The 184,898-nt window shown below is 65.0% G+C and carries 171 protein-coding genes and 1 tRNA gene; 84 read left to right on the forward strand and 88 right to left on the reverse strand.

Annotated elements, in window-relative coordinates; all coding sequences use genetic code 11:
• From B2W55_RS30675 to B2W55_RS30695, 5 genes are all read right to left on the reverse strand, one after another.
• On the reverse strand, positions 1-2,407 hold a 2,407-nt coding region (locus tag B2W55_RS30675; protein WP_349678883.1), incomplete at its 3' end, for an NfrA family protein.
• A gap of 260 nt (positions 2,408-2,667) precedes the next feature.
• Positions 2,668-3,636 (reverse strand): alginate O-acetyltransferase AlgX-related protein, encoded by a 969-nt coding sequence (locus B2W55_RS30680; protein ID WP_029879858.1) that lies wholly within the window; start codon positions 3,634-3,636, stop codon positions 2,668-2,670.
• Positions 3,637-4,701 carry an alginate O-acetyltransferase AlgX-related protein gene (locus B2W55_RS30685; protein ID WP_160306665.1) on the reverse strand — a complete coding sequence of 355 codons (1,065 nt, stop codon included), beginning with the start codon at positions 4,699-4,701 and terminating at the stop codon, positions 3,637-3,639.
• A gap of 6 nt (positions 4,702-4,707) precedes the next feature.
• The gene (locus B2W55_RS30690) at positions 4,708-6,093 is read right to left on the reverse strand and encodes an MBOAT family O-acyltransferase (RefSeq protein ID WP_024583902.1); all 1,386 of its coding nucleotides are present in this window, start codon (positions 6,091-6,093) and stop codon (positions 4,708-4,710) included.
• A gap of 12 nt (positions 6,094-6,105) precedes the next feature.
• Positions 6,106-6,819: an alginate O-acetyltransferase AlgF gene (locus B2W55_RS30695; protein ID WP_160306663.1), complete on the reverse strand. Its 714-nt coding sequence runs from the start codon at positions 6,817-6,819 to the stop codon at positions 6,106-6,108.
• A gap of 383 nt (positions 6,820-7,202) precedes the next feature.
• Here B2W55_RS30695 and B2W55_RS30700 point away from each other — a divergent pair, with 383 nt between their 5' ends.
• Both B2W55_RS30700 and B2W55_RS30705 read left to right on the forward strand, forming a co-directional pair.
• Positions 7,203-7,484: a hypothetical protein gene (locus B2W55_RS30700; protein ID WP_024583900.1), complete on the forward strand. Its 282-nt coding sequence runs from the start codon at positions 7,203-7,205 to the stop codon at positions 7,482-7,484.
• Positions 7,466-7,870 carry a hypothetical protein gene (locus tag B2W55_RS30705; RefSeq protein ID WP_024583899.1) on the forward strand — a complete coding sequence of 135 codons (405 nt, stop codon included), beginning with the start codon at positions 7,466-7,468 and terminating at the stop codon, positions 7,868-7,870. The genes B2W55_RS30700 and B2W55_RS30705 overlap by 19 nt, the downstream gene beginning before the upstream one ends.
• Before the next feature lie 195 nt (positions 7,871-8,065).
• Here B2W55_RS30705 and B2W55_RS30710 read toward each other — a convergent pair whose 3' ends face one another.
• The 3 genes from B2W55_RS30710 to rfbA form a co-directional block, all read right to left on the reverse strand.
• The gene (locus tag B2W55_RS30710) at positions 8,066-8,737 is read right to left on the reverse strand and encodes a PEP-CTERM domain protein (RefSeq protein ID WP_024583898.1); all 672 of its coding nucleotides are present in this window, start codon (positions 8,735-8,737) and stop codon (positions 8,066-8,068) included.
• 192 nt (positions 8,738-8,929) lie between these two features.
• The gene (rfbB, locus tag B2W55_RS30715; protein ID WP_024583897.1) at positions 8,930-9,991 is read right to left on the reverse strand and encodes a dTDP-glucose 4,6-dehydratase; all 1,062 of its coding nucleotides are present in this window, start codon (positions 9,989-9,991) and stop codon (positions 8,930-8,932) included.
• Between the two features lie 10 nt (positions 9,992-10,001).
• Complete coding sequence (gene rfbA, locus B2W55_RS30720; protein WP_024583896.1) at positions 10,002-10,877, reverse strand: glucose-1-phosphate thymidylyltransferase RfbA; 876 nt, start codon at positions 10,875-10,877, stop codon at positions 10,002-10,004.
• Positions 10,878-10,912: 35 nt separating this feature from the next.
• Between rfbA and B2W55_RS30725 the strand changes: the two genes are divergently transcribed.
• Entirely contained in the window at positions 10,913-11,248 is a 336-nt protein-coding gene (locus B2W55_RS30725; RefSeq protein ID WP_024583895.1) for a hypothetical protein, read from the forward strand.
• 2 nt (positions 11,249-11,250) lie between these two features.
• Here the strand turns inward: B2W55_RS30725 and B2W55_RS30730 are convergent, their stop codons facing one another.
• Both B2W55_RS30730 and B2W55_RS30735 read right to left on the reverse strand, forming a co-directional pair.
• Complete coding sequence (locus tag B2W55_RS30730; protein ID WP_024583894.1) at positions 11,251-11,817, reverse strand: PEP-CTERM sorting domain-containing protein; 567 nt, start codon at positions 11,815-11,817, stop codon at positions 11,251-11,253.
• 222 nt (positions 11,818-12,039) lie between these two features.
• Positions 12,040-13,545 (reverse strand): PEP-CTERM sorting domain-containing protein, encoded by a 1,506-nt coding sequence (locus tag B2W55_RS30735; protein ID WP_080890919.1) that lies wholly within the window; start codon positions 13,543-13,545, stop codon positions 12,040-12,042.
• Between the two features lie 393 nt (positions 13,546-13,938).
• On the opposite strand from B2W55_RS30735, the gene B2W55_RS30740 reads away from it, so the two are divergent.
• Together B2W55_RS30740 and B2W55_RS30745 are read left to right on the forward strand one after the other, a co-directional pair.
• On the forward strand, positions 13,939-16,260 hold the full coding sequence (locus B2W55_RS30740; RefSeq protein WP_024583891.1) for a molybdopterin guanine dinucleotide-containing S/N-oxide reductase: 2,322 nt from the start codon (positions 13,939-13,941) through the stop codon (positions 16,258-16,260).
• A 103-nt stretch (positions 16,261-16,363) separates the two neighbouring features.
• Positions 16,364-17,407 (forward strand): alpha/beta fold hydrolase, encoded by a 1,044-nt coding sequence (locus tag B2W55_RS30745; RefSeq protein ID WP_024583890.1) that lies wholly within the window; start codon positions 16,364-16,366, stop codon positions 17,405-17,407.
• A 39-nt stretch (positions 17,408-17,446) separates the two neighbouring features.
• On the opposite strand, the gene B2W55_RS30750 is transcribed toward B2W55_RS30745, so the two are convergent.
• Complete coding sequence (locus B2W55_RS30750) at positions 17,447-17,959, reverse strand: winged helix-turn-helix transcriptional regulator (protein WP_024583889.1); 513 nt, start codon at positions 17,957-17,959, stop codon at positions 17,447-17,449.
• A 207-nt stretch (positions 17,960-18,166) separates the two neighbouring features.
• Here B2W55_RS30750 and B2W55_RS30755 point away from each other — a divergent pair, with 207 nt between their 5' ends.
• From B2W55_RS30755 to B2W55_RS30810, 12 genes are all read left to right on the forward strand, one after another.
• Positions 18,167-18,805, forward strand: a complete 639-nt coding sequence (locus B2W55_RS30755) for a 2-hydroxychromene-2-carboxylate isomerase (RefSeq protein ID WP_024583888.1) — start codon at positions 18,167-18,169, stop codon at positions 18,803-18,805.
• Between the two features lie 58 nt (positions 18,806-18,863).
• Positions 18,864-20,417: a class I adenylate-forming enzyme family protein gene (locus B2W55_RS30760; protein WP_024583887.1), complete on the forward strand. Its 1,554-nt coding sequence runs from the start codon at positions 18,864-18,866 to the stop codon at positions 20,415-20,417.
• 49 nt (positions 20,418-20,466) lie between these two features.
• Positions 20,467-21,204 carry an SDR family oxidoreductase gene (locus B2W55_RS30765; RefSeq protein WP_024583886.1) on the forward strand — a complete coding sequence of 246 codons (738 nt, stop codon included), beginning with the start codon at positions 20,467-20,469 and terminating at the stop codon, positions 21,202-21,204.
• A gap of 12 nt (positions 21,205-21,216) precedes the next feature.
• Entirely contained in the window at positions 21,217-22,398 is a 1,182-nt protein-coding gene (locus B2W55_RS30770) for an acyl-CoA dehydrogenase family protein (protein ID WP_024583885.1), read from the forward strand.
• Between the two features lie 67 nt (positions 22,399-22,465).
• A complete protein-coding gene (locus B2W55_RS30775; RefSeq protein WP_024583884.1) occupies positions 22,466-23,596 on the forward strand; it encodes an acyl-CoA dehydrogenase family protein in 1,131 nt (376 codons plus the stop codon).
• Positions 23,597-23,612: 16 nt separating this feature from the next.
• A complete protein-coding gene (locus tag B2W55_RS30780) occupies positions 23,613-24,800 on the forward strand; it encodes an acetyl-CoA C-acyltransferase (protein WP_024583883.1) in 1,188 nt (395 codons plus the stop codon).
• Positions 24,801-24,821: 21 nt separating this feature from the next.
• Positions 24,822-25,832, forward strand: a complete 1,011-nt coding sequence (locus B2W55_RS30785; protein ID WP_024583882.1) for an NAD(P)H-dependent flavin oxidoreductase — start codon at positions 24,822-24,824, stop codon at positions 25,830-25,832.
• Between the two features lie 11 nt (positions 25,833-25,843).
• Positions 25,844-26,617, forward strand: a complete 774-nt coding sequence (locus B2W55_RS30790; protein ID WP_024583881.1) for an enoyl-CoA hydratase-related protein — start codon at positions 25,844-25,846, stop codon at positions 26,615-26,617.
• A gap of 40 nt (positions 26,618-26,657) precedes the next feature.
• Positions 26,658-27,818, forward strand: a complete 1,161-nt coding sequence (locus B2W55_RS30795; RefSeq protein ID WP_024583880.1) for an iron-containing alcohol dehydrogenase — start codon at positions 26,658-26,660, stop codon at positions 27,816-27,818.
• A gap of 25 nt (positions 27,819-27,843) precedes the next feature.
• On the forward strand, positions 27,844-28,650 hold the full coding sequence (locus B2W55_RS30800) for a glutathione S-transferase family protein (RefSeq protein WP_024583879.1): 807 nt from the start codon (positions 27,844-27,846) through the stop codon (positions 28,648-28,650).
• Positions 28,651-28,689: 39 nt separating this feature from the next.
• Positions 28,690-29,391 carry an SDR family NAD(P)-dependent oxidoreductase gene (locus B2W55_RS30805; RefSeq protein ID WP_024583878.1) on the forward strand — a complete coding sequence of 234 codons (702 nt, stop codon included), beginning with the start codon at positions 28,690-28,692 and terminating at the stop codon, positions 29,389-29,391.
• A gap of 54 nt (positions 29,392-29,445) precedes the next feature.
• Complete coding sequence (locus B2W55_RS30810; RefSeq protein WP_024583877.1) at positions 29,446-30,648, forward strand: ABC transporter substrate-binding protein; 1,203 nt, start codon at positions 29,446-29,448, stop codon at positions 30,646-30,648.
• Positions 30,649-30,666: 18 nt separating this feature from the next.
• Here the strand turns inward: B2W55_RS30810 and B2W55_RS30815 are convergent, their stop codons facing one another.
• Together B2W55_RS30815 and B2W55_RS30820 are read right to left on the reverse strand one after the other, a co-directional pair.
• Entirely contained in the window at positions 30,667-32,223 is a 1,557-nt protein-coding gene (locus B2W55_RS30815) for a glucosamine inositolphosphorylceramide transferase family protein (RefSeq protein ID WP_024583876.1), read from the reverse strand.
• A gap of 15 nt (positions 32,224-32,238) precedes the next feature.
• A complete protein-coding gene (locus tag B2W55_RS30820; protein WP_024583875.1) occupies positions 32,239-33,417 on the reverse strand; it encodes a glycosyltransferase family 4 protein in 1,179 nt (392 codons plus the stop codon).
• 289 nt (positions 33,418-33,706) lie between these two features.
• Between B2W55_RS30820 and B2W55_RS30825 the strand changes: the two genes are divergently transcribed.
• Positions 33,707-35,791, forward strand: a complete 2,085-nt coding sequence (locus B2W55_RS30825; protein ID WP_024583874.1) for a GumC family protein — start codon at positions 33,707-33,709, stop codon at positions 35,789-35,791.
• Positions 35,792-35,872: 81 nt separating this feature from the next.
• Here B2W55_RS30825 and B2W55_RS30830 read toward each other — a convergent pair whose 3' ends face one another.
• Positions 35,873-37,231 carry a lipopolysaccharide biosynthesis protein gene (locus tag B2W55_RS30830; protein WP_024583873.1) on the reverse strand — a complete coding sequence of 453 codons (1,359 nt, stop codon included), beginning with the start codon at positions 37,229-37,231 and terminating at the stop codon, positions 35,873-35,875.
• 500 nt (positions 37,232-37,731) lie between these two features.
• Between B2W55_RS30830 and B2W55_RS30835 the strand changes: the two genes are divergently transcribed.
• A complete protein-coding gene (locus tag B2W55_RS30835; RefSeq protein WP_024583872.1) occupies positions 37,732-38,952 on the forward strand; it encodes an FAD-dependent oxidoreductase in 1,221 nt (406 codons plus the stop codon).
• Between the two features lie 59 nt (positions 38,953-39,011).
• Here B2W55_RS30835 and B2W55_RS30840 read toward each other — a convergent pair whose 3' ends face one another.
• Positions 39,012-40,142, reverse strand: a complete 1,131-nt coding sequence (locus tag B2W55_RS30840; RefSeq protein WP_024583871.1) for a GNAT family N-acetyltransferase — start codon at positions 40,140-40,142, stop codon at positions 39,012-39,014.
• A gap of 517 nt (positions 40,143-40,659) precedes the next feature.
• On the opposite strand from B2W55_RS30840, the gene B2W55_RS30845 reads away from it, so the two are divergent.
• Positions 40,660-41,469: a WecB/TagA/CpsF family glycosyltransferase gene (locus tag B2W55_RS30845; protein WP_024583870.1), complete on the forward strand. Its 810-nt coding sequence runs from the start codon at positions 40,660-40,662 to the stop codon at positions 41,467-41,469.
• A gap of 19 nt (positions 41,470-41,488) precedes the next feature.
• Here B2W55_RS30845 and B2W55_RS30850 read toward each other — a convergent pair whose 3' ends face one another.
• The gene (locus tag B2W55_RS30850; RefSeq protein WP_024583869.1) at positions 41,489-42,700 is read right to left on the reverse strand and encodes an amidohydrolase family protein; all 1,212 of its coding nucleotides are present in this window, start codon (positions 42,698-42,700) and stop codon (positions 41,489-41,491) included.
• Between the two features lie 115 nt (positions 42,701-42,815).
• On the opposite strand from B2W55_RS30850, the gene B2W55_RS30855 reads away from it, so the two are divergent.
• On the forward strand, positions 42,816-44,102 hold the full coding sequence (locus B2W55_RS30855; protein ID WP_024583868.1) for an MFS transporter: 1,287 nt from the start codon (positions 42,816-42,818) through the stop codon (positions 44,100-44,102).
• A 77-nt stretch (positions 44,103-44,179) separates the two neighbouring features.
• On the opposite strand, the gene B2W55_RS30860 is transcribed toward B2W55_RS30855, so the two are convergent.
• The 5 genes from B2W55_RS30860 to clpB all read right to left on the reverse strand — a co-directional run bounded on the left by B2W55_RS30860 (position 44,180) and on the right by clpB (position 49,530).
• The gene (locus tag B2W55_RS30860) at positions 44,180-44,374 is read right to left on the reverse strand and encodes a hypothetical protein (RefSeq protein WP_024583867.1); all 195 of its coding nucleotides are present in this window, start codon (positions 44,372-44,374) and stop codon (positions 44,180-44,182) included.
• A 79-nt stretch (positions 44,375-44,453) separates the two neighbouring features.
• Complete coding sequence (locus B2W55_RS30865) at positions 44,454-45,272, reverse strand: family 1 encapsulin nanocompartment shell protein (RefSeq protein WP_024583866.1); 819 nt, start codon at positions 45,270-45,272, stop codon at positions 44,454-44,456.
• Positions 45,265-46,326: a Dyp-type peroxidase gene (locus B2W55_RS30870; protein ID WP_024583865.1), complete on the reverse strand. Its 1,062-nt coding sequence runs from the start codon at positions 46,324-46,326 to the stop codon at positions 45,265-45,267. The genes B2W55_RS30865 and B2W55_RS30870 overlap by 8 nt, the downstream gene beginning before the upstream one ends.
• Positions 46,327-46,543: 217 nt before the next feature.
• Complete coding sequence (locus tag B2W55_RS30875) at positions 46,544-46,813, reverse strand: DUF2171 domain-containing protein (protein WP_024583864.1); 270 nt, start codon at positions 46,811-46,813, stop codon at positions 46,544-46,546.
• A gap of 104 nt (positions 46,814-46,917) precedes the next feature.
• Positions 46,918-49,530: an ATP-dependent chaperone ClpB gene (gene clpB / locus B2W55_RS30880; protein WP_024583863.1), complete on the reverse strand. Its 2,613-nt coding sequence runs from the start codon at positions 49,528-49,530 to the stop codon at positions 46,918-46,920.
• A gap of 615 nt (positions 49,531-50,145) precedes the next feature.
• Between clpB and B2W55_RS30885 the strand changes: the two genes are divergently transcribed.
• The 5 genes from B2W55_RS30885 to B2W55_RS30905 all read left to right on the forward strand — a co-directional run bounded on the left by B2W55_RS30885 (position 50,146) and on the right by B2W55_RS30905 (position 53,463).
• Positions 50,146-51,477: a YXWGXW repeat-containing protein gene (locus B2W55_RS30885; protein WP_024583862.1), complete on the forward strand. Its 1,332-nt coding sequence runs from the start codon at positions 50,146-50,148 to the stop codon at positions 51,475-51,477.
• 82 nt (positions 51,478-51,559) lie between these two features.
• The gene (locus tag B2W55_RS30890) at positions 51,560-51,742 is read left to right on the forward strand and encodes a hypothetical protein (protein WP_024583861.1); all 183 of its coding nucleotides are present in this window, start codon (positions 51,560-51,562) and stop codon (positions 51,740-51,742) included.
• Positions 51,743-51,865: 123 nt separating this feature from the next.
• A complete protein-coding gene (locus tag B2W55_RS30895; protein WP_024583860.1) occupies positions 51,866-52,768 on the forward strand; it encodes a DnaJ C-terminal domain-containing protein in 903 nt (300 codons plus the stop codon).
• Positions 52,765-53,040: a chaperone modulator CbpM gene (locus B2W55_RS30900; RefSeq protein WP_024583859.1), complete on the forward strand. Its 276-nt coding sequence runs from the start codon at positions 52,765-52,767 to the stop codon at positions 53,038-53,040. The genes B2W55_RS30895 and B2W55_RS30900 overlap by 4 nt, the downstream gene beginning before the upstream one ends.
• Before the next feature lie 198 nt (positions 53,041-53,238).
• Positions 53,239-53,463 carry a hypothetical protein gene (locus B2W55_RS30905; RefSeq protein ID WP_024583858.1) on the forward strand — a complete coding sequence of 75 codons (225 nt, stop codon included), beginning with the start codon at positions 53,239-53,241 and terminating at the stop codon, positions 53,461-53,463.
• 19 nt (positions 53,464-53,482) lie between these two features.
• On the opposite strand, the gene B2W55_RS30910 is transcribed toward B2W55_RS30905, so the two are convergent.
• On the reverse strand, positions 53,483-53,716 hold the full coding sequence (locus tag B2W55_RS30910; RefSeq protein WP_024583857.1) for a hypothetical protein: 234 nt from the start codon (positions 53,714-53,716) through the stop codon (positions 53,483-53,485).
• A 66-nt stretch (positions 53,717-53,782) separates the two neighbouring features.
• Positions 53,783-55,519 (reverse strand): YbaL family putative K(+) efflux transporter, encoded by a 1,737-nt coding sequence (ybaL, locus tag B2W55_RS30915; protein ID WP_024583856.1) that lies wholly within the window; start codon positions 55,517-55,519, stop codon positions 53,783-53,785.
• A gap of 114 nt (positions 55,520-55,633) precedes the next feature.
• Between ybaL and B2W55_RS30920 the strand changes: the two genes are divergently transcribed.
• The 9 genes from B2W55_RS30920 to B2W55_RS30960 all read left to right on the forward strand — a co-directional run bounded on the left by B2W55_RS30920 (position 55,634) and on the right by B2W55_RS30960 (position 65,026).
• Positions 55,634-56,299 (forward strand): HAD family hydrolase, encoded by a 666-nt coding sequence (locus tag B2W55_RS30920; protein WP_024583855.1) that lies wholly within the window; start codon positions 55,634-55,636, stop codon positions 56,297-56,299.
• Positions 56,300-56,308: 9 nt separating this feature from the next.
• Complete coding sequence (locus B2W55_RS30925; protein WP_024583854.1) at positions 56,309-57,262, forward strand: sugar-binding transcriptional regulator; 954 nt, start codon at positions 56,309-56,311, stop codon at positions 57,260-57,262.
• A gap of 156 nt (positions 57,263-57,418) precedes the next feature.
• Positions 57,419-58,732: an ABC transporter substrate-binding protein gene (locus tag B2W55_RS30930; protein WP_024583853.1), complete on the forward strand. Its 1,314-nt coding sequence runs from the start codon at positions 57,419-57,421 to the stop codon at positions 58,730-58,732.
• A 135-nt stretch (positions 58,733-58,867) separates the two neighbouring features.
• Positions 58,868-59,740 (forward strand): carbohydrate ABC transporter permease, encoded by an 873-nt coding sequence (locus B2W55_RS30935; protein ID WP_024583852.1) that lies wholly within the window; start codon positions 58,868-58,870, stop codon positions 59,738-59,740.
• A gap of 4 nt (positions 59,741-59,744) precedes the next feature.
• Positions 59,745-60,575: a carbohydrate ABC transporter permease gene (locus B2W55_RS30940; protein ID WP_024583851.1), complete on the forward strand. Its 831-nt coding sequence runs from the start codon at positions 59,745-59,747 to the stop codon at positions 60,573-60,575.
• A 12-nt stretch (positions 60,576-60,587) separates the two neighbouring features.
• Entirely contained in the window at positions 60,588-61,595 is a 1,008-nt protein-coding gene (locus B2W55_RS30945) for an ABC transporter ATP-binding protein (protein ID WP_024583850.1), read from the forward strand.
• Between the two features lie 11 nt (positions 61,596-61,606).
• On the forward strand, positions 61,607-62,380 hold the full coding sequence (locus B2W55_RS30950; RefSeq protein ID WP_024583849.1) for an SDR family NAD(P)-dependent oxidoreductase: 774 nt from the start codon (positions 61,607-61,609) through the stop codon (positions 62,378-62,380).
• 39 nt (positions 62,381-62,419) lie between these two features.
• Positions 62,420-64,075 (forward strand): FGGY-family carbohydrate kinase, encoded by a 1,656-nt coding sequence (locus tag B2W55_RS30955; protein WP_024583848.1) that lies wholly within the window; start codon positions 62,420-62,422, stop codon positions 64,073-64,075.
• Between the two features lie 12 nt (positions 64,076-64,087).
• Complete coding sequence (locus tag B2W55_RS30960; RefSeq protein WP_024583847.1) at positions 64,088-65,026, forward strand: carbohydrate kinase family protein; 939 nt, start codon at positions 64,088-64,090, stop codon at positions 65,024-65,026.
• Positions 65,027-65,065: 39 nt separating this feature from the next.
• Here B2W55_RS30960 and bla read toward each other — a convergent pair whose 3' ends face one another.
• Positions 65,066-65,983 (reverse strand): class A beta-lactamase, encoded by a 918-nt coding sequence (bla, locus tag B2W55_RS30965; RefSeq protein WP_029879848.1) that lies wholly within the window; start codon positions 65,981-65,983, stop codon positions 65,066-65,068.
• Between the two features lie 100 nt (positions 65,984-66,083).
• Here bla and B2W55_RS30970 point away from each other — a divergent pair, with 100 nt between their 5' ends.
• The 6 genes from B2W55_RS30970 (at position 66,084) to B2W55_RS30995 (ending at position 72,558) form a co-directional block, all read left to right on the forward strand.
• Positions 66,084-67,034 (forward strand): LysR family transcriptional regulator, encoded by a 951-nt coding sequence (locus B2W55_RS30970; RefSeq protein WP_024583845.1) that lies wholly within the window; start codon positions 66,084-66,086, stop codon positions 67,032-67,034.
• Between the two features lie 305 nt (positions 67,035-67,339).
• Entirely contained in the window at positions 67,340-69,619 is a 2,280-nt protein-coding gene (locus tag B2W55_RS30975; protein ID WP_024583844.1) for a TonB-dependent receptor, read from the forward strand.
• 9 nt (positions 69,620-69,628) lie between these two features.
• A complete protein-coding gene (locus tag B2W55_RS30980) occupies positions 69,629-70,357 on the forward strand; it encodes a cobalt ABC transporter substrate-binding protein (protein ID WP_024583843.1) in 729 nt (242 codons plus the stop codon).
• Positions 70,354-70,635 carry a DUF3649 domain-containing protein gene (locus B2W55_RS30985; RefSeq protein WP_024583842.1) on the forward strand — a complete coding sequence of 94 codons (282 nt, stop codon included), beginning with the start codon at positions 70,354-70,356 and terminating at the stop codon, positions 70,633-70,635. The genes B2W55_RS30980 and B2W55_RS30985 overlap by 4 nt, the downstream gene beginning before the upstream one ends.
• Positions 70,636-70,652: 17 nt before the next feature.
• Positions 70,653-72,269, forward strand: a complete 1,617-nt coding sequence (locus tag B2W55_RS30990; protein WP_024583841.1) for a PepSY-associated TM helix domain-containing protein — start codon at positions 70,653-70,655, stop codon at positions 72,267-72,269.
• A gap of 1 nt (position 72,270) precedes the next feature.
• Positions 72,271-72,558, forward strand: a complete 288-nt coding sequence (locus tag B2W55_RS30995; protein ID WP_024583840.1) for a DUF3325 family protein — start codon at positions 72,271-72,273, stop codon at positions 72,556-72,558.
• Between the two features lie 161 nt (positions 72,559-72,719).
• Here B2W55_RS30995 and B2W55_RS31000 read toward each other — a convergent pair whose 3' ends face one another.
• The 6 genes from B2W55_RS31000 to B2W55_RS31025 form a co-directional block, all read right to left on the reverse strand.
• Positions 72,720-73,688 (reverse strand): ABC transporter ATP-binding protein, encoded by a 969-nt coding sequence (locus tag B2W55_RS31000; RefSeq protein ID WP_024583839.1) that lies wholly within the window; start codon positions 73,686-73,688, stop codon positions 72,720-72,722.
• Positions 73,685-74,665, reverse strand: a complete 981-nt coding sequence (locus B2W55_RS31005; RefSeq protein WP_100555018.1) for an ABC transporter ATP-binding protein — start codon at positions 74,663-74,665, stop codon at positions 73,685-73,687. Before B2W55_RS31005 ends, B2W55_RS31000 begins: the two co-directional genes overlap by 4 nt.
• On the reverse strand, positions 74,662-75,579 hold the full coding sequence (locus tag B2W55_RS31010) for an ABC transporter permease (protein ID WP_024583910.1): 918 nt from the start codon (positions 75,577-75,579) through the stop codon (positions 74,662-74,664). Before B2W55_RS31010 ends, B2W55_RS31005 begins: the two co-directional genes overlap by 4 nt.
• Positions 75,545-76,501, reverse strand: coding sequence for an ABC transporter permease (locus tag B2W55_RS31015; protein ID WP_024583837.1), 957 nt, complete (start codon positions 76,499-76,501; stop codon positions 75,545-75,547). Before B2W55_RS31015 ends, B2W55_RS31010 begins: the two co-directional genes overlap by 35 nt.
• A gap of 246 nt (positions 76,502-76,747) precedes the next feature.
• Positions 76,748-78,538, reverse strand: a complete 1,791-nt coding sequence (locus B2W55_RS31020; protein ID WP_024583836.1) for a peptide ABC transporter substrate-binding protein — start codon at positions 78,536-78,538, stop codon at positions 76,748-76,750.
• Between the two features lie 309 nt (positions 78,539-78,847).
• On the reverse strand, positions 78,848-80,266 hold the full coding sequence (locus B2W55_RS31025) for a M20 family metallopeptidase (RefSeq protein ID WP_024583835.1): 1,419 nt from the start codon (positions 80,264-80,266) through the stop codon (positions 78,848-78,850).
• A 299-nt stretch (positions 80,267-80,565) separates the two neighbouring features.
• Here B2W55_RS31025 and B2W55_RS31030 point away from each other — a divergent pair, with 299 nt between their 5' ends.
• Positions 80,566-81,804 (forward strand): metallophosphoesterase family protein, encoded by a 1,239-nt coding sequence (locus tag B2W55_RS31030; RefSeq protein ID WP_371412415.1) that lies wholly within the window; start codon positions 80,566-80,568, stop codon positions 81,802-81,804.
• 97 nt (positions 81,805-81,901) lie between these two features.
• On the opposite strand, the gene B2W55_RS31035 is transcribed toward B2W55_RS31030, so the two are convergent.
• From B2W55_RS31035 to B2W55_RS31065, 7 genes are all read right to left on the reverse strand, one after another.
• Positions 81,902-82,114: a hypothetical protein gene (locus B2W55_RS31035; protein ID WP_024583833.1), complete on the reverse strand. Its 213-nt coding sequence runs from the start codon at positions 82,112-82,114 to the stop codon at positions 81,902-81,904.
• A 470-nt stretch (positions 82,115-82,584) separates the two neighbouring features.
• Entirely contained in the window at positions 82,585-82,959 is a 375-nt protein-coding gene (locus B2W55_RS31040; protein ID WP_024583832.1) for a response regulator transcription factor, read from the reverse strand.
• Positions 82,956-83,822, reverse strand: a complete 867-nt coding sequence (locus B2W55_RS31045) for a S1C family serine protease (RefSeq protein ID WP_024583831.1) — start codon at positions 83,820-83,822, stop codon at positions 82,956-82,958. The genes B2W55_RS31040 and B2W55_RS31045 overlap by 4 nt, the downstream gene beginning before the upstream one ends.
• A 104-nt stretch (positions 83,823-83,926) precedes the next feature.
• On the reverse strand, positions 83,927-84,049 hold the full coding sequence (locus B2W55_RS31050) for a hypothetical protein (RefSeq protein ID WP_256372049.1): 123 nt from the start codon (positions 84,047-84,049) through the stop codon (positions 83,927-83,929).
• An 89-nt stretch (positions 84,050-84,138) separates the two neighbouring features.
• The gene (locus B2W55_RS31055) at positions 84,139-84,852 is read right to left on the reverse strand and encodes a response regulator (protein ID WP_024583830.1); all 714 of its coding nucleotides are present in this window, start codon (positions 84,850-84,852) and stop codon (positions 84,139-84,141) included.
• Positions 84,845-86,497: a DUF4118 domain-containing protein gene (locus B2W55_RS31060; RefSeq protein WP_145987153.1), complete on the reverse strand. Its 1,653-nt coding sequence runs from the start codon at positions 86,495-86,497 to the stop codon at positions 84,845-84,847. The genes B2W55_RS31055 and B2W55_RS31060 overlap by 8 nt, the downstream gene beginning before the upstream one ends.
• Before the next feature lie 255 nt (positions 86,498-86,752).
• On the reverse strand, positions 86,753-87,352 hold the full coding sequence (locus B2W55_RS31065) for a hypothetical protein (protein ID WP_145987154.1): 600 nt from the start codon (positions 87,350-87,352) through the stop codon (positions 86,753-86,755).
• A 427-nt stretch (positions 87,353-87,779) separates the two neighbouring features.
• Between B2W55_RS31065 and B2W55_RS31070 the strand changes: the two genes are divergently transcribed.
• From B2W55_RS31070 to B2W55_RS31085, 4 genes are all read left to right on the forward strand, one after another.
• Complete coding sequence (locus B2W55_RS31070) at positions 87,780-89,417, forward strand: outer membrane beta-barrel protein (RefSeq protein WP_029879847.1); 1,638 nt, start codon at positions 87,780-87,782, stop codon at positions 89,415-89,417.
• Positions 89,418-89,483: 66 nt separating this feature from the next.
• Positions 89,484-90,230, forward strand: coding sequence for an outer membrane protein (locus B2W55_RS31075; RefSeq protein WP_024583826.1), 747 nt, complete (start codon positions 89,484-89,486; stop codon positions 90,228-90,230).
• A 17-nt stretch (positions 90,231-90,247) separates the two neighbouring features.
• Positions 90,248-90,421 (forward strand): hypothetical protein, encoded by a 174-nt coding sequence (locus B2W55_RS31080; protein WP_157817322.1) that lies wholly within the window; start codon positions 90,248-90,250, stop codon positions 90,419-90,421.
• Positions 90,422-90,628: 207 nt separating this feature from the next.
• Positions 90,629-90,844 (forward strand): hypothetical protein, encoded by a 216-nt coding sequence (locus tag B2W55_RS31085; RefSeq protein ID WP_024583825.1) that lies wholly within the window; start codon positions 90,629-90,631, stop codon positions 90,842-90,844.
• Between the two features lie 24 nt (positions 90,845-90,868).
• On the opposite strand, the gene B2W55_RS31090 is transcribed toward B2W55_RS31085, so the two are convergent.
• Entirely contained in the window at positions 90,869-91,876 is a 1,008-nt protein-coding gene (locus B2W55_RS31090) for an AraC family transcriptional regulator (protein WP_024583824.1), read from the reverse strand.
• Between the two features lie 263 nt (positions 91,877-92,139).
• Between B2W55_RS31090 and B2W55_RS31095 the strand changes: the two genes are divergently transcribed.
• A complete protein-coding gene (locus B2W55_RS31095; protein ID WP_024583823.1) occupies positions 92,140-92,589 on the forward strand; it encodes a cupin domain-containing protein in 450 nt (149 codons plus the stop codon).
• 113 nt (positions 92,590-92,702) lie between these two features.
• Entirely contained in the window at positions 92,703-94,196 is a 1,494-nt protein-coding gene (locus B2W55_RS31100; protein ID WP_024583822.1) for a flavin-containing monooxygenase, read from the forward strand.
• Positions 94,197-94,213: 17 nt separating this feature from the next.
• Here the strand turns inward: B2W55_RS31100 and B2W55_RS31105 are convergent, their stop codons facing one another.
• Positions 94,214-94,939 (reverse strand): alpha/beta hydrolase, encoded by a 726-nt coding sequence (locus B2W55_RS31105; protein WP_024583821.1) that lies wholly within the window; start codon positions 94,937-94,939, stop codon positions 94,214-94,216.
• Between the two features lie 156 nt (positions 94,940-95,095).
• Between B2W55_RS31105 and B2W55_RS31110 the strand changes: the two genes are divergently transcribed.
• Both B2W55_RS31110 and B2W55_RS31115 read left to right on the forward strand, forming a co-directional pair.
• Positions 95,096-96,076 carry a helix-turn-helix domain-containing protein gene (locus B2W55_RS31110; RefSeq protein WP_024583820.1) on the forward strand — a complete coding sequence of 327 codons (981 nt, stop codon included), beginning with the start codon at positions 95,096-95,098 and terminating at the stop codon, positions 96,074-96,076.
• Between the two features lie 19 nt (positions 96,077-96,095).
• Positions 96,096-97,163 carry a maleylacetate reductase gene (locus tag B2W55_RS31115; protein WP_024583819.1) on the forward strand — a complete coding sequence of 356 codons (1,068 nt, stop codon included), beginning with the start codon at positions 96,096-96,098 and terminating at the stop codon, positions 97,161-97,163.
• On the opposite strand, the gene B2W55_RS31120 is transcribed toward B2W55_RS31115, so the two are convergent.
• Positions 97,164-98,618: a GH1 family beta-glucosidase gene (locus tag B2W55_RS31120; protein WP_024583818.1), complete on the reverse strand. Its 1,455-nt coding sequence runs from the start codon at positions 98,616-98,618 to the stop codon at positions 97,164-97,166.
• Positions 98,619-98,866: 248 nt separating this feature from the next.
• On the opposite strand from B2W55_RS31120, the gene B2W55_RS31125 reads away from it, so the two are divergent.
• From B2W55_RS31125 to B2W55_RS31150, 6 genes are all read left to right on the forward strand, one after another.
• On the forward strand, positions 98,867-101,533 hold the full coding sequence (locus B2W55_RS31125) for a M1 family metallopeptidase (RefSeq protein ID WP_029879842.1): 2,667 nt from the start codon (positions 98,867-98,869) through the stop codon (positions 101,531-101,533).
• 78 nt (positions 101,534-101,611) lie between these two features.
• Positions 101,612-103,264, forward strand: coding sequence for an acetolactate synthase large subunit (locus B2W55_RS31130; protein ID WP_024583816.1), 1,653 nt, complete (start codon positions 101,612-101,614; stop codon positions 103,262-103,264).
• Positions 103,265-103,401: 137 nt separating this feature from the next.
• Complete coding sequence (gene pgm / locus B2W55_RS31135) at positions 103,402-105,042, forward strand: phosphoglucomutase (alpha-D-glucose-1,6-bisphosphate-dependent) (protein WP_024583815.1); 1,641 nt, start codon at positions 103,402-103,404, stop codon at positions 105,040-105,042.
• A 22-nt stretch (positions 105,043-105,064) separates the two neighbouring features.
• Entirely contained in the window at positions 105,065-106,021 is a 957-nt protein-coding gene (locus B2W55_RS31140; protein ID WP_024583814.1) for an NAD-dependent epimerase/dehydratase family protein, read from the forward strand.
• A complete protein-coding gene (locus B2W55_RS31145; RefSeq protein ID WP_024583813.1) occupies positions 106,014-106,889 on the forward strand; it encodes a dihydrodipicolinate synthase family protein in 876 nt (291 codons plus the stop codon). Before B2W55_RS31140 ends, B2W55_RS31145 begins: the two co-directional genes overlap by 8 nt.
• 207 nt (positions 106,890-107,096) lie before the next feature.
• Positions 107,097-109,424, forward strand: coding sequence for a xanthine dehydrogenase family protein molybdopterin-binding subunit (locus B2W55_RS31150; protein ID WP_024583812.1), 2,328 nt, complete (start codon positions 107,097-107,099; stop codon positions 109,422-109,424).
• A 136-nt stretch (positions 109,425-109,560) separates the two neighbouring features.
• Here the strand turns inward: B2W55_RS31150 and B2W55_RS31155 are convergent, their stop codons facing one another.
• From B2W55_RS31155 to B2W55_RS31165, 3 genes are read right to left on the reverse strand one after another with little or no spacing between them, the layout of a single operon-like run.
• Positions 109,561-110,757: an acyl-CoA dehydrogenase family protein gene (locus B2W55_RS31155; protein WP_024583811.1), complete on the reverse strand. Its 1,197-nt coding sequence runs from the start codon at positions 110,755-110,757 to the stop codon at positions 109,561-109,563.
• A 13-nt stretch (positions 110,758-110,770) separates the two neighbouring features.
• The gene (locus B2W55_RS31160; RefSeq protein WP_024583810.1) at positions 110,771-111,916 is read right to left on the reverse strand and encodes an acyl-CoA dehydrogenase family protein; all 1,146 of its coding nucleotides are present in this window, start codon (positions 111,914-111,916) and stop codon (positions 110,771-110,773) included.
• Positions 111,917-111,923: 7 nt separating this feature from the next.
• On the reverse strand, positions 111,924-112,781 hold the full coding sequence (locus B2W55_RS31165) for an enoyl-CoA hydratase (RefSeq protein ID WP_029879840.1): 858 nt from the start codon (positions 112,779-112,781) through the stop codon (positions 111,924-111,926).
• A gap of 159 nt (positions 112,782-112,940) precedes the next feature.
• Between B2W55_RS31165 and B2W55_RS31170 the strand changes: the two genes are divergently transcribed.
• From B2W55_RS31170 to B2W55_RS31180, 3 genes are read left to right on the forward strand one after another with little or no spacing between them, the layout of a single operon-like run.
• Positions 112,941-113,555, forward strand: a complete 615-nt coding sequence (locus tag B2W55_RS31170) for a LemA family protein (protein WP_024583808.1) — start codon at positions 112,941-112,943, stop codon at positions 113,553-113,555.
• Between the two features lie 22 nt (positions 113,556-113,577).
• The gene (locus tag B2W55_RS31175) at positions 113,578-114,471 is read left to right on the forward strand and encodes a TPM domain-containing protein (protein WP_024583807.1); all 894 of its coding nucleotides are present in this window, start codon (positions 113,578-113,580) and stop codon (positions 114,469-114,471) included.
• A 4-nt stretch (positions 114,472-114,475) separates the two neighbouring features.
• The gene (locus tag B2W55_RS31180) at positions 114,476-114,973 is read left to right on the forward strand and encodes a TPM domain-containing protein (RefSeq protein ID WP_024583806.1); all 498 of its coding nucleotides are present in this window, start codon (positions 114,476-114,478) and stop codon (positions 114,971-114,973) included.
• A gap of 22 nt (positions 114,974-114,995) precedes the next feature.
• On the opposite strand, the gene B2W55_RS31185 is transcribed toward B2W55_RS31180, so the two are convergent.
• The 4 genes from B2W55_RS31185 to B2W55_RS31200 all read right to left on the reverse strand — a co-directional run bounded on the left by B2W55_RS31185 (position 114,996) and on the right by B2W55_RS31200 (position 118,457).
• Complete coding sequence (locus tag B2W55_RS31185; RefSeq protein WP_024583805.1) at positions 114,996-116,345, reverse strand: MFS transporter; 1,350 nt, start codon at positions 116,343-116,345, stop codon at positions 114,996-114,998.
• 79 nt (positions 116,346-116,424) lie between these two features.
• A complete protein-coding gene (locus tag B2W55_RS31190) occupies positions 116,425-117,039 on the reverse strand; it encodes a glutathione S-transferase family protein (RefSeq protein ID WP_024583804.1) in 615 nt (204 codons plus the stop codon).
• A gap of 141 nt (positions 117,040-117,180) precedes the next feature.
• Positions 117,181-117,990 carry an MBL fold metallo-hydrolase gene (locus tag B2W55_RS31195; RefSeq protein ID WP_024583803.1) on the reverse strand — a complete coding sequence of 270 codons (810 nt, stop codon included), beginning with the start codon at positions 117,988-117,990 and terminating at the stop codon, positions 117,181-117,183.
• Positions 117,987-118,457: a Crp/Fnr family transcriptional regulator gene (locus B2W55_RS31200; RefSeq protein ID WP_244442299.1), complete on the reverse strand. Its 471-nt coding sequence runs from the start codon at positions 118,455-118,457 to the stop codon at positions 117,987-117,989. Before B2W55_RS31200 ends, B2W55_RS31195 begins: the two co-directional genes overlap by 4 nt.
• Positions 118,458-118,565: 108 nt before the next feature.
• On the opposite strand from B2W55_RS31200, the gene B2W55_RS31205 reads away from it, so the two are divergent.
• From B2W55_RS31205 to B2W55_RS31215, 3 genes are all read left to right on the forward strand, one after another.
• The gene (locus B2W55_RS31205) at positions 118,566-119,615 is read left to right on the forward strand and encodes a hypothetical protein (RefSeq protein ID WP_024583801.1); all 1,050 of its coding nucleotides are present in this window, start codon (positions 118,566-118,568) and stop codon (positions 119,613-119,615) included.
• A gap of 91 nt (positions 119,616-119,706) precedes the next feature.
• Positions 119,707-121,254, forward strand: coding sequence for a hypothetical protein (locus B2W55_RS31210; RefSeq protein ID WP_029879836.1), 1,548 nt, complete (start codon positions 119,707-119,709; stop codon positions 121,252-121,254).
• A gap of 93 nt (positions 121,255-121,347) precedes the next feature.
• Positions 121,348-121,512, forward strand: coding sequence for a hypothetical protein (locus B2W55_RS31215; protein WP_168200199.1), 165 nt, complete (start codon positions 121,348-121,350; stop codon positions 121,510-121,512).
• Positions 121,513-121,516: 4 nt separating this feature from the next.
• Here B2W55_RS31215 and B2W55_RS31220 read toward each other — a convergent pair whose 3' ends face one another.
• From B2W55_RS31220 to putA, 3 genes are all read right to left on the reverse strand, one after another.
• Positions 121,517-122,161 (reverse strand): glutathione S-transferase family protein, encoded by a 645-nt coding sequence (locus B2W55_RS31220; protein ID WP_024583799.1) that lies wholly within the window; start codon positions 122,159-122,161, stop codon positions 121,517-121,519.
• Between the two features lie 78 nt (positions 122,162-122,239).
• Positions 122,240-123,445 carry a CaiB/BaiF CoA transferase family protein gene (locus tag B2W55_RS31225; RefSeq protein WP_024583798.1) on the reverse strand — a complete coding sequence of 402 codons (1,206 nt, stop codon included), beginning with the start codon at positions 123,443-123,445 and terminating at the stop codon, positions 122,240-122,242.
• A 249-nt stretch (positions 123,446-123,694) separates the two neighbouring features.
• Entirely contained in the window at positions 123,695-126,700 is a 3,006-nt protein-coding gene (gene putA / locus B2W55_RS31230) for a bifunctional proline dehydrogenase/L-glutamate gamma-semialdehyde dehydrogenase PutA (RefSeq protein ID WP_024583797.1), read from the reverse strand.
• A 118-nt stretch (positions 126,701-126,818) separates the two neighbouring features.
• Here putA and B2W55_RS31235 point away from each other — a divergent pair, with 118 nt between their 5' ends.
• Together B2W55_RS31235 and B2W55_RS31240 are read left to right on the forward strand one after the other, a co-directional pair.
• The gene (locus B2W55_RS31235; RefSeq protein WP_024583796.1) at positions 126,819-127,283 is read left to right on the forward strand and encodes an Lrp/AsnC ligand binding domain-containing protein; all 465 of its coding nucleotides are present in this window, start codon (positions 126,819-126,821) and stop codon (positions 127,281-127,283) included.
• A 119-nt stretch (positions 127,284-127,402) separates the two neighbouring features.
• A complete protein-coding gene (locus B2W55_RS31240; RefSeq protein WP_024583795.1) occupies positions 127,403-128,026 on the forward strand; it encodes a hypothetical protein in 624 nt (207 codons plus the stop codon).
• Between the two features lie 32 nt (positions 128,027-128,058).
• Here the strand turns inward: B2W55_RS31240 and B2W55_RS31245 are convergent, their stop codons facing one another.
• The 6 genes from B2W55_RS31245 to B2W55_RS31270 all read right to left on the reverse strand — a co-directional run bounded on the left by B2W55_RS31245 (position 128,059) and on the right by B2W55_RS31270 (position 133,420).
• The gene (locus tag B2W55_RS31245) at positions 128,059-128,778 is read right to left on the reverse strand and encodes a class I SAM-dependent methyltransferase (protein WP_024583794.1); all 720 of its coding nucleotides are present in this window, start codon (positions 128,776-128,778) and stop codon (positions 128,059-128,061) included.
• A 277-nt stretch (positions 128,779-129,055) separates the two neighbouring features.
• Positions 129,056-129,256, reverse strand: coding sequence for a cold-shock protein (locus tag B2W55_RS31250; RefSeq protein WP_021079749.1), 201 nt, complete (start codon positions 129,254-129,256; stop codon positions 129,056-129,058).
• A 287-nt stretch (positions 129,257-129,543) separates the two neighbouring features.
• Complete coding sequence (locus B2W55_RS31255; RefSeq protein WP_024583793.1) at positions 129,544-129,855, reverse strand: c-type cytochrome; 312 nt, start codon at positions 129,853-129,855, stop codon at positions 129,544-129,546.
• An 11-nt stretch (positions 129,856-129,866) separates the two neighbouring features.
• Positions 129,867-131,066 carry a molybdopterin-dependent oxidoreductase gene (locus B2W55_RS31260; RefSeq protein WP_024583792.1) on the reverse strand — a complete coding sequence of 400 codons (1,200 nt, stop codon included), beginning with the start codon at positions 131,064-131,066 and terminating at the stop codon, positions 129,867-129,869.
• Positions 131,067-131,286: 220 nt separating this feature from the next.
• Positions 131,287-131,511, reverse strand: a complete 225-nt coding sequence (locus B2W55_RS31265; RefSeq protein WP_024583791.1) for a hypothetical protein — start codon at positions 131,509-131,511, stop codon at positions 131,287-131,289.
• A 163-nt stretch (positions 131,512-131,674) separates the two neighbouring features.
• On the reverse strand, positions 131,675-133,420 hold the full coding sequence (locus tag B2W55_RS31270; protein ID WP_371412417.1) for an adenylate/guanylate cyclase domain-containing protein: 1,746 nt from the start codon (positions 133,418-133,420) through the stop codon (positions 131,675-131,677).
• 226 nt (positions 133,421-133,646) lie between these two features.
• Between B2W55_RS31270 and B2W55_RS31275 the strand changes: the two genes are divergently transcribed.
• The gene (locus tag B2W55_RS31275; RefSeq protein WP_043855252.1) at positions 133,647-135,197 is read left to right on the forward strand and encodes a glycosyltransferase family 39 protein; all 1,551 of its coding nucleotides are present in this window, start codon (positions 133,647-133,649) and stop codon (positions 135,195-135,197) included.
• 158 nt (positions 135,198-135,355) lie between these two features.
• On the opposite strand, the gene B2W55_RS31280 is transcribed toward B2W55_RS31275, so the two are convergent.
• Together B2W55_RS31280 and B2W55_RS31285 are read right to left on the reverse strand one after the other, a co-directional pair.
• On the reverse strand, positions 135,356-136,387 hold the full coding sequence (locus tag B2W55_RS31280; protein WP_024583788.1) for a YcjF family protein: 1,032 nt from the start codon (positions 136,385-136,387) through the stop codon (positions 135,356-135,358).
• The gene (locus B2W55_RS31285) at positions 136,384-137,847 is read right to left on the reverse strand and encodes a YcjX family protein (protein ID WP_024583787.1); all 1,464 of its coding nucleotides are present in this window, start codon (positions 137,845-137,847) and stop codon (positions 136,384-136,386) included. The genes B2W55_RS31280 and B2W55_RS31285 overlap by 4 nt, the downstream gene beginning before the upstream one ends.
• A gap of 175 nt (positions 137,848-138,022) precedes the next feature.
• On the opposite strand from B2W55_RS31285, the gene trhA reads away from it, so the two are divergent.
• Both trhA and B2W55_RS31295 read left to right on the forward strand, forming a co-directional pair.
• Entirely contained in the window at positions 138,023-138,718 is a 696-nt protein-coding gene (gene trhA / locus B2W55_RS31290; protein ID WP_024583786.1) for a PAQR family membrane homeostasis protein TrhA, read from the forward strand.
• A 140-nt stretch (positions 138,719-138,858) separates the two neighbouring features.
• The gene (locus B2W55_RS31295) at positions 138,859-139,653 is read left to right on the forward strand and encodes an SDR family oxidoreductase (RefSeq protein ID WP_024583785.1); all 795 of its coding nucleotides are present in this window, start codon (positions 138,859-138,861) and stop codon (positions 139,651-139,653) included.
• A 255-nt stretch (positions 139,654-139,908) separates the two neighbouring features.
• Here the strand turns inward: B2W55_RS31295 and B2W55_RS31300 are convergent, their stop codons facing one another.
• Complete coding sequence (locus B2W55_RS31300) at positions 139,909-140,529, reverse strand: TetR/AcrR family transcriptional regulator (RefSeq protein ID WP_024583784.1); 621 nt, start codon at positions 140,527-140,529, stop codon at positions 139,909-139,911.
• Between the two features lie 82 nt (positions 140,530-140,611).
• Here B2W55_RS31300 and B2W55_RS31305 point away from each other — a divergent pair, with 82 nt between their 5' ends.
• Entirely contained in the window at positions 140,612-142,165 is a 1,554-nt protein-coding gene (locus B2W55_RS31305) for a 4-hydroxyphenylacetate 3-hydroxylase family protein (protein ID WP_024583783.1), read from the forward strand.
• Positions 142,166-142,402: 237 nt separating this feature from the next.
• Here B2W55_RS31305 and mdlC read toward each other — a convergent pair whose 3' ends face one another.
• The 3 genes from mdlC to B2W55_RS31320 all read right to left on the reverse strand — a co-directional run bounded on the left by mdlC (position 142,403) and on the right by B2W55_RS31320 (position 145,191).
• Positions 142,403-144,031 (reverse strand): benzoylformate decarboxylase, encoded by a 1,629-nt coding sequence (gene mdlC, locus B2W55_RS31310; protein ID WP_024583782.1) that lies wholly within the window; start codon positions 144,029-144,031, stop codon positions 142,403-142,405.
• Positions 144,032-144,251: 220 nt separating this feature from the next.
• Positions 144,252-144,635: a tautomerase family protein gene (locus B2W55_RS31315; RefSeq protein ID WP_024583781.1), complete on the reverse strand. Its 384-nt coding sequence runs from the start codon at positions 144,633-144,635 to the stop codon at positions 144,252-144,254.
• A gap of 49 nt (positions 144,636-144,684) precedes the next feature.
• Complete coding sequence (locus B2W55_RS31320; RefSeq protein ID WP_024583780.1) at positions 144,685-145,191, reverse strand: winged helix-turn-helix transcriptional regulator; 507 nt, start codon at positions 145,189-145,191, stop codon at positions 144,685-144,687.
• Positions 145,192-145,317: 126 nt separating this feature from the next.
• On the opposite strand from B2W55_RS31320, the gene B2W55_RS31325 reads away from it, so the two are divergent.
• A complete protein-coding gene (locus B2W55_RS31325; protein WP_024583779.1) occupies positions 145,318-145,923 on the forward strand; it encodes a VOC family protein in 606 nt (201 codons plus the stop codon).
• A 23-nt stretch (positions 145,924-145,946) separates the two neighbouring features.
• Entirely contained in the window at positions 145,947-146,240 is a 294-nt protein-coding gene (locus tag B2W55_RS31330; RefSeq protein ID WP_024583778.1) for a putative quinol monooxygenase, read from the forward strand.
• Positions 146,241-146,291: 51 nt separating this feature from the next.
• Here B2W55_RS31330 and hisC read toward each other — a convergent pair whose 3' ends face one another.
• Entirely contained in the window at positions 146,292-147,344 is a 1,053-nt protein-coding gene (gene hisC, locus B2W55_RS31335; protein ID WP_024583777.1) for a histidinol-phosphate transaminase, read from the reverse strand.
• Between the two features lie 176 nt (positions 147,345-147,520).
• Between hisC and B2W55_RS31340 the strand changes: the two genes are divergently transcribed.
• Positions 147,521-147,781 carry a PepSY domain-containing protein gene (locus tag B2W55_RS31340; protein WP_024583776.1) on the forward strand — a complete coding sequence of 87 codons (261 nt, stop codon included), beginning with the start codon at positions 147,521-147,523 and terminating at the stop codon, positions 147,779-147,781.
• Positions 147,782-147,821: 40 nt separating this feature from the next.
• Here the strand turns inward: B2W55_RS31340 and B2W55_RS31345 are convergent, their stop codons facing one another.
• The 4 genes from B2W55_RS31345 to B2W55_RS31360 all read right to left on the reverse strand — a co-directional run bounded on the left by B2W55_RS31345 (position 147,822) and on the right by B2W55_RS31360 (position 151,496).
• Positions 147,822-148,202: a DUF930 domain-containing protein gene (locus tag B2W55_RS31345; RefSeq protein ID WP_311538720.1), complete on the reverse strand. Its 381-nt coding sequence runs from the start codon at positions 148,200-148,202 to the stop codon at positions 147,822-147,824.
• 130 nt (positions 148,203-148,332) lie between these two features.
• Complete coding sequence (locus B2W55_RS31350; protein WP_024583774.1) at positions 148,333-149,187, reverse strand: FAS1-like dehydratase domain-containing protein; 855 nt, start codon at positions 149,185-149,187, stop codon at positions 148,333-148,335.
• 27 nt (positions 149,188-149,214) lie between these two features.
• Entirely contained in the window at positions 149,215-150,315 is a 1,101-nt protein-coding gene (locus B2W55_RS31355; RefSeq protein ID WP_024583773.1) for a CaiB/BaiF CoA transferase family protein, read from the reverse strand.
• 11 nt (positions 150,316-150,326) lie between these two features.
• On the reverse strand, positions 150,327-151,496 hold the full coding sequence (locus B2W55_RS31360) for an acyl-CoA dehydrogenase family protein (protein ID WP_024583772.1): 1,170 nt from the start codon (positions 151,494-151,496) through the stop codon (positions 150,327-150,329).
• A 152-nt stretch (positions 151,497-151,648) separates the two neighbouring features.
• On the opposite strand from B2W55_RS31360, the gene B2W55_RS31365 reads away from it, so the two are divergent.
• Positions 151,649-152,572: a LysR family transcriptional regulator gene (locus B2W55_RS31365; protein WP_024583771.1), complete on the forward strand. Its 924-nt coding sequence runs from the start codon at positions 151,649-151,651 to the stop codon at positions 152,570-152,572.
• A 13-nt stretch (positions 152,573-152,585) separates the two neighbouring features.
• Here the strand turns inward: B2W55_RS31365 and B2W55_RS31370 are convergent, their stop codons facing one another.
• The 3 genes from B2W55_RS31370 to B2W55_RS31380 all read right to left on the reverse strand — a co-directional run bounded on the left by B2W55_RS31370 (position 152,586) and on the right by B2W55_RS31380 (position 155,733).
• The gene (locus tag B2W55_RS31370) at positions 152,586-153,176 is read right to left on the reverse strand and encodes a thiamine pyrophosphate-dependent enzyme (RefSeq protein WP_024583770.1); all 591 of its coding nucleotides are present in this window, start codon (positions 153,174-153,176) and stop codon (positions 152,586-152,588) included.
• Entirely contained in the window at positions 153,176-153,736 is a 561-nt protein-coding gene (locus tag B2W55_RS31375; RefSeq protein ID WP_100555019.1) for a thiamine pyrophosphate-binding protein, read from the reverse strand. The genes B2W55_RS31370 and B2W55_RS31375 overlap by 1 nt, the downstream gene beginning before the upstream one ends.
• 149 nt (positions 153,737-153,885) lie before the next feature.
• Positions 153,886-155,733 carry a class I SAM-dependent methyltransferase gene (locus B2W55_RS31380; RefSeq protein WP_024583768.1) on the reverse strand — a complete coding sequence of 616 codons (1,848 nt, stop codon included), beginning with the start codon at positions 155,731-155,733 and terminating at the stop codon, positions 153,886-153,888.
• Between the two features lie 261 nt (positions 155,734-155,994).
• Here B2W55_RS31380 and B2W55_RS31385 point away from each other — a divergent pair, with 261 nt between their 5' ends.
• A complete protein-coding gene (locus B2W55_RS31385; protein WP_145987155.1) occupies positions 155,995-156,384 on the forward strand; it encodes a hypothetical protein in 390 nt (129 codons plus the stop codon).
• Between the two features lie 9 nt (positions 156,385-156,393).
• Here the strand turns inward: B2W55_RS31385 and B2W55_RS31390 are convergent, their stop codons facing one another.
• The 3 genes from B2W55_RS31390 to B2W55_RS31400 all read right to left on the reverse strand — a co-directional run bounded on the left by B2W55_RS31390 (position 156,394) and on the right by B2W55_RS31400 (position 159,564).
• Complete coding sequence (locus B2W55_RS31390) at positions 156,394-157,668, reverse strand: cytochrome P450 (protein WP_024583766.1); 1,275 nt, start codon at positions 157,666-157,668, stop codon at positions 156,394-156,396.
• A 31-nt stretch (positions 157,669-157,699) separates the two neighbouring features.
• The gene (locus tag B2W55_RS31395) at positions 157,700-158,971 is read right to left on the reverse strand and encodes a cytochrome P450 (RefSeq protein ID WP_024583765.1); all 1,272 of its coding nucleotides are present in this window, start codon (positions 158,969-158,971) and stop codon (positions 157,700-157,702) included.
• A gap of 230 nt (positions 158,972-159,201) precedes the next feature.
• The gene (locus tag B2W55_RS31400; protein WP_244442297.1) at positions 159,202-159,564 is read right to left on the reverse strand and encodes a hypothetical protein; all 363 of its coding nucleotides are present in this window, start codon (positions 159,562-159,564) and stop codon (positions 159,202-159,204) included.
• A 263-nt stretch (positions 159,565-159,827) separates the two neighbouring features.
• Between B2W55_RS31400 and B2W55_RS31405 the strand changes: the two genes are divergently transcribed.
• From B2W55_RS31405 to B2W55_RS31415, 3 genes are read left to right on the forward strand one after another with little or no spacing between them, the layout of a single operon-like run.
• Positions 159,828-160,973, forward strand: coding sequence for a DUF898 family protein (locus B2W55_RS31405; protein ID WP_029879830.1), 1,146 nt, complete (start codon positions 159,828-159,830; stop codon positions 160,971-160,973).
• 4 nt (positions 160,974-160,977) lie between these two features.
• Positions 160,978-162,093, forward strand: a complete 1,116-nt coding sequence (locus tag B2W55_RS31410) for a M48 family metallopeptidase (protein WP_024583762.1) — start codon at positions 160,978-160,980, stop codon at positions 162,091-162,093.
• Positions 162,094-162,122: 29 nt separating this feature from the next.
• A complete protein-coding gene (locus B2W55_RS31415) occupies positions 162,123-162,368 on the forward strand; it encodes a hypothetical protein (RefSeq protein WP_024583761.1) in 246 nt (81 codons plus the stop codon).
• 75 nt (positions 162,369-162,443) lie between these two features.
• Here the strand turns inward: B2W55_RS31415 and B2W55_RS31420 are convergent, their stop codons facing one another.
• From B2W55_RS31420 to B2W55_RS31440, 5 genes are all read right to left on the reverse strand, one after another.
• Positions 162,444-162,893, reverse strand: coding sequence for a copper uptake system-associated protein (locus B2W55_RS31420; protein ID WP_024583760.1), 450 nt, complete (start codon positions 162,891-162,893; stop codon positions 162,444-162,446).
• 71 nt (positions 162,894-162,964) lie between these two features.
• Positions 162,965-163,798, reverse strand: a complete 834-nt coding sequence (locus tag B2W55_RS31425) for a DJ-1/PfpI family protein (protein ID WP_024583759.1) — start codon at positions 163,796-163,798, stop codon at positions 162,965-162,967.
• A 56-nt stretch (positions 163,799-163,854) separates the two neighbouring features.
• Positions 163,855-166,185: a TonB-dependent siderophore receptor gene (locus tag B2W55_RS31430; protein ID WP_024583758.1), complete on the reverse strand. Its 2,331-nt coding sequence runs from the start codon at positions 166,183-166,185 to the stop codon at positions 163,855-163,857.
• 97 nt (positions 166,186-166,282) lie between these two features.
• On the reverse strand, positions 166,283-166,621 hold the full coding sequence (locus B2W55_RS31435; protein ID WP_043855238.1) for a DUF2946 family protein: 339 nt from the start codon (positions 166,619-166,621) through the stop codon (positions 166,283-166,285).
• Positions 166,622-166,980: 359 nt separating this feature from the next.
• On the reverse strand, positions 166,981-168,129 hold the full coding sequence (locus B2W55_RS31440; RefSeq protein ID WP_024583756.1) for an ABC transporter substrate-binding protein: 1,149 nt from the start codon (positions 168,127-168,129) through the stop codon (positions 166,981-166,983).
• 281 nt (positions 168,130-168,410) lie between these two features.
• On the opposite strand from B2W55_RS31440, the gene argH reads away from it, so the two are divergent.
• The 3 genes from argH to nhaA all read left to right on the forward strand — a co-directional run bounded on the left by argH (position 168,411) and on the right by nhaA (position 172,339).
• Positions 168,411-169,988: an argininosuccinate lyase gene (gene argH, locus B2W55_RS31445; RefSeq protein WP_024583755.1), complete on the forward strand. Its 1,578-nt coding sequence runs from the start codon at positions 168,411-168,413 to the stop codon at positions 169,986-169,988.
• 152 nt (positions 169,989-170,140) lie between these two features.
• On the forward strand, positions 170,141-170,833 hold the full coding sequence (locus B2W55_RS31450; RefSeq protein WP_080890917.1) for a PEPxxWA-CTERM sorting domain-containing protein: 693 nt from the start codon (positions 170,141-170,143) through the stop codon (positions 170,831-170,833).
• 165 nt (positions 170,834-170,998) lie between these two features.
• Complete coding sequence (gene nhaA / locus B2W55_RS31455; RefSeq protein WP_024583753.1) at positions 170,999-172,339, forward strand: Na+/H+ antiporter NhaA; 1,341 nt, start codon at positions 170,999-171,001, stop codon at positions 172,337-172,339.
• 76 nt (positions 172,340-172,415) lie between these two features.
• Here the strand turns inward: nhaA and B2W55_RS31460 are convergent, their stop codons facing one another.
• The 4 genes from B2W55_RS31460 to B2W55_RS31475 form a co-directional block, all read right to left on the reverse strand.
• The gene (locus tag B2W55_RS31460) at positions 172,416-173,411 is read right to left on the reverse strand and encodes a LysR family transcriptional regulator (protein ID WP_024583752.1); all 996 of its coding nucleotides are present in this window, start codon (positions 173,409-173,411) and stop codon (positions 172,416-172,418) included.
• A gap of 86 nt (positions 173,412-173,497) precedes the next feature.
• Positions 173,498-174,526 carry a MerR family transcriptional regulator gene (locus B2W55_RS31465; protein WP_024583751.1) on the reverse strand — a complete coding sequence of 343 codons (1,029 nt, stop codon included), beginning with the start codon at positions 174,524-174,526 and terminating at the stop codon, positions 173,498-173,500.
• A 340-nt stretch (positions 174,527-174,866) separates the two neighbouring features.
• Positions 174,867-175,667 (reverse strand): DUF2927 domain-containing protein, encoded by an 801-nt coding sequence (locus tag B2W55_RS31470; protein ID WP_024583750.1) that lies wholly within the window; start codon positions 175,665-175,667, stop codon positions 174,867-174,869.
• Positions 175,668-175,757: 90 nt separating this feature from the next.
• Positions 175,758-176,327, reverse strand: coding sequence for a L,D-transpeptidase (locus B2W55_RS31475; protein WP_024583749.1), 570 nt, complete (start codon positions 176,325-176,327; stop codon positions 175,758-175,760).
• A gap of 225 nt (positions 176,328-176,552) precedes the next feature.
• On the opposite strand from B2W55_RS31475, the gene B2W55_RS31480 reads away from it, so the two are divergent.
• Positions 176,553-178,097, forward strand: coding sequence for an acetolactate synthase large subunit (locus B2W55_RS31480; protein WP_024583748.1), 1,545 nt, complete (start codon positions 176,553-176,555; stop codon positions 178,095-178,097).
• Between the two features lie 51 nt (positions 178,098-178,148).
• Positions 178,149-178,697, forward strand: coding sequence for a hypothetical protein (locus tag B2W55_RS31485; RefSeq protein WP_024583747.1), 549 nt, complete (start codon positions 178,149-178,151; stop codon positions 178,695-178,697).
• Between the two features lie 308 nt (positions 178,698-179,005).
• On the opposite strand, the gene B2W55_RS31490 is transcribed toward B2W55_RS31485, so the two are convergent.
• Complete coding sequence (locus tag B2W55_RS31490; protein ID WP_024583746.1) at positions 179,006-179,233, reverse strand: hypothetical protein; 228 nt, start codon at positions 179,231-179,233, stop codon at positions 179,006-179,008.
• 177 nt (positions 179,234-179,410) lie between these two features.
• Here B2W55_RS31490 and B2W55_RS31495 point away from each other — a divergent pair, with 177 nt between their 5' ends.
• Entirely contained in the window at positions 179,411-179,551 is a 141-nt protein-coding gene (locus B2W55_RS31495; protein WP_160306661.1) for a hypothetical protein, read from the forward strand.
• Between the two features lie 62 nt (positions 179,552-179,613).
• Here the strand turns inward: B2W55_RS31495 and B2W55_RS31500 are convergent, their stop codons facing one another.
• The 4 genes from B2W55_RS31500 to B2W55_RS31515 all read right to left on the reverse strand — a co-directional run bounded on the left by B2W55_RS31500 (position 179,614) and on the right by B2W55_RS31515 (position 182,433).
• Entirely contained in the window at positions 179,614-179,985 is a 372-nt protein-coding gene (locus B2W55_RS31500) for a DUF4118 domain-containing protein (RefSeq protein WP_024583745.1), read from the reverse strand.
• 194 nt (positions 179,986-180,179) lie between these two features.
• Positions 180,180-180,254, reverse strand: a tRNA-Val gene (locus B2W55_RS31505).
• Positions 180,255-180,393: 139 nt separating this feature from the next.
• A complete protein-coding gene (locus B2W55_RS31510; protein ID WP_024583744.1) occupies positions 180,394-181,692 on the reverse strand; it encodes a hypothetical protein in 1,299 nt (432 codons plus the stop codon).
• Positions 181,693-181,830: 138 nt separating this feature from the next.
• Positions 181,831-182,433 carry a DUF1134 domain-containing protein gene (locus tag B2W55_RS31515; RefSeq protein ID WP_024583743.1) on the reverse strand — a complete coding sequence of 201 codons (603 nt, stop codon included), beginning with the start codon at positions 182,431-182,433 and terminating at the stop codon, positions 181,831-181,833.
• Between the two features lie 153 nt (positions 182,434-182,586).
• Between B2W55_RS31515 and B2W55_RS31520 the strand changes: the two genes are divergently transcribed.
• Complete coding sequence (locus tag B2W55_RS31520; protein WP_024583742.1) at positions 182,587-183,051, forward strand: YHS domain-containing (seleno)protein; 465 nt, start codon at positions 182,587-182,589, stop codon at positions 183,049-183,051.
• On the opposite strand, the gene cysQ is transcribed toward B2W55_RS31520, so the two are convergent.
• Positions 183,052-183,879: a 3'(2'),5'-bisphosphate nucleotidase CysQ gene (gene cysQ, locus B2W55_RS31525; RefSeq protein ID WP_024583741.1), complete on the reverse strand. Its 828-nt coding sequence runs from the start codon at positions 183,877-183,879 to the stop codon at positions 183,052-183,054.
• Between the two features lie 151 nt (positions 183,880-184,030).
• On the opposite strand from cysQ, the gene chpT reads away from it, so the two are divergent.
• Positions 184,031-184,678, forward strand: a complete 648-nt coding sequence (gene chpT, locus B2W55_RS31530; protein ID WP_024583740.1) for a histidine phosphotransferase ChpT — start codon at positions 184,031-184,033, stop codon at positions 184,676-184,678.
• Positions 184,679-184,898 lie beyond the last annotated feature (220 nt).

A 184,898-nucleotide genomic window follows, 5' to 3' on the forward strand; every position in this document is an offset into this window, starting at 1 on the left:
TATTGCAGGCCGAATGACAAGCCCCGATCGAGTAGGCCTCGGGCTTGGCATATGAGTCGTCATAGCTTGCTGCGATGACGGCATGCGGGAAGAACACCAGATTGCTGCTGATCGGATCGAGGCGGAAGCTGTGGCCGAAGCGGCCTTCCATCAGGCCGATGAGCTGGGCCTTCTCGAGAAAGCGATCGACTTCAGCGTAGACGTACCAGGTCGGCCAGTGCGTATCGATCGCGCGCAGATCGGTGCCCACCGAGTAGGAATAGGCCGCTCGCAGCAAGGTATCGTCGCGCGCCGCGCCACCGAGCTGGAACAGCTTGTCGATCTCGAGAACGAGATTTTGGTCGGTGAGCGGCTTCCAGCGCGCACCGACCATGCCCTGCAAGGTCTGCGATCCCGTCGGTCCGCCGGATTGATCGTAGAGCGTATCGAACAGCCGCATGAACACTTCGAACAGCGCGCCGTTACGATTGCCGATCTCAGCCGGCCGATAATAGAATTCCGAGCCCAGCTGGCCGGTATAGGAGCTGCTCGGAACCGTGGAAATCAGGAACGGGTTCGGCGCCGATCCGACCTTGCCGTAGGATATCGATGCATTGACGCCCCATTCGCGCGACAGGTCGGCGACCGTCCGGCGGGTCTCGAACAGCTTTTGATCGTCGATCGCGAGGCGGCCGTCGGCCTTGGCGTCGATGCCTTCCTTCAAATAGGCGATGGCTTTCGGATTCTGGAACTGGCGCATCGCAGTGTAGCCGGCATCGATGGTCGCGCGCGGCGGCAGTTGCCCCGTCGCATGGGCGCGATCGAACAGGGCAAGGGCGACCTGATCATTGCCGACGGCAACCGCAAGATAGGCCAGATCGGCGTCCCGGACCGTGCGCAGGCGGCCCTGCGCGATCGCCTGGTCAAACATCGCGCGGGCTTCCGCCTTGCGCTGGAGCTCGAGCAGGGTGTTGATCTGCGCCCGCAGCGCCTCGTCGCGCTTGGCCGGATTGGGGGCCATCTGCTCGGCGGCCTTGAACTGGGCGATGGATTCTTCCTTCCGCCCCAGTGCCTGCAACGCATAGGCCCGGCGGATCGCACGATCGTAGCTCTGCGGCAGGCCTTGCAGCGCGCGCAGCGCACGGCTGGGATCCTTTGCCGCCAGCGCGGCGTCGGCAAGCGAGAGACGGACGGTGCGGGCCTGCTCCGGGGAAAGGCCGCGATGCAGCGCGGTCTCCCAGTCGGCCATCGCGCCGCGCGCATTGTGTTGCAGGTTGCGGGCGTTGCCGCGCTGCGCGAAGATCTCGGCATTCCCCAGGCCTTGCGCGATCGCCTTGCTGGCCTCTGCTTCCGCCTCCACGGGCCGGCCGGCGCTCAGCAGCACGTTGATGAGCAAGAGGCGGTTCGCCACCAGGCTCGGGCTGTCGTCCACCGCCTTGCGGGCTTCCTCGACGGCGAGCGAATAATTCTTGGCCCGGCTGGCTTCATAGGCCTTGCCGGCGGCTTCGAAGCCCTCGGCGGCCTTGTCGATCGGGATTGCGATGTTCTGGACCAAGGGGGCTTCGAGGCTGCAAACCGAGCCATAGGGCGTGTCGCGGCAGCTTTGCACCGGCATCGGCATCGCCTTGCCGTCGCCCTTCAAGGTCGCCTTCTTGTCGGCCACAGCGTCCGCGTCGGCCGCGCGGTTGACGACGGCCGGATCGGTCTTCGAATAATCCGACAGCAGGTCTTTCGCCGCGCGAGAGTCGCCAGACGCCAGCGCCGCGTCGGCAGCGATCAGGCGGACATTCTTCCGTTCGATATCGGTGAGGCCGGGGACGGCAAGGGCGGCGTTGAAATCGGCGATCGCCTGGGCCCGGTTGCCGAGCTTCTGGTTCAGATAGCCGCGCCAGACCAGCGGCACGTAGTTGCCCGGGTCGAGCTTGTTGGCGTCGGTCGCGGTCGCGATCGCGTCTTGCAGGTTATTGTCGGCGATTTGGGCGCTCAGCAGCAGCAGCCGATACGACATCTGGTCGGGGGCGTACTCGACCGCCTTGCGGGCCGAGCGGACTGCGGCCTTGGCATCACCGCGCTCCAACGCCTTGTAGCCTTCGCCGGCCGGTGCCTGGGCCAGGCGCTGGCGGATGTTGGCCTGGCGCGCCTCCAATTCCTGGTTGCCGGCGAAGTCCGTCATGGCCTTGGTGGTGGCCTGGTCGGCCTTGGCCAGGTCGCCGGCGGCAACCAGGGCGTCGATCAGCAGCAGTCTCAGTCGCAGCACATCGGGCCGCAAGCCGACGGCCACCGCCGCATGCTCGGCGGAGCCGCGATAGTCACCCTGACTGAAGGAGCCGTAGGCCGCGGCGGCGGCGTTGTAGGCTTCGCCCTCCAGCGGAGGACCGTTGTCCGGAGCCTGCGCATGTCCCGCCGGGCAAAGCACAGCCGCGAGCAAGAGCGCTCCAAGGGTCGCCCTTGCGCCGGTCCATACCGATTTCTTTGCCCCCCAGATGCCCATGCAACAGCGATATGCGGAACCCGTTAAATAGCTCTCAAATCTATCCGAGCCGGCCATTCAGGGAAACCGCAATTGCCGCAGTCGGCCGTTTGGTCGCGGCCGATGTCGTTTCATTTCCTCACTTTTTTGCCGGTTGTGATGTTTTTGCTGCGCATTTTGAGAGGCGCCGGCGCAGTGCTGAATATTAACCAAATCGGTCAGTTGCGCAGGGCTTCGGAGAGGCGGGAGCGCCAATCCGCGGGGCTCATGACGCTGGCTGCGGCCCACTCGCCGGCCGTATCCGGACCGTTCTGAAGCTGCGCCTCGTTGAACTGCCAGACCAGATATTTGATCGTATTGCCTTGGAAGTCCGGAGATTTCAGAAACTGAAGCAGCGTCATCCAGGGACCCACGTCGCCCGGATTCCATTTCAGCGCCACCGGACGATCGATCGCATTGGAGAGCCGCTGCGGGAAACCAAAATAGGGCTGCACGAAGCTGTTCCCCACCACCGCGACCGGCGCTGGCGCAGCATCGAGCAAGTCGCCGCCCGCCTTTCCGGGCGTGCGGATGACGTATGATTCGGGGCCGATGCGACGCTTCTGCTCGGGGGTGAGGAAGTTCGCCGCGAGGTCCCCGAGATGCCGATCGGTGATCCACTCGCCGAGTTGCATGCCCGAGCCAGGCTTTCCGGGTAGCGGACCGGCGGCCTTGATGAATTCCGCGACCTGGTCCGCGGCGGCCTCCGCCGCAAACGTCGTCCAGTGGAAGTCGGCGCGGTAGAACACCTCCTTCTTGGCCGCGACCACGCTCTTCAACGCGTCCCTGAGGTCGATCGCCGTGACCCCGGCGGTCTTCAGTTCGACCAGTTGGGAATCATATCGCTTGCGGATGTCGTCCGATATCCGCGCCCCGTCGGGCAGCAGGCTCTCGTAATAGCGCGGCTTCAGCGGAACGATCGCGACGATCAGCCTGGTGCCCTTTTGTGCGAGCAGGCGGCTCGCCTCGGCGATCAGTTCGATGTCCGCTTTTTCGGATGCGGGCTTGGTCTCGGTCAGGCTTTCCCAGCCGGCGAACAGCCAGTTTTGCTTGCCTTCCAGGACCGCATCCCTGGCGGAGGCGCCAACGGTCGCCGTGATCATCAGCGCCGCGATTGCGGCAACGCGCGTTGCAAGGGGATACCGCACTTAGGTCGCGTCCGCTTCGAGCATTCGACGCTCGGCATCTGAGAGAGGGGTGACAAGCGATCGCATCGGCAACTCCCATATCACAACCCTGGTGGACGCCAATATCGCTGGCTTCTGTTGCAGCACATCGAGCAATGCGCCGGCAAATCCGCCACCGGCCTGACTGACCTGGCCGACCTCCCGCCCCAGCGCCGTCTGCAAATATTCGATGAAGCTGGAGTTGAGCGAAAAGGAGGAGCCGGCGAGAAGCACCGACGGGGCGCTTGCCTCGTCGAGCAAGCCGCCGGCACGGCGGATATCGAGCTTGATCTCGGGCGCATATTCCACGACCGGGCCAAGCCAGCGCGGCGCATCCAGAAGGCCCGCAAGCCGGGCAAGGTCGCCGGGGCGCTGGTGTGGCTGGCCGGTGACAAGCTTGATGGGCTCCGAGCCTCGTCCAAGCTTGCCGTTGACGACGTCCGCGACCGCGTTCGCGGCGAACGCGGCGCCGGAATTGTCCCAATGCGTGTCCGTCCGCCAATAGCCTGGCTTGGGCCAGCCCTGGTGCAGGTCGGGTTGCAGGAGATCGAGTGTCGCAGCCGCCTCCGACCAGCGTGTTGCGCGCCTGCGCGATGCGGTCGCCGTCAGGCCACACAGCTGGCCTTCGAGCTGCTCGGCCTTGTCCGGAACGGGGACGACGACCAGCAGGATGCCGCGGCTGGTGATCGCGTGGACCAGTTTCGGCAACAGCCGGAGGCGGGCATCGATGTTGGCGGCATCGTGCCGATCGACGCGCAATTCCTCGGCCGAGAACAGCCAGTCGCCGCAGCCTGCCCAGACCTGCGATCCCGCATCGTGCAGACCGCGGTAGAGAAGTCCGGCGGCGAGAGCGTCCAGCGGGGCGCTTCTGGGGATCGCGTCGAACACGGCGCGGTCGATCTTTCCGGCAAGCCGGCCCGACAGATAATCGTCGAGCCCTGCCGACTTCAGGATCGTGAGGAGATGGTCGCCGCCCCCGACGACGACCGAGCCGAAGCCGGCGAAGATGGTTGCCAGCACGACCAGTATTTTTGCGAGATCGGCCATCATCGGTCAGAACTGGAAATAGAGGAATGGAATGACGGTGCGGCCCTGCATCACCCAGAGCGACCAGAACCACAGGCAGGCCGCGAGCAGGAACGGTGGTTTTTCGATCAGCGTCGCCCGTGACGGCAGCAGTCTGCTCAGCAACGGCAGGTAGACGAGCGCGATGCCGGCGAACAGTGTGACGATCTCGATCGGCCTGATCGCGGCCAGGAAGCCGTTCGACAGGGTTGCACCATTGCGCCCGATCAGGCCGTCGAACATCGTGGCGGCGGTCTGCCAGTCCTGGGCGCGAAACAACAGCCAGCCAAGCATCACGAACATCAAGGTGACGACGTGCCCGAGCAGTGGAGGGATACGCGGCATCTGTGCCGCGGCCCAGATCCGCGCGACCACGAGTCCCATGCCGTGCCACAGGCCCCAGATCATGAAGGTCCAGCTTGCGCCGTGCCAGAGGCCGCCGAGCGCCATGGTCACGATCAAATTGAGGTAGGAGCGGAAGCGGCCGACGCGGTTTCCGCCAAGAGGGATGTAGAGATAATCGCGCAACCAGCTCGACAGGCTGATGTGCCAGCGGCGCCAGAATTCGGTGAGCGAACAGCTCAGATAGGGATTGTCGAAATTCTCCGGGAATTTGAGGCCGACCATCAAGCCCAGTCCGATCGCCATGCTGCTGTAGCCGGAGAAGTCGAAGTAGAGATGCAGCGTATAGGCTGCGACCGTGACGATTGTGTCGAAGGTCGAGGGCGATGGCAGTGCGTAGCCGGCCTCCACCAGCGGCGCCAGCGTATCGGCGATCAGCACCTTCTGCGCGAAGCCGAGCATGAAGCGCCGCAGGCCTTCGGCGAATTCCGAGACGTCGAAGATGCGTGCCTTCAGTCGCTCGGCGACCGATCGGTACCGGACGATGGGGCCGGCCACGAGATGGCCGAACATCCCCTGATAGGTCGCGTAGTTGATCAAATTGGGCTCGGCGGCAACCGTTTTCCTGAACACGTCGACGGAGTACGAGATCGCACCGAACACGAAAAATGACAGGCCGATCGGCAGCGGGATCGGCGACCAGTTCGCGATCGGAGCGCCGAGCTCGATCGCGCTCTCCGCGAACAGATTGACGTACTTGAAATAGATCAGGCCGAACAGCGGCGGCGCAATCGCGACCAGCAGCGCCAGGCGCCGCTGCGGCCCGAAGGCCCGCGCGATCCACAAGCCGGTGAGCCACGACCAGGACGCGATGATGATCAGCAGGGGCAGAAAATCCAGCCGCCACCAGCCGTAGAACACCAGGCTGAAGAACAGGATCGTGAAATTGCGCAGGAACGGCGGCGCGATCGCGTAGCAGATCAGGAACAGTGGCAGGAAGACGAAAACGAAGGAGTCGCTGACGAAGACCATGTTCGCTGCGACCTATTGGTCTCGATACGGCTCGGTCTCGTCGAATTGTCCGACCAATGCGGGCTTGCCGGCAATTTCCACGAGGAACAGGCTGAAATGGTCGCCCGAGCGCAGTTGAGGAAGCGTCAAGGCGGCACTGGCGCCGTTGCAGGTCGCCTCGAGCCTGGCCTGGACCGGGTTGATGGTGCGCGAATTGAAATGCCCGAACGCTGTGGCCTGGAAAACGACAGGCCCATCGGCGATGCGCAGCGAAGCGTCGCACGTGCCGGAAAGGTTGAAGAAGCGTAGCTGTGCCTTCAGGTCGTTGGCGCTGCCCTGTCCTTCGTCGATCGCAGTGCTGCTCCAGGTCTTGCCGTCACGCGCGATGGCAATGGTGTAGAACTGGTCGGCCTGCGGCTTGGCCGCAACTTCGGTGGCCACGCCGTCGACCGTCAGCCTGATCGGCTCGTTGGCGCGGACCACACGATAACGGCTTGCGACGGCGTTCTTGTCGATCGGCAGATCGCTCCCATTGAGCTTGGCGGCCGCTGTCGGCTCGGCGTTGACGATACGCAGGAAGGCAGAGCCCGGGGGCGGTCGTGTGGCGTAGAGCCGCCCGATCTCCTGCGCGGCAGCCGCACTCGCCGTCAGTGCAATGGCAACGCACGCGCCCTGCGTCCGATGCAGGACGCGCGAGCGGGCCCGTGACGCGGCTTCCGTTCTCGAATTTCCGGCCTTGCAGGACAACAATGTCTCCACTTGCGGCGATCGCTGGCGCCTAAAGCGGCTGGCGCAAGCGTGTCATAGCATCCCGCGACCGATTGAAAAGCGTGCGGCCCGATCGGATCGCTGCGTGGTAAATGTCGCTGCCTCGGCCGGGCAGACGTCGCCCTTGTCAGGTGCGGCTGGTGACGCCACGCCGACCCTCGGGGGGGCTCGCAATGGCCCCGAGGCTTGCTGCGGGCCAGGGTTCATCCGACATGGCACTAGCCAATCCCCAAACGGGTGAATAACATTAACCCCAATTGACGAAGCAACTGCGATTCTGAAGTTAATCCTCATACGGGAAGACCGTCCAGCCGGTTGGGCCAAGGGTTGGTCGCCTGTCGTGTCTGGCTGGAGAAACTGACATGCGAACGGTATTTGCGATTGCGATCGCTTCGGCCCTCCTGATCACGTCGCGCGCGGAGGCTCTGCCGGCGTCGAGCCAGTTGCGGCTGGCTCCGGCTGCATCAATGGTGACGGAAGCCAAGGTCGTGTGCAGGGAGAGCGGCCATTGCTATCGTCCCGCGGTGCGGCGGCCCGTCGCGAGATGGGTCTACGGCGATAACAATTTCTCCGGGCCGTATACCGGGCCCGGCAATTACGGCAGCCCGGCCTACCGCTACCGGTGGTGGCCGTTCTTCTGGTGACGATGGGTCTGGACCGCGTTGCGGTTCACTTGGACGTCATGATGGTTCCGGGCCGCGGCGTTGTCGCGCGGGATTCAATCACATATCGTTTGATGACGGGCTGCCGGGCGCGTGCGCGGCGTTTCCCGCTTGAGGGTGCTATGCGAATTGTTGGAGCGCTTTGCCTGGCGTTGCTGATGCTCACCGGCGCCGGGACGGCTGCCCACAGCGCAAACGGCATCCGGCTCGAGAACGGGAAGCTGGTTATCGCGCAGTCGTATTGCGCGATGTGCGCGACCGACCGCACGACATGCGTGACCAAATGCAATGGATCCGGCGCCTGCATTCAAAATTGCGACAACGACTACCAGCTTTGCGTCGAGCGCGCCTGCCGCGGTCGGCGGTAGATCGGTTTCAGTTTCACGGATTCTGCCGAAATAAAAAAGACCGCCCGGCGGGCGGTCTTCTGATTGGCGATGTGGTCGTCGCTCAGGCGGTTCGGTAAATGGCGACGGCCAAGCCGAACATCGCGAAAGCCAGCGTCACGCCGAGGTTGGCCGACGCCGGCAGGCAGTCGCTGCAGGTGCCGACGATCGCCATGATCAAGCGACCTTGAGCGGGGCGTCGTTGCGGCGCCGATAGGCGAGGAACCCGACCGTCGCGAAACCTGCGATGAGCATGGCCCACGTCGAAGCTTCGGGCACCGCCGCGACCTGCCCCTCGACGAACAGCCGCACCCCGTTGTCGGAGAAATGGCTCCAGCCGTCCGAGAAGAAGGATCGGAACAGGGTGGATGACCCGACCGGATCGTTCTGTCCGCCCAATCCGGCATAGCCGGTGGCTCCGAACAGGCCCGAACCGAACACCACGCCATAGGTGCCGGGTCCGAGGGTGAGGGACAGCGGCTGCGACAGATCGATTGCGGTGGCCTGCGGCACCGCGAACACGACATGCGCGAGGCTGTTGCTGGCGAGATCGGATTTCGCGAAGCTCGGGAGCAGGGTCTGCGGGTTCAGCGAAACGATCGCGCCGAAGATGCTGCCGGACGGATAGCCACCGAACTGCGCGCCGATCGCCGTGATCGATGTCGCCTTGCTCAGGGTAAAGGCCGCGCCGATCAGGTCGTCGCCGTGCAGGATGTATTCACCGGTATCGACGCCCGAATAGCTCGCACTCTGGTAGAGCACGTCGGCCTTCGAGGGGGACGACGACATTGTCGCGGCGCAAATCAAGGCAAACGCCGCGGCGCGCCAACCCGTTGTCTTCTGGAACATATTTAACTCCGTCAATTGAACAGAAACTGTTCATTAACCAGTCAACGCGACGTTTCCATGAAGCAACAATTAAATCGGACGAAACATGCGGATTGAAATTCCGCGACCGGGAGCGCTGGATGTTGCCGCCTGAGAGGGCGCCGGGGGCGCGCTCTGCGGACCTTGCGTGCCCGATCCGGTGTTGACGTACCGCTATCCCAGCCCGATGCGCGACTGGTGATATCCCCGATCCAGGATCGCCTGCCACCAGACGCGGTTCTCGAGGTACCAGCGGACGGTCTTGGCCAATCCGCTGTCGAAGTCTTCCTTGGCCTTCCAGCCAAGTTCACGCTCGAGCTTCGACGCATCGATCGCATAGCGTCGATCATGGCCGGGCCGGTCAGTCACGAATGAGATCAGGTTCCGCCTGGAAGCCGGACCGGGCGCAAGCTGGTCAAGCAGCTCGCAAATCGTATTGACCACGTCGAGGTTGGTTCGCTCGTTGCGGCCCCCGATATTGTAGGTCTCGCCGATCCGGCCGTGCTCGAGCACGAGCGTGAGCGCCCTGGCGTGATCCTCGACATACAACCAGTCCCGAATGTTGCGGCCGTCGCCATAGACCGGGAGGGGTTCGCCGGCGAGCCCCTTGATGATCATGTGCGGGATCAGCTTTTCGGGAAAGTGATAGGGGCCGTAATTGTTGGAGCAGTTCGTGACGATGGTGGGCAGATCGTAGGTTTCCCGCCAGGCACGGACCAGATGATCCGACGACGCCTTGCTGGCCGAGTAGGGCGAGTTCGGCGCATAGGCGCTGGTCTCGGAAAACAGGCCGGACTCACCGAGCGATCCGAACACCTCGTCGGTCGACACGTGGAGAAAGCGAAATCGTGCCTTCGCCTCCGGTGAGAGGCCGCGCCAGTGACGCAGGGCTTCTTGGAGCAGGGTGAAGGTGCCGACGATGTTGGTCTGGATGAAATCGCCGGGCCCGTCGATCGACCGGTCGACATGGCTCTCGGCGGCCAGATTGATCACCGCGCTCGGCTGGTAGGTCTCGAAGATGCGGCGCAGCGCCTCCGCCTGGCAGATGCAGTGCTGCTCGAACGCATAGCGCGGATTGCCGGAGGCGCCGGGCAGGGAGTCGAGATTGGCGGCGTAAGTCAGCTTGTCGACGTTCACGACCCGTGCGCCGGTGTCTGCGAGGAGGTGACGCACGACGGCCGAGCCAATGAAGCCCGCGCCTCCGGTTACGAGAATGGTGAGATTGTCGAAGCGCACGGTTAGCCGGCTAGTTGGTGAAGGAACGGGCGACGGATTTCAGATACTCTCCGTAGCTGCTTTTGGCGGTCTTCTCCGCGGCGCGATTGAACTCCTCCAGCGTGATGAACCCGCGCCGCAGCGCAATCTCCTCGGGGCAGGCGATGCGCAAGCCCTGGCGCTGCTCGAGAATCTGCACGAAGTGGCTGGCCTCGACCAATGACGAGTGGGTGCCGGTGTCGAGCCATGCGAAACCGCGGCCGAGCACCTCGACAAACAGATCTCCGCGATCGAGGTAGGCCCGGTTGACATCGGTGATCTCGAGCTCACCCCGTGGGGACGGCTTCAACTGAGCTGCGATGTCGAGCACGTCATTGTCGTAGAAATAGAGTCCGGTCACGGCGACATTCGACTTCGGGACCCGCGGCTTTTCCTCGATCGAGCGCGCCTTGCCCTGCGCGTCAAACTCGATCACGCCGTACTGTTCAGGCGTGTTGACGACATAGCCGAACACCGTGGCGCCGCTCGGTCGCGCCGTTGCCCGCGCCAGCATCTCGGGCAGGCCATGGCCATAGAAGATGTTGTCGCCGAGGACGAGCGCGACGCTGTCGTTGCCGACGAAGCTGCGGCCAACGATGAACGCGTCGGCCAGCCCGCGCGGGGTCTCCTGCGTGGCGTAGGAGAAGTTGAGGCCAATCTCCGAGCCGTCACCGAGCAGGCGCTGGAACAGCGGCTTATCCTGCGGCGTCGAGATGATCAGAATATCCCGGATTCCTCCCAACATGAGTGTCGAGAGCGGATAGTAAATCATTGGCTTGTCAAAAACCGGTAGCAACTGCTTCGAAACGACGGTCGTGACTGGATAAAGACGCGTTCCAGTTCCCCCGGCGAGTATGATGCCCTTCATTATGCCTCGCAAACTTCGCCGTTAATGACAGTAGCATGTATAATATCGCGGACAAATGGTTTTGCCGGCGTTGGTTTATTCGCCGCGGAAGTGAAGTTGCCCGCGGCTGCTTCCCGCGAATCGTAGCGATCGGCAGCAAATCGTTCGACGATCAGCGCGGTTGCTCGCTGGAAGCCGAGCAACGGGCGCGCTGCTCCGCCGGGCGCATTAACCATCCCCGCGTGCAGGATGTCCTGCTCGCTGCGCGGTACGAGAAGCGGGATCGGTTCACCGGAATTGCAGGTCGCAGCATCAAGCAAAAGGCCTCGACGCTGTCACGCATCGAGGCCTGGAGCGAGATGCCGCCAAGGCGGCGATCGATGTCGTCGTGAGCTTACACCGCTGCGTTGGCAGAGCGGCGGCGATATCCGAGGACGGAGAGCCCAACGAAGCCGAGCAGCATCATCGCCCAGGTCGACGGCTCGGGAACGGCGGCGGTCAACGCAAAGGTCCCGACGCCGAAGCCGCCGGGAGCGATTTCACCGTAGTTGTTGCCGGGGGTCACGTCGGTCGAGTTCGGCGCGTAGAAGCTGAAGATCTGGTAGGTGCCGTCGGAGGTCTGGAATTTGAATCCGGTGGTGTCGATGTTCGCGGCGCTCACATAGCTGTTCGCGCCGGAGCCAAACGACGACCCGATCGGGAAGATCAGATTGTCGGCGCCGGGCAGCAGGGCGGTGATGGACTTGCCATTCACCTCGCCGAGGAAGCTCGTCAGCATGTCGCCATTGGTGCCGGTGGTCACCGTCAGGGTGCCGGAGCCGGTGCCGTAGAAGCCGCCGAGGCTGGAGGCGGGTCCGGTCAGCGACCAGTCGTAGGTCAGGGTGGCGGCTTGCGCGGCCGAGAATGCCGACGCGATCAAGCTCGCCGCGAAGGCAGATGCCAGGAGGAGTTTGCTACGCATTTTTGCGGGTCCATTTTACCTAATTGCACCGGAACTAAACTAGGTGCGTTGTTGCTTCGGCTCTGTGACAGTCTCTCGAAGAATCCCGGCGTTCACGGAATGGTTAGCCGGGATGATTAGCCGGCGCTTGAACCGGCAGGATGGCAGGGCCACGCGAGACCCTGCGCCAGTGCTGCCGGAGCGTGCGTTACGTGCGTCCCCCGGCAGACGTGGTTTCGGGAATTATCCGACCAGGCCCGCGCAAGGAGAGGCCGCGTTGAGCGTCCCCTTGTTGCGACGGCGATAGCCCAGGAAGCCGATCGCGGCGAAGCCGGCAATCAGCATGGTCCAGGTCGAAGGCTCCGGAACCGCAGGTGCAAAGGACACGCCACGGATCGCTTCGCCAGGACCGGCGGCATAGAGCGTGTTGAACTGCTCATTGCCGGCCTGACCGATCGAGGTGAAGCTCAACGTATCGGTGATCTCGTAGAGATAGCTCGGCGACAATTCGTTGAGGCCGTAGCTGGTCGCGAACAGCTCGACCTGCCCATTCACGACCTGGCCCGTCAATCCGAGCAGACCGGTCACGCCCGGCGCAGTCGGATTGTTCGCGTTGGCGTTGTTGACCAGGCTCAGGCCCTTCACCAGATCGTAGTCCAGCACCCAATTGCCGTTCACGAGGCTCCACTTCTGAAGGCCGCCTTCGCCGAGCGCCGCCTTGTTGGCGTTGCCGTTCTTGGGCTGCCCGCTGTCGGCGACGTAGAGCGTCGTCGAGTTGGCAAAGAAGTACTGCTCCGGGCTCAGATAGACGAATGAGCCGATCCGGGAGTTGTTGACGCCGTTGGCAAGGCTCGCCGTGAGGTTGATCGAGCCGTTGTTTCCGCCGCTGGAGAGCGGGCTCGCGGGCGGCGTGATGTGCGTCGTGACCAGGCCGCTCGAACTGGTGGGCAAGCCGCCGGAGCCATTGGTCAGGCGGCTGACATTGGTGAAGTTCTGCGCGCCGCTGCCCGGCGGATTGTAGTCGCGCGAGACGTAGAGCTGGTTGCCGCTGCCGGTGTTGGCGATCGACACGACGCGGGTATCGGTCGAGTTGTCGATCGCGGTCGCGGTGGTTGCGCCCCTGCTCGCCAGGAACACGCCCTGCGTCGGATCGGTCTTCGAGGCGCCCTGGCCGGAGACGTAGAACGAACTGCCGTCGACCGTGGCGACGCTGCGCGGGTTGTTCTGGTTGAAGACGCCGGTCAGCGCCGTCGTGGTATCGACGCTGCCATTGGCGCCGATCAGCGCAATCACGCGCGCCACCGTGGTGACGGGCGTGCCGGTCTGCTGGGCCGCCGTCAGGCTGGTGGTCTGGCCAAGTGCCGAGGTGCCGTAGGTGGTCGAAGGCGCGGAATTGAACGTGTTGGCGTTGACGCCGTAACCCGCGATCGTCAGATACTGTCCGTTGACGGAACGTTGCAGGATTCCTTCCGACGCCGATCCGTATTCACCGGAGATCGCCGAATTGGCGCCTACCGTCGTCTGCGGCAGGACGAGGGAGCCGGCGGCGGTTGCCGTGGTTCCGTTGTTGCTCAGCGTGAACTGCTTCAATGTGATCGCCGACGCACTGTCCAGCGTTGTCCCCGAAACCGTGCTGATGACGAGATTTCCCGGCAGGAACTCGAACGCCTGAGACGGCGAATTGCCGAGGATGAGTGCAGACGCGCCAAGCACCGTGGTGCTCAGCAATATTCTCGATTTTTTGTGCATTATATCGCCCCCATTTGAATCGTTTTTTCGATTAATGGGGGCGTATGACGCAGCTGTGACAACTCGCCGCAGGGGGCGATGAATCAATTATCGGGGGCACATTATTCGCGGGAAATTATATCCAGTGGTATTCCGCTGCGGATATTGTCTTGAGCGCGATCTCCGCTTGCTTCCGTCTGCTTCGTATTCAAGTCCAGTGCGAGAAAGACGGCGGCACAACGCAATCGTGCATCGCGGCCTTCAATTTGACGGAGATCGGATTCGGACCCTCGGACGCTTGCAAGGCGTCCTGCATCTCCGACAACCCTGAATCGACAGACATCCGGGAGTGGATCGTTATACTGGCGACATATTTCTGACGGGCTCGACAGCCTGTTTCGAAGGATGCCCTGAATGAGCGAAACCATTGGCTATCCCGATCCCGGGCTCGATCTGTCCGATGGTTTCAAGCCGCACACCTCGCATTGGGGCGTGTTTTCGGCGCGTCTCGGCAAGGACGGTCTCGAAGTCCGGCCCTATGCCGGCGATCCCGACCCGAACGGCATCGTCAACAATTTCCCCGGCGCACTGCGTCATCAGGCGCGTATTGCCCAGCCGGCGATCCGCCGCGGCTGGCTCGAGCGCGGTCCGGGGCCCGATGATCGCCGCGGCCGCGATGAATTCGTCCCGGTCAGCTGGGAGAAGGCGCTCGATCTCCTGGGCGGTGAGCTTTCACGGGTTCGCGACACGGTCGGGCCCGGCGCGGTGTTCGGCGGCTCCTATGGCTGGTCGAGCGCCGGCCGCTTCCATCACGCGCAGAGCCAGGTGCATCGCTTCCTCAACATCGCACTCGGCGGCTATGTCCGTTCGGTGAACACCTATTCGTCCGGCGCGTCGTCGGTGCTGCTGCCGCAGATCCTCGCCGGTTACGAGGACATCACCAAGCGCAACGTCACCTGGGAGCAGATCGCCGGTGAAACCGACATCGTGCTGGCGTTCGGCGGCATGGCGCTGAAGAACTCGATGGTCGCCGGCGGCTCGATCAGCAAGCACATTGAACGCGGCGCAATGGAAGCGGCGCAACGGCGCGGCTGCCAGTTCATCCTGGTCAGCCCGCTGCGCGACGATCTGCCGGTCGAGGCCGGCGCCGAATGGATCACGGCAATGCCCGGCACCGACACCGCGCTGATGCTCGGTATCGTCCACACCCTGGTCGGCGAAGGCCTGCATGATCAGGCGTTCCTCGATCGCTATACCGAGGGCTGGCCGGTGTTCCTGCGCTATCTGACCGGCGAAAGCGATCGGCAGCCGAAGAGCGCGGAATGGGCCGCAGCGATCTGCGGCATCGACGCCGGCGCGATCAAGGCGCTCGCCCGCCGGCTCGCCGGGCGGCGCGCGCTGATCACCGTCTCGCATTCGTTGCAGCGCGCCGAGCATGGCGAGCAGCCGGTGTGGATGGGCATGGTGCTGGCGGCGGCGCTCGGCCAGATCGGCCTGCCCGGCGGAGGTTACGCCTATTCGCTCGGCGCGATCGGCTATTACGGCCGCCGCGTCAATGCCGTGCCGGGGCCGACGCTTGGGCAAGGCCGCAACGGCGTCGCCGACTTCATCCCGGTGGCGCGCATCGCCGACATGCTGCTCAATCCCGGCACCAGCTATCGCTACAATGGCGAGACGCGGACTTATCCGGATATCCGCCTGGTCTATTGGGCCGGCGGCAATCCGTTCCACCATCACCAGGATCTCAACCGGCTGCGCAAGGCGTTTGCGCGGCTCGACACGCTGGTGGTGCATGAGCTCGCCTGGACCGCCACGGCGCGGCATGCCGACATCGTGCTGCCTGCGACGATGACGCTGGAGCGCGAGGACATCGGCTATTCCACCAACGATCCGCTGATGGTCGCGATGCACCGGATCGCCGAGCCGTTCGGGCTCGCGCGAGACGACTACGACATCTTCGCCGACCTCGCCGAGCGGCTCGGGGCCCGCGAGCCCTTCACCGAGGGGCGCACGTCGCGCGAATGGCTCGAACGTCTCTACGAGCCGACCCGCAAGGCGCTGGCCGCGCGCGGAGCCGAGTCGCCGAGCTTCGAGGAGTTCTGGGAGCGCGGCAGCCTGGTCGTGCCGCAACATCTCGACGACGGCGGCTCGCTGCGCCGCTTCCGCGAGGACCCCGTGGCGCGGCCGCTGCCGACGCCGAGCGGCCGCATCGAGATCTTCTCGCAGAAGATATCGGATCATGGCGATGCCGATTGTCCGGGCCATCCGGTGTGGCTCGAGAAGACCGACACGCCGACGCCGGGCTCGCCGTGTTTTCTGGTTGCCAATCAGCCGGTGACACGTCTGCACAGCCAGCTCGATTTCGGCGGCCATTCGCTGGAGGCCAAGCACCGCGGCCGCGAGGTCGCGCGCATGAACCCGCGCGATGCCGCGGCGCGCGGCATTGCGGACGGCGACATCATCCGGCTGTTCAATGCGCGTGGGGCTTGCCTCGCCGCCGTGCATGTCACCGACGGCATCGCGCCTGGCGTGGTCCAGTTGCCGACCGGTGCCTGGTACGACCCGATGGACCCCGAGGACGAGGCGCCGCTATGTGTCCACGGCAATCCGAACGTGCTGACGCGTGACATCGGGACGTCATCCTTCGCGCAGGGCTGCACCGGTCAGCTCACGACGGTGCAGGTCGAGCGTTTCAACGGCAATCTGCCGCCGATCCGCGCCTTCGATCCCGAATAGCGGGACTACGGCTGATCACGAACAAATCATCTGACGGCGCTGGATGGCGCCCGGCCGTTGAGCTACCGCATCGTCGGATCGCCCTGAGATCGGACCCGCTGAGATGCACCTGAGAACCCTGATTCATCTTACCGCCGCTGCGACCATCGCGCTTGGCGCGTCCAACGCTTCGGCGCAGACCGCCGCCGAACCGGCCTATGGACCGGAATTGCAGGGCTTCGACTATCCCTATCCGGTGCAACATTATCGCTTCAGCTCGCAGGGGCAGGAGCTCGAGATGGCCTATCTCGACGTCAAGCCCGCGGCGGCCAATGGCCAGACCGCAGTGCTGCTGCATGGCAAGAATTTCTGTGCCGCGACCTGGGACGGCACCATCAAGGCGCTCAGCGGCGCCGGCTATCGCGTGATCGCGATGGACCAGATCGGCTTCTGCAAATCCTCGAAGCCGGAACGCTATCAGTTCACCTTCCAGCAGCTTGCCGGCAACAGCCGCGCGCTGCTCGCCTCGCTCGGGATCGAGCATTCGATCATGGTCGGCCACTCGACCGGCGGCATGCTGGCGATGCGCTACGCCCTGATGTATCCGGACGCCACCGACCGCCTGGTGCTGGTCGATCCGATCGGCCTCGAGGACTGGAAGGCCAAGGGCGTGCCATGGCTCAGCCTCGACGGCTGGATGCAGCGCGAGACGCGCGTCACCGCGGACAGCATCCGCGCCTATGAGCGCGCCACCTATTACGCCGACACCTGGGATCCGTCCTACGAGGTGTGGGTGCAGATGCTGGCCGGGATGTATCGCGGAGAGGGCCGCGCCGCCGTGGCGTCGAGTTCGGCGCGGCTCTACGACATGATCGCGACCCAGCCGGTGTTCTACGAATTCGAGCAGATCAAGCCGCCGACGCTGCTGTTTGTCGGCGACAAGGACACCACGGCGATCGCCAAGGACACCGCGCCGCCGGAGATCCGCAAGACGCTCGGCAACTATCCGGTGCTGGGCAAGGCGGCCGCCAAGCGGATTCCGCATGCGCAGCTGATCGAATTCCCCGACCTCGGCCATTCGCCGCAGATCCAGGCGCCGGCACGCTTCCACGAGGCGCTGCTAGATTGGTTGCGGCACCCGGAGACCGGCGCCACGCTGGTCAAATAGCCACCGGCCGCGTGGGGCGGCGATTCTCCAAGCGATTGTCTAACCGGACTCAGCGGCTCGCTTGGTGCGCTCCCGCGCGCTGGCGTGCAGCGGCGACGATCGCCGGGCGCCGGGGCCCGGATGCACATGGACGTGCTTGGCGCTGAGCGGCTCGCCGCATTCCGAGCAGACCATGACGGGATCGAACATCTTCCCGCAGGTCTTGTGTTCGTGCAGCAGCGGCCGGCCGCGCGCGTCGACCATGTGGACGTTGCCCCAGTGCACGATCGACATGATGATCGGATAGAGGTCGAGCCCCTTCTGGGTCAGGATGTATTCGTAGCGCTTCGGCGCGTCCTGATAGGGAATCTTGCGCAGCACGCCGAATCGCACCAGCTTCTTCAGCCGGTCGGCGAGCAGATGCCGGGTGATCCCGAGCGACGCCTGGAAGTCGTCGAACCTGCGGATGCGCAGGAAACATTCGCGCAGGATCAACAGGCTCCAGCGGTCGCCGATCACCGCCACGGTGCGGGCCAGCGAGCACGGCTCCTCCTCGAGGGCATCCCATTTCATCGGCGTCTCCAGCAGTCTGCAACGGCAGAACCAACAAAATTCTAAAACAGAACTGACGTCGTTTCAATAGGATGCCTTTCACAGGGCTATATCCAAGCCATTGCATGACAAATATCATATTGACAGTTCTAAAATAGAACTTATGGTCTCGGCCACGATCAACCGGCAGTGACGGACGATTGCTGCCAATCGAAGGGAAGGCGTTCCATGGCTGCTCCGCTCAAGGTCGAATTCCACTTCGATTTCGGAAGTCCGAACGCCTATCTCGCCGAACTCGCGCTGCCGGGCATCGAAAAGCGCACCGGCGTGAAGTTCGATTACGTCCCGGTGCTGCTCGGCGGCGTCTACAAGGCGACCGGAAACATGTCGCCCGGCGAGTCTCTGCGCGGGATCAAGAACAAGCCGGAATACAATGCGCTCGAGACCGAGCGTTTCCTGCGCCGCCACAACATCACGACCTTCAAGTCGAACCCGTTCTTCCCGGTCAACACGTTGATGTTGATGCGCGGCGTCGTCGCCGCCGATTTCGAGGGACTGTTCGAGCCCTATTTCCGCGCCGCCTATCACCACATGTGGTCCGAGCCCAAGAAAATGGATGATCCGCAGGTGTTTCGCGAAGCCTTCCTGTCTTCAGGTCTCGACATCGATCGGATCATCGCCCGCGCCCAGCAGGACGAGGTGAAGAAGAAGCTGATCGACAACACCAGCAACGCCGTGGCGCGTGGCTCGTTCGGCTCGCCGACCTTCTTTGTCGGCGACGAGATATTCTTCGGCAAGGATCGCTTGCGAGAAGTCGAGGACGAGATCGTGGCTCAGTTGGCCGCGGGGCAGCGCAAGACCGCCTGAGCGGGAGATTCCTCAAGCCAACAAATCAGGCCCGAAGGGCTGCGACAGGGAGGTTTCAGTGCAGGCGTTGACCGAGTTTGCCGAAGGAAGCGTGGAAGGCTTGCCGAACCGCATCCATGAGGTGATCAATCATCATGTCGTGGCGACGCCAAATCATCCGGCGCTGATCGACGACAAGATGCGGCTGACTTATCGGGAGCTCGATCAGGCGGTCGATCGCGTCGCAGCCGCATTGCAGGCGCTCGGCATCCGCGCCGGCGACCGCATGATGATCGTGAGCGAGAATTCGATTCCGCTCGCCTGCCTGCTGCTGGCGGCAAGCCGGCTCGATGTCTGGTCGATCGTGGTCAATCCGCGGCTGTCGCCGCGCGAGCTCGACCAGATCAGGGATCACAGCGGCGCCCGCCGCGTGCTGCTGACCGCCGACGTGTCGCAGGAGGCGGCCGCGCATGCCGCGCGTTATGAGGCTGCCATCCAAGACGTCGGTCCGCTCCGCGGCATCGCGGTCACCGGCCTGAATCTGGCCACGGTGGCCGAGCCGGTCGAGGCCGACGGCGCAAGCCAAGTCGGGGTCCTCATCTACACGTCGGGCACCACGGGCGCGCCGAAGGGCGTGATGCTGACCCACCGCAACCTGCTGTTCAGCGCCCGCGGCACCGCGGCGTTCCGCAAGATGACGGCAGATGACGTGCAGTACTGCGTGCTGCCGATCTCGCACATCGTCGGCATCTCGTTGCTGACCATGACCCTGATGGTCGGTGCCACCGTGCGTCTGGTCGCGAAATACGATCCGGCCGCGCTGGTCAACGCGATGGCGGAAGAGGGCATCACCATCCTGAACGGTGTGCCTGCGACCTATCAGCGCCTGCTCGAATATCGGCGCAATGCCGGCCTGGCGAAGCTCGATCGCGGCCGCTTGCGGGTGATTTCGGTGGCCGGCGCGCCGCTCGACCTCGAGCTCAAGTCCCGGGTCGAGCAGGAGCTGGGCCTGCCGCTGCTCAATGGTTACGGCATCACCGAATGCTCGCCGGGCATCTCCGGCGTCCGGCCCGACAACCCGCGGGCCGACCATGCGGTCGGCGCCGTGATGCCGGGCCTCGAGGCGAAGCTGGTCGGCCGCGACCTCAAGCCGGTTGCATCAGGCGAAGTCGGCGAGTTGCATGTTCGCGGCCCGAATGTGATGCGCGGCTACTACCGCGCACCCGATCTGACCGCCAAGGCGATCGACCCCGACGGCTGGTTCAACACCGGTGATCTGGCGCGCTTCGAGGATGACGTGCTCTATATCGTCGGAAGAACCAAGGAGATGATCATCCGCTCCGGGTTCAACGTCTATCCGGCCGAGATCGAGGCCGTGCTGAGCACGCATGACGCCGTTGTGCAGTGCGCCGTGGTCGGGCGGTCGGTCGAGGGCAACGAGGAAGTCGTCGCCTTCGTGCAGCTGATCAAGGGATCGACGGCGACGGCGCAGGACCTGATGGCCCATGTTGCCCCGCAACTGACCTCGTACAAGCGGCCGTCGGAGATTATCCTGATGGACGCGCTGCCCGCGACATCGACGGGCAAGCTCCTGAAACACAAGCTGGCGGAATCGCTGCGCGGCCAAAGCTGACGCATCGTCCGTAGAACCATCCACTCAAGCAAAAGACCGGAGAAACACCATGCAGAAGAGAAACAAGACGGTCGCCGTCATTGGTGCCGGTGATTACATCGGCGGTGAGATCGCCAAGAAGTTCGCCGCCGAGGGCTTCACGATCTTCGCCGGTCGCCGCAATGGCGACAAGCTGGCGCCACTGGTCAAGGAGATCGAGGCCGCCGGTGGCGAGATTCATGCGCGCTCGCTCGATGCGCGCAAGGAGGAGGAGATCATCTCCTTCCTCAACGATGCCGACAAGCATGCGCCGCTGGAAGTCTGCATCTTCAACATCGGCGCCAACGTCAATTTCCCGATCCTCGAGACCACCGAGCGTGTGTTCCGCAAGGTCTGGGAGATGGCCTGCTATTCCGGATTCCTGGCCGGACGCGAGGCGGCGCGGCTGATGCTGCCGCGCGGCGAGGGCAACATCTTCTTCACTGGCGCGACCGCCTCGCTGCGTGGCGGCAGCGGTTTTGCCGCCTTCGCCAGCGCCAAGTTCGGCCTGCGCGCAGTGGCACAGGCGATGGCGCGCGAACTGGGCCCGAAGAACATCCATGTCGCGCATCTCATCATCGACTCCGGCGTCGACACAGCCTGGGTGCGGGAGCGGCGGGAACAGCTTTGGGGCAAGGAGGCGCTCGACAACCCCGATCTCTTGATGCCGCCGGCTTCGGTCGCCTCGTCCTATTGGCAACTGTACCAGCAGCCGAAGAGTGCCTGGACCTTCGAACTCGAAATCCGGCCCTTCGGCGAGAAGTGGTAGGGAGCAGGTCCGATGGAGCTCGCGCTATCCCCTGAGGATGCGGCGTTTCGCGACGAGGTTCGCGCGTTCATCAAGGACAATTATCCGGTGGAGATGCGCGTCGCCAATCCGGAGACCGATCTCTCCAAGGAGCAGATGCTGCTGTGGCATAGAATCCTGCACCGCAAGGGCTGGATCGCGCCGCTCTGGCCGAAGGAATATGGTGGCCCGGGCTGGTCGATCACCCGCCGCTTCATCTTCGAGCAGGAGACGACGCGCGCCGGCACGATGCCGCCGCTGGCGTTCAGCGTCACCATGGTCGGCCCTGTCATCTACACCTTCGGCAACGCGGCGCAGAAGACGAAGTTCTTGCCGCGGATTCTCTCCGGCGAGGACTGGTGGTGCCAGGGCTATTCGGAGCCGGGCTCCGGTTCCGATCTCGCCACCGTTCGCACCAAGGCGGTACGCGATGGCGACCACTATATCGTCAACGGCCACAAGACCTGGACCACTCTGGCGCAGCATGCCGACTGGATCTTCTGCCTGGTGCGGACCGATCCGACGGCGAAGCCGCAATCCGGCATCTCGTTCCTGCTGATCGACATGAAATCGCCCGGTGTCACCGTGCGTCCGATCATCACCATCGACGGCTCGCACGAGGTTAACGACGTTTTCCTGGAGAACGTCCGCGTCCCCGTCGAAAACCTGATCGGCGAGGAGAACAAGGGCTGGACCTACGCCAAGTTCCTGCTCGGCAATGAGCGCACCAGCATGGCCGGGATCGGCCGCTCGACCCGTTACATCGATCGGCTGAAGAAGATCGTGAAAGCCGAGATCCCGGAAGACGATCCGGCCCATCTGGAATTCATCCGCGACATCGCCCGCGTCGAACTCGACGTGCTGGCGCTGGAGGCGACCGAGTTGCGCGTCGTCGCCCAGATGGCGCGCGGCATCGATCCCGGCCCCGCGGCATCGCTGTTCAAGATCCGCGGCACCGAGATCTTCCAGAACATCACCGAACTGACGCACCGCGCGATCGGCAATTACGGCCTGGCGATCCGCGAGCATCCGGTCAGCGCCAACCACTTCATGCCGGGCCCGGACTACGGCCATACGGCATCGGAGAAGTACCTCAACTCGCGCAAGCTCTCGATCTACGGCGGATCGAACGAGATCCAGCGCAACATCATCGCCAAGGCGGTGCTCGGGCTCTAGGGCGCGACGCCCAAACGAAGAACTTGCATCGCGTCACGCTCTGGCAGCAGCGCAACGAGAGGATCGGATGGATATCCAGTTCACGGAAGAGCAGGAATTGTTGCGGTCCAGCGTCCAGCGGCTGCTGCGCGACCAGTATGATTTCGACGCCCGCCGCAAGATCGTTGCGGGCGAGGAAGGTCTTGGCCGCAAGCAATGGTCTGAATTCGCCGAGCTCGGCCTGCTCGCGGCGCCGTTCTCGGAAGCCGCAGGTGGACTAGGCGGCGGACCGCTAGCGACCATGATCATCATGCAGGAGTTCGGTCGCCACCTCGTGGTCGAGCCGTTCGTCGAGACAATCGTCGCGGCCGGCGGCCTGATCGAGCAGGTCGGCTCCGAAGTGCAGCAGCAGGCCTTCATCCCCGAGATCATCTCGGGAACGAAGCTCTGGGCGCTGGCCTGGACCGAGCGGGGCTCGCGGTTCGATCTCGCGACCGTTACCACCACAGCGCGCCGCGACGGCGATGGCTACTTGCTCACCGGCGAGAAGACTGCGGTGCTGACCGCGCCCTGGGCGGACTATCTCATCGTCTCCGCGCGCACCTCGGGCCATCGCCACGATCGCGGTGGTGTCAGCCTGTTCGTGGTCGATCGCCGCGCCGCCAATCTCGATCTGCAAAGCTTCAAGACCATCGACGGCCGCCGCGCGGCCGAGATCAGCCTGCGCGGCGTTCGCGCGGAATTGCTCGGCAGGGAAGGCGAGGGCGTGGCCGCGCTCGAAGCCTGCCGCGACCGCGCGATCGGCGCGCTGTGTGCCGAGGCGGTCGGTGCGATCGGCGAGCTGAACGCGGCGACCCTGGAGTATTCCAAGACGCGCAAGCAGTTCGGCACCACGATCGGCAGCTTCCAGGTGTTGCAGCACCGGATGGTCGACATGTTCATCGCGCATCAGGAGGCGCTGTCCTTGATGCAGCATCTGTCGCTCAGCTTGAACGAGGGTGAAGCCGGCCTGTCCCGGCTGGCGTCGGGCGCAAAATCCAAGATCGGCTATGCCGGCAAGTTCGTCGCCGATCAGGCCGTGCAGCTCCACGGCGGCATGGGCATGACCGACGAGCTCAATGTCGGCCACTACTTCAAGCGGATTTCCTCCATCAACATCCAGTTCGGCGATCCCGCCTATCACGTGCTGCGCTATGCGCAGCTCGACGCGGCCGCTTAAAGCCAGAGAGGCAAGCATGTCACCAGATGCAGTGATCGTTTCCACGGCGCGCACCGGCGTCGGCAAGGCCTATCGCGGCGCACTCAACAACACCGACGGCCCGACCCTGGCCGGTCATGTGATGGCGGAGGCGGTGAAACGCGCTGGCATCGCGCCGGGCGAAGTCGAGGACGTGGTGATGGGCTGCGCCATGCAGCAGGGCACCATGGTGATGAACGTCGCCCGCAAGGGCGCGATCCGCGCGGGGCTTCCTGTTACGGTCGCCGGCACCACCATCGACCGGCAATGCGCCTCCGGCTTGCAGGCGATCGCGGTCGCCGCGCGCTCGGTGATGCTCGATGGCGTCGAGATCGCGATCGGTGGCGGCATCGAATCGATCAGCCTGGTGCAGAACGAGCACATGAACCGGTTCCACGCCGTCGACGACGAGCTGATGGCGATGAAGCCGGAGATGTACATGTCGATGCTGGAGACGGCCGAGGTCGTCGCCGAGCGCTATGGGATCGGCCGCGACAAGCAGGACGAGTACAGCCTGGAGTGCCAGCGCCGCGTCGGCGTCGCGTTGCAGGGCGGCCGCTTCAACGACGAGATCGTGCCGATCACGACGAAAATGGCCGTCGTCAACAAGGACACCAAGGACATCAGCTTTCAGCAGGTGACGCTGGCGAAGGACGAAGGCCCCCGGCCGGACACCACGGCGGACGGCCTCGCCAAGATCAAGCCGGTGTTCGAGGGCAAGACCATCAGCGCCGGCAATGCCAGCCAGCTCTCCGACGGTGCTTCCGCCTGCGTGATCATGAGCGACAAGAGAGCCGCGCAGAAAGGCTTGAAGCCGCTCGGCATCTTCCGCGGCTTCGTCGCCGCCGGCGTCGAGCCGGACGAGATGGGCGTCGGCCCGGTCGCCGCGATCCCACGGTTACTGAAGCGGCACAACCTCAAGATCGACGACATCGATCTCTGGGAACTCAACGAAGCCTACGCGGTGCAGGTGATCTATTGCCGCGACAAGCTCGGCATCGACCCGGACAGGCTGAACGTCAATGGCGGCTCGATCGCGATCGGTCACCCCTATGGCATGACCGGCGCGCGGCTCACCGGCCACCTCCTGATCGAGGGCCGCCGGCGCAAGGCCAAATACGGCGTGGTGACCATGTGCATCGGCGGCGGCATGGGCGCGGCCGGCCTGTTCGAAATCATCAATTGATCGGAAACGCGGGAGAGACTTGTGAAGACAGCAATCACTGAACTGTTCGGTATCCAGCATCCGATCATCCAGGGCGGCATGCATTATGTCGGCTTTGCCGAGATGGCGGCGGCGGTCTCCAATGCCGGCGGCCTCGGCATCATCACCGGCCTGACCCAGCGGACGCCGGAATTGCTGGCCAAGGAGATCGCGCGCTGCCGTGACATGACGGACAAGCCGATCGGCGTCAACCTCACCTTCCTGCCGAGCTTCACCGCGCCGCCCTATCCGGAATACATCGCCGCGATCCGCGAGGGCGACGTCAAGGCGGTGGAGACCGCGGGCCGCAGCCCCGAGCAGTACATGCCGGCGCTGAAGGCCGCCGGCATTAAGGTGATCCACAAATGCACCTCGGTGCGGCATTCGCTGAAAGCCGAGAAGATCGGCTGCGATGCGGTCAGCGTCGATGGCTTCGAGTGCGGCGGCCATCCCGGCGAGGACGACATCCCGAACATGATCCTGCTGCCGCGCGCGGCGGACGAACTGACGATCCCGTTCGTCGCCTCCGGCGGCATGGCGGATGCGCGCAGCCTGGTGGCGGCGCTGTCGATGGGCGCGGCCGGCATGAACATGGGCACCCGCTTCATCGCAACCAAGGAAGCGCCGGTTCATCCCAACGTGAAGCAGGCGCTGCTCGATGCCGACGAGCTCGACACAAGGCTGGTGATGCGCGCGCTGCGCAACACCGAGCGGGTGCTGAAGAACAAGGGCGTCGACGAATTGCTCGAGATCGAGCGCGAGAAGGGCAAGACGCTGAAGATCGAGGACATCCACGAGCAGGTCGCCGGCGTCTACCCGAAGGTGATGATCGATGGCGAGATGGATGCCGGCGCCTGGAGCTGCGGCATGGTGGTCGGCCTGATCCATGACATCCCGACCGTCAAGGAATTGATCGACCGCATCATGTCCGAGGCCGAGACGATCATCCGGCAGCGCCTGACCGGCTTCCTCGACGGCAAGTTCGACGCCAAGCCGGCCCGCGCGGTCGCCTGAGGGAGAATGCCATGACCGAGCATGTCGAGGTCGAGATCGCTGCAGGGGTGATGACGCTGACCTTGCGGCGGCCCGAGAAGAAGAATGCGCTGACCGGCGCCATGTATGACGCGATGTCGAGCGCGCTGAAGCAGGCCGAGGCGGATCCGTCCGTACGCGTGATCCTGTTCCAGGGCGATGGCGACAGCTTCACCGCCGGCAACGACCTGGCCGACTTCGCGAGCCAGGCACGCGGTGAGAGCGCGGTCGATAGTCCGGCGCATCGCTTCATCGAAACCATCAGCAAGGTCGGCAAGCCGTTGGTCGCGGCGGTGCAGGGCAATGCGGTCGGCGTCGGCACCACCATGCTGCTGCATTGCGACCTGGTCTATCTCGCCGAGAATGCCCGGTTGATCACGCCGTTCGTCAATCTGGCGCTGGTGCCGGAGGCGGCGTCGAGCTGGCTGCTGCCGCTGCGGATCGGGCACGCGCGGGCCTACGCGATGTTCGCGCTCGGCGAGCCGATGGATGCGCAGGGCGCGCTGGCCTCCGGTCTCGCCAACGCCGTGGTGCCGCAAGCGGATCTCCGCAAGAAGGCGCATGACGCGGCGATCGCGCTGACCAAACGGCCGGCCGGCTCGCTCAGCATGACCAAGGCGCTGATGCGCGAGCAGCAGCGGATCGCGGCGCAGATCGCCGAGGAAGGCGTGCTGTTCAAGGAAAGGCTGACCACGCCCGAGGCGCGTGAGGCGTTTGCTGCCTTCGCGGAGCGGCGCCAGCCGGATTTTTCCAAGCTGTCGGCCTGACCGGCGACGTAACGCACGGAACCATCGAGGGAGCGAAAGCATGCACGTCGCCGGCAGCCATCAATACCCCACCATGGAATCCGTGATCTACGGTAAGCCCGCAGCCGAGGCGCTGCGCGAGGAGGCCGAGCGGCTGGACGCGAGGCGCGTCTACCTGATCGCCAGCCGGACGCTGAACACCACGACCGACGAGATCGAGAAGATCCGCAAAAGTCTCGGCGATCGTCATGCCGCCACTTTCGACGGCGTGCCGCAGCACACGACCAGGGACGTGGTGACCCAGATCGCCTGGCAGGCCAGCGAGGTCAAGGCAGACCTCGTGGTCGCGATCGGAGGCGGCTCGGTGGTTGACGCGGCGAAGATCGTGCTGATGTGCATGGAGAATGAGATCTTCGCGCCGGCCGGGCTCGACGGCTTCGAGACCACGCCGGAGCGCCGGTTCGGGCCATTCCGGACACCGAAGGTCCGGATGATAGCGATCCCCAGCACGCTGTCGGGCGGCGAATACAATTCCGGCGCGCTGGTGACCGACACCAGCCGCAAGCTGAAGCAGATCTTCAACCATCCGATGATGATGCCGCGCAGCATCATCCTCGATCCAGCGATCACGAAGTATACCCCGGAGAAGCTCTGGCTCGGCTCCGGCACGCGCGCGATGGACCATGGCATCGAGGCGATCTGCTCCAGCCGGCCGAACGTGCTGGTCGATGCGGTGTGCCAGCAGGGGCTGCGCTATCTGCGCGACGGCTTGCTGCGCACCAAGGCCAATCCCGATGATGAGGCGGCGCGGCTGAATTGCCAACTCGGCTCGTGGCTATCCGCGTTCGGATTGCAGTCGCGGGTGCCGATGGGCGCCAGCCACGCCATCGGCCATGTGCTCGGCGGCACCTGCGACGTCCCGCACTATTTCTGCACGGCAGTGATGATGCCGAGCGTGCTGCGCTACAACCACCCCGCGACGGAAAAGGCCCAGCAAGCGATCGCCGCCGCGCTCGGCGCGCCGGGGCGCGACGCCGGCGAGGCGTTCGCAGGCTTCATCGCGGAGCTCGGCCTGCCGCGCCGGCTCGCCGATGTCGGCGTTGGCGAAGATCGCTTCGAGTTGATCGGTCGGAACGCGATGCTGTCGATCTTCACGCGCGCCAACCCGCAACCGATCCGCGAGCCCGCTGACGTCGTCAAGATCTTGAAGCTCGCCGCCTGAGATAACAGCACCCGGAGCCGCCATCATGGCCGCCTTGCGCATCTTCTCCTATCTGCCGAACCCGCGGGTCTGGAAGGCCACCATCGCCGCGCGGTTCTGCGGCGTCGACGTCGAGGTCAGGGGCGCCTCGGGCAAGGAATTGCGCGATTGGCTGTGGGACTACGATGCCCATCCCCTGACCGAGCAGGAACGCACCGCGCTGTCGTCGCTGGCGCGGACCGGACGGGTCGGCCTGACCGGTGCGCAGCTGTTCAAGACCGATGCCTTCATGGCGGCGCAGCCATTCGGCAACGTGCCGGCGGCGTTCGGACCTGACGGCGAGGTCGGAATATTCGAATCCAACAGCATCATGCGTGCGGTGGCGCGGCTCGGAGAAGGCAAGTTCCCGCTCTACGGGCGCGACGCCTATGAGGCATCCAGGATCGACAGCTTTCTCGATGTCAGCCTGGTGTTCGCGCGGGATTCGCAGATCTATCTGCTCGCGCTGTCGGGCGGTACGGTCGACGCGGCGATTCATGCCCGCGCCAGGGATGCGTTCGCGATCTATGCGTCCGGGATCGAGCAGGCGCTGTCGTCCCGGCGCGAGACGCTGGTCGGGGACGGCATCTCGATTGCCGACATCTGCTTTGCCGCCGAGCTCGCGCTGTTCATGAACGAGTACGGGCGGAGCGAGCAATTGGACAAACAGGGATTGACCAGGATCCTACATCCCGGGGTGCAGGATGGGTATCCGCTGATGTTCGCCCATTTTGCCCAGCTGGTCGCGCACGCGCATTTTGCGCCGGACCTCAAGCCTTACGTCGAGAAGCTGCGGTCGAAGGCTGCGGCCTAACCATGACACCTGCTGGCTCTAACGCGGAGGAGTGATCGCATGACCGCACCCGTCTGTCTGATATCCGGTGTCGGCCCCGGCACTGGTTCGGCGCTCGCCAGAAGGTTCGCTGAAGGCGGCTATCGCGTCGCGCTGCTCGCCCGGAACGAGGAACGGCTCGCCGCGCTCGAAAGGCAGTTGCCCGGTGCAAAAGCCTATCGATGCGACGTGTCCGATCCCGCTGACGTCGAGACGGTGGCTTCCGCCGTGGAGCGCGATCTCGGCAGTCCTGAGGTCGTGATCCACAACGCGGTCGGCGGGGCATTCGGCACCTTCCGCGAGATCGATCCGCAGATTCTCAATCGTAACTTCCAGGTCAACACGATGGGCTTGTTGTATCTGGCAAGGCGATTTGTCCCGGCGATGGTCAGCGCCGGCAAGGGCGCCATCGTCGCCTCCGGCAACACGTCGGCCTTACGCGGCAAGGCCGGCTTTGCGGGGTTCGCGCCGACCAAGGCGGCGCAGCGGATCCTTGCCGAGGCGATGGCCCGCGATCTCGGGCCGCAGGGCGTGCACGTTGCCTATGTCGTGATCGACGCGGTGATCGATCTGGAGTGGACGCGGAAGCGCTGGCCGGAGCGGCCGGACGACTTCTTCATCAAGCCACGGGCGATCGCCGACGAGGTCTGGCACGTCGTCCATCAGGATCGCAGCGCGTGGTCGTTCAATGTCGAGATCAGGCCGTTCGGTGAGGTCTGGTAGTCCACGCGTCGGTTGCAAGTGACGGTCAATTCAAAAAGAACTCGGGGGAGTGTAATGCTGTTGAGGAAGTTTGCTGTTTCCATCGCGATGTTTGCGGCGTTTGCCGGTGCTCCAGTGAGCGCCGAGACGCCCGGCGTGTCCGAATCCGAAATCAAGATCGGGGCGACGTTCCCGTTCAGCGGCCCGGCATCTCCGCTCAGCAATACCGGCAAGGGCCTGATTGCCTACGTCCATTCCATCAACGACCGGGGCGGCATCAATGGCCGCAAGATCAACCTCATCACCTACGATGACGCTTATTCACCGCCCAAGGCCGTCGAGCAGACCCGGAAGCTGATCGAGAGCGACGAGGTGGCATTCCTGTTCGGCCCGCTCGGAACGCCCGGCATCGGCGCGACCATCAAATACGTCAACGCCAAGAAAGTGCCGCATCTGTTCGTCGTCAGCGGCGTGACCAAGTTTGCGAATTTCAACGAGTTTCCGCAGACCACCACGGGATTGCCGAGCTACAGCACCGAAGGAAAGATCTACGCGAAATACATCGCGCAGACGGCGCCCGATGCGAAGATCGCGATCCTCTACCAGAACGACGATCTCGGCCGCGATTTCGTCGCGGCGTTCAAGGACACGCTGAAGGCGGATTTCGACAAGAAGGTGGTGACCTCGCCCTATGAGGTCACCGAGCCCACCATCGAATCCCGCGTGGTGACGCTGAAGGCGTCCGGCGCTCAGGCGTTCCTGATCGCCGGCACGCCGAAATTCGCCGCGCAGGCGATCAAGAAGGCGAGCGAGATCGGCTGGACGCCGCTCACCATCGTCAACTACGTGTCGAGCTCGGTCTCTGCGACCATCGTGCCTGCCGGCGCCGACAAGGCGGTGGGCGTCGTGGTGGCGACCATCACCAAGGATCCGAACGACAAGAGGTGGGCCGACGATCCCGGCATGAAGTGGTATCGCGCGCATTTCGAGAAATATCTTCCCGGCGCCGACATCGGCGACAACAACTACCTGTTCGGCACCCAGCAGGGCCAGATCCTGGAACAGGTCCTCAAGCAGTGCGGCGACGACCTGTCGCGCGAGAACATCGTCAAGCAGGCGCGCAACATCAAGGGGCTGGTGCTTCCAACCTTGATGCCGGGCATCACGATCAACACCGGACCCGACAACAGCATGGCCTACACCCAGCTCCAACTGCAACGCTGGACCGGGAGCTCATGGGAGCAGTTCGGCGGCGTGTTGAGCGCCGACGCGAACTGAGCCGACTTATGAGGCGCGCTAGTGGAGCCGTCGTGCGATCGGCTTCGCCAGCGCGCTGTGCCAGTCCCATTGTGATCGCCGGTCGTTCGAGCGAAGGCTGGCCAGGAAGGCCGTGGTCTTCGGTTGAACCCGCGATCCGTCGATCACCTCGAGCTGGCCGCAGCGGTTGAGCGTGTGCAGCTTGCGGCCGGTCCACAGCGGCCCGGGCTTGAGCAGGTGGCGGACGGCCTGCCTGTAGGTCGTCGGCGACAGTTCGAGCACTTCGGCAAGTCCGAGTGCCGCGCCGTATCCGTTGCTGCAATCCTGCACCGGTCGCCACAGTTTTCCATTGATGGTGACGAAGTTTCCGGCCGGCCGCGTCGTCGCGCGATCCAGCAGGACGGGATTGCTCGCATGCGGCTGCCACGGCCCGAGCAGCCGGTCGGCATGGTAGATCGCCAGCGTGTCGGAGTATCCGCCGGTGCCGTCGCGCCAGGCGCCGAACATGTAATGCAGGCCGTTGTGCCGCGTGATGGTCACGTCGGCCAGTTCGAGCCCGGAAAGCAGCGTCGAGTGCCGCTCCCACTTGTCCGGAAAGCGGATGCATTTGTAGAGCGGAACGTCGCGATGCGCGGTGCTCTCCGGGATCATCCAAAGCTCGCCATTGTCCTCGATCAGGAACGGATAGGACAGGTGCCAGGGCTCTTCGAGCACCGGCAACGCCTTGCCGACCGGGCCGTTGCCGTCGAATTCGATCGCGGAAATGATGCCCTTGCCGACCCGATGGTCGAGATCCTCGAAGAAGACGAACGTTCTGCCCTGCCACTTCACCGGAAAGGGATCGGCATAGAAACGATGTCCGGGATCGCCGAGCACGTTCCAGGTCGGTCCGGACAGGTCGCCGCTGCGCCAGACGTCCGCATTCCCGGCGTAGCGCCAGCCGACGTGCCAATGCGGCGCGTAGCAGCACAGCCGATAGATCTCCTTCGCGATCGAAGTCGCCAGGCCGTGCAAGACAAAAGGCGCGGGATTTCGTGCAGTGCCGTCGCTCACCGGAGCAGCGAGCTGCGGCACCAGTCGTGGCGCTCCTGACAGGATTGGCGGCAACATGGACAGCGTGCGGACCATGACCGCGTCGAGCCCGCCGCTCAGGCCGGCCGCGATTTCCGCGGAAGGATGGCCGCGGTCCATCACCGCGCCGTCGAGCTCATTGACGATTTCGATCACCGGCAGGTCGCCGGCGAGCACCGCCGCCAGCGCGGCGCCTTCTCCCGCATGTCCGTTGAACCGTGGACGAAGATACAGTCTGGCCGAGCACTTCGGATCGCGCTGCGCATCGGTGAAGTCGACCACCACGTCGGGGTTACCTGCGCGAGGCCGCTGCGGAACCTGTGTCAGCCTGTCGGCGCCGCCGGTCTTGCCCTTGCGCAGGACGATGCGTTCGAGTTCGAACAGCATGTCGAGGCCTGCGGGTCGCGGCGTCGGCGTCGTGGTCCAGGCGATCTGAACGGGAATATCCTGATCGTTGACGCGTAGCGACTCACGGCACATCCAGAGCCGCGCCTGCTCCCGATCGCAGCGAAACTCGATAATCATGTCCAGCCCAACTTCCTAGTGCGCGTCCACTCCCACGGCATTGCCGAGAATGCGGACGTATTCCTCTATCATGGCATCCAATGAATAGCGCGACTTGAGACCCACGGCGCTTTGCCGCAGCCGGTCGCTCAACGAATGATCTGTCAGGACTTTCGACACCGCGGCCGAGAACTCGGCCTCGTCGGCAGCGTCGACGAACACCGCCGCGGGTTGCCCCTGGCAGGACAGCACCTCGCGCAGCACGGGGAGATCGTTGACCACGCAGGGAATGCCGGCGCTGGCGGCTTCGACGGCGGCGAGGCCAAAGGTTTCCGCCTGAGTGGGGAATACGAACACATCGAGGCAGGCCAGGAAGTCGGCCATCTGGCGCGGCGGAATCTCGCCGATGAAATGGAGCCGGTCCATGACATCAAGCTCGTTCGCCAACGCCCTGAGCCGTTCCTCGTCGGCGCCCTGGCCAGCCAGCGCGAGGTGCCAGGATGGGTCGGCAGCCAGCAGGCGGATTGCGGCATCGAGCCGCTTGTGCGGGTGCAGCCGCGCCGCGCAGCCGAGCAGGGTACGCCCCGTCGGCAGCTTGAATTGTTGCCGCGCAACGTCTTTCGGCAGGCTGTGCGACTTGTCGTCGAAGCCGTGCGGGACGTGCTTCATCCGCGCCCGATAGGGCGCGGGATAGCGGGCGTATTCACGTTCCATGTCCCGCGAATTCAGCGTGATGCACTGGAAGAAGCCGGTCGAGCCCATGACGATGTCGGCGGCGCGCACCGGCAGGCTCATCGACAGCGCCGAGGACACCTGGTTGGCGATGACTGGAGCGCGGCAGACGAGACGCGACACGCCGCCGCCGATCACATTGCCGAAGTGCTGAAAGGTCAGGACGACATCGGGCCGGATGGTCCTGAGGTGACCGGCGAGCATCCGCAGCATCCGCAACAACGCCAGCGGGTTTCCCGGGCGGCTCGGCGCGCAATAGAACGTGTTGGGCGGCTCGTCGAAGGAATCCGATTTGCGGAAGAAGAACAGGTTGGCGACGTCATAGCCGCGCGCGGTAAGTCCGCTGCCGAGCAGCCGTGATATCTCCTGCGCGCCGGCATTCTCGGCCTGGGTCTGCACCAGGACGACGCGCAGCTTCGGCTTGCTCTCGCGCGATGCGGTCGGTGCCTCGCGCAATTCTGTGCTTGGCCTGTAATGGAGCACGGACTCCTCACCCGTTGAAGGAGTGGATTCGCCTCCTTCATTTTTGTGCGCGTGCTTATCACGCGACGAGCGCTCGTACACCGTGTGGCGCGTATTGAGGTTATTGCTCATTTAGTGCGATCGAACATTGCCGGCAGACAGGAGCCGTTGTCTCGGCGACACGGTACAACCTGCTCGTTAACTAATTGGTTACGGCGGCGCAACAGAAGGGTAACCGCAGATTAACCATAGATATTTACGTTGGCGCAGGCGCTGGACTGTGCCGTCAGTTGAATTTGAGTCAAAGCCCATGAAGTTCGGTCGCCGCGCAGGCCCGAGACGTTCCGAAGCCACGGAACCCGCAGCGTCGTGGGAATCTGCCGGCGTGCCGGCCGGCCAATCCTCCACAGCCATCACCAAGGGCGTGCTGAGCGTCCCAGGCGTGATCGCCTTTCTTCGCGAGAACGGCCAGCGCATCCTGATGCTTGCCGCAGTCATCTTCGCGATCGGCGTCATCGTGTTGATGTTGATCCCGGCGCGTTACGCCGCCACCGCTCTGGTCGTGGTCGACCCGCGTGAATTGCGCGTCACGACCGATCAGGATGTGCTGCCGGGCATCGGGCAGGATGCCGCGGCATTGCAGAGCTATGTCGAGATCGCCAAATCCGACGGCTTCCTCGGGCCGCTGATGGATCAGCTCAAGGTCGCCGAGGACAACGACATCTCGGGAGGCGGGACCGATGCCACGCGCCTGCTCGACCGGTTCCGCAAGCGGCTCGATATCTCCCGGCGCGGATTGACCTATGTCATCGCCATCACCTTCACGTCCAACAATCCGCAACGCGCAGCGTACTACGCCAACGCGGTTGCCGAGGCGTTCGTCGCCAGCCAGCGCGGCACCCGCACCGTGGCAACCGACGAAGCCGCCGACTGGCTGAAGAGCCGGCTCAAGGCGTTGAACGACCGGCTGCGCTCATCGGAAGATGCCGTCGCCAGGTTCAAGCTCGAGCACCGGATCGTCAATGCCGGCAAGGATGCAACCACGCAACAATTGCGCGTCACCGATCTGACGCAGCAGGTCGCCGCGGCGCGCGCCCGCAGCGAGGAGGCCAAGGCCCGTTACGAGCAGTCGCAGCGCGACCTCAAGGCGAATGTCGACGGGCCGATCAAGCAGGACCTGCTGAGCACGCTGCGCGCCCAGCGCTCCGCGCTCAATGACCAGATCGCGCAGAAGCGCGGGGTGCTCGGCGACCGTCATCCCGACCTCGTGATGGCGCTCAGCCAGCTCAGCGACCTCAATCGGCAGATCGACATCGAGCGGAAGAAGAACATCGATACCGCGAAGTCGGAATACGAAGCGCAGCGCGATCAGCAGAAGGCTCTCGAAGACCAGTTGAAGGCGGTCGAGCAGCAAATCCTGGTCGACGGTCAGTCGCTCGTCAAGTTGCAGGACTTGCAGCGCGATGCCGACGCCAACAAGAACATCTACGAGCAGTTCCTCTCACGCTACAAGACGACGGACGAGCAGCGCGGCCTGCAAAGCTCGCAGACCAAGATCGCATCGCCCGCGACGCCGCCGTTGCGCTCGACGCTTCCGCCACTTTCGCTGCTGCTCGTCGCGCTTGCGATCGTCTCGCTGCTGTCGTCGACCGCGATTGTCGCCATGCCTGGTCTGACCCAGGTCCCGATCAGGACGATCCCGGTGCCTCGCCGCGCCGAGGCGCCGGTGCCGCCACCCGCGCTGCCGCCGGGGTTGCCGGTGCTGGCGCGCATTCCCAACATGGTGTCGCCGGATGCCGTCAGGAGCGTGTGGCAGACGCCGATTGCCACGGCGGTCGAGCCAGATCTCAGCGCGTATCTTCAATTGCTGATCGAGAACATCGAGCAGCTTCCGGGACCGCACGGCAAGGTGGCGCTGCTGCTGTCGGTCGAGGCCGGCGCGGGCGGCAGCACCGTCGCGCGGTCGCTCAACCGGTCGGCGGTCAAGAGCGGCACGCTCTGCGTCCTGATCGAGATGGAATCCGGACGCATCGATGCGGTGCCGGCGCAAGGCTCCGGAATGATCCGGGCCGATCTGCCGTCGGTCGTCGAGCTGCTGGGGGCCAGCAGCAAGGCACCTCCATATCCGCCTGATGACATTCGCGCCGATTTCGGCCTGATCATCGTTGACGCCTCATCGCTTGCCATGCGGTCTGAGGCGGTGGCGCTGGCGGCCCACGCCGATCTCGTGATCCTGGTGGTTCGTGAAGGCGCCGCCAACTCGGTCGCCATCGCCAAGGCGCGGGCCGATCTGTCCGGGTTCGGCTCGGTGCCGACCGCGCTTGTCGTCAATCGCGCGGCGGCCAACGCCGGTGTTCGCGAAGCCCGGGACGAAGCCCTGGGCCTGGCGAGCTGAGGCCGGTCTGTCCGCGCCGCGAACGCGCGTGCTGGGCGTTTCGAGCGAAGGCCGCGCAGATGCGCGCGGAAAAGGCGCGCCCTAGTAGCTGCCCTGGTCGTTGCCGTCGGCGACGCGGACCGCATAGGGGCGGCCCTTCGATGACGCGAGATGCGACAGCACCAGGACTGACGGGTCGACGCCGGTCCGGCGGCGGCACAGCACATTGAGCGCGATGGTCGCGAGTATCAGCGAAGCGGTGGCAGAGATCGCAGCACCCAGCACGCCGAGCCATGGGATCAGCACGACAAATCCGACCAGTCGCAGCGCCACGTTGGCGGCGACGACCGGAACATAATCGCGCTCGTGGCCGGTCAGTTGCAGAACGGCGGCTGACGGTCCGCCCGCGGCCTGGAACGCGGTTCCGATCGCGAGCACGATCAGCACCCATTGCTGCGCGGCGAAGTGCGGCCCGAACAGGCCGAGCAGGTAGGGGGCGCCGAGCCAGACGATGACGAGCCCGCTGAGCACGCAGAGCGCGGTCACCTCGGCCATCAGCTTCAGCGTATGTTCGAGCTCGATGTGGTTCTTGCTGAAATACAACGAGGGCAGGCGGCGCGCACCGAACGTGTAGAGCGCCGCCGAAAGCATGGCGAAGATGTTGGCCAGGCGCGAGGCCGCGAAATAGACGCCTGCCGTTGCCGGATCCAGCATCCAGTAGACCAGGATGACGTCGAAATACTGGTTTGCCGCTTCGAGGATCGACGCGAGCCAGAACCGGAACGCACTCCTGTTCCAGCGTGACGTCTCGAACCGGGCCGTGACCGCGCGCAGGTTCGGCAGCACGCTTACGATCGACACGATCTGGACGACCAGCCCGAGGGCCATCATGACCGTCATCGCGGTGAATAGTTCGGCAGGGGTGAGCTGGCGGTGAGCGAGCAGTGCGACGATCAGCAACAGGACGACGGCGACCCGCCAGAAGAATTCCCGATTGCCTTCACCCATCAGAATGCTGACCAGGGAGCGGGCGATCTGGCTGCCGAGCATCAGTCCGGCATTGACGGCCGTGAACGCCGACACCGACAGGACCAGCAGCCACCATTCGCCGCGAATGACGGCCACCGCGGCGATCGCCACGATCGAAATCAACATGCCGACCGCCGAGTACTTCAGGCTCGACAGCAGGACGCCCTTGGTGAGGTCGCTCTCGCCGCGCACCTGGTATTCATTGAGGAAGCGAACGAGCAGCAGCTCCTGGCCGACCAGTCCCACGACCGCGGCGATCTGTGCGACGGACAGCCAGGTCGCAAAATCTCCGAACGCGTCGGCCGTCATCGTTCGCGCAGCCAGCGAGAACAGTGCGAAGGCCAGCCCGCCGCTGCCAACCTTGAGCAGGATGGTCCCGGCTACGCCGCGCGTGACATCGCGCTGTAACAATCGGCGAACAGAGGCAATCACCTGAGGCGTCTCAATATCCAATCGGGCAGCTGACCCTAGCAATCCGTGAAGTCGGGAGTGTTAATGTTCTGTTGCTAAAATTCCGTTCCTGCTGGCGGGCTTGCGGGCACCACGCCGCGGTGAATCTTGCCAGCATGTCGCGTTGCTTCATTCTGGAACGTCGCCTGTCTTGCTGTCTCCAAACGGCGCAGCTTGACTGGTGCTCCAGCGTCCAGTCCAACAGCGCCGCTGCACTGCTTCCGGGTGCCAACGGCAAGCGATGACGCCCCGCAGCCGCGCATTGATCCGCCGTCGCGCTGCGCGGCCTCCAAACGATCGGTTTCATGGCCGCTCTCTGTGCAAGCCGTATGCCGCGAGCTGCCGGTCGCCCTCCGGGCGCTGTCGTTAACCTCAATAATGGAACTCATCGCGTTCGTTCGGTCCGGCGGCGGCGCGGCAAGCAAATTGCAGTTGTGGTGCAAACTGCGGTTGTGCGGCCATTGGCCGTCGGAGCGGACATCATGATTGCCGAGGAAACCACGACCATGCCGGCCGCGATTGGGGCGGCGGAGGTCATCGAGACGGACGTCGCCATCGTCGGCGCCGGTCTGGCAGGCTCGCTCGCCAGAGCTGTCCTCGCCCGAGCCGGGTACCGGGTCCTCCTGATCGACAAGCGCCAGATTCCACCGGATGAATTCCGCGTCGAAAAGATTGCCGGACGGCAGATCGATATCCTGCGTCGCCTGGGCTTCATCGACGAGGTCAAGGCGGTCGCATCGTCGTATGACCGGTCGCTCAACATCAGGGGCGGCAGGCTGGTCGATATCAGTGTCGGCCGGTCCTATGGAATTTCCTATGCCAACCTCGTCGACCTGGCGCGCGGCCTGACGCCTGATGCGTCGAGCTTCCTGCTCGACCAGGTGACCGATGTCCATTGCAGCGAGGATCGTCAGCAGCTGACGCTGGCTTCCGGGACGCGCGTCGTCTCGCGTCTGGTCGTCCTGGCGACCGGCATGGCCAGCGCACTTGGCCACAATCTCGGCATGCGCCGGCAGATGATTGCCGCGCGACATTCGGTAACGTTCGGCTTCACGATCGCGCGGCCCGACAACGCGCCGTTCGGTTTCGACTCGCTGACCTGCTACGGCAAGGAGGCGGCCGACGGGGTGGATTACCTCAGCCTGTTTCCGATGTCGGGCGGCATGCGAGCAAACCTGTTCATGTTCCGCGATCCGACCGATCCGATCATGCGCGAGCTGCGCCGCGACACCAGACAAACGCTGCTCCGCCTGATGCCGGGCCTCGAGCCCTATCTCGGTGATTTCCAGATCGTCGGCCAGGTCAAGAACTGGGTCATGGATCTGTCCGTGACCGAGGGGCATCTGCAGCCGGGCGTCGTGTTGATCGGCGATGCGTTTCAGACCAACTGTCCGGCGGCGGGAACCGGCGTGAGCCGCCTGCTGGTCGATGTCGAGCGTCTTTGCACGGAGTATCTGCCGCGCTGGCTCGAGACCGAAGGCATGGGCATCGAGAAGATCGCGCAGTTCTATTCCGATCGGGACAAGCTTGCCGCGGACCGGCACTCGCTGCAACTGGCGCGCTTTCGCCAGGCCCTGACCTCGAACACCGATGCTCGCTGGAGCATGCGGCGCAGACTGCACTTCCTGCGCCGCATGATCACGCATCGGGTGGACCGGATTCATCCGGGATGGGTCATGCGCGTTCGCGGCGCGCTCCGGTAGCAGCTACTTGCCTTCGCGGCTGCCAGCGCAACACGATCGGGTCAAACAGTCTCCGCGCGTCAGTGCGCGCCGGTCGAGGTGCGGATCGGCCCGAAGTCGGTCACGCGCTTGGCGGCCTGCTTGATCCAGGGCGCCTGCTTCAGCGCAAACAGGGCTATGGCGCCGGCCGCGCTGCCGGCCTGTGTCACGCTCGACATCGGCGTGGGCTGCCCCCCGAAATGCTTCTTGTAGGGTTCATCGCCGATGGTGAAATCCAGAATCCGATCACCGCGCTCGATGCAATCCTGCGCGACCCGTTCGAACATCAGCGCGCCGATCGACTGGCTCTTGTATCCCTCGATGTCGAACGCCGTCATGACGACGAGAAGGCTGTCCCGGTGGACCAGTCCAAGGGCGGTGGCGATGACATTGCCGTCCATCTTCATGGCATAGAGCCGGACAAAGGAGCCGACGCCGCGAAGCGCCACGTCCGAATAGAAATCGAAGTACTCCTGGCGCTGCAACAGGTCGCCGTCGCCCTGCGCCTGAAACCGCGGGCCGCGAAACTTCCTCATTACCTCCATGGCCGCGCCGATCGAGACGCTGTCGTCGCAACATGAGAAGGCGAGCTCGCCCTTCTTCTGGATCTGGCGCCACTTCTTTGCCAGCTCCTTCTGGTAGGATCGGCCCAAGGCGCTGATCTGCCATTGCTCGAACGGCGCGACCAGGACCGTGGCATAGGCATTTGTATCCATCAGGCTGCGGTGAGGGGCCCCCAGCAGATTCTCGATCGGCATCCTGGCATCGAGCAGCTTGGGCATGCGCAGCAGATCGAACGGCCGTAGCAGCCGTCGCAGTCGCTCGCAGGCGTGCCGGTCCTGAAGCAGGTCGGCGAACGTCGTGGCGGCGCAGACCGGCGATAGATAGTCGGACACGCGAAGGTCGGCGAACTCGATCGTGCGCATCGGTCCGCGGCGCACGCGCAGCAACGGCAGCACCGCCGCCAGCGCGCCGGTTGCACGGGCGCGAACGACCACGATCAGCGGCTTTGCCGCCGCGGCGGGAGCGAGTTTTCGATACAGGCTGTCCAGCCACAGCGGATGTTGAAAGGCGGTGGCGTCCGATCTCCCGAACAGCTCCGCATAATCTTCGGATAAGAAGTCGAATGCGTCGTCGATGCAGACATCGAACGCGTCATCATTCTTATTCATGTGTGACCAGGCAAAATAACAATTTCAAAGCGCCGGTAAAGCGGCGGTCCTCTTATAGCAAAGGCCGGCCGCCACCGGCATCGTCGGAATACGATTTGGATTAATGTACTAGATCGATCTTTGCGCCTTGTTGCTGGTGGAACGTCCCGCCCTGGCAGGAATTCGCTGCTTCTGTCGTCTCACGCAGCGGCAGTCGGCATCTTTAACAATTCCTTTACAGATCTTTAACAATTCCTTTACAGCATGGGCAAATCGCGCCTGCAAGGTCCGGCGGGCGGCGTGGACCGGATATTGCAGTCAAGGGCCTGTTAGCCCTGGAGCCGCTACTGAGATGCCGAGTCACGACCAAAACGCCCGCGTTTCCGACGCAATCTTGCCTTCGCAGGCCGATCGCGCATGGCCCCGGCGTCTCAATTCGGGCACAGCTGCTCCGCCTGTCCGGATTTGCGACAGTCAGCGTGGCGGGCAACCGGCGGTCTCGGCGTACGTGCCAGCTGGATCGTTGATGCCGAACGGCCTGCCGGAACGGCGCATCAACCCTGCCGGCAGGGCGGCGACCGCCGATGTCCCCCGGGCAACCGTCGGAGGGCTGCGGCTCGCCGTGCTCGATCGCCAACAGACCGCGGACTTCATGGTCGGGGTGGTGTACCCGAACCGGCGTGTCAGCCGGCCTCTGTATTTGACCTCCGCCAATGGCGAGGTGCTGTCGCGCTGCTCGACCGAGCCGATGACCGATCGGTTGTTTCGCACCGCGGATCTGATCAATGCCGACGGGCAGCCGCTTGTCATGGTGTCAAAGCTGCGGTCGTCGAAGCCGCTTCCCGAGCGGGTGGCGACCACCGACTTGTTCCATGACGTCGCGCGCAAGGCGGAAGCGCTCGGGCTGACCTTCTATCTGTTCGGCGCCAACGAGGCCGAGAACAAGGCGGCAATCGCCAATGTCCGCCGGGCGTATCCGGCGTTGAAGATCGTCGGCCATTCGCACGGTTATCTGCGCGGCGACGCGCTGCGGGCCAAGGTGGACGAGATCAATGCCCTGGCGCCGGATTTCCTCTGGGTCGCGCTCGGTGTGCCCTACGAGCAGGCCTTCGTCGACGAATTCATGCCGCTGCTGTCCAATGTCGGCGTCATCAAGACCTCGGGCGGACTGTTCAACTTCCTGTCCGGCTCGCGGCCGCGCGCGCCGAGATGGATGCAGATCGTTGGGCTCGAATGGGCCTGGCGTCTCTGGCTCGAGCCGCGCCGGCTGTTCTGGCGCTACCTGACCACCAATCCGCACGCGCTCTATCTGCTGTTCAACCGGAGCCGGTCGTCCGGCAGGGACTAACCGCGGCGCGGCGGCGAGTTCAGGATGGCCCTGTCGGCCTGTTGACGCGATTGTCCCGCGCCGTCAGCACCCCGCCCTTGTAGACCGAACGCCCGGAAGGCCGCGCAACCACGGCCTCCTGGATATGTGCGGCGTTCAGGGTCACGAAATCGGCCTTGGCTCCCACATGCAGGCCGTAGCCCTCGAGCCGCAGCGCCTTGGCGCCGGCCGTCGTGATCATATCGAAGGCGATCGCGAGCTCTTCATCGGTGTAGAAGCCGGAGCGGTATCCGATCATCATCGCGCGGCCCAGCATGTCGCCGTCGCCATAAGGCCACCAGGAGTCGCGGATGTTGTCGTTGCCGCTGAACACCGTGACGCCGGCCTTCCTGAGCGTGGCGACCGGCGGAAAGGGCCGGCTGCCCGGCGCGTTGGTCATGATCGAGACGCCCGAACGCGCCAGGATGTCGGCGGTCTTCTTCAGCGCATCGGCAGGGATGTCGCCGAGCCCGTAGGCGTGGCTGACGGCGACGCGCCCTTCCATGCCGAACGCGCGCGTTCGCGCCGCGATCTGCTCGACCTCGAAGGCACCGAGCATGCCGCCGTCATGGAGATGGATGTCGACATCGACGCCGTGCTTCTGCGCGACGCCGAACACCACGTCGAGATGGCCCTCGACGTCGCGATCGAAGCTCGCCGGGTCGAGCCCGCCGACCGCATTGGCGCCGAGCCTGATCGCCTCGTCGAGCAATTGCGGCGTGCCGGGGTTGCTGAGAATTCCGCTCTGGGGGAATGCCACGAGCTGGATGTCGATCAGCTGCCGATATTCGTCGCGCACCTTGAGGATGGTCTCGAGCGACTTCAGGCCCACCGAGCCATCGACCATGACGTGACTGCGCATCTGCGTCGTGCCATGTCCGATGCAGAGGTCGAGCTGGTTGCGCGCCCGCACGTCCATCGGCGCGGCCGCTGCCATGTTCTCGGCCTGGAACGCAACCCGCTCATGGACGTCGAAGCCATTGGTGCAGGGACGATGCGGCCGCCAGGTGTCGCCGTAGAAGCTGGTGTCGAGATGGATGTGGCCCTCGACGAATCCAGGCACGACAAGCGCGTCGCCGAGATCGACGGTCTCGGTCCCCGCCGGACGCTCGCCTGCGGCTTCGATCGCGGCGATACGGCCGTCACGAACCAGCATGTCGCGGCGCATGCCGTCGCCAAGCCTGGCATTGATGAAGAGTTTGTCGGCCGGCATCGGATCTGTCCTCGTCGCTTGCTTCACATGCGGTGCGCGCTGGGCGTCATGCCTTGCCTAACATGATCGAAGGAATAATACTCGCACCGAACAACCAGACAAGGAACCGAGAGCGTTGTCGGACATTGCGAGCAGGGGATTCGATGTCAAGCGCGCAGCGTTTGCCGCGACCATCGGCAACATGCTGGAGTTCTACGACTTCATCACCTACAGCTTCTTTGCGACCGAGATCGGGCACACCTTCTTCCCCGCGCAAAGCGAGTACGGCAGCCTGATGCTGTCGCTTGCGACCTTCGGCGCCGGCTTCCTGACCCGGCCGATCGGCGGCGTCGTGCTCGGCATCTTCTCCGACCGCGTCGGTCGGCGACCGGCAATGCTGCTGAGTTTCGCCCTGATGGGAGGCGCGATCCTGACCATCGCGCTGACGCCGTCCTACGCCGCCATCGGCATCGCGGCTCCGATCGTCGTGATCCTGGCGCGGATGGTGCAGGGATTTGCGCTCGGCGGTGAGGTCGGACCGACCACGGCCTATCTCGTCGAGATCGCGGCACCCAGGAATCGCGGCCTGGTGGTGGCATGGCAGCCTGCGAGCCAGGAGGTCGCGGCGACGGTCGGCGCGCTGGTCGGTGTCATCCTGAGCAGCACGATGGCGCCCGACATGCTGCAAGCCTACGGCTGGCGCGTCGCATTCCTGCTCGGCGCCGTCTGCCTGCCGTTCGGCATCTGGATGCGCCGCACGCTGCCGGAAACGGTTCCTCATGATGCGCGTGCGGCTGCCAACATAGAGGGCTCGAACCACATCAAGCTGGCGCGCCGGCATTTCCGCGTGATCGTGCTGGCGTTGATGATTCTGGCGAGCGGCACGATCTCGACCTATGTGACCCAGTACATGACGACCTACGCCAAGAATACGCTGCACGTGCCGTCGTCGCTCGCCTTCACCGTATCGCTGGTGAGCAACGGACTTCAGATCATCGGCGCGGTGCTGGGCGGCTGGCTCGCCGACCGGCTGGGGCGCAAGCCGGTCATGATCTGGCCGCAGCTCGTCGTGCTGGTGCTGACCTATCCGGCCTTCCTGTGGATCGTCCGTGAGCCCGGTGCCTGGTCGCTGCTGTTCGGCTTCGGCATCCTGTCGTTCATCGGATCGCTGCCGTTCACGGCATTCTACGCCGCCTTCACCGAGGCACTGCCGCAGAACATCCGCGGCGGCGTGTTCGCCACGATCTACGCGGTCGCGATCGCGACGTTCGGCGGCACCGCGCAGCTCGTGGTCACGTGGTTGCTGCACGTGACGGGAGATCCGCTGGCGCCGTCCTGGTACCTGCTGCTCGCGGCCGCGGTCGGCATCGTCGCGATGAGCCTGATGCCGGAGACCGCGCCGGTGAAGGTCGGCGAGACCTAGGGCCTTTCGAACCAAGGATCCAGTGCCCGTTCCGATTCAGTCGAAACGGAACTGGCTCCTGGCGTCGACAGCCGCGCTCAATCCATGTCGCGGAAGGCGTGGCCGTTGGCGTCGATCTCCTTCACGAGCTGCGGCGGCAGATTGGCCTGCGCCGAGGTGCCGTCGAACACCCAGTCCTTGGCATCGGCGAGGTCGGGAAGGCCCGCGCCCTTGCGAACATAGAGACCGACCGACGCCTTGTTCGGATTGATGTAGAGATCGTAGTCCTGCATTGCGTGCTCCTCTCCGTCGATGATCAACAGAAGCCTCCGGACTGGCCCGAGGCTTCTGGAAGAGTGAACGCCGATGGGGCTAGGCCGGTTTCTTCTTCGCCTCCGGCGCCAGCACCACCGACGCTTCGCTGGTCAGCATCAGGAAGGTGATGGTCTCCTGGAAATAGAGCTGGACCGCGGTCGCCGAGTGGCTGAGATAGCCGATCGACAGGTCCTGGCCGATCGAGAGCTGGAAATCGCCGCCGCGGGTGGTCAGCAGGACGCCGCCTTCGATCGCGGGCGCCCAGATGATCTTGCCGTCGATCAGGCGCTGGATGTGCTGCAACACCGGATAGCCGTCGTCGGTCGCGCCGCCGATCGCGGTATAGGGCTCGGTGCCGAGCAGCAGCGTGTAGGGTCCGTTGACGCCGGCGAGCCGCAACTGGCTGACCGCCTGCGCCACCACGTTGGGATAGTTCTTGATGCTCGACGGCAGCGTCAGCACCGGATTGCTGCTGCCCTCGCGGATGCCTTGTATGCCGGCGGCGGTGTAGCCGTCGAACACCGCGCGATCCTCGGCGAAGGCGATCTTGCGCGCGGCTTCCTTCAGCGGATCCCAGTCGGAATCATTCGAGCCGCGCTCGACATCGTCGATCGCCTGGCGCGTGAGCTCGAACGGCACCCGCAGCTCGACCAGCGCGCGGACGTCGCGTTGCGTCGCCTCGACCCCGTCGCCGGGGGTTGGAATCTTCGTAAGATGGCCGGTGCCGACCGCAGAGAAGTCCGTTCCTTTGGGGCCGTCGACGTCGACGACACGGCGCGCCGCCAGATGGCGCTTCAACGTGCGGGTGGCTTCCTCTTCGATCTGGGCCCATGCCGCCTCAGAGATGGGAGCCAGTCCCCGATGCAGATTATTCATGTCCAGCCTCTCCTTTCAGTGAGCCGATACCGAGCGAGCCATCGGCCGGCGGCAGTCTTGGTGCGGGTGTGTCGTCGGCCCCGGCGTCATCCAGCGACGGCTCGGCGGGCGGGGCCGCGGGTGCCGCGCTCGCGGCATCCTCGAGGAAGGTCGCCGACGGGATGAAGAACAGCGTGCCGGTCACGGCGCGGCTGAAGTCGAGCAGGCGGTCGTAATTGCCGGGCGGCCTGCCGACGAACATGTTCTCGAGCATCTGCTCGATCCGGTGCGGGGACTTCGCATAGCCGATGAAGTAGGTGCCGAACTCGCCCTCGCTGACATTGCCGAACGGCATGTTGTCGCGGACGATATCGAGCTCTTCGCCATTCTCGACGATTGTCGTCAGCGCGTTGTGCGCATAGCTAGGCTTCACCGCGTCGTCGAGCTCGATGTCGGACAGTTTGGTGCGGCCGATGATCTTCTCCTGCATCTCGACCGGCAGCTCGTTCCACTTGGTCAGGTCGTGCAGGTATTTTTGCACGATCACATAGCTGCCGCCGGCGAAGGCCGCGTCCTCGTCGCCGATGATGGTGGCCTCGAGCGCCGCCTGATCCTCGGGGTTCTCGGTGCCGTCGACGAAGCCGAGCAGGTCGCGCTCGTCGAAATATTTGAAGCCGTGCACCTCGTCGGCGGTGGCGACGGCATCGCCGAGCCGCGACATGATCTGGGTCGCGAGCTCGAAGCAGAGGTCCATCGGCACGGCGCGGATGTGAAACAGCAGGTCGCCCGGGGTCGCGACCGCGTGGTGGACGCCGTGGATCTCGCGGAACGGATGCAGGCCTTGCGGCTTCGGCGCGCCGAACAAGCGGTCCCATGCATCGGAGCCTATTCCCATCACGCAAGACAGCCGGCCCTCGAGATCGCGGAAGCCGACGGCGCGCACCAGCGCGGCCAGATCGGCGCAGAGCGACCGCACCACCGTATCAAATTCCGGATTGGGCTTGATGGTGACCGCAAGGAAGATGGCCGCGCGCGTCAGCTTCGCAGCGACCGGTTGCGGAACGGCTGATGGCACGCAGGTCTCCTTAACTAACGGCACTTCCACGACAAAAAAGGCGGGCCGAACGCCAGATCGGCGTCCGGATACCGAGAGAGGAGCATGCCATCGGAGCCTTTACAAGAGCCCGGATTGCCAAAGCGAGATGAGATGAGGTTGAATCGTCATCTCGCTTTGGCTTCCTGTTTGCGCATGATCTTTCCGGAAAACCGCTTCGCACTTTTCCGGATCAGCTTTAGGCTTCCGCGGACGGACCAACGGGCTTGCCGGACTTCTCCTCCTCGAGGGTCACCGCGATGGCGGCATTGGCCGACAGCCGCACCTTGGAGCCCTCGACGCCGGCAACGAAGCCGAGCTCGATATAGTGGTGATGACCCTTGTGGAAGCCGTCGCTCTCGCTCTTCTTGAGCTTGATGCGGTTGCCTTCGACGCGATCGACGGTGCCGACATGCACGCCATCGGCGCCGATGACCTCCATGTTGTCCTTGATGCCCTGCTGCGTCATGGCGCTCTCCCTGGTTGAGTTCGGCTTGAATGTTCAGCTTGCATATGATGCGCCCGGACGACGCGGCGATGACAGCGCGCGTCGCTGGCGGTGCGCGTCTCGTCTCACACCGGTTCGAATTCGTCGGCCGCCGAGTTCGCAGGCTTCTTGCCGTTGAAGGTGAGGCCGGCCTTGGTCGCGGAGAGTTTCACCTCCGAGCCGTCGCGCACGTCGCCGGCGAGGATCATCTCCGCGAGCGGATCCTGGACGCTGCGCTGGATCACCCGCTTCAGCGGACGGGCGCCGTAAGCCGGATCCCAGCCCTTCTCGGCCAGCCAATCGCGCGCCTTCGGGTCGAGCTCGAGCTCGATCTTGCGATCCTCGAGCAGCCTGCGCAGCCGCGCGAACTGGATCTCGACGATGCGGCCCATGTCGCTCTTCTGCAATCGGTGGAACAGGATGATCTCGTCGATCCGGTTGAGGAATTCGGGGCGGAAGTGCGCCCGCACCATGTTCATCACCTGATCGCGCACCGCGCTGGTGCTCTGGCCTTCCGGCTGGTTGACGAGATATTCGGCGCCGATGTTCGAGGTCATGATGATCAGCGTGTTGCGGAAATCGACGGTGCGGCCCTGGCCGTCGGTCAGGCGCCCGTCGTCGAGCACCTGCAACAGCACGTTGAACACGTCCGGATGCGCCTTCTCGATCTCGTCGAACAGCACGACCTGGTAGGGCCGCCGCCGGATCGCCTCCGTCAGCGCGCCGCCTTCGTCATAACCGACATAGCCGGGAGGCGCGCCGATCAGCCGCGACACCGAGTGCTTCTCCATGTATTCGGACATGTCGAGGCGGATCATCGCGGTCTCGTCGTCGAACAGATATTCGGCGAGTGCTTTTGCGAGCTCGGTCTTGCCGACACCTGTCGGCCCCAAGAACATGAACGAGCCGATCGGCCGGTTCGGGTCCTGCAAACCGGCGCGGGCGCGGCGCACCGCGGTCGACACCGCGCGCACCGCCTCGGCCTGGCCGACGACGCGCTTGCCGAGCATCTCCTCCATGCGCAGCAGCTTGTCCTTCTCGCCTTCCAGCATCTTGTCGACGGGAACGCCGGTCCAGCGCGATACCACGGCCGCGATATTGTCCGCGGTCACGGTCTCGCTGGCGGACGAGGTCTCGCTGGCCTCGACGGCGGCGAGCTTCTTCTCGAGCTCTGGGATGCGGCCATAGGCCAGCTCGCCGGCCTTCTGGAATTCGCCCTTGCGCTGCGCGTTGGCGAGCTCGGTGCGTAGCTGTTCGAGTTCGCCCTTCATCTTCTGCGCGTCGGAGAGCTTGCTCTTCTCCGAGCGCCATTTCGAGGTCATGTCCGCCGATTTCTTCTCGAGATCGACCAGATCCTTCTCGAGCGTTTGCAGGCGGCTCCTGGAGCCCATATCGGTCTCCTTCTTCAGCGCCTCCTGCTCGATCTTGAGCCGGATGATCTCGCGGTCGAGCGAGTCGAGTTCTTCCGGCTTGGAATCGACCTGCATCTTCAGCCGCGCCGCCGCCTCGTCCATCAGGTCGATCGCCTTGTCGGGCAGGAAGCGGTCGGTGATGTAGCGGTTCGACAGCGTGGCGGCGGCGACCAGCGCCGAATCCGCGATCCGCACGCCGTGATGCTGCTCGTATTTGTCCTTCAGGCCGCGCAGGATCGAGATGGTGTCCTCGACCGTCGGCTCGGAGACGAACACCGGCTGGAAACGCCGGGCCAGCGCCGCGTCCTTCTCGACATGCTTGCGGTATTCGTCGAGCGTGGTGGCGCCGATGCAATGCAGCTCGCCGCGCGCTAGCGCGGGCTTCAGCAGGTTCGATGCGTCCATCGCGCCGTCGCCCTTGCCGGCGCCGATCAGCGTGTGCATCTCGTCGATGAACAGGATGATGCCGCCCTCGGCCGAGGTCACCTCTTGCAGCACCGCCTTGAGCCGCTCCTCGAACTCGCCGCGATACTTTGCGCCCGCGATCAGCGCGCCGAGATCGAGCGCGAGCAGCGCCTTGTCGTGCAGGCTCTCCGGCACGTCGCCATTGACGATGCGCAGCGCCAGGCCTTCGACGATCGCGGTCTTGCCGACGCCGGGCTCGCCGATCAGCACGGGATTGTTCTTGGTGCGGCGCGACAGCACCTGGATGGTGCGACGGATCTCCTCGTCGCGGCCGATCACCGGATCGAGCTTGCCGTCGCGCGCCGCCTGGGTCAGGTCGCGGGCGTATTTCTTCAGCGCGTCATAAGCGTTCTCGGCCGAGGCGCTGTCGGCGGTGCGGCCCTGGCGCAGTGCGTTGATGGCCGCATTCAGATTCTGCGGATTGACGCCGCCCTTGGCGAGCAGCTTGCCGGCGTCGCTGTCCTTGTCGGCCGCGAGCGCTTGCAGCAGGCGTTCGACGGAGACGAAACTGTCGCCGGCCTTGTCGGCGGCCTGTTCCGCTGCGGCGAAAGCGCGCGCCGTCTCGGGCGCCAGGTAGATTTGTCCGGAGCCGGCGCCGCTGACCTTCGGAACCTTGGCCAGCGCGTCTTCGGTCGCCTTGAGGATCGCGCGCGAGTTGCCGCCGGCGCGGTCGATCAGGCCGGCCGCGAGGCCTTCGGGGTCGTCGAGCAGCACTTTCAGGATGTGCAGCGTCGAGAATTGCTGGTGCCCCTCGCGCATCGCCAGCGACTGTGCCGACTGAATGAAGCCGCGAACGCGATCGGTATATTTTTCAATGTTCATCGTGGCACCTCGGGCAGCGCAGGCTCGTCGAACTCAGATCATGCCATGCATTGCCGCCGGCGACAGATGGCGGAACGATGACATCCATCATGCGGCAGCCCGGTGCATTTGCGCCGGTGGCAAACCGCGCCCCTGACACTGCCGTTGCGTGCATCGTGTGGTCGTTTCAAGGGTGTGTCAATCGCCGCGCGCTGTCGTTGGCACTCATCCGGCGGCACTGCTACGGCTGCGCTGGTATGGCGGATGCACCAATCACGCCGACGGCGCTGATCGCAGTCATCCGGGCGGTGCGCAATTCGGCGAGTCCGGATCGTTACAATTCTGCGACAGCGAGGACCGGATTCGCGTTTTCGGAAATGATCCCCTCGCTCGCGACGCGGCGCGCTCGTGATGCGCGCGCGACGGCGCGATGTTCCGCTGAATCATGTCGTGTCACGACACGATTCACCCTGAACCGCCGATGAATAGCCACGAAAATGCGTTTCCGTTCGCGTCGATGCATTTCAGGCTGGTGTAAGGTCAAGGCGCTAGCGGTGAAGTGTGTCGGTGCATTGCCGATGCACGGAACTTTTGTTCCGGCTCTCACGTTGAACGTGCTCATCGAAGAGGCTCCCAATGATCACTCGTCTCCTTTCGACCGTGTCGTGCGCAGCGATTGCCACGGCGCTGCTCACTGCGACGGCCGTACCAGCAAGCGCGCAGGACGCGGCATGCGCGCCGGTCTCTGCCGTCGACACGGCGCCGCCGCCATTGCCGACTTACGATCAGCCGCCGGTTCCCGGGCCGGGCTACATGTGGTCGCCGGGCAATTGGTCATGGGACGAGGATCGCGGCGATTACTATTGGGTGCCGGGCACCTGGGTGCAGCCGCCGCGGGTCGGGTTGCTGTGGACCCCGGGTTACTGGGGCGCGTTCGGCGGCGGCTTCATCTACCACCAGGGTTATTGGGGCGAGCGCGTCGGCTTCTACGGCGGCATCAATTACGGCTTCGGCTACGGCGGTTCGGGCTATGAGGGCGGCCGCTGGGATCACGGCAACTTCTTCTACAATCGCACCGTGAACAATCTGCAGGGCGCGCAGATCACCAACGTCTACGAGAAGAACGTCACGATCAATCAGACCACCATCAACAACGTCAGCTACAATGGCGGCCGCGGCGGCATCGAGGTGCGGCCCACGCCTGCCGAGCGCGCGGTCGCCAACGAACAGCATTTCGCGCCGACACCGTTGCAACGCAAGCAGGTCGAGACCGCAAGCCAGGATCCGAACCTGTTCAAGCGCGCCAACAACGGCGTGCCCGCCGTTGCCGCGACGGCGCGTCCCGGCGAGTTGAAGGGACCGGGCGTGGTTCGTGCGCGGCCGGCCGGTGAGGCGGTGCCTGCCACGGCCGCAAGGCCGGCAGCCGGGGAGCCGGGACATCCGGCGGGTGCGCCGGCGCCAGCTGAGTCCCACGCGCTCCCGGTCCCGGGCAAGGAGATTCCGCCCGCTGAGCAGAACAAGCCCGCGGCCGAGGAGAGACGTGCAACCACCACTCCGGAGACGAGGGTTGAACCGCACCCCGGTGCACCGGCGCCTGCCGGGTCCCATGCGCTTCCGGCTCCCGAGAAGGGTGTTGTGGCGCATCCGCCGGCCGAGGCCAACAGACCCGCGGTCGAAGAGAAGCGCGCGGCGCCCGCCGCCGAGCCGCGCCCTGCACCGGAGGTCGCGCGGCCTGCCGTGCAGGAGAAGCGGCCTGAAGAAGTGCGCAGGGAAGAGCCGCGGCCCGAGCCCGCTGCGAAGCCCGTCGCGCGGCCGGAACAGGTAGCGCGGCCGGAACCTCGGCCGGAGACGATGGCGCGCCCTGAGCCGCATCCGCAGCCGGCAGCGCGGCCAGAGCCACGCGTTCAGGCCGCGCCGCACGCCGCGCCCGCGGGCCATCCCGCGGAGGAGAAGCGGCAGGAGCACTAGGCGACGTCCGCGCTCCGCTGGCCTGTTCCGGCGGAGCGCGGTAGTCTTCCTCCGCGCAAGCGATCATCAGAGGAGGTCGGTGGTGGCACAAAGTCTCGGTGGCGACGGACAGCTTGACGATCGAAAGCCCCGCCTGAGCGAGGACGATATGCAGCGGGCCCTGCTCGGACCGCGGGGCGTGCCGGGCAAACCGGATCCTGCCAGGATGACGCCGCAGCAGCAAAAGAACATGCCGAACTATCTGGATCCCGGGCATACGTCCTAGCTCGTCGTTGCGCTGCGCGCATTCAGCGTCGCCGTTTCCCGGCGATGAGCCTGCGCACTTGCAAATCGCCGGCTTTTGCGCCCTCATGATTGCAAGTGCATTCACGGTGTTGCGGAGCAGGTGGTGAGAAATCCGTACGAGGTCCTTGGCGTTGCCCCGACGGCGTCTGCGGCCGACATCCAGAAGGCCTATCGCAAGCTGGCGAAGAAGCTGCATCCGGATCTCAACCCGGGTGACAAGGAGGCCGAGGACAAGTTCAAGGAAGTCGCTGCCGCCAACGATCTGCTCAGCGATGCCGACAAGCGCAAGCGCTTCGATGCCGGCGAGATCGACGCCAGCGGCGCCGAGCGGCCGCAGCATCGCTACTACCGGGATTTCGCCACCGCGGACCAGGGACACCCTTACGCGGACAATTCCGGCTATGCCGACTACATGGATCAGGACGACGCATTCGCCGAGCTGCTCCGTCGCAGCGAGCAGGCGCGCGCGAACCGGCGCGGCCGCGATTTGCACTACAGCCTTGCGATCGATTTCGCGGAATCGATCACGGGTGCGAGCAAGCGCCTGACGCTGCCCGACGGCGGCACGCTCGACGTCACGATCCCGCCGGGACTCATTGACGGACAGATCATCCGTCTGCGCGGCAAGGGCATGCCCGGCAGCGGCAAGGGCGGTCCCGGCGATGCGCTGATCGAGGTCGAGGTCCGCCCCGATCCGCGCTTCACCCGTGAGGGCGACGACATTTCGCTGGAACTGCCGATCTCGTTGGCCGAGGCCGTGCTCGGCGGCAAGGTCAACGTTCCGACGCCGACCGGCGCGGTCACCATGACGGTTCCAAAGGGCTCGAACACCGGCACGACGATGCGGTTGCGCGGCAAGGGCGCGCCCCGGGTCGGCGGCGGCCATGGCGATGAGTTCGTCAAGCTCAAGGTGGTCCTGCCCAAGGGACCCGATCCCGAACTCGAGGCGTTCGTATCGAGCTGGGATCGCAAGGCATTCAATCCACGCGAGGATGGTGCGTCATGAACAAGCAGCAGTTCCTCATTGATGCGGGTCTGGAAGTGCAGACCCTGGAATTCTGGGTCGAGCAGCAATGGCTGGTGCCGGAGCACACCGCCCACGACGTCAGCTTCTCGGACACCGACGTGGCGCGCGCGCACCTGATCCGGGATTTGAAGGGCGACTTCGGCGTCAACGACGAGGGGATCGACGTCATCCTGCATCTGGTCGATCAGCTGCATGGCCTGCGCCGCGCGTTCGAGGAACTGCACAAGGACATCGCGTCGCCGCCGCGCTAGAGCGTTTTCGAGCGAAGTGGATACCGGTTCGCGTGAAGAAAACGCGTCAAGACAAGAACCTAGAGCCCCGTTCCGATTTCATCGGGAACGGGAAAGGCACTAGCGCACGATCGGGAAAAGTGTAAGGCGGGTTTTCCGAAGAGATCATGCTCAGACAACCGCCTCGCCTGAGTCGAACTTCAGCCCTGGGAGACCATCATGACGGACAAGCCGACGCCGCTGGCCCATGGCGAGATCGACGTTCTCATCCTGCAAGCGCTGGTGCGCAAGCTGATCGCGAAGGGCGTGCTGACCCCGGATGACGTCCGCTCGATGCTGTTCGAGGCCGCGAAGAATCTCGATCTGGTCGGCAGCGAGCTGACGACGGAAGCGGCCAACATCATCGTGCAGGAAGATCTGGCGCCGGCGTTTCTCGGCACCTGATTCCTGGCGCCTCGCCCCGTCAGGTTTGGCCGCTGCGCGTCGAGACCAGCCGGATCCGGGCCACCTGGCCGGCATTGCCCGCGAGGTAGGCCTGCGCGTCGCGCTCCAGCCGCTCAACCGCGGCCGCATCATAGTTCGGATGACGCGTGTTCAGATGCAGGTCGGTTTCGATTTGCATGACATTTGTCGTTCCTTCGACGCCGATCTCGATCGAGAACGACACCAGCGAAACGTGCGGGCTCTTGAACGCCATGTCCTGATCTCCATTCATCTCGCGTGAGGCGCGCCTCACCCCGTTTGGCGATTGGTCGCGGTCGCGTTATGCCGCTGAATCTTCCCTGTCGGCCGGCGCGCTTTGCAGCGCGGCAGTCGGATGCATGCGGTCGAGCTCCTCGATCATACCACGGGCGATCTCACGCTCGCCCATGATCACGATGTCGGCGCCGAGACCCTTCAGATGATCGACCTCCGCGTCGGAATGCGCCCGCGCGATGATCTGGATGTCGGCATTGGCGGCGCGCGCCTGCTCGACGATCTGTCCGGCCTCGAACGCTTCCGGGATGGCGATGACCAGCGAGCGTGCGCCGGCCGGATTGGTGGCGCGCAGCACGCTGGCGCGCGCGGCGTTGCCCATCAAGGCCTCGATGCCGCGCTGCTTGAGCTTTGCGACCATGTCGTCGGACGCTTCGACCGCGAGGAACGGTGCGTTGCGCTCGTACAAGGCATCGCCGACGATGCTGCCGACCCGGCCGTAGCCGACCAGGATGGTGTGATCCTGCAACGCCGTGGTCGGGATCGGTTCGGCGGTTGCGGCAGTCGGCGAGGCCGTCTCCGGCTTCTCGAGCCGCGCCGTCAACCAGTCGACCACCGCGAACACCAGCGGGTTGAGCATGATCGAGAAGATCGCGCCCGCCAGGATCAGGTCGCGGCCGGCCTTCGGCAGCAGGTTCAGCGCGACGCCGAGCTCGGCCAGGATGAAGGAGAATTCGCCGATCTGGGCGAGACTCGCCGAGATCATCAGGGCAGTCGCCATCGGATGACGGAACAGCACGACGATCAGGAGCGCGGCGAGCGATTTGCCGACCACGATGACGAACAAGGTCGCGACGAACGGCCAGGGCTCGCGCACCACGCTGAGCGGATCGAACAGCATGCCGACCGAGACGAAGAACAGCACCGCGAAGGCGTCGCGCAGCGGCAGCGTCTCCTGCGCGGCGCGCTGGCTGAGCGGCGATTCCCGCAGCATCATCCCGGCGAAGAAGGCGCCGAGCGCCAGCGAAACCCCGAACAGCTTGGTCGCGCCGAATGCGATGCAGAGTGCGATCGCGAGCACCGTCAGCCGGAACAACTCGCGCGAACCGGTGTGCGCGATGTAGTGCAGCACCCAGGGGATCAGCCGGCGTCCGACCACCAGCATCAGCGCGATGAACACCGCGATCTTGATCAGCGTCAGCACCAGCACGCCGGTCAGGCCGAGGCCGAAGCGGGTGGCCAGCGGATCGGAGGCGAGGGCGGCGCCTTCGCCGCCGCCCTGGAAGCTCGCCACTGCCGGAAACAGCACCAGCGCGAGCACCATGGCGAGGTCTTCGACGATCAGCCAGCCGACCGCGATCTTGCCGCGCTCGGTGTCCATCAGGCGGCGCTCTTGCAGCGCGCGCAGCAGCACGACGGTACTTGCGACCGACAAGGCGAGACCGAACACCAGGCCGGCGCCGACGGTCCAGCCCATCAACAGCGCGAGGCCGAGCCCCATCAATGTCGCGACCGCGATCTGCGCGACCGCGCCCGGCACCGCGATCTTGCGCACGGACAACAGGTCGTTCAGCGAGAAATGCAGGCCAACGCCGAACATCAGCAGGATGATACCGAGCTCGGCGAGCTCGGTGGCCAGCGCCTGGTCGGCGACGAAGCCGGGTGTGAAGGGACCGACGGCGACGCCCGCGAGCAGATATCCGACCAGTGGCGGAACCCGAAAGCGCTGGGCGATGGTCCCGAAGACAAAAGCAAGTCCGAGGCCCGCGACGACGGTCGCGATCAGAGGTGTGTCATGCGGCATTTCGCCTTGTCGCACAGCATCCCCAATGGTGCACCGCGACCATTTGAGGCGCGGCATTCTGCGCCGGAAATGTGATCTATTGCTCACAGACTGAGCATATGATCTCATATCGGGATGGATCCGCGGCTGCCCGAGACCGATCTGGTCATCTTCGACTGCGACGGCGTGCTCGTCGACAGCGAGGAATTGAGCTGCCGCTGTCTCGCCGAGGCGATGACCCGGGTTGGCATCGACATGAGCACCGAGCGGGCGATGACCCTGTTCCTCGGGCGTAGCTCGGCGGCGCTGACCGACTATTGCCAGGCGGCCGGCACGCCGTTGCCGGCGACCTTTCTGCCCGAACTGGCGCGCGAGGTGCGAAAGACCTTCCGCGCCCAGCTCCAGCCGATCGCCGGCGTCGCCGCGGTGCTCGAACAATTGCGTGTGCCGCACTGCGTAGCCTCCTCCAGCGATATCGAGCGGGTGAAGTTCTCACTGGAGCTGACCGGGCTTGCGGCTCATTTCGGGCCGCATCTCTACACCTCGCAGATGGTCAGGCATGGCAAGCCGGCGCCGGATTTGTTTCTGCATGCCGCGGCCGCAATGGGAGCCGAGCCGCACCACGCGCTGGTCATCGAGGACAGCGTCAGCGGGGTGACGGCCGCGAAGGCGGCGGGCATGAAAGTGTGGGGATTTGTCGGTGGCGCCCACTACCGGTCGGCGGACGGCAATGCTCTGCTGCGGCAGGCTGGTGCGGATCGAATCTTCGCCGCGATGACGGATTTCTGGACGGAAGGCTGACACAGGATCATGGTTGCGCCCGACAATGAAAAGTCCCGGCTCGACGACGCGGCGCGCGCCGGCTGGCTGTATTTCATCGCGGGCCACACCCAGGACGAGATTGCCAAGATGCTCCAGGTGTCGCGCGCCTCGGCGCAGCGCCTGGTGTCGCTGTGTCTGGCGGAGCGGCTGATCACCTTCCGGCTCGAACATCCCATTGCCGCCTGCATGGAGCTGGCCTCGCGGCTGAAGGCGCGGTTCGATCTGGTGCATTGCGACGTCGTTCCGTCCGATCCGTCGGCGCCGCTGTCGAATGCCGGAATCGCCGAACGCAGCGCCAATCTGCTGGAGACGACGCTGCGCTCGGAGACGCCGGTCATCGTGGCGCTCGGCACCGGCCGCGCGGTGCGCGCCGCGGTCGAGCGGGTCTCGCCGATCGAACGGCCCGATCACCAGATCGTCTCGCTGGTCGGCAACATCTCCGCCGATGGCTCGGCGAGCTTCTACGACACGGTGGGCCGGCTCGCCGACCGCACCGGTGCGCGTCACTACCCGATGCCGCTGCCATTCCTGATGTCGAGCGAGGACGAGCGCAACCGCATGGTCCGCATCGATCCGATCGCGCGGGTGAGGGCGGTCGCCGCCAGGGCCGATTTGCGCCTGATCGGCATCGGCCAGATGGACCAGAAGGCCCAGGTCCATGTCGATGGGTTCGTGACCCGCGAAGAATTGCTGGAGATGATGCGGCTCGGTGCGATCGGCGAAGTGACGGGTTGGGCCTATGACGCCAAGGGACGCCTGATCAAGGGCGGCACCAACAAGCGACTGACCAGCATTCCGCCGCAGATTCCCGCCGAGCAAACCACGATCGCCGCCGCAGTCGGCGCCGCCAAGGTATCAGCGATCAAGGCGGCACTGGCGGGCCGGGTGATCAACGGCCTCATCACCGACGAGGCAACCGCGCGCGCGGTGCTGGATCGCTAGGCGGCGCTCTCCCCCTTCAGGAACCACCCTTCCAGCGTGCAATGGAACCCGCAATCGCGCGGGACGGTGCAGCCGCGCGCTTGACAAATTCCAACGACAGGATGAACATACGCTCAACACGTGGGCATATGCTCAACGTGACATAGGGAGGTCACCTTGAAAAACGTCCTTTGCGCCGTTGCGGGCGCGGCTACGCTTTTGATCTCTGCCCCCTCGATCGCCCAGACCACGCTGACGGTGGCGACCGTCAACAATGGCGACATGATCCGCATGCAGGGGCTGACCAGCGAATTCACCGCGAAGAATCCCGACATCACCGTGAAATGGGTGACGCTCGAGGAGAACGTGCTGCGCCAGCGCGTCACCACCGACATCGCCACCAAGGGCGGCCAGTTCGACGTGCTGACCATCGGCACCTATGAGGTGCCGATCTGGGCCAAGAAGAACTGGCTGGTGCCGCTCGACAAGCTCGGCGCCGACTATGACGTCAACGACCTGCTGCCCAAGATCCGCGACGCGGTCTCGGTCGACGGCAAGCTCTACGCCGCGCCGTTCTATGGCGAGAGCTCGATGGTGATGTACCGCACCGACCTGTTCGACAAGGCCGGCCTGAAAATGCCGGACAGTCCGACCTGGGACTTCGTGGTCGACGCGGCGAAGAAGCTCACCGACAAATCGGCCGGCGTCTACGGCATCTGCCTGCGCGGCAAGGCCGGCTGGGGCGAGAACATGGCGTTCCTGACCGCGATGGCCAATTCGTTCGGCGCGCGCTGGTTCGACGAAAAGTGGGAGCCGCAGTTCAACTCGCCGGAATGGAAGAAGACGCTGACGACCTATGTCGACCTGATGAAGCAGGCCGGCCCTCCCGGCGCCTCCTCGAACGGCTTCAACGAGAACCTCGCTTTGTTCAACGCCGGCAAATGCGCGATGTGGATCGACGCCACCGTGGCGGCCTCCTTCGTGACCAACCCGGCGCAGTCCACGGTCGCTGGTCGTGTCGGCTTTGCGCTGGCGCCGAACACCGGCCTCGGCAAGAACGCCAACTGGCTGTGGGCGTGGAGTCTCGCGATCCCCGCCGGCTCGAAGAAGGTCGATGCGGCCGAGAAGTTCATCGCCTGGGCGACCAGCAAGGACTACACCAAGCTGGTCGCTTCCAAGGACGGCTGGTCCAACGTGCCTCCGGGAACGCGGACCTCGCTGTACCAGAACCCCGAATATCTGAAGGCGGCGCCGTTCGCCAAGATGACGCTGGCCTCGATCGATGCGGCTGATCCGAGCCACCCGACCGTGAAGCCGGTGCCGTATGTCGGCGTGCAATACGCGGCGATTCCTGAATTCCAGGGCATCGGCACCGCGGTCGGCCAGCAATTCTCGGCCGCGCTGTCGGGCTCGAGCACCGTCGACGCAGCGCTCGCCGCGGCCCAATCCTCGACCGAACGCGAAATGAAGCGGGCGGGCTACATCAAGTAGCGCAAACAGCTAGCCACGACGCGATCTGATCGGCGTCGCGGCCCTCCGACCAGCTCAAGACCTCCCGAGCTGGGTTACTTGCGGCCATCCTGTCCCGCAACGGGATGGCCGCTCCTTTCAGGCATGGAGACGGGGATGGCGACCCAGCAGACCCAACTGCTTGCACGCACACTGCTCACGCCTGCGGTGGCGCTGCTGTTCATCTGGATGATCGTGCCGCTGGCGCTCACGATCTACTTCGCGACCCTGCACTACAATCTGCTCGATCCCGGCTCCGAATCCTTCGTCGGCCTGGAGAACTTCCGCTACTTCCTCACCGATCCGGCGTTCCTCGCCTCGTTGCAGAACACGCTGGTGCTGGTCGGCTCGGTGCTCGCGATCACGATCATCCTCGGCGTGCCGCTGGCGCTGTTGCTCGACCAGCAGGTGGTCGGGCTGTCGATCGTCCGGTTGATGGTGATCGCGCCGTTCTTCGTGATGCCGACGGTGAGCGCGCTGGTCTGGAAGAACCTGCTGATGCATCCGGTGTCGGGCCTGTTCGCCTGGATCGCGCATCTGTTCGGGCTGCCGGCGATCGACTGGTTCAACGATGCGCCGCTGTTCTCGGTGATCCTGATCATCTCCTGGCAATGGCTGCCATTCGCGACCCTGATCCTCTTGACCGCGCTGCAATCGCTCGACGAGGAGCAGAAGGAGGCGGCCGAGATGGACGGCGCGAGCGCGATCTCGACCTTCATCTACATCACGCTGCCGCATCTGGCGCGCCCGATCACGGTGGTGATCCTGATCGAGACCATCTTCCTGCTCACGGTGTTCGCCGAAATCTTCGTCACCACCGGCGGCGGCCCAGGCCTGCAAACCACCAACATCGCCTTCCTGATCTATTCGCAGGCGCTGATCCAGTACGACGTCGGCAGCGCCTCGGCGGGCGGCCTGGTCGCGGTGGTGCTCGCCAACATCGTCGCGTTCTTCCTCGTCCGCATCGTCGGCCGCAATCTGGAGGCGTAACGTCATGGCGCGCATGGTCACGACACGGCGCAAGGTGATCTCGACGGTGGCGGCCTGGCTGGTCGGCTTCCTGATCTTCTTCCCGATCCTCTGGATGGTGCTGGCGAGCTTCAAGACCGAGCTCGAGGCGTTCGCGATCCCGCCCTCGTTCCTGTTCTTCCACTGGACCACCGAGAACTACGTCACGGTGCAGGAGCGCAGCGACTATTTCCACCACGCGCTCAACTCGATCATCATCGCAGGCGGATCGACCCTGATCGCGATGCTGATCGCGATCCCGGCGGCGTGGTCGATGGCGTTCTCGCCGACCAAGCGGACCAAGGACATCCTGCTCTGGATGCTCTCCACCAAGATGATGCCGCCGGTCGGCGTGCTGGTGCCGATCTATCTGATCTTCCGGACCGTCGGCCTGCTCGATACGAGAACCGGACTGGTCTTCATCCTGTGCCTCGGCAACCTGCCGATCGTGGTCTGGATGCTGTTCACCTATTTCAAGGAGATCCCGAAGGACATCCTTGAAGCCGCGCGGATGGACGGCGCCACGATCGGCCGCGAGCTGATCTATGTGCTGACGCCGATGGCGGTGCCGGGGCTCGCCTCGACCTTGCTGCTCAACCTGATCCTGGCGTGGAACGAGGCGTTCTGGACGCTCAATCTGTCGACGCTGGAGGCAGCGCCGCTCACCGTGTTCATCGCATCCTATTCCAGCCCGGAAGGCTTGTTCTGGGCGAAATTGTCGGCGGCGTCGACGCTCGCGATCGCGCCCATTCTCGTGCTCGGCTGGTTCAGTCAGCGGCAGCTCGTCCGCGGCCTGACCTTCGGCGCGGTCAAGTAGGAGGCTTTTGCCATGGGTCAGATTACGCTGCAGGGTGTGCAAAAATCGTTCGGGCCGGTCCACATCATCAAGGGTGCCGACCTCGACATCGCCGACGGCTCCTTCGTCGTGTTCGTCGGTCCGTCCGGCTGCGGCAAGACCACGCTGCTGCGGCTGATCGCGGGGCTGGAGGACGTCACCGGCGGCGCCATCCTGATCGACGGCCGCAACGTGGTCGACGTGCCGCCGGCGAAGCGCGGGCTGTCGATGGTGTTCCAGTCCTATGCGCTCTATCCGCATATGAGCGTGCGCGGCAACATCGCCTTCGGCCTGAAGATGGCCGGCATCGCCAAGGACGAGATCAACCGCAAGGTCGAGGCCGCCGCGGCCACGCTCAACCTCACGCCCTATCTCGACCGCAAGCCGCGCGAGCTGTCGGGCGGCCAGCGCCAGCGGGTCGCGATCGGGCGCGCCATCGTGCGCGAGCCGAAGGCGTTCCTGTTCGATGAGCCGCTGTCGAATCTCGATGCCGCGCTGCGGGTGCAGATGCGGCTCGAAGTAACGCGTTTGCAGAAGCAGCTCGGCACCACGGCGATCTACGTCACCCACGACCAGGTCGAGGCGATGACGATGGCCGACAAGATCGTGGTGCTGAACGGCGGCAAGATCGAGCAATATGGTTCGCCGCTCGAACTGTACGAGAAGCCGAACAATCTGTTCGTCGCCGGCTTCATCGGCTCGCCGAAGATGAATTTCGTCACTGGCGAACTGGCCAGGCAGCAGGGCGCGACGACCATCGGCGTGCGGCCCGAACATCTGAAGGTCGAGCGCGACGGGCAGGGCGGCTGGCACGGCACGGTCGCGGTTGCCGAACATCTCGGCAGCGACACCTTCCTTTACGTCGATGCGGGGCAACTCGGGACGCTGACCGCGCGCTATATCGGCGAGCTCGACCTGCATCCCGGCGACAAGGTGTCCCTGATCCCGGATCCGGCGCGCATCCACCGTTTCGATGACAGCGGCAAATCGATCCACGCGTAAGGAAGAAGAAAATGTATCTGGAGAAGTTCAAGCTCGGCGGCAAGACCGCCATCATCACCGGCGCAGGTCAGGGCATCGGGCTCGCCTGCGCCGAAGCGCTGGCCGAGGCCGGCGCCAAGGTCATCATCGGTGACCGCGATGCCAAGGCGGCCCACGACGCGCAAGCGGAGCTGAAGGCCAAGGGCTTCGACGCCGATATCGCGCTGATGGACGTCACCGATTCCGGCCGCGTCTCCGCGGTCGCCGACGAGCTGGTGCGCAAGTACGGCAAGGTCGACATCCTGGTCAACAATGCCGGCATCGCGCGCAGCGAGACTCCGGCGGAGACGGTGACCGACGAGCATTGGCTCAATGTCATCGACGTCAATCTGAACGGTACCTTCTGGTGCTGCCGCGCGTTCGGCAATCACATGCTGAAGGCGAAGTCGGGCACCATCGTCAATGTCGGCTCGATGTCCGGCTTCATCGTCAACAAGCCGCAGGAGCAGTGCTTCTACAACGCCTCCAAGGCGGCGGTGCACCATCTGACCAAATCGCTGGCGGCCGAATGGGGCGCGCGCGGCGTTCGCGTCAACGCGGTGGCGCCGACCTATATCGAGACCCCGCTGAATGCTTTCGTCAAGAACAGCCCACGGATGTATGACGCCTGGATCGGCGGAACTCCGATGGCCCGGATGGGGCAGGTCGACGAGATCGCCTCCGTCGTGCTGTTCCTCGCCTCCGAGGCGGCGAGCCTGATGACCGGAAGCATCGTTTTGGTCGATGGCGGCTACACTTGCTGGTAGTGTCGCGGGACAACATGCTCAAGCAAAGATAGAGCGGCGATGCGGCAGGCCTATATCGGGGTGGACGTCGGGAGCACCAGCGCCCGCGCGGGCGTATTCGACGAGGCAGGAAAGCTGTTGGGCTCGGCCCGGCATCCGATCCGGGTCTGGCACGAGCCCGGCGATATCGTCGAGCAATCGTCCGACGACATCTGGGCGGCCTGCGTCGCCTCGGTGCGCGCTGCGATGCGCGAGGCGGCGGTCGCCGCGGAGCAGGTCAAGGGCATCGGCTTCGATGCGACCTGCTCGCTGGTCGTGCTCGACAGCGCCGGCCGGCCGCTCACCGTCAGCCCGTCGGGCGATCCCGCGCGCAATGTCGTGGTCTGGATGGACCACCGCGCGATGGATGAAACCGAATTCGTCAACGCGACCGGCGATCGGGTGCTGCGCTATGTCGGCGGCGCGATCTCGCCGGAGATGGAAATCCCCAAGATCCTCTGGCTGAAGCGGCATCTGCCGGCCACCTATGAGGCCGCCGGGCACTTCTTCGATCTCGCCGACTATCTCTCGTTCCGCGCCACCGGCTCGCTGGCGCGCTCGACCTGCACGGTGACCTGCAAATGGACTTATGTCGCGGGCGAGGGCGGCTGGAGCGAATCCTTCCTCAAGCGGGTCGGGCTCGAGGCGCTCGCGTCCGACCGCTTTGCCCGGATCGGCAGCGAGATCGTGCCGCCCGGCTCGCCGCTCGGCCGTGGACTGTCAGCGGATGCCGCGCGCGACCTCGGCCTGATGCCGGGAGCGGCCGTCGGTGCGTCGCTGATCGATGCCCATGCCGGTGGCGTTGGCGCGATCGGCGGCCGCGACGGGTCTGGCGCCGAGGTCGATGTCTGCAAGCGGCTCGCCTACATCATGGGAACGTCGGCCTGCATCATGGCGACGACGGTCGATCCCTGCTTCGTGCCCGGTGTCTGGGGCCCGTATTTCGAGGGCATGGTGCCGGGCTTCTGGCTCAACGAGGGCGGCCAGTCCGCCGCGGGGGCCGCGATCGATCATCTGCTGAAGTCGCATCCGGCGCATGCCGAGGTTTCGGCCGCGGCGAAGGGCGCCGGCATCGACGTCATCGAATACCTCGAAAAGCGCATCCTGGCGCGCAACGGCGATGCCGGCGCTGCCGCGCTGCTGGCGCGCAATGTTCATGTGCTGCCTGAATTCCTCGGCAACCGGTCGCCCTATGCCGATCCCGGCTCGCGTGCGGTGATCGCGGGGCTCGATCTCGATACCGACGTGTCGGCGCTGGAGCGGTTGTTCGTCGCCGGCCTGTGCGGGCTGGCCTATGGCCTCGCCGACGTGATCGACGCATTGCAGGCCCACGGCGCCAGTGGCCAGACCATCGTGATCGGCGGCGGCGCCAGCCGCAGTCCTCTGGTGCGCCAGATCATGGCCGACACGACGGGCTACACGGTGGCGTTGCCGCAGACGCAAGAGCCCGTGTTGCTGGGCGCGGCGATGCTGGGCGCGGTCGCCAGCGGCGCCCACAATTCGATCAATGCCGCGATGGCCGGCATGTCGGCGCTCGGGCGGTTGAGCGCACCAACCAGACCCCAGCTTGCCGATTTCCACCGCCAGAAGCGGAGCGTGCACAGGATGCTGCGCCAGCTCGATCGCGACAGCCGCGAGGCGATGAAGCAGGCGCCCGCCGCGGCTCCGGCGAGTTGAGGTGTATGCCCGATGCTGCTGAGCTGCGGAGATGCGCTGATCGATTTCCTGCCGTCACGGACGGCGGACGGGCGCGAGGCCATGACTCCGGCGGTCGGCGGCTCCTGCCTCAACATCGCGATCGGCGCTGCGCGGCTTGATCTGCCCACCGGCTTTGTCGGGGGCATTTCGACTGACACCTTTGGCCGGATGATCGCCGATCATGCCGCGGCGTCGGGCGTCGATCTCGGCCGCGCGACGCGCAGCGACCATCAGGCGACGCTGGCCTTTGCGCGCGTCACCGGCACCGAAACGCAGTACGCGTTCTATGACGCCGACACCGCGTCGCGGAACTGGACCTACCGCCGCGAGGCGATCGCGCGCGACGGCATCAGTTGCCTTCACACCGGCTCGACCACGCTGGTCCACGACCAGGGCGCCGCCGAGACGCTGGCCTTCATCGAGGATATCAGGTCGCAGGTGACGATTGCGCTCGATCCGAATTGCCGCCCGAACCTGGTCAAGGACAGGGACGCCTATCGCGCTCGCATGCTGGGGTTCTGCGGCAAGGCTGACATCGTGAAGATGTCCGACGTCGACTTCGCCTATCTGTTCGGCGAGGAGGCCTATGCGGAAAGGGCGGACGCGTTGCTGGCGGCTGGTACATCGCTCGTCGTCATCACGCGCGGCGACAACGGTGCCTGCGCCTGGCATCGCCAGACCGGCCTGATCGAGGTCGAATCACCTGTCGTGAAGGTGGTGGATACGATCGGCGCCGGCGACAGCTTTCAGGCCGCGCTGCTTGCAGCATTGCATCGGCTGAACCGGATCGAGCGGCGCGGGCTGGGGAGCATCTCCACGGCCGAGCTCACGCGCGCGCTGGCCTTTGCCTGCAAATGCGCCGCCTTCACCTGCACCCGCGCCGGTGCCGATCCGCCGCGCAGCCGGGAGTTGCCCGCCGGCTGCTGGTAACCGATCGGCGCACGTCGCGGCGCCGATGCGGTCAGAATGCTAGCCGGTCTGCCCGGTGCTCACAGTCGCGACGGCGCGCGCGACATTGGCGATCACCTCGTTGCACTTGTCCATCGGTGCACTTGCCCCGGTCAGGTAGACCGTCACGATGATCGGCTTGCGGCCGGGCGGCCAGAACACGCCGATATCGTTATAGGTGCCGCGCTCGCCGGTGCCGGTCTTGTCGCCGACCCGCCAGTCGCGGGGCACGCCGGCGCGCAGCCTTGCGTCGCCGGTCTTGTTGGCGACCATCCAGTCGACCAGCCGCTGGCGCGACGCAGGTTGCAGCATGTCGCCGAACGCCACGCGTTGCAGGTTCTTCAGCATCGCGACCGGGCTGGTGGTGTCGCGCGGATCGCCGGGGACGGCCTCGTTCAGCTCGACCTCCCAGCGGTCGAGCCGGCTGACATTGTCGCCGATGGTGCGGAAGAAGGCGGTGAGGCCGGCGGGTCCGCCGATCTCGCGCAGCAGCAGGTTGGCGGCGGTGTTGTCGCTGAGCGTGCCGACGGCCACGCAGAGTTCAGACACCGTCATGCTGGTTCCGACATGCTGCTTGGTGACCGGTGCGTAGGCCAAGATATCTTTGGCCTCGATCTGCACCCGTTGATCCAGGCTGGACTCGCCGCGATCGACCCGATGGAGCACGGCAGCTGACAGCATCGCCTTGAAGGTGCTGCACATCGGGAACCGCTCGTCGCCACGGTGGTTGGCGCGCAATCCCGTCTCCATGTCGAACGCGGCGACGCCGAGCCGGCCGGTGGTCGCCAGCTCGATGCGGGCAAGTTCCTGCTGCAATCGCTGCGCCGGCTCGCCTGGTCCCGCCGCCGCGCTCTGTCCCGCCGCAGCGCTTTGCCGCGCCAGCGTGCAGGACGCCGCAAGGCCTAGCGCGCGCAATCCAAAACTCCGTCTCGTCAACATCTCGATTCTCCAGTTGGCGGCGCGAACCTGCCGAACGGCGTGACGATCGACAAACAATCATTTATACAGTGAGGCATGAGAAAAACTTGGTCATGACGCGATGCGCCGGCACCTCCCGCTGAATGCCTTGCGTGCCTTCGAGGCCTCTGCGCGGCTGTTGAGCTTCACCCGCGCGGGGCTGGAGCTGCGCGTGACGCAGACCGCGATCAGCCACCAGGTCAAGCAGCTCGAGGAGATGCTCGGCGCGAGCCTGTTCCGCCGGCTGCCGCGCGGGCTCGTGCTCACCGACGAAGGGCTTGCGCTGCTGCCGGTGCTGTCGGACGCGCTCGACCGGATCGGTGCCGCGATCGACCGCATCGAGGCCAAGGGCACGCGCGAGGTCGTCACCGTCGGCTGCGTCACGACATTTGCGACCGGGTGGCTGCTGCAACGGGTCGACGGCTTCAAGCGCGCGCATCCCTATCTCGACCTGCGCCTGCTCACCAACAACAACCGCGTCGACATCGCGGGCGACGGGCTCGACCTTGCGCTGCGCTTCGGCGACGGCTCGTGGCACGGCACCGAGGCGATCCATCTGCTGTCGGCGCCGCTGTCGCCGGTGTGCTGCGCTGACGCGGCGGAGCGGCTGCGCAAGCCGTCCGATCTGGCGCAGGAATTCCTGCTGCGCTCGTACCGCGCCGAGGAATGGCCGCTGTGGTTCGCGGTGGCCGGTGCGCCGTGTCCGAAGATCCAGGGACCGATCTTCGACAGTTCGGTCGGCATGGCCGAGGCCGCGGCGCGCGGCGTCGGCGTCGGGTTGGTGCCGATTGCGATGTTCGCGAACGAGCTGGCGTCCGGCCGGCTCAGGCGGCCGTTCGCGGCCGAGGTTCCGGCGGGCTCCTATTGGCTGACCTGGCTGAAGTCGCGCGAGGTGACGCCGGGCATGCGCGCATTTCGCGACTGGCTGCTCGACACGCTGCGAGCGGAAGTGAACGAGAGCGAGAACGGCGCATCGGCTCCGCGGCCAATGGCCAAGGCGAGGCGCAAGATCATCAAGAAGCGCCGGCACTGATGCACGTGTCGATGTCAATCGAACTGACCCGGTAATCCCGGTACAGTGAGTTGCTGCGTGAGCGGTTCGGTCCCTTCGCATGGCGGACGTCAAACGCTGACGCGTGATGACTGCCATTGTCCGCTGCTCGAGGCTCTTCACTTGCGTCAAAGCGTCGCAAGATTGCGCGATGAATTATCGACGCACCGTTGCAAGCCGAACTAGGAGGTCTTTGCGCACAGGCGCAGAGTGATTCTAAGTTGGTTCGGTTGTTTCCGTATCTCCAATTTCTTAGTCAAAGCCCGACTTGGTGAATTGGGGACTTCGTGAGCAACTTTAAAAGCCATAAGAACCGTTTTCGTTTTTGGGTCACGACAAGCGCCGTGTCGTTGGGACTGGCCGGCATGGGAGCCCTCCAAAGCAACGCGCAGCAGGCGTTACCTCCAGTGTCGGTCGATGCGCCGCAACAGCGATCGCAGGCGAAGCCAATCGTGCGGCCCCGTGCCGTGCCTCAGCGTTCCGTCCGCGTCGCGCCGCGGCGGCCGACCGAACCGCCAGCGCCCGTCGTCACGATGGGATCGACCCGGACGATCGGAGCTCCGGCGCCGGCCTATGCCGGCGGTCAAGTGGCCCAGGGTGGAACGCTCGGCCTGCTTGGGAGCACGAACGGCATGAATGTGCCGTTCAGCACCGTCAATTATACCTCTCAACTGATCGAGGATCAGCAGGCGCGGACGGCGGCAGATACGCTGATCAACGATGCGTCGGTCCGGCTCACCACGGGCAGCAACGGGTTCGACGACACGTTCCAGATCCGCGGCTTCACCGTCCCTGCCGGCGACGTCGGTTTCAACGGCCTGTACGGGCTGGTGTCCTCCAGTCACGTGCCGGCGCAGATCATCGAGCGGATCGAACTGCTGAAAGGCCCTGGTGCGCTGATCAACGGCATGGCCCCCGGCGGCAGCGTCGGCGGCGGCATCAACATCGTCAGCAAGCGCGCGCCGGAGATACCTTTCGCGCGCCTGACACCGATCTTCATGAGCGCCGGCAACTACGGTCTCTACGCGGAGACCAGCCGCCGCTTTGGTGAGAACAAGGAGTGGGGCGTCCGGTTCAACGGGGTCGGGCGCAACGGTGAAGCCTCGATCGATGGCGGAAACTGGCAGAGCGGTCTCGGTGCGTTGTCGCTCGACTATCGCGGGGAGCGGTTGCGTTGGACGCTCGATGCCATTTCACAGAATGACGACACCAGGAACTTCCGTCCGCAGATGACCATCGCGTCCAACGTGCCGGCGATTCCCGCGCCGCCCGATGCGCGCAGCAACTGGTACCCGGGCACGATGCTTCGGCAGCGGGACAACACGATTGCTTCGGGGATCGAATACGATCTGACCGAAGCGCTCACGGCCTACGCGGGCCTCGGCTATCGCGAGGGCGAGAACGCACAATCGTTTCCCGATTCCCGCGTTGCCGGCTTCACCAGCGGTATCGACGCTCTCGGCAATTTCAGGCTCATCAATGCCTATTACGATTCCTATACCAAGACGGTCAGCGGCAATGTGGGCCTGCGGTCGCGGTTCGAAACGGGATTCATCGGCCATGCGGTCAATGTCGCCTTTACCGGCTACAATCAGGAGGCCGGCAACGCCTATGTGACGTCAGGCTATTCGGTCCCGTCCAATATCTACAATCCGTCGCCACTTCCCGTGATCACGGCTGCGCGGAACGCGCCGCGGCGCGCGTCCGATACGACGCTCACAAGCGTCGCGGTCGCCGACACCATGTCATTCCTGAATGATGCAGTCCTGGTCACCGTGGGTGGTCGTCACCAGATGGTCAAGCAGGATGCTTTCAGCACTCTCACCGGTGCGATGACGAGCAGCTACGACGCCGCGGCGACGACGCCCCTTGCCGGCGTGGTCTTCAAGCCCTGGCAGAACGTTTCGCTCTACGCCAACTACGCCGAAGGGCTCTCCCAGGGTACCATCGTCGGACCCGGCTACAGCAATACCGGAGCTGTGCTTGCTCCGTTCAAGTCGACGCAGCAAGAAGCCGGCGTGAAGGTCGACTGGGGCAACATCACAACGACTGCGGCGGTGTTCCAGATTGCGCGACCAAGCCAGATCCGAACGGCGTCCAACGCGTTGGCCTATGACGGCGAGCAGCGCAACCGGGGCGTGGAACTGTCCGCCTACGGCCTGTTGCTGCCCGGCCTGCGCGGCATGGCCAGTGCGACCTTTTTGCGGCCGGAGCTCACGAGCCCGACCAATCCGCTGGAGCGCGGCAACGACGCCCCCGGCGTGCCGGACAAGACATTCTCTGCCGGCCTCGACTGGGACACGCCCTGGGTCAGGGGCCTCGCGCTCAATGGACGCGTGATCTACACGTCCGGCTCATATCTCACGAGCGCCAATCTCTTGCGGTTCCCGGACTGGACTCGGGTCGACGTCGGCGCGCGTTACGCGACATCGTTGAACGGTCGACCCGTCACGATACGCGCCAACATCGAAAATCTGTTCGACAAGCGTTACTGGCTCACGACCGGCACATTTGTGACCGCTGCGTCGCCTCGAACCTACATCGTATCTGCGGCATTTGATTTCTAAGGTGCTGTCATGACCAAGCTCTTCATTGCCGCAATTGTCCTGCTCGGCGTGGTGACGCCCGCGCAGGCACACCAGATCTGGATCGAGCAGCCCGAAGGGCAGAATGCCGTGGTTCGCTTTGGCGAATTCGGCGAGAACCTTCGTGAGGTGTCACCGGGGTTACTCGACAAGTTCGCCAGGGTGACCGGCACGCTCGTCTCCACGACTGGCGAGCAGACGTCGGACGCCGCGAAGACCGCAAATGGCTTCGCGCTGCCATTTTCCGCGGCTTCCGGCGACAGCATTGTCGCGGAGGATGCAAGCTACCCGCTCTATGCCTGGAAGCAGCAGGGCAAGGACGTCACCAACTGGTTCTATCCCGCCGCACGCTTCATCACCAGCTTTGCCGCGCAGCGGCCCAAGCTCGTCCTGGACCTCGTGCCGACCGGTCGTGAGGGTCAATTCAAGCTCATCTTCAAAGACCAACCCAAAGCCAAGACCAAGGTGACGCTGGTAACGGAATCGGGGTGGTCCAAGGAAGGTCACACTGACGATCAGGGTTTTGTGCAGTTCGACATGCCTTGGAAGGGCGTCTACGTGGCTGAGGTCAGCTTCAACGATCGCAGTGCGGGCGAACGTGCGGCGGCGAACGGCGCCGAGAAGTATGATGCTGTGAGCTATGTCACCACGGTGACCTATGTGAATGCCAACGGCTTGACGCCAATTCCCGCAGGCCCGCCGGCAACTCCCGGCAAATGAATCTCCTGATCCATCAGGTTCGCTCCGTGGGTCCGCTCGTTTCGCGGATCGTTGCCGCTCTGTTTGGCGGCTATGCGCTGGCCGCGCTCAGCAGCGTCGCAGTGCTTGCTTTGCCGATAAGTAAACCTCAGGCCGTGCTCACGGGCATGCTGGCGAGCTTCGCAATATACGCCGGTGCCGTCATCTGGGTCTTTGCAGCGCGAAGCGCGCTGAAGGCCTGGACGGGACTGATCGTCGTGGCCGTGCCGCTGTCGCTGGCGGTGTGGTCCGTCTCCTGACGAAGGATCGACGCGTGATGACGGGCAACGATGATCGGACTGCTGGCCACGGCATCCGGCAGAGCATGTCCAGCTTGCATACATGGGCTGGCCTTTTGCTCGGCTGGATTCTCTATGCCATGTTTCTCACCGGCACGGTGTCCTATTTCAAGGACGAACTGTCGCAATGGATGCGGCCGGAGCTGCCGCGTCTGGCCCAGATACCCGATCAGGCCATGGTCGCGCAGCGCATTGCCGACGAGCTTGGCAAGATCGCGGTGGGAACATCGCAGTGGAGCATGCGGCTGCCCGACAGTCGCAACAACAGCGTCTATGCGTTCTGGCGAACGTCCACGTCCAGCCCGGGCCAGCGCGGCTTCGCTGAGGGGCATTTCGATCCCGCGACCGGCCAAAGGGTGACCTCGCGCGGGACGCTGGGCGGTGACTTCTTCTATCGCTTTCATTTTCAGTTTCACTACATGCCGGCGATTTGGGGCAGGTGGCTTGCGGGCGCGGCTGCGATGTTCATGCTGGTGGCCATTGTCAGCGGCGTCATCACCCACAAGAAGATCTTCGTCGACTTCTTCACGTTCCGGTGGCGCAAGGGACAGCGCTCGTGGCTGGACGCGCACAACGCCCTGTCGGTGTTCGGCCTGCCGTTTCATCTCATGATCACCTACACCGGGCTGGTGACGCTCATGGCGCTGTACATGCCGTGGAGCGAGCAGGTCGGGCTCAAGACTCCGGCGGAACGCCAGCAGCTCAACGCCGAACTCAGTGCCTTCATCCAGCCCGGCAAGCCCAGCGGCCAGAGGGTGCCATTGGCGTCGGTCGAGGAGATGGTGCGGCAGGCCCAAGAACGCTGGGGCCGGGATAATGTCGGGCGCGTCAATGCCGTTCATCCCGGAGATGCGGCGGCGCGTGTGGCCGTGACGCGGGGAGAAGCAGGCCGCGTTTCCATGAGCCCGCAGTACATGGAGTTCGACGGGACCACCGGCAGGCTGTTGGCGGTTCATGAGAATGTGGGAGCTGCGGCCGAGACCCGAGGCGTGCTTTATGCGCTCCATCTGGGGCGCTTCAGCGACACCGAAATGCGATGGCTGTACTTTCTAGTCAGTTTCATGGGGACAGCCATGGTGGGCACGGGCCTTGTCATGTGGACCGTCAAGCGGCGACAGAAGCTGCCTGACCCCGATCGCCCCGATTTTGGTTTCCGTCTCGTGGAACGATTGAACATAGCGAGCATCGCCGGCTTGTCGATCGCAATGACCGCGTTTCTGTGGGTCAACCGCCTGCTGCCATACCCGTTGGAAGGCCGCGCTGACTGGGAGATTCACGCGTTCTTCATCGTCTGGGGCTTGACGCTGCTGCATGCCCTGCTGCGTCCGGCAAAGTCGGCCTGGGTCGAGCAGTTATCGGCGGCGTCAGCGCTGCTGTTTCTGTTGCCGGTCCTCAACGCACTGACGACTCGGCGTCCGCTGTGGCACAGCCTGTCCGAAGGCGACTGGGTGTTCGTCGGCATGGATATCATGTGCTGGACGCTCGGTTTGCTCCATGCCGTTCTGGCGCTACGCACGGCCCGGCAGGGCGGCAGTCTTCAGTCCAGGCGTAACGCAAATCGGCGGGCCCCGATCGTCGCTCCGGGCGAGGCGTAAGATGAGTCACGTGCTCGCATCCGTGCTTTGTCTGGCGGGTTTTGCCGCGTTGGCGTTTGCCATGCGTCGCCCGCAGCGGGAAATCATCGGCAGGTCGTTGCGGTCGACCACCATACGCGCTCTTCGCGTTGCCGGCGGCTCCGCTCTGATGGCTGCGCTCGGTGTTCTCGTCTCTCGTCAGGGCTTGAGCGTTGGTTTGGTGAGCTTCAGCGGTCATACCAGCATAGCCGCTGGCGTCGTGTATTGCCTGCTCGTCGGATATGCCTGGAGCCATGACCGTACACCCTAGCTTGCGGGCGTGGCGCAAGCTGCTTCGGTGCTTACAGAACTTCGGAATATTAGAAATATACCCCTGAGTTGCCCGACGTGTCAAGCCGCCAGGTCGGACGCCGGCCGCCGCCAGCTGCTTTGCATGGGGTTGTTTTCGATATTTCGGCGCCAGCGAGCAGCCTACGCCAGATGGCACGCCACGAAGTGCCCGTTGCTGCCCTCCCGGAGCTCCGGCGCGGCCTGCCGGCAGCGCTCCTCTGCGATCGGGCATCTGGTGTGGAAGTGGCAGCCCGTGGGCGGGTTCATCGGGCTCGGCACGTCGCCCTTGAGGCGGATGCGGTCGCGCTTGGCCTTGGGGTCGGCGACCGGCACCGCCGACAGCAGCGCCTTGGTGTAGGGATGTTGCGGGTTGCGATAGAGGTCGCTCGCCTTGGCGAGCTCGACGATGCGGCCGAGATACATCACCGCGACGCGATCGGAGATGTGCTCCACGACGGAGAGATCGTGGGCGACGAACAGATAGGTCAGGTTCAACTCGGCCTGGAGGTCCTCGAGCAGGTTGATCACCTGGGCCTGGATCGAGACGTCGAGCGCCGAGACTGGCTCGTCGCACACGATCAGCTTCGGCTCCAGGGTGAGCGCGCGGGCGATCGCGATGCGCTGGCGCTGGCCGCCGGAGAATTCATGCGGATAGCGCCGCATATGCTCGGCCTTCAGCCCGACCTTCACGAGAAGATTGGCGACGCGGTCCTCGCGCTCGCTGGCCGAGGTCACGAGGTTATGGATGATGAAGGGCTCGCCGAGGATCGCGCCCACCGTCATGCGCGGATTGAGCGAGGCGAACGGGTCCTGGAACACGAGCTGCATGTTGCGCCGCATGGCGCGCAGGTCGCCGCCGCCGAGGCCCGTCACGCTCTGGCCGTCGAACACGACCTCGCCCGAGGTCGGCTCGATCAGCCGCAGCACGCAGCGGCCGGTGGTCGACTTGCCGCAGCCGGACTCGCCGACCAGCCCCAGCGTCTCGCCGCGATCGACCGCAAACGACACGCCGTCGACCGCATAGACCTGGCCGACCTCGCGCGACAGCAGGCCGCCCAGCACCGGAAAGTGCTTCTTCAGATTGGACACGCGCAGCAGCGGTTCGCTCATGACGCGTCTCCGAGGTGGCAGGCGATGCGATGGCCGGGCGCGATCTCGCGCAGCCGCGGCTCCTGTTCGGTGCAGATGCTCATGGCGTGCTTGCAGCGGGCGGCAAAGCGGCAGCCGGGCGGCGGATTGATCAGGATCGGCACCGAGCCGCCGATCGCCTCCAGCCGGGTCTTGTGCGCGGCATCGAGATCGATGCGCGGGATCGAGCGGATCAGACCCTGGGTGTAGGGATGGCGCGGGTTGCCGAACAATTCGTCGACCGGCGCCTCCTCGACCACCTTGCCGGCATACATCACCACGACGCGCTGCGCGGTCTCCGCGACCACGCCCATCGCGTGCGTGATCAGCATCACCGCCATGCCGAAGCGCTCCTTCATGTCCTGCAACAGGTCGAGGATCTGCGCCTGGATGGTGACGTCGAGCGCGGTGGTCGGTTCGTCCGCGATCACGAGCTTGGGCCGGCAGGCCAGCGCCATCGCGATCATCACGCGCTGCCGCATGCCGCCGGAGAACTGGTGCGGATAGTGGTGCACGCGACCCTCGGCGTTCGGGATCTGCACCAGCTTCAGCATCTCGATGGTGCGCTCCAGCGCCTGCTTCCTGGTCACCGCCTCGTGGCGGCGCAGGCTCTCGGCGATCTGCTCGCCGATCGTCAGCACCGGGTTGAGCGAGGTCATCGGCTCCTGGAAGATGAAGCCGATCTCCTTGGCCCTGATGTCGTCGAGCTCGCGGCTCGACAACGGCACCAGATCGCGGCCCTCGAACATGATCTCGCCTTCGACGATCTTGCCCGGCGGCATCGCGATCAGCTTGAGGATCGACATCGCGGTGACGGTCTTGCCGCAACCGGATTCGCCGACCACGCACAGCGTTTCACCGCGGTTGATCGAAATGTCGACACCGTCGACCGCCTGCAACACGCCGGCGTCGGTCGTGAAATGGGTTTTCAGGCCCTTGATGTCGAGCAGCGCCATCAAATCACCTTGCGGGCATCGAGCGCGTCGCGCAGCCCGTCGCCAATGAAATTGATCGCGACGACAGCGATGAAGATCGCGCCGCCGGGAAACAGCGCCCAATGCGGGCCGATGTCGAGAAAGTCCTTGGCGTCATAGAGGATGCGGCCCCAGGTCGGGGTATCCGGCGGGAAGCCGAGGCCGAGGAACGACAGCGTCGATTCCGCGATGATCGCCGCGGCGACGTCGATCGTGCCGGCGATGATGACGGGGCCGAGCGCGTTGGGCAGGATATGGCGTACCACCTGCCGCACCGGGCTGGCGCCGAGCGCGCGCGCGGCCTCGACGAACTCCTTCTCGCGCAGCGACAGGAACTGGGCGCGCACCAGACGCGCGACCGGCATCCAGCGCAGGCCGCCGATCACCAGCACGATCAGGATGAAGATGCCGCCTTCCGGGCCGAACATCGCCTTGAGCCCGTCGCGGAACAGATAGATCAGCATCAACAGCAGCGGCAGTTGCGGCAGCGACAGGAACAGGTCGGTCAGCCACATCAGCGCGTAGCCGAGCGGACCCCGCGACATCCCGGCGAGCGCGCCGATCAGCGTGCCGACGAACACCGAGACCAGCATCGCGGCGAGGCCGACCGCGAGCGAGATGCGCCCGCCATAGATCATGCGCGCGAGCAGATCCTGGCCGAGATCGTCGGTGCCGAACGGATGCGCCAGCGAGGGACCCTGCAGTCCCGCCACCACGTCGATATCGCTGATCGAGACGCGCCAGACGAACGGACCGATCACGACAGCCGCGATCAGCAGCAGCAGCAGCACGGCGCTGACCACGGCTGGCCTGTGCCGGCGGTAGCGCCGCCAGGTTTCGCGCCAGGGCGAATAGCCGCGCCGTTCAGCGGAAGGAGATGCGAGGGTCAAGCCAGCCATAGAGGACATCTGCGATCAGGTTGAACAGCACCACGAGACACGCGAAGACGAAGGTCACGGCCATCACGACCGGCGTATCGTTGGCGAGGATGGATGAAATCAGCAGCGAGCCGATGCCCGGAATCCGGAAGATCTGCTCGGTGACGATGGCACCGCCGAACACGGCGGGCATTTGCAGCGCGATCAGAGTGACGACCGGGATCATCGCATTGCGCATCACATGCTTGACGATCACTTTGGTTTGCCCGAGACCCTTGGCGCGCGCGGTGGTGACATAGTCGAGCCGGATCACGTCGAGCATCGCCGAGCGCACGAAGCGGGTCATCGACGCCGCCTGGAACAGGCCGAGCACCATCACCGGCATGATGGCCTGCCGGATCATCTCCAGCGCCCATTTGATCCCGCTGCCCGGCACGCTGGTGTAGACGAAGGGCAGCCAGTCCAGCTTCACCGAGAACACCAGGATGAACAGGATCCCGGTAAAGAAGGTCGGCAGCGAGAAGCCGATGAAGGCGAAGGTGTTGGCGAGCTGGTCGAACAGCGAATAGGGCCGGGTCGCGGCATAGACGCCGACCGGAATCGCGATCAAGAGCGCCAGCAGCTGCGACGAGCCGACCACGTAAAGCGTGGTCGGCAGCCGCTGCATGATCAGCGTGTCGACATTGATCCGGCTGACAAAGGAGAAGCCCCAGTCGCCCTGCACCATCGCCGCGAGCCAGTGCAGGTAGCGGAGATAGATCGGGTCGTCGAGGCCGAACTTGGCGCGCAGTGCGGCCTGCACCTCGGGCGGCACGTTCGGATTGGTCGCGAGCTCGCTGAACGGATCGCCCGGCGCGAGCGCCAGCACGACGAATAGCACGACCGAAATCCCGAGCAGGCTCGGGATCGCGATCATCAGGCGGCGCAGGATATATTGACTCATGAACGGATCATCTGACTAACGCTCGCAACTGGATCAGGAGATTTGTGTCGAACTGAAATGCGACCTCGGACTCGCCCCGCCCCGCCCCGCGTGCGGGGAGAGGTCGGAACGCATCGCCAGATGCGCTCCGGGTGAGGGGACACTCCGCGAACTTACCTCTCGACGCACTCGCGGATAGAGCCCTCACCCCAACCCTCTCCCCGCAACAACGGGCAGAGGGAGGAGCACACATCGAGCCTTCACGGCTCAGCTTTCACGATACCAGTCTTGCAGATTGTCGGTTTGGTTGGCCCAGCCCGAGAGCGCTGGCCGCAGCGTGTTGGAGGAGGCCTCGACCGCCAGGCGGTGCATCACGGGGATCATCACATTGTCCTGCCACATCAGGTCATTACCCTTGATGTAGAGGTCGGCCCGCTTGATCGGATCGGTCTCGGTATCGGCCGCGTCGATCGCGGCATCGAATTCCTTGTTGGCCCAGCGCGGGAAGTTCGGCCCCTGCCACTTGTTATCCTTGGTGGCGATGTTGCGCGAGTGGTAGCGGCGCATGTGCAGGGCGGGATCGGGCTGGACCATCGGGATCTGGAACATCTCGATGTCGGCGTAGAAATGGGCGTAGGTGTCGGGGTTGGCGACGTCGGAGGAGAAGAACACCGAGGCCACCACCGATTTCAGCTCGACGTCGATGCCGGCCTTCTGGCAGGCCTGCTTGACGATGGCCTGGGTCTTCTGCCGCGGCCCGTTGATCGAGGTCTGGTAGAGCAGCTTGAACTTCTTGCCGTCCTTCTCGCGGATGCCGTCGGAACCGACCTTCCAGCCGGCCTCATCGAGCAGCGCGGCTGCCTTCTCGATCGAGAACTCCCATTTGGTGTTCTTGGAGACGAACTCCTCGGGGCCGTTGAGATAGTTGGCGGTGGTGCGGCCGGCACGGCCATAGATCGCCTTCTTGACGGAGTCGCGGTCGACCAACAGCGCCAGCGCCTGACGTACCTTCGGATCCGACAGGATCGGATGCTTCGTCTTGATCGACGAGCGCTCGCCGTCGATTTCGGTGTTGGGGTCCGTGAAGTTGATCGCAATGAACTCGATGTCGCCTCCGACCGCGAACAGCGCCTTGCCCTTGCCGCCCTTTTCCAGGCGCTGAAGCACTTCGTCTTCGACCTGGATGTTCCAGGCGAAATCATACTCGCCGGTCTGGATCACCGCGCGCGCCGCCGAGACGGCATCGCCGCCGCCCTTCATCTCGATCGTGTCGAAGAACGGACGGTTGGCCATATGATAGTCGGGATTGAGTTCGCCGCGGATCAGATCGCCCGGCTTGAACTCGACGAATTTGTAGGGGCCGGTGCCAACGGGCTTCAGATTGTTGGGCGCCTCGCGGGACTTGCCGCCCTTGTAGTCCGCGAACAGATGCTTCGGAATGATGCTGCCATAGCCCCCGACAAAGGCGTTGGCCCAGAACGGTGTCGGCTTCTTGAAGTTGATGCGGATCGTGAGGTCGTCGATCTTCTCGACGGTCAGGCCGCTGTAGGTTTCGATCGATACGGCCGCGGTCGCGGGGTCGCTGGCATATTCCCAGGTGAAGACGACGTCGTCGGCGCTGAGCGGCTTGCCGTCATGCCATTTGACCCCGGGTTTGAGTTTCCAGGTCACCGATTTGGCGTCGGCGGACAGGCCGCCGTTCTGGATCGAGGGAATCTCGGCGGCGAGGATCGGATTGAGATGGCCGTCGACGTCCCAACTCGCCAGCGGCTCGTAGAAGATGCGCGAGCCGTCCTGGTCCTTGGTGCCGGTGGCGAAGTGCGGGTTGAGCAGGGTCGGGCCCTGCCACCACAACAGCTTGAGCGGACCGCCGCCGCCGCGCTTGGTCGGCTTGTAGGGGTTGGGGCTTTGGGCCATCGCGACGCCGCCGAGGCTGAGGATCTGGTTCGCCATCGGCGCGGTGAGGCCGACCGCAATCATTCGCTTGACGAAGGCGCGGCGATCCAGCCGCCCGTCCTTCACGTCGTCGATCATGCCTCGCAGATTATTGTCGAACATTGTCCCCTCGGTCCGGCTCAAATGGTAGCGCGGCGGGCCGTGGAAGGCGGCCGCCGCGTTGGCGGCAGATGGCACACCGAATGAACGCCGAGGTCAACGGCCGCCGCGCCGCAGGGCATAGGTCTTTTGGCTATCGCTTGTGCAAAATCGTTCGCGACCGCACATCGGTTCGGCATTTCGCTGCAAAACGACGCTTCTGCGTACCTCAAAACTGCGAAATATTTGTTCGTTATCCTTTGTTCCGAGATGGTTTTTCCCGCGTGCCGGACTTTGCCCATCGGGAGCAGGTCCGGCACGCAATTTCGATCCTCAGGCAATCGACATATCCAACGGCGGTGCAACATTCGCCGGCAGCGGACTGACATAGGGCGTTCTTGTGGTCCGCTTCTTGAGGTCGGCCTTGGCGGCGGCGATCAGCTCCGGCTCCAGCAGCGCCTTGACACCGAGGCCAGCCATCGCCTTGGCGGCCTGCACCATCGCCTTGTGCGCGGCCGGCGTCTTGCCCTGCGCCACAACCTGCCAGGTGTGGAACGGGGTGCCGATTGCAACCGTCGGTGCATGGACCTGCACGGTCGGCACCACCCAGCTGACGTCGCCGACATCGGTCGAGCCGACCAGCGGATTGCGCTTGGCGTCGATCGGCACCAGGAAATCCGCCAGCGGCCGGTCGGTCGGCTCCATGCCGATCGCGTAATACACCGAGGCGATGTCCTTGTCGGTCAGGGTGGCGCGGATCCTGCCGGCGAAATCCTTGTCGGCATCGTCGAAGTGCGGCGGGCCGAGATCCTCCATGATTCGGTGCAGCGTCTGTTCCAGCGGCGTGTTGGGCAGGATGTTGGAGACCGCGGAGATGATCTTCATCTCGACCTTGGTCTCGGTCATCAGCGCTGCGCCCTGCGCGATCTTGTGCACGCGCTCGACCAGTTCGTTCATCCCGGGCAGGTCGCGGGCGCGGATCGAATAGCGCACCCGGGCGTGGGCCTGCACCACGTTGGGCGCGATGCCGCCGGTGTCGAGCAGGGCGTAATGCACCCGGGCATCGCTCGGCATGTGCTCGCGCATGTAGTTGACGCCGACATTCATCAATTCCACCGCATCGAGCGCGCTGCGGCCGAGATGCGGCGAGGCCGCCGCGTGCGAGGTCCGCCCGGTGAAGATGAAATCGGCGCGGGTGTTGGCGAGCGACGGCGTCACAGCGACTTCCCAGAAGCTGTGCGGATGCCAGGTGATGGCGATGTCGGCGTCCTCGAAGGCGCCACAGCGCACCATGAAGGCTTTGGCCGCGCCGCCTTCCTCGGCGGGGCAGCCGTAATAGCGCACCCGGCCCGGCACCTTGTTGGCGGCCAGCCAGTCCTTCACGGCGGTCGCGGCAAGCAGCGCCGAGGAGCCGAGCAGATTGTGGCCGCAGCCATGGCCATGGCCGCCGGTTTCGACCGGGCGATGCTCGGCAATGCCGGCTTCCTGGCTGAGGCCGGGCAGGGCGTCATACTCGCCGAGGAAGGCGATCACGGGGCCGCCTTCGCCCCATTCGCCCATCACCGCGGTCGGAATGTCGGCGATGTTCTCGGTGATGCGGAACCCCTGATGGCGCAGCTCGGCCAGATGTTCGGCGGAGGAGCGCGCCTCGGTGTAGCAGACCTCGGGCATCGCCCAGACCCGGTCGCTCAATTCGATGAAGCGCGGCTTGATGGTGTCGACGCCACGCCAGACATCACTACGGTTGTCCATTTGCTCCGGTCCCTCAACTAAGGCAATCTGAAGCGCGAAAGGCTAGCAGCTTGGCATGATGTCGCCTAGCGCAGGCCGGCAGATCAGCTGTTCCGCAACGTCACGTCTCGGTGTGGTCTTCTCCCGATCATGGCATGGTCATCGCATGACGCGCCGCCTCGCGATACAATCAACCGATGAGTGATCCAATTCGATCTCTGCTGCCGAGAAGCTCGGGCCATCAGTTCGTGATCTATGCCGATGCCTGCTCGGGCGTTCCCGGTGCGCTGCATGAACGCACCTTCGCTTCGGTGAACGACGTGGTCCGCAGGCTGCATCCTGCGCCCGAATTCATTCTCTTCCCCGGCGACGAGATCATCGGCCTCACGGCGGATGCCGATGCGTTGCGCGCGCAATGGCGGCATTGGTTCGGGGTCGAAATGGCCTGGCTCGACCGGCGCGTGGTGCCGCTGTGGCACACGACCGGCAACCACACCACCTATGACGCGATGAGCGAGGCAGTGTTTCGCGAGGTGCTGAAGCTGCCGCGCAACGGGCCACCTGGTCAGGAGGGGCTGTCCTACTGGGTCCGCCGCGACGATCTCGTGATGGTGTTCGTGCACACGCTGTGGAGCGGGCTGGGCGGCGAGGGGCATGTCGAGACCGACTGGCTGGCAGCGGTCCTCGAACAGCACGCGGATGCCAGGTACAAGCTCGTGCTGGGGCATCATCCGGTCTACCCGATCAACGGCTACAGCGGCGCCTATCAGCGCGAGATCGGCCACGAATACGGCGAACGCTTCTGGGACATCCTGGTGCGCCATGACGTGACCGCCTATCTGTGCAGCCACATCCTCGCCTTCGACGTTCAGGTCCATCGCGGCGTCTTGCAGATCTGCACGGCGGGCGCGGGCACCGCGCACCGGATGCCCGAAGGCGTCGAGTATCTGCATTGCGTGCAGGCGGCGCTCGATCAGCACGGCTTGCGCTATCAGGTGCTCGATACCGAAGGCGTCGTGCGCGAGCAGCTCGCATGGCCGCTGCCGTCTCTCGACCAGGCTGCGCGGTCGCCGCTGCCGCGAGGACCCGGTCCCGCCCTTCTGTCGGGCACGCCGGCGCCCGCGACCGTCATTGCGTTGAAGCTGTCGGGCCGCACGGCCGCTGACATCGCCGCGCCGCAAACGCTGCTGTGCACGCCCGCGCCGGGGATGATCGCGCCGCTCTGGCTCGGATTGCGCGGACCGAACCAGACGCTCACCCTGATCCTCGGGCGTGAGCACGGGCGCAGTCCGCATTACTGGATCGGTCCGGATCTCGGCGCCGACAGCGACTTCGCGCTCGACATCGCCTTCTACCCGGACATGGGACCGGGCGGCGTGCTGTGGCGACGCAGCGGTGACACGCGCTGGACGTCCTGCACCGCCATTTCGGCGACCGGGCTCGAGCGCCTGTCGTGGCCCGCGGTCTGGAGTGTCGGGTGCGGAGAGAATGGACAGGACGACAGGCGATATGCCGGCGCCCGGCTCGACGTCGCCGCTGCGGTCGTCGCGCTGTCCTGAGGCATCCCCGCAACAAACGTGGAGCGCGCTTGCTGAGCGTTCAAGCGCCAATAGCGAACCTAAGCGGGATGATGTTTCAATCCAGTCGGATCGCGCGTCAGTCGGGTTCTTCCGGCCTGTCCCGCCCGGCGCCCTTCAGTTCCCGGTCGATGAGCATGCACACCCGGCGCTGCGCCAGCAGATCGAGCCGCGCGCGCGTGGTGCCTCGCTTGGTCTTGCCGTTGATGTCGAACGACCAACTCCAAAGGTCGGGTTCGATGTTGGTGAGCGTGTATTCGATGTCTCGATGACGAAAGATCAGCTGCTTCATGCCGTTTCTTTTTGTGAGCTGATGACTGCATAGCCAGATGGCGGAGCCATCTGTATCCGGTCGACTACTTACGCATTTGGTCTAAGCCGTCCGTCCGCGAAACGGAATTTTCGCAATCAATGATTTGGATTCAGACGATTCATGTCGCGAGAATGCGAAGCCGGTCAGGCCGGGCGATGACACCGCGTGCCTGGTGTCTTGAATACCGATGTTCGACATCTTGAATCGAGAACCATCCTCATCGTCGTCCTGGCTAAAGCCGGGACCCCATTACCCCGACTGCGCATGGTGGCGCGATGTTGGGGCCGCGATCGCTTTGACAATGCAATGCGGTGGTTATGGTTCCTGGCTTTCGCCAGGACGACGAGTGGTGGGCCCCGCCTGCAACCCGCCAAGATCTCTGCATTCGCGGGGATGATATCGCGAGGGACCTTCAATCTTCCCACCTGTGGAGAGACCTTCACCCACCTTCACAAATTGATCACCCCACGCCGCGCCGCATGGGCGACGGCGTCGGTGCGGCCGGTGGCGTCGAGCTTGTCGAGCAGCGAGCCGACATGAAATTTGGCGGTGTGGACCGAGATCCCGAGCCGCTGCGCGATCACCTTGTTGGAAGCGCCTTCGGCGAGCAGCGCCAGCACGTCGAGTTCGCGCGGCGTCAGCTCGAAATCGCTGCCGCCTGCGGCCTCGCGGTTGCGGGCGACGATCGCAGCCGCGGGCTGCTCGCCCGGCGCGGCAAGTCGTAGGCCGGCGACGCTGCCGAGCAGGGTCGCCAGCCGGTCGGCCAGTACGGGATCGTCGATCTCGATCGCGATCACGATGTCGGAGGCAGGCTCATCACTCACGTCTCGGGCCTTTCACCGACCGTCACCTTGAAGTTCATCGGCTCACCGCCGCGATGCACGGTGAGCTCGACAATGCTGCCGACGCTCTGCGGCCCGAGGCCGCGCGACAGCGCCCGCACTCCCGACAGTTTCTCCCCGTTGACGGCGATGATGACATCGCCCTGGTGGATGCCGGCGGCGGCCGAGGGGCCGGCCTTGTCGACATTCATCACCATCGCGCCGAGGCCGTCATCGAGCCGGACCGGTTGCAACCCGACGCCGAGATATCCGCGCGCGATGCGGCCGCTCGTCTCGAGCTGGGCCGCGACCCGCTCGATGGTCGCGGCCGGGATCGTCAGCACGCGGCGCGGCCCGAGCACGGCCATGCCGAACGCCTCGCCGGCGGCATTCAGCGCCAGCCCACCCTGCTGGCTGTGCCGCAGTCGGATGTCGAGCTCGATCCGTGCGTCGATCTCGCCGCCGCGCAGGCTGCGCCAGGCCGGGCCCGACCGCGAGACCATGCCAAGCCGCGCGGTCGGCGCGCCACGGTCGGCGGCGACGACCACCGCGAGCGATCCCAACGCCGGGACGCCGGTCGACAGCTTGATTGGGGCGGCGTTGCCGTCGACGCGCAGCAGCGCGATGTCGGTGGTGTGGTCGCGTCCGGCAACGGTCGCTGCCTTGCGATTGCCGTCGGCGAACTGGATCTCAACCTCGCCCTCGTCGGCCAGCGCCTCGTCGGCAGTGACGATCAGGCCCGCCTTCCAGACAAAGCCGGAGGCGCGCGCGCGATGCGAATGCACCGAGACGACCGCGGGCGCGGCCCGCGCAATGGTCTCTGAAAGGGCTGTTGACAGCGAGGCGAAGCTGGTTGGTTCGGTCATGGGAAACTCCGTTGGCTTCCCTCAATCTGGGATGTCGCGGCTGGCGGCGAAACTGGCCGGTTGGGCAGGGCCGGGACCGGGAAAGGTCGCGAACGCCGAACCGCTCAGCCCCGACCACCGGTCTTCCAGCCAACTAAAGCAAAGGTTGCCACGAGCGCGACCACGATCAGCATCCAGTACTGACCTTCGACCCCGAAAATGTGAAACGGTTGAATCAGGAACTGCACTGCCTGCCCCTTTGGCGGGCAAGCTAAGGCGTTCTGCGCCGGAAATATATTATTATTCTATATATTCCGAGCGGTGAACGTCAGAACGCTCAACCGGCGACGCTGGTTTCCAGCCGGTTCTCCAGCCGATAGCCCACCCCGGATTCGGTCACCAGCAGGCGAGGCTGATTGGGGTCGGCCTCGATCTTCTGGCGGAGCTTGCGCACCAGGATGCGCAGATACTGGATGTTGTCGCGCTGGTTGCCGGTCCAGATCTCCTTCAGCAGCTGATCGTGGGTCACCACCAGGCCGACATGGATTGCCAGCACGTGCAGCAGGCGATACTCCTTGCGTGTCAGCTTGATCCTGGCCTGGTTGAGCGAGACGGCCCGGCTGACCAGATCGACGGACAGCGGGCCAACCACGACGACGGGATTCTCGGTGGCGCTCTTGAAGTAGCGGCGCAAGGCGGCATCGCTGCGCGCCAGCAGCTCGGCCATCCCGAACGGCTTGACGACATAGTCGTCTGCGCCCGCCTGCAGCAGGCGAACCTTCTCGTCCTCGTTGCTCTCGACCGAGAGCACGATCACCGGAACATTGGACCAGGAGCGCAGCCGTTCCAGCGTTTCGCTGCCGTGCAGGTCGGGGAGGCCGAGATCGAGGATGACGAGGTCGGGGGCGTTGAAAGTCGCGATCTTCAAGCCGTCGGCGGCGTTCTCGGCCTCGACGACCGAAAAGCCGTGCAGCTCGAAACCGGCGCGCAGGAAGCGCCGGATCTTCGGCTCGTCATCGATCAGCAGGACAAGATTGCGCGGCTTACTCATCGTCTGACGTCACCAGTTCCGGATCCATGGCTCGTGGTGCCGGTAGCAAGATCGATGCCGTCGTCCCGAGGCCCTGGCCGCGGCTTGCGATTTCCACGGTGCCGTCATGCGCGTTGATGAAGGTCGATGCGATCCAGAAGCCCAGCCCCGAGCCGGGAACGCTGGTCCGGTGGCGTGGGCTGCGGAACGACTTGCGGCCGAGCTCGCGCTGTTCATCAGGAGTGACGCCGACGCCCTGGTCGATGATCGATATCACGACGCGTCCGGGCTCACGCCTGGTCTGCACAGAAATCGTCGAGCCGGATGGCGAGTATTTGGCGGCATTTTCCAGCAGCTGGCCGCAGGCCTCCTCGATCAGACCGGAATCGACATTGAGCAACGGGAGATCATCGTCGAATCCGACCTCGATACGGTGTGCCAAAAGGCGGCGTGCCCGGGTCTTGAGTGCGGCGTCGACGATGTCGCGCGGATCGGACCATTGGAGGCGCGGTGTCAGTCCGCCGGCCGTCACGCGCGTGGCGTTCAGGAGATTGCGGATGTGGCCGTCGAGCCGGACCACCTCATCCGAAACGGCCTCGATCAGCGAGCGCAGCCTGGCGTCGGCCGCGGTCGCCGGCATATCCCTGATGACGCTCACCGATCCTTGGATGGCGGCGAGTGGCGAGCATAGCTCGTGCGAGAGCGTGCCGTGGAAGGCGTCGCGCAGCAGTTCGGCCTGCAAGTGCAGCCTGGCGTCGTCCATCGCCTTGCCGATATCGAGCCGTTGCAGCGTCCACGAGACCTCCTCGAGCACCGCCTCGATCCGGCGTGCGCGCAGGTTGATCGCATCGCGCGTGCCGCGCCCGGCATTGATCGCGATGACGCCATGCACCGCGGTCTTCGATCCGATGGCGCGGAGCAGCCATACGTCCTGGGTCGCCTCATCGACGATGCTGCGATCCATCGCACTGAGCTTCGTCGTCATCGCCGCCACGCACTGCTGGATAGATGGCGGCGCCGCTGCCGATCCCGGCGAGGACTCGAAATGGCCGTCGGCGGATGCCACGTACAGCGCGGCGCGATGGCCAAGCGTGCGCGCCAGATAGTGCCTGACGGCGTCGATCAGATCGGAGATGGTGAAGCAGGCGGCGAGGCGCTTGGAGAACTCATAGAGATGTTGCATCTCCCGCTCACGACGCCGCAACCGTTCGGTTTCCTGCCGCAGGCGCGACGCCAGGTTGCTGCTCGCCAGCGCGACGACAAGGAATACCAGCAGGTCGATCGCCTCCTGCGGATTGTCGACCCGAAGGCTGTAAAGCGGCGTGAAAAAGAAGAAGTCGGCGGCGGCGATCGCTGTCAGCGATGCCAGCGTGCCCGACCAGATGCCCCATTTTGTGGCCGCAAAGATCACCGGGATCAGATAGGCGATCGGCACCAGGTTTGCGGCGATCGGCTCGTCGAGCACGAACAGGATCGCGGTGATGATGGCGATCGATCCGACCGACCACAGCAGGGGCAGGACGTCGGTCCATGCGAGTGATCGCGGCTCCCGGTCGAAGCCGGGCGTGAACATCTCCGCTTCGGTGCGGCGCACGCGGATGTCGGCGAGCCGTTGAAACAGGGGCAGCGAATAGATCAAGGATTTTGCCTTCGTAGAGAAAGACACCGGAAGATCCCCGTCGCAGCCCTTCCGGCCCGCACGAAATCCGCCCCGGCAACATCCGATGGGAGCGCTGAAAATGCGGGCCCAGGGCCGTCAGAACGGCGCATGTCCGCGCGAAATCCTCAACGATCGGCCGTCGGTTGCTGCTCCGATGTCACCAACTACCCAGCGATCCGAGCATTCCCCAGGAACGGATAGAAAATCCATGTTGTTGCAGCGAGCGAGAAATATAAAAGTAATAGCCGACGCGCGGCAGCCCTAGCGCTGGCCGGGCAGGGTGGCATCGTCCGATTTCTGCAACATCTCGCCGACATAGTTGAGCGCGAGCCGTTCTCCCGCGAGCTCCGGCCTGGACGTACGGTAGAGGCCCAACTCACCGGTCTGGCTCGCCCGCGGCGTCAGCTTGGCGATCGCGGCAGCGCTGAAATATTTCGGCGGGTAGAGATAGAAGTCCATCAGCGGCGTTTGCGACCCGCCGGGCTGCCGCTTCAGCACGGCAAGCGCGCGTGCGCCGGCCTCCGGATACAGCGCGGTCCAGCCGGCAAAGCTGCTCGCCAATATCTCAAGCGACAGGATCGCCGTCGCGATCTCGGCGAAGCCCTGGTTGGACTTCTTGGCGCTCCGGGTCGTCGAGGCCTTGCGCAGCCGCTGCCTGAACTCGTGGTGGCGTTCGATGAACGGCCCGAGCCGCGCTCGCCACAGCATGTCGGGCAGGCAGGCATAGCCGTGGATGTCGTGATAGCTCTCGATCAGGTTGCGGCTCTGCGCCGTGAGATCGGCCGGCAGGAAACTCAGATCGATGTCGTCGATCTCTTCGTTGAGACCGACATCGTTTGCACAGTTCGTAACGTTTGCCACGATGCGCAGCGCTCCGTCTCGCTTGAAGCGAATGATTTCGCTTGGTGCGGCGAGACTAACGAAGGGCCGCATATATCTTCGATGGAGGTGCGCGGCGATTTCCATAGCAATAAAATAGCGTGCGCATCGGCTCGGAACGGCGTCGGTCCCGTTATTGCGGAAATGACACAGCTGGCCGCAAATCTCTCGCAGCGCAGCGCGAGAGTTTTGCAGAACGTCACGGTTTTCGCCGGGTTCTTGAGCAAGCACGTAAGCAAATGACGCTTCCGCACGCACGCGACGCGAAGATGATCGTTCCGGCTATTTTATCTTAATGAAAGCGCGCGGAGACCCGTATCGCCTTTTTCTCAACGCCCCACGAAAGATTACACAGACGTTACACGCGAGAGCGCTCGAAGCGTCGGTAGCAATAGCTTGGGGCATCATCATGAAGAGACTGTTTTTGGCGGGCGTATCGTTGGCGGCGGTGAGCCTGCTCAACGCGGCACACGCGGCCGACGCCAATCCACCTTTGTTGAAGGCGCCGTCGTCGTCGACGTGCGATCCCTACAAGAATTACTCCTGCCTCGACGGTTATCTCGGCAGCGATTTCTTCACCCGGTTCGTGAACTACTACCGGCTGGAGTGGGGACACGACGCTGCTCCTTCGGATCCCAAGGCGCCGCCCGGCCGCCGCGACTATTGGCCTGCGACGCCGCAGAGCACGCCGCCGATGCCGTTCACCGAATGGCCCTATGGCGGTTCGACCAGCATCGGCGTGACGCGGCCGAGCTCGATCGACAGCCCGCTGATGGCGGCGCTCGGCACCACGCCTGCGGGACAGTGGATGAACGACGCGCACATCCAGGTCTACGGCTGGATCAATGCCGGCGGCAATCTGAGCTCGAACAGCGTACGCGGCGGCAACGCGCCCGCGGCCTATGACTACAATCCGAACACCGTCCAGCTCGACCAGGCGGTGCTCTATATCGAGCGGCTGCCCGATACGGTGCAGAAGGATCACGTCGACTGGGGCTTCCGCATCGCGCCGATCTACGGCGAGAACTACCGCTACACGACGGCATACGGCCTGTGGAGCAACCAGCTCCTGAACCAGAACAAGAACTACGGCTACGACCTGCCGATGGCCTATGGCGAGGTGTTCATTCCGCAGATCGCGGAAGGCCTGCTGCTGCGGTTCGGCCGCTTCATCTCGATTCCCGACATCGAAGCGCAGCTCGCGCCGAACAACTACATGTATACGCATTCGATGACGTATACGTTCGACAACTACACCAATACCGGCCTACAGAGCACGCTGGCAGTCACCAAGAACTGGATGCTGCAATTGGGCGTGTCGGTCGGCAGCGACACCATGCCGTGGAACGCCGGCGCCAGGATCGCAAACCCGTTCCCCAATCCGCTGTTCCCCGGCACCACCATGCTGAAGGATCCCGGCGCGGTGCCGAGCATCACCGGCGGCGTGCGCTGGACCAGCGATTCCGGCAACGACAGCGTCTACGTGGTCGCCGACGCGATCAACAGCGGCACCTGGGGCTACAACAATCTGCAATGGTACGGCCTGACCGCGTACCACAAGTTCAACGACCAGTGGCACATCTCGTTCGAGACCTACAATCTGCACCAGAACAACGTGCTGAACGCCAACAATCCGGCGGCGATGGCCGCCTACAATGCGGGTGGCACGCCGTTCTCGCCGCAATACCTGCCGTTCAACGCGCCGGGTCTCGCCCAGTGCAGCAGCGCTGCGGTGTTCGCCTGCACGGCGTCGGTGCAGACCTATCTCGCCTACCTGAACTACAAGGCCTCGCCGCTCGACAACATCTCGTATCGTATCGAGTTCTATGACGACAAGCAGGGCCAGCGCACCGGCGTCAAGACGCGCTATGTCGAGACCGGCATCGGCTGGCAGCACTGGTTCTCGCCGCAGATCGAGATCCGGCCCGAGGTCTCCTACTACAAGTCACTCGATGCCAATGCGTTCAACGGCAATTCCAATCTCGGCATCGCCCCGACCAAGAATTTCGCTCTGATCGGCTCGGCGGACATCATCATTCACTTCTGACGCACGAGCGTACCCGGCCGACAGAGGCCAGCCGGGTGCGGCGTCAACCAGGGACAGGGGAACACCATGAAACGAATTCTTCTCGCATCCGCGGCGCTCGCGACGATGCTGGCGGCCGGCTCGCCGGCACACGGCGCCGACCTTCCGCTCTATACCAAAGTGCCTGCGGTCGCGGCGCCGGCATATGATTGGTCGGGCTTCTATGTCGGCGTGTTCGGCGGCGGCGGGTTCGGCAACCACAATCTCAACAACGCGCTCGGCCCGGCCGGCGCCGCCAACTACACGATCAACTATTCGTCGACCGGCGGAATCGCCGGCGGCGAGATTGGCTACAATGTGCAGAGCGGCAGCATCGTGGTCGGTGTCGAGGCCGACGGCTTCTGGTCCGGCATCAAGGGCAGTGATGTCGATCAGTTCAATGCCGGGACGTTGCCGATCGCATCTGTCGATGCGACCAACCTGCGCGACGGCTTCACGGTCCGTGCCCGCGGCGGCATTGCCGTCGACCGCTTGCTGCTGTTCTTCACCGGCGGCTGGGCCTATGGCGAATTCCAGCACACCAACACCGACCCGGTGTTCGGCATCGATCAGTTCTCGGCCAATCGCAGCGGCCTGACCGCGGGCGGCGGCCTCGCTTATGCGATCACCAACAACCTGATCGGCAAGTTCGAGTATCGCTACTACGACTTCGGCCGATACGAGCGAGCGGCGCCGCTGAATGCGCAGATTCCCTACACCGTCGACAACACCTACTCGGTCGTGACGCTCGGCCTCGACTACAAGTTCGGCGGGCCGGTGGTCGCGAAGTACTGAGTGGGGAGGAGGACGGTATGACAGTCGCGAGGTTCAAGCGGGCGTTATTGCGCAGCATCGTGGTTGCAGGTCTTTGCGCCGCGGTTGCCGGCTGCGCCAGTGAGGTGACAGTCCCGGCGACCGATGGCCCCGCCGGCAATCACATGCGCTACTATGGCGGGCCGAAATCCCCGATGTGGTCGGGCCAATAGGTGTCCGAATTGTTCTTGATCGGATTCTGTCGGGTGCCGCTTCCTTGATCGACGCAACAGGCTGTCCAAAAAATCGGCAGCTGATGATTATTGTTGCGGTTCGGCGGATTTGGGAACAGCATCGCTCCTCATTAACGAGACGCCGGGCAGAGGCGTCGTTCGGAAACGCCTATTGCTATTCGGTGTCTCAGCCTCTTGGAGGGTGCGATGCTGAAGTCTGTTGTCACTCTGATCGGCATTCTTGCGATGACCGGGTTGCTGGCGCCGGTCGCCCACGCCGGCGCCTCCGCCAGCGCGCCATCGAAATACGCACAGCGTTCGCAGCAGGTGACGAGCGTGCAGATGGTCCGGCAGGCCAAGCGGACCGACCCGCCGATCACGGAGTTTTCGGCACAGGCAAAGACGGCGCCGTTTCACCGCTAGCCACCGATCGTCACGCGGATCGGCTCAGCTCAGCCGCTGCAAGGTCGCCTTCGGGCTCTCGCCGAACTTGGCGCGATAGGCGCTGGCCATCCGGCTCAGATGGGTGAAGCCGAGGTCGAAGGCAATGTCGACGATGCGTTCGCCGGGCCGCGCCGTCGTGAGGCGCGCGTTGAGATGCGCGAGCCGGATATCGAGCAGCATCTCGGAGACGGTGGTGCCAAAATGGCGGCGGAAGCCGAGTTGCAGCGCGCGGATGCCGGTGCCGGCGATCTCCGCGAGCTCGGCGAGATCCAGCGGCTCGGTCGCGCGGGTTTCCAGATAGGCCCGCACCCGCTTCAGCGCCGCCGGCTGGGCTTCGGTGCGGCCGTTGAAGACATCGATCGCCGAACTAAGGCTATGGCGCTGGCCATCGAGCAGGACGTTGAGAAACGACTCGCGCCAATCGGCCGACGCTACCGCGGACAAAGTCTTGCGGGTCCCGAGTTGCTCGGCCGTCGTCACGAGTTGCTCGATCCGGGCCGAGAGCGCCTGGCCGAGCGGCCCGTTCAGCTCGACGGCCGGATCGAACTCGATCGGCCGGACCGCCACGCCGCCGAGCGCGGCGGCGCGGTGCTCCACCAGCTTACGGTCGAGCAGCAGGATGAGCTGGGCGCAGTCGTCGCGCCACGTCATTTCGGTCGGAATGGTCGGCGACAGCAGCGAGGCAATGTGTCGAGGCCCGGTGGTGAGCTCGCGCGCGGCGGTCCGCACCGAGGCAGATCCGCACAGTGGAATCTGCAAAAGAAAGAACCGATCGAGGCAACCGGGATTGATCGCGACCGATCCGCCATACGCGACATAGTTAACCGAGAAGCCATCGAAGCCGGCGCAATTGTGGTGCGCGGAGAAATCGCGTTCGGAATGATCGACCGGCGTCAGATCGTGCGGACAGAAGATGCGGCCGATCGCTTCGGCCGCGTCGTCGACGCGCGCCGTCGCAACGCGCGCAAAATCCTTGAGCCTTGCCGAAACCTCGTTGCCAACAGCAGTCACGCCGGCCGTCCGGAGTTGTTTGAGGTCTAAAATATTGGCGAGCCTAGAGCATTCGCCGGCAAAGGGGAACGCTGTTTCGTCGCGCAAACTGCCCGATCTGAGCGCAGGCGGCTGCGGTGGCATTGGGCAGCAATCAGCCGGCTCGGTGCTCCCGCATTGCAGCATGATCGCGCCGGCCGCGGATTCGTTTATCGGCTAGACAGCCCTGCCGGCCGGCGACAGGCTCCGTGTCCGCACTGCACATCAACACTGGAGAGGCTGACATGGGCACGCTCGAGAAAGGCATTACCCGCACCGGCACCGGCTACGGCGGCAAGAGCTGGAATATCCTGGGCCAGGTCTACTATCCGAAGGCGGTCACCGACTCGACCTTCGCGTTCGAGACCAACAGCGATCCCGGCCAGTTCGTGCCGGTGCACATCCATCCGACCCAGGAGGAGTTCATCCTGGTGCAGGAAGGCGTGCTCGACCTCAAGCTCGACGGCGTCTGGGTGCAGGCCAAGGCCGGCGACCTCGTGCGTCTGCCGCGCGGCATTCCGCATGGCTATTTCAACAAGTCCGACAAGCCGGCACGCGCGCTGTTCTGGGTGTCGCCGATGCAGAAGCTCGAGGCGCTGTTCGAGAAGCTCGACAATCTGCAGGACCCCGCCGAGGTGGTGCGGATCTCCGCCGAGCACGAGGTGGATTTCCTGCCGCCGGAAGCCAACGACTAGCGCAGCAAACGACATCATCGCGCGCGAGGTGAATCGCCGGAGCTGGCTCCGGCGATGACGGGGACGCGTGCGCCGACGAAATTGGATCTGTTCATTCAACGCGGAGCGGTTTCATGGTCAAGCAGAAGCATGTGTGCGTGATCGGCGCCGGCATTTCCGGGCTCGCCGCCGGCAAGGCCTTTGTCGGGCGCGGCCACAAGGTGACCATCATCGAGCGCAGCGGCGACCTCGGCGGGGTTTGGGAGCCGGCGCGCTCCTATCCAGATGTGCAAACCCAGAGCCCGAAGGAACTCTATCGTTACACCGACAAGGCGATGCCGGAGGCCTATCCGGAATGGCCGAAGGGCCCCCAGGTCCATGCTTACTTGCGTGACTATGCGCGCAGCCACGGGCTCGACGGCGCGATGCGGTTCGACACCAAGGTCGAGGGCATGGCTCGCCGCGCCGATGGCAGGCCGGGCTGGACGCTGACGCTGCGCTCGACCGACGGCGCCACCGGCCACGAGGATTTCGACTTCGTCGCTGTCTGCACCGGGCAATTCAATGAGCCGCAGACCCTGCCGCTGGCGGGCGAGGACGGCTTCAAGGCGCAGGGCGGCATGGTCCTGCACTCTTCGCAATACAGCGATCCGGCGTTGGCCAAGGGACGCAGGGTCGTTGTGCTCGGCGGCTCCAAATCGGCGACCGACATCGCGGTGAACGCGGTCAATTCGGGCGCCAGCGAAGTCACCATCGTGTTTCGCGAGCCGGTCTGGCGGATTCCCTATTTTGTCGGCGGCCTCGTCAACTTCAAGCGCATCCTCTACATCCGCGCGCAGGAGCAGATGTTCGCGAGCTGGGGCATCGGTCCGTTGGCGCGCCTCGCGCATGTCGTCGCAAAGCCGTTCGTCTGGGCGAACTGGCGCGGGCTCGAGAGCATGCTGAAGATGCAGCTCAAGCTGAAGCAGTGCGGCATGGTGCCGAAGGAGCGGATCGAGGACGGCGTCAACTGCTCGGTGCCGATCGCAACCCCCGGCTTCTATCCGATGGTGGCCGACGGCCGCATCAAGGCGGTGCAGGGCACCTTCGACCATTACGAGGGCAACACCATCGTGACGAGCGGCGGCCAGCAGGTCGCGGCCGACGTGGCGGTGCTCGCGATCGGCTACAAGCTCGGTGTGCCGTTCCTGCCCGAGGAGTACCAGAAGAAGCTGGTGGAAGCCGATGGGCAGTACCGGCTCTACCGGCTGATCGCCAACCCCGATCTGCCCGACATGGGCTTCGTCGGTTTCAATTCGAGCTTCTGCACCGTACTGTGCGCTGATCTCGCCGCGAACTGGCTGGTGCGATATGCCGACGGGCAGCTCGCGCGGCAGCCGAGCGCGGCCGAGATGCACGACAACATCGCGATGATGCTGAACTTCAAGCGCGTCGAGCGGCCGGCAGCGGGCGTCTATGGCGGGCTGTGCGTCGCGCCCTACCACTTCAAGCATTTCGACGAGCTGCTCGCGGACATCGGCACCAGGGCTTCGCGCCGCAACCCGCTCGTCGAGAAGTTCACGCCACCGGACGCGGATGCCTATGCGCGCTTCCTCGCCACCGCGCCGGAGTACAAGGCGGTGGCGTAGCCACTGCCACGGAAGACCTAGTCGCGGCCGGCATCCAGGAAGGCCTGCGCCAGTCGCTGCGGATTGGAGAAGCACAGCTCGTGGCTGCCCGGCACCTGGACCAGGCGGAACAGCCCGAGCTTCTGCGACAGCCGCGGATGCCAGGGCAGGCCGTGCGGCATCGCGGTGTCCTCCGTGCAGTTGACGTAGGATTTCGCGATCGGCATGTCGGCCGGATTGGTCCGTAGCGTGATCTTGTCCTGGAAGGTCTTGAGCGGGTGCGGATTCAGCTTGTCGTAGGCGCGCTGCGCGAGCTCGAGATCGGCGTCGTTGATGAAGGCCTCGCGCCAGACCGGGAACGGCAGCACCACCGAGCCGTCGCCGCGCTCGGCATGGATGGCGTCGAACAGGCCGACATAGTGCGGCGGCACCATGTCGTTGAGGCACTCGCCATTGTTCGGCACGAACGCGTTCCAATAGACCAACCGGCGGATGCGATCCCCCGCTGCGTCGGCAACGCCGGTGATGACCATGCCGCCATAGCTGTGACCGACCAGCACGATGTCCTTGAGGTCATGCTCGGCAAGATAATCCACGATCGACTGGATCGCCTCGGCAAGCCCGGAGTCCTTGCTGTCGCCGGGGCGGTTACCCCTGATGGTCGGCGTGTGAACGACGTGACCGGACCTGCGGATGATCGCGGCAACCGGCTCGAACTCGGCGCCGGTGTGCCAGGCGCCATGGACGAGAACATAGGTCGACATGTTGTACCTCCCTGCGTGGTTTGGTTAGATCGGTCGCGGCGTCCCGGATTGCCCCGGGATGCGCGCGGGTTTCCCTGCGGTTCCTGATGGATATTGACCCGGACCCCGGGAACGCGCTTGGCTGTGACCGAACCGGATTGGGCTCGGAGTGAACTGATGCAGCAAATCGCCGCCGCGGATCGCTCGCGCGGGCTGAGCTGGGATACCGCGGACACCAGGCCGGGTGAGCAATTCGCCTATTATCGCGAGGCGATCTGCCAGGCCTTCATGAACCTGACGCCGGAGCCGCCGGCGACGCCCGGATTCCTGGCCCGGGTCGAGACCGTTGGGCTCGGCAATGGCGCGGTCAACCGGGTCAGCTTTCCCGAGCATGTGGTGCGGCGCTCGACCGCCGACATCGCCTCATCCAGCCGGCGCTGCTACTACCTCAATCTCAAGCTCGCCGGCCGCTGCCGCATCCAGCAGGCGGGGCGCGAGATCGGCCTGTCGCCGGGCCAGGTCGGAATCTTCGACAGCGGGCAGCGCTTCGCGCTGCTGCACGATCGCGGCCCCGCGCTCCAGGTCGCCTCGTTCTGGGTGCCGGCCGAGGCGCTGGATGAACGGCTGCCGTCAACGCCGGATGTCGCGCCGGCGCGGGTGTCGGATGATCCGTTCGTCGGTCACCTCATCGCCGAGACCGCGCAGGTGCTGAATGCGTCGGCGCTCCGCGCTTCGGACGCGGACAATGCACGGCTGTTCGGCGTGCTGCTCGACCTCGTCGCACTCAGCCTGTCGCGCAGCAGCCGCGCCGGCGTTGCCGAAAGCGCGGGTCTTGCCGATGCGACCTGGCTCGCGTTGCGCCGTGCCGTGGATCGCAGGCTGCGCGAGCCTGGTCTGGGCGTCGCCGCCATCGCGGCCGCGATCGGCATCAGCGAGCGCTATGTCCACAAGCTGTTCGAGCGGGCCGGCACCACATTCGCCAGCTATCTGATGGATCGTCGCCTCGACGGCGCGGCGCGCGACCTGAAGGACCCGGCGGTCGCCGGGCGCGCGATCGGCGACATCGCATTCGGCTGGGGCTTCTCCGACCTGTCGCACTTCACCCGGCGCTTCAGGCATCGCTTCGGCTGCACGCCGCGCGACTGGCGTCGCGGTTGAGCAACGTTCGGAAACAGCCATGGTCCAATCATTCACCTATCAAGTCAGCCCGATGCGCGTCGTATTCGGGACCGGCACGGTTACGCGGCTGGCCGACGAACTCGATCGGCTCGGCATCAGGCGCGCGCTGGTGCTGGCGAGCCGGCGGCAGCAGGCCGAGCTCGGCGATCTCGCTGCCCTGACCGGCGGCCGGATGTCCGGGGTGTTCGACGGTGCGGTGGTGCACACGCCGGTCGACGTTACCGAACGCGCGATGGAGACGGTCCGCAAGCTCAAGCCCGATGGCGTGGTTGCAATCGGCGCGGGCGCTGCGACCGGCCTGAGCAAGGCGATCGCGTTGCGCACCGATCTGCCGCAACTGATCGTGCCGACCAGCTATGCCGGATCCGAGATGACGCCGGTGCTCGGCCAGACCGTGGACGGCGTCAAGACCACGCAGTCGTCGCCGAAGATCCTGCCCGAGGCGGTGATCTACGACGTCAACCTGACGCTCTCGATGCCGGCGAAGTTCTCCGCGATATCCGGCCTCAACGCGATCGCCCATGCGGCCGAGGCGCTCTATGCGCGCGACGGCAATCCGATCACCTCGCTGATGGCGGAGGAGGCGATCGCGAAGCTCGCCTCGTCGCTGCCGGAGGTGATCGACCGGCCACGCGATCTCGATGCGCGCTCGGACGCGCTCTACGGCGCGTGGCTGTGCGCGGTGTGTCTCGGCACCGTCGGCATGGCGTTGCACCACAAGCTCTGCCACACGGTGGGGGCGCTGTTCGACCTGCCGCATGCCGAGACCCACGCCGTGCTGCTGCCGCACACCATCGCCTACAACACGCCGGCCGCGCGGGATGCGATCGGCCGTGCCGCGAAGGCGCTGGGAGTGCCTGACGCGGCCGATGGCCTGTTCGATCTGTCGGCAAGGCTCGGCGCGCCGCACTCGCTCGCCGAGATCGGCATGCCCGAGGACGGCATCGCCAAGGCCGCCGTGCTCGCCACCAAAAACCCCTACTGGAATCCGCGGCCGATCGAGGTGGCCGGCATCGCCGATCTGCTCAGACGGGCATGGGCCGGTGCGCGGCCGCAAGCCGGGTGATCAGGCGCCGATCGCGTTGCGCGCGATGACGTCGCGGTAGAACGCCGCGCTCAGTTTCGGCGCGCGGGCCTGGCTCTCGAAATCCACCCGATAGAGGCCGAAGCGCTTCTTGTAGCCGAAGATCCATTCGAAATTGTCCATCAGGCTCCACAGGAAATAGCCATGGACCGGGATGCCGTCGGCGGTCGCGCGCTGCAACTGGGCGAGGTAGTTGCGCAGGAACATGATGCGGTCGAGGTCGTAGATCTGCCCATCGGGCTCCACCTTGTCCTCGCCGGAGGTGCCGTTCTCGCTGATATAGATGCTCTTGATGTTCCAGAGCTTGGCTGCGATCCGCGGCGCCCAATAGATCGCCTCCGGCGCGATCCGCAGCCAATCCGAATTCATATGCGGAAACGAGGCCGGCATCGGCAGCGGCTTCCACCCGGGCGCACTGTCGGTGGCGAGGACGTAGCAGTGCGGGGCGTAGATGTTCAGCCCGACGAAATCGTTGGGCTGCGCGATGATCTTCAATTCCTCGGCCGTGAATTTGGGGGCGTCAGCGCCGGCATATTGCAGGAAAGCCTCGGTGTACTTGCCTTCGAGGAGGACGCCGAGGAAGCCGGCATTGAGCTCGCGCGTCGCGATCTCGGTGGCGCGGATGTTCTCCGGCGTGTTGATCGCGGGCACGCAGGCTGTGATGTTCTCGGCCGGCCCGACCCGCGTGCCGGGCCGCCCTTTGGCACGGATCGCCTGCACCGCGAGGCCATGCGCCAGCGCGACATGGTGGCGGGCCTGGTTCACCTCGGCCGGCGGCAGCGTCAGCCCCGGCGCGTCGACGCCGAGCGCATAGCCGAACGGCAGGAAACGCCCGACCTCGTTGAGGGTGAAGATGTTCTTGACCCGGTCGGTCAAACGCTGCGCCACATAGCCCGCGTAATCGCCGAACGCCTTCGCGGTGTCGCGCGAGCGCCAGCCGCCGACGCGATCCTGCAATGCCTGCGGCAGGTCCCAGTGATAAAGCGTGGCGTAAGGCTCGATGCCGTTCGCGAGCAGCTCGTCGACCAGGCGATTGTAGAAGTCGAGGCCCTTCGGATTCGGTGTGCCGGTCCCATCGGGAAACACCCGCGGCCAGGCGATCGAGAACCGATACGCCTTGGCGCCGAGGTCCTTGATCAGGCGGACGTCGTCCTTGTAGCGGTGATAGTGGTCGGTGGCGCGATCGCCGGTCGAGCCATCCTCGATCTTGCCGGATGTGTGGGTGAATGTGTCCCAGATCGACGGGCCGCGGCCGTCCTCGTTGACGGCGCCCTCGACCTGATAGGACGAGGTCGCGGTGCCCCAAACGAAGCCCGCGGGAAAGTTCGCGCCGTCGGGCCGCGCAGTGCGGTTCGCCGCATGCGCCGGAGCCGGCAGGCCCAGCGCCGAAAGGCCTGCAAGGCCCGCAAACTGCCGGCGCGAGAATTTTTCAAACATGGTTGTCTCCGGTCGCCGGCCGTCGCGGCTGGAATGCCAGTTGCAGGTTAACCTTCCACCCGGCCGTAGAGCAACACGGGCCGAGAGGCCGAGGCGGCGCGACGAGTGCGCGTCAATGGCTACGAGCCGCTACATTGTCAATGTCGCGGAGTTGTCAGTTTTGCGGCGACATTTTCTCTACTAGATTGCCTGCTAGGTCCTTCCGCAATGAGATCTGAAAATCCCGAGATCCCGGTGAGCCGCGCGCGATGAACAAGCTTGCAACCCACGTCCGAACCGAGCTGCTGCGTCGTCTTGCCACGGCGATCGGCCTGCTGCTGGTCGCGGTGGCTGGCGCACAGGCCGAGCAGACATTCTCGTTCGATCGCACGCCCGGAAAACTGCCCAAGACGGTCGTCCCGCTGAACTACGCGATCGAGCTGACGCCGGATTTCACCAGCCTGGCGTTGCCTGGTATCGAGACCGTCGACATCGAGGTACGTGAGGCCACTGCGCAGCTGACGCTGAACGCGATCAGCACCACGTTTGCCGAGGTCACAATCGACGATGGCGCGCAGCGCGCGGAGGTCGCGACCGACGCCGCAACGCAGACCGCGACGCTGACCTTCGCCCAGCCGCTTGCGGTCGGGCGCCACAAGCTTCGTATCGCCTTCACGGCGCAGATCAACAAGTTCGGCACTGGCCTGTTCTCGGTCGATTACCCGACCCGGACCGGGATCAAGCGGCTGATCTCCAGCAAGCTGGAGCCGGCCGATGCAAGGCGGATCTTCCCGTGTTGGGACGAGCCGTCGTTCAAGGCGAGCTTTGCGCTGACGGTGCTGATCCCGCGCAATCTTCTCGCGGTCGGCAACATGCCCGTGACGAGCGAGCAGCCGGCCACCGGCGATCTCAAGAAGGTCGTCTTCGCACCGACGCCGAAAATGTCGACCTACCTGTTCGAGCTTACGGTCGGTGATCTCGAACGGATCACGGCGGATGCCGGTGGCGTCACGATCGGCGTGGTGACAACGGCGGGCAAGAGCGGGCAGGGCCGGTTTGCGCTCGACAGCGCGGTGCAGCTGCTCGCCTACTACAACGACTATTTCGGCGTGAAATATCCGCTGCCGAAGCTCGATTTGATCGCCGTTCCCGGCGGGTTCGGCGGCGCGATGGAGAATTGGGGCGCCATCACCTTCTTCGAAAGCCGGCTGCTGTTCGACCCTGCCACTAATGCGGAGACCGCGCGACGCGGCATCTTCGGCATCATCGCGCACGAGATGGCGCATATGTGGTTCGGCGATCTCGTCACCATGGCCTGGTGGGACAATCTCTGGCTCAACGAAGGTTTCGCCAGCTGGATGGCGACCAAGGCCTCGGCGCAGTTCTATCCGCAATGGCAGAGCTGGCTGAACGGCTATGGCGCCAAGCAGTTCGCCATGGCGCTTGATGCGCGCCGCACCTCGCATCCGGTGCAGCAGCCGATCGCCGATCACAGCGAGGCGGTCACGGCCTTCGACGCCATCACCTACAACAAGGGAGAGGCGCTGATCCGGATGCTGGAGAATTATCTCGGCGAACAGCCGTTCCGCGACGGCATCCGCAAATACATGGCAGCGCACGCCTACAGCAATTCGACCACGGCCGATCTCTGGCAGGCGCTCGAGACGTCCGGCGGCAAGACCATCACCGGCATCGCGGCCTCGTTCACCGAGCAGGACGGCGTGCCGCTGGTCGTGGCCGAGACGGCCTGCGATGGCGACGCGCAGCGCCTGACCTTGCGGCAGGACCGCTTCGTGATCGCACCGGCCAACGATCCGCCGCTGCCGGCCCATAGCTGGCAAGTTCCGATTGCGGTGGGACCGGCGCATGGCAAGGCCTTCGGCGAGATCCTGCTGAAGGGCAGCGCCGATATTCCAGCCGGCGCCTGCGGGGACGCGATCAAGGTCAATCTCGGCGATGTCGGTTACTACAGGGTGGAATATGGCCTGAAGAACCGCGGGGCATTGCTCAACGCATTCCCGCAAATGCAGGTGGAGGACCGGCTCAACGTCGTCTCCGATAGCTGGGCCTTGGTGCAGGCCGGCCGCGCCGAGCCGCCGTCCTACCTTGCGCTGCTCGACGCACTCGATGCCGCCGACCACCGCGCGGTGTGGGACCAGGTGATCTCGACACTTCTCACGGTCAACCGCCTGTCGCGCGATCGCGCCGAGCGGCCGGTGATCCAGGCCTATGCCTGCGCCAAGCTGCGCCCGGTGTTCGACCGGATCGGATGGGACGGACACGGAGCGGGCGACGACGACACCGCCTTGCTGCGTGCCAGCCTGATCTCGGCGCTTGGCGATCTCGGCGATGCCGCCGTGGTGGCGGAGGCGAAGCGGCGCTTCGCGGCGTTCCTCGATGATCCCAACGCGTTGCCGACCACGCTGCGCGATGCCGTCACCCATGTCGTCGGTATCACCGCCGATCGGACGACCTACGACAGATTGCTGACGCTGGCACGCACCAGCACGGTCACCAATGAGCGGCTGCGCTACTACTTTGCCGCAGCCAGCGCCCGCGACACCGAACTGGCGCGCGCGACGCTGGCGTTGACGCTGACCAACGAATTGCCCGACACCATCGTCACCGGGATGATCAACGCGGTTGCGTCGGCGGGTGAGCAGCCGCAACTCGCCTGGGACTTCGTCCAGGCCAATTTCGACGCGCTGCTGGCCAAGCAGGGGCCGAGCTTCCGTGACCAGTTCGTGCCGAGCTTCATGACCAATTTCACCGACGAGGCCCATGCTGCGGAGCTTGCCGCCTTCGCCCCGTCGCAATCGACCAGCGGTGGCCGGGTGATGGTCGCGCGCGCCGTGCAGGCGATCGCGATCTCGGCCGATCTCTCCCAGCGGGTGCTCCCTGCCGCCGACGCCTGGATCAAGGCCCACAAGCCATGAGGTCGCGAGGGAGTTTCCGGCGGCGCGCGATGCGGCTATGCTCGGTGCGCGGCATGCAATCAACGATGCGAGGTTGAGATGGTCAAAGGTTCCGATCTGCTGGTCGCTGCGCTCGAGAATGAGGGTGTGGAACGGGTGTTCGGCGTTCCCGGCGAGGAGAATCTCGACGTCGTCGAGAGCCTGCGCAAATCCTCGATCAAGCTGATCGTGACCCGCCACGAGCAGGCCGCGGCCTTCATGGCGGCGACCTATGGCCGGTTGACCGGAAAGCCCGGCGTCTGCATCACGACGCTCGGCCCGGGCGCGCTCAACCTCACGACCGGCGCGGCCTACGCGCTGCTCGGCGCGATGCCGATGGTGATGCTGACCGGGCAGAAAGGCATTCTGAGCAGCCGGCAGGCCAAGTTCCAGATCGTCGACATCGTCAACACGTTCCGGCCGCTGACCAAGCTGTCGCTACAGATCGTCAGCGGTGCGACGATTCCGACGCTGGTCCGCGATGCCTTCCGGATCGCGACGCAGGAGCGGCCGGGGCCGGTGCTGCTCGAATTGCCGGAGGACATCGCAGGCGAGGAGACCACGCCGGTCGACATGATCCCGCCGCATCCGATCGAGATTCCGATCGCGCATGCCGCAGCGCTCGATCGCGCCGCCGAGATGATCCTGAAGGCGCAGCGTCCGCTGATCATGCTTGGCGCCGCCGCCTCGCGCCCACGCTCGACCGCGGGCATCGGCGACTTCGTGCGGCGCACCAAAATCCCGTTCTTCACCACCCAGATGGGCAAGGGCACGGTGTCCGGCGGCACCAACCAATATATGGGGACCGCAGCGCTAAGCGAGCGCGACTATGTGCATGAGGCGATCGACCGCGCCGATCTGATCATCGCGATCGGCCATGACACGATCGAGAAGCCGCCTTTCATCATGGGGCCAAAGGGCCCGCAGGTCGTGCATGTCAGCTACATGCCGGCCAATGTCGAGCAGGTCTATTTCCCGCAATGCGAGGTGATCGGCGATGTCGGGCCGAGCCTTGAATTGCTGGCCGACCGGCTCGAGGGCAAGCTGCCGCATGCCAGCGCGCTGCTCAGCCTGCGCGAGGGTATCCTGGCCAAGATCACCGATCGCGCCACCGAGGGCCGCTGGCCGCCGACGCCGCAGCGCATCGTGCACGATGTGCGGCAGGTCATTCCCGAGGACGGCATCGTCGCGCTCGACAACGGCATGTACAAGATCTGGTTCGCGCGCAACTACCGCACGCTGTTGGCGAACTCGCTGCTGCTCGACAACGCGCTCGCCACCATGGGCGCCGGCCTGCCGTCGGCGATGATGGCGGCGATGCTGTATCCGAAGACCCGCGTGCTCGCGGTCTGCGGCGATGGCGGCTTCATGATGAACTCGCAGGAGATGGAGACCGCGGTACGCCTCAAGCTCAACGTCGTGATCCTGATCCTGGAGGACTCCGCCTATGGCATGATCCGCTGGAAGCAGGCGGTCGACAATTTCCCGGATTTCGGCCTCACCTTCGGCAATCCGGATTTCGTCAAATACGCCGAAAGCTACGGCGCCAAGGGCTCGCGGATCGAGAGCACGGATGCGATCGTGCCGACCCTTGAGCGGGCGTTCTCCGGCGGCGGCGTCCACCTCGTCGTGGTGCCGGTCGACTATTCCGAGAACAAGCGGGTGCTGGTCGATGAGTTGCGCGAGAAGGTGCAGCAGATCGACGTCTCTTGACGCAATGCTGCAACTGCTACGGAACGAAAAGCCCTCGGCTTGATTGAAGGTAAGCCACCATGGTAGCACGCCGAGCGATCAAGCCATGGCATCACTCGTTGTGCTGATGGTCGGCGATACCAGATCTGAGAGGTCACGTGACTGCACCAAATCCCGCCGCCGGCAAACCCATCGATCCCTCAGCGCTTGTCAATGTGCCGCGGCTGGTCACGGCCTATTTTGCGGGCAAGCCGGACCCCAGCGATCCGACCCAGCGGGTTGCTTTCGGCACCTCGGGTCATCGCGGCTCGTCGCTGAAGAACTCCTTTAATGAAGACCATATCCTCGCGACCACGCAGGCGATCTGCGATTACCGGCGTGAGAAGGGGCTCACGGGCCCGCTGTTCATCGGCATCGATACCCACGCGCTGGCCGAGCCGGCGCTGGCAAGCGCGGTGGAAGTGTTCGCGGCGAACGGCGTCGAGATCATGATCGATGCGCATGGCGGCTACACCCCGACGCCGGTGATCTCGCATGCGATCCTGAGCTACAACAAGGGACGCAGCACGGGCCTGGCGGATGGCGTCGTCATCACGCCGTCACACAATCCGCCGGAGGACGGCGGCTACAAATACAATCCGCCGCATGGCGGCCCGGCCGACACCGACGTCACCGGCGTGGTCGAGAAGAACGCCAACCGCTACATCGAGGCCGGGCTGAAGGGCGTCGCGCGGATGCCGTATGACCGCGCGCGCAAGGCGGCGACCACGCATCTGCACGACTTCGTCACGCCTTACGTCGCCGACCTCGGCAACACCGTCGACCTCGCGCTGATCAAATCCGCGGGCGTCAAGATCGGCATCGATCCGCTCGGCGGCGCGGCGGTGCATTACTGGCAGCCGATCATCGCGCGCTACGGGATCAATGCCACGGTCGTCAACAACGTGGTCGATCCGACCTTCCGCTTCATGACCGCGGACTGGGACGGCAAGATCCGGATGGACTGCTCCTCGCCTTTCGCGATGGCGAGCCTGATCGGGATGCGCGACCGTTTCGACGTCGCCTTCGCCAACGACACCGATGCCGACCGCCACGGTATCGTGACCCGCTCCAACGGGCTGATGAATCCGAACCATTTCCTCGCCACCGCGATTGCCTATCTGTTCGCGCACCGGCCGCAATGGAGTGGGAGCGCTGCGATCGGCAAGACCATCGTGTCGAGCTCGATCATCGATCGCGTCGCGAGGAAGCTCGGTCGCAAGCTGGTCGAGACGCCGGTCGGCTTCAAATGGTTCGTCGAAGGGCTCGGCAGTGGCGGCTTCGGTTTTGCCGGCGAGGAGAGCGCCGGCGCCTCGTTCCTGAAGCGCGACGGCTCGGCCTGGACCACCGACAAGGACGGCATCATCCTCGGCCTGCTGGCGGCGGAGATCATCGCCAGGACTGGCCGCGATCCCAGCGAATTGTTCAATGAGCTGACCGCCGAGCTCGGTGTGCCCTACTACGAGCGCATCGACGTCGCGGCGACACCAAAGCAGAAGAACGCGCTGAAGGCGCTCGGGCCGGAGCAGCTCAACATGACCGAGCTCGCAGGCGATGCGGTGCGCGCGGTCAGGACCAAGGCGCCGGGCAACGACCAGCCGTTCGGCGGCATCAAGGTCGAGAGCGACGCCGGTTGGTTCGCCGCGCGTCCCTCCGGCACCGAGGATGTCTACAAGATCTATGCCGAAAGCTTCCGCGGGCCGGATCATCTGAAGAAGATCCAGGGCGACGCGCAGGCCGCGATCGCCAAGGTGTTCTAAGGCACGGGGCCGGGCGGACGTCATGCGTGTATTGTTGACCGGCTCCTCCGGCTGGCTCGGCCGTTTCCTTGCGCCGCGGCTGCGACAGGCCGGCCACGATGTGACGGGCCTCGACGTGGTCTCGGGTGAGATGACCGATGTGATCGGCTCGGTGGCCGAACGATCGGTGGTCGATCGGGTTTTCGCCGATCACGGCATCGAGGCGGTGATCCACGGCGGCGCGCTGCACAAGCCCGACATCGCGCGGTTCTCGCCGCAGGTCTTCGTCGATGTCAACGTGTCAGGCACGCTCAATCTGCTGCAGGCCGCCGTAGCTGCCGGCCACAAGCAGTTCGTCTTCACCTCGACCACGTCGCTGATGATCTCGCAGGCGATCCGCGACGAGGAAGGACACGCCGCGGTGTGGCTCGACGAGACCACGGCACCGCTCGAGCCGCGCAACATCTATGGTATCACGAAACTCACGGCCGAGGGGCTGTGCCGGCTGTACAGCCGCGAGCATGGGCTGAACTGCGCGGTGCTGCGCACCAGCCGTTTCTTCCCCGAGGACGACGACACCATCCGCGGCATCCATGGCGAGAACCTGAAGGCGACCGAGCTGCTGTACCGCCGCCTCACGGTCGAGGACGCTGCCGACGCCCATGTCGTGGCGCTGGAGAAAATCCGTGGCTTCGAGGTGCTCGTGATCAGCGCGCCGACCCCGTTTGCGCGCAGCGATGTCGCTGATCTGAAGACCGACGCGGCCGGCGTGATCGCGCGCCACTTTCCCGACGCGCCGGCGCTGTTCGCGCGGCAGGGCTGGCAGCTGCCCATATCGATCGGCCGGATCTACGATGCTGGCAAGGCTGAGCGGCTGCTCGGTTTCCGCGCGGTAACCGACTTTGCCGCCGTGCTCGGCGCCCTGCGCAGCGGCGAGCCGCTTCCCTTTGCGCACGATCCCGATTATGTCTCGCCGTCGACGAGGCTCGCAAATGGCTGATTTCCACGGCGTCTTTCCCTATCTGGTGTCCCCGGTCGATCCCGCCGGCCATGTCCGCACCGAGGTGCTGGGCCGGCTCTGCGACGACCTGATCAAGGCCGGCGTCCACGGGCTGACGACGCTCGGCTCGACCGGCGAGTTCGCCTATCTCAACAATGCGCAGCGCATGCAGGTGGTGGGGACCACGATCGAGGCCGCGCAGGGCCGCGTGCCGGTCGTGGCCGGCGTCGCCTCGACCTCGACGGCCGATGCGGTGGCGCAGGCCAAGGCCTATCAAAAGCGGGGGGCTGCCGGCATCCTTGCGATCCTGGAGGCGTATTTTCCGCTCAGCGACGCGCAGGTGGAAGCCTATTTCCGCGCCATCGCCGACGCGGTCGACATTCCCGTCGTGATCTACACCAATCCGAACTTCCAGCGCTCCGACCTCACGCTCGACGTCATCGCGCGGCTCGCCGGGCACCCGCGGATCGGCTACATCAAGGACGCCTCGACCAATACCGGCCGCCTGCTGTCGATCATGAACCGCTGCGGCGATAGCCTGAAAGTGTTCTCGGCCTCCGCCCACATTCCGGCCGCCGTGATGCTGATCGGCGGCCATGGCTGGATGGCGGGCCCGGCCTGCATCATCCCGCGGCAGAGCGTCGAGCTCTACGACCAGTGTCGCCGCGCCCGCTGGGACGAGGCGATGGCCCTCCAGCGCAAGCTCTGGCGCATCAACGAGGCATTCGCCCGTTTCAACCTCGCTGCCTGCATCAAGGCCGGGCTCGCGATCCAGGGCTACGACGTCGGCGACCCCGTGCCGCCGCAGGCGCCGCTCACCGCCGAGCAGCGCAAGGTGGTCGAGGCCGCGCTGCGGGATCTCGGCTGAAACCGGCTTGCGCGTTGCATTGGTTCTCACCACTTCGTCATTCCGGGGCGAGGCGAAGCCTCGAGCCCGGAATCCATAACCACCATCGGGAGTATGGATTCCGGGCTCGCGCCAAAGGGGCGCGCCCCGGAATGACGCCGGTGGTGGTTGTCTAAAGCCAACAATCCGCTAAAACCCGCCGAAATTTCTGAACTCAAGGACCATTCGATGAACATTCTTCCCGGCAATATGCGTTTTGGTGCGGGCCAGCCAGTCAAGCGTCTGGAAGACCAGCGGCTGGTCACCGGGAAGGGACATTTCATCGACGACAAGCCGGAGGACGGCGCGCTCTGGCTGCACGTGCTGCGCTCGCCGCATGCCCACGCCAACATCAAGTCGATCGACGCCAAGGCGGCGTTGGCGATGCCGGGCGTCGAGGCGGTCTATACCGGCGCCGACCTCGTCAAGGACGATATCGGCACCTTGCCGACGCTCGCGATCTTCAAGCGGCCCGACGGCTCGCCGATGACGGTGCCGCCGCGGCGCCTGCTGGCGCATGAGGTCGTGCGCTATGCCGGCGAGGGGGTTGCGGCCGTGGTCGCGACCTCGCGCGTGCTGGCGCAGACCGCGGCCGAGGCGATCGAGGTCGACTACGAGGTGCTGCCATCGGTGGTCGATCCGGTCGAGGCGATCAAGCCGGGTGCGCCCGCGGTCTGGCCGGAGGCGCCCGACAACATCGTGGCCGCGATGAGCTATGGCGATGCCGCCAAGGTCGAAGCGGCCTTTGCCAGCGCCGCGCACAAGGTGTCGCTCGATCTGGTCAGCCAGCGCCTGGTGCCGTCGGCGATGGAGCCGCGCTCGACCATCGCCGAGATCGAAAAGAAGACCGGACGGCTCATCCTTCATGTGCAGTCGCAGACTCCAGGCTCGACCCGTGACCTGCTGGCGGAATCGATCCTGAGGCGGCCGAAGGAGAGCGTGCGGGTGCTGGTCGGCGACATCGGCGGCGGCTTCGGCCAGAAGACCAGCCTCTATCCGGAAGACGGCGTCGTCGCCTATGCCGCGACCAAGCTGAACAAGAAGATCCGCTGGCGCGGCGACCGTACCGACGAATTCGTCGGCGGCACCCATGGCCGCGACCTCACCTCGACCGGCGAGTTCGCGCTCGACGCCAAAGGCCGCGTGCTGGCCTATCGCGTGCGCTCGATCGGCGGCACCGGCGCCTATTCGTCGGGCACCGCCAACATCATTCCGCTGGTGCTCGGCCCGTTCGTGCAGACCGGCGTCTATGACCTGCCGCTGGTGCATTTCGAGGTCAAGTCGGTGATGACCCACACCGCGCCGGTCGGCGCCTATCGCGGCGCCGGCAGGCCCGAGGCCGTGTTCATCGTCGAGCGGCTGTTCGATGCCGCCGCGCGCCAGATCGGCATGGACCCGCGCACCATCCGCAAGGTCAACTACATCAAGCCGGCGCAGCTGCCCTACACCAACGCGGTCGGGCAGGTGTACGACTCCGGTGCCTTCGCGCACATGCTGGAGCGCGCCTCCGATCTGGCCGACTGGAACGGCTTTGCCGCGCGCAAGAAGGCGGCGAAGAAGAAGGGCCTGCTCTACGGCCGCGGCCTGACCAGCTACATCGAATGGACCGGCGGCCGTGCCCATACCGAGAAGGTCTCGCTGCACGCCACCGCCGAGGGCCGCGTCATCCTGCATTCCGGCACCATGGCGATGGGACAGGGTCTCGCCACCACCTACACCCAGATGGTCGCCGACTCGCTCGGCGTGCCGATGGACAAGATCGATGTCATCCAGGGCGACACGGATCTGGCTACCGGTTTCGGCAGCGTCGGCTCGCGCTCGCTGTTCGTCGGCGGCACCGCGGTTGCGGTCTCGACCAACGACATGATCAACAAGGCGCGCGACAAGGCTTCCAATTTGCTGGAAGCGTCCGTCGGCGACATCGAGTATCGCGACGGCTTCCTCACCGTGGTCGGCACCGACCGGCGCATCAGCCTGTTCGAGATCGCAGCCAAGGAGAACGGCGCCAAGCTGTCGGTGGACAGCGAGGGCGAGGTCGACGGGCCGAGCTGGCCGAACGGCACGCATATCTGCGAGGTCGAGATCGATCCCGAGACCGGCGTCACGCGGGTGGTGCGCTACACCACGGTCGACGATGTCGGCATCGCGGTCAACCCGATGCTGGTGACCGGCCAGATCCATGGCGGCGTCGCGCAGGGCATCGGCCAGGCGCTCTATGAGGGCGTCGCCTACAGCGAAGAGGGCCAGCTACTCACCGCGAGCTATCAGGATTACTGCGTGCCGCGCGCGGACGACATTCCGCCGCTGTCGGTGACGCTCGACCCCTCCGCGCCGTGCAAGACCAACCCGCTGGGCTCGAAGGGCTGCGGCGAGTCCGGTGCGATCGGCGGGCCGCCCTGCATCACCAACGGCGTGATGGACGCGTTGAGCGAGGTCGGGATCAAGCAGCTCAACACGCCGCTGACGCCATCGAAGATTTGGCAGGCGATCAGGGACGCGAAGGTAGGGGCGGCGTAAGCCCGTCCTCTCTCCACCCGTCATTCCGGGGCGCGCGTAAGCGCGAGCCCGGAATCCATCGGGCCTCATGACTTGCGGCTTGATGGATTCCGGGCTCATCGCTTCGCGATGCCCCGGAATGACGGGAAGAGGGGACCTACAACCCCAGCACCATCTTCGCGATGATGTCGCGCTGGATCTCCGACGAGCCGCCGAAGATCGTGTAGGCGCGGCTGTTGAGATATTCCGGCACCACCGGCAACAAATCCTCCGGGATGACAGGCTCATGGTTGAGCCGGTAGAGCGGCCGCGCCGGCTCGACGGCAAGGCCGTCCTGGCCGATCACGTCGACGCCGAGCCGCGTCACCGCTTGGCGGATCTCGCTGACGCGGAGCTTGATCAGCGACGACACCGCGCCGGGATTCTGCCCGGTCTGTAGCGCCGACAGCACGCGCAGCTCGGTCATCTCGAGCGCATCGATATCGACCTCGAGCTCCGACATCCGGATCGAGATGTCGGGGTCCTCGATGGCGCGGCCGGTGGCCTCGGAGCTGGCGAGATCGGAGATCGTCTTCAGCGCCTCGCGCAGCTTGGCGGACGCGATGCCGGAGCCGCGCTCGAATTCGAGCAGATACTTGCCGTAGGTCCAGCCCTTGCCTTCCTCGCCGACGCGGTTGGCCACGGGGACGCGAACGTCGTCGAAGAACACCTGGTTGACTTCGTGGTCGCCGCCGATGGTCAGGATCGGGCGGGTGGTGATGCCCGGCGTCTTCATGTCGATCAGGATGAAGCTGATGCCATCCTGCTGCCGCTCGCCCTCGTTGGTGCGCACCAGCGCGAACATGCGGTTGGCGTGATGCGCATGCGTGGTCCAGATCTTGGTGCCGTTGATGACATAGTCGTCGCCGTCGCGTACCGCGCGGGTCTTCAGCGAGGCGAGGTCGGAGCCGGACCCCGGCTCGGAATAGCCCTGGCACCAATAGTCCTCGCCGGAGAGAATCCGCGGCAGATAGAAATTCTTCTGCTCCGGAGAGCCGAAACCGATGATGACCGGGCCGACCATCTTGACGCCCATCACGTTGACATTGGGCACACCGGCGCGGGCGCATTCGGCCTCGAAGATCCAGCGCTGCGCCGGTGTCCAGTCCGGCCCGCCATGGTCCGCCGGCCAGCCCGGCGCGCCCCAGCCCTTCTTGTGCAGCGCGCGCTGCCAGGCCATGCCGATATCGGGGTCGGAGAACACAGATGGCGTCAGCGCGGTGGCGCGCTTCATTTCCGGCGTCAGGCTGCTGGCGATGTAGTCGCGCACTTCCTGTTCGAAGGCGCGCTCTTCGGCGCTGAAGGTGAGATCCATGATGCGCTCTCCGTTACGCGTCGGCGCGGCCGCTCAGGGCGGCATGGCGGCGATAATGATGGGCACTGCCGCCGAACAGCGTGTCGAAGGCGAGCAGCCGCTTGAAATAGGCGCCGATGTCGAGCTCCTCGGTGACGCCCATGGCGCCGTGCAGCTGCACCGCCTGCTCGGCGACGAAGCGCGCGCATTTGCCGATCTTCGCCTTGGCGCCGGACGCCGCACGGCCGCGCGCCACCGGCTCGGCATTGGCCATGAGCGCTGCGCGTAGCGCCATCGAGCGGGCTTCATCGACCTGCATTGCCACGTCGGCGAGGCGATGGCGGATCACCTGATTGGCCGACAGCGGCCGGCCGAACTGCTTGCGGATTTTTGTGTATTCGAGCGTGGTGTCGAGCAGCGTCTGCATGATGCCGACCGCTTCCGCACCCAGCGCGGCGATCGCGCGGTCGACCACGGTTTCGATTGCCGGCAGCGCGTCCTGGCCGTTGCCAAGCCGGGCGTCGCCGGGCAACTGCACATCGCTGAGATCGAGATTGCAGCCGCGCCCACCGCCGAGCCGCGCATAGTCGCGCACGGTGAGGCCGGGCGTTCCCGCCGGCATCAGGAACAGGGCAAGCTTGCCCGATGCGCCATTGGCGTTGGCGATGCGGGCGGAGACGATAATCTGGTTGGCTGCTGCGCCGTCGAGCACGGCGATCTTGCTGCCGTTCAGCCGCCAGCCGTCGGCGGTCTTGGCGGCGGTGGTGTCGACATGGGCGAGGTCGAAGCGCGCGGCGCGTTCCGAATGCGCGAAGGCGAGTGTGAGCGCGCCCTCGGCCACCTTGGGCAGGATTACCTGCTTCTGCGCCTCGGTGCCGAATTCGGTGACCAGGGCTGCGCCGATCACGACGGTGGAGAGGAATGGCTCGGACACCAGCCCGCGCCCGAACGCTTCCATCAACAGTCCGATCTCGATCGCGCCGCCGCCGAGCCCGCCATGGGCTTCGGCGATCGGCAGCGCCAGCCAGCCGAGCTCGGCGAACTGCTTCCAGATCGCAGGCGAATAGCCCAGCGGATCGTTCGCCGCTTGCTTTCGATGCTCGGGGTGAAAGGTCTCCGCCACGAAGCGGTCGGCACTTTCGCGCAGCAGGCGCTGCTCGTCGCTTAGGGTCAGGTCCATCTGGTCACTACACGTTGGCGGTTTTCTTGACGACGGAGGGATGCAGACCCGCGGGGTCCACCACCATTCCGAATTCCTGAAGATTGTGGGCGTGGCAGAGCTGATGCAGCGCAAAGGCCTGATCGATCGCGGCGGGCTGCCCCATGATGTCGATCGAGCGGTTCACAGCTTCCTTCGAGAGTTTCAGTGCAAAGGCCGGCTTGGCCGCGATCCGGCGCGCCAGTGCCAGCGTGAACGTCGAGAGATCGCCGCGCGGCGCCACGTGATTGACCATGCCGAGGCGATGCGCCTCGTCGGCGCTCCAGACATCGGCGGTGAACAGCATCTCCTTGGCCTTGCGCGCGCCGAGTTCCCAGGGATGCACGAACCATTCGACGCCACAGACCCCCATCGTCACCACGGGGTCACAGAACTCGGCGTCATGGCTGGCGACGATCAGGTCGCAGGCCCAGGCCAGCATCAGCCCACCGGCGATGCACTTGCCGTGCACCTCCGCGATCGTCGGCTTGGCGAGATTGCGCCAGCGCCGCGTGATCTGCAGATAGATCTCCTGCTCGCGCGCGAAGCGGCCGTGGGCATTGGGCTCGGCGAAGCCACCCCAATTTCCGACTGGCGGGAAATCGACGCCCGCCTCGTTCTTGCCGGCCGGCCGCAGATCGTGACCGGCCGAGAAATGCGGCCCATTGCCGGCGAGGATGATGACCTTGACCGCATCATCCTGCACCGCGCGGTCGAAGGCGGTGTTGAGGTCGTAGGTCATCTGCAGGTTCTGAGCGTTGCGCGCCTCAGGACGGTTCATCACGATCCGCGCGATCGCCGGATCGGGGCGCTCGACGACAATCGTCTCGAATTGTTCAGACACCAATGGATCCTCCCAGGATCGATTTTTTCGCCATGATGAACGGCGCGGGGAGGGATAGGCAAGGGCCATCATCCGTAAAACCGGCCGCGAATCCCGCCACGCGGGATTGTCGGGCGAAAATCTGTTACCGTGACGAGAGAATCCACCGGGAGGACCACCTACATGCGCAAGCTTTGGACCGTGCTGGCAGCGCTGGCGACATTGAGCCTGACCAACTGCGGCTACAACGCGATCCAGACCAATGACGAGCAGGTCAAGTCGAGCTGGTCGGAGGTGGTGAACCAGTACCAGCGTCGTGCCGACCTGGTGCCGAACCTGGTCAACTCGGTGAAGGGCTTTGCGCAGCAGGAAAAGGACGTGCTGCTCGGCGTCACCAACGCGCGTGCCAAGGTCGGCAGTATCCAGGCCACGCCCGAGGTGCTGAACGATCCGGCCGCGTTCCAGAAGTTCACGCAGGCACAGGGCGAACTCACCAGCGCGCTGTCGCGGCTGCTGGTCGTCACCGAGAACTACCCGCAGCTGAAATCGGATGCGCTGTTCCGTGACCTGATGGCGCAACTCGAGGGCACCGAGAACCGCATCACCGTGGCGCGCAATCGCTACATCAAGGCGGTGCAGGACTACAATGTCGGCATCCGCACCTTCCCGAACAACCTGACCGCGATGGTGTTCGGTTACAAGGAGAAGCCGAACTTCACGGTCGACAATGAGAAGGAGATTTCGACCGCGCCGAAGGTCGATTTCAATCCGGCTCCGGCGCCCGCGCCGTCGAAGTAACGCCGGCTGGACACCCATCGCGATGACCGCTGCACGCGTCATCCTGCTCGCTTTCCTGCTGGGCTTCATCTGCCCGGCATGGGCCGAGGTCGCGGTGCCGCCGCTCACCGGGCGCGTCGTCGACCAGACCGGAACGCTGTCGGCAACCGACGTCGCCTCGCTGAATGATCGGCTGAAGGATCTGGAAGCGCGCAAGGGCAGCCAGATCGCGGTCCTGATCGTGCCGACCACGGGCGAGGAAACCATCGAGCAGTTCTCGATCCGCGTTGCCGAGGCCTGGAAGATCGGGCGCAAGAAGGTCGACGATGGCGCGCTGTTCGTCGTCGCCAAGAATGACCGGCATTTGCGCATCGAGGTCGGCTACGGGCTCGAGGGCGTGCTGAGCGATGTCGTTACCCACCGCATCATCGATGAGGACGTCACGCCGAAATTCAAGACCGGCGATTTCGCCGGTGGCATCTCGGCCGGCGTCGACCGGATGATCCGCCTGATCAATGGAGAGCAATTGCCGGCGCCGGAACCCGAGCATTGGCAGGGACCCAATCTGGTCGATCTCGCCAATCCGGTGACGATCTTCATCGTCATCATCGTGGCCAGCGTGCTGCGCGCGATGCTGGGGCGGTTGTTGGGTTCGGCCGCGACCGGCGGCATCGTCGGCGTGTTCGCCTGGATGGTGGCCGGTTCGCTCGCCACCGCCATCGTCGTCGGGCTGTTCGCCGCCGTCGCGGCGCTGATCTTCGGCGGTTTGAATTTCGGCGGTCCAACGGCCGGCTCGGGACCCTACCGGCGCGGTGGCGGTTACTCTGGGGGCTGGTCCGGCAGCGGCGGGGGCTGGAGCGGCGGCTCGAGTTCGGGTGGCGGCTTCAGCGGCGGAGGCGGCAGCTTCGGCGGCGGCGGCGCCTCGGGGAGCTGGTAGGCACATGGGCATCAAGCGTATCGGCAAGCATCTGCTGGAACATCGTTGGCGTGTGCGGCGCGAGTTTCCGCCGCGCGTGCTCGATGCCATCGAGCAGGCGATCAAGGCCGGCGAGGCGACCCATGCCGGCCAGATCCGCTTCGTCGTCGAGGGCGCGCTTGACGGTGTGCCGCTGTTCCGCGACCAGCCGGCGCGGGAACGCGCGATCGACGTGTTCTCGCATCTTCGGATCTGGGACACGCATCACAATAATGGCGTCCTGATCTATCTGCTGCTGGCCGATCGCGATGTCGAGATCGTCGCCGACCGCGGCATCGACGCGAAGGTCGGTCAAGCCAATTGGGAAGCAATCTGCCGCGTGATGGAAACGGATTTCCGCGCCGGCCGCTTCGAGCAGGGCGTGATCAACGGCATCGCAGCGGTGTCGCGGGAGCTCGCGAAATATTACCCGCACGCAGCCGGCGGCCCGAACGAACTGCCGGACAAGCCGGTGGTGATCTAGCCCGATACGTGCCTGGTTCGCGCTATGTCGCGCGCCGGTCGCCGGCCAATGGGAGCGACGACAGGTCGGGTCCGATGGTGGCTTTCGGCCGGTAGATCGAGAGCCCGGCGAGGCCCACCGCGGCGGCGAACAGGATGTAGTAAACCGGCGCGGCCTTGTCGCCGGTGGTCTGCACCAGCCAGGTGTTGATGAACGGCGCCAGACCGCCGAACAGCATGACCGCCAGATTGTACATCAGCGATGCGCCCGTCGAGCGCACGCCGACGGGGAATATCTCGGTCATGAAGGCCGGCATCGGGCCGGCCAGGAAGCCGAGCAGGATGGCCGTGATCTGCAACAGCCACAGCTTCGCGGTCGTCGGCTCCGCGGCGAGGCGTTGCAGCAGGATGTAGAACAGCACCGAGTAGAGGATCAGCGCCGGCACCAGCACGGCGCGGCGCCCGATCCGGTCGGAGAGCGTCCCCGCCACGACCGCGATCACGGCATTGGCGAGACTGACGCAAAGCAGTCCCAGCTGCGCGTTCAGGAGCGGCAGTTTCAGCTCGCTGACCGCATAGGCCGGCAGGAAGATCGCATTGACGTAGTTGATCGCGGTGCCGGCGGCGATCAGGCAGAAAGAGGCGATCAATTCACGCGGATGCTCCGTGAAGAGCTGGCCGAGGGTGGTCTGCCGCTTCGGTTGTGCGGTCGCGGCCCGTTCGGCCAGATAGGCCTGAAACTCCGGAGACTCGTCGCAGCGCTGGCGCAGATACCATCCGGTCGGCCCGATCAGGATGCCGAGGATGAACGGCACGCGCCATCCCCAGCTCGCGAATGCGTCCGCCGACAGGCCGAGGTTGAGCCCGATCGCCATCGCCGCGCCGAGGCCGAAGGCGAGCGACTGCGACACCATCTGGAACGAGCCGTAGAGCCCACGGCGACCAGGCGGCGCGAACTCGATCAGCATCGCGCTGGCGCTGCCGAATTCGCCGCCGGCGGAAAAGCCCTGGATCAGGCGCGCCAGCAGCAGCAGCAATGGCGCCGCGATGCCGATCGCGCCGAAGGTCGGCAGGAAGCCGAGCATGCCGGTGCCAACAGCCATCAGCGTGATCATCACGATCAGCGCCTTCTTGCGCCCGTGCCTGTCGGAATAAAGCCCGAACACCAGCCCGCCCAGTGGCCGCGCCGCGAACGCGATGCCGAACGTGGCGAAAGTCAGCAGCAGCGACGAGTTCGGATTGTCGGCCGGGAAGAACAGCTTGCCGAGGATGCCGGCGAACAGCCCGAACACCGTGAAGTCAAACCACTCCAGCGCATTGCCGATCGTCGAGGAGATCACGACACGGCGGCGCATTTCCGCCAGAGCTTCAGCGTTCGCGGCGTCGGCTTGCATCACTCTGTCCTTCCCTGTCGGCGGCAATTGGTCGTTCCGCGGTTCGTCCTCCGCGGGGCCGGTCTCTGCGCTCGGATGCCTATGCCTTCACGGAGGGTCGCTCGCCGACGCGATTGAACCAGGCCACGATGTTGCCGTTCGACTGATCCAGCGGCTGGCCGACCTGGTTGCCGAAATCGATCCAGCAGTAGAGCAGCATGTCGGCCAGCGTGAAGCGTTCGCCGCAGATGTATTTGCGCCCGTCCGCCATCTGGTCATCGAGCCATTTGATGCGGTTGGCGGCGATCATCTTCAGTCCCGGCGAGGCTTCGGGCGCGACCGGAATGCGTTTCTCGAAGAACTTCAGCGCCTCGCCGAAGCGGTAGCCATTGGCGAGCGGCTCGGCGATGTTGAGGTCGACACGGCGGGTCCACATCCGGCATTCCGCGCGCTCCTCCGGCGTGCTGCCGATCATCGCGGGCGCGGGATGCTTCTCCTCGAGATATTCGCAGATCGCGGTGATCTCCGAGAGGTAGTTGCCGCAGTCCAGCTCGAGCGCGGGCATCTGGCCATGCGGATTGCGCTTCAGATGGGCGTCCTCGCGGTTCTCGCCCTTGCGCAGATCGACGGTCTGTTTGGGGATCTCGATGCCCTTCTCGGCCATGAACATGCGCACGATGCGCGGGTTCGGTCCGATCGAGTCGTAGAGTTTCATGGTCCTCGCTCCCTGTCTTCTTGCTTTGTTGTTGCTCTGTTGAACAGGCCGCGAATGAATTTGTCAAATTCCGTGATGTGGCTGGCGGCACGCGATGGCGGGACCTGAATTGTTGCGCGATGTGACACGCGCAGACGGATGTCAATCGTCGAGCTTGTTGAGGTCGCGCACCGACTGCATGATCGGCTCGAAATTCGAGCGCGCATCCAGCGCGTCGAATAGCTGAGCGGTGTCCTCGAGCAGCCCGTGCGAGCGTTGCAGCGCGATCCGCACGTCGTCCTGCGGCGTGTCGGACAGCCGGCCGTGACCCGACAGCAGGATCTTCGAATCGAGGCCCCTCAACCGTTCCAGCGACTGGATGTAGTCGGCGATCGAGCCGGAACCGAACACGCCGCCCATCACCCCGCCGGGCATCAGCGTATCGGCGGCGAACAACAGGCCCTTGTCCTGGTCGAACAGCGTGATGCAGGCCGATGTGTGGCCCGGCGTGTACATCACGTTGAGGCGGAAATTGCCGAGGTCGATCAAATTGCCTTCCTCGAGCCAGATGTCGATGTCGATCGGCACGTTCGGCTCGTTGAACATCTTGCGCAGCATCGAGAAGTCGTCGCGCAGCATGATCTTGTTGGCGGCGAGCCGGTGCGCGGCGATGTAGGCGCGGCCGTGGAAATGCCAGGCGGCGCCGATGTGATCGAGATGCTCGTGGCTCAGCACCACCATGTCGATCATCTCGGGCGTCACGCCGAGATGGTCGAGACAGGCGACCAGCGACGGGTAGTTGGTCGACAGCCCGACGTCGATCAGGATGGTTCGCTTGTTGCCGCGTACCAGATAGGCGTTCGCCGCGCGATTCTTGAACCGGATCTGGTAGACGTCGTCGGCGGCCTGGATCAGCGTCGCGACGTCGGTGTCGAACAGCGTCTTGAATGGGCTTGGCCTGCGCTCGCTCATGATGCGGCCGCCGCACGGTAGGTGACGGCGTTGGAGGCGCGCAGGCGTTTCGAGAGCGCGTCCATCACCATCAGCGCGAACGCCGGCTGCTGGCTGACCAGATAGACGAAACGGGCGTGGTTGATCCGCATCACCCGCGTGCCCGGCGCGGAGGCAATGGCGGTCGCCGAGCGCGCCGAACCGTCGATCACCGCCATCTCGCCGAAGAACTCGCCCTTGCCGAGGCTGACGATGATCGTCTTGTGCCCGCCATCGACCTTGGCGATGTCGACCTTGCCGTCGAGCACGACAAACAGCTCGCGGCCGGTCGAGCCTTCCTCAAAAATGACGTCATCGACATCAAATTCATTGATGCATTTCTCGATCGTCATGGCACTCCCCTGCCTTCTGGCTGGAAGATGGCGGTATGTTAATCGGGAAAGTGCCGCGCGCAAACGGAAGCGGTGCAGATTGCCGCAGGGCAACATCGCCCAAATCCGGCCCGGAAAACTCCCTAAAATTTAGGTAATGGCGGGCGAGGGTAACCATTTCGCAAGCAATAAAAGTTACCGAATTGTCAACCCAGTCTGGAGACTTTGAACGTGAGTGAGCAGCAGAGCGAGCCGGTGAGCGGTCAAACCGGTGCCGAAATGGCGGCGAAAAGCGAGCCCGTGATGGCCGCGGCCGGTGTCGAGGCTCCGCGGCTCGCGCCCGAGCAGGAAGAGACCTCGCCGAAGGCGGATGCGCCGAAGGTCGAGGCGCCAAGGGTAGAGCCGCCAAGGGTTGAGCCGTCCCGGCTTGATCCGATGATCGAGGCCAAGATCGACGCCAAGATCGAGCCGACTAATATGGAAGTGCCCAAGGTCGAGACCGGCAAGCGAGAAGAGCCGCGTTTCCCGGGCAAGCTGATGATCATGGCGCCCGGCGACCGTACCTGGGACCATGAAGCCACCGCGTCCAAGCCGGGTGCCGAGCAGGCCGCCAAGGCCGCTGGCAAGCCGGCCGGCAGCCGCCGCCTCGGGGCGATGGCCGCGGTGATCGCGCTGGCAACCGTGGCAGGGGCCATCGGTGGCGCGCTGGCGACCGCGGGCCTCGGCCATCTCGCCGCCCCGGCCGCTGCTGCCGCCAAGGACACCGCGGCCAACGACGCCGCCGCGAAGGAAGCGGCCGATGTCTCGCTTGCCCGGATGGAATCCGAAATCGCCGCGCTGAAGGCCAGCGTCGAGCAGACCGCCAAGGCCGGCCAGGCCCAGTTCAGCAAGGCCAGCGACCGGATCGAGAAGGTCGAGAAGGCCCAGGCCGAGCCGATCGCCAAGCTCAACAAGCTCAGCGAGACCGTCGACAAGCTCCGTGCCCCGCCGCAGACGACCGTTGCTGCGGCGATGCCCGCCCGCGAGGTCACGGGCTCCGTCACCCCGGCGGCCGCGCCGGCCGCTCCCAGGCCCGAGGTCGGTCGCCTGCCGGTGGTGGACGGCTGGGCGCTGCGTGACGTCGGCAATGGCGGCGCGCTGATCGAGGGCCGCGGCGGCATCTACGAGGTTTATGCCGGCGATCCCGTCCCCGGCCTCGGCCGCGTCGACGCCATCCGCAAGCAGGATGGCCGCTGGGTGGTCGTTACCAGCAAGGGTCTGATCGTTTCGCGTTGATCGTCGAATCGCGACAACAGCAAGGCGCTTCACCGCGATGTGAAGCGCCTTTTTTCTTGAATACGGTTTGCCGTGCGGTGTTAGTGGCAGCATGAGCCGCGCGCTGAAATGCTTGCTGTTGATGTCCGCTCTGTTCTGCGGCGCCGTGCCGGCGCGTGCCGCTGAGGATCGTGCACTCGAGCGCGGCGCTGCGGTGATCGATCCGGCACTCCTGCGCGAACTCGATCATGGCCGTTTCAGTCTCAGCCGGATGCTGGCGCCGAACCGTGCCGCAGACACGCCGCTGTCCAACCGTGAACTGTTCGGCTTGCCCGCGATGGTGCGGGTGCGCGAGGCGCTCGATCGCGAATTCGATCGCTATGTCACGAAGCACAAGGCCAGCCTGCCGAACGAGAGCATCGGCGTGGGCGACGGCTTCGCGTTCCAGCTGTTCGACCGCGCGCTGTTCGAATCCCCGGATGTTCGCTTCGTGCTGGCGGGCATCGTCAACCGGATGGACCGTGCCTATGTCGCGCCGAACGGCTGCGGCGAGGTCCGCCTGATCTATCGCTTGACCCGCACCGATGTGCCGCTGATCGGCGAGAACGCGGTCTCGCAGCGGCTGCCAATGACGCTGAACCTGGTGCTGAAGGCGAAGGGCGACGGTAATGATGCGTCGCTCAGCTGCCGCGAGATCGCACGGCGCTGGCTTGCGACCGGCAGCGCTCCGCCTACGCTGGAGAAACTGTTCGGCAACGATGGTCCGCTCGGCCTGATCGATGCGCGGAACGTCGCACGCATCGAGACCAATCTTCAGATCGCGCATGCGCCGAAATCCGCGCTGCGCGATTTCCGCACCGACTACCTGCTGAAGGTGTTCGACTATGACGGGACGGCGCGACGTTTTGCCGAAGCACCGCTGGAGAACCAGATCGATCGCGATCGGATTCTCACCGACGAAGGCTTGAAGCGCGACTTCAAGGCCTGGCTGCTCGATCCCAAACATTTTGCCGAACTCGATCGCGGCACCTTGCTGATCCCCGATCGCTTCCTCGCGAACTCGGCGGTGGCACCGACACCGACCGGCTTCGATGTCAGCGATCTCGCGCCCGAGTTCGGCCTGGTGCAGGGCGAGGGGACGGCAGGCAGTGCGGTGTTCTCGGACAGCGATGTCGTCGGCGCCTTGCAGAAGGCCGCGTCGGACGGAACGAAGCTTCAGAACATCCAGTCGCTGGCCGGTTTCGAGCGGCGCCTCAACGACGTCACCTGCGCCGGCTGTCACCAGACCCGCGGCATCGGCGGCTTCCATTTCCCCGGCGTCGACTGGATGGCGGCCAAGCCGTCGAATTCCACCGTGGTGCCGGCCTCGCCGCATTTCTTCGGCGACCAACCTCGCCGCCGCGATATCCTCACGAGCTTCCGCGACGGCAGGACGCCGGATTTTTCACGCGGCTTTTCCAACCGGCCGCAACTGCGCGGCGGCGCCGAGCTTGCTGGCACCGAATACAGCGACGGCTGGGGCGCGCATTGCTATCTGCCGGGCGCAAAGCCGGCCGAGAGCGACCGTAGCTTCCGGGCCTGGACCTGCGCCGAGGGGCTCGTGTGCCAGGTCGCGGGGAAAACCTCGCGCATGGGTATGTGCTTCGTGAAGGGGCGGTAATCTCCGCCGGAACCGAAGCGTCTCCGCGTCATTAATTGGTGCTACACTGCCGCTTGCCCAGCACCCGACAGCTCTTGACCGGAGACCGGCCCGATGAGTGCTCCCGAGGACAACAAGCAGCGCAACCGCGAGATCGCGGCCAACGAGGCCGAGCGTCAGGCGGTCAGCGCCGTCCGGGTCAGCAGCTGGGCGATCGGGCTCGCGGTCATCATCGGCATCATCGTGGTGGCCATCGTCTGGTCCTGGATAAAGAGATAGTCTCTCAAACGTAGTGCTTCAGGCGCGGGCCGGGCAGCAGCTCATAGGCTGGTTTCCAGCCGGGCAGGGAAGCGATGCGGCCGAGCCAGGCGCTGATATTGGGATGGCTGCTGGCAAAGTCGTAGCCGGTCTCGTCGCTCGGATAGTGCAGATAGGCCATCATCGAGAAATCCGACACGGTCGGTCGCGCCCCGATCATGAAGGCGTTGTTGCCGACATGGCGGTCGAGGATGCCGAGGAAGTCGTCGAGCCGCACCCGATAGTGCTTGAGAATCTTTGGATCGACCGACGGCGAGAAGGTCCGCATGAAGCGATAGGTCGCCATGTAGCCGGAGAGTTTCTGGTTGTCCCAGAACAGCCAGCGCAGCAGCTCGAACGTCTCCGCCGGCGTTTCGCCGCCGAACTTTCCGTATTGTTCGGCAAGCTGTAGCAGGATCGGCGCGGTCTGGGTGCGACGCTCGCCGTCGACTTCGAGCACCGGGATCTCGCCCATCTCGTTCACGGTGGCGCGCCACTCCGCGGTCCGCGTCACGCCGCCGCCGAAATCGGTCCACACCGGCTCGAAGGTCTCGCCGCACAGCGTGAGCATCAGCGCGAGCTTGTAGCTGTTGCCGGATTCGGGGAAGTAGTGCAGGCGATAGCGGGGCATCGTGAGGCCTCTTCGCGATGAATTCTTGCCTCTCCCCGCAACAGCGGGGCGAGGGAGAGGAGACAGCGTGAAGTCGAGCTACGCCACCGCGCCGGACGCGCGCAGCTTCTGGATCGTGGCCTCGTCGTAACCGGCCTGGCGCAGGATCTCGTCGGAATGCTCGCCGACTTCCGGCGGCTTGCGCGGCTGCACCTTCTTCGCGCCGTCGATGAAGATCGGGCTGTTGACGGTCAGCATGGTGTCGTTCTCGAAGTGCACCAGCACCTCGTTCTCGATCATCTGCTTGTCGTTCGGGATGTCGTCGAGGATGCCGACCACGCCGAACACCAGGCCGTTGCCGTCGAGGATCTTGCGCCATTCGGCGAGCTCCTTGCTGGCGAACACCTCGTCGAAGATCTTGATCAGCTCGACCGAACGCGCGTGGCGGTCGGCCTTGGTGGCGAAGCGGGCATCGGCGACCAGGTCCTCGCGGCCCATGCAGCGTGCCAGCGTCGGCCATTGCCGGTCTTCGTTGAGCAGCGACAGGATCAGCCAGCGGCCGTCCTTGCATTTGTAGTGGTTGGTGACGGCGTTCAGCGCCTCTTCGCGCGGCTTGCGCTTCTTGAACTTGGCGCCGACCAGCTTGGCCTGTGCCAGCACGCCGTTGGCCCAGATGCCGTTGGCCATCAGATTGGTCGAGACATGCGAGCCCTTGCCGGTCTTCTCGCGCTGGAACAGCGCGGTGACGATCGCGCCGTAGAAGGCCATCGCACAAGGATGGTCGCCCATGCCGGCGACCGAACGGGCCGGCGTGGTGTCCTCGTCGGCGCGCACCAGGTCCATCAGGCCGGAGCGGGCCCAATAGGCGTTGGAGTCGAAGCCGGGCTTGTTGGCCTCCTCGCCCTTTTCGCCATAGCCGGTGAAGGAGGCGTAGATCAGCCGGTCGTTGAGATGGCCGAGATGGTCATGGGTGATGCCGAGTTTTTCGCGCACCTGCGGCGGCATGTTGGTGATGAAGACGTCGGCCTCCGCGACCAGCTTGTAGAGCACCTCGCGCGCCTCTGGTTTGGTGAGGTCGAGCGCCAGGCTCTTCTTGTTGCGGGATTCCAGCATCCACGCGAAATTGTGCTCGCTGGCGGGATAGCCGGGCAGATTGGGCAGGTTCCGGTAGGGATCGCCGGCGCCGGGTGGCTCGATCTTGATGACGTCGGCGCCGAAGTCGGACAGCACGGTGGCGGCCGCGGGCGCCGCGATGAAGCTCGCGCAATCCAGGACCTTGAGCCCGTCAAAAATGCCTTTTTCCATCGTGCCGTCGCTCCCGTGGCGCTTGTTGGTGTTTTTCCGGTAGCTGGAATTATCGCGCGCGGATCATTCCGATCGGACCGCCATTTGACCCATCTCGGGGTGATGATGCAACGGCTTGTTGGGCGTCATTGCGAGGAGCGGAGCGACGAAGCAATCCACGTCTCCGCAAGCGGGGGTATGGATTGCTTCGCGGAGCCTGTCATCAGGCGCGCGTTCGCGCGACCCGTTGGCTCGCAATGACGGAGCCGGCTACTCCACCCCCGCCATCAGCGCCGCATTGCCGCCGGCGGCGGCGGTGTTGATCGTGATCGTCTGTTCGGTGGCGAAGCGCGTCAGATAGTGCGGGCCGCCGGCCTTGGGGCCGGTGCCGGAAAGGCCGCTGCCGCCGAATGGCTGCACGCCGACGACCGCGCCGATCATGTTGCGGTTGACATAGATGTTGCCGACCTGAAGACGGTCGATGACCTGCTCGATGGTGTCGTCGATACGCGAATGGATGCCGAGCGTCAGTCCGAAGCCGGTGGCCTCGATTGCGGCCAGCACGTCGCCGAGCCGCTCGGCGCGATAGCGTACGACATGAAGGATCGGACCGAACACCTCTTCACGCAGCTCGCTCGCCGCCGACAGTTCGAAGATGTGCGGCGCGACGAAAGTGCCGGCCGGCGCCTCGCCGGCGAGATGCACCCGCGCTTGCTGCTTCATCCTCGCGATATGCGCGTCCAGCCGCTGCTTGGCCTCGGCATCGATCACGGGACCGATATGCGTCGACACATCGGCGGGATCGCCGATCTTCAGTTCGCGCGCGGCGCCGGCGATCATCTCGATCATGCGGTCGGCGACGTCGTCCTGCACGAACAGCAGCCGCAGCGCCGAGCAGCGCTGGCCGGCCGAGCGGAACGCCGAGGTCACGACGTCGTCGGCGACCTGCTCGGGCAGCGCGGTGGCGTCGACGATCATGGCGTTGATGCCGCCGGTCTCGGCGATCAACGGCACGATCGGGCCATCCTTGGCGGCGAGCGTTCGGTTGATCGACCGCGCCACCTCGGTCGAGCCGGTGAAGACGACGCCGGCGATGCCGGGATGCTTGACCAGCGCGGCGCCGATCGCGCCGTCGCCCTGGACCAGATGCAGCGCCGTCTGGGGCACGCCGGCCTGATGCAGCAAGGCAACCGCCTCGGCCGCGATCCGCGGCGTCTGCTCGGCCGGCTTTGCGATCACCGCATTGCCGGCCATCAGCGCCGCAGTGACCTGGCCGAGGAAGATCGCAAGCGGGAAATTCCACGGCGAGATCGCGACGAACGCGCCGCGGCCGTGCAGCTCCAGCACATTGCTCTCGCCGGTCGGCCCCGGCATCGTCTCGCCCTTGCCGAACAGCTTTTGGCCGAGTGCCGCATAATAGCGGCAGAAGTCGATTGCCTCGCGCACCTCCGAGAGCGCGTCGTCGAGCGTCTTGCCGCCTTCGCCTTGCAGCAAAGCGAGGAAGTGGGCACGGCGCTGTTCGAGCAGGTCGGCTGCCTTGTCCAGGATGGCCGCACGTTGTGCGGCCGGCGTGCTGTTCCAGGCCCTGAAGCCTTGTCGTGCAGCGGTGACGGCGGCGTCGGCCTGCTCGGTCGTCGACGTTGCGGCTGTGCCGGGGGCGGTCTTGCGCGCTGTCGCAATCGCCGATGTCAGCGCGCGGAGGCCCGCGCGTTCGCCGAGTTCGATGCCGTGCGAATTGGCGCGCTGCGGTCGATAGAGATCGACCGGCAGCGGAATTCCGGCGTGAGAGGCATTGCCGTCATGGCCGATGATCTCGGCCGGACGGCGCAACAGGTCGGTGATGGACACGCGGTTGTCGGCTGCCAGCGCCACGAACGACGAGTTGGCGCCGTTCTCGAGCAGGCGCCGCACCAGATAGGCGAGCAGGTCGCGGTGGCTGCCGACCGGCGCATAGGTGCGGTGGGCGATCTCAGGACGATCCTGGCCGAGCTGTGCGTAGAGCGCTTCGCCCATGCCGTGCAACCGCTGGAATTCGAAGCTCGCGGGATCGCCTGACAGTTCGAGGATGGTCGCGACCGTCAGCGCATTGTGGGTGGCGAATTGCGGAAACAGCCGCGGCCGCAGCGCCAGCAGCTTGTGCGCGCAGGCGACGTAGTTCAGGTCGGTCATTGCCTTGCGGGTGAACACCGGATAGCCATCGAGCCCGCGTTCCTGCGCGCGCTTGATCTCGGTGTCCCAATAGGCGCCCTTCACGAGGCGCACCATCATCCTGCGGTCGAGCGCGCGTGTCAGTGCATCGACATAGTCGATCACCTCGGTGGCGCGCTTCTGGTAGGCCTGGATCGCAAGCCCGAAGCCGTTCCAGCCGGCCAGCGACGGATCGGCGAACGCAGCGGCGATGACGTCGAGCGAGAGCTCCAGCCGGTCCGCCTCCTCGGCATCGACGGTGAAGTTGAGGTCATACGCCTTGGCGCGGCGCGCCAGATCGATCAGTTGCGGCACCAGCTCGTTCATCACCCGCGCGTGGCTGACCGCCTCGAAGCGCGGGTGCAGCGCGGAGAGCTTGACCGAGATGCCAGGCCGGTCGGGCAGGGGATGATTGCCGGCGGCCTTGCCGATCGCCTCGATCGCGCGGGCATAGGACTCGAAATAGCGGCTGGCGTCATCGGCGGTGCGCGCGCCCTCGCCGAGCATGTCGAACGAATAGCGCGAGCCGCGCGATGCGTGGGACTGCGCGCGCGCCAGCGCCGCCTCGATGGTCTCGCCGAGCACGAAATGACTGCCCATCAGCCGCATCGCCTGTCGCGTCGCCGCGCGCACCGCGGGGGCACCGAGCCGCTTGGTCAGCCGGCCGATCGTGCCCTGCGGTGTCTCGCCGGGCTGGATCACGCGCGCCGATACGCCGAGCGCCCAGGCCGAGGCGTTGACCAGGAACGCGCTGGATTTGGTCTCGTGGTTGACGAAGTCGCCCTGGCCGAGCTTGTCCTCGATGAATTGGTCGGCGGTGCGCGCGTCGGGCACCCGGAGCAGCGCCTCCGCCAGCACCATCAGCGCCAGGCCCTCCTTGGTCGACAGCGCGAACTCCCGCAGCATGTCCTCGACGCCGCCGAGCGGATCGTCATTGGCCCTGATCGCCTCGATCAGGCGGGTCGCGGTGCGGTCGACCCTGGCCTCCGCCTCCGCGCCCAGTCCGGCGTCCTGGCGCAGGCGGCCGGCGATCGCGGCATCATCGGGTGCGTAGGGCGGGCTGAACGGGGGCGGGAGCAGGTCTGGCATGGCGGTTCCTTGGCCGGAGGTTGCAGGGAACTCCTACGCGCCCATGCACCGTAGTTCGATAGACAAAATAGCATATTTGCCTTAGTAAATCCGGAAAATTCATAGTGTGACCGTAGATATGACAGAGATAGATAAGACAGACCGCAAAATCCTCTCGATCCTGCAAGGGGATGGCCGGATTGCCAATGTGGAACTGGCGGAAAGGATCGGCCTGTCGCCGACTTCGGTCGGCGAGCGGCTGAAGCGGCTACAGCGCGACGGCTTCGTCGAGGGCTACGGCGCCCGACTGAACCCGCACCGGCTCGGGCTCGGGCTCTTGGTCTTCGTTGAGGTGCTGCTCGACAAGACAACGCCCGACGTCTTCGAGAAGTTCGCGAAAGCGGTCCAGACCGCGCCGGAAGTGCTGGAGTGCCACATGGTGGCCGGCGGCTTCGACTATCTGGTCAAGGCGCGCGTCGCCAACATGACCGCCTATCGCCGGTTTCTCGGCGAAACCCTGCTGGCGCTGCCGGGCGTGCGCGAGACGCGAACCTACGCGGTGATGGAGGAAGTCAAGCGCGACGCGCCGCTGCCGGTCGGCTGACGTTCCCTCGAACTGATCCACAGCCATGCGCCTGATGTATTGGCATCGCGACGCACCCGCGATAATCCTGTCCACAACTTGGGGCAGTGGTCATGCAGGACGCCGATCAGCCGATACGAATGCGACGCGCCGGATTTGCCGGCGTGGTCACGGCGCTCATGTTGTCGCTGTCGGCTTCAGCTCCGGCCGGCGCCGCTGAACTCAGCGCAGGCGTCATGCAGCTCTACACGTCGGTCTCGATCTATCCGCCGTCGGCGTCGACGATGACGGTCTGTTATGGCTTCGTCTGTCGGCGCCGCGAGATGCTGGATTTCAATGCCGCCGACAAGGCGGCGCTGACCAGGATCATGGCTGCGGGCCGCGCCAATGCCGCCGCCGAACGTGCGGCCACGCAGAAGGCCGTGATCTGGCTCGACCGCCGCATGGGGCCGATCCTCGGCACCGACAAGCGCGTGGCCAAGGCCGACTTCCGCGCCAATGACGACAAGCACAATTACGATTGCTGGGACACCACCCGTAACACCACCAGCCTGATGCTGGTGATGCAGGCGTGGAACCTGTTCAAGTTTCACACTGTCGGCGATCCGCACTACCGCGGTTTCTCGCTGGGGCAGACGCCGCACAACACCGCCGTGCTGGTCGAGCGCGCAACCAAGGTCGAATGGGCCGTCGATCTCTGGCCGCGCGGTTATCTGCAGCCGCCTGACGTCATGACCGTTGCCCAATGGGTGACGGAAGATTGAACGACCAGGGCGGCACCTGCCTGTAGCATGCCTCACGGACGGCGGGCACGGACATGCAGGAACAGCGGCAGTCGTTGCCAGCGGCGGCTGTTGTCCGACTCGATCGCGTGCTCGGGAACGGCAGGTTCACGCAGCGCCTCGACCAGCAAGCCCGCGTCCTGAAGCGCCGCGAAGTAGTCTTCCAGGGGGCGATGCCGGCTGTGAAACGTCATCGTCAGGCCGGCCCGCTCGACCGTATCCGAGAAGGTGAACGGGCGCAGGTAGTCACCCTTGATGACGAACGGCGCGTCGGCCACCGGGCGCTCGAACTGGCCGGCCGAGTTGATCGGATGGACGATCGCGAAACACAATCGTCCGCCGGGCATGAGCACGCGCGCGATCTCGGCGACGGCGTGCGGCATAGCATCGATGTCGTGAAGGGTCATGAAGGCGACCGCGAGATCGGCGCTCGCGTCTTGCAGCGGCAATGCGGCGGCATCGGCGATCCTCAGATCCATCGACGGGTCCGAGGCGCGGGCGGCCGCGACCATCGAGGGCGACGCATCGATGCCGACGATGCGATGCCCGAGCTCTTTCAGGTGCCGCGTCAATCGTCCTTCGCCGCAGCCGATGTCGATCGTCCGCAGGCCGGGCGGAGGCAGCAAGGCGAGGAACTGGTCGCGGTGAAATCGCCAGTAGCTGTCATGTCCGGGATGCCGCGCCCATGCGATCCATCGGCCGGACTCCGCTTCCCAATTGTCGGCAAGATTCATGCGGAACTCCCGTGTTCCTGGCGCGATTGCGATACCGCGATCCGGCAATTCGTTCGCGCTCTCGCGATACGGGATCGGTTCGGCACGAAGAGGGCGCCGCGGGATGTCGTGGAGCAAATGAAGATCATCGACGCGCGACCGGCGCTCGTCGGAAAAATCATCGTCGTGGCGCGGGCGCCGTGCCCGCCCCGCCGAACGTCACGTGATCTGCTGTGTGGATCGGCCCCCACTCCCGGATGGCGTCCGAGAGTGCGCCGCCGGATCTGGCGTTGTTACGCTAGACCTTGAGGTTCTCGGCCGACGTCTTGCCGCGATTTGCGATCTCTTCGTATTCAACCGATTGGCCTTCGTTCAGGGACTGTAGGCCAGCCTTCTGAACCGCTGAAATATGCACGAAAATGTCCTTGCCGCCTGTTGCGGGCTGGATAAATCCATAACCCTTGGTCGGGTTGAACCACTTCACTGTACCTTTGGGCATTCCAGTCGTCTCCGCGGAATCAATCGAAAACAGACCAGCCGGCCCCCGCACCAACCGACTTGTCCGTACCGCACAGGATAGCAGTTTGAAAAAAGCTGGGTAGATCAAACGACGGTGTGTTTTTGACCGGAAACAACCCGCTTTGCAGGGATTTGGTGCCGGATTGCCTGTTTCATGGTCAATTGATGCACTGCAAAACAGACTGGTTCCACTGAACCGAATGGCTTCGTTGCCCTCGTCTCGCGCGCTGGCTTTTCCACCGGCGCGCGAGAATCGAGTAGCCCGCCTCAATAGGTCGCGCTGAGATAATCGACGATCTTGCCGATGTCGGCCTGGTCGATCGGTGCGCCGTAGACCTTGATCATCTTGGTCACTTCGGCCTGCCAGAAATCCTTCTTGAACTTCTCGCCCTGCGGCTGGGTCTTGATGTAGTCCGCCGAGTGGCAGCCGGTACAGTTGCTCTGCACCACGTCGAGGTTGGGACCCGGCTTGAAGGCCGCAGTCTCCTCGGGGAGCGTGTAGTTCACGGGCGCGGCCAATGCGGTGCCAAACGACAGTGTGGCGACCGCGACGAGCGTGGCGAGCGGCTTGCTGATCATGATGCTGCTCCTCACGCCGCGGTGACGCGCACGGTTTCGACGACATTGCGCAGATAGCCGGCCGGATTCCACAATGGATCCATCGGCTGGGTGTCGCCGGCATTATTGGTGGCGCGTACTTTCAAATCCGAGGCGCCGGCCGGCAGCGCGACCTTCAGCTTCCATTCGCGGAACGCGTATTTGCCGAGATCCTTGCCGAGCTTGGCCGGCGTCCAGCTCTTGCCGCCGTCGATCGAGACCGCAACCTCCTTGATGCCCTTGCCGCCGTCGAAGGCGATGCCGCGCAGCATGGTGCGGCCGGCCTTCAGCTTGGCGCCGTCGGCAACGCTGGTGATGAACGAGCGCACCGTGAAGCGGTTGATCGGGATCGTCGCTTTCGGCGCGGTGCCGGGCTCGACCGCGTTATTCGGTGTATCCGGAATCCGATAGGCGGACTTCATCCAGAAGCCGTCGAACACGCTGTCGATCACGGTAATCTCGTTGAGGTGCTTTACCCAATAGGTGCCGTAATAGCCCGGCACCACGAGCCGCAGCGGGAAGCCGTTGAGGAACGGCAGCTCCTCGCCGTTCATGCCCCAGGCCAGCATCACCTCGCCGTCGCGGGCGTGGTCGATGTCGAGCGCCTTGACGAAATCGGGTGTCGTCTCCATCACCGGGCCGTCCATGCCGTTGAAGGTGACCTGCCTGGCGCCAGCCTGCACGCCGGCCATGTCGAGCACGGTCTTCAGCGGCACGCCGTGCCAGCGCGCGCAACCCATCGCGCCATTGCCAAGCTGGCCGCCTGCGACGCGCGGATTGAAGAAGCCGCGGCTGTTGCCGGAGCACTGGTTGACGGCGACGAGCTCAGTTGCCTTTAGATTCCGGATGTCCTTCAGCGACAGTTTCAGCGGCTTGTCGACCTTGCCCTTGATCTCGAGCGTGAACTTGTCCGGGTCGAGGTCGTAGGGGAAACCGGCAAGGTGATAGCGGACGAAGAAGGCGTTGTTCGGCGTCAGCGGGCCGTCGTTGAAGACCGCGAATGGCGTTTCGAGCTGCGGGGGCCGGCTGGTGAGCCCGATCATCGGGCGCTTCTGCGGATAGCGCACCAGCGGCCGTTCGCCATTGCCGAAGGGCAGCGTCACGGTGTCGAGGGCGAGTGAGCCCCTTGATCCCAGCCCCGTCACCAAAGCGGCCAACCCGGCGCGCTTCATCAAGTCTCGTCGATCGAGCATTCCGCTTCCTCCGAAGCTGTTCTGTCGTGAGCTGGTCATCACCAGGCTCAGATTGCCTTGCGCGCCTTCGCATCATGGACTGCGCGCGGCGACGAATGTCGCATCGGGGAACAGCAAGTCAATTGAGCTTTCGCAGCGGTCACCGGCATTGCATCGCAACAACGAGAAGCCCCGGTCGCGCGGACGACCGGGGCATTTCGATTCCAGGTCGAAGTGTCGATCAGTAGCAGACGTTCACGGTGCGATAGCGATAACCGTAGGGCGTCATCACCAGGCGGGTGACGTAGCAGCCGGAATCGACGAAGCCGACGGCGATGCCTGGGCCGCCCCAGAAGTGATGATGCGGGTGCCAGAAGAACGGCTTGGCGGAAGCAGAGGTCGGCGCCAGAGCGGCGGCACCGACGATCGCAACAGTGGCGAAAGCGAGCGTGATCTTGCGAAGCATGGTCTTCTCCTCCAGATGCGCCTTGAACTCGGTCGCGGCGCGGTTGCGGTGTTGCCCATCGCCAGTCTGTCGCATCCGGCTTGGGACGCGTTCGAGCATCGCTGATGGGTGCACGCTCAGCTGTGCGGAAGATCACACTCGGGGAAAGGCAGAGGAGAGGTGGTCAGGCCGCGACCGCATGCTGGTCGTCGACCAGCGTGGACAGGATGCGCGTCGCCTCGACGGTGCGCACGATCATCGGCTCGTTGCGGCCGCGGATCGCGACCTCCTGTGCCGGCAGGGCATCGTCGGCGAGGCCCGCGGTGACGCGCACCTCGTCGGAGATGACGGCCTCGCAGGCCAGCGCTTTCGTCATGTCCTGCAGCCTTGCCGCGACGTTGACGGCATCGCCGAGCGCGGTGAACACCATATGGTCGCGATAACCGATATCGCCGACGATCACCTCGCCGCCATGGACGCCGATGCCGAAGCGGATCGGCTCGCGCAGATCATGGCTGAGGAATTGGTTCAGCTCTTTGATATTGGCCGCGATCAGCGCCGCCGCGCGCAAGGCCTGGCGGCAGGCTTCGTGGCGGTCGGTGCTGAGCCCGAACAGCGCCAGCATGCCGTCGCCGATGAACTGGTTGGGCCGCCCGCCGGCCTCCAGCACCGCCTGCGACACCGCGCCGAGGAAGCGGTTGACGATGAACACGGTGTCGAACGGCAGCCGCTTCTCGGCAAGCTGCGTCGAGCCGCGCATGTCGACGAACATGCTGACGAGATAACGCTCCTGGCCGACCCGCGTCGGATTGCCGGCATGGGCGTTGGCCGACATCGTGTGGGGCAGGAACAGCTGGAAGAAAGTCAGGTCGCCGGTCGGCCGGAGCTGGCAGGCGAGCCGGATCGACGGATCGTCATTGCCGACCCGGTGCAGCACGAAGGCCTCGCGCGGCGAAGGCTCGGGCAGGGTGACGTGATCGCCGATGATGCGGATGCGGCAGGTCGAGCAGCGCGCACGGCCGCCGCAGACGCTCGCATGCGGTACGTTGTAGCGCAGGCTCGCTTCCAGCACGCTCAATCCCTTCGGCACCCGCAATGTGCGGCCGTTGCCATAGGACAGCGCGATCATGCCGCCGCGGCGTTCGAGCAGGGCACGCGCGCCGCGCGCGAGCAGGACCAGGCCGAGCAGGCCGAGATAGCCGATCGTCAGGCCATTCGTGATGTTCTCGAGAGTGGTCGCCTGGGCCGCGGTGCCGAGCTTCTGCACCGACAGCTCCTCGCGCCGCCAGTCGGGGTCCTGATAATCCGCGATCGTGGCGCGGCCGGCCTGATAGATGCCGAGCATCGCCAGCGTCGGGATCAGCACGGCCGCGGCGAGCAGGAACGGCGCTGTGCGCTGGAACGATGGACGCATCCGCAGCCAGAAATACAGGCCGATGCAGCCATGCACCCAGGCGATCACCAGCACCGCCAGCATCTGCCACAGCCGGAGTGGAGAGGCGATGAAGAAGTTGTACAGCTCTTGCGGATAGAGCTTTTCGTGCCCGTACAGGGTCTGGCCGAGCCGGACGCCGACGACGTGCACGATGATCAGCATCGGGATGCTGAGGCCGAGCGCGAGTTGCAGCGGCTCGACCGCCTTCCAGTGGAATTCGCGGCGCTGAAACAGCGCCCAGATGCCAAGCGCGGTGTGCACCAGGCAGGCGGTGTAGAACACGATGGCGACCGGCAGGAATTGCCAGAACTCGGTGTGGTAGTGCACCCCGATCGCCAACGCCTCCGTCGAGATATTGCCGAGCGCGTGGTTGAGGAAATGGCTGATCAGGTAGGCGAACATGATCGCCCCCGTGACGAGGCGGACCTGCCGCAGGCCGACGCCGCGGGCCATGTCCTGCAGGTGCTCGCGCGAGGGGGAGGCCATGTGATTCATGATCGACAACTCTAGTGTTTAATTCCCGCGCTGAACACCACCACGGGCCCGGTCTGGCGGTGGGTAGCCGGCGCCGCGGAACGTTGACACTCCGTTAAGAGTCGAACAAAAAGCCCGCGTGACGATAGCCCAAGCCGAACCCGAGCCCGGAGCCGGTAACATCAGCGTTAAGCCGGCCCGTTCGCGGGCGCCGGATTGGCGTGGCGTGATCGCCGTGATCGTTGCCATGACCGCGATGCGGCTGGTCTATGCCCATGCGCTCGATCTGCGCACCGACGAGGCTTACTACTGGACCTGGTCGAAGGAAAGCGTGCTGTCCTTCCTCGACCATCCGCCGATGGTCGCCTGGTTCATCCGCTGCGGCACCGCCGTTCTCGGCGACACCAATCTCGGCGTCCGCCTCGGTGGCATCGTGGCGATGCTGGCGACCCAGCTCCTGCTTGCCGACATCGTCCGTCGCGTGACATCGAACAATGTCCGCGCGGTGATGCTCGCGCTGCTGCTGCCGGAGGCTGCGCTTTATTACGGGTTGTTAATGGCCAAGGTGGCGCCCGACACGGCGCTGATCCCGTTCTCGGTCGCCATGCTGTGGTCGCTGGTGCGGCTCGCGCAGAGCCATGACGGACGCTGGTGGCTGGCCGCAGGGTTGTTCGCGGGGCTTGCGCTGCTCTCGAAATTCACCGCCATCATGTTCGTGCCGGCGGTGTTCGCCTTCGCGCTGGTGCCGGATTGGCGCTGGCGCTGGCTGCGCAGCCCGTACCCGTACCTCGCCGCGCTGATCGCGATCGCCGTGTTCTCGCCGGTGCTGATCTGGAATGCGGAGCATGACTGGGCCTCGTTCCGCTTCCAGGCGGTGCGCGCCACGGTCGAGCGCGACCTGACGTTCCGTACCCTCGGCGAGTTCATCGGCATGCAGTTCGGCCTGGTCGGCTTCGTGCTGTTGCCGGTGACGCTGTTCGGCACCGCACTGACGGCATGGCGCGGCTATCGCAAGCGCGAGCCGGTGGCGATCCTGCTGGCGACCGCGGTGCTGGTGCCGTTCCTCTACTTCCTCTGGAAGTCGCTGACCTTGCGGGTCGGCGATACCTGGCCGATGTTCCTGTGGCCGGCAGGCTTCGCGGCCGTCGCCATCAATGTCACGCGGATGCCGTTCGAGGGCTGGTCGGCCGGACTCGTCAAGTCGACGATCTATTGGGCCCGGACCGCGATCTCGACAGGCATCGCCTTCGTGGTCTGCGTGTTCCTCTACTACATGTTCGCGCCGTGGAATCTGATCGGCCGCACCGATCCGATCGGCACCGAAGCGGGCTACGATGTGGTGGCTGCGCATACCCTGGCGCAGGTTGAGGCCACCGGCGCAACCTGGGTCGCGACCACGGATTACCGAACCTATGCGATGCTGCGCTGGATGCTGCGCGGCCGGGTGCCTGTGATCGAGATCAACGAGCGCGGCCGCTTCCAGGGCTTTGCCGATCCCGGCATGGACAAGATCCGCGATCATGCCGGCATCTATGTCGGGCGCGAGCCCGAGAACAATCTGCCGCTGTGGAGCGAAACATCGGCGGTGCGCCAGCCGCTGGAGCGCGTGACACGGAGCTGGCGCGGCATGGTGATGGACACCTATGCGCTGGAGAAGATCTCGGGCTGGACGCCCGACCTGTCGCCGCGGCCGGATACGACGTTCTTCCGCTGGCGCGTGCTGGCGATGCTCTCGGATTCTTGCGAGATCACCTTCTCCCCTTGTGGGAGAAGGTGGCAGCCGAAGGCTGCCGGATGAGGGGTCTCTCTCCGCAGGCGCGGTGCGCGCGGATGGATACCCCTCACCCAAGCGAACCCGCGACGGCTGTCTGAGCTGCCCTCTCCCACAAGGGGAGAGGGCGCAACAACTGCCACTGTGCCGCAACTGGCACGATGCCGCTCTGAAGGAGCAGGTGGCTATTCCGCTTCCTCACGCTTGCGGATCAAATCCTTCGCCAGATCGGTCAGCGCGGGGCGGGGCAGGGCGTTGAAGGGAAGCGGGCGGGTGACGTCGATCGCGGCGAGGCCGAGGCGGGCGGTCAACAGGCCGTTGAGCATGCCTTCGCCAAGCCGCTGTGACAGTTTTGCCGCGATGCCGTGGCCCAGCATCTGCTGGATCAGACTATCGCTCGCGGCCATGCCGCCGGTGATGGCGAGATGCGCGATCACGTGGCGGAGCAGGCGGATCATGCCGAGCGCGCCTGGCCGGCCGCCATAGAGCCGCGCCAGCTGGCGGATCATCCGCAAGCTCGCCACGAACACGAAAAGCACGTCGAACAGCGCGCGCGGGCTGACCGCGGTGACGACCGAGACGCGCTGCGCGGCCGAAGACACCAGGCGCCGCGCTTCCTCGTCGAGTGGCGTCATCAATTCGCGCTCGGCGAGCCGGATCATGTCGGCGCCATCGATGATATCATCGGTGTGGCTCTGCAACGCGCCGCGGGCCCGGGCGAGCTGCGGGGTCCGGTGCGCGAGCTTGAGCAGGTCGGCGACGACAGTGCGGCTTGCGGCGCGGTCGTCGCTGATCAGCACCTCGGCGGCGCGCAGATGCAGCTTCTCGATGGTCGCAAGCCGCGCCAGACCGACCAGCTCGCGCATGGTGACGACCGCGAGCGCCACGACGGCGATGCCGGCGAGCGCCAGACCTAGGAAGCCGAGGCCTTCATTGCGGGCAAACAGATCCTCGACCAGGTTGAGGACGCCGAGCCCGCTGCCGAGCAGCACGAGGCCCCCGACAGCGCTCCAGAATAACGTGCCCCAGCGGAAGCCGCGGCGCTCGGGCAGCAGCGGCGTATCGACCGGCACCGGCAGTTGCGCGGGCTCCGCTTCAGGCACGATCTGGATCGAGCCGCGGTTGAGGCGACCGCTGTCGTCCGGGTCCATCACGACCACGCCGGGATCGTCGAGCTTGAACGTCGCCGGCCGCCGCGGGGGCGTCTTCTCGTTCATTGCAGTTTGTCTCCGATCAGGAACTGGAGGGCGCGGTCAAGGCGGATGTGAGGCAGCGCAGGCTCCGCATCGCCGCCTCGTTCCAGTTTCGGCGGGCGGAAGCGCAGGAAACGATAATCGGCGCTGTCTGCACCAGCACTGGACAGGCCGCGGAAGCCGCCGTTGAACAGCTCCTCGGGATTGTCCGGCAGGTCGCCGGGAAAGGTCGCGACTTCGGTCTCGCCATCCAGCGTCTCGCCATTGGCGACCTCGCCGGGCGCCGGCGTGCCGAGGATCGAGGGCAGGCGGTCGCGGCCGCGCGCGACCTGCGCCTCACGGGTGGCGCGCACCGCGGCGAGCGCCACCACGTCGATCTCGGCGCCGGCATATTCGGCGCGCTCGGCCGCCCTGGCCACGATCCGCCGCAGCACGGCTTCCAGCCGGTCGTGGCTCTGGTGATGCAGGTGGTCGGCCTTGGTCGCCGCGAACAGGATGCGGTCGATGCGCGGCCGGAACAGCGTGCTCAGGATCGTGCTGCGGCCGATCCGGAAGCAGTCGAGGATACCGGCGAGTGCCGCCTCGAGGTCGTGCAATGCCTCGGGGCCGGCATTGAATGCGGCGAGTGCATCCGCCAGCACGATCTGGCGATCGAGCCGCGCGAAATGATCGCGGAAGAACGGCCGTACCACGACGTCCTTGTAGGCCTCATAGCGCCGCCGCATCATCGCCCACAGCGAGTTGTCGGGTGCGCTGCCGTCGACGGGCACGTCGAGCGGCGCAAAGGTCAGCGCCGGCGTGTCGGCGAGGTTGCCGGGCATCAGGAAGCGGCCGGGCGGCAACAGGCTCATCGCGAAGCGCTCGTCGCGGCAGGCACGCAGATAGTCGGTGAACAGCCGCGCCTCGGTGAGCGCGGCCTGCTCGTCCTCCCTGGCCTCGCTCTTCAGCGTCGCCAGATGCGCGTGCCAGGGCGCGGCGAGTTTTGCGCGCAGCGGTTCGCGCGACAGCGCGAGGCTTTCCGCCGACCATTGCTCGTAGCTCTTGTTCAACAGCGGCAGGTCGAGCAGCCACTCACCGGGGTAGTCGACGATGTCGAGGGTCAGCTTGCGGTCCGCGCCGTTTTGCCGCTGATATTCGATCACGAGCCGCAGCTCGGAGATGTCGGTGGTCGAGCTCGGCCAGCGCCGTTCCTCGACCAATGTACGGACATGGTTCTCATAGGCGAAGCGCGGCACCGCGTCGTCGGGCTGCGGGGCGAGATAGGCCCGCGCGATCCGTCCCGAGGCATAGGCCTCGAATACCGGGAAGCGTCCGCCACGCGTCAGCCCGTGCACCAGCGCGGTGATGAACACGGTCTTGCCGGCGCGCGACAGGCCGGTGACGCCGAGCCGGACCGTCGGGTTGAACAAGCCCTCACCATAGTCGAGCAGCGCCCGCGCCGAGAGACGCGCTTCCTCGACGATATCAGAGAGACTGGGGGGCATGGAGGGTGAACGGAGGACCCGGCAAGAGGAGCCAAAAAGGGCAGGCGATTACCGCAAGGTGGCGATTATCGGGCTAAAATCAAGCTTCACATTTCCGGCGCCTTTGCGGGTGAGGGATTGAACGCGCCACCACGCCGGCGATACCCATAGTCAATCGGCCCACAGGAAAGCCTGCATGACGGTCTTCCGCCTGAAGCAACTTGCCTCGACCTCGATCCACGCGGCCGGCGCCGCGCTGTGGAACTACGACCGCGCCGAACTGATCGCCGACGGCGTCGTTCATGTTGTCGGTGTCTGTTTCGGACTGGTTGCCGCCACCGCGCTGATCGTATTGACCGCGGTCTATGCCGGTCCGTTCGACGTCGCCGTGGTATCGGTCTATGTCGCGGGCCTGCTCGCGATGCTGACGCTGTCGGCGACCTATAATCTCTGGCCAGTGTCGCGCGCCAAATGGATCCTGCGGCGCTTCGATCACTCCGCGATCTACCTGTTGATCGCCGCGACCTACACGCCGTTCATCGTGGAACTGAAGGACAGCTATGTCGCGATCGCGCTGCTCGTTGGCGTGTGGTGCGTGGCGATCGTCGGGATCTGGCTGAAGTTGCGCTATCCCGGCCGCTTCGACCGATTGTCGATCGGTCTGTATCTGGCGATGGGCTGGAGTGGCATCATGCTCTACGATGCCGTGGTCAAGGCATTGCCGGCGATGGCGCTCGGCTTCGTGCTGGCGGGCGGCATTCTCTACAGCTTCGGCGTGATCTTCCATTCCTGGCGCCGGCTGCGCTTCCAGAACGCGATCTGGCATTGCTTCGTGCTGCTCGGGGCCGCCTGCCACTACACGGCCGTGTTCGACGTCGTGCTGGCGAGCTAGCGCGGGCTTCACAAGGCCGGCCCGGCCCCCTCGAAAAGATCATGCATCGGCAAAAGATGCGCTATCATGAGCGCTCTTCGTTGGAGCATGAGTCCGTCTTCTGGATCATGCGCTGAAATCAAGATACCGGGAGGATGGCCATGCAGGTGGCGGGTAAGGTTGTGGTGGTCACCGGCGGTGGCAATGGCATCGGCAAGGCGCTGTGCGAGGCGTTCCATGCCGCCGGTGCCTCCAAGGTCGTGGTGGTCGACCTCGACCATGCGGCGGCCGAAAAGGTCGCGGCCACGGTCGGCGGCGCTGCCTTCAAATGCGATGTCGGGCAGGAGAAGAACATCCTGCATGTGATCGACGAGACCGAGCGCATGTTCGGCCCGATCGCGCTGTTCTGCTCCAATGCCGGCATCGGCGGCGGCTTCGATCCGCTGTCGCACAATGCCGGCGGCACCTCGGACGAGCCGTGGTCGCGCAGCTGGGCGATCCATGTGATGGCGCATGTCTATGCCGCGCGGCATCTGGTGCCGCGCATGAAGGCGCGCGGCGAGGGCTATTTCCTCAACACGATCTCGGCGGCGGGCCTGTTGTCGCAGGTCGGCAGCCCGGCCTATTCCACCACCAAGCACGCCGCGGTCGGCTTCGCCGAAAATCTCGCGATCTCGCACCGCGCCGACAACATCAAGGTCTCGATCCTCTGCCCGCAGGGCGTCGACACCAACATGCTGCGCTCGATCCCGAAGGGCCCGCAATCCGGCGACGGCGATCTGTCGGCAGAGCAGGTCGCGCAGGATGCGCTCAAGGGCATCGAGCAGGAGACCTTCCTGATCCTGCCGCACCCGCAGGTGCTCGGCTACATGCGCAAGAAGACCGAGAACTACGACCGCTGGATTGGCGGCATGGCCAAGATCCAGGCCAAGATGCGCGAGAGCTACGGGAAGTGATGGCCAGGGAATTCGCGTCGCTCGTGTGAGGTGAGCACCCTGGTCAGGCTCCCTCTCCCCTTGCGGGAGAGGGAGGGGAGAGGGGTGGCCCCGGGCGAGATGATTGATTGAAGCGTCGCCGTCGCAATTTCGGGCGCGTGTGGTTGGGACACAAATCGAGAGAGCACCAGTGTGGTACCCCTCTCCCCAACCCTCCCCCGCAAGGGGGGAGGGAGCCCATCCGCCGGTGGCCTCCTTACAGCCGCTATCTCGGCCTCACTCCTTGGCTAGTTGCGCGATCCTTTCGCGCAGATAGGCGTCCATCAGATCGGGCGCCGAGGCGCCGAACATTCGGATGCGGCCGGTGTGCAGCAACAGCAACAGGCCGGTGGCATGCGCGAAGCAGTCGACCATCACCGTGTTGGCCTTCTGCCTCGACGCACCCAGCACTTCGGCGGCCTCCGCGATCGGATGCAGCGCGGCCTCCAAGGCGGCGTTCAGCGCGTGGTCGCGGTCATGGCCGAGCCCGGCCGGCTTCATGCCGCCGCGGAACAGATAGAAGCCGAGATCGAGGTCGCGCGGGTTGTCGGCATAGTAGCGGAAGAAGCCCATCCCGGCGGCGTGCAGCCGCTGCTTGGCGCCGCGCGTCGTGGCGACCGCCGCGCTGACGGCTTCGCCGAGCGCGGCCAGCGACTGCCGCAGCACCTCGGCATAGATCGCCTCCTTGGAATCGAAATGGAAATACAGCGCCGCCGGGGTGTAGCCGGCCCGGGTGGCGATCGCCCGCAGGCTCGCGCCCTCGAGGCCTTCCTCGGCGAACACGCTGCGCGCTGCATCGAGGATCAGCTCCCGCTTGTGGCGGCTGACCGCCTCTCTCCTGCTCTCGCGCATCTGCATCCGGCGATTCCGTCCTTGACTCGATTCTAACGGTGTTCAATAATTTAACAATGTTATAATAAATGAGCAAGGGAGAAGCGCCATGCTGATGACGGCCGCGGACTACCGGGAATCCCTGCGCCGCTACAAGCCGCGGGTGTTCGTCAACGGCGAGGCGGTGGCGAGCGTCGCGGATGAGCCGTTGCTGGCGCCGGGCGTGGCGGGTGTCGGCGTCACCTATGATTTCGCGCATCGCGCCGAGCACGTGCCGATCATGACGGCGCGGCAAACGACCTCGGGCAAGACCGTCAATCGCATGCTCCACATCAACGAGAGCTCGCAGGACCTGCTCTACAAGCTCGAGGCGGTGCGGCTGGTGTGCCGGACATCGGGCTGCGCACAGCGCTACCTCACCCATGATGCGCTGAACGGGCTCTACCAGGCGACCAGGCTCACCGACGATCGCCACGGCACCGACTACAGCCAGCGCTTCCTCAATTATCTGCACGAGGTGCAGGACCAGGACCTGACGCTCGGCGTCGCCATGACCGATGCCAAGGGCGATCGCTCCAAGCGTCCGGGCCTGCAAGCCAATCCGGACGTCTATGTCCACATCAAGGAGCGCCGCCCCGACGGCATCGTGATCCGCGGCACCAAGGCGATCGTCACCGGCGCGCCTTACATGCACGAATTCCTGGTCATGCCGTGCCGCACCCATGTGCCCGCCGACAAGGATTTCGCGGTGTGTTGCGCGGTGCCGATCGATGCGCCCGGCGTTACCATCGTCGCGCGCCCGGCCGGTCGTCCCGGCGATGCCTCGGCAAAGTTCTCGGCGAAGTACGGCCAGTCGGTCGGCGTCGTGATCTTCGACGACGTGTTCGTGCCGCATGAGCGCGTCTTCCTCGCCGGCGAGACCGAGGAGGGCGGCTTCCTCACCACCTCCTATGCCACCCATCACCGCCACTCCTGCATCGGCGCGCGCGCCGGCTTCGGCGACCTCCTGATCGGCGCCGGCGCGCTGATGATCGAGGCCAACGGGCTCGATGCCGAGAAGCACGCCCATATCCGCGAGGCGATGGTCGAGCTCATCACCATCACCGAAAGCTTCTATGCCTGCGGCGTGGCGTCCTCGGTCTATTGCACGAAAGATCCGGCTGGATCGGTGATGCCGGATGCCGTGTTCTCCAACATCGGCAAGTTGCTATTGGCGACCAAGATCTACGACATGCATCGCGTCGCGCATTACGTTTCCGGCGGCCTGATCGTCGCGCTGCCTGGACCCGACGAGGATCATAATCCGGAAACCCGTGCCTCGCTCGCCGCCGTGATGGGCGGACGGCCCGACATTCCAACCGAGCAGCGCGCCGAGGTGGCGCGGCTGATCGAGGACCTCACGGTGTCGCACGAAGCCGGCTGGTACTCGGTGATCTCGCTGCATGGCGGCGGCTCGCCGGAAGCGATGAAGCGCGAGATCTGGCGCAACTATCCCGTGATGGAGAAGGCCGAGCTGGTCGAGAATCTGCTCGGGCGCGGTTTGGTCGACGAGGGCCAGCGCGTATCGAAGCAGCCCGGCCGCTGCTGCGCCACCGGCTGCGAGGTGCCGGCGCCGTCAGCACAAGCGGTGGAGCAGGAGCGTGAAAATGCCCTCGTGAGGTGAGGACGCTGATCGGGCTCCCTCCCCCCTTGCGGGGGAGGGCTGGGGAGAGGGGTAAGCCCCGGGCGAGATATTGACGTGAGTCTCGCTTTCGCAATCCCGATCGCGTTTCGTTGAGACTCGTAATCGAGAGAGCACGCCGTGTGGCCACCCCTCTCCCTAACCCTCCCCCGCAAGGGGGGAGGGAACCCAGCCGCCGGTGCCTTCCTTACGAGTGCGCAGGAACTGCGTTCTCGCCGCTCAGCTCTTCTGCGTGTAGAGCAGCGGCACCGCGGAATCGACCATCACTTCGATCAGGCTGGTGCCCTGGTGCGACAGGCCGCGCTGATAGGCGCTTGCGAGCTCGGCTGATTTTGTCACCCGCATTGCGTCGCAGCCCATGCCTTCGGCGAGCTTGACGAAGTCGATGCCGGGCAAATCCAGCCCCGGCACGTTGCGCACCTGCATCACCTGGCTGAACGAGCGCATCGCGCCGTAGCCGGAATTGTTCAGCACCACGACCGTCAGCGGCAGCTTGCGCTGCGCTGCCGTCCATAGCGCCTGGATCGAATACATCGCCGAGCCGTCGCCGATCAGGCAGACCGTGCGGCCTTGGCTTCGGCCGAGCGCCATACCGACCGCGGCCGGCAGGCTGTAGCCGAGGCCACCGCTCGCCATGGTGTAGAAACTGTCCTGGCCGCGCATCGGCATCGCCTTCTGCATCAGCGGACGATGCGACGGCACTTCCTCGACCAGCGCGTCATGCGGACCCATCGCGGCCGACAGCGCGTGCAGGGCGTATTCGGCTGGAATCGGATCGCCGGCCGCGGGCGGCGGCGGCAGCACGCGGCCCGGCGATGCGGCACGCCTGGTCTCGGGCAGCAGCGCGAGCAGCGCCGACAGCGCCGGCTTCATGGTCGCAATGATGCTGTGGCCGGTCGGCGTCATCGCGGCGGCATCGGAATCGTCGGTGATCTGGAAGATCGTGGTCGCGCCGTCGAAGATCGCGGCGTGGCCCTCGACATGGAAGGTGAACACCGGTGCGCCGACCACGACGACGAGGTCGTGATCGCGGAGCGCATCGGAGAGCTGGCCCGGCGCGGCATGCAGGAAGCCGGCAAACTGCGGATGCCGCTCGGGGAACGAGCAGCGCGCCGAGAACGGGCTGGCCCAGACCGCGGCCTTGGTCTTCTCGGCGACCTTCACCATCAAGTCGACCGCTTCGGCGCGGTCGACCGCTGGGCCGACGACGAGGGCGGGGCGACTGGCCTCGCCAAATGCGGCCACCAGCGCCTGCATTGCGGCCGGATCAGCGCCGACCTCGCGGCTGACCTGGCGCGCGTCGAGCGGCTGGGTCGCATGCGCCCAGTCGTCGATCGGCACCGAGACGAAGGTCGGCCCGCAGGGCGGCTGCATCGCGACATAATAGGCGCGCGCGATCGCGGCCGGCACGTCCTCGGCGCGCGCCGGCTCGACCGCGAATTTCACGTAAGGCCGCGGGAATTCCGAGGCGCGCTCGGCATAGAGGAAGGCTTGCAGCGGCATGATGGAGCGCGCCTGCTGGCCCGCGGTGATCACCAGCGGGGTCTGGTTGCGGTAGGCGTTGTAGATGTTGCCGAGCGCGTTGCCGACGCCGGCCGCCGAATGCAGATTGACGAAACCGGCATTGCGGGTCGCCAGCGCATAGCCATCGGCCATGCCGACCACGGACGCCTCTTGCAGGCCGAGCACGTAATCGATGTCGTCGGGCCAGTCGCTCAGGAACGGCAGCTCGGTCGAGCCCGGATTGCCGAACACGCGTCTGATGCCCCACGCGCGCAGCAGGCCGAACGTGGCGTCCTTGACGGTGACGGTCTTGCCTTTGCTGGCGGCGGGTTTGCGCGTCGACATCGGGCGGCTCCCATTGCTGTGTTGTTATGTTCCCTCATTGCGCACGGCAAAGCGGAAAGGCAATCCACCTGTCGATGGATTGCCCGAGGAAGTCAAGCCGCCGTGGCCTGGTTGCCCAAGCAACGACTCGAATGATTACGCAGTCAAGTGGCCTTTTGCAGCGCGGCGGTCAGCTTGCCGGACAGGTCGATGCCCGTCCGGCGCAGGTCTGGTCCGCTGGTCAGGTCGCGTATTGGGCGATGCCGTTGCCGAACGACCAGTTCTCCTTGGCGACTTCGACCAGATTGATGAAGATGTCGTCCGGGCGCCCGTGCAGCTGGCTCTGGTAGTCGTCCACGATGCGCTTGTAGAACGCCTTCTTCATCTCGACCGTGCGCCCCGCATTCATGGTGATCTGGATAAAGATGAGATCGTCGCTGTAGCTGTTGCCGAGATAATTGTCGGCATAGTTCAAGTCATCGCGGTCATGCTCGGTGATGACCTGAAACTTGTCGTTCTCCGGCACATTGATGATCTCACGCATCGCCTTGTAGACGATCTCGCCCAGGGTCTTGCGATATTCGGCGGTCTTGCCGCGCTTCAGGTCGATACGAACGAAAGGCATGGTGGTCTCCTGTGTTGCGCGAGTCCCGTGAGGCTCGCATGATCGGAATTCAGCGTCTGGCCTTGAAGGCCTCCCATCGCGCGTCGCGCTCCTTTTGATATTTCGGCGTTCGCGCGGCGGACATGTCGGCCCAATGCAACGGCTCGCCGCAGGACTGGCAGAGGGGACCGAGCCCGGCCGGTTGGCCGCAGGCGAGGTGCGTGTAGTTCATGGAAAGGCCGTCCCTGGGCGACTTGCACCAGGTTTCGCCCCAGGCGCGCAGCGCGAACATCACGGGGAAGAATGCCGTGCCTTTCTCGGTCAAATGGTATTCGTGGCGCAGCGGGCGCTCGCTGTAGGCACGCCGCGTCACCAGTCCGTCGGCCTCGAGCTTCTTCAACCGCGCCGCGATCATCTGCGGAGTTGCGCCCGTATAGGCCTGAATCTCCTCGAAGCGATGGTTGCGCGCGAACAGCTCGCGCAGCACCAGAACCGACCAGCGATCGCCTACCACGTTCTCGGCCCGCGCCACCGGACAGAGCGTCTGATCCTCAGCGCTGCCTTTTGGCTTTCTCATCACGTTTTCTTCATCTGGTATTGTAACTATGAATTTCATAGTAATGTAGGCTGTCATCACGGTGGGGGCAACGGGCATCTCGACCCGGCCCATCACATTTCGAGGAGCAAGCCAAAGGAGCAAGCCATGAGTACCGAAGGCAAGGGTCCGGAACCGGGTGTCGAGATGAAGCTCGAAGTCGTCGTGATTCCCGTTTCCGATGTCGATCGCGCCAAACGCTTCTACGAAAATCTGGGCTGGCGGCTGGACGCCGATTTCATCAGGGCCGACGGCTCGCGCGCCCTGCAGCTGACGCCGCCGGGCTCGCCGACGTCAGTTCATCTCGACAAGGGCTCGGCGCTGCCGCGCTTCCTGATCGTGAACGACATCGAGGCGGCGCGCGCCGAGTTGATCGGGCATGGCGTCGAGGTGAGCGAGGTGTTTCATCGTGGCCCGCAAGGCCGTATCAAGGGAGCCGATCCGGAGCGCCCGAGCTATGGCTCGCTTGCCACGTTCAGCGATCCGGACGGCAACACCTGGCTGTTGCAGCAGGTGACGCAGCGCCTGCCCGGGCGCGTCGATGGCAGCAGCACGACGTTCACGTCAGCGACAGATCTCGCCGCCGCGCTACGGCGCGCCGCAACGGCCCATGGTGAGCATGAGAAGCGCACCGGCGGGCACGATGCGAACTGGCCCGACTGGTACGCCGACTACATCGTTCGCGAGCAGGCCGGCAAGCCGCTGCCGGAGTGATCAGTCAAACAGGAGCATCCGTCATGACCAAACTTGCCCTCATCGCCACCGTAGAGGTTGCCCCGGAGACACGGGATCAGGTGTTGTCGCTGCTCGCAGCGCACGGCGCCCGTTCGCTCAGGGACGAGCCGGGCACGCTGCGCTTCGAAATCCTGGTGCCGCGCGAGGACGCCGCGAAGCTGATGATCTACGAGGTCTACCAGGATGACGCCGCGTTCGAGGCGCATCGCAATGCGCGGTCGATCGCGCAGTTTCGCGAGGAGAGCGCAGCGTTCGGCATCAAGATCACCGCAACGCGGTGCACGCCCGCCGCGTAGGTGCGATGATCCCGCCGCCACGCTGCCGTCCCGTTGAGCCCGGCGTCGTGGTCAGACCATCTGGCGCAGCAGGCCGATCAGGCGGCCGCACTCTTCGTCGGTGCCGATCGTGATACGCAGGAAATCCTCGATCCGCGGCTTCTGGAAATGCCGGACCAGGACGCCACGCCCGCGCAACCGCGCTGCGAGATCGACGCCGCGATGGCTGCGATGCCGGGCGAACACGAAATTCGCCTGCGATGGCAGCACCTCGAAGCCCAGCTCGGTGAGGCCACCGGTGAGCGTCTCGCGGCTCTGGATGATGCGCTGCCGCGTCTCCTGAAACCAGGCGTCGTCTTCAATGGCAGCGACTGCGCCGGCGATCGCGAAGCAATCCAGCGGATAGGAGTTGAAGCTGTCCTTGACCCGCTCCAGCGCCTCGATCAGCGGGCGCTGGCCGATCGCGAAGCCGACCCGCAAGCCCGCCAGGGCGCGCGACTTGGACAGGGTCTGAATGACCAGCAGATTGTCGTGGCGCGCGACCAGAGGCACCGCGCTCTCGGCGCCGAAGTCGACATAGGCCTCATCGACCACCACCAGCCGGTCGGGATGTTCGGTGAGCAGGGCCTCGATCGCCGCCCGCGGCAGCGCGATGCCGGTCGGCGCGTTCGGATTGCACAGCAGGACGGCGCTGCCGGGCCGCCGATAGTCGGCAAGATCGATCCGCATCGCGCCGTCGAGCGGCACGACCTCGTGGTTGACGCCATAGAGTCGGCAATAGACCGGGTAGAAGCTGTAGGTGATGTCGGGGAACAGCAGCGGCGCATCGTGCCTGAGCAGCGCCTGGAAGGTGTGGGCCAGCACCTCGTCCGAGCCGTTGCCGACGAACACCTGGTTGGCAGCGACGTCGAAGCGGGCGGCGATCGTCTCGCGCAGGCTGGTCGCGGCGGGATCGGGATAGAGCCGCAGCCGCTCGGCGGCGGCCGCAATCGCGGTCAGCGCCCGTGGCGAGGGATCGTAGGGGCTCTCGTTGGTGTTGAGCTTGACGAGGCCGTCGATCTTCGGCTGCTCGCCGGGCACGTAAGGCGACAGGGTATGGACGACCGAACTCCAGAAGCGACTCATGATCCCTGATCCATGGCTAGATCGCACCACAGTAGGAGGTGCGGCGCGGCAGTGAAAGCGGTTCTTCGCCGGTCGCGCGATCGATATATCGGCGGGCGCGGTGCAACTTCCGGGAACGCCTGACGTTGCTCCTCCAGGCCCATGCAACCGATGCCGGGCAATGAAAGGATGAACGAATGAGGAGACTGGCGCTGCTCGCGGTGTTTCTCGCCGCGCCTGCTTTGGCCGCTCCCGCTCTGGCCGACACGCCGGGTGCCGACTGGCTGACCAAGCAGCAGGTGATCGAGAAACTCCACGATATGGGCTACTCGGCGATCACCAACCTGGAGGCCGACGACGGCCATTGGGAAGGTGATGCAGTCAAGGGCGGCACGACCTATGAATTGCATATCGATCCGCATACCGGGAAACTGACCAAGAACGAACCAAAGCACTGATTGATTGACCGTCGTCGGCAGCGTCGCGCCCTCGCGGGGGCTAGCGCCAGAGCCCGAGCGATGGCCATTTCGCAGCCGGGATGGCCTCGCCGATCTTGTACTGTAGGCTGGCGACATGCAGATGGTCGGGCGTTCCCTTGCAGGTGAACGCCAGCGCGAACCATTGTCCCTTGCTGCGGAAGGCGCCGCCCTTGACGGTGAGCGTGTTGCCTGAATGAGCGGGGCGGGACGTCACGTCGGATTTCGCCCGATCGGCCGGCCGTCCGGTGTCGCGGCTGATGCTGGACATCGCGGCATAATCGCAGACCTGCTCGAGCCGCGTTTCCGGCTCGAGTTTCCGCAGGCTGTCGAGAAAGCGCTGGTCTTGCGCATGGGCAGGGACCGACAGCGTCAGCAGCGTGGCAAGCAGGAATGATCTCAACGGGCGCCTCATCGAAGGTGTGGAATCGACAGGTCCGCGATTTGCAGAAAACCGTGCCGCCATCAATCCACAAATCCGTGCTCGCCGCGGTCAGGTTCCACGACGAATGGCTGATGACGGGCGTCCGCTGCTACCAGCTCGCGGTGCCCTTCATGGTCGGCTGGCCCTCGGCATTGGCGGTCCACAGCTCCATGCCGCCATCCTTGTCGTTGGCATTGATCGAGAACTCGCTGCCCTCGAACAGCGGCTGCACGCCGCGATAGGAAAGCTTCTTCGGCGGCTTGCCGCCGCGTAGCCTGGCGGCGAGCTCGACGATGAAGGAGGCTTGCAGCGGGCCGTGAAAGATCAGGCCCGGATAACCTTCGACCTTGGTGACATAGTCGCGGTCGTAATGGATGCGGTGGCCATTGAAGGTCAGCGCCGAGTAGCGGAACAAGAGCACCGGATCGGAGACATGGCTCTCGCGGTGCTGCGCGACCGGGGGAGGCGGCGGCGCCTTGGCGGGCGCGGGGGATGGCGTGCTCGTCATCTCGCGGTAGACGATGTCCTGCCGCTCGCGGACCGCAAGCCCGCGCGAGGTCGTCACCTCGTGATTGACCGAGACGAAGCACAGCGTGCCGGTCGAGCCGGATTTCACGGTGACGTCCGCAATTTTGGACGTGCGCTTGGCCTCGTCGCCGATCCGCACTGCATCGAAGAATTCGAGCTCGCCGCCGGCCCACATCCGGCGCGGCAGCGGCACCGGCGGCAGGAAGCCGCCGCGGGTCGGGTGACCGTCCGGGCCGAGCTGCGACATCGGAAACACCGGCTGCGCCAGGCACCAATGCGTGGTCCACGGCGCGGCATCGCCCGCCATCGGCTCGCCGATCTCCTGGAACAGTGTCGCGCGCAGCCCCATCACGAGATATTTGGTGACGACGTCGGAGGCTTCCGTCGTCTTGCCGATCCACTGGCGGAGATGATCGAGGTCGAGTTTATCGGTCATGATTGTCTTGCTCGGGCAGGAGAGATTTCAGGAACGTTTGGTGCGCTCGCCGATCGCGGGCACCTTGCCGTAGTGCCTGTCCTCGCCGACCACGATCGCGGCCGGCGCCGGATAGCTGACCTTGCCGTTCGGCGTGTCGACCTCGATGCGGCGCAGATGCGGATGCTCCGCGAGGTCGTTCATGCTGTTGACCTCGGCGAAGGCGATGTCGGCTTCCGCAAGCTTCGACAGCAATTCTTCGCGCGTGAGCTTGCCGAAGCTGTCGCTGACGATCTGGTCCGTCAGCGTTCGATTCTGCACCCGTGCGACCATGTTGGCAAAGCGCGGGTCGTCGGGCAGCCCCGGTTGGCCCAGCACCTTGGCGCACAGCACCTTCCACTCGCGCTCGCTCTGGATCGAGATCAGGATCTCCTTGCCATCCTTCGAGCGGAACACGCCGTAGGGCGCGATCGAGGGATGGGCGAGGCCGATGCGTTTCGGCGACTTGCCGTCCTCGGCATTGAGCAGCGGCACGGTGAGCCAGTCGGCCATCACGTCGAACATCGAGATCCGGATGTCGGCGCCTTGGCCAGAGCGTCCGCGGCCGATCAAGGCTTCGAGGATCGCGGCGTGTGCGGTGGCGCCGGTTGCGACGTCGACGATCGACATGCCGACGCGCGAGGCGCCTTCCGGGCCACCGGTGATCGAGGCGAGACCGCTTTCGGCCTGGATCAAGAGGTCATAGGCCTTGCGGTCGGCATAGGGGCCGCTGTCGCCATAGCCTGATATCGTGCACATGATCAGCTTCGGATAATCCTTGCGCAGCCGCTCGCGCGAGAAGCCGAGCTTGTCCATCGAGCCCGGTTTCAGGTTCTGCAACAGCACGTCGGCGCTCGCGATCAGCCGCTCCAGTTCTGTGCGGCCTTCCTTGGTGGCGAGGTCGACCACTGCGGAATCCTTGCCGCGGTTGAGCCAGACGAAGTAGCTGCTCTGGCCCTTCGCCGCGGCGTCGTAGCCGCGGGCGAAATCACCCTCCGGCCGCTCGATCTTGATGACATGGGCGCCGGCATCGGCCAGGCGTGACGAGCAGAATGGCGCGGCGACCGCCTGTTCGACGGCGATGACGGTCAATCCCTCAAGCGGCAGCATGATCAGACAACTCAGTAGGAGCGGGGCATGCCGAGCACGTGCTCGGCGACGAAGGACAGGATCAGATTGGTCGAGATCGGCGCCACCTGGTAGAGCCGGGTCTCGCGAAACTTGCGCTCGACATCGTATTCCTCGGCGAAGCCAAAGCCGCCATGGGTCTGCACGCAGGCGTTGGCCGCCTCCCAGGAGGCATCGGCCGCCAGCATCTTGGCCATGTTGGCCTCGGCGCCGCAATCGAGCCCGGCCTCGTATTTGCGGGTGGCTTCCTTGACCATCAATTCGGCCGCGCGCATCGAGGCGTAGGCTTTTGCAATCGGAAACTGAATACCCTGGTTCTGGCCGATCGGTCGGCCGAACACGCTGCGCTCCTTGGCATAGTTGGTCGCCTTGGCGATGAACCATTTGGCATCGCCGATGCATTCGGCGGCGATCAGGATGCGCTCGGCATTCATGCCGGACAGGATGTAGCGAAAGCCTTTGCCTTCCTCGCCGATCAGATTCTCCGCCGGCACCTTCATGTCGGTGAAGAACACCTCGGTCGTGGCGTGGTTCATCATGGTGCGGATCGGCCGGATCTCCAGACCGTTGCCCTTCACCTCGCGCATGTCGACGATGAACACCGAGAGGCCGTCGGTGCGCTTCTTGGCTTCGTCCTTTGGCGTGGTGCGCGCCAGCAGCACCATCAGGTCGGAATATTCGGCGCGGCTGGTCCAGATCTTCTGGCCGTTGACGACGTAATGATCACCCTCGCGGCGCGCGAAGGTCTTCAGCGAGGAGGTGTCGGTGCCGCTGGTCGGCTCGGTGACGCCGAACGCCTGCAACCGCAACTCGCCGGTCGCGACCTTCGGCAGATACTTCGCCTTCTGCGCGTCGTTGCCGTGCCGCAGCACGGTGCCCATCGTGTACATCTGGGCGTGGCAGCCGCCGCCATTGCAGCCGGCGCGCTGGATCTCTTCCAGGATCGCCGCCGCGGCGGACAGCTTCAGGCCGGCGCCGCCATATTCCTCGGGGATCAGCACCGAGAGATAACCCGCCTCGGTCAGCGCATCGACGAATTCCTTCGGATAGGCCATCTGGCGGTCGAGCTTGCGCCAGTATTCGCCGGGAAACTGCGCGCAGAGTTTTGCGACGGCGTCGCGGATGTCTGTGTGGTCGTCGACTTGAGCTTCGTGTGCGGTCATTGTTTCGTCTTGCCGAGAGGTTGCGCCAAGGCGTTTTCGAGCGAACCGGAAACCGGTCCGTGTGAAGAAAACGCCCGCTGTTGTGGGGCCCCGGTAAACTCCCTATGCTGTTTTGTTATAGCGTATGAACCTGCCTTCCAGGATTGGCAAGTATGGATTTCCGCCAGCTTAGGACCTTTGCGTGCGTCGCGGAACTCGGGAGTCTGAGCAAGGCATCCGATACCTTGCGGGTCGCGCAGCCGGCGCTGAGCCGGCAGATCAAGCTCTTGGAGCACGAGCTGCGCACCGAATTGTTCACCCGCAACGGCCGCGGCATGGTGCTGACCGATGCCGGCCGTCTGCTGCTGGCGCGCACCAGCGGTATCGTGCGGCAGATCGACCAGATCCGCGACGACATCCAGTCCGCGGGCGGAGCGCCGTCCGGGCGGGTAGTGCTGGGCTTGATCCCGACGGTGAGCTGCGTGCTGTCGGCGCGGCTGGCGCGGCGCACGGTGGAGCGCTATCCCGGCATTTCGCTCTGCATCGTCGAAAGCTACAGCGGCCATCTGATCGAATGGCTGCATCGCGGCGGGATGGATCTTGCGGTGATCTACGGCCCTTCGGTCGATTTGCATCTGGCGGTGCAGAGCCTCGGCCGCGACAGCGTCGTCGCGGTCGGCCCGCGCGGCAGCGGGCTGAAGCAGAAGAAGCAGGTCGATATCGGCTGGCTGCTGCGCCAGCGTCTGGTGCTGCCCAGTCATTCGCACGGGCTCCGTGCGCTGATCGAGCATGCTGCGGCGAAGCGCAAGGTCAATATCGACGTCAAGCTCGAGGCGGATTCGTTCCGGGTGCTGACCAGCCTGGTCGAGGAGGGGCTCGGGTATACGCTGCTGCCGCCGTCTTCGGTCCGCAGCGAGATCGCGGAAGGCCGGCTCGAGACCGCGCCGATCGCGCGACCGGCGCCGCGGCGCGAGCTCGCGCTGGCGTCGCCGGTCGAGCATCCCGGCTCGAATGCGATCACGCTGATAGCAAGGCTGCTGCGCGACGAGGTCGCCGCGTGCCGCGCCGAAGGGCTCTGGGATATCCAGCTCGCCTGAGCGCGGCTTCGCATCAGCTCACCGCAAGGCCGAGCTGGCCGCGGAAGCGGTTCTTGAGATAGGTGCCATCGCGCGGCGGCAGCGCGCGCTCGACCTCGCCGGCCGCGATCCGGATTCGCGCCAGCCGCGGGCCGCTGAGGTCGCGCAAGCCCGCGCGAAAGCGCTCGATGCCGGCCATGTCGGCGATATCGGAGACACTGCGGATGCCGGCGCCATCAGCGATGACCTCGAGCTTCGCGCCCAGGCCGGAGTGGCTGGGCTGCATGCCGGTCTCGCCGAAATGGCCGTTGTCGAGCACCGCGATCGAGAGATTGCCGGGTTGCTTGGTCGCAATGGTCAGCAGGCTGCCGATTCCCATCAGCTGCTCGCCGTCACCGGTGACGACCAGCACCGGGCGCTTCGGCTGCGCCAGCGCGAGCCCGAGCCCGACCATCGCGGCGCCGCCCATCGCGCCCCAGAGATAGAAATTGCTCGCGTGGTCGCCGGCATCGAACACGTCGTAGGACGACGAGCCGAGCCCGGAGATCACCAGCAGATCGCCGCGATCGGCGAGCAGCGCCTTCACGGCGGCGCGGCGGTCGAGTGTGCCTGTTGCTGCCGACATCAGTGTGTCTCCCTGGTCCACTTCTTGCGGCCGATCATCCGCTGCGAGATCAAGACCGCGACCTGCTGGTCGCCGTCATAGGCGAGCGAGGCGGCGGCCGAGACCACCTCCTCGGCGTCGTCGGGATTGTCCAGCCGCAACACTGTGGTGCCCATGATCTCGAACGCTTGCGGCGTCGCGCGGCCCATCGGGATCTGCCAGGGGTTGAACTCGGCCCATTCGCCGCGCATCGTCACCAGGGTCAATAGCGGGAAGCGGCAGCTCGCCATCAGCGACAGCATGTTGACGCAATTGCCGACGCCGCTCGATTGCATCAGCAGCACCGCGCGGTCGCCGCCGAGCCATGCGCCGGCGGACAGCGCCACGCCTTCCTCCTCTGTCGTCAGCACCGTGGTCTTGATGCCGGCATCGGCGTGCGACAGCTTGATCAGCTTGGAATGTCCAGCGTCGGGGACATAAGACACCTGCGCCACGCCGAAGCTCTTCAGCGTGCGGTAGATCGCAACCGGCCAGTCCCGGCTGGTCGCGCTGTCCTGGTGAACGGCAATCTGGTCCATCATGGCCTCGGTAAGGGGCGCGCAATGGCACGTCCTCATACCGGGAGGTTTAGGGCAGGCGAGAGCTCTATTCTCTTCGCATCTGGCTCGCCCAGCTATGCCGGAATTTTATAGGGGGCCATGCGAGCTTTCCGGCCGCACGGAGGAAGGCGTCAGTCCGTGCTCTTTCTCACCGTGAACACGTACATGTCCCAGAATGTCTCGGGATGTTCGATCTCGAAGCGGTGCCATTGGTCGAGGTTGGTCTCGTCGGCCGTGCCCGGAGCCTGCTTGCGGAATTTTTCCAGCACCGCCGGATCGTCGAACGGCTCGAAGCCCTCGAAGGTCAGGCCGTGCGCGTTCAGGAAGGCTGCGATCTCGGGAATCGTAAGGCGGTGTTCCATGACGTTGAACAGCAGGTCGCGGCAGCCGCTGGCGCTGTAGAAATCCTTGGCGCCGATCAGCGGCTTCCATTGTTCAGCCTCGCGGAAGATCTCCTGGCGGCACCGCCTGATGTCGTCGGCGGTGGCGCGATAATTGCGCGCGGCGATACGGGAACGCGCTTCGACGATGACGCGGCGCGCCAGCTCGCTGTACAGGCCGATGCGCATGGTGCCGCCCGGGCGCAGCAGCGAGACCAGCACCTTCCATCCGGCGAGCGGCTCGGCAAGATGGTGCAGCACACCGACCGATTCGATGCTGTCGAAGTTGCGATCGATCGCGCCCAGCTCCAGGATATCCGCCTGTGCGTATTCGATATTGCGCAAGCCGAGCTCGCGGGTCTTGCGGCGCGCATAGGCGAGGCTGGTCATGCTGATGTCGACTGCGAGCAGGCGGGCGTTCGGATAGACCTGCGCGATCTGGATCGCGTGCGAGCCGGTGCCGCAGCCGGCGATCAGGATGTCGCGTTCGGCCTGCTGTTCCGCGGTCGCGACCGTCCGTCCCCGCGCCAGATCCGCCGCGAAAGCCGTCAGCGGGTTGACCGTCCAGCGCGGGTAGGGGTTTTCCTCGTACTGGCGCATCACCTCGACCGATGTGTCGTTCCTGATCGGGGTGAGCGCTGCAATGGCGCTGCGTTCTTCGAGTTCCTCGCGCGGCTCGCGAAGCTGCACCCGCAACAGCCCGGTGACGGCCGCGGGCCAATCACGGCGCAACAGCGCGTCCGCACCGGGAACGGCATGCAGCGGGACATAGGCTGCAACCACTGCCAGCGCGAGTGGCGCGACCGTAGCGCCTGACGCGAGGTTTTGCAGCAGGCGATCGCGCAATCCGTCCGCGAGCACGCTTTCCGCATCCGCCTGCGCATAGACATATTCGTTGATGAAGCATTGCCGGGCGAGCGCGCAGGCAAAGGCAACGACATCATCGTCGGCGTCGCTTTCATCCGGGTCTTGCTGGCTGGCAAGCCGCAGCAGTTCGGTCCGCGCGTATCCCAGCAGCACTTCGAGCTGCATGCTTGCCAGCGTCGTCGCTTCCATCGCCGCGCGCAGGAACAGGTCGCTCGCAAGCCGGGTGATGCCGTCGGTGCCGAACAATTCGGCGTTCGTGACCGGCAGCGGCCATCTGTTGGCAATCCGCCCGACATAACCGGTGACCGTGGGGCTTTGCAGGATGAAGGAGACTGCCTTGTCTTCCATGCCGAGCGCAAGCGCCCTGCCGAAATGCGCAACCGCCTTGGCGCGACTGCCCAGCGCCTGGTACGAATTGCCGGCGTTGTAATGGCAGGCGGCGTTCACCTCGTCGGCGGCAATTGCCTTCGTGAACAGCTTCGCGGCCGCCCGGTGTTCGCCGGCGGCCTGGGCCATCAGGCCGAGTAGATTCAGGCTCTGCACATGGTCGGGCTCGCGCGTGAGAATGTGCCGGCAAACCTCTTGCGCTTCGTTGAAGCGGCGCATCCCGTAGAGACTGCTTGCCTCGGCGGCGAGGCTGGCAATGCTCACGCTCGCGGAGCCGAAAGCACTCGCGTCCTTGCCGGACTCGTCACGTCGCTTGTTGGCCGCACGCCGCTCTTTTCGGTTCATGTCCCGTCAACTGGTCCAAACTGCAAAACGCCACCGAACGGCACACCGCGCGAGGCGGTGATCTGGGACGGCGCATCAACCAACCGTGGCCGGCAGACATAGGGCCGAACGCGCGCACAGCCAAGGATATTCTAGGGATATTCCGCCTGCCGCGGTCTTGGATATCTGCCAAATCGGCAATCGGGTCAAAGTGGTCCCCGGTAGGAACGATGCTGCACCGGACCGGTTGTCGGTTGTTGTCAACTGCTCGAAGTATTGCGGATGCCCGCTTCCCTTGGTCGATCGCTTGCCGTTTGCACCGTCCCGTTGCTGTTTCTGCTCGCGGGTTGCGGGGACAAGCTCGACTGCGATTCGATCGAAACGCGCAATGCCGTGCTGCGGACCGTCGCCGACGACCACCGCAATCCCCTGGTCAATTATGCCGCAAAGAATTCCACGGCACCGGCCGATGCGGACAACGCCAAGCCGCTCTATCTGCTCGGCGAAAGGATCGTGACGACGTCGGCGAGCGCCGACAAGCGAACGCTGCAATGCAGCGGCGCGATCTCGGTCACTGTCGGTGATGCGAAGGCCTCGAAGGAGATCGACTTCACGGTCCAGCAAGGGGCCGACGGCGCAATCTCCGTCTCGGTCGTCCCCTTCCAGTTTTGAAATCCCGCCTCAGCCCGGGATCCGCACCGGCAGGTTCTCGATGCCGCGGACGAAGCTGGAATAGACCCGCTTCGGCTCGCCGACCACCTCGATGCGGTCGAAGCGCTTCAGCATCTCCTGCCAGACGATCTTGAGCTGGAGCTCCGCGAGCCGCATGCCGACGCAGCGGTGGATGCCGAAGCCGAACGACAGATGGATGCGCGGCCGGGCGCGGTCGATGATGAACTCGTCGGGCCGATCGATCACCTCGTCGTCGCGGTTGCCGGAGACGTACCACATCACGACGCGGTCGCCCTTCCGGATGGTCTTGCCGCCGATCTCGGTATCCTGGAGCGCAGTACGCCGCATGTGGGCGAGCGGCGTCTGCCAGCGGATCACCTCCGGCACCATGGTGTCGATCAGGGCCGGGTTCGCTTTCAGCTTCTGGAACTGGTCGGGATGCTCGTGCAGCGCCAGCACCGAGCCGCTCATGGTGTTGCGCGTGGTGTCGTTGCCGCCAACGATGAGCAGGATGATGTTGCCCATCAGATTGTCCGGGTCCATGTGCCGCGTGGCGTCGCTATGCGCCATCATCGACAGCAGGTCGTTGCGAGGCGCCGAATTGACGCGCTCATTCCAGAGCTTCGAGAAATACGCGTAGCACTCGTCCATCTCCTGCCGGCGCTCCTCCGGCGAGTTGACGATGCCGCCCTTCGGCAGCGCGGTGGAGACGTCGGACCAGCGCGTCAGCTTGCGCCGCTCCTCCCACGGGAAATCGAACAGCGTCGCCAGCATCTGGGTCGTCAGCTCGATCGAGACGCGCTCGACGAAATTGAAGGTCTCGTTGCGCGGCAGATTGTCGAGCACGCTGGCCGAGCGCTGGCGGATCAGCTTGGCCAGCTCGTCGAGATGATCGGGCGTGAACATCGGCGACACGGTCTTGCGCTGATGGGCGTGCTTCGGCTGGTCCATCGCGATGAAGCTCGGATAGTCATAGCCGGGCGGCACGTCGCGGATCGAGATGCCGCCGAGCGTGGAGTCCGAGGAGAAGATGCCGTGGCTGGTGTCGACATGCATGATGTCGTTGTACTTCACGACCGACCAATAGGGCTCGATCGGCGCATTGGTGCAGTAATGCACCGGCTCTTCCTTGCGCAGCCGCTCGAACCAGGGCCACAGCGTGTCGTTCTGGAACAGCCGTGGTGCGCCGGGATGGAAATCCTTGAGCGGCGTCGCATAGGCTTCCTCGCGTGCCTGGCGTAGCAGCTCGGACCGATCGGCACGAATGGCAGTCTGGACGTTCATGGCTCTTTGATCCCGGTTGACTGGCGAGGCGTCAGGCGGCGATGCGCACTGGCAGCGTCTCGTAGCCCTTGATGAAGCTGGAATACACCCGCTGCGGCTCCTCCACCACCTCGATCGTGTCGAAGCGCTTGAGGATTTCCTCCCAGATGATCTTCAATTGCAACTCGGCGAGCCGCAGTCCCACGCAGCGGTGGATGCCGAAGCCGAACGAGATGTGGGTACGTGGCCGGGCGCGTTCGATGTCGAACTCATAGGGCCGCTCGATCGCCTCTTCGTCGCGATTGCCCGAGACGTACCACATCACGACCTTGTCGCCCTTCTTGATTTGCCGTCCGCGGAATTCGTAGTCGGCGAGCGCGGTGCGCCGCATGTGGGCGAGCGGCGTCTGCCAGCGGATCACCTCGGGCACGAAACTGTCGATCAGCGCCGGGTTCTCGCGCAGCTTGCGGTATTGTTCCGGATGCTTGCTCAGCGCATAGATGCTGCCGGACAGCGTATTGCGCGTGGTGTCGTTGCCGCCGACGATCAACAGGATCAGGTTGCCGAGGAAATTCTTCGGGTCCATGTTCCGCGTGGCGTCGCTGTGCGCCATCATCGAGAGCAGGTCGCTCTTCGGCGGCTGGCCGGAGCGCTCCTTCCAGAGCCTCGCGAAATAGCTCGCGCATTCCATCAGCTCGGCCTGCCGCTCGTCCTCGGTGGCGACGAGGCCACCGACGCCGGGCAGGGTGGTCGCGACGTCGGACCAGCGCGTCAGCTTGCGGCGGTCTTCCCAGGGGAAGTCGAACAGCACCGCGAGCATCTGCGTGGTCAGCTCGATCGAGACCTTGTCGACCCAGTCGAATACCTCGCCGCGCGGCAAGTTGTCGAGGCATTCGGTCGAGCGCTTGCGGATGTTGATGGCAAGCTCGTCGAGATGCGTCGGCGTGAACATCGGCGCCACGGTCTTGCGCTGCGCCGAATGGCGCGGCTGATCCATCGCGATGAAGCTCTCGCGGCGCAGGTCCGTCGGCACGTCGCGGATGGTGATGCCGCCGAGCGAGGCGGCTGACGAGAACACCGAATGGTTGGTCTCGATGTCCATGATGTCGTTGTAGCGGGTGATCGACCAATACGGCCCGAACATCGAGTCCTTGCAATAGTGCACAGGATCCTCGCGGCGCAGCCGGTCGAAATACGGCCAGAACGTATCGGTCTTGAACAGTTCGGGATCGCCGGGATCGTAGTCCGGCAGCGCAATCGTGTTGGCGCGCTCGCGCGCGGCGTCCAGATTCGTGTCTTTGCCGAGATCGATGGTCCCGTGCATGGGCGGCTCCTCAACCGTTGCGCGGCCGGGGCATCGCCGGCGCGGCATGTTTTACCGAATTACATTCCCATTCCAGCGTTTGCGCAAGGCCCCTCGGCGTGCATTCGGCCGCATTGATATCAGGCCAAAGCGGCCGAATCCGGGCTTTTCACGCCGAGCGGGGCAGGCGGCCTGACATGGCCTGTTTGAAACGGTGTTTGATTTGGTCCGACGGCGTGCCGATGGCGCGGTTATTGGCTGGCCGGTTTTTCGCAGGGGAAGGTATCCTGCATGCCCCACAGCAGCAGGGATGCGACCAGCATGTCACCCTTGGCGCCCCGCTTGTCGGCCGATTTGAGCATGATCTCTTCGGTCTGCTCGGTGGTCAGCGCGAGGTTGCCCGGCATGCAGAAGGACGGCTGGCCGCCATGGTGTGTGAGCCACGCATTGTAGGCCATCATGCCGCCCCGAACGCCGTCCAGGTACATATGGTTAAAGATGCGAAAGTTCTCGTTCTTTGGATTACGATAGGAATCCAGGCGCACGTCAGCGGCAGCAGCGGGAGCTATCGCAAGCGCCAGATAGCATGCCGGCACGATCCACTTGGTTATCATGGTGTTCCTCGCGCGGTCAGCGGGTGTCGGTTACGGTTCCATCGCTTCACCCGTGAGTATGTCACTCCCGCTTCCCGGTTCGAAGCCCGGGCAAGGACCGCGCTGTTTCCGGCAATGCCGTTAAGGCACGGCCAACCGCACCCCGCCAAAAATCATCCCGCGATCTCGACCTTCTGCGAAACCTGGATCACACTCACTGCGACAAACCTGTGCTTTTTGTAGCGCAGAGATTGTCCCCGTCCTGGAGTTGATCCGTGAACGATATGAGCTGGACCCCGCTGGGGCCGCCGCAGCCACCACCGGTTCCGCCGCCGATGCCGGCGGCTTTTACAGGGAACCGGAAGGACTTCTTTCGCCTGGTCGCGCGCGGCGCCGGGCTCGAGCTCGTCACCGTCGGCTTCTACCGGTTCTGGCTCACCACCGACATCCGCCGTCACCTCTGGTCGAACACCCAGATCGACGGCGACGCCCCGGAATATACCGGCCGCGGCAAGGAGCTTTTGATCGGCTTCCTGGTCGCATTGGCGATCCTGGTGCCGATCTATCTCGGCTATTTCCTGATCGGCATCGAGGCCGAGCATCTCAAGGCGTTCGCCTCGCTGCCGCTGGTCGCTTTCTTCTATATGTTCGGCCAGTTCGCGATCTACCGCGCACGGCGCTACCGCCTGACACGCACGGTGTGGCGCGGCGTCCGCTTCTGGATGAGCGGCTCGGGCTGGATCTATGCCCTCAAGGCCTCGCTATGGGGCCTCCTGGTCGTGATCACGCTCGGCCTGGCGCTGCCGTGGCGTGAGGCGGCGCTCGAACGCTACAAGATGCGGCATTCCTATTACGGCGACCTGCAAGGCTCGTTCGAGGGCCGCGGCTGGGATTTCTTCAAGCAGGGCTGGTGGCTCTGGCTGCTGATGCCGTTCGCGCTGTCTTCCTATGTGTTCGCTCCGTTCGCCTATGCGGCGTTCAAGGCGATCGAGTGGCGCTGGTGGCTGTCCGGCATCCGCTTCGGCGAGGTGCGGCTGGAATCGACGCTCGGCCGCAGCGCGCTGGTGGGCCTGTACTGGAAGGTGATCGGCTGGATCGTGCTGCTGTTCGCGGTGTTCGCGGCCTATCTCATGCTCTGCATCTTCCTGGTCGCGAGCATGGATGGCACCTCGATCGAGACCTTCTTCAAGACCGAGGCGTTCGCCAGGAGCATTCCGCTGATCGTCCTGCTCGGCATCGGCTATCTCGCCTATGCGCTGGCGATGAACGTGGTGATCCGGGTGTACCTGATGCGCGATCTCTGGGTCCGGGTGCTGTCTTCGACCATCGTGCACAACATCGAGGCGGCGGCCAACGTCACCGCGCGCGGCGATCTCGCCAATGCGCTCGGCGAAGGCTTCGCCGATGGCCTCGACGTCGGTGGGTTCTAGCAACATGGAATCCGAGTCGAGCCAGCGGAATTCCGCGGCGCCGCCCGCGCCCGGCGCGGTGTTCTTCGACGGTGCATCGAACCGGCGGCGCAACGTCGCGCTGACGCTGTCCGATGCGCTGGAGATCCGGGACGACGGCGAAGAGCTGGCGCGCTGGGCGTTTCACGATATCCGCCGTGCCGACAGTCCGTCCGGCCTGTTGCGGCTGAGCTGTCTGACCGCGCCGTCGCTGGCGCGGCTCGAAATCCGCGATGCGCAATTGACCGCCGGGCTCGTGGCGCGCTGCGACGCGCTCGAGGATGGCTTGCCGAGCCGCAAGGGCGTCGCCGCGATCGTCGGCTGGTCGCTGGCGGCGGCGGTGTCGATCGTGCTGGTGGTGCTGTTCGGTGTGCCGCTCGCCGCCGAGCGGTTGACGCCGCTGGTGCCGGACTCCTTCGAACGCCGCCTCGGCGACGTCGCGGAGGCGCAGGTCAAGGTGATATTCGACGGCAAGCCGTGCAGCAACGCCGATGGCCAGGCCGCATTCACAAAGCTGGTTGGCAAGTTGCGGGAGTCGGCCGGGCTCGACAATTCGGTGCAGTCGGGCGTGCTGGCGACGTCGGTTCCGAACGCCTTCGCGTTACCCGGCGGCAAGGTCTATCTGTTCGACGGGCTGCTGGCGAAGGCCGACAACCCCGACGAGGTCGCCGGCGTCCTGGCCCATGAACTCGGCCATCTCCGCCACCGCGACAGCATGCGCGAACTGATCCACAATGGCGGCACCTCGTTCCTGATCGGGCTGTTGTTCGGCGATGTCACCGGCTCCGGTGCGCTGATCTTCGCCTCGCGCTCGCTGGTGACATCGTCCTATTCGCGCGACGCGGAAACCAATGCCGATACGTTCGCGATCGAGACCATGCACAAGCTCGGCCGTCCGGCGAAGCCGATGGGCGAATTGATGTTCCGCGTCACTGGCAAGGAAGGAAAGGGGCTGTCGCTCGTTTCCAGCCATCCGCTGACCGAGGATCGTCTCGAACGCATGGCGAAGGCCGACGCCGGCGTCGCGTTGAACGGTGCGCCGCTGCTGTCGCCGGCCGAATGGCAGGCGCTGAAGGACATCTGCGGATCGGGGAAGGTGTAAGCGGGGGATTTCAGGACTGGAGCAATCCCATGCCGCATGACGACAGATACTGGTTTCCCGCCAAGCGCTACGGCTGGGGCTGGGGACCGCCGAACGGCTGGCAGGGCTGGGCGGTTCTCGCGGGCTTTGTGGCCCTGATCGCAATCGGCGGTGCGATGAACCTGCCGCAATCTCCGGTGCGCTTCATCGCCTGTGTGGTCATGCTGAGCGTTTTGCTCATCGCCGTGTGCTGGTGGAAGGGCGAGCCGCCGCGTTGGCGATGGGGCGGCGACTAGAGCTCATTCCGTACTGGCTCCGGATTTTTGCACTGACGTGCTTTCTTCCGGCAAACCGGTGTTCCAACGCTCGGGCTATTTGCCGTCGTGAATCTGGTGGTTCGTATCACCGTTGATCATGACCAAGCCGTCGAAGCGAGAGAACATCGCGGATTTTTCCGGCGGTAGCTTGGCTTCGGCCGTTGCCAAATCGCTAGCAAGCCTCTCCGCATCGGCGAGAGGCACGCCAGCTTTCAACAATGCATCCCTCGACTTGATACTATCCCCGGCGCAGAGGACGATTGCCCAGATCCCACGCTGGCTGCGCAACAATGCGCGGCCCCCCATCTCACCTTGAACCCAATCGGCAATCGCATGATTGCCGGACACCATGATCGGTTCCACCGAAAGCGGCTCATGTGGCTTGTCGAACATACTATGGAGAAGCTGACTGATGGATGCGTCGTCCGAGCCTGCCGGCGCGGCAAAGCAAACGCTCAAACCGATCGCGAGCGCAAATAGTGCAGCCAAAGTCGTTCTGAACATCTCCGTCCCCTCGGTTTGCCGTATCGCCTTCATGCCGGCGTGCGCGGCATGGCCGTTCGAATTGCTTCGTGTCAGCCGTCGCGATATCTGGAATAAGCCTCGCGCCCGATCCTTTCGGCATCCTTGTTGAAGTCCACGAACATGTCGCGCGTCATCTTCGTGACGTCGGGCGGAGCCGTCTCGGGCGTTCCTGCATGATAAGGCGGCTCCGGTGCGTATTGGGCCATGAGCTGGACGCATTCTGCATATTGCCGGTCGCGCAACTGCCCGACGAGCGACAGGCCGAAATCGATCCCGGCCGTGACGCCGCCGGCGGTGATCCTGTTGCGGTCGCGGACGATCCGGGCTTCGCTCGCGGTTGCCCCGAAAAGCGGCAACAGTGGTACCGTCGCCCAATGCGAGGTTGCCCTGTAGCCGGTCAGAAGTCCCGCAGCGCCCAGAAGCAAGGACCCGGTGCAGACCGAGGTGACGAACCTGGCGCGGGACCCGCGATCCCTGAGAAATCGAAGCGTGCCGTCGTCTTGCATGGCCGCAAGCGTACCAGCCGCGCCGCCGGGCACGGAGATGATATCGAGGTCGCGCGGGCATTCGTCGAAGGTCGCGCTGGGCTGGAACTGCAGCCCGTTGTCGCTCTTCACGATGTCCCTGGTCTTTGCAACGATGTGGGTGGTCGCCCCGAAAAGGCTGGCCAGCATGGCCTGCGCGCCAACCATGTCGAGCGCGGTGAACTCCGGGTAGATCAGGAACGCAATCTGTTCCTTGCCCATCCAACCGGCCGGCATCTGCGAGGTGCCGTGGCCAGCCGCCGGCTCCTGCGCCACCTCAGCGGCGGAAGCAGCCCCGAGACTGGCCGCGGCGAGGCCCGCGGCGGCGGACACGAGGAGCAGCTCTCGTTTCGATATCATTTCGTTCACTCCGTTGACTGCGACGTGCGTGGTCCAGGCGCGCGCGACGATTGATCTCAGTATCGATAGGAGACCGTGGCATAGAGAGCCCGACCGTCGCCGGGCGCTACCTGGCCGCCGAGCCAGGCGTAAGGCACGAAGTATTTCTCTCCCGTCAGATTCTTGATGTTGAGGGACGCCCTGATGTGCTCATTCTCGTAGGCGACCTTGGCATCGACGGTGAAATATCCCGGCGTCTTGTACAGATTCAGGGTGTCGACATATTGCGAGGACGCAGCATAAACGCCCGCACCGACGCTCCAGCCCCTGAGCGCGGCCGTATCAAATGCGTAGTTCACCCAGACACGGCCGGAATCCTCCGGTACGCCGGCGGGATGGTTGCCTGCCGGAATGCCGCTGAAGGAATCCGAGAACACGACGTTCGTGTGGCCATAGCTCGCCAGAACCTTCCAGTTCTTGTCAGGCTGCCAGATCAGGTCGGCTTCGTAGCCTTTCGATTCCTGCGCTGATTCAGCGCCGATGCCGACGCCGATCTGAACCGGCACGTTCTGGCGTTGGATGTCGAAGACGGCGACCGTGCCGGTCAACTGGTTATTGATATTCAGCTTGAAGCCGCCTTCGAGCTGCTTTGACGTTTCGGGTTCGATGTTGGTATTCAACGCCTGCGTGAATGGCGTAGCCATCATGCCCTCGCTGTAGCTGCCGTAAACTGACAGGCCAGGAATGAGATCGAGGACAGCTCCGATCCGGGGCAGGGTTTTGGTCTTATTGCTGCCGAACGGAGTCGGCGAGTATACACCCGCACCGAACGGATAGTCTTCGTCATAGTCAATATTGATACTTGCGAGGCGCACGCCGGCCAGGATGTGAAGGCGGTCGAAGATCGTCGATTGCAGCTGCGTATATGCGCCCTTCGTGACGTAAACGCTGTTGAACTGGAAGAACGAAAAATACGTCGGCGACGCGGGGTCCGGATCCGCATACGGCGTCGGAAAGACAGGGCTATTCAGCAGGTCGACCGGCGCGACGCCCAGGTCTCCGTGCATGAAGCCGCTGTCCGTCACGCGGCTGTAGTCGGCGCCGGTGAGCCAGACGTTCTGCGTCGGTCCAAAGCGAAACTTGGCCTGCACATTGGGGTTGATCGTGAACTCCTCCTGTTTCTGCGCGAGGTCGATATTGGCGAGACTCCACGTGGTCGGCCCGACGTCGGGTGCGGCCGACAGGGTGGTTTGCGATTTCTGATCCTCGTTCGACTTCGACCAGCGCGTCTTGACATTGAACGACCAATACTGGTCGAACTGGCGATCGAAGGTGACTGTGACGCCTTGAACCTCCGTCACGCTCTTTGGGATGTTGGTCGGGCCAATGAACAGGTCGGGATTGAGGCGGAAATTCCCCGCGACCGTTCCGACCGCCGGCAAACCCTCGTAGCCCTGCTGTTCGAAACGCGAGATCCGTCCCTGGATGGTCAGCGTCGTGTCGCTCTTGTCGGTGAAGGTCAGCGTCGGGTTGAACGAATAGCGGTCCTGATGGACCACATCGACGAAGCTGTCGGACGCCGTGTACTCGCCGGTGACGCGGAACAGTACGGTCTTGTCGTCCGTGAGCGGCTGATTGACGTCGAAGTACGGTCGCAGGTAATTGTTGGTGCCGAACGTGAGGCCCGTTTCGATGCTTGCCTTGTCGGTCGGGAGCTTGGATATGACGTTGACTGCGCCGCTCGTGGGAGCGCCTGTTCCACCCCCGTAGAGGATCGCGTTCGGTCCCTTGAGGACCTCGATCCGCTCCACGTTCGCAAACGAGTCGCGATCGCCGGTATCGTAGTTGACCGGGAGACCATCGAGCCATTGCTGGGCGCCAAAGCCTCGAATGGTCAGCGGGTTCGCCAAGCCCGTCGTGCCGATGCCGAGGTAGTTGGGCCCCTGCGCGTTCGACGCGTTCTGGATGGCTTCGGTCACCGAGAGATTGTTCTGGTCGACCATCACGCTTCTGGGAATGACCTGGATCGATTGCGGGATCTGCTCGATCGGCGTCGCCGTCTTGGTCGACGAGAAGGCCGACAGCGCGCGATAGCCATCGACTGGGCCCGCCGTCGTCAGGGTGGCCCCGAGCGGGAGTTTGAGGTCCGGCAGATCAAGTGCAGGATTATAGGTTCCGAGGGCATTTGCAGCGTTCTTGACCGGCGGTGGAGGCTCGGCCGGTTTCGCGCCTGCGCGTTTGACGCGGCCGGCGTCAGACCTCTTGCTTTTGCGCGTTGCGGCGGGACGGGTTTGGTTCGGAGCCTGGACCGTCACGCTCGGCAATTGTGTGGATTGGGCATGAGCGAGATCGAGGACGGCAAGAAGCGCGACGACACTCGCGCCGCCCAAGGCACGAAAACGAAACATCTGAAACTCTCCAACTCGGGCACAATCGCCCGCCAATAGTCGACAACGTCATCGATCGCGGCCAAGCGACCGCATCGATGCAGCGATTTTGGAAAAGTCAGGAGTTGGAGGGGGGAGCACGGGCCTGAGCGTGCCTGCTGCCGGCGGAGTTCCGCAATTCCTGCGCAACGTTGTGCCAGACCACCGGAAGCGAAAACCGATAGGCTACGGCGATCGGGATATTGGGCGTGTCCAGAGCTGCGGCGGCATGAACCAGACAACAGAGCGTGCAGGCACCATCGTGGGTGTGACGGTTTTGGTCGGGCTGGTTGTCGGCCTCCGCACCGGCATTGTGGCAGATCGCAGCACCGCCGAAAGCGGCAAACGGATCAGACAGGCTGGACGCCATCGCCCAAGAAGCGCCGATTGGCGCGATGATCTGCATCATCAGCGCCATCAAGAAAACCGGGAGATGGATTTGCAGCCGTCGCCGCACTGGTACGCGCCCCGTTACGAAATCCAACCTAGTCGCGGGTTCACCGAGAGTCGACGCCAACTCGTCTCTTGGGACGGCGCGAAGCAAAGCCAGGAAAGATTGCTCGCCAATTGTATCCCAAATGTCACGTCAGTCGGCAGAAATCGTTCAGAGAACGCCTCCGTCAATTGATGGCAGCGGGTGGACGCAAGGACAGGCTTGTCGCCAACTGCCAGTGCAAGATGTGACGCGGCCCTGTGGAAGGATTATGCGCATACATGAAGCCAAAGCGCGAGGACCGCTCAACCTGATTTCCCCGCGGCTTCGCCGATCTCCTGCCGCTACTTCACCAGCCTGAACTTGCCGCCCTCGACCTTGATCAGAAACGCCGAGCGCTCGTCATAGCCGTTGTGGTCGGTCGGGCTCATGGTCGAGAGGCCGTTGTTCAGGTAGACGTCCTTGCCGCGCTCCAACTCGTCGCGCAGCGCGGCGCGGAATTCCGCGGTGCCGGGCTTGGCGGTCTTCAGCGCGTTCGCGGCCGCCCGCTTGAACAGCGTCACGGCATCCCACAGATGCGCGCCGAAGATGTTCGGCTTTTGCCCGTTGACCTTCTCGTAGGACGACACGAACTCGTCGCGCACCTGGCGGAACGGATCGTTGGCCGGCAGGTCGTCGGCGATGGTGAACGCCTCGCCGGTGAAGATCGCGCCCTCGACATTGGCGCCGCCGAGCTTGATGAACTCCTCCGAGGCAACGCCGTGGGTCTGGAAAATCTTGCCGGCATAGCCCCGGCTGCGCAGCGCCTCCTGCGGCAGCACCGCCGGCGTACCCGCGGAGGCGATGAACACCGCATCGGGGTTGGTCGCGATCACCTTCAGCGCCTGGCCGGTGGCGCTGGTGTCGGCGCGGGCATAGACCTCATGCGTCGTCACGGTGAGGCCGAGCCCGGGGGCGAGCCGCGACACCTCCTTGTAATAGCCTTCGCCATAGCCGTCCGACACGCCGATATAGCCGAGCGTCTTGATGCCGGACTTCGCGATGTATTTCAGGATCGCCGCCGCCATCAGGTCGTCATTGGGCACCACCTTGAAGGCCCAGCGGCGGCGGTCGTCCATCGGCTGCACGATCGCGGTCGCCGCCGCGAGCGAGATGATCGGGGTCTTGGATTCCACGGCGACGTCGAGCATCGGCATGGTCACCGGGGTCAGCGAGGAGCCGATCAGGATGTCGACGCCATCCTGGATGACGAGGCGGCGGGCATTCTGCGTGCCCTTGGTGGGATCTGACTCGTCGTCGAGCGCGATATAGGTGACTTTCTCGCCGGCGATCTCCTTCGGCAGCGCGGCGATGGTCCGCATCTGCGGCTGGCCCAGCGCCGAGCCCGGCCCGGATGCCGACACCACGACGCCGACCTTGATGTCGGCACGTGCCTGCGGCGCAACCAGGATTGCGCCCACGAGTACCCAGAGTCCGGCCATGGCCAGCTTCATTGCAAATCCTCCCCAGCAGGTTCTTTTATGTGCGGCCGATGATAGCCGACCGGCATCCGGTTTCGCATCATATTGATTCCGCGGGAGGCGTCTGTCCCCCTTGCGAGGGACACGGCGCGGATCGCGCAATCTGGACAGATTCCAGGATTGCGATCGTAATGCAGCCTTGCATCAAAGCTATTGCACCGGCCGGGCGATCGCAGCACGATCCAGCCGAACATCGTCCCAGCGTGTCGGCTCCACGGGCCGTTCGCAACCCGATCAGAAGAGCATCCGGCCCCATGACACTCCTGACCGCTCGCGCCGTGCTGACGGCATCATGCTCGCTCGTCCTCGCGGCGGCGCTGGCCACCGCATCAACCCGCGCCCAACAAAATCCGGCGCTGAACGACGGAACGCGCATCGGCCGCAGCGCGGTGCCGAAGGCGCCCGAGTTCCAGGAACTGTACGATTTCGATGCCGCGGCCAAGACGCTCGGCGATGCGACCTTTCCGTATGAGGTGCGGGTGCACCGCGCCCATGTCGTGATGCTCGCGGAAAAGGGCATCGTGACACGCTCCGACGCTGCCACCATCCTGCGCGGGCTGGATACCGTCGATGCCCGTGCGGCGGATGACGCCTCGCTGCGGACCTATCTCCCCTACGAAGCGGCGCTGATCAAGACCATCGGGCCGGTGGCCGGCAGGATGCATACCGGCCGCAGCCGCAACGATCTCGCCAACACCGTCAACCGGATGTTCTATCGCGACCAGCTGAACCGCACCGTCGAGGCGCTGATCGCGCTGCGCTCGGCCGTGGTTGCCAAGGCGGCGGACAATCTCGACACGGTGATGGTGGTCTATACCCATCGCAAGGAGGCGCAGCCGATCACGCTCGGGCATTACCTGATGGCGATCTCGGAGAGCCTCGGCAAGAGCATCGATCGCTACGAGCAGCTCTATGCCCGCGTCAATCAGAGCCCGTTGGGCGCGGCCGCGTCGGCCGGAACCAGCTGGCCGCTCGATCGCGAGCGGACCGCCGCGTTGCTCGGCTTCGACGGGCTCGTCATCGACACCATCGAGGGCACCGCGGGATGGGACCATATCGCGGAGTTTGCTTCCGACAACGCGATCTATCTCAGCGGCCTCAGCCGGCTGGCGTCGGAGATCCAGCTCTGGAGCACGGATGAATATCGCTCCGCAGAGCTCGATCCCGCCTTTGCGGGAACCAGCAGCATCATGCCGCAGAAGAAGAACCCGGACTCGCTGGAGCGCACCCGCCAGATCGCCGCCAACTCCGTCGGTGCGGTGACCTCGGTCCTGACCTCGCTCAATGCCGCCGAATATCAGCACAGCGTGACGCGGGTGCCGCTGGAGCCGCGCTCGCTGGATGCGATGATCGCGGCCACCCATGCGATGACCGGGGTGGTGCGCACGTTGCAGCCCAACAAGGAGCAGATGCTGCGCTATGCCGCGCAGAACTTCTCGACCATGACCGACCTCGCCGATACGATCGTGCGCGAGAGTGGAATCGATTTTCGCGAAGCCCATGAAATCATCGCCCGTGTCGTCGAGGCCGCGATCAACGGTGGAAAGACTGCCGATCAGATCGACGTCGCGATGATCGAGACTGCCGCGCAGGCGCAGCTCGGCCGCACCATCCAGATTTCCGCCGCCGCCGTGCGCGATGCGCTCGACCCCGTGCGCAGCGTCAAGCTGCGCAACGGCATCGGCGGCCCGGCCGCGTCATCGGTTGCGGCGATGATCAAGGTGAGCCAGGCCGAGATATCAGACGAGCAGTCGCGGCTTGCCGCGCGTCGCCAGAAGATCGCGGCGGCGTCGGCCGCGCTGGCGCAGGCGGTGGCTGCCGCGGAGCACTGAGCGGGCGAACAGCGACCAATCGACGCAAGCCGGCGCGATTCCGGAAATGTCGTAAATGTTTTGCCGCGGCACCCGATAACGAAACGCCGCGATTGAATATGCGGCCCGGAAAGCCTCGCCTGAGATGAGGCTCGGCATACAGAGGACGCATTATGAAAAATATTAGGACCACCGCCGCGGTGGCCGCGATTGCTTGCCTGGCTGCACTGAGTGCTGTTCCCGCATCGGCCGCGGTGATCAGCAACCCGACGAACACCGACAGCTTCGTGTATCTCTCCGGCGCCGGCACCGGTGGCGGTCAGCAGACCCAGTTCGTCGGCGAGACGTTCACGGCTCCGATCAGCGGCGCGGTGACCAATTTTCAGTTCACGCTGAACAGCTCGGCGCTGCCTTCGCTGTATGGTGCGATCTATGCGTGGGACGGCTCGCAGCCGACCACGCTGCTTTGGCAAAGCCCGGTGGTCTCCGCCAGTGCCGGCCTGCTGGATTTCTCGCCGGTTGGCGCCAACGTCACGCAAGGCCAGACCTACGTGGCGTTCCTGAGCACTTACGGGATCGATCAGAACGGCCACTCCAATGCCGGCTCGGCGACCGTCGCCGATTGCCTGCCGTTTGCCGGCTGCAACTCGAACTCGATCCCCAATCTCGGCAATCTGGTGTTTGCCAACGTCCTGGCCGACGGGCCGGTCTGGCGCCAGGCCGTCAACAATTCCCGCGATGCCACCTTCTCTGTAACGATCACCAGCGCCGTCCCCGAGCCGACCACCTGGGCGATGCTGATCCTCGGTTTCGCGGGCGTCGGACTAATGGCGGTTCGGCGCCGCAGCGTGCCGCAGGCGGCCTGAACGGTTTACCCATGGGTGTTGGAAAGGCCGCCATGGAGGCGGCTTTTCCTGCTTCACGGTTGAATTGCCGCTGCCGCGCTGTATAACGGCGGCCGGGTGCTCGCTGCATTGGGTGGCGACAGGTCAAGCGATGGTCGGGCCGCCACGCAGGGAGCGTTGCGCCCTATGAACGATCATCTACCTTCGGACCACATGCCGCGCGTGCAGCGGCTTGCTGAACAAGCCTTCCGTACCCTGCAGCGCTTCCTCCATGTCGAGGCCGTCAGCGGCGTCACGCTGCTTGTCGCCGCCGCCGGCGCGCTGATCCTGGCCAATTCTCCGCTCGCGCACGGCTATCACGACTTCTGGAACCTGCAGCTCTCCTTCGGAATCGGCGATTACGTCTTCTCGCGGTCGCTGCATTTTTGGGTCAACGACGCGTTGATGACGGCGTTCTTCCTCGTCGTCGGCATGGAGATCCGGCGCGAGATCCATGAGGGCGCGCTGAGCAGATTCGACCAGGCGATCCTGCCGCTGGTGGCGGCGAGTGGCGGCGTCATCGTGCCCGCGCTGATCTATCTGGCGCTCAACCGCGATCCCGCCGGTGCCCAGGGCTGGGCCGTGCCGACCGCGACCGACATCGCGTTCGCCGTCGGCGTGCTGGCGCTGCTCGGACGATCGATCCCGGTCAACGTGCGGGTGTTCCTGCTCGCGCTGGCGATCATCGACGACATCATCGCGGTGCTGATCATCGCCGTGTTCTACACCGCGAGCCTTCAGTTCAGTGGATTCGCGGTGGCGCTGCTCGGCATGCTGGCTGTGGTCGGATTTCAGCGGATCGGCATCGGCTCCGCACCGCTCTATTTGCTGCCCGGCTCGCTGGTCTGGGCCGGTTTCCTGATGGCCGGCGTCCATCCGACGCTCGCGGGTGTCGTGCTCGGCCTGATGACGCCGGCATCTCCGCTACCGATGCGGGAGCAGCCGCTGGAGATGGTGTCGCGCGTACTCAAGCAGTTGCGCGGCAGCGATGCGGTGGAGGCGGGGGATGCGCACCGGCTGGAGCAGCCGCTGCGTGATCTTCGTCTCGCTCATCGCGAGATATTGCCGCCGGTGTCGAGGGTGCAGATGGCGATGCATCCGTGGGTGGCCTATGGCGTGATGCCGATCTTCGCGCTGGCGAATGCCGGCGTCAGCCTCGCGGGCGCCGATCTCTCCGCCGCGGGCCGCTTCGTGATGCTGGGCACCGCGCTTGCCCTGATCGCCGGCAAGCCGCTCGGTATCGTCGGCGCGACCTGGGTCGCGGTCAAGCTTGGCTGGTGCCGCCTGGCACCCGGCGTTTCCTGGGGTGGCGTTTGTCTGGTCGGCCTGCTGGCCGGCATCGGCTTCACGATGTCGATCTTCATCGCCATGCTTGCCTTCACGGACGAGGCGGCGTTGACGGCCGCCAAACTCGGCGTACTGATCGGCTCGCTCGGTGCCGCCACGCTCGGCATCGGCTGGGGCATCGTCTACGTTCGACGTCAGTGAATACGAGGGGCTGCAATCGATGTGGGGCGCTCCGCTCGTCGGAGGTAACCACGCCATGAGGCGATGACGTCGACGCCTACACGTTCTTCGCGACCTTGCGCGTCCGCGTCGGTCCGGCGCCGGTGATTGCCGGCTTGATGTTCCACACCGCGCGGATGCTTGCGAAGGCGTGCGCGATCACCGGCTCCTGGCGCCGGCTGGCGAGGCAGGCGAAACTGAGATCGCAGGTCAGCTTCACCTTGTCGGCGACGACGAACTGATGCGGGCGCGCCATCCGCGGCGCCAGCATGTTGTCGCGCGCGAGGCTAAGGCAGAGGCCGGACTCGACGAAGTCGATCATCGCCTCTTCCTGATCGGTGTAGCCGACGCGCTTCGGTGATGCGCCGAGCGGGCGGAAGATATCGTCGAGCAGCCGCCGATGGCCGGAATGCGCTGGCGTGGCAAGCCAGGGCAGCTCGGCGAGTTCGGCCCAGCCCTTGCCCATCACCCGGTCCCGCCAGCCGATCGGCGCGATGACGCGATAGTCGTAGCTCAGCAACGGCGCCAGCTGGTAGCGGCCGTCGGCGATGGTGCGCTCGCCGAAGCTGTGACGGACGAGCTGGTCCGATGGCGTGGCGTCGACGTAGTAGCCGACGTCGAACTCGCCCCTGCCGATCTGCGCCAGCACGTCGTCGCTCACGCCGTGGCGCAGGAACACCTCGGTGCGTTGCGAGGACATCGCAAGGCTGCGCACGAACGGACCGAGCCGGGTAAATTCGGGATCGAGGATGGTGCCGACGCGCAACGTGCCGCGCTGTGCTTCGTTCAGCGAGTCCGCCGTCGCCTTGAAATCGGATGCCGCCGCCACCGCCCTGTGCGCCAGCGGCAGCAGCGCCGCGCCGGCCTCGGTCAGCGTGAATCCGGCAGGCGTGCGGTTGAACAGCTGCAGCCCGGTGCTCTCCTCGAGCGCTTTCAGTTGCAGGCTGACCGCAGGCTGGGTCAGTTTCAGCATCGATGCCGCGCGCGATACGGTGCCCTCACGGGCAACCGTGATGAAGCAACGCAAGGCCTGGGTACGCGGAAGCTCGATCATGTACCGTGCTTATAGCATACTTTTTCGCCATGCATCCGATCTGTGCCGGATATTGTTATATCATTATAATACAACTCATGCGAGAGTCAGGCCGGCCGCCACGCGATCATGCCTTCGGTCCGCGCGCGCACCTCGGGCGAGGCGAGGCAGGTCGCGACCGCTTCATAGCCGGGGGCGCCGGGTACGGGCGTCACGCTGATCGGCAGGCTGTGATTGGCCGGGCACAGGATGATCGCCTCGTCGTCGCCGACTGCGTCGAGATCCAGGATCGCACTGGAGCGGGTGAGAAAGAACAGCGGCCGCGCCTCTGGTCCGCGACGGCGCAGATGCGCGATCACGGCTTCCTGGCTGGCCGCATCGAGCCCGTGTTCGAGCATGTCGATCACCAGGATGGTGTCGTCGTCTGCCTCGAGTGGCGCGAGCAGCGCGGTCAATGCCGGCGAGTCCACGGCACCGCCGGCCAGCAGCGCGGCACGGCTCGCCGCGACCCTCGCTTTGTGGAGTGGATCGGCATCGAGGCGGCCACGAACCGCCGCGCCGCCATCGGCCGTGCGGTCCAGTCCCACGAAGGCGGCATCGGGCAGTGTTTCGGCGAGACGCTGCGCGAGCCGTGTCTTGCCGCTGCCGAGCGGGCCGACAATGTGGTTGAGCAGTTTGACGTCGCGCAGTTCGAAGCGCTCGCCGCCCCACGGCCAGGGCAGATCGAACGCGACGGAAATGGTCGGCCGCGTCCTGACTGCGCCGATGATGTCGCGCGTCGCGGGCATCTTGCCGTCGTCGAGCTCGGTGCGCAGCCGCCGCACCCTGGCGATGCTGTCGCCGCATTGGCGGATCCGCGCCTCGAGCGCGGTCTCGTGCGCTGCCAGCACACGGCCGAGGCTGGCGGCATCGCCGCCGAGGATCCGTGCGACTTCGCTGATGCCGAGGCCGAGCGCGCGCAATTCGACGATCTCGGCGCAGCGCGCCATTTCAGCCGGACCATAGGCGCGCCATCCCGCCGGCGACCGGTGAGGCACGATCAGGCCGCGCTCTTCGTACAGGCGCAGCGCTTTCGCCGAGATGCCGAGCCGCCGTGCAGCTTCGGACGGGCTGAGGAAACGGGCGGCAGCATTCATCGAATCACCTCGCGTCGTCTGACCGCACCTCCTATGGAGGCGGCCGCAGGGGCAAGGTCAAGCGGAGAGAGCGGTCGTGTCGCGTCTTTGGTGTCTTCGCAGAAATGTGGGATGGGTCGCCGATCACGGGTCTGGCTTCGCTCGATTCATCCTCCATCATTCTCGATTGTCGGAATTTGGCTTGAGGGCCAACCCGTGCGCGGGGATACCGATGGTCATCGTTGTGCGAGGCTCGACCGACGAGTCTCTTCAACCATACCCGCCGCGGAGTATGGGTCCCTGCCTTCGCAGGGACGACGGCAGTGTGTGCCGCGAGAGCGTGCGCCAATCGCGCCGCCACTCATTCCAGATGGTTCACCTTCGCCACCCAGGCGCGGACCGTGGCGAGGACCTCGGGCAGCACGGCCTTGACCTCCTGCACGTTCATGCCTGGCTTGATGCGGGGGTCGTAGAGCAGATTGAGCAGATATTGGTCGTAGACGTCGAAAAAGCCCATCGAGACGCTGTCGTTGAACATGGTCCACGGCACGGTCGCGGTGTCGTTGATCGGGCCGAGTGATTGCAGCAGCTCTTCATAGGCGCAATCGAAGAAGACGAAATCGCTGTTGTCGACGGTGAGGATCACGTCGGAATGCTCGATCTCGTAATTGTCGTTCTTGCGGAACCCGGACAGGCATTGCGGGTCGAGCGAGGAGCGGATTTCCTTGGCGCGCTCCTGGCCGTAGAACGTCGCGATGGTGCGGTAGAGATCGTGGTCGCGCACCAGCTTGACCACGACATTGGCCGCATCCTTGTCCTCGGTCATCGCGATGTCGAGATGTTGCACCTTGGCGCGAATGTCAGCGACGACCTTCGCGAGCTGCGCCTTGCGGTCGGCGCGGCTGCCGTCGGCGAACACGCGCACCGGGCTGTCGTATTTGCGGATCCGGTCGACCCGTCCGGCGAGATGAAACTCGGCGCCGAACGCCGTCTTCAGAAAACCTTCGACGATCTCGGCGTCGGTGAAGGTCTTCTTCTCGTGGCGCTGGCGCGAGACGATGGCCGGAATCTCGGCGGCCGTCGCGGGCACGACGGCATCGGTGAGGCAAACGGCGAACGCCGCGGCGAGAACGGGCAGGATCGAAAATCGGTGCTGGGGCATTCCGACCACGCTGCCGCAAGGTGTGCGGCAGCGCAAGACAGGATCAGGTCGGGATCAGCGATCCTGCCGGATGGCAGCGTCCCGCTGCGATCAATTCTTCACCACCACCGTGGTGCCGACCGAGACCCGGTCATAGAGGTCCTTGACGTCGTCATTGGTCATGCGGAAACAGCCCGACGACACGGCCTGGCCGATCGTCTCGGGCTCGTTCGAGCCGTGGATCCGGTACAGCGTCGAGCCGAGATACATCGCGCGCGCGCCGAGCGGATTTTCGATGCCGCCGGCCATGTGGCGCGGCAGATCGGGGCGGCGGCGCAGCATCTGCGAGGGCGGCGTCCACGCCGGCCATTCCTTCTTCGCGGTGATACGATGCGTTCCGCTCCAGCGGAAGCCGTCACGGCCGACGCCGATGCCGTAGCGCAGGGCCTGGCCGTTTGCCTGCACCAGATAGAGCCGGCGTTCGGCGGTGTTCACCACGATGGTGCCGGGAGCATAATCGGTCGGATAGTTGACGGTGGCGCGCGGGATCGGGCTCGCGCCATTGCCGAAGAAGCTCGGGGCTTCGGACTGATAGCCGCGCGAGTCGAAGAATTGAGCCTGGGCCTGGCCGGCACCTGCCAGGACCGTGAGCGCGGCAAACATCAGGGCAATCGGGCGCATGGTCATCGTCCTCGCGAACAATCAAATATGCGCTCAGAAAGGCCACAATTACCGGCGCTTCGCAAGCGACGAAGCCGTGACTTTGTGCACTTTCGAACAACACGGTTTAAAAAGGCAACAGATCGGGCGCGATACCTGCATTGTCCGGTCAAACCTTTGACGAAGCCGACGAAGAATGGTTGATCTGGAACGACCTCAAGAACATCTCGAAACGGGAGCGTGAGCATGAACGGTGCGGAAAGTCTGGTGCGGACATTGGTCGCAGGCGGCGTGGATGTCTGTTTTACCAACCCAGGCACCTCGGAGATGCATTTCGTCGCGGCGCTGGACAAGGTGCCGGGCATGCGCTGCGTGCTCGGCCTGTTCGAGGGCATCGTTACCGGCGCGGCCGACGGCTATTTCCGCATGAAGGGAACACCGGCCTCGACGCTGCTGCATCTCGGGCCCGGCCTCGCCAACGGCCTTGCCAATCTGCATAACGCCAAGAAGGCGAATTCCGGCATCGTCAACATCGTCGGCCAGCACGCCACCTACCACATCGAATACAACGCGCCGCTGACCTCGGATATCGAGGGCCTGGCGCGGCCGATGTCGTCCTGGGTGCGCACCTCGCCGGACGCCAAGTCGGTCGCGGCTGACGGCGCGGCTGCGATCGCTGCCGCCGCCGGCGCGCCGCCGCAGATCGCGACCTTGATCCTGCCCGCCGACACCGCCTGGAACCAGGCCGATGGCGTCGCCCAGGTGCCGGCCGGATCGCAGCGCGAAAGCTATTCGGCCGCGGCCGTTGAGAACACTGCCCGGCTGCTGCGCAGCGGTGAACCGACATTGCTGCTGATGACCGGCAGCGCGGTGACGGAGAAGGGACTGGCGTTGGCGGCGCAGATCGCCGGCAAGACCGGCTGCAAGGTGATGGGTCCGCTGGCGAGCCCGAGGATGGCGCGTGGCCGCGGCCGCTTCTCGATCGAGCGGGTGCCCTATGTGGTCGAGCAGGCGCTGGCCGCGCTGAAGGGCTTCCGGCACATCGTTCTGCTCGAAGCCAACGAGCCGGTCGCCTTCTTTGCCTATCCGAACAAGCCGAGCCTGCTCAAGCCGGAAGGGTGCGACGTTCATCGCATGACCGCGAGCGGGGAAAATTCGGTCGCGGCGCTGGAGGCGTTGGCCTCGGCGGTCGGCGCCAAGCCCGCCGATGCGAAGCCGCAGGTCGCGGTCGATCTCGTCAAGCCGACCGGCGCGTTGAATCATGCGTCGATCGCGCAGGCGATCGCGGCAGCGGTCCCTGACAACGCCATCCTGGTCGACGAGTCCATCACCACCGGGCGCGGCTTCTTTCCGCTGACGGCGGGAGCCGCTCCGCACGACTGGATCCAGAATCTCGGCGGTTCGATCGGCTACTCGACCCCGGTCGCAACCGGTGCGGCGGTGGCCTGTCCGGACCGCAAGGTGATCTGCATGGTCGGCGACGGCAGCGCGATGTACACCATCCAGTCGCTGTGGACGCAGGCCCGCGAGGGGCTCAACGTCGTGACCATCGTGTTCGCCAACCGCGTTTATCAGATCCTGCGCGGCGAGTTCGACGGCGTTGGCGCCGGCGAGCCGGGCAAGCGGGCGCAGGACATGCTGCGGATCGACAGTCCGACCCTTGATTTCGTCGCACTCGCGAAGGGCATGGGTGTGCCGGGCAGGGCGGTGACGACGGCCGATGAGTTCAACAAGGCGTTGGCCGAAGCGATTGCGGAGCCGGGACCGCGGTTGATCGAAGTGCAGGTGTAGCAGCGCCGGTTCAACGGCCGCGGCGGCGGTCCAGTCCAGTCGGAGGCGTCAATGCAGACCGAGCTGAACAAGGTGATCGCCGCCGTAGAGGAATTCTATGCGCAGGAAACGCTCCTGCTGGAGCGCGATCTCGGCGAGCGCACGCTGACGCACCGGCTCGCGGTCTATGTCGAGCGGCAGTTCGCCGGCTGGCAGGTCGACTGCAACTACGATCGGCTCGGCGAGCGCACGCTGCGGCTGCCGCGCGGCTCGGGCAGCTCGACCGATGACCATCTCGGCAAGTCGATCTATCCCGATATCGTCGTGCATCAGCGCGACATCCCGAACAATCTGCTGGCGATCGAGCTGCGCAAGGACAGCAACCACCAGCCGCTCGAGCACGATCAGCGCAAGTTGCAGGCGCTGACCGATCCGAACGTCTGGTTCGCCTACGCGATCGGCGTGCTGGTGATCGTGGGGCGGAGCGGAGTGAGCGCTTCCGAGGTCTATGCCGGCGGCGCTATCGACAGCGCCGCGTCGCGCTGGCTTGCGCAGCGGCTGCGAGAGAGCGGGCTGGCTGGCGAGCGCGACAACGGCGTTCAGCACGATGCCGATCGATGAATCTTTCTCCGCGCTGTGGTGATAGCCCGTTTGGATCATGCGCCATCTGCGAACTCGCGGCAGAACTGAGGCGCGGCAGGTGGAGCAATTTCTGAGGCTGGTGGTCTATTTCAGAACGATCCGATGGCGGTGCCGATTGCCGGTTTCGCAACTATTTCGCTCCCCCTCCGCACTCGAATTCACCGGCCTCGATGATCGGCGCAGCGGATTGCGACGGGACGGGGCGGGGACAGCATCCCACCGCAGACAGCAAAAAAGGCCGCCCGCGGGCGGCCTTTTCCGTGATCGCTTGCTGCGACTGTTTCTGTCTATTGCTTGGCCGCATCGTCCCCGGTCGTCGCGGCGCCGGATTTGGCGCTCGATTTCTTCGCGGACTTCTTGGCCTTCTTCTTCGGCGCCATCTTGGTCGCCTCGCCCTTGGTTGCCGTGTCGCCGCTCTGCGCTGCGGGGGCCGGGCTGCCGCCGGCCTTGTCCTGCGCGAGTGCTGCGGTTGATACGAAGGCGAGCGCGGTGGCGGCGAGGATCAGGGTTCGCATCGGATTGTTCTCCCAAGTTGGTTTCAAACGCCCCTCAACGGGACAGAATGTCGCAGGTTCCGCGGCAGGGATCAGCAGTCCGTGAATGGCTCGTGATCGGCGCCAGCGTCGAAGCGACGGAACCGGGAACCGGGAGCCGCGTTATGTCGCTGGGCAGGAGTTCCGAGGAGGCGCGGCATGCGCTGGCGATCAATGACGGAAACCACCGGCACGATACTCGACACGGCCCCCGACGACACCTTCTACGCGGTGGGCTGGACCATCAGCGGCCTGGCGACATTGGCCACCATCGTCGCGGTCTGGATGTTCGGGATCTGAGGCGGGCCATCGGTGCAAGCAACCGCCGTCGCAGGCGAGCAGGAACGGCCTGCGCCGCGCGCCTACTTGCGCAGGATCACCAGCGCTTCGCGGTAGAGCTGCGAGAAGCTGACCAGCAGCGCGCTCGACAGCAGGAACATCGCGATGCTGTCGTAATCGTCGGCTGTCGGCCAGGCGAATTCGAAATAAGGCGGCATGAACACCCACCAGACGATCGGCACCGTGATGATCGTCGCAAACGCGCCGGCCGGAGCGCCGCCCATCAGGCCGGCGATCAGGATCGCCGGCACGAAGCCCGCGAAATAGAACTGCATGCCGAAACTCGCGAACATCTCCTGCGTCGCGGTGGCGAGCACCACGGCAAGCAGGGCGACGACGAACGTCGACAACGACCAAGGCCGCAGCTTCAGAATGTAGTCATTGCTCTTGCGCATCGAGACGTTCCCGGCCTCCGCGAGTTCCGGGAAGGTAGCCGAGGAAGCCTGCAAACAAAACCCCGTAGGACTCCGTGGAGGAACCGGCTGGCCGGAACCTCGCGGTCATATTGCTGCGCTGCGGCAGAGCGGTACGCAGACGGCGTTGAGCTGGCTCTGGCGGCTATGGTCGGGTTGGCGGTCGGGAAGGGGAATGGTGGACGCACAAGGGATCGAACCTTGGACCTCTCCCGTGTGAAGGGAACGCTCTCCCGCTGAGCTATGCGTCCGGGACGTCTGACGTGCCAAAGGCCGCTGGTTGGCGGCCGGTCGATAGCGGCGCTTCGTCAGAGCGTGCGATTTACGAAGTGCCGGGTAGGGGTGTCAAGCCACGACCTTCAGGAATCAGGAATCGAACCCCTCGGAAGATCAAGCGCCCTGCTGACGGGCGCGGGAGGCATGCGATTGCAGCGCCCGGATGCGTTCGGCCAGCGTCCCGCCGGATTCCGGCATCCCGCTGCCCGGCGAGGCGGCGCCGTTTGCGGTGCTGCCCGCGGGCTTGGCGGCGGCCTTCGGTGGCACGGCCGGCTCGGCCGCCAGCATGGCCTCGATCGCCGAATTCGGGCCCTCGAGCTGGATCGCGAGCTTGGCCACCTCGGCGGCGATGTCATTGATGCGCTCGCGCAGCAGCGCGTTCTCCATGCGCTCGGTCGCCCAGGAGCTCTCGGCCTGCTGCTGGATCGCGTTGATGTCGCGTTGCAGCTTGCCGCGTTCGTCGCGGGCGACGTGCAGTTGCTCCTCGACGGCCGCCTTCTCCTGGCGCAGCTTCTCGAGCACGGACGATTTGCCGCCACCCGCCGCGGCGATCTCCTCGCGCAGCTCCTGCACCGTGCGCTCGGCGGCGGCGTTGGCCTGCTTGAGCTCGCCGTTCTCGAACTCGCGCTCGGCCAGCAGCTTGCCCTGGGTCGCAAGCCGCGTCTCGAGGTCGGTGACGCGGTTGCCGAGCATCTCGGCTTCCTTGACCTGGGCGATTAGCTGGCGGTCGAGATCGGTGACGCGCTGGCTCAGATTCTCGACCCGGCCGCGCGCGTCGGTGAGATCGCGCGTCGCGGTTTCCGACTGGTTGCGCTCGTGGGTGAGGCGGGCTTCGGTCGCTGCGAACTCCTTGGCGGCGTCGCCGACCCGGGTCTTCAACTCCTCGACCTGGGTCCGCACCGCCACCAGTTCGATCTGGCGGCTGTCGGCGGTCATCGAGCGGTCGTTGAGTGCGGCGTTGATCTTGCCGAGCTCGCTCTGCTTGTCGGTCAGCGCCTGCTCGGCGTTGCGCAGCAGCTCGGTCTTGGCAGTGAACTCCTCCTCGGTGGCGTGAAGCTGCTCCTTCATCGCCTTCTCGCGTGCCTCCAGCGCGAAGATCGCGGCGTTCTTCTCGCCGAGCTCGATCTTCATGCGGTTGATCGCATCGGTCTTCTTGCCGAGCTCGGCGAGCTGGCTCGTGGTCTTGCTCTTGAGCTGGTCGACGCTCATTTCGAGCCGGCGGGCCGACATCGCGAACTCGGCGCGGAGCTGGTCCTTGTCGGCCTGGATCTCGGCCATCGACAACGGCGTGGCCGCTTCCATCCGCCGCGTGGTCAGCCGTACCGCGCGGTTGTGCACCAGCGGCAGGATCATCAGGCCGCACAGCATCGAGATCAGGAAACCGATCGCCGCGTACATGATCGGCTCGATCATGAAGGGTCACTCCAGGGAAGAAGGAATTTGTTAATCACAATGCCATGGCCGGCCGGCCGAAGGCCAGCCCGTTTGCCGCGTTAAGGTAAATCGCTGGCCGTGGCGGCGCGCGCTGCCACAGGCGATCAGGGCGATGGCCTAGAATGGGTTCCAGGTCGCGCGCGGCGTGAATTTGAGATAGCCGACGCTGGCGCCGAGCCGCAGGCCGATGCCGGAGCGAATCGGGACCAGCACGATGTTGTTGGCGGTGAGCGCCGTCATGCCGAAGCCGCCGACGATATAGGCCGAGCCGTCGATCCCGACGAAGCGCTGATAGATCGCCTGCGTCGAGGGCAGGTTGTAGACCAGCGTCATGGTCCGGGCGCCGTCGCCGCCCCAGTCGAAGCCGACCGAGGGTCCCTGCCAGTAGACCCGGAGGTCGCCGGCGTTCTTGGTGTAGAGCGTGCCTTCGCCATAGCGCAGCCCGGCCACGAACGCGCCGGAGCCTTCCTCGCCGAGCACATAACCGTTGGGCAGACCCCATTGGCTGACCGCGCGCTCGATGACCGAGGCCAATCCCCGCGAGACGTTGCCGAAGAACTTGTGTCCGGCGCCGACCAGCTCGTCGGGCCCGTAAGTATACGGTGTCGGCTCACGCTGCGGCGGCGGATATTGCGGCGGAGGCTGCTGCGCGGACGCCCCTGCGCTCCAGCACATCAGCGCGGCAAACGCGACCGCGGCAAGGCGTGATGCGAAAGTCATAAAGAACCCCTGCTATCGAAATCCGGGCGCTGCCCCTTAACCTGATGCCAACAGGCACGGCCCTAGGTTGCGCCCAGTGTCCCCTCGACTCGGATGTTATCGGTATCAACTATGACGGCACAACGGCAGGAAAGATATGGATCGTGCCGTGGAATGGCGTTTTTCGGCCTGTTGGCGGGCATTTTGACGGCCGTTTGGCCCGCTTTGCCCGTTGCGGCCACCACGACCGAGCGCGTGGTGACGAACCGCTACTCCGGACTGGCGATCGAAGGATTCGATCCTGTCGCCTATTTCACCGACGCCGCTGCCACCCAGGGGCGGCCCGAATTCGAAGCCACCGGCAGCGGTGCTGTCTGGCGTTTCCGCAACGAGGGCAACCGTGCCTCGTTCGTGGCGCATCCGGAAATCTATGGTCCGCAGTTCGGTGGCTACGATCCGACCGATCTGGTGCGGGGCGTGACCTGCGCGGGCAATCCGCGGTTCTGGGCCGTCGTCGGCAACAGGCTTTATCTGTTCAACCGGGAACACAGCCGCGACGCCTTCGCGGCTGATCCCGCGCGCTTCCTGAAGGAAGCCGCGGCGCGCTGGCCAGAGCTGGAAGAGAATCTCGCGCAGTGATCATCCTGCCGCGGCAGGATCGCCCCATGCGATGAACTCCGGGACCAGAAAATCCTCGCGGCCCAATCCGAAATGCAACGGGTGGCCGTTCGAATCGGTCACCTTGCCGCCGGCCGCGACCACGACCGCGTGGCCTGCCGCGACATCCCATTCGGACGTCGGCGAGAGCCGGGGATAGATATCGACCTCACCCTCGGCGACGCGGCCGAACTTGACGGCCGATCCCAGCACGGCGCGGACCGCGCCGCCCCGTTCGTCGATGAAGGATTCGGTTCGCGCATCGCCGTGCGAGCGGCTGACCGCAACGGTCCATGACGCGCCGCGCGGCGGGCAGGGACGGGTCCGGATCGGCACCGCCTGCGAGACCGCGCCGTTGCGCAGGGTCAGCCGTTCCGCGCCCTTGCCGACGACGCCGCGCCAGATCAGCCCGAGCGCGGGCGCTCCGACGATGCCGAGCAGCGGCACGCCGTGCGTGACCAGCGCCACATTGACGGTGAATTCATCGCGGCCGGCGACGAACTCCTTGGTGCCGTCGAGCGGATCGATCAGGAAGAAGCTGTCCTTGTAGGGGGGCGTCGCCAGATGGACGCGCTCCTCCGACAGCAGCGACACGTGCGGCGCCAGCCGCGTCAGGCCTTCGACGATGACGTGGTCGGCGGCGAGATCGGCTTCCGTGACCGGCGACCCGTCACCCTTGCCGGCAACCCGCATCGCGGAACGGTCGACCGCGAGAATCGCCTCGCCGGCCCGGATCACGAGCTCGGTCAGCGATTCGAGCAGCGTGGCGGCCTTGTCGCAGTCGACGGCGGCCGATTGTGCCTTATTCATGGGCGGGTCTCATGTCCTGTTCGTCTTCCCCTGAGATCATGATGCCAGTCCCGCCGCAAGCTGGCAGCATCCGTCTGCGCGGTGTATCAAGCCGACAGGCATGCGTGATTCGCACTCCTCGGTCGGCGTGCGGCTTTCCAGGAAACAATTGATGTCTACCACTTCGTCTCCCGGTCCCGCTCCCGACGCACTCGAACTCGCGGCGTTGTTGTGCTCGCGGGTCTGTCACGACCTCATCAGTCCGGTCGGCGCGATCGTCAATGGGCTTGAGGTCCTCGACGACAACCCCAAGCCCGAAGACCGCGAATTCGCGCTCGATCTGATCCGAAAGAGCGCCAAGACCGCGTCGGCACGGCTGCAGTTCTGCCGGCTGGCGTTCGGCGCGGCTGGTTCCTCCGGTGCGCAGATCGATCTCGGCGATGCCCAGAACATGGCGAAGGGGCATATCGAGGACGGCAAGGTGACGCTGACCTGGAATCTGCCGCGGCTGCTGCTGCCGAAGAACCGGGTCAAGCTGTTGCTCAACATGCTGGTGATCGCGCAGCAGACCATCCCGCGCGGCGGTACTCTCATCATCGATCCGGTCGGCGAGGGTGAGACCATGAGCTTCCGCATCACCGCGTCCGGTCTCAACGCGCGGGTGCCGCAGAACATCGTCGATCTGCTCAATGCGAGCTCGGCGAACACGGTCGATGCGCATGCGGTGCAGCCGCACTACACGCGCCTGCTGGCGGATGCTTGCGGACTGAAAGTGACGCTCACGCTCGACGGCGACAAGGTCCTGATCGCCGCGTCCTGACCGCGTCCGCGGCAACATTCTTAATCAAAGGTTACGGAAGGCCGCGCGCTTCAATCGTGCGGCCTTATCTCTTTGTTGATCCCGTTCTTTTCCATTTACTCAACCAAACTTAAACGCTTTGCGGAGAAGCTGACCGCAGTTCCGTCTGGCGCGTCGATGCCGCGCGCCGCGCGTTTTCGGCGTTTTTCGAAGGTTGGTTTTCATGGACGATCTGTTGCGC

Source organism: Bradyrhizobium sp. UBA2491 (assembly GCF_002341725.1).
Taxonomy (GTDB): Bacteria; Pseudomonadota; Alphaproteobacteria; order Rhizobiales; family Xanthobacteraceae; genus Bradyrhizobium.

Bases quoted from the DNA above. Each gene is read 5' to 3' on its own strand.
- B2W55_RS30885 (WP_024583862.1), top strand. From the start codon at position 50,146: ATGATCACTCGTCTCCTTTCGACCGTGTCGTGCGCAGCGATTGCCACG.
- B2W55_RS31450 (WP_080890917.1), top strand. From the start codon at position 170,141: ATGAAAAATATTAGGACCACCGCCGCGGTGGCCGCGATTGCTTGCCTG.
- B2W55_RS31025 (WP_024583835.1), bottom strand. From the start codon at position 80,266: ATGGACAACCGTAGTGATGTCTGGCGTGGCGTCGACACCATCAAGCCG.
- B2W55_RS31480 (WP_024583748.1), top strand. From the start codon at position 176,553: ATGAACGGTGCGGAAAGTCTGGTGCGGACATTGGTCGCAGGCGGCGTG.
- B2W55_RS30900 (WP_024583859.1), top strand. From the start codon at position 52,765: ATGAACAAGCAGCAGTTCCTCATTGATGCGGGTCTGGAAGTGCAGACC.
- B2W55_RS31265 (WP_024583791.1), bottom strand. From the start codon at position 131,511: ATGCTTCGCAAGATCACGCTCGCTTTCGCCACTGTTGCGATCGTCGGT.
- B2W55_RS31145 (WP_024583813.1), top strand. From the start codon at position 106,014: ATGGCTGATTTCCACGGCGTCTTTCCCTATCTGGTGTCCCCGGTCGAT.
- B2W55_RS31220 (WP_024583799.1), bottom strand. From the start codon at position 122,161: ATGCCCCGCTATCGCCTGCACTACTTCCCCGAATCCGGCAACAGCTAC.
- B2W55_RS31045 (WP_024583831.1), bottom strand. From the start codon at position 83,822: ATGACCGAACCAACCAGCTTCGCCTCGCTGTCAACAGCCCTTTCAGAG.
- B2W55_RS31190 (WP_024583804.1), bottom strand. From the start codon at position 117,039: ATGAAACTCTACGACTCGATCGGACCGAACCCGCGCATCGTGCGCATG.
- B2W55_RS31175 (WP_024583807.1), top strand. From the start codon at position 113,578: ATGACCGCTGCACGCGTCATCCTGCTCGCTTTCCTGCTGGGCTTCATC.
- B2W55_RS31370 (WP_024583770.1), bottom strand. From the start codon at position 153,176: ATGTCGGCAGCAACAGGCACACTCGACCGCCGCGCCGCCGTGAAGGCG.
- B2W55_RS31465 (WP_024583751.1), bottom strand. From the start codon at position 174,526: ATGAATGCTGCCGCCCGTTTCCTCAGCCCGTCCGAAGCTGCACGGCGG.
- B2W55_RS30690 (WP_024583902.1), bottom strand. From the start codon at position 6,093: ATGGTCTTCGTCAGCGACTCCTTCGTTTTCGTCTTCCTGCCACTGTTC.
- nhaA (WP_024583753.1), top strand. From the start codon at position 170,999: ATGAACGATCATCTACCTTCGGACCACATGCCGCGCGTGCAGCGGCTT.
- B2W55_RS31285 (WP_024583787.1), bottom strand. From the start codon at position 137,847: ATGCCCCCCAGTCTCTCTGATATCGTCGAGGAAGCGCGTCTCTCGGCG.
- B2W55_RS30815 (WP_024583876.1), bottom strand. From the start codon at position 32,223: ATGATTATCGAGTTTCGCTGCGATCGGGAGCAGGCGCGGCTCTGGATG.
- B2W55_RS31325 (WP_024583779.1), top strand. From the start codon at position 145,318: ATGAGTACCGAAGGCAAGGGTCCGGAACCGGGTGTCGAGATGAAGCTC.
- cysQ (WP_024583741.1), bottom strand. From the start codon at position 183,879: ATGAATAAGGCACAATCGGCCGCCGTCGACTGCGACAAGGCCGCCACG.
- B2W55_RS30825 (WP_024583874.1), top strand. From the start codon at position 33,707: ATGAAGTTCGGTCGCCGCGCAGGCCCGAGACGTTCCGAAGCCACGGAA.
- trhA (WP_024583786.1), top strand. From the start codon at position 138,023: ATGACGGTCTTCCGCCTGAAGCAACTTGCCTCGACCTCGATCCACGCG.
- B2W55_RS30875 (WP_024583864.1), bottom strand. From the start codon at position 46,813: ATGACGCAGCAGGGCATCAAGGACAACATGGAGGTCATCGGCGCCGAT.
- B2W55_RS31430 (WP_024583758.1), bottom strand. From the start codon at position 166,185: ATGTTTCGTTTTCGTGCCTTGGGCGGCGCGAGTGTCGTCGCGCTTCTT.
- B2W55_RS31170 (WP_024583808.1), top strand. From the start codon at position 112,941: ATGCGCAAGCTTTGGACCGTGCTGGCAGCGCTGGCGACATTGAGCCTG.
- B2W55_RS30735 (WP_080890919.1), bottom strand. From the start codon at position 13,545: ATGCACAAAAAATCGAGAATATTGCTGAGCACCACGGTGCTTGGCGCG.
- B2W55_RS30920 (WP_024583855.1), top strand. From the start codon at position 55,634: ATGGATCCGCGGCTGCCCGAGACCGATCTGGTCATCTTCGACTGCGAC.
- B2W55_RS31415 (WP_024583761.1), top strand. From the start codon at position 162,123: ATGCCGCATGACGACAGATACTGGTTTCCCGCCAAGCGCTACGGCTGG.
- B2W55_RS30905 (WP_024583858.1), top strand. From the start codon at position 53,239: ATGACGGACAAGCCGACGCCGCTGGCCCATGGCGAGATCGACGTTCTC.
- B2W55_RS30740 (WP_024583891.1), top strand. From the start codon at position 13,939: ATGAGCGAAACCATTGGCTATCCCGATCCCGGGCTCGATCTGTCCGAT.
- B2W55_RS31070 (WP_029879847.1), top strand. From the start codon at position 87,780: ATGAAGAGACTGTTTTTGGCGGGCGTATCGTTGGCGGCGGTGAGCCTG.
- putA (WP_024583797.1), bottom strand. From the start codon at position 126,700: ATGCCAGACCTGCTCCCGCCCCCGTTCAGCCCGCCCTACGCACCCGAT.
- B2W55_RS31035 (WP_024583833.1), bottom strand. From the start codon at position 82,114: ATGAAGCAGCTGATCTTTCGTCATCGAGACATCGAATACACGCTCACC.
- B2W55_RS31395 (WP_024583765.1), bottom strand. From the start codon at position 158,971: ATGCACGGGACCATCGATCTCGGCAAAGACACGAATCTGGACGCCGCG.
- B2W55_RS31240 (WP_024583795.1), top strand. From the start codon at position 127,403: ATGCGACGCGCCGGATTTGCCGGCGTGGTCACGGCGCTCATGTTGTCG.
- B2W55_RS31245 (WP_024583794.1), bottom strand. From the start codon at position 128,778: ATGAATCTTGCCGACAATTGGGAAGCGGAGTCCGGCCGATGGATCGCA.
- B2W55_RS31520 (WP_024583742.1), top strand. From the start codon at position 182,587: ATGGCGTTTTTCGGCCTGTTGGCGGGCATTTTGACGGCCGTTTGGCCC.
- mdlC (WP_024583782.1), bottom strand. From the start codon at position 144,031: ATGTCGACGCGCAAACCCGCCGCCAGCAAAGGCAAGACCGTCACCGTC.
- B2W55_RS31095 (WP_024583823.1), top strand. From the start codon at position 92,140: ATGGGCACGCTCGAGAAAGGCATTACCCGCACCGGCACCGGCTACGGC.
- B2W55_RS31130 (WP_024583816.1), top strand. From the start codon at position 101,612: ATGGTCAAAGGTTCCGATCTGCTGGTCGCTGCGCTCGAGAATGAGGGT.
- B2W55_RS31055 (WP_024583830.1), bottom strand. From the start codon at position 84,852: ATGAGTAAGCCGCGCAATCTTGTCCTGCTGATCGATGACGAGCCGAAG.
- B2W55_RS31495 (WP_160306661.1), top strand. From the start codon at position 179,411: ATGCGCTGGCGATCAATGACGGAAACCACCGGCACGATACTCGACACG.
- B2W55_RS30860 (WP_024583867.1), bottom strand. From the start codon at position 44,374: ATGCAGGACTACGATCTCTACATCAATCCGAACAAGGCGTCGGTCGGT.
- B2W55_RS31420 (WP_024583760.1), bottom strand. From the start codon at position 162,893: ATGTTCAGAACGACTTTGGCTGCACTATTTGCGCTCGCGATCGGTTTG.
- B2W55_RS30755 (WP_024583888.1), top strand. From the start codon at position 18,167: ATGGCTGCTCCGCTCAAGGTCGAATTCCACTTCGATTTCGGAAGTCCG.
- B2W55_RS31440 (WP_024583756.1), bottom strand. From the start codon at position 168,129: ATGAAGCTGGCCATGGCCGGACTCTGGGTACTCGTGGGCGCAATCCTG.
- B2W55_RS31110 (WP_024583820.1), top strand. From the start codon at position 95,096: ATGCAGCAAATCGCCGCCGCGGATCGCTCGCGCGGGCTGAGCTGGGAT.
- B2W55_RS31425 (WP_024583759.1), bottom strand. From the start codon at position 163,798: ATGATATCGAAACGAGAGCTGCTCCTCGTGTCCGCCGCCGCGGGCCTC.
- argH (WP_024583755.1), top strand. From the start codon at position 168,411: ATGACACTCCTGACCGCTCGCGCCGTGCTGACGGCATCATGCTCGCTC.
- B2W55_RS31300 (WP_024583784.1), bottom strand. From the start codon at position 140,529: ATGCAGATGCGCGAGAGCAGGAGAGAGGCGGTCAGCCGCCACAAGCGG.
- B2W55_RS30750 (WP_024583889.1), bottom strand. From the start codon at position 17,959: ATGAAATGGGATGCCCTCGAGGAGGAGCCGTGCTCGCTGGCCCGCACC.
- B2W55_RS30805 (WP_024583878.1), top strand. From the start codon at position 28,690: ATGACCGCACCCGTCTGTCTGATATCCGGTGTCGGCCCCGGCACTGGT.
- B2W55_RS31160 (WP_024583810.1), bottom strand. From the start codon at position 111,916: ATGGACCTGACCCTAAGCGACGAGCAGCGCCTGCTGCGCGAAAGTGCC.
- B2W55_RS31485 (WP_024583747.1), top strand. From the start codon at position 178,149: ATGCAGACCGAGCTGAACAAGGTGATCGCCGCCGTAGAGGAATTCTAT.
- B2W55_RS30940 (WP_024583851.1), top strand. From the start codon at position 59,745: ATGGCGCGCATGGTCACGACACGGCGCAAGGTGATCTCGACGGTGGCG.
- B2W55_RS31080 (WP_157817322.1), top strand. From the start codon at position 90,248: ATGACAGTCGCGAGGTTCAAGCGGGCGTTATTGCGCAGCATCGTGGTT.
- B2W55_RS30775 (WP_024583884.1), top strand. From the start codon at position 22,466: ATGGATATCCAGTTCACGGAAGAGCAGGAATTGTTGCGGTCCAGCGTC.
- B2W55_RS31355 (WP_024583773.1), bottom strand. From the start codon at position 150,315: ATGCTGCCGCTTGAGGGATTGACCGTCATCGCCGTCGAACAGGCGGTC.
- ybaL (WP_024583856.1), bottom strand. From the start codon at position 55,519: ATGCCGCATGACACACCTCTGATCGCGACCGTCGTCGCGGGCCTCGGA.
- clpB (WP_024583863.1), bottom strand. From the start codon at position 49,530: ATGAACATTGAAAAATATACCGATCGCGTTCGCGGCTTCATTCAGTCG.
- B2W55_RS31140 (WP_024583814.1), top strand. From the start codon at position 105,065: ATGCGTGTATTGTTGACCGGCTCCTCCGGCTGGCTCGGCCGTTTCCTT.
- B2W55_RS30840 (WP_024583871.1), bottom strand. From the start codon at position 40,142: ATGAATAAGAATGATGACGCGTTCGATGTCTGCATCGACGACGCATTC.
- B2W55_RS31490 (WP_024583746.1), bottom strand. From the start codon at position 179,233: ATGCGAACCCTGATCCTCGCCGCCACCGCGCTCGCCTTCGTATCAACC.
- B2W55_RS30865 (WP_024583866.1), bottom strand. From the start codon at position 45,272: ATGAATAATCTGCATCGGGGACTGGCTCCCATCTCTGAGGCGGCATGG.
- B2W55_RS31375 (WP_100555019.1), bottom strand. From the start codon at position 153,736: ATGATGGACCAGATTGCCGTTCACCAGGACAGCGCGACCAGCCGGGAC.
- B2W55_RS30710 (WP_024583898.1), bottom strand. From the start codon at position 8,737: ATGTTCCAGAAGACAACGGGTTGGCGCGCCGCGGCGTTTGCCTTGATT.
- B2W55_RS31295 (WP_024583785.1), top strand. From the start codon at position 138,859: ATGCAGGTGGCGGGTAAGGTTGTGGTGGTCACCGGCGGTGGCAATGGC.
- B2W55_RS31385 (WP_145987155.1), top strand. From the start codon at position 155,995: ATGCCCGCTTCCCTTGGTCGATCGCTTGCCGTTTGCACCGTCCCGTTG.
- B2W55_RS31330 (WP_024583778.1), top strand. From the start codon at position 145,947: ATGACCAAACTTGCCCTCATCGCCACCGTAGAGGTTGCCCCGGAGACA.
- B2W55_RS31405 (WP_029879830.1), top strand. From the start codon at position 159,828: ATGAGCTGGACCCCGCTGGGGCCGCCGCAGCCACCACCGGTTCCGCCG.
- B2W55_RS31255 (WP_024583793.1), bottom strand. From the start codon at position 129,855: ATGATCAGCAAGCCGCTCGCCACGCTCGTCGCGGTCGCCACACTGTCG.
- B2W55_RS31510 (WP_024583744.1), bottom strand. From the start codon at position 181,692: ATGATCGAGCCGATCATGTACGCGGCGATCGGTTTCCTGATCTCGATG.
- B2W55_RS31200 (WP_244442299.1), bottom strand. From the start codon at position 118,457: ATGTTGCCCTGCGGCAATCTGCACCGCTTCCGTTTGCGCGCGGCACTT.
- B2W55_RS31210 (WP_029879836.1), top strand. From the start codon at position 119,707: ATGAGCCGCGCGCTGAAATGCTTGCTGTTGATGTCCGCTCTGTTCTGC.
- B2W55_RS31390 (WP_024583766.1), bottom strand. From the start codon at position 157,668: ATGAACGTCCAGACTGCCATTCGTGCCGATCGGTCCGAGCTGCTACGC.
- B2W55_RS31000 (WP_024583839.1), bottom strand. From the start codon at position 73,688: ATGAGCGAACCGCTGCTGCGCGTGTCCAATCTGAAGAAGCACTTTCCG.
- B2W55_RS30745 (WP_024583890.1), top strand. From the start codon at position 16,364: ATGCACCTGAGAACCCTGATTCATCTTACCGCCGCTGCGACCATCGCG.
- B2W55_RS31360 (WP_024583772.1), bottom strand. From the start codon at position 151,496: ATGACCGCACACGAAGCTCAAGTCGACGACCACACAGACATCCGCGAC.
- B2W55_RS31365 (WP_024583771.1), top strand. From the start codon at position 151,649: ATGGATTTCCGCCAGCTTAGGACCTTTGCGTGCGTCGCGGAACTCGGG.
- hisC (WP_024583777.1), bottom strand. From the start codon at position 147,344: ATGAGTCGCTTCTGGAGTTCGGTCGTCCATACCCTGTCGCCTTACGTG.
- B2W55_RS30800 (WP_024583879.1), top strand. From the start codon at position 27,844: ATGGCCGCCTTGCGCATCTTCTCCTATCTGCCGAACCCGCGGGTCTGG.
- B2W55_RS31235 (WP_024583796.1), top strand. From the start codon at position 126,819: ATGACAGAGATAGATAAGACAGACCGCAAAATCCTCTCGATCCTGCAA.
- B2W55_RS31305 (WP_024583783.1), top strand. From the start codon at position 140,612: ATGCTGATGACGGCCGCGGACTACCGGGAATCCCTGCGCCGCTACAAG.
- B2W55_RS31010 (WP_024583910.1), bottom strand. From the start codon at position 75,579: ATGGCTGGCTTGACCCTCGCATCTCCTTCCGCTGAACGGCGCGGCTAT.
- B2W55_RS31320 (WP_024583780.1), bottom strand. From the start codon at position 145,191: ATGAGAAAGCCAAAAGGCAGCGCTGAGGATCAGACGCTCTGTCCGGTG.
- B2W55_RS30950 (WP_024583849.1), top strand. From the start codon at position 61,607: ATGTATCTGGAGAAGTTCAAGCTCGGCGGCAAGACCGCCATCATCACC.
- B2W55_RS31195 (WP_024583803.1), bottom strand. From the start codon at position 117,990: ATGAGCGAGCGCAGGCCAAGCCCATTCAAGACGCTGTTCGACACCGAC.
- B2W55_RS30960 (WP_024583847.1), top strand. From the start codon at position 64,088: ATGCTGCTGAGCTGCGGAGATGCGCTGATCGATTTCCTGCCGTCACGG.
- B2W55_RS30685 (WP_160306665.1), bottom strand. From the start codon at position 4,701: ATGGCCGATCTCGCAAAAATACTGGTCGTGCTGGCAACCATCTTCGCC.
- B2W55_RS31155 (WP_024583811.1), bottom strand. From the start codon at position 110,757: ATGGATCTCACCTTCAGCGCCGAAGAGCGCGCCTTCGAACAGGAAGTG.
- B2W55_RS30810 (WP_024583877.1), top strand. From the start codon at position 29,446: ATGCTGTTGAGGAAGTTTGCTGTTTCCATCGCGATGTTTGCGGCGTTT.
- B2W55_RS31250 (WP_021079749.1), bottom strand. From the start codon at position 129,256: ATGCCCAAAGGTACAGTGAAGTGGTTCAACCCGACCAAGGGTTATGGA.
- rfbA (WP_024583896.1), bottom strand. From the start codon at position 10,877: ATGAAGGGCATCATACTCGCCGGGGGAACTGGAACGCGTCTTTATCCA.
- B2W55_RS31215 (WP_168200199.1), top strand. From the start codon at position 121,348: ATGAGTGCTCCCGAGGACAACAAGCAGCGCAACCGCGAGATCGCGGCC.
- B2W55_RS31120 (WP_024583818.1), bottom strand. From the start codon at position 98,618: ATGTTTGAAAAATTCTCGCGCCGGCAGTTTGCGGGCCTTGCAGGCCTT.
- B2W55_RS30770 (WP_024583885.1), top strand. From the start codon at position 21,217: ATGGAGCTCGCGCTATCCCCTGAGGATGCGGCGTTTCGCGACGAGGTT.
- B2W55_RS30765 (WP_024583886.1), top strand. From the start codon at position 20,467: ATGCAGAAGAGAAACAAGACGGTCGCCGTCATTGGTGCCGGTGATTAC.
- B2W55_RS30945 (WP_024583850.1), top strand. From the start codon at position 60,588: ATGGGTCAGATTACGCTGCAGGGTGTGCAAAAATCGTTCGGGCCGGTC.
- B2W55_RS30730 (WP_024583894.1), bottom strand. From the start codon at position 11,817: ATGCGTAGCAAACTCCTCCTGGCATCTGCCTTCGCGGCGAGCTTGATC.
- B2W55_RS30985 (WP_024583842.1), top strand. From the start codon at position 70,354: ATGAATCTCCTGATCCATCAGGTTCGCTCCGTGGGTCCGCTCGTTTCG.
- B2W55_RS30780 (WP_024583883.1), top strand. From the start codon at position 23,613: ATGTCACCAGATGCAGTGATCGTTTCCACGGCGCGCACCGGCGTCGGC.
- B2W55_RS31075 (WP_024583826.1), top strand. From the start codon at position 89,484: ATGAAACGAATTCTTCTCGCATCCGCGGCGCTCGCGACGATGCTGGCG.
- B2W55_RS30790 (WP_024583881.1), top strand. From the start codon at position 25,844: ATGACCGAGCATGTCGAGGTCGAGATCGCTGCAGGGGTGATGACGCTG.
- B2W55_RS31275 (WP_043855252.1), top strand. From the start codon at position 133,647: ATGACCGCGATGCGGCTGGTCTATGCCCATGCGCTCGATCTGCGCACC.
- B2W55_RS30980 (WP_024583843.1), top strand. From the start codon at position 69,629: ATGACCAAGCTCTTCATTGCCGCAATTGTCCTGCTCGGCGTGGTGACG.
- B2W55_RS31500 (WP_024583745.1), bottom strand. From the start codon at position 179,985: ATGCGCAAGAGCAATGACTACATTCTGAAGCTGCGGCCTTGGTCGTTG.
- B2W55_RS31260 (WP_024583792.1), bottom strand. From the start codon at position 131,066: ATGCTCGATCGACGAGACTTGATGAAGCGCGCCGGGTTGGCCGCTTTG.
- B2W55_RS31015 (WP_024583837.1), bottom strand. From the start codon at position 76,501: ATGAGTCAATATATCCTGCGCCGCCTGATGATCGCGATCCCGAGCCTG.
- B2W55_RS30910 (WP_024583857.1), bottom strand. From the start codon at position 53,716: ATGGCGTTCAAGAGCCCGCACGTTTCGCTGGTGTCGTTCTCGATCGAG.
- B2W55_RS30795 (WP_024583880.1), top strand. From the start codon at position 26,658: ATGCACGTCGCCGGCAGCCATCAATACCCCACCATGGAATCCGTGATC.
- B2W55_RS31515 (WP_024583743.1), bottom strand. From the start codon at position 182,433: ATGACTTTCGCATCACGCCTTGCCGCGGTCGCGTTTGCCGCGCTGATG.
- bla (WP_029879848.1), bottom strand. From the start codon at position 65,983: ATGTTGACGAGACGGAGTTTTGGATTGCGCGCGCTAGGCCTTGCGGCG.
- B2W55_RS30700 (WP_024583900.1), top strand. From the start codon at position 7,203: ATGCGAACGGTATTTGCGATTGCGATCGCTTCGGCCCTCCTGATCACG.
- B2W55_RS31400 (WP_244442297.1), bottom strand. From the start codon at position 159,564: ATGATAACCAAGTGGATCGTGCCGGCATGCTATCTGGCGCTTGCGATA.
- B2W55_RS31150 (WP_024583812.1), top strand. From the start codon at position 107,097: ATGAACATTCTTCCCGGCAATATGCGTTTTGGTGCGGGCCAGCCAGTC.
- B2W55_RS31315 (WP_024583781.1), bottom strand. From the start codon at position 144,635: ATGCCTTTCGTTCGTATCGACCTGAAGCGCGGCAAGACCGCCGAATAT.
- B2W55_RS30955 (WP_024583848.1), top strand. From the start codon at position 62,420: ATGCGGCAGGCCTATATCGGGGTGGACGTCGGGAGCACCAGCGCCCGC.
- B2W55_RS31270 (WP_371412417.1), bottom strand. From the start codon at position 133,420: ATGAATCACATGGCCTCCCCCTCGCGCGAGCACCTGCAGGACATGGCC.
- B2W55_RS31380 (WP_024583768.1), bottom strand. From the start codon at position 155,733: ATGAACCGAAAAGAGCGGCGTGCGGCCAACAAGCGACGTGACGAGTCC.
- B2W55_RS31180 (WP_024583806.1), top strand. From the start codon at position 114,476: ATGGGCATCAAGCGTATCGGCAAGCATCTGCTGGAACATCGTTGGCGT.
- B2W55_RS31280 (WP_024583788.1), bottom strand. From the start codon at position 136,387: ATGAACGAGAAGACGCCCCCGCGGCGGCCGGCGACGTTCAAGCTCGAC.
- B2W55_RS31340 (WP_024583776.1), top strand. From the start codon at position 147,521: ATGAGGAGACTGGCGCTGCTCGCGGTGTTTCTCGCCGCGCCTGCTTTG.
- B2W55_RS31410 (WP_024583762.1), top strand. From the start codon at position 160,978: ATGGAATCCGAGTCGAGCCAGCGGAATTCCGCGGCGCCGCCCGCGCCC.
- B2W55_RS31105 (WP_024583821.1), bottom strand. From the start codon at position 94,939: ATGTCGACCTATGTTCTCGTCCATGGCGCCTGGCACACCGGCGCCGAG.
- B2W55_RS31125 (WP_029879842.1), top strand. From the start codon at position 98,867: ATGAACAAGCTTGCAACCCACGTCCGAACCGAGCTGCTGCGTCGTCTT.
- B2W55_RS30850 (WP_024583869.1), bottom strand. From the start codon at position 42,700: ATGCCGGCCGACAAACTCTTCATCAATGCCAGGCTTGGCGACGGCATG.
- B2W55_RS31020 (WP_024583836.1), bottom strand. From the start codon at position 78,538: ATGTTCGACAATAATCTGCGAGGCATGATCGACGACGTGAAGGACGGG.
- B2W55_RS31435 (WP_043855238.1), bottom strand. From the start codon at position 166,621: ATGGCGCTGATGATGCAGATCATCGCGCCAATCGGCGCTTCTTGGGCG.
- B2W55_RS30835 (WP_024583872.1), top strand. From the start codon at position 37,732: ATGATTGCCGAGGAAACCACGACCATGCCGGCCGCGATTGGGGCGGCG.
- B2W55_RS30925 (WP_024583854.1), top strand. From the start codon at position 56,309: ATGGTTGCGCCCGACAATGAAAAGTCCCGGCTCGACGACGCGGCGCGC.
- B2W55_RS31350 (WP_024583774.1), bottom strand. From the start codon at position 149,187: ATGACCGATAAACTCGACCTCGATCATCTCCGCCAGTGGATCGGCAAG.
- chpT (WP_024583740.1), top strand. From the start codon at position 184,031: ATGTCTACCACTTCGTCTCCCGGTCCCGCTCCCGACGCACTCGAACTC.
- B2W55_RS31085 (WP_024583825.1), top strand. From the start codon at position 90,629: ATGCTGAAGTCTGTTGTCACTCTGATCGGCATTCTTGCGATGACCGGG.
- B2W55_RS31460 (WP_024583752.1), bottom strand. From the start codon at position 173,411: ATGATCGAGCTTCCGCGTACCCAGGCCTTGCGTTGCTTCATCACGGTT.
- B2W55_RS31225 (WP_024583798.1), bottom strand. From the start codon at position 123,445: ATGGAAAAAGGCATTTTTGACGGGCTCAAGGTCCTGGATTGCGCGAGC.
- B2W55_RS31185 (WP_024583805.1), bottom strand. From the start codon at position 116,345: ATGCAAGCCGACGCCGCGAACGCTGAAGCTCTGGCGGAAATGCGCCGC.
- B2W55_RS31100 (WP_024583822.1), top strand. From the start codon at position 92,703: ATGGTCAAGCAGAAGCATGTGTGCGTGATCGGCGCCGGCATTTCCGGG.
- B2W55_RS30935 (WP_024583852.1), top strand. From the start codon at position 58,868: ATGGCGACCCAGCAGACCCAACTGCTTGCACGCACACTGCTCACGCCT.
- B2W55_RS30725 (WP_024583895.1), top strand. From the start codon at position 10,913: ATGTATAATATCGCGGACAAATGGTTTTGCCGGCGTTGGTTTATTCGC.
- B2W55_RS31470 (WP_024583750.1), bottom strand. From the start codon at position 175,667: ATGCCCCAGCACCGATTTTCGATCCTGCCCGTTCTCGCCGCGGCGTTC.
- B2W55_RS31475 (WP_024583749.1), bottom strand. From the start codon at position 176,327: ATGCGCCCGATTGCCCTGATGTTTGCCGCGCTCACGGTCCTGGCAGGT.
- B2W55_RS30970 (WP_024583845.1), top strand. From the start codon at position 66,084: ATGCGCCGGCACCTCCCGCTGAATGCCTTGCGTGCCTTCGAGGCCTCT.
- B2W55_RS30995 (WP_024583840.1), top strand. From the start codon at position 72,271: ATGAGTCACGTGCTCGCATCCGTGCTTTGTCTGGCGGGTTTTGCCGCG.
- B2W55_RS31115 (WP_024583819.1), top strand. From the start codon at position 96,096: ATGGTCCAATCATTCACCTATCAAGTCAGCCCGATGCGCGTCGTATTC.
- B2W55_RS30990 (WP_024583841.1), top strand. From the start codon at position 70,653: ATGACGGGCAACGATGATCGGACTGCTGGCCACGGCATCCGGCAGAGC.